The organism is Pedococcus ginsenosidimutans (genome assembly GCF_039544395.1).
GTDB classification, from domain to species: Bacteria; Actinomycetota; Actinomycetes; order Actinomycetales; family Dermatophilaceae; genus Pedococcus; species Pedococcus ginsenosidimutans.
Genome location: NZ_BAABLO010000001.1, coordinates 616534 through 842478 on the forward strand (window position 1 = coordinate 616534; position 225945 = coordinate 842478).

General features: G+C 72.2%; 220 protein-coding genes, 5 tRNA genes and 1 pseudogene (1 of these 226 only partly in view). 103 read left to right on the top strand and 123 right to left on the bottom strand.

All coding sequences use genetic code 11. The annotated features are described in order from the left end of the window. The 3 genes in view from ABEA42_RS03055 to ABEA42_RS03065 are tightly spaced (at most 25 nt apart) and all read right to left on the bottom strand, a layout consistent with a single transcriptional unit that may run on beyond the window. On the bottom strand, nucleotides 1-197 hold the beginning of the coding sequence (locus tag ABEA42_RS03055) for an NAD(P)/FAD-dependent oxidoreductase (RefSeq protein WP_345501085.1). The gene continues 1225 nt to the left of window position 1, outside the view; the window shows 197 of its 1422 coding nt (coding positions 1-197); its start codon is at nucleotides 195-197; the stop codon falls past the left edge of the window. Between the two features lie 2 nt (nucleotides 198-199). Beyond that, nucleotides 200-1588, bottom strand: a complete 1389-nt coding sequence (locus ABEA42_RS03060) for an aspartate aminotransferase family protein (RefSeq protein ID WP_345501086.1) — start codon at nucleotides 1586-1588, stop codon at nucleotides 200-202. A gap of 25 nt (nucleotides 1589-1613) precedes the next feature. Continuing rightward, nucleotides 1614-3104, bottom strand: coding sequence for a CoA-acylating methylmalonate-semialdehyde dehydrogenase (locus tag ABEA42_RS03065; RefSeq protein ID WP_345501087.1), 1491 nt, complete (start codon nucleotides 3102-3104; stop codon nucleotides 1614-1616). 61 nt (nucleotides 3105-3165) lie between these two features. Here ABEA42_RS03065 and ABEA42_RS03070 point away from each other — a divergent pair, with 61 nt between their 5' ends. Next, a complete protein-coding gene (locus ABEA42_RS03070; RefSeq protein ID WP_345501089.1) occupies nucleotides 3166-4536 on the top strand; it encodes an aminotransferase-like domain-containing protein in 1371 nt (456 codons plus the stop codon). Between the two features lie 286 nt (nucleotides 4537-4822). Here the strand turns inward: ABEA42_RS03070 and ABEA42_RS03075 are convergent. Next, a tRNA-Ser gene (locus ABEA42_RS03075) sits at nucleotides 4823-4909 on the bottom strand. A gap of 52 nt (nucleotides 4910-4961) precedes the next feature. On the opposite strand from ABEA42_RS03075, the gene ABEA42_RS03080 reads away from it, so the two are divergent. The 6 genes from ABEA42_RS03080 (at nucleotide 4962) to ABEA42_RS03105 (ending at nucleotide 11732) form a co-directional block, all read left to right on the top strand. Beyond that, nucleotides 4962-5456 carry a DUF6328 family protein gene (locus tag ABEA42_RS03080; RefSeq protein WP_345501090.1) on the top strand — a complete coding sequence of 165 codons (495 nt, stop codon included), beginning with the start codon at nucleotides 4962-4964 and terminating at the stop codon, nucleotides 5454-5456. A gap of 46 nt (nucleotides 5457-5502) precedes the next feature. Continuing rightward, complete coding sequence (locus ABEA42_RS03085; RefSeq protein ID WP_345501092.1) at nucleotides 5503-5856, top strand: hypothetical protein; 354 nt, start codon at nucleotides 5503-5505, stop codon at nucleotides 5854-5856. A gap of 617 nt (nucleotides 5857-6473) precedes the next feature. Beyond that, on the top strand, nucleotides 6474-8075 hold the full coding sequence (locus ABEA42_RS03090; protein WP_345501094.1) for a S8/S53 family peptidase: 1602 nt from the start codon (nucleotides 6474-6476) through the stop codon (nucleotides 8073-8075). Then, complete coding sequence (locus tag ABEA42_RS03095) at nucleotides 8075-8668, top strand: RNA polymerase sigma factor (protein WP_345501095.1); 594 nt, start codon at nucleotides 8075-8077, stop codon at nucleotides 8666-8668. Before ABEA42_RS03090 ends, ABEA42_RS03095 begins: the two co-directional genes overlap by 1 nt. Beyond that, nucleotides 8665-9162 (top strand): carboxypeptidase regulatory-like domain-containing protein, encoded by a 498-nt coding sequence (locus ABEA42_RS03100; RefSeq protein ID WP_345501096.1) that lies wholly within the window; start codon nucleotides 8665-8667, stop codon nucleotides 9160-9162. The genes ABEA42_RS03095 and ABEA42_RS03100 overlap by 4 nt, the downstream gene beginning before the upstream one ends. A 149-nt stretch (nucleotides 9163-9311) precedes the next feature. Next, nucleotides 9312-11732: a CHAT domain-containing protein gene (locus ABEA42_RS03105; protein ID WP_345501097.1), complete on the top strand. Its 2421-nt coding sequence runs from the start codon at nucleotides 9312-9314 to the stop codon at nucleotides 11730-11732. A gap of 28 nt (nucleotides 11733-11760) precedes the next feature. Here ABEA42_RS03105 and cysE read toward each other — a convergent pair whose 3' ends face one another. Next, complete coding sequence (gene cysE / locus ABEA42_RS03110; RefSeq protein ID WP_345501098.1) at nucleotides 11761-12360, bottom strand: serine O-acetyltransferase; 600 nt, start codon at nucleotides 12358-12360, stop codon at nucleotides 11761-11763. Between the two features lie 17 nt (nucleotides 12361-12377). Then, the gene (gene cysK, locus ABEA42_RS03115) at nucleotides 12378-13304 is read right to left on the bottom strand and encodes a cysteine synthase A (RefSeq protein WP_345501100.1); all 927 of its coding nucleotides are present in this window, start codon (nucleotides 13302-13304) and stop codon (nucleotides 12378-12380) included. 246 nt (nucleotides 13305-13550) lie between these two features. Here cysK and ABEA42_RS03120 point away from each other — a divergent pair, with 246 nt between their 5' ends. The 3 genes from ABEA42_RS03120 to ABEA42_RS03130 are packed head-to-tail and all read left to right on the top strand — an operon-like array spanning nucleotide 13551 to nucleotide 17171. Then, nucleotides 13551-14246 carry a hypothetical protein gene (locus ABEA42_RS03120; protein WP_345501102.1) on the top strand — a complete coding sequence of 232 codons (696 nt, stop codon included), beginning with the start codon at nucleotides 13551-13553 and terminating at the stop codon, nucleotides 14244-14246. Beyond that, nucleotides 14243-14797, top strand: a complete 555-nt coding sequence (locus ABEA42_RS03125) for an RNA polymerase sigma factor (protein WP_345501103.1) — start codon at nucleotides 14243-14245, stop codon at nucleotides 14795-14797. The genes ABEA42_RS03120 and ABEA42_RS03125 overlap by 4 nt, the downstream gene beginning before the upstream one ends. 52 nt (nucleotides 14798-14849) lie before the next feature. Further along, nucleotides 14850-17171 carry a (Fe-S)-binding protein gene (locus tag ABEA42_RS03130; RefSeq protein ID WP_345501105.1) on the top strand — a complete coding sequence of 774 codons (2322 nt, stop codon included), beginning with the start codon at nucleotides 14850-14852 and terminating at the stop codon, nucleotides 17169-17171. Between the two features lie 2 nt (nucleotides 17172-17173). On the opposite strand, the gene ABEA42_RS03135 is transcribed toward ABEA42_RS03130, so the two are convergent. The 6 genes from ABEA42_RS03135 to ABEA42_RS03160 all read right to left on the bottom strand — a co-directional run bounded on the left by ABEA42_RS03135 (nucleotide 17174) and on the right by ABEA42_RS03160 (nucleotide 24198). Beyond that, nucleotides 17174-17944, bottom strand: coding sequence for a lysophospholipid acyltransferase family protein (locus tag ABEA42_RS03135; protein ID WP_345501107.1), 771 nt, complete (start codon nucleotides 17942-17944; stop codon nucleotides 17174-17176). 35 nt (nucleotides 17945-17979) lie between these two features. Then, entirely contained in the window at nucleotides 17980-20406 is a 2427-nt protein-coding gene (locus ABEA42_RS03140) for a helix-turn-helix transcriptional regulator (RefSeq protein WP_345501108.1), read from the bottom strand. Between the two features lie 258 nt (nucleotides 20407-20664). Beyond that, the gene (locus tag ABEA42_RS03145; protein ID WP_345501109.1) at nucleotides 20665-21594 is read right to left on the bottom strand and encodes an ABC transporter substrate-binding protein; all 930 of its coding nucleotides are present in this window, start codon (nucleotides 21592-21594) and stop codon (nucleotides 20665-20667) included. A 49-nt stretch (nucleotides 21595-21643) separates the two neighbouring features. Further along, nucleotides 21644-22399 carry an ABC transporter permease gene (locus tag ABEA42_RS03150; RefSeq protein ID WP_345501110.1) on the bottom strand — a complete coding sequence of 252 codons (756 nt, stop codon included), beginning with the start codon at nucleotides 22397-22399 and terminating at the stop codon, nucleotides 21644-21646. Next, complete coding sequence (locus ABEA42_RS03155; protein ID WP_345501111.1) at nucleotides 22396-23043, bottom strand: ABC transporter permease; 648 nt, start codon at nucleotides 23041-23043, stop codon at nucleotides 22396-22398. The genes ABEA42_RS03150 and ABEA42_RS03155 overlap by 4 nt, the downstream gene beginning before the upstream one ends. Before the next feature lie 9 nt (nucleotides 23044-23052). Continuing rightward, nucleotides 23053-24198: an ABC transporter ATP-binding protein gene (locus ABEA42_RS03160; protein ID WP_345501113.1), complete on the bottom strand. Its 1146-nt coding sequence runs from the start codon at nucleotides 24196-24198 to the stop codon at nucleotides 23053-23055. Between the two features lie 121 nt (nucleotides 24199-24319). Between ABEA42_RS03160 and ABEA42_RS03165 the strand changes: the two genes are divergently transcribed. After that, a complete protein-coding gene (locus tag ABEA42_RS03165; RefSeq protein WP_345501115.1) occupies nucleotides 24320-25798 on the top strand; it encodes an aromatic amino acid ammonia-lyase in 1479 nt (492 codons plus the stop codon). A 22-nt stretch (nucleotides 25799-25820) separates the two neighbouring features. Here the strand turns inward: ABEA42_RS03165 and ABEA42_RS03170 are convergent, their stop codons facing one another. The 3 genes from ABEA42_RS03170 to ABEA42_RS03180 all read right to left on the bottom strand — a co-directional run bounded on the left by ABEA42_RS03170 (nucleotide 25821) and on the right by ABEA42_RS03180 (nucleotide 28421). Then, nucleotides 25821-26498, bottom strand: coding sequence for an alpha/beta hydrolase (locus ABEA42_RS03170; protein ID WP_345501116.1), 678 nt, complete (start codon nucleotides 26496-26498; stop codon nucleotides 25821-25823). Nucleotides 26499-26585: 87 nt separating this feature from the next. After that, nucleotides 26586-27161, bottom strand: a complete 576-nt coding sequence (dcd, locus tag ABEA42_RS03175; protein WP_345501118.1) for a dCTP deaminase — start codon at nucleotides 27159-27161, stop codon at nucleotides 26586-26588. 9 nt (nucleotides 27162-27170) lie between these two features. Then, on the bottom strand, nucleotides 27171-28421 hold the full coding sequence (locus ABEA42_RS03180) for a low temperature requirement protein A (protein WP_345501120.1): 1251 nt from the start codon (nucleotides 28419-28421) through the stop codon (nucleotides 27171-27173). 94 nt (nucleotides 28422-28515) lie between these two features. Here ABEA42_RS03180 and ABEA42_RS03185 point away from each other — a divergent pair. From ABEA42_RS03185 to ABEA42_RS03195, 3 genes are all read left to right on the top strand, one after another. Then, nucleotides 28516-28586 (top strand) — tRNA-Gly (locus ABEA42_RS03185). A 333-nt stretch (nucleotides 28587-28919) separates the two neighbouring features. After that, nucleotides 28920-29213, top strand: coding sequence for a DUF4287 domain-containing protein (locus ABEA42_RS03190; protein WP_345501122.1), 294 nt, complete (start codon nucleotides 28920-28922; stop codon nucleotides 29211-29213). A gap of 3 nt (nucleotides 29214-29216) precedes the next feature. Then, nucleotides 29217-29702, top strand: a complete 486-nt coding sequence (locus ABEA42_RS03195) for a cupin domain-containing protein (protein ID WP_345501124.1) — start codon at nucleotides 29217-29219, stop codon at nucleotides 29700-29702. A gap of 115 nt (nucleotides 29703-29817) precedes the next feature. On the opposite strand, the gene ABEA42_RS03200 is transcribed toward ABEA42_RS03195, so the two are convergent. Next, entirely contained in the window at nucleotides 29818-30645 is an 828-nt protein-coding gene (locus ABEA42_RS03200) for a cutinase family protein (RefSeq protein ID WP_345501126.1), read from the bottom strand. 37 nt (nucleotides 30646-30682) lie between these two features. Here ABEA42_RS03200 and ABEA42_RS03205 point away from each other — a divergent pair, with 37 nt between their 5' ends. Next, a complete protein-coding gene (locus ABEA42_RS03205; protein ID WP_345501127.1) occupies nucleotides 30683-30910 on the top strand; it encodes a hypothetical protein in 228 nt (75 codons plus the stop codon). A gap of 135 nt (nucleotides 30911-31045) precedes the next feature. Next, the gene (locus ABEA42_RS03210) at nucleotides 31046-31432 is read left to right on the top strand and encodes a hypothetical protein (RefSeq protein WP_345501128.1); all 387 of its coding nucleotides are present in this window, start codon (nucleotides 31046-31048) and stop codon (nucleotides 31430-31432) included. Nucleotides 31433-31531: 99 nt separating this feature from the next. On the opposite strand, the gene ABEA42_RS03215 is transcribed toward ABEA42_RS03210, so the two are convergent. Further along, nucleotides 31532-33298: an Ig-like domain repeat protein gene (locus ABEA42_RS03215; RefSeq protein ID WP_345501129.1), complete on the bottom strand. Its 1767-nt coding sequence runs from the start codon at nucleotides 33296-33298 to the stop codon at nucleotides 31532-31534. 188 nt (nucleotides 33299-33486) lie between these two features. Continuing rightward, nucleotides 33487-34002, bottom strand: a complete 516-nt coding sequence (locus tag ABEA42_RS03220) for a putative immunity protein (RefSeq protein ID WP_345501130.1) — start codon at nucleotides 34000-34002, stop codon at nucleotides 33487-33489. Between the two features lie 82 nt (nucleotides 34003-34084). Between ABEA42_RS03220 and ABEA42_RS03225 the strand changes: the two genes are divergently transcribed. Further along, the gene (locus tag ABEA42_RS03225) at nucleotides 34085-34888 is read left to right on the top strand and encodes a hypothetical protein (RefSeq protein WP_345501131.1); all 804 of its coding nucleotides are present in this window, start codon (nucleotides 34085-34087) and stop codon (nucleotides 34886-34888) included. Between the two features lie 46 nt (nucleotides 34889-34934). Further along, complete coding sequence (locus ABEA42_RS03230; protein WP_345501132.1) at nucleotides 34935-35798, top strand: DUF3626 domain-containing protein; 864 nt, start codon at nucleotides 34935-34937, stop codon at nucleotides 35796-35798. Here ABEA42_RS03230 and ABEA42_RS03235 read toward each other — a convergent pair. The 3 genes from ABEA42_RS03235 to ABEA42_RS03245 form a co-directional block, all read right to left on the bottom strand. After that, nucleotides 35793-37250 (bottom strand): LysR family transcriptional regulator, encoded by a 1458-nt coding sequence (locus tag ABEA42_RS03235; RefSeq protein ID WP_345501133.1) that lies wholly within the window; start codon nucleotides 37248-37250, stop codon nucleotides 35793-35795. The genes ABEA42_RS03230 and ABEA42_RS03235 overlap by 6 nt on opposite strands. Nucleotides 37251-37431: 181 nt before the next feature. Continuing rightward, nucleotides 37432-38064, bottom strand: a complete 633-nt coding sequence (locus ABEA42_RS03240; RefSeq protein ID WP_345501134.1) for a nucleoside/nucleotide kinase family protein — start codon at nucleotides 38062-38064, stop codon at nucleotides 37432-37434. 35 nt (nucleotides 38065-38099) lie between these two features. After that, on the bottom strand, nucleotides 38100-38606 hold the full coding sequence (locus ABEA42_RS03245) for a DUF6584 family protein (RefSeq protein WP_345501136.1): 507 nt from the start codon (nucleotides 38604-38606) through the stop codon (nucleotides 38100-38102). 187 nt (nucleotides 38607-38793) lie between these two features. Between ABEA42_RS03245 and ABEA42_RS03250 the strand changes: the two genes are divergently transcribed. Beyond that, nucleotides 38794-40671: an acyl-CoA dehydrogenase gene (locus tag ABEA42_RS03250; protein WP_345501137.1), complete on the top strand. Its 1878-nt coding sequence runs from the start codon at nucleotides 38794-38796 to the stop codon at nucleotides 40669-40671. 110 nt (nucleotides 40672-40781) lie between these two features. Here ABEA42_RS03250 and ABEA42_RS03255 read toward each other — a convergent pair whose 3' ends face one another. Together ABEA42_RS03255 and ABEA42_RS03260 are read right to left on the bottom strand one after the other, a co-directional pair. Next, nucleotides 40782-41081, bottom strand: coding sequence for a hypothetical protein (locus ABEA42_RS03255; RefSeq protein WP_345501139.1), 300 nt, complete (start codon nucleotides 41079-41081; stop codon nucleotides 40782-40784). A gap of 4 nt (nucleotides 41082-41085) precedes the next feature. Beyond that, nucleotides 41086-41271 (bottom strand): hypothetical protein, encoded by a 186-nt coding sequence (locus tag ABEA42_RS03260; RefSeq protein ID WP_345501141.1) that lies wholly within the window; start codon nucleotides 41269-41271, stop codon nucleotides 41086-41088. A 270-nt stretch (nucleotides 41272-41541) separates the two neighbouring features. Here ABEA42_RS03260 and ABEA42_RS03265 point away from each other — a divergent pair, with 270 nt between their 5' ends. After that, on the top strand, nucleotides 41542-42567 hold the full coding sequence (locus ABEA42_RS03265) for a helix-turn-helix transcriptional regulator (RefSeq protein WP_345501142.1): 1026 nt from the start codon (nucleotides 41542-41544) through the stop codon (nucleotides 42565-42567). A 103-nt stretch (nucleotides 42568-42670) separates the two neighbouring features. Here ABEA42_RS03265 and ABEA42_RS03270 read toward each other — a convergent pair whose 3' ends face one another. Next, the gene (locus tag ABEA42_RS03270) at nucleotides 42671-43411 is read right to left on the bottom strand and encodes a CHAP domain-containing protein (protein WP_345501143.1); all 741 of its coding nucleotides are present in this window, start codon (nucleotides 43409-43411) and stop codon (nucleotides 42671-42673) included. A 228-nt stretch (nucleotides 43412-43639) separates the two neighbouring features. Here ABEA42_RS03270 and ABEA42_RS03275 point away from each other — a divergent pair, with 228 nt between their 5' ends. After that, complete coding sequence (locus ABEA42_RS03275; protein ID WP_345501144.1) at nucleotides 43640-44446, top strand: C40 family peptidase; 807 nt, start codon at nucleotides 43640-43642, stop codon at nucleotides 44444-44446. 102 nt (nucleotides 44447-44548) lie between these two features. On the opposite strand, the gene ABEA42_RS03280 is transcribed toward ABEA42_RS03275, so the two are convergent. The 4 genes from ABEA42_RS03280 to ABEA42_RS03295 form a co-directional block, all read right to left on the bottom strand. Then, nucleotides 44549-44812: a DUF6458 family protein gene (locus ABEA42_RS03280; RefSeq protein ID WP_345501146.1), complete on the bottom strand. Its 264-nt coding sequence runs from the start codon at nucleotides 44810-44812 to the stop codon at nucleotides 44549-44551. A gap of 123 nt (nucleotides 44813-44935) precedes the next feature. Next, the gene (locus ABEA42_RS03285) at nucleotides 44936-46795 is read right to left on the bottom strand and encodes an NHL domain-containing thioredoxin family protein (protein WP_345501147.1); all 1860 of its coding nucleotides are present in this window, start codon (nucleotides 46793-46795) and stop codon (nucleotides 44936-44938) included. Continuing rightward, the gene (locus tag ABEA42_RS03290; RefSeq protein ID WP_345501148.1) at nucleotides 46792-47592 is read right to left on the bottom strand and encodes a carbon-nitrogen family hydrolase; all 801 of its coding nucleotides are present in this window, start codon (nucleotides 47590-47592) and stop codon (nucleotides 46792-46794) included. Before ABEA42_RS03290 ends, ABEA42_RS03285 begins: the two co-directional genes overlap by 4 nt. A 4-nt stretch (nucleotides 47593-47596) precedes the next feature. Next, nucleotides 47597-49603 (bottom strand): cytochrome c oxidase assembly protein, encoded by a 2007-nt coding sequence (locus tag ABEA42_RS03295; RefSeq protein ID WP_345501150.1) that lies wholly within the window; start codon nucleotides 49601-49603, stop codon nucleotides 47597-47599. Between the two features lie 26 nt (nucleotides 49604-49629). Between ABEA42_RS03295 and ABEA42_RS03300 the strand changes: the two genes are divergently transcribed. From ABEA42_RS03300 to ABEA42_RS03310, 3 genes are all read left to right on the top strand, one after another. Continuing rightward, entirely contained in the window at nucleotides 49630-50484 is an 855-nt protein-coding gene (locus ABEA42_RS03300; RefSeq protein WP_345501151.1) for a maleylpyruvate isomerase family mycothiol-dependent enzyme, read from the top strand. Nucleotides 50485-50602: 118 nt separating this feature from the next. After that, nucleotides 50603-51208: a MarR family winged helix-turn-helix transcriptional regulator gene (locus ABEA42_RS03305; protein WP_345501152.1), complete on the top strand. Its 606-nt coding sequence runs from the start codon at nucleotides 50603-50605 to the stop codon at nucleotides 51206-51208. A gap of 3 nt (nucleotides 51209-51211) precedes the next feature. Continuing rightward, nucleotides 51212-52903: an MDR family MFS transporter gene (locus ABEA42_RS03310; RefSeq protein WP_345501153.1), complete on the top strand. Its 1692-nt coding sequence runs from the start codon at nucleotides 51212-51214 to the stop codon at nucleotides 52901-52903. A gap of 155 nt (nucleotides 52904-53058) precedes the next feature. Here the strand turns inward: ABEA42_RS03310 and ABEA42_RS03315 are convergent, their stop codons facing one another. The 4 genes from ABEA42_RS03315 to mgrA all read right to left on the bottom strand — a co-directional run bounded on the left by ABEA42_RS03315 (nucleotide 53059) and on the right by mgrA (nucleotide 58170). Then, a complete protein-coding gene (locus ABEA42_RS03315) occupies nucleotides 53059-54567 on the bottom strand; it encodes a dihydrolipoamide acetyltransferase family protein (protein ID WP_345501155.1) in 1509 nt (502 codons plus the stop codon). Nucleotides 54568-54584: 17 nt separating this feature from the next. Further along, on the bottom strand, nucleotides 54585-55559 hold the full coding sequence (locus tag ABEA42_RS03320; protein ID WP_345501157.1) for an alpha-ketoacid dehydrogenase subunit beta: 975 nt from the start codon (nucleotides 55557-55559) through the stop codon (nucleotides 54585-54587). Next, complete coding sequence (pdhA, locus tag ABEA42_RS03325; protein WP_425571978.1) at nucleotides 55559-56770, bottom strand: pyruvate dehydrogenase (acetyl-transferring) E1 component subunit alpha; 1212 nt, start codon at nucleotides 56768-56770, stop codon at nucleotides 55559-55561. Before pdhA ends, ABEA42_RS03320 begins: the two co-directional genes overlap by 1 nt. A 353-nt stretch (nucleotides 56771-57123) precedes the next feature. Further along, nucleotides 57124-58170, bottom strand: coding sequence for an L-glyceraldehyde 3-phosphate reductase (gene mgrA / locus ABEA42_RS03330; protein ID WP_345501159.1), 1047 nt, complete (start codon nucleotides 58168-58170; stop codon nucleotides 57124-57126). A gap of 27 nt (nucleotides 58171-58197) precedes the next feature. Between mgrA and ABEA42_RS03335 the strand changes: the two genes are divergently transcribed. Beyond that, a complete protein-coding gene (locus tag ABEA42_RS03335) occupies nucleotides 58198-58617 on the top strand; it encodes a hypothetical protein (RefSeq protein WP_345501161.1) in 420 nt (139 codons plus the stop codon). A gap of 4 nt (nucleotides 58618-58621) precedes the next feature. Here the strand turns inward: ABEA42_RS03335 and hisC are convergent, their stop codons facing one another. Next, entirely contained in the window at nucleotides 58622-59725 is a 1104-nt protein-coding gene (gene hisC / locus ABEA42_RS03340; protein WP_345501162.1) for a histidinol-phosphate transaminase, read from the bottom strand. A 106-nt stretch (nucleotides 59726-59831) separates the two neighbouring features. Between hisC and ABEA42_RS03345 the strand changes: the two genes are divergently transcribed. Beyond that, nucleotides 59832-60584, top strand: a complete 753-nt coding sequence (locus ABEA42_RS03345) for a helix-turn-helix transcriptional regulator (protein WP_345501164.1) — start codon at nucleotides 59832-59834, stop codon at nucleotides 60582-60584. A gap of 246 nt (nucleotides 60585-60830) precedes the next feature. On the opposite strand, the gene ABEA42_RS03350 is transcribed toward ABEA42_RS03345, so the two are convergent. Further along, nucleotides 60831-61214, bottom strand: coding sequence for a phage holin family protein (locus tag ABEA42_RS03350; protein ID WP_345501166.1), 384 nt, complete (start codon nucleotides 61212-61214; stop codon nucleotides 60831-60833). A gap of 45 nt (nucleotides 61215-61259) precedes the next feature. Further along, nucleotides 61260-62999, bottom strand: a complete 1740-nt coding sequence (gene paaN, locus ABEA42_RS03355) for a phenylacetic acid degradation protein PaaN (protein ID WP_345501167.1) — start codon at nucleotides 62997-62999, stop codon at nucleotides 61260-61262. 68 nt (nucleotides 63000-63067) lie between these two features. On the opposite strand from paaN, the gene paaI reads away from it, so the two are divergent. The 3 genes from paaI to galE all read left to right on the top strand — a co-directional run bounded on the left by paaI (nucleotide 63068) and on the right by galE (nucleotide 65406). Further along, entirely contained in the window at nucleotides 63068-63484 is a 417-nt protein-coding gene (gene paaI / locus ABEA42_RS03360) for a hydroxyphenylacetyl-CoA thioesterase PaaI (RefSeq protein ID WP_345501169.1), read from the top strand. A gap of 94 nt (nucleotides 63485-63578) precedes the next feature. Continuing rightward, nucleotides 63579-64364: a peptidylprolyl isomerase gene (locus tag ABEA42_RS03365; RefSeq protein WP_345501171.1), complete on the top strand. Its 786-nt coding sequence runs from the start codon at nucleotides 63579-63581 to the stop codon at nucleotides 64362-64364. A 25-nt stretch (nucleotides 64365-64389) separates the two neighbouring features. Next, nucleotides 64390-65406 carry a UDP-glucose 4-epimerase GalE gene (gene galE, locus ABEA42_RS03370; RefSeq protein WP_345501173.1) on the top strand — a complete coding sequence of 339 codons (1017 nt, stop codon included), beginning with the start codon at nucleotides 64390-64392 and terminating at the stop codon, nucleotides 65404-65406. Nucleotides 65407-65433: 27 nt separating this feature from the next. Here galE and ABEA42_RS03375 read toward each other — a convergent pair whose 3' ends face one another. Further along, on the bottom strand, nucleotides 65434-66138 hold the full coding sequence (locus ABEA42_RS03375) for a gamma-glutamyl-gamma-aminobutyrate hydrolase family protein (protein WP_345501174.1): 705 nt from the start codon (nucleotides 66136-66138) through the stop codon (nucleotides 65434-65436). Between the two features lie 152 nt (nucleotides 66139-66290). Between ABEA42_RS03375 and ABEA42_RS03380 the strand changes: the two genes are divergently transcribed. Genes ABEA42_RS03380 through ABEA42_RS03420 form a run of 9 tightly spaced genes read left to right on the top strand, consistent with a single transcriptional unit; the run spans nucleotide 66291 to nucleotide 76024 of the window. Beyond that, nucleotides 66291-67721, top strand: a complete 1431-nt coding sequence (locus ABEA42_RS03380) for a cytochrome ubiquinol oxidase subunit I (RefSeq protein WP_345501175.1) — start codon at nucleotides 66291-66293, stop codon at nucleotides 67719-67721. 21 nt (nucleotides 67722-67742) lie between these two features. Beyond that, nucleotides 67743-68825 carry a cytochrome d ubiquinol oxidase subunit II gene (gene cydB / locus ABEA42_RS03385; RefSeq protein ID WP_345501177.1) on the top strand — a complete coding sequence of 361 codons (1083 nt, stop codon included), beginning with the start codon at nucleotides 67743-67745 and terminating at the stop codon, nucleotides 68823-68825. Then, complete coding sequence (gene cydD / locus ABEA42_RS03390; RefSeq protein ID WP_345501178.1) at nucleotides 68825-70414, top strand: thiol reductant ABC exporter subunit CydD; 1590 nt, start codon at nucleotides 68825-68827, stop codon at nucleotides 70412-70414. Before cydB ends, cydD begins: the two co-directional genes overlap by 1 nt. Continuing rightward, on the top strand, nucleotides 70411-72096 hold the full coding sequence (cydC, locus tag ABEA42_RS03395) for a thiol reductant ABC exporter subunit CydC (protein ID WP_345501180.1): 1686 nt from the start codon (nucleotides 70411-70413) through the stop codon (nucleotides 72094-72096). Before cydD ends, cydC begins: the two co-directional genes overlap by 4 nt. Then, on the top strand, nucleotides 72093-72575 hold the full coding sequence (locus ABEA42_RS03400) for a BlaI/MecI/CopY family transcriptional regulator (protein WP_345501181.1): 483 nt from the start codon (nucleotides 72093-72095) through the stop codon (nucleotides 72573-72575). Before cydC ends, ABEA42_RS03400 begins: the two co-directional genes overlap by 4 nt. A 2-nt stretch (nucleotides 72576-72577) precedes the next feature. Beyond that, the gene (locus tag ABEA42_RS03405) at nucleotides 72578-73465 is read left to right on the top strand and encodes a M56 family metallopeptidase (protein ID WP_345501182.1); all 888 of its coding nucleotides are present in this window, start codon (nucleotides 72578-72580) and stop codon (nucleotides 73463-73465) included. Between the two features lie 8 nt (nucleotides 73466-73473). Continuing rightward, nucleotides 73474-73989, top strand: coding sequence for a low molecular weight protein-tyrosine-phosphatase (locus ABEA42_RS03410; protein WP_345501183.1), 516 nt, complete (start codon nucleotides 73474-73476; stop codon nucleotides 73987-73989). A 47-nt stretch (nucleotides 73990-74036) separates the two neighbouring features. After that, the gene (locus tag ABEA42_RS03415; protein ID WP_345501184.1) at nucleotides 74037-74423 is read left to right on the top strand and encodes a tetratricopeptide repeat protein; all 387 of its coding nucleotides are present in this window, start codon (nucleotides 74037-74039) and stop codon (nucleotides 74421-74423) included. Between the two features lie 35 nt (nucleotides 74424-74458). Next, nucleotides 74459-76024: an LLM class flavin-dependent oxidoreductase gene (locus ABEA42_RS03420; protein ID WP_345501185.1), complete on the top strand. Its 1566-nt coding sequence runs from the start codon at nucleotides 74459-74461 to the stop codon at nucleotides 76022-76024. A gap of 21 nt (nucleotides 76025-76045) precedes the next feature. On the opposite strand, the gene ABEA42_RS03425 is transcribed toward ABEA42_RS03420, so the two are convergent. Continuing rightward, on the bottom strand, nucleotides 76046-77071 hold the full coding sequence (locus tag ABEA42_RS03425) for an aldo/keto reductase (protein ID WP_345501186.1): 1026 nt from the start codon (nucleotides 77069-77071) through the stop codon (nucleotides 76046-76048). Between the two features lie 98 nt (nucleotides 77072-77169). Between ABEA42_RS03425 and purB the strand changes: the two genes are divergently transcribed. Genes purB through ABEA42_RS03440 form a run of 3 tightly spaced genes read left to right on the top strand, consistent with a single transcriptional unit; the run spans nucleotide 77170 to nucleotide 79396 of the window. After that, complete coding sequence (gene purB / locus ABEA42_RS03430) at nucleotides 77170-78579, top strand: adenylosuccinate lyase (RefSeq protein WP_345501187.1); 1410 nt, start codon at nucleotides 77170-77172, stop codon at nucleotides 78577-78579. A 51-nt stretch (nucleotides 78580-78630) separates the two neighbouring features. Further along, nucleotides 78631-78981 carry a DUF2568 domain-containing protein gene (locus ABEA42_RS03435; protein ID WP_345501188.1) on the top strand — a complete coding sequence of 117 codons (351 nt, stop codon included), beginning with the start codon at nucleotides 78631-78633 and terminating at the stop codon, nucleotides 78979-78981. A gap of 13 nt (nucleotides 78982-78994) precedes the next feature. Continuing rightward, nucleotides 78995-79396: an MmcQ/YjbR family DNA-binding protein gene (locus tag ABEA42_RS03440; RefSeq protein WP_345501190.1), complete on the top strand. Its 402-nt coding sequence runs from the start codon at nucleotides 78995-78997 to the stop codon at nucleotides 79394-79396. Between the two features lie 35 nt (nucleotides 79397-79431). Here ABEA42_RS03440 and ABEA42_RS03445 read toward each other — a convergent pair whose 3' ends face one another. Continuing rightward, nucleotides 79432-80067, bottom strand: coding sequence for a VOC family protein (locus ABEA42_RS03445; protein ID WP_345501192.1), 636 nt, complete (start codon nucleotides 80065-80067; stop codon nucleotides 79432-79434). Between the two features lie 48 nt (nucleotides 80068-80115). Next, nucleotides 80116-80943, bottom strand: coding sequence for a TrmH family RNA methyltransferase (locus ABEA42_RS03450; RefSeq protein ID WP_345501194.1), 828 nt, complete (start codon nucleotides 80941-80943; stop codon nucleotides 80116-80118). A gap of 53 nt (nucleotides 80944-80996) precedes the next feature. On the opposite strand from ABEA42_RS03450, the gene ABEA42_RS03455 reads away from it, so the two are divergent. After that, nucleotides 80997-81605, top strand: coding sequence for an LURP-one-related/scramblase family protein (locus ABEA42_RS03455; RefSeq protein ID WP_345501196.1), 609 nt, complete (start codon nucleotides 80997-80999; stop codon nucleotides 81603-81605). A 193-nt stretch (nucleotides 81606-81798) separates the two neighbouring features. Here ABEA42_RS03455 and ABEA42_RS03460 read toward each other — a convergent pair whose 3' ends face one another. From ABEA42_RS03460 to serS, 4 genes are all read right to left on the bottom strand, one after another. Next, a complete protein-coding gene (locus ABEA42_RS03460; protein WP_345501198.1) occupies nucleotides 81799-81978 on the bottom strand; it encodes a hypothetical protein in 180 nt (59 codons plus the stop codon). Nucleotides 81979-82046: 68 nt separating this feature from the next. Beyond that, the gene (locus tag ABEA42_RS03465) at nucleotides 82047-82841 is read right to left on the bottom strand and encodes an HAD family hydrolase (protein ID WP_345501199.1); all 795 of its coding nucleotides are present in this window, start codon (nucleotides 82839-82841) and stop codon (nucleotides 82047-82049) included. Between the two features lie 10 nt (nucleotides 82842-82851). Next, nucleotides 82852-84063, bottom strand: coding sequence for an alpha-hydroxy acid oxidase (locus ABEA42_RS03470; RefSeq protein WP_345501200.1), 1212 nt, complete (start codon nucleotides 84061-84063; stop codon nucleotides 82852-82854). Nucleotides 84064-84199: 136 nt separating this feature from the next. Then, entirely contained in the window at nucleotides 84200-85462 is a 1263-nt protein-coding gene (gene serS / locus ABEA42_RS03475; protein ID WP_345501201.1) for a serine--tRNA ligase, read from the bottom strand. 75 nt (nucleotides 85463-85537) lie between these two features. On the opposite strand from serS, the gene ABEA42_RS03480 reads away from it, so the two are divergent. Beyond that, complete coding sequence (locus ABEA42_RS03480; protein WP_345501202.1) at nucleotides 85538-86176, top strand: LysE family translocator; 639 nt, start codon at nucleotides 85538-85540, stop codon at nucleotides 86174-86176. Between the two features lie 22 nt (nucleotides 86177-86198). Here ABEA42_RS03480 and ABEA42_RS03485 read toward each other — a convergent pair whose 3' ends face one another. Beyond that, nucleotides 86199-86756: a DinB family protein gene (locus tag ABEA42_RS03485; protein WP_345501203.1), complete on the bottom strand. Its 558-nt coding sequence runs from the start codon at nucleotides 86754-86756 to the stop codon at nucleotides 86199-86201. Between the two features lie 47 nt (nucleotides 86757-86803). Here ABEA42_RS03485 and ABEA42_RS03490 point away from each other — a divergent pair, with 47 nt between their 5' ends. The 4 genes from ABEA42_RS03490 to zwf all read left to right on the top strand — a co-directional run bounded on the left by ABEA42_RS03490 (nucleotide 86804) and on the right by zwf (nucleotide 90826). Continuing rightward, on the top strand, nucleotides 86804-87916 hold the full coding sequence (locus ABEA42_RS03490) for a diacylglycerol/lipid kinase family protein (RefSeq protein WP_345501205.1): 1113 nt from the start codon (nucleotides 86804-86806) through the stop codon (nucleotides 87914-87916). Beyond that, entirely contained in the window at nucleotides 87916-88635 is a 720-nt protein-coding gene (locus ABEA42_RS03495; RefSeq protein WP_345501206.1) for a phosphatase PAP2 family protein, read from the top strand. The genes ABEA42_RS03490 and ABEA42_RS03495 overlap by 1 nt, the downstream gene beginning before the upstream one ends. Before the next feature lie 8 nt (nucleotides 88636-88643). Next, complete coding sequence (locus ABEA42_RS03500; RefSeq protein ID WP_345501208.1) at nucleotides 88644-89264, top strand: phosphatase PAP2 family protein; 621 nt, start codon at nucleotides 88644-88646, stop codon at nucleotides 89262-89264. Nucleotides 89265-89398: 134 nt separating this feature from the next. Further along, entirely contained in the window at nucleotides 89399-90826 is a 1428-nt protein-coding gene (gene zwf, locus ABEA42_RS03505) for a glucose-6-phosphate dehydrogenase (protein ID WP_345501420.1), read from the top strand. A gap of 127 nt (nucleotides 90827-90953) precedes the next feature. Here the strand turns inward: zwf and pheA are convergent, their stop codons facing one another. Both pheA and ABEA42_RS03515 read right to left on the bottom strand, forming a co-directional pair. Next, nucleotides 90954-91919 carry a prephenate dehydratase gene (pheA, locus tag ABEA42_RS03510; RefSeq protein ID WP_345501209.1) on the bottom strand — a complete coding sequence of 322 codons (966 nt, stop codon included), beginning with the start codon at nucleotides 91917-91919 and terminating at the stop codon, nucleotides 90954-90956. 5 nt (nucleotides 91920-91924) lie between these two features. Then, on the bottom strand, nucleotides 91925-92335 hold the full coding sequence (locus tag ABEA42_RS03515; RefSeq protein ID WP_345501210.1) for a DUF4446 family protein: 411 nt from the start codon (nucleotides 92333-92335) through the stop codon (nucleotides 91925-91927). A 42-nt stretch (nucleotides 92336-92377) separates the two neighbouring features. Between ABEA42_RS03515 and ABEA42_RS03520 the strand changes: the two genes are divergently transcribed. Then, nucleotides 92378-92998: a TMEM165/GDT1 family protein gene (locus ABEA42_RS03520; RefSeq protein ID WP_345501211.1), complete on the top strand. Its 621-nt coding sequence runs from the start codon at nucleotides 92378-92380 to the stop codon at nucleotides 92996-92998. A gap of 54 nt (nucleotides 92999-93052) precedes the next feature. On the opposite strand, the gene ABEA42_RS03525 is transcribed toward ABEA42_RS03520, so the two are convergent. Both ABEA42_RS03525 and ABEA42_RS03530 read right to left on the bottom strand, forming a co-directional pair. Next, nucleotides 93053-94003 (bottom strand): D-2-hydroxyacid dehydrogenase family protein, encoded by a 951-nt coding sequence (locus ABEA42_RS03525; RefSeq protein WP_345501213.1) that lies wholly within the window; start codon nucleotides 94001-94003, stop codon nucleotides 93053-93055. Between the two features lie 8 nt (nucleotides 94004-94011). Next, a complete protein-coding gene (locus tag ABEA42_RS03530; protein ID WP_345501214.1) occupies nucleotides 94012-95430 on the bottom strand; it encodes a glycosyltransferase 87 family protein in 1419 nt (472 codons plus the stop codon). Between the two features lie 41 nt (nucleotides 95431-95471). Between ABEA42_RS03530 and ABEA42_RS03535 the strand changes: the two genes are divergently transcribed. Then, nucleotides 95472-97793 (top strand): hypothetical protein, encoded by a 2322-nt coding sequence (locus tag ABEA42_RS03535; RefSeq protein WP_345501216.1) that lies wholly within the window; start codon nucleotides 95472-95474, stop codon nucleotides 97791-97793. On the opposite strand, the gene ABEA42_RS03540 is transcribed toward ABEA42_RS03535, so the two are convergent. From ABEA42_RS03540 to ABEA42_RS03560, 5 genes are read right to left on the bottom strand one after another with little or no spacing between them, the layout of a single operon-like run. Further along, nucleotides 97732-99225: a hypothetical protein gene (locus ABEA42_RS03540; protein ID WP_345501218.1), complete on the bottom strand. Its 1494-nt coding sequence runs from the start codon at nucleotides 99223-99225 to the stop codon at nucleotides 97732-97734. The two genes, ABEA42_RS03535 and ABEA42_RS03540, sit on opposite strands and share 62 nt — an antisense overlap. Nucleotides 99226-99239: 14 nt before the next feature. Then, complete coding sequence (locus tag ABEA42_RS03545; protein WP_345501220.1) at nucleotides 99240-99986, bottom strand: glycosyltransferase; 747 nt, start codon at nucleotides 99984-99986, stop codon at nucleotides 99240-99242. A gap of 1 nt (nucleotide 99987) precedes the next feature. Next, complete coding sequence (locus ABEA42_RS03550) at nucleotides 99988-100890, bottom strand: DUF5926 family protein (protein WP_345501221.1); 903 nt, start codon at nucleotides 100888-100890, stop codon at nucleotides 99988-99990. A 54-nt stretch (nucleotides 100891-100944) separates the two neighbouring features. Further along, the gene (locus tag ABEA42_RS03555) at nucleotides 100945-101415 is read right to left on the bottom strand and encodes an ATP-binding protein (RefSeq protein ID WP_345501223.1); all 471 of its coding nucleotides are present in this window, start codon (nucleotides 101413-101415) and stop codon (nucleotides 100945-100947) included. Nucleotides 101416-101457: 42 nt separating this feature from the next. Beyond that, a complete protein-coding gene (locus tag ABEA42_RS03560) occupies nucleotides 101458-102294 on the bottom strand; it encodes a glycerophosphodiester phosphodiesterase (RefSeq protein ID WP_345501225.1) in 837 nt (278 codons plus the stop codon). A 68-nt stretch (nucleotides 102295-102362) separates the two neighbouring features. Between ABEA42_RS03560 and ABEA42_RS03565 the strand changes: the two genes are divergently transcribed. Both ABEA42_RS03565 and ABEA42_RS03570 read left to right on the top strand, forming a co-directional pair. Beyond that, on the top strand, nucleotides 102363-102851 hold the full coding sequence (locus tag ABEA42_RS03565) for an RNA polymerase sigma factor (RefSeq protein WP_345501227.1): 489 nt from the start codon (nucleotides 102363-102365) through the stop codon (nucleotides 102849-102851). Beyond that, on the top strand, nucleotides 102848-103510 hold the full coding sequence (locus tag ABEA42_RS03570) for a methylated-DNA--[protein]-cysteine S-methyltransferase (protein ID WP_345501229.1): 663 nt from the start codon (nucleotides 102848-102850) through the stop codon (nucleotides 103508-103510). The genes ABEA42_RS03565 and ABEA42_RS03570 overlap by 4 nt, the downstream gene beginning before the upstream one ends. Here the strand turns inward: ABEA42_RS03570 and ABEA42_RS03575 are convergent. Next, nucleotides 103507-104121 (bottom strand): DUF421 domain-containing protein, encoded by a 615-nt coding sequence (locus tag ABEA42_RS03575; protein ID WP_345501230.1) that lies wholly within the window; start codon nucleotides 104119-104121, stop codon nucleotides 103507-103509. The genes ABEA42_RS03570 and ABEA42_RS03575 overlap by 4 nt on opposite strands. 114 nt (nucleotides 104122-104235) lie before the next feature. On the opposite strand from ABEA42_RS03575, the gene ABEA42_RS03580 reads away from it, so the two are divergent. Beyond that, complete coding sequence (locus ABEA42_RS03580; protein ID WP_345501232.1) at nucleotides 104236-105102, top strand: ROK family protein; 867 nt, start codon at nucleotides 104236-104238, stop codon at nucleotides 105100-105102. Here the strand turns inward: ABEA42_RS03580 and ABEA42_RS03585 are convergent. The 4 genes from ABEA42_RS03585 to ABEA42_RS03600 all read right to left on the bottom strand — a co-directional run bounded on the left by ABEA42_RS03585 (nucleotide 105083) and on the right by ABEA42_RS03600 (nucleotide 107867). Continuing rightward, nucleotides 105083-105619 carry a GNAT family N-acetyltransferase gene (locus ABEA42_RS03585; protein WP_345501233.1) on the bottom strand — a complete coding sequence of 179 codons (537 nt, stop codon included), beginning with the start codon at nucleotides 105617-105619 and terminating at the stop codon, nucleotides 105083-105085. The genes ABEA42_RS03580 and ABEA42_RS03585 overlap by 20 nt on opposite strands. A 14-nt stretch (nucleotides 105620-105633) precedes the next feature. Then, nucleotides 105634-106845, bottom strand: coding sequence for an ATP-binding protein (locus tag ABEA42_RS03590; protein ID WP_345501234.1), 1212 nt, complete (start codon nucleotides 106843-106845; stop codon nucleotides 105634-105636). Between the two features lie 179 nt (nucleotides 106846-107024). After that, nucleotides 107025-107534 (bottom strand): DUF3806 domain-containing protein, encoded by a 510-nt coding sequence (locus tag ABEA42_RS03595; RefSeq protein WP_345501235.1) that lies wholly within the window; start codon nucleotides 107532-107534, stop codon nucleotides 107025-107027. Between the two features lie 6 nt (nucleotides 107535-107540). Further along, on the bottom strand, nucleotides 107541-107867 hold the full coding sequence (locus ABEA42_RS03600) for a rhodanese-like domain-containing protein (RefSeq protein WP_345501236.1): 327 nt from the start codon (nucleotides 107865-107867) through the stop codon (nucleotides 107541-107543). Nucleotides 107868-107939: 72 nt separating this feature from the next. On the opposite strand from ABEA42_RS03600, the gene ABEA42_RS03605 reads away from it, so the two are divergent. Together ABEA42_RS03605 and ABEA42_RS03610 are read left to right on the top strand one after the other, a co-directional pair. Next, nucleotides 107940-108329 (top strand): P-loop NTPase family protein, encoded by a 390-nt coding sequence (locus tag ABEA42_RS03605; RefSeq protein WP_345501237.1) that lies wholly within the window; start codon nucleotides 107940-107942, stop codon nucleotides 108327-108329. Between the two features lie 31 nt (nucleotides 108330-108360). Further along, on the top strand, nucleotides 108361-109182 hold the full coding sequence (locus ABEA42_RS03610; RefSeq protein ID WP_345501239.1) for an MBL fold metallo-hydrolase: 822 nt from the start codon (nucleotides 108361-108363) through the stop codon (nucleotides 109180-109182). Nucleotides 109183-109215: 33 nt separating this feature from the next. Here ABEA42_RS03610 and ABEA42_RS03615 read toward each other — a convergent pair whose 3' ends face one another. From ABEA42_RS03615 to ABEA42_RS03625, 3 genes are all read right to left on the bottom strand, one after another. Further along, a complete protein-coding gene (locus ABEA42_RS03615; protein WP_345501240.1) occupies nucleotides 109216-109872 on the bottom strand; it encodes a class I SAM-dependent methyltransferase in 657 nt (218 codons plus the stop codon). A gap of 70 nt (nucleotides 109873-109942) precedes the next feature. After that, nucleotides 109943-110974, bottom strand: coding sequence for an alpha/beta fold hydrolase (locus ABEA42_RS03620; protein ID WP_345501242.1), 1032 nt, complete (start codon nucleotides 110972-110974; stop codon nucleotides 109943-109945). Further along, nucleotides 110971-111984: an AraC family transcriptional regulator gene (locus tag ABEA42_RS03625; protein WP_345501243.1), complete on the bottom strand. Its 1014-nt coding sequence runs from the start codon at nucleotides 111982-111984 to the stop codon at nucleotides 110971-110973. Before ABEA42_RS03625 ends, ABEA42_RS03620 begins: the two co-directional genes overlap by 4 nt. A 39-nt stretch (nucleotides 111985-112023) precedes the next feature. On the opposite strand from ABEA42_RS03625, the gene ABEA42_RS03630 reads away from it, so the two are divergent. Further along, nucleotides 112024-112314 (top strand): hypothetical protein, encoded by a 291-nt coding sequence (locus tag ABEA42_RS03630; protein WP_345501245.1) that lies wholly within the window; start codon nucleotides 112024-112026, stop codon nucleotides 112312-112314. 69 nt (nucleotides 112315-112383) lie between these two features. On the opposite strand, the gene ABEA42_RS03635 is transcribed toward ABEA42_RS03630, so the two are convergent. The 15 genes from ABEA42_RS03635 to ABEA42_RS03705 form a co-directional block, all read right to left on the bottom strand. Beyond that, complete coding sequence (locus tag ABEA42_RS03635; RefSeq protein WP_345501247.1) at nucleotides 112384-112653, bottom strand: hypothetical protein; 270 nt, start codon at nucleotides 112651-112653, stop codon at nucleotides 112384-112386. Between the two features lie 78 nt (nucleotides 112654-112731). Beyond that, nucleotides 112732-113664, bottom strand: coding sequence for an NAD-dependent epimerase/dehydratase family protein (locus tag ABEA42_RS03640; RefSeq protein WP_345501248.1), 933 nt, complete (start codon nucleotides 113662-113664; stop codon nucleotides 112732-112734). Between the two features lie 197 nt (nucleotides 113665-113861). After that, complete coding sequence (locus ABEA42_RS03645) at nucleotides 113862-114584, bottom strand: hypothetical protein (protein ID WP_345501250.1); 723 nt, start codon at nucleotides 114582-114584, stop codon at nucleotides 113862-113864. A gap of 206 nt (nucleotides 114585-114790) precedes the next feature. After that, nucleotides 114791-114946, bottom strand: coding sequence for a hypothetical protein (locus ABEA42_RS03650; protein ID WP_345501428.1), 156 nt, complete (start codon nucleotides 114944-114946; stop codon nucleotides 114791-114793). Between the two features lie 100 nt (nucleotides 114947-115046). Further along, nucleotides 115047-116063 carry an ImmA/IrrE family metallo-endopeptidase gene (locus tag ABEA42_RS03655; RefSeq protein WP_345501252.1) on the bottom strand — a complete coding sequence of 339 codons (1017 nt, stop codon included), beginning with the start codon at nucleotides 116061-116063 and terminating at the stop codon, nucleotides 115047-115049. Then, complete coding sequence (locus ABEA42_RS03660; RefSeq protein WP_345501253.1) at nucleotides 116060-116719, bottom strand: hypothetical protein; 660 nt, start codon at nucleotides 116717-116719, stop codon at nucleotides 116060-116062. Before ABEA42_RS03660 ends, ABEA42_RS03655 begins: the two co-directional genes overlap by 4 nt. Further along, complete coding sequence (locus ABEA42_RS03665; RefSeq protein WP_345501255.1) at nucleotides 116716-117222, bottom strand: sigma-70 family RNA polymerase sigma factor; 507 nt, start codon at nucleotides 117220-117222, stop codon at nucleotides 116716-116718. Before ABEA42_RS03665 ends, ABEA42_RS03660 begins: the two co-directional genes overlap by 4 nt. Before the next feature lie 502 nt (nucleotides 117223-117724). Further along, on the bottom strand, nucleotides 117725-118150 hold the full coding sequence (locus ABEA42_RS03670; protein ID WP_345501256.1) for a hypothetical protein: 426 nt from the start codon (nucleotides 118148-118150) through the stop codon (nucleotides 117725-117727). Between the two features lie 249 nt (nucleotides 118151-118399). Further along, nucleotides 118400-119647 carry an RNA polymerase sigma factor gene (locus ABEA42_RS03675; protein WP_345501257.1) on the bottom strand — a complete coding sequence of 416 codons (1248 nt, stop codon included), beginning with the start codon at nucleotides 119645-119647 and terminating at the stop codon, nucleotides 118400-118402. Nucleotides 119648-119674: 27 nt separating this feature from the next. After that, nucleotides 119675-120037, bottom strand: coding sequence for a YciI family protein (locus tag ABEA42_RS03680; protein ID WP_345501259.1), 363 nt, complete (start codon nucleotides 120035-120037; stop codon nucleotides 119675-119677). Nucleotides 120038-120168: 131 nt separating this feature from the next. Continuing rightward, nucleotides 120169-120774, bottom strand: a complete 606-nt coding sequence (locus tag ABEA42_RS03685) for a YdeI/OmpD-associated family protein (RefSeq protein WP_345501260.1) — start codon at nucleotides 120772-120774, stop codon at nucleotides 120169-120171. 106 nt (nucleotides 120775-120880) lie between these two features. Beyond that, nucleotides 120881-121570: a hypothetical protein gene (locus ABEA42_RS03690; protein ID WP_345501262.1), complete on the bottom strand. Its 690-nt coding sequence runs from the start codon at nucleotides 121568-121570 to the stop codon at nucleotides 120881-120883. Nucleotides 121571-121825: 255 nt separating this feature from the next. Continuing rightward, complete coding sequence (locus tag ABEA42_RS03695) at nucleotides 121826-122656, bottom strand: alpha/beta fold hydrolase (protein WP_345501264.1); 831 nt, start codon at nucleotides 122654-122656, stop codon at nucleotides 121826-121828. A 96-nt stretch (nucleotides 122657-122752) separates the two neighbouring features. After that, a complete protein-coding gene (locus ABEA42_RS03700) occupies nucleotides 122753-124048 on the bottom strand; it encodes an RNA polymerase sigma factor (protein ID WP_345501266.1) in 1296 nt (431 codons plus the stop codon). Nucleotides 124049-124109: 61 nt separating this feature from the next. After that, nucleotides 124110-124487, bottom strand: coding sequence for a YciI family protein (locus ABEA42_RS03705; RefSeq protein WP_345501268.1), 378 nt, complete (start codon nucleotides 124485-124487; stop codon nucleotides 124110-124112). A gap of 122 nt (nucleotides 124488-124609) precedes the next feature. Here ABEA42_RS03705 and ABEA42_RS03710 point away from each other — a divergent pair, with 122 nt between their 5' ends. Further along, complete coding sequence (locus tag ABEA42_RS03710) at nucleotides 124610-124996, top strand: cupin domain-containing protein (RefSeq protein ID WP_345501269.1); 387 nt, start codon at nucleotides 124610-124612, stop codon at nucleotides 124994-124996. Nucleotides 124997-125009: 13 nt separating this feature from the next. On the opposite strand, the gene ABEA42_RS03715 is transcribed toward ABEA42_RS03710, so the two are convergent. The 3 genes from ABEA42_RS03715 to ABEA42_RS03725 form a co-directional block, all read right to left on the bottom strand. Continuing rightward, complete coding sequence (locus tag ABEA42_RS03715; RefSeq protein ID WP_345501270.1) at nucleotides 125010-125531, bottom strand: metallophosphoesterase family protein; 522 nt, start codon at nucleotides 125529-125531, stop codon at nucleotides 125010-125012. Between the two features lie 40 nt (nucleotides 125532-125571). Beyond that, complete coding sequence (locus ABEA42_RS03720; protein ID WP_345501272.1) at nucleotides 125572-126066, bottom strand: VOC family protein; 495 nt, start codon at nucleotides 126064-126066, stop codon at nucleotides 125572-125574. Between the two features lie 122 nt (nucleotides 126067-126188). Continuing rightward, nucleotides 126189-127049 carry an Fpg/Nei family DNA glycosylase gene (locus tag ABEA42_RS03725; RefSeq protein WP_345501274.1) on the bottom strand — a complete coding sequence of 287 codons (861 nt, stop codon included), beginning with the start codon at nucleotides 127047-127049 and terminating at the stop codon, nucleotides 126189-126191. Between the two features lie 76 nt (nucleotides 127050-127125). On the opposite strand from ABEA42_RS03725, the gene ABEA42_RS03730 reads away from it, so the two are divergent. Further along, nucleotides 127126-128544, top strand: coding sequence for an MFS transporter (locus ABEA42_RS03730; protein ID WP_345501275.1), 1419 nt, complete (start codon nucleotides 127126-127128; stop codon nucleotides 128542-128544). Here the strand turns inward: ABEA42_RS03730 and ABEA42_RS03735 are convergent. The 4 genes from ABEA42_RS03735 to ABEA42_RS03750 all read right to left on the bottom strand — a co-directional run bounded on the left by ABEA42_RS03735 (nucleotide 128541) and on the right by ABEA42_RS03750 (nucleotide 132655). Continuing rightward, the gene (locus tag ABEA42_RS03735) at nucleotides 128541-129638 is read right to left on the bottom strand and encodes an App1 family protein (protein WP_345501276.1); all 1098 of its coding nucleotides are present in this window, start codon (nucleotides 129636-129638) and stop codon (nucleotides 128541-128543) included. The two genes, ABEA42_RS03730 and ABEA42_RS03735, sit on opposite strands and share 4 nt — an antisense overlap. 78 nt (nucleotides 129639-129716) lie before the next feature. Beyond that, nucleotides 129717-130466, bottom strand: a complete 750-nt coding sequence (locus ABEA42_RS03740; protein ID WP_345501277.1) for a DsbA family protein — start codon at nucleotides 130464-130466, stop codon at nucleotides 129717-129719. A 117-nt stretch (nucleotides 130467-130583) separates the two neighbouring features. Beyond that, nucleotides 130584-131378 (bottom strand): GAF and ANTAR domain-containing protein, encoded by a 795-nt coding sequence (locus ABEA42_RS03745; protein WP_345501278.1) that lies wholly within the window; start codon nucleotides 131376-131378, stop codon nucleotides 130584-130586. A 62-nt stretch (nucleotides 131379-131440) separates the two neighbouring features. After that, the gene (locus tag ABEA42_RS03750) at nucleotides 131441-132655 is read right to left on the bottom strand and encodes an endonuclease (protein ID WP_345501280.1); all 1215 of its coding nucleotides are present in this window, start codon (nucleotides 132653-132655) and stop codon (nucleotides 131441-131443) included. 125 nt (nucleotides 132656-132780) lie between these two features. Between ABEA42_RS03750 and ABEA42_RS03755 the strand changes: the two genes are divergently transcribed. Then, nucleotides 132781-133560 carry a fructosamine kinase family protein gene (locus ABEA42_RS03755; protein WP_345501282.1) on the top strand — a complete coding sequence of 260 codons (780 nt, stop codon included), beginning with the start codon at nucleotides 132781-132783 and terminating at the stop codon, nucleotides 133558-133560. A gap of 42 nt (nucleotides 133561-133602) precedes the next feature. On the opposite strand, the gene ABEA42_RS03760 is transcribed toward ABEA42_RS03755, so the two are convergent. After that, a complete protein-coding gene (locus tag ABEA42_RS03760; protein ID WP_345501283.1) occupies nucleotides 133603-134106 on the bottom strand; it encodes a mycothiol transferase in 504 nt (167 codons plus the stop codon). Nucleotides 134107-134140: 34 nt separating this feature from the next. After that, nucleotides 134141-135670 (bottom strand): MDR family MFS transporter, encoded by a 1530-nt coding sequence (locus ABEA42_RS03765; protein WP_425571980.1) that lies wholly within the window; start codon nucleotides 135668-135670, stop codon nucleotides 134141-134143. Between the two features lie 120 nt (nucleotides 135671-135790). Between ABEA42_RS03765 and soxR the strand changes: the two genes are divergently transcribed. Beyond that, complete coding sequence (soxR, locus tag ABEA42_RS03770) at nucleotides 135791-136258, top strand: redox-sensitive transcriptional activator SoxR (RefSeq protein ID WP_345501284.1); 468 nt, start codon at nucleotides 135791-135793, stop codon at nucleotides 136256-136258. A gap of 92 nt (nucleotides 136259-136350) precedes the next feature. Here soxR and ABEA42_RS03775 read toward each other — a convergent pair whose 3' ends face one another. Further along, nucleotides 136351-137085, bottom strand: coding sequence for a hypothetical protein (locus ABEA42_RS03775; RefSeq protein WP_345501286.1), 735 nt, complete (start codon nucleotides 137083-137085; stop codon nucleotides 136351-136353). Nucleotides 137086-137448: 363 nt separating this feature from the next. On the opposite strand from ABEA42_RS03775, the gene ABEA42_RS03780 reads away from it, so the two are divergent. Continuing rightward, the gene (locus ABEA42_RS03780; RefSeq protein ID WP_345501288.1) at nucleotides 137449-137964 is read left to right on the top strand and encodes a hypothetical protein; all 516 of its coding nucleotides are present in this window, start codon (nucleotides 137449-137451) and stop codon (nucleotides 137962-137964) included. Nucleotides 137965-137976: 12 nt separating this feature from the next. Here ABEA42_RS03780 and ABEA42_RS03785 read toward each other — a convergent pair whose 3' ends face one another. Continuing rightward, nucleotides 137977-138540 (bottom strand): NYN domain-containing protein, encoded by a 564-nt coding sequence (locus ABEA42_RS03785; protein ID WP_345501290.1) that lies wholly within the window; start codon nucleotides 138538-138540, stop codon nucleotides 137977-137979. Nucleotides 138541-138586: 46 nt separating this feature from the next. Then, nucleotides 138587-138829, bottom strand: coding sequence for a DUF3072 domain-containing protein (locus tag ABEA42_RS03790; protein ID WP_345501291.1), 243 nt, complete (start codon nucleotides 138827-138829; stop codon nucleotides 138587-138589). A 142-nt stretch (nucleotides 138830-138971) separates the two neighbouring features. On the opposite strand from ABEA42_RS03790, the gene ABEA42_RS03795 reads away from it, so the two are divergent. Beyond that, nucleotides 138972-139832: an aldo/keto reductase gene (locus ABEA42_RS03795; protein WP_345501293.1), complete on the top strand. Its 861-nt coding sequence runs from the start codon at nucleotides 138972-138974 to the stop codon at nucleotides 139830-139832. Between the two features lie 116 nt (nucleotides 139833-139948). Here ABEA42_RS03795 and ABEA42_RS03800 read toward each other — a convergent pair whose 3' ends face one another. After that, the gene (locus ABEA42_RS03800; protein ID WP_345501295.1) at nucleotides 139949-142030 is read right to left on the bottom strand and encodes an NAD(+) synthase; all 2082 of its coding nucleotides are present in this window, start codon (nucleotides 142028-142030) and stop codon (nucleotides 139949-139951) included. Between the two features lie 62 nt (nucleotides 142031-142092). Here ABEA42_RS03800 and ABEA42_RS03805 point away from each other — a divergent pair, with 62 nt between their 5' ends. After that, nucleotides 142093-142527: a DUF1810 domain-containing protein gene (locus ABEA42_RS03805; RefSeq protein ID WP_345501297.1), complete on the top strand. Its 435-nt coding sequence runs from the start codon at nucleotides 142093-142095 to the stop codon at nucleotides 142525-142527. A gap of 96 nt (nucleotides 142528-142623) precedes the next feature. On the opposite strand, the gene ABEA42_RS03810 is transcribed toward ABEA42_RS03805, so the two are convergent. Beyond that, a tRNA-Leu gene (locus ABEA42_RS03810) sits at nucleotides 142624-142706 on the bottom strand. A gap of 215 nt (nucleotides 142707-142921) precedes the next feature. On the opposite strand from ABEA42_RS03810, the gene ABEA42_RS03815 reads away from it, so the two are divergent. The 8 genes from ABEA42_RS03815 to pknB all read left to right on the top strand — a co-directional run bounded on the left by ABEA42_RS03815 (nucleotide 142922) and on the right by pknB (nucleotide 152476). Continuing rightward, complete coding sequence (locus ABEA42_RS03815; protein ID WP_345501298.1) at nucleotides 142922-143398, top strand: DUF2690 domain-containing protein; 477 nt, start codon at nucleotides 142922-142924, stop codon at nucleotides 143396-143398. Nucleotides 143399-143672: 274 nt separating this feature from the next. Continuing rightward, complete coding sequence (locus ABEA42_RS03820; protein WP_345501299.1) at nucleotides 143673-144563, top strand: DUF3662 and FHA domain-containing protein; 891 nt, start codon at nucleotides 143673-143675, stop codon at nucleotides 144561-144563. Nucleotides 144564-144573: 10 nt separating this feature from the next. Further along, the gene (locus ABEA42_RS03825) at nucleotides 144574-145098 is read left to right on the top strand and encodes an FHA domain-containing protein FhaB/FipA (RefSeq protein ID WP_345501300.1); all 525 of its coding nucleotides are present in this window, start codon (nucleotides 144574-144576) and stop codon (nucleotides 145096-145098) included. An 11-nt stretch (nucleotides 145099-145109) separates the two neighbouring features. Continuing rightward, complete coding sequence (locus ABEA42_RS03830; RefSeq protein ID WP_345501301.1) at nucleotides 145110-146471, top strand: PP2C family protein-serine/threonine phosphatase; 1362 nt, start codon at nucleotides 145110-145112, stop codon at nucleotides 146469-146471. A gap of 2 nt (nucleotides 146472-146473) precedes the next feature. After that, on the top strand, nucleotides 146474-147850 hold the full coding sequence (locus ABEA42_RS03835; RefSeq protein WP_345501422.1) for an FtsW/RodA/SpoVE family cell cycle protein: 1377 nt from the start codon (nucleotides 146474-146476) through the stop codon (nucleotides 147848-147850). After that, entirely contained in the window at nucleotides 147847-149304 is a 1458-nt protein-coding gene (locus ABEA42_RS03840) for a peptidoglycan D,D-transpeptidase FtsI family protein (RefSeq protein WP_345501302.1), read from the top strand. The genes ABEA42_RS03835 and ABEA42_RS03840 overlap by 4 nt, the downstream gene beginning before the upstream one ends. After that, on the top strand, nucleotides 149301-150602 hold the full coding sequence (locus ABEA42_RS03845; RefSeq protein ID WP_345501303.1) for a serine/threonine-protein kinase: 1302 nt from the start codon (nucleotides 149301-149303) through the stop codon (nucleotides 150600-150602). The genes ABEA42_RS03840 and ABEA42_RS03845 overlap by 4 nt, the downstream gene beginning before the upstream one ends. After that, on the top strand, nucleotides 150599-152476 hold the full coding sequence (gene pknB / locus ABEA42_RS03850; RefSeq protein ID WP_345501304.1) for a Stk1 family PASTA domain-containing Ser/Thr kinase: 1878 nt from the start codon (nucleotides 150599-150601) through the stop codon (nucleotides 152474-152476). The genes ABEA42_RS03845 and pknB overlap by 4 nt, the downstream gene beginning before the upstream one ends. A 9-nt stretch (nucleotides 152477-152485) precedes the next feature. Here the strand turns inward: pknB and ABEA42_RS03855 are convergent, their stop codons facing one another. The 4 genes from ABEA42_RS03855 to ABEA42_RS03870 are packed head-to-tail and all read right to left on the bottom strand — an operon-like array spanning nucleotide 152486 to nucleotide 154847. Continuing rightward, a complete protein-coding gene (locus ABEA42_RS03855) occupies nucleotides 152486-153142 on the bottom strand; it encodes an aminodeoxychorismate/anthranilate synthase component II (RefSeq protein WP_345501305.1) in 657 nt (218 codons plus the stop codon). After that, nucleotides 153139-153402 carry a hypothetical protein gene (locus ABEA42_RS03860; protein WP_345501306.1) on the bottom strand — a complete coding sequence of 88 codons (264 nt, stop codon included), beginning with the start codon at nucleotides 153400-153402 and terminating at the stop codon, nucleotides 153139-153141. The genes ABEA42_RS03855 and ABEA42_RS03860 overlap by 4 nt, the downstream gene beginning before the upstream one ends. A gap of 6 nt (nucleotides 153403-153408) precedes the next feature. Continuing rightward, the gene (locus tag ABEA42_RS03865; RefSeq protein WP_345501308.1) at nucleotides 153409-154101 is read right to left on the bottom strand and encodes a class E sortase; all 693 of its coding nucleotides are present in this window, start codon (nucleotides 154099-154101) and stop codon (nucleotides 153409-153411) included. Next, nucleotides 154098-154847, bottom strand: coding sequence for a DUF881 domain-containing protein (locus ABEA42_RS03870; protein WP_345501309.1), 750 nt, complete (start codon nucleotides 154845-154847; stop codon nucleotides 154098-154100). The genes ABEA42_RS03865 and ABEA42_RS03870 overlap by 4 nt, the downstream gene beginning before the upstream one ends. Before the next feature lie 62 nt (nucleotides 154848-154909). On the opposite strand from ABEA42_RS03870, the gene ABEA42_RS03875 reads away from it, so the two are divergent. Beyond that, nucleotides 154910-155158: a cell division protein CrgA gene (locus ABEA42_RS03875; RefSeq protein WP_345501311.1), complete on the top strand. Its 249-nt coding sequence runs from the start codon at nucleotides 154910-154912 to the stop codon at nucleotides 155156-155158. Nucleotides 155159-155272: 114 nt separating this feature from the next. Here the strand turns inward: ABEA42_RS03875 and ABEA42_RS03880 are convergent, their stop codons facing one another. From ABEA42_RS03880 to ABEA42_RS03890, 3 genes are all read right to left on the bottom strand, one after another. Continuing rightward, on the bottom strand, nucleotides 155273-155440 hold the full coding sequence (locus tag ABEA42_RS03880; protein ID WP_345501313.1) for a Flp family type IVb pilin: 168 nt from the start codon (nucleotides 155438-155440) through the stop codon (nucleotides 155273-155275). A 236-nt stretch (nucleotides 155441-155676) separates the two neighbouring features. Then, a complete protein-coding gene (locus tag ABEA42_RS03885; protein WP_345501315.1) occupies nucleotides 155677-156561 on the bottom strand; it encodes a rhomboid family intramembrane serine protease in 885 nt (294 codons plus the stop codon). 55 nt (nucleotides 156562-156616) lie between these two features. Then, nucleotides 156617-157135 carry a peptidylprolyl isomerase gene (locus ABEA42_RS03890; protein WP_345501316.1) on the bottom strand — a complete coding sequence of 173 codons (519 nt, stop codon included), beginning with the start codon at nucleotides 157133-157135 and terminating at the stop codon, nucleotides 156617-156619. Between the two features lie 156 nt (nucleotides 157136-157291). Between ABEA42_RS03890 and ABEA42_RS03895 the strand changes: the two genes are divergently transcribed. The 6 genes from ABEA42_RS03895 to ABEA42_RS03920 all read left to right on the top strand — a co-directional run bounded on the left by ABEA42_RS03895 (nucleotide 157292) and on the right by ABEA42_RS03920 (nucleotide 162550). Next, nucleotides 157292-158140 (top strand): hypothetical protein, encoded by an 849-nt coding sequence (locus ABEA42_RS03895; protein WP_345501317.1) that lies wholly within the window; start codon nucleotides 157292-157294, stop codon nucleotides 158138-158140. Between the two features lie 129 nt (nucleotides 158141-158269). Then, nucleotides 158270-158824: a MauE/DoxX family redox-associated membrane protein gene (locus ABEA42_RS03900; RefSeq protein WP_345501319.1), complete on the top strand. Its 555-nt coding sequence runs from the start codon at nucleotides 158270-158272 to the stop codon at nucleotides 158822-158824. 3 nt (nucleotides 158825-158827) lie between these two features. Beyond that, entirely contained in the window at nucleotides 158828-159772 is a 945-nt protein-coding gene (locus ABEA42_RS03905; protein ID WP_345501321.1) for a hypothetical protein, read from the top strand. A 96-nt stretch (nucleotides 159773-159868) separates the two neighbouring features. Then, on the top strand, nucleotides 159869-160468 hold the full coding sequence (locus ABEA42_RS03910) for a hypothetical protein (protein ID WP_345501322.1): 600 nt from the start codon (nucleotides 159869-159871) through the stop codon (nucleotides 160466-160468). A gap of 4 nt (nucleotides 160469-160472) precedes the next feature. Continuing rightward, entirely contained in the window at nucleotides 160473-160991 is a 519-nt protein-coding gene (locus ABEA42_RS03915; protein WP_345501323.1) for a hypothetical protein, read from the top strand. Next, nucleotides 160988-162550 carry a hypothetical protein gene (locus ABEA42_RS03920; RefSeq protein ID WP_345501324.1) on the top strand — a complete coding sequence of 521 codons (1563 nt, stop codon included), beginning with the start codon at nucleotides 160988-160990 and terminating at the stop codon, nucleotides 162548-162550. Before ABEA42_RS03915 ends, ABEA42_RS03920 begins: the two co-directional genes overlap by 4 nt. A 62-nt stretch (nucleotides 162551-162612) precedes the next feature. Here the strand turns inward: ABEA42_RS03920 and selA are convergent, their stop codons facing one another. After that, a complete protein-coding gene (selA, locus tag ABEA42_RS03925) occupies nucleotides 162613-163932 on the bottom strand; it encodes an L-seryl-tRNA(Sec) selenium transferase (protein WP_345501325.1) in 1320 nt (439 codons plus the stop codon). 105 nt (nucleotides 163933-164037) lie between these two features. Here selA and ABEA42_RS03930 point away from each other — a divergent pair, with 105 nt between their 5' ends. The 6 genes from ABEA42_RS03930 (at nucleotide 164038) to ABEA42_RS03955 (ending at nucleotide 168204) form a co-directional block, all read left to right on the top strand. Then, entirely contained in the window at nucleotides 164038-164337 is a 300-nt protein-coding gene (locus ABEA42_RS03930) for a hypothetical protein (protein ID WP_345501326.1), read from the top strand. 78 nt (nucleotides 164338-164415) lie between these two features. Next, nucleotides 164416-164859 carry an SRPBCC family protein gene (locus ABEA42_RS03935; RefSeq protein ID WP_345501328.1) on the top strand — a complete coding sequence of 148 codons (444 nt, stop codon included), beginning with the start codon at nucleotides 164416-164418 and terminating at the stop codon, nucleotides 164857-164859. Nucleotides 164860-164975: 116 nt separating this feature from the next. After that, entirely contained in the window at nucleotides 164976-165158 is a 183-nt protein-coding gene (locus ABEA42_RS03940; protein ID WP_345501330.1) for a YegP family protein, read from the top strand. A gap of 50 nt (nucleotides 165159-165208) precedes the next feature. Continuing rightward, complete coding sequence (locus ABEA42_RS03945) at nucleotides 165209-165673, top strand: hypothetical protein (RefSeq protein WP_345501331.1); 465 nt, start codon at nucleotides 165209-165211, stop codon at nucleotides 165671-165673. Between the two features lie 533 nt (nucleotides 165674-166206). After that, nucleotides 166207-166632, top strand: a complete 426-nt coding sequence (locus ABEA42_RS03950; RefSeq protein WP_345501423.1) for a very short patch repair endonuclease — start codon at nucleotides 166207-166209, stop codon at nucleotides 166630-166632. A 156-nt stretch (nucleotides 166633-166788) separates the two neighbouring features. Continuing rightward, nucleotides 166789-168204: a DNA cytosine methyltransferase gene (locus tag ABEA42_RS03955; RefSeq protein WP_345501332.1), complete on the top strand. Its 1416-nt coding sequence runs from the start codon at nucleotides 166789-166791 to the stop codon at nucleotides 168202-168204. 511 nt (nucleotides 168205-168715) lie between these two features. On the opposite strand, the gene ABEA42_RS03960 is transcribed toward ABEA42_RS03955, so the two are convergent. The 10 genes from ABEA42_RS03960 to ABEA42_RS04005 form a co-directional block, all read right to left on the bottom strand. Next, entirely contained in the window at nucleotides 168716-170242 is a 1527-nt protein-coding gene (locus ABEA42_RS03960; RefSeq protein ID WP_345501333.1) for a ParB N-terminal domain-containing protein, read from the bottom strand. A gap of 233 nt (nucleotides 170243-170475) precedes the next feature. Beyond that, on the bottom strand, nucleotides 170476-171429 hold the full coding sequence (locus ABEA42_RS03965; RefSeq protein WP_345501334.1) for a hypothetical protein: 954 nt from the start codon (nucleotides 171427-171429) through the stop codon (nucleotides 170476-170478). Nucleotides 171430-172783: 1354 nt separating this feature from the next. Further along, nucleotides 172784-172859, bottom strand: a tRNA-Ala gene (locus ABEA42_RS03970). A 26-nt stretch (nucleotides 172860-172885) separates the two neighbouring features. Further along, nucleotides 172886-173005, bottom strand: a complete 120-nt coding sequence (locus ABEA42_RS03975; protein WP_345501335.1) for a DLW-39 family protein — start codon at nucleotides 173003-173005, stop codon at nucleotides 172886-172888. A gap of 44 nt (nucleotides 173006-173049) precedes the next feature. Continuing rightward, nucleotides 173050-173126, bottom strand: a tRNA-Ile gene (locus ABEA42_RS03980). A gap of 186 nt (nucleotides 173127-173312) precedes the next feature. Next, complete coding sequence (locus ABEA42_RS03985; protein WP_345501337.1) at nucleotides 173313-173759, bottom strand: DUF3566 domain-containing protein; 447 nt, start codon at nucleotides 173757-173759, stop codon at nucleotides 173313-173315. A 56-nt stretch (nucleotides 173760-173815) separates the two neighbouring features. Then, nucleotides 173816-176443 carry a DNA gyrase subunit A gene (gene gyrA, locus ABEA42_RS03990; protein ID WP_345501339.1) on the bottom strand — a complete coding sequence of 876 codons (2628 nt, stop codon included), beginning with the start codon at nucleotides 176441-176443 and terminating at the stop codon, nucleotides 173816-173818. A 118-nt stretch (nucleotides 176444-176561) separates the two neighbouring features. After that, complete coding sequence (gyrB, locus tag ABEA42_RS03995; protein ID WP_345501425.1) at nucleotides 176562-178574, bottom strand: DNA topoisomerase (ATP-hydrolyzing) subunit B; 2013 nt, start codon at nucleotides 178572-178574, stop codon at nucleotides 176562-176564. A gap of 339 nt (nucleotides 178575-178913) precedes the next feature. After that, a complete protein-coding gene (locus tag ABEA42_RS04000) occupies nucleotides 178914-180017 on the bottom strand; it encodes an alcohol dehydrogenase catalytic domain-containing protein (protein WP_345501340.1) in 1104 nt (367 codons plus the stop codon). Next, nucleotides 180014-180463, bottom strand: a complete 450-nt coding sequence (locus ABEA42_RS04005) for an acyl-CoA thioesterase (RefSeq protein WP_345501342.1) — start codon at nucleotides 180461-180463, stop codon at nucleotides 180014-180016. Before ABEA42_RS04005 ends, ABEA42_RS04000 begins: the two co-directional genes overlap by 4 nt. 101 nt (nucleotides 180464-180564) lie before the next feature. On the opposite strand from ABEA42_RS04005, the gene ABEA42_RS04010 reads away from it, so the two are divergent. Then, the gene (locus ABEA42_RS04010) at nucleotides 180565-182226 is read left to right on the top strand and encodes an NUDIX hydrolase (RefSeq protein ID WP_345501343.1); all 1662 of its coding nucleotides are present in this window, start codon (nucleotides 180565-180567) and stop codon (nucleotides 182224-182226) included. On the opposite strand, the gene ABEA42_RS04015 is transcribed toward ABEA42_RS04010, so the two are convergent. The 5 genes from ABEA42_RS04015 to dnaA form a co-directional block, all read right to left on the bottom strand. After that, on the bottom strand, nucleotides 182217-182870 hold the full coding sequence (locus ABEA42_RS04015) for a DciA family protein (protein ID WP_345501344.1): 654 nt from the start codon (nucleotides 182868-182870) through the stop codon (nucleotides 182217-182219). The two genes, ABEA42_RS04010 and ABEA42_RS04015, sit on opposite strands and share 10 nt — an antisense overlap. Next, nucleotides 182863-184062, bottom strand: coding sequence for a DNA replication/repair protein RecF (gene recF, locus ABEA42_RS04020; RefSeq protein ID WP_345501346.1), 1200 nt, complete (start codon nucleotides 184060-184062; stop codon nucleotides 182863-182865). The genes ABEA42_RS04015 and recF overlap by 8 nt, the downstream gene beginning before the upstream one ends. Before the next feature lie 58 nt (nucleotides 184063-184120). Next, a complete protein-coding gene (gnd, locus tag ABEA42_RS04025; protein ID WP_345501347.1) occupies nucleotides 184121-185185 on the bottom strand; it encodes a phosphogluconate dehydrogenase (NAD(+)-dependent, decarboxylating) in 1065 nt (354 codons plus the stop codon). Between the two features lie 121 nt (nucleotides 185186-185306). After that, a complete protein-coding gene (gene dnaN, locus ABEA42_RS04030) occupies nucleotides 185307-186440 on the bottom strand; it encodes a DNA polymerase III subunit beta (protein WP_345501348.1) in 1134 nt (377 codons plus the stop codon). 682 nt (nucleotides 186441-187122) lie between these two features. Next, on the bottom strand, nucleotides 187123-188655 hold the full coding sequence (gene dnaA, locus ABEA42_RS04035; RefSeq protein WP_345501349.1) for a chromosomal replication initiator protein DnaA: 1533 nt from the start codon (nucleotides 188653-188655) through the stop codon (nucleotides 187123-187125). 450 nt (nucleotides 188656-189105) lie between these two features. Here dnaA and rpmH point away from each other — a divergent pair, with 450 nt between their 5' ends. The 8 genes from rpmH (at nucleotide 189106) to ABEA42_RS04075 (ending at nucleotide 195437) form a co-directional block, all read left to right on the top strand. Continuing rightward, on the top strand, nucleotides 189106-189243 hold the full coding sequence (gene rpmH, locus ABEA42_RS04040) for a 50S ribosomal protein L34 (protein ID WP_056882794.1): 138 nt from the start codon (nucleotides 189106-189108) through the stop codon (nucleotides 189241-189243). Between the two features lie 10 nt (nucleotides 189244-189253). Beyond that, nucleotides 189254-189658 (top strand): ribonuclease P protein component, encoded by a 405-nt coding sequence (rnpA, locus tag ABEA42_RS04045; protein WP_345501350.1) that lies wholly within the window; start codon nucleotides 189254-189256, stop codon nucleotides 189656-189658. Then, on the top strand, nucleotides 189655-189984 hold the full coding sequence (gene yidD / locus ABEA42_RS04050; RefSeq protein WP_345501352.1) for a membrane protein insertion efficiency factor YidD: 330 nt from the start codon (nucleotides 189655-189657) through the stop codon (nucleotides 189982-189984). Before rnpA ends, yidD begins: the two co-directional genes overlap by 4 nt. A gap of 96 nt (nucleotides 189985-190080) precedes the next feature. Continuing rightward, nucleotides 190081-191109 (top strand): membrane protein insertase YidC, encoded by a 1029-nt coding sequence (gene yidC / locus ABEA42_RS04055; RefSeq protein ID WP_345501354.1) that lies wholly within the window; start codon nucleotides 190081-190083, stop codon nucleotides 191107-191109. Between the two features lie 11 nt (nucleotides 191110-191120). Further along, nucleotides 191121-191801 carry a Jag family protein gene (locus ABEA42_RS04060; RefSeq protein ID WP_345501356.1) on the top strand — a complete coding sequence of 227 codons (681 nt, stop codon included), beginning with the start codon at nucleotides 191121-191123 and terminating at the stop codon, nucleotides 191799-191801. A gap of 241 nt (nucleotides 191802-192042) precedes the next feature. Continuing rightward, nucleotides 192043-192810 (top strand): 16S rRNA (guanine(527)-N(7))-methyltransferase RsmG, encoded by a 768-nt coding sequence (gene rsmG / locus ABEA42_RS04065; RefSeq protein ID WP_345501358.1) that lies wholly within the window; start codon nucleotides 192043-192045, stop codon nucleotides 192808-192810. A gap of 339 nt (nucleotides 192811-193149) precedes the next feature. After that, nucleotides 193150-194130: a ParA family protein gene (locus tag ABEA42_RS04070; protein WP_345501359.1), complete on the top strand. Its 981-nt coding sequence runs from the start codon at nucleotides 193150-193152 to the stop codon at nucleotides 194128-194130. A gap of 53 nt (nucleotides 194131-194183) precedes the next feature. Next, the gene (locus tag ABEA42_RS04075; RefSeq protein ID WP_345501361.1) at nucleotides 194184-195437 is read left to right on the top strand and encodes a ParB/RepB/Spo0J family partition protein; all 1254 of its coding nucleotides are present in this window, start codon (nucleotides 194184-194186) and stop codon (nucleotides 195435-195437) included. Nucleotides 195438-195603: 166 nt separating this feature from the next. Here ABEA42_RS04075 and ABEA42_RS04080 read toward each other — a convergent pair whose 3' ends face one another. From ABEA42_RS04080 to ABEA42_RS04120, 9 genes are all read right to left on the bottom strand, one after another. Further along, a complete protein-coding gene (locus ABEA42_RS04080) occupies nucleotides 195604-196800 on the bottom strand; it encodes an N-acetylmuramoyl-L-alanine amidase (protein WP_345501363.1) in 1197 nt (398 codons plus the stop codon). A 301-nt stretch (nucleotides 196801-197101) separates the two neighbouring features. After that, entirely contained in the window at nucleotides 197102-197428 is a 327-nt protein-coding gene (gene trxA / locus ABEA42_RS04085) for a thioredoxin (protein WP_345501365.1), read from the bottom strand. Between the two features lie 91 nt (nucleotides 197429-197519). Continuing rightward, entirely contained in the window at nucleotides 197520-198524 is a 1005-nt protein-coding gene (trxB, locus tag ABEA42_RS04090; RefSeq protein ID WP_345501366.1) for a thioredoxin-disulfide reductase, read from the bottom strand. Nucleotides 198525-198640: 116 nt separating this feature from the next. After that, the gene (locus ABEA42_RS04095; RefSeq protein ID WP_345501367.1) at nucleotides 198641-199414 is read right to left on the bottom strand and encodes a hypothetical protein; all 774 of its coding nucleotides are present in this window, start codon (nucleotides 199412-199414) and stop codon (nucleotides 198641-198643) included. A gap of 79 nt (nucleotides 199415-199493) precedes the next feature. Beyond that, nucleotides 199494-200042 (bottom strand): RNA polymerase sigma factor SigM, encoded by a 549-nt coding sequence (gene sigM / locus ABEA42_RS04100; protein WP_345501369.1) that lies wholly within the window; start codon nucleotides 200040-200042, stop codon nucleotides 199494-199496. Nucleotides 200043-200069: 27 nt separating this feature from the next. After that, on the bottom strand, nucleotides 200070-202031 hold the full coding sequence (locus ABEA42_RS04105; protein WP_345501371.1) for a protein kinase family protein: 1962 nt from the start codon (nucleotides 202029-202031) through the stop codon (nucleotides 200070-200072). A 54-nt stretch (nucleotides 202032-202085) separates the two neighbouring features. Further along, complete coding sequence (gene murJ, locus ABEA42_RS04110) at nucleotides 202086-203750, bottom strand: murein biosynthesis integral membrane protein MurJ (RefSeq protein WP_345501373.1); 1665 nt, start codon at nucleotides 203748-203750, stop codon at nucleotides 202086-202088. Further along, nucleotides 203747-205864, bottom strand: a complete 2118-nt coding sequence (locus ABEA42_RS04115; RefSeq protein WP_345501375.1) for a DUF6049 family protein — start codon at nucleotides 205862-205864, stop codon at nucleotides 203747-203749. The genes murJ and ABEA42_RS04115 overlap by 4 nt, the downstream gene beginning before the upstream one ends. Continuing rightward, nucleotides 205864-206358, bottom strand: a complete 495-nt coding sequence (locus ABEA42_RS04120) for an NUDIX hydrolase (protein WP_345501377.1) — start codon at nucleotides 206356-206358, stop codon at nucleotides 205864-205866. Before ABEA42_RS04120 ends, ABEA42_RS04115 begins: the two co-directional genes overlap by 1 nt. A 98-nt stretch (nucleotides 206359-206456) precedes the next feature. Between ABEA42_RS04120 and ABEA42_RS04125 the strand changes: the two genes are divergently transcribed. From ABEA42_RS04125 to ABEA42_RS04175, 11 genes are all read left to right on the top strand, one after another. Further along, nucleotides 206457-207905, top strand: a complete 1449-nt coding sequence (locus ABEA42_RS04125; protein ID WP_345501426.1) for a CCA tRNA nucleotidyltransferase — start codon at nucleotides 206457-206459, stop codon at nucleotides 207903-207905. Further along, a complete protein-coding gene (locus tag ABEA42_RS04130; protein WP_345501379.1) occupies nucleotides 207902-208666 on the top strand; it encodes a glycerophosphodiester phosphodiesterase in 765 nt (254 codons plus the stop codon). The genes ABEA42_RS04125 and ABEA42_RS04130 overlap by 4 nt, the downstream gene beginning before the upstream one ends. 187 nt (nucleotides 208667-208853) lie before the next feature. Then, nucleotides 208854-209327: a hypothetical protein gene (locus ABEA42_RS04135; protein WP_345501381.1), complete on the top strand. Its 474-nt coding sequence runs from the start codon at nucleotides 208854-208856 to the stop codon at nucleotides 209325-209327. Continuing rightward, nucleotides 209324-210142, top strand: a complete 819-nt coding sequence (locus tag ABEA42_RS04140) for a PP2C family protein-serine/threonine phosphatase (protein ID WP_345501383.1) — start codon at nucleotides 209324-209326, stop codon at nucleotides 210140-210142. Before ABEA42_RS04135 ends, ABEA42_RS04140 begins: the two co-directional genes overlap by 4 nt. Further along, a complete protein-coding gene (locus tag ABEA42_RS04145; RefSeq protein ID WP_345501384.1) occupies nucleotides 210139-211842 on the top strand; it encodes an FHA domain-containing protein in 1704 nt (567 codons plus the stop codon). The genes ABEA42_RS04140 and ABEA42_RS04145 overlap by 4 nt, the downstream gene beginning before the upstream one ends. Then, entirely contained in the window at nucleotides 211839-213434 is a 1596-nt protein-coding gene (locus tag ABEA42_RS04150) for a serine/threonine-protein kinase (RefSeq protein ID WP_345501386.1), read from the top strand. Before ABEA42_RS04145 ends, ABEA42_RS04150 begins: the two co-directional genes overlap by 4 nt. After that, nucleotides 213431-214201 carry a hypothetical protein gene (locus ABEA42_RS04155; protein WP_345501388.1) on the top strand — a complete coding sequence of 257 codons (771 nt, stop codon included), beginning with the start codon at nucleotides 213431-213433 and terminating at the stop codon, nucleotides 214199-214201. The genes ABEA42_RS04150 and ABEA42_RS04155 overlap by 4 nt, the downstream gene beginning before the upstream one ends. 12 nt (nucleotides 214202-214213) lie before the next feature. Next, nucleotides 214214-220552, top strand: a complete 6339-nt coding sequence (locus tag ABEA42_RS04160) for an Ig-like domain-containing protein (RefSeq protein WP_345501390.1) — start codon at nucleotides 214214-214216, stop codon at nucleotides 220550-220552. Between the two features lie 49 nt (nucleotides 220553-220601). Further along, on the top strand, nucleotides 220602-221570 hold the full coding sequence (locus ABEA42_RS04165; protein ID WP_345501392.1) for an AAA family ATPase: 969 nt from the start codon (nucleotides 220602-220604) through the stop codon (nucleotides 221568-221570). A gap of 14 nt (nucleotides 221571-221584) precedes the next feature. After that, complete coding sequence (locus tag ABEA42_RS04170; RefSeq protein ID WP_345501394.1) at nucleotides 221585-223081, top strand: DUF58 domain-containing protein; 1497 nt, start codon at nucleotides 221585-221587, stop codon at nucleotides 223079-223081. Continuing rightward, nucleotides 223078-225471 (top strand): transglutaminase domain-containing protein, encoded by a 2394-nt coding sequence (locus tag ABEA42_RS04175; RefSeq protein ID WP_345501396.1) that lies wholly within the window; start codon nucleotides 223078-223080, stop codon nucleotides 225469-225471. Before ABEA42_RS04170 ends, ABEA42_RS04175 begins: the two co-directional genes overlap by 4 nt. A 97-nt stretch (nucleotides 225472-225568) precedes the next feature. Here ABEA42_RS04175 and ABEA42_RS04180 read toward each other — a convergent pair. After that, nucleotides 225569-225945 (bottom strand): annotated as a pseudogene (locus ABEA42_RS04180) (inositol-3-phosphate synthase); the annotation flags it as partial.

Here is a 225945-nt window from a genome sequence, read left to right on the forward strand (position 1 = left end):
AGCGCGGTCCACAGGCCGGTGTAGCCGCCGCCGACCACGACGAGGTCGGCGCTCGTGCTGGTGTCGAGGGCTGGTCGGGGCGCCGGACGGTCGGGGTGGTCGAGCCAGAACACCGAGGGTTCGGCGTCGGCGAGGGCGTGGGCGGCGGGGCCGCCCGGCGCCTCCGTCGCGCGGCCGGTCGAAGAGGGCGACGGCACCGTCAGCTGCCGGTGCAGTGGCGGTCGGCCACCTCGAGCGCCTCGTCGAGGATCGCCAGGCCCTCACGCACCTCGTCGGCCGTGGTCGTGCACGGCGGCACGACGTGGGTCCGGTTGAAGTGGGTGAACGGCCACAACCCTCGCTCCTTGCAGGCAGCGGCGAACTCGTTCATCGGGGCGGCGTCGGCACCCCCGGCGTTGAACGGCACCAGCGGCTCGCGGGTCTCGCGGTCGCGGACGAGCTCCAGGGCCCAGAACGTCCCGAGGCCCCGGACCTCGCCCACGCTCGGGTGCCGCTCGGCCAGCTCACGCAGGCCGGGGCCGATGACGTCCGCGCCCAGGTCTCGGGCGTGCTCGACGATGCCCTCCTCCTTGAAGATGTTGATGGAGGCGACCGCCGAGGCGCAGGCGAGCGGGTGCCCGGAGTAGGTCAGGCCGCCCGGGAACGGCTTGGTGTCGAACGACCTCGCGACGCGCTCGGAGATGATGACGCCGCCCAGCGGGACGTAGCCGCTGTTGACCCCCTTGGCGAAGGTGATCAGGTCGGGCGCCACTCCCCAGTGGTCGACCGCGAACCACTCGCCGCAGCGCGCGAACCCGGACATCACCTCGTCGGCGATCATGACGATCCCGAACTCGTCGCACAGGTCGCGCACGCCCTGCAGGTAGCCCGGCGGGGGCACCAGGATGCCGTTGGTGCCGACGACCGACTCGAGGATGATCGCGGCGACGGTGTGCGCGCCCTCGACCACGAGGATGTCGCGCAGGTGCTGCAGCGCGCGCTCCGACTCCTCCTGCTCGGTGGTCGCGTGGAAGGCGGAGCGGTAGAGGTACGGGCCCCAGTACCGGACCACACCCGGCATACCCGGCTCGGAGGCCCACCGGCGCGGGTCACCGGTCATGGCGATGGAACCGGCGGTGGCACCGTGGTAGCTGCGGTAGGCCGCGAGCACCTTGTGCCGCCCGGTGTGCAGGCGCGCCATCCGCAGGGCGTTCTCGTTGGCCTCGGCACCGCCGTTGGTGAAGAACACGCGCTCGAGGTCGCCGGGGGCGAGCTCGGTGATCAGCCGGGCCGCCTCGGACCGCGCGTCGTTGGCGAACGCCGGGCTGATCGTCGTGAGGCGAGCGGCCTGCTCCTGGATCGCCGCGACCAGCTTGGGGTGCTGGTAGCCGATGTTGACGTTGACGAGCTGGCTGGAGAAGTCGAGGTAGCGCTTGCCGCTGTAGTCGGTGAAGTGGGAGCCCTGCGCCGACGCGATCGGCAGCGGGTCGATGAGCCCCTGCGCCGACCACGAGTGGAACACGTGGCCGCGGTCGTCACGGCGGACCTGCTCCTCGGTGGCGCCGGTGACGGCGTCGAGCACGCCCTGCTGGACGGTGGTGTCGGTCATGCGTGGCCTCTCGGGAGCGCGGGTGTCAGCGGGTCTGGGGGAAGCCGAGGTCGACGCTCGACGTCGCGGGGTCGGGCCAGCGCTGCGTCACGACCTTGCCGCGCGTGTAGAAGCTGATGCCCTCGGGGCCGTACATGTGCGTGTCGCCGAAGAGCGAGTCCTTCCATCCGCCGAAGGAGTAGTAGGCGACCGGGACCGGGATGGGGACGTTGATGCCGACCATGCCGACCTCGACGTCGAACTGGAACGCGCGGGCCGCCCCACCGTCACGGGTGAAGATCGCGGTGCCGTTGGCGTACTGGTTGGAGTTGATGAGCTCCAGACCCTCCTCGTAGCTGTCGACACGGACGACGGACAGCACCGGGCCGAAGATCTCGTCGGTGTAGACCGTCATCTCGGGGGTCACGTGGTCCAGCAGGGTGGTGCCGAGGAAGAACCCGTCGGCCGGGAGGTCGCCCTCGCGGCCGTCGACGACGACCGTGGCCCCGGCTTCCTGACCCGCCCCGACGTAGCCGGCGACCTTGTCGCGGTGCTCGGCGGAGATGAGCGGGCCCATGTCGGTGTCGGGGTCGGTGCCCGGACCGACGGTGAGCTTGGGCAGGCGGGCCGCGATCGCGTCGACCAGCGGCTGGGCCACGTCGCCGACGGCCACGGCGACCGACAGCGCCATGCAGCGCTCGCCCGCGGAGCCGTAGGCCGCGGAGACGACGGCGTCCGCGGCCATGTCCACGTCCGCGTCGGGGAGCACGAGGGCGTGGTTCTTGGCGCCACCGAGGGCCTGGACCCGCTTGCCCTGCGCGGTGCCGCGCTCGTAGATGTACCTCGCGATCGGGGTGGAGCCGACGAAGCTCACCGCGGCGATACCGGGGTGGTCGAGGATCGCGTCGACGGCGACCTTGTCGCCGTGCACGACCGTGAAGACGCCGTCCGGCAGCCCCGCCTCCTTCCACAGCTGCGCCAGGAAGAGCGCTGCGGACGGGTCCTTCTCCGAGGGCTTGAGGATGAACGCGTTGCCGCAGGCGATGGCGTTGGCGCACATCCACAGCGGCACCATCGCCGGGAAGTTGAACGGCGTGACGCCGGCGACGACGCCCAGCGGCTGGCGGATGTTGTAGACGTCGACGCCGGTGGCGGCCTGCTCGCTGAAGCCGCCCTTGAGCAGGTTGGGGACACTGGTGGCGAACTCGACGTTCTCCAGGCCGCGCGCGATCTCGCCCGCCGCGTCGGACAGCACCTTGCCGTGCTCGGCGGTGATGACCGCGGCGAGCTCGGGCGTGCGCTGGTGCAGCAGCTCGCGGAAGGCGAAGAGGACGGCGCTGCGCCGCGAGAGCGAGGCGCGCCGCCACTCGACAGCGGCAGCGGCGGCACTGCGGACCGCGACGTCGAGCTCCTCGACGGAGGCGAGGTCGACCTCGCCGGTGACCGCCCCGGTCGCCGGGTTGTGCACGGGCGCCGAGCGCCCGGAGGTACCCGGGGTGGGCTTGCCGTCGATCCAGTGCGAGATGCGCGTCGTCATGCTCCACACAGTACGACCCACCTACTGGTAGCACAATACGATCTTTGTTATGGTGCAATCCATGGTCGCGCCTCCGGACACCTCGTCGTTGACGGTGCTCGAGGAGCGCCTGGACAGCCCCACCGCCAAGGGGCTCGCGCACGCCGTGTCGGCCGCGATCCGCGACGGACACCTCGTCCCCGGCGACCGGCTCCCCCCGATCCGCACCGTGGCCGCGCAGCTCGCCCTTTCACCCACGACCGTGAGCGCGGCCTGGGCGCTGCTGGCACGGTCGGGCACCGTCGCCACCGACGGGCGTCGCGGCACGATGGTCCTCGACCCGCACGGCGGCGGCACCACCCGCTACCGCAGGGCACTCGAACGCCCCTCGACGTTCACCCTCGACCTGTCGACGGGCGTGCCCGACGCCGCCCTGCTGCCCGACCTCGGCCCCACACTGGCGGCACTGACCCCGGCGCCGCGCACCGGCAGCTACCTCGACGACCCGGTGCTGCCCGCCCTCGCCGAGGAGCTGCGGCGCGACTGGCCCTTCCGGGTCGAGGAGGTCGCCGTCGTCGACGGCGCCATGGACGCGATGGACCTGCTCGTGCGCACCCAGCTGCGCTTCGGCGACCGCGTCGTCGTCGAGGACCCGGCGTTCCCGCCCCTGGTGGACCTGCTCGAGTCCGTGGGCGCCCAGCTCGTGGGGGTGGGCCTGGACGAGCACGGCCTCTCCGTCGACGGGCTCCGTACTGCCCTGGCGGAGCCGGTCGCCGCCGTCTTCCTCCAGCCGCGGGCGCAGAACCCCACCGGCGTCACCATGACCGGGGCGCGGGCGAAGGAGCTGGCCGACGTCCTCGAGGGGACGGACGCCCTGGTCGTCGAGGACGACTCCGCGGCCGGGTTGTCGTCCGCCGCGCTCGCGAGCCTCGGGCGCTGGATCCCGGAGCGCACCATCCACATCCGGTCGTTCTCCAAGTCGCACGGTCCCGACCTGCGCCTCGCCGCCCTGAGCGGGCCCAGCCAGGTCCTCGGCGCGGTGGCCGCCCGACGCCAGCTCGGCCAGGGCTGGTCCAGCCGCCTCCTCCAGCAGGTGCTCCTCGGCCTGCTCACCGACGCCACCGCCACCGCGCAGGTGCGCACCGCTGCCACGACGTATGCCGCGCGCCGTGCGGCCGTCGTCGACGGGTTGCGGACGCGTGGGGTGGAGGTGGGGGGCAGCGAGGGCATCAACATCTGGGTGCCCGTGCACGACGAGACCGCCGCGGTCGTCCGCCTTGCCAGCCAGGGCATCGGGGTGGCCCCGGGAGCCCCGTTCCGCCTCGGGCCGCCGGGCGCGGAGGGCGGGCACGTGCGGGTGACCGTCGGGCTCGCCACCGGGGACCTCGAACCCCTGGTCGACGCGCTCGCCGACGCGGCGCAGGCGAACGGCTGGAGCGGTCGCGCCCGCTGAGCCTGCTCCCGGCCAGCTCCCGGCCAGCTCCCGGCCTGTTCCCGGGCTGCTCCGGGAGCGACGGCGTGCGAACCGGGCCGGGACGGCGCGAAGGCCGGGCTGCAGGGTTGCCCGGCCTCCGGCCCGCCGCCCGAAGGCGGACGTCAGTGGCCCCAGTCGAAGGTAACCACACCGTCTCGGACCAAGGATCACGCAATGGGCGTAGCCGACGCACCGCTTTCGTCCAGTCGTCTCGCGGGCTGACCCGCGACCCCCTCCGAGGGGCTCCGCACCCTCGGGGCCTCAGCGGAGGGCGTGGGATTCGAACCCACGATGACGTTGCCGCCATAGCGGTTTTCAAGACCGCCGCACTAGGCCACTATGCGAGCCCTCCACGGGCCGCCGCACGACGGTGGCGAGCCCGGGCCCCACGGTATCGTCACGTCGTGGACGCCTACCAACGCGAGGGCGAGACCGAGGCCCAGCGGCTCGACCGCAACTGGGACGAGCTGCTCCAGGAGTTCCGGGTGTCGCAGACCGGCGTGCAGATCCTCACCGGGTTCCTCCTCACACTCCCCATCCAGCCGGCGTTCCACGGCATCAGCACGTTCGAGCGCGCGGCCTACGTCGCCGCGATCAGCGCCAGCATCCTGGCCACCTGCCTGCTCATCACCCCGGTGGCGATGCACCGGTGGCTGTTCCGTCAGCGGCGCAAGGAGACCCTCGTCCACATCGCCCACCACCTCGCGATCTCCGGGCTCGTCGTCCTCGCCGGGGCCGTCGTCAGCGTCATGGCGTTCACCTTCTCCCTCGTCTTCACCGAGGCCGTCGGCGTCGTCGTGGCGGTCTGCGGGGTCGCCGTCTTCCTCGGGGCGTGGGTGGTCTTCCCGCTCTCGCTGCGCCGCCGGTTCGCCGGTAAGGACCGCTCGACAAGCCCCTGAGCAGCGGTTTTGTTAGGGTCGAGACCACTCGAACAAAGGATTCACCATGGGCAAGCTGACCTTCATCGCCGGCGTCGCCGCCGGTTACGTCCTCGGCGCCAAGGCCGGGCAGAAGCGCTACGAGCAGATCCGTGGACGGGCCAACCAGCTCTGGTCCAGCGACCCGGTCCAGGCTCGCGTCGACACCGTCAGGGACGCGGTCAAGGAGCAGGCCCCGGTCGTGGCGGCCAAGCTCGGTGACGTCGCCAAGAGCGCCGGCTCCACCGCGCTCAGCGCGGGGTCGAGCGCCAGGGAGCGCATCACCGGCGAGGACCTCCCCGACACGATCCACCGGGGCAGCGACGGCAAGCTGCACGCCGACACCACCGGTTTCGGGCCCGGGGGCGACAAGCTCCCCTGACGCCCGACCATCGCACGGCACTCGACAGGAGCCCGCGGCGCCGCACACCGGATGTGTGTGCAGCGCCGCGGGCTCCTTCGCGCGCACCCCCACGCGCAGCCACGCCCCTCGGGACGCCGTCCCCTAGGGACGCCGCCGGGCGGGCCGGCCCGGGCGGGTGCCGGCGACCCCCGACCAGCACCGCCCCGTACCGACGCCTCCCGACGACGCGCCCCGGAGGGCAGCCCGACCGCGAAACCCCTGTCGCGTCCGGACCACTCGCTGGCTCCCCCCGGGCCAGCTGACCTCTGCCGCCCAGGTCCGCCGCCATCGGCACTCACCAGACCTGGGTGGCATGAGGGTCCTTTCGTGGCACCGGGCCCGATCCCCTTGAGCGAGCCCGACACCACCAAGGAGCGGCGCCCACCCGGCCTGATACACCCCTCGCCGAACTTTCCGGCCACCAACAAGGGGAGCGCACCTGAACTCGCCGCGCGAACGGGGTCCGACCGGCCGCTGCGCCCTGTGAGGTATCAGCGCGAACCTCCCGTTCTCCTGTCAGCGACGTGTTCGTCTCACTACGCTGACCAGCGGCGCACCGGTTGCGTTCGCACCGGCTTCCGCCCACAGGAGAGCTCATGGCAAGGACTGCCCCCACCTCCGGCCGAGGACCGGGCAAGCGCATCCCTCGCGTGGGTGTGCCCGGCAGCGCCGTGCGGCGGCTCGGGGTGCGGGCACTCGACCCGGCCACGAGCCAGCGCCTCGGCGACGAGCCGGCGCCCAGCCCCACGGCGTACGTCGGCGACTGCCTCCTCGTCCGCGGCCTCGTCCAGGGCCGCGCCGAGGGTCCGATCGCCGCGCTGCGTGAGCTGCTGCAGGGCCGTTACAGCGTCGAGGAGCGCCGGGAGAACGGGCTCGGCGACCTGTTCGCGCGCCTGGAGCTCACCGAGGAGCTCGACCGCGTCGGGACGACCAGCGTCGTCATCGCGCCACTGGGCGGCGTCGCCGTCAAGCCACCGGACGCGTGGAAGATCCTGCAGGACCTGCGCGCCGCCGACCCCGGGGCAGCGCGCGCCGTCGAGCTGTGCCACGTCATGGTCGGCACCGGGTACGGCGAGGGCGTCGGGTACGGCGAAGGGGTCGGCTACGGCGAGGGCGTGGGGTACGGCGAAGGGGTCGGCTACGGCGAGGGAGTCGGGTACGGCGAGGGCGTCGGGCTCGCGGGCCTGCCGGGCGGCGGCCCGTCCGGCCGCTCCCCGGTCACCTGGGCGGCCCCCGACCCCTGCCCGGCCGAGATGCCCGATGGCCCGGTCGTGGCCCTGCTGGACACCGGGATCGGCAAGCACGAGTGGTTCGAGCGCGGCGTCATCCGCGACGTGGAGGTCGACGGCGAGCCAATCGGCCTCGTGTTCTCCCCCGAGGACGACCCGGAAAACACCGGCGTCACGGTCGACCGCGTCAACGGCGTCCTGGACCGGCTCGCCGGCCACGGGACGTTCATCGCCGGGGTCGTGCGGCAGCACTGCCCCGAGGCGACCCTCATGGCGGTGCCGGTCATGTACGGCGACGGGGTGGCCGACGAGTCCGTCGTCGTCGACGCCCTGCAGCTGCTGTACGCCCGCCAGCTGCTTGCGCTGCGCGACCCCGAACGCTGGGGCCCGCTGGTCGACGTGCTGTCGCTGTCGCTCGGCTACTACCACGAGACGGCCGGCGCGTTCGACGACGAGGGCGCCCTCGTGACAGCCCTGAAGGCCCTCTCCTCCACCGGCGTCGCCGTCGTCGCGGCCGCCGGCAACGGCGCCAGCGACGTCGAGTTCCTCCCTGCCGCGTTCGCCGTCGGCACCGGGTTCGACGTGCCGCTGGTCAGCGTCGGCGCACACAACCCCGGCGGCCTCAACCCCGGGGGCCGGACGGTCTCGGTCTACTCCAACACCGGCGCCTGGGTGAAGGCCTACCGCTGCGGGACCGCAGTGGTGAGCACCATGCCGACCACGTTCGACGGCAGCATCCGCAGCGTCCTCAACCTGCCCGGGTCGAAGAACCCGACCCGCGGCTCCATCGACCTCGACGACTACTCCGGTGGCTTCGGCCAGTGGAGTGGCACGTCGTTCGCGGCACCCGCCCTCGCCGGCGACGTCGCCAGGTGGCTGTTCCGCCACGCCAGACCCCACGCGGACGTGGCGACCCGCGTGAAGCTCGCCGACACGGCCGTGTCCGCCGCGGTCAAGGGGGAACACTGATGTACACGGACGGCACCACGGGGAGCCTGGCCGAACGAGCGGCGCGCGCGTTCGCGGCGTACCGCGACGGCGACGCGCAGGCGATGTCCGACCTCGTCGACACCACGACGACCCTGCTCTGGCACACGGCCCGGGGACAGGGTCTCGACCCGGCGCAGGCCGAGGACGTCGTGCAGACCACGTGGCTCACGCTGGTGCAGCACGCCCCGTCGATCCACGACCCGCAGGCCGTGCTCAAGTGGCTCCTCACCACGACGCGGCGGGAGGCGTGGGCCACGGCCAAGCGGTCGCGCCGCGAGGACGTGCGCGAGGAGCTCGGCGAGGACGCCGGGGCGCCCACGCAGTCGGCCGAACCCGAGCAGGTGCTCGTGCGCGGCCAGGAGCAGGTCGTGCTGTGGAAACACTTCTCGACACTGTCCGACCGCTGCCAGCAGCTGCTGCGCGTCGTGGCCTTCGCCGAGCGCCCCGACTACGCGCACGTGGCCGAGGCGCTCGGTATGCCGGTCGGCAGCATCGGCCCCACCCGCGGCCGCTGCCTGGCCAAGCTCCGTCTGGCGCTCGGCGCCGACCCGTCCTGGGACGTGGCGTCGTGAGCGAGGACCTCGACCGCCTCGCCGCGGAGCCCCTGGACGCCGAGGACCTGCTGGCGCTCGGCACCCTGCGGGCGATCTTCGCGGCCAGTGACCCCGTCCCGCCGGGACTGGCCGAGCGGTCGAAGTTCGCCATGACGGTGGCCGCCCTCGAGGCGGAGGTCGCGCAGATCACGGCGGCCGGCGTCGAGGCGGCCGGCGTGCGGACGACGACCTACGACCGCGCCCAGACGGTGACGTTCTCCAGCGCCCACCTCAGCGCCATGATCACCATCGAGCTCGTCGACGGCGGCCGGGCCCGCATCAGCGGGTGGGTCAGCGCCGACGGCCCCACCGGGGTCGAGCTGCGGGAGCGCTCCCGCACGCAGACCACGGAGACCGACGCCGACGGCAGGTTCCGGTTCTCGCAGGTCGAGCGTGGGCTGGTCCACCTGCTCCTGCGCCGCCTCGACCTGCCCGACAGCCGGCCCGTCATCACCCCCGCCATCGAGATCTAGGGGACACCATCGAGGTCGCGGACCAGCAGGTCGGGGAGCTGCTCTCCCGGGCCCGCCACCTCAACTCCGTCGAGCGGTTCAGGGACGCGGAGCGGGCCCTGCGCCTGGCGCTGCGGCGCAGCGCCGGGCTGCCCGAGGACGAGCGCGCGGTGGCGCGGGCCCGCGTGCTCATCACCCTCGCCTGGACCACGCTCGCCCTGTACGACCGGGGCCGGGCCCTGGCCCTCCTCGACGAGGCACGCGAGCTCACCGACTCGCCGCGGATCATCGCCCTCACCCGCGTGCAGCAGGCGATGCTCCACGTGTACTGCGCGGAGTGGCGCGAGGCGGTGGCGGCCCTGGAGGAGGTCGGACCCGCCTTCGACCTGCTGACCGAGCGCGAGCAGGTGGCCGCCCTGCTCAACGGCGGGCTCTCGCACCTCTCCCTGCTGCAGCTCGCTCCCGCACGCGCCGAGCTGGAGCGTGCGCTGGCCCTCAGCCTCGAGCACGACCTCCCCGCGCAGGAGTTCAAGGCCCGTCACAACCTCGGCTGTCTGGAGTTCTACGCCGGCCACCTCCCCGAGGCCATCGCGCTCATGCGGGCGGCTGACGAGGTCGACGCGCCGGTGGCCCGCGCCCGGGCCAAGCAGGACCTCGCCGCGGTGCTGCTCGAGGCCGGTCTGCGCGACCAGGCCCGGGAGACCCTCGTCGACGCCCTCGGCAGTGCGCGGGCCGAGGGGTTGCACCTCGAGCAGGCCGACATCCGGCTCGACCTGGCCGCGGTCGCCGTGCTGGAACGCGACATCGCCCGCGCCCGACGTGAGCTGGGGTCGGCCATCCGGGTCTTCAGGTCGCGCGGAGCCGTGGGCCGCCAGCAGAGCACGGCCCTGCTGCGCGCCTCCGTGGACGTGACCCAGGGACGCGTACCCCGCGACCTCGACGACGTCCTCGCCCCCTTCGTGCCGTCGGCCCACGGGACCGGCGCCGATCCCGCGCCGGTCACCCCCGACGAGCGGCTGGCGGCGCGCCTGCGCGTGGAGGCGCTGCTGCTGCGGGGCGACGTCGACGCCGCGGCAGCAGCGGCGCAGCGCCTGCGCGGACGAGCTCGGCAGGGAGTCGCCGGCGACATGCACGACCGGCTGCTGCTCGCCAGGGTGGCTGCGGCGCAAGGGGACTCGCGGCGTGCGCGCCGGGAGGTGCACACGGCGCTGCGTCGCCTCACCCGGCGGCAGGCGCCGACCCAGAGCCTCGAGGTGAGGTCTGCCCTGGCCGTCCACGGCCGGCGCCTCGCCGAGTGGGACCTCGCCGATGCCCTGCGCAGCGGTTCACCGAGGCGCGTGTTCGACAGCGTGGAGCGGTGGCGCGCGGTCTCGCACCGGCTGCCACCCCTGTCCGGGCGTGAGGGCCGGGCCGGCGCCGAGCTCCTCGCCGAGCTGCGACTGGCCCGGCGCCGGTTGTCCGACGGCACACCGCCGGAGGACGAGGCGCGACTGCGGGCCCGGGTGGCGCGCCTGGAGTGGCAGGTCGCCCAGCAGGACTGGTCGACGACCGAGCACGACGACGGATCGGGGGTGGAAGGCGCGGCCACGCTGGCCCGGACCCGCGCGGTCCTCGACGGGCGCCAGGAGCAGGCCCTGGTCCTGTTCGACCACGACCGGGCCCAGTACCTCCTGCACGCCGGACCCGCGGGGACCACGCTGCGACACCTCGGGACGCTCGCCGACATCGAGGCACTCGCCGAGCGCCTCCTGCGCGACCTCAGGGCGCAGGCCCATGCCGCCGCCGACCCGGTCATGGCCCGGGCGGTGGGGCGCGCGGTGGACAGCTCTCTGGCCCAGCTCGACCGCGCGCTGTTCGGGGGCACCGACCTGGGCACGGAGCGGCCCGGGGTCGTCGTGTGCCCGAGCCGCTCCCTCGCCAGCGTCCCCTGGGGCGCGCTGCCCTCGCTCGCGGGACGCCCGGTGACGGTGGCGACGTCCATGACGCGCTGGGCCTACCCCGAGGTGGCTGCCGCGGGTCCGCTGTCCGTGTCGGCCCTGGCCGGCCCGGACCTGCGACGCGCACGCCACGAGGCGGACGCCGTGGCCGGTGTGTGGGGCGCGGCCGTCGGCCACCCCGCGCCGGACGACGGTCCCCGCCTGCGCAGGGCGCTGCGCCACGACACCCTGGTGCACGTGGCCGCGCACGGGACCCACGAGCGGCAGAACCCGTACTTCTCCTCGCTGCTGCTCGCGGACGGGCCGTTGTTCGCCCACGAGCTGCCGCGCCCGGTCGCCTCCCGGCTCGTGGTGCTGTCGGCGTGCGACGTGGGCCAGGCGGACCTGCGACCCGGGGACGAACCGCTGGGGCTCACCTCGGCGCTGCTCGCCCTGGGGGTACGCAGCGTGGTCGCCGCCGTCGCGCCGGTGCCCGACGAGGTCGCGGCGGACGCGATGGTCGACTTCCACCGGCTGCTGGCTGCCGGGCACGGGGCGGCTGCCGCCCTTGCGCAGACGGTGTCCGCCCACCCGGGCGCCCGCGCGTTCAACGTCTACGGCACCGACTGGGCCGCGCCGGGTACCGGCCCCGGGGTGCCGCCCACCGCGGGCTGACCACGGTGGGCTGGAGCCGTCGCCGACCTCAGATCCAGAGGGCGGGGTCCTTGAACATCGCCTCGTAGGGGTCCTCGCGGCCCTCGGGGAACCGCACGACCGCGGGGATACCGGTCGCCACCGCCCCGGCCGGGACGTCCTTGACGACCACCGAGTTGGCCCCGACCTGCACGTCGTCGCCGATGTGCACCGGCCCGAGGATCCGCGCCCCGGCACCGATCGTCACGCGCGACCCCACCGTCGGGTGGCGCTTGACCTTCTGCAGCGAGCGACCGCCGAGGGTAACCCCGTGGTACAGCATGACGTCGTCGCCCACCTCCGCGGTCTCGCCGATGACGACGCCCATGCCGTGGTCGATGAAGAAGCGCCGGCCGATGGTGGCACCGGGGTGGATCTCCACGCCGGTGACCGACCGCGCCACCGTCATCAGGACCCGTGCCACCAGCTTCGCCGCGCCCCCGCGCAGCCACAGGCGGTGCGCCGCGCGGTAGACCCAGATCGCGTGCAGCCCGGGCGAGTTGAGTGCGAGGTCGAGGCGCGAGGACGCCGCGGGGTCGCGCGCGATGGCCGCGTCGAGGTCGTCGACGATGCGGCTTCGCGCGCGACGCGCGTACAGGGCGAGGGTCACCGGGGTCGCGCCGCCGGTCAGTCGAGGAGGTCGGAGAAGAGGATGGTGGACAGGTAGCGCTCACCGAAGGACGGGATGATGACCACGATCGTCTTGCCGGCGTTCTCGGGGCGGCGGGCGACCTGGTCGGCAGCGGCGAGCGCGGCGCCGGACGAGATCCCGACGAGCAGGCCCTCCTCCTTGGCCGCACGGCGCGCCCACTCCACCGAGGTCTCGGCGTTGATGTCGATGACCTCGTCGTAGATGTCGCGGTCGAGGATCTCGGGCACGAAGTTGGCGCCGAGGCCCTGGATCTTGTGGGGACCGGGCTGTCCGCCGTTGAGGATCGGCGACTCCTCCGGCTCGACGGCGATCATCTGGACGCCGGGCTTGCGCGACTTGAGCACCTGGCCGACGCCGGTGATGGTGCCACCGGTGCCGATGCCGGCGACGACGATGTCGACCTCGCCGTCGGTGTCCTTCCAGATCTCCTCGGCGGTGGTCCGGCGGTGGATCTCGGGGTTGGCCTCGTTGGCGAACTGCCGCGCCAGGACGCCGCCGCGCTCGGCGGCGATCTCCTCCGACTTCGCCACGGCGCCCTTCATGCCGAGGGCGCCCTCGGTGAGGACGAGCTCGGCACCGTAGGCCCGCAGCAGCGCGCGCCGCTCCTTGGACATGGTCTCGGGCATGGTGAGCACGACCTTGTAGCCGCGCGCGGCACCGACCATCGCGAGCGCGATACCGGTGTTGCCGGAGGTGGCCTCGACGATCGTGCCGCCGGGCTTCAGCTGGCCGGACGCCTCTGCAGCGTCGACGATCGAGACGCCGATGCGGTCCTTCACCGAGGACGCCGGGTTGTAGAACTCGAGCTTCGCAGCGACCGTGGCATCGCTGGTGATGATGCGGTTGATGCGCACCAGCGGGGTGTTGCCGATGAGCTGGGTCACGTCGTCGTGGATCGGCATGCGCCTCTACTTCCTTCGTGTCGCCGCGGGCCCGGTCGAGCCTGGTCGAGCTTTGGTCGGGCCCGTCGAGCGCGGTCGTGAGCATGGATGGACCAGTCCTCGGTGTCAGCGAAGGACTCGTTATGAATATTCCAACAGATCGTTATGTCGCGTGCAATGAGTGTCCGGATGTCACACTCCTGCGGTGCGCGGACATTTCCCCCATGACGGCACCACCGGGGTGCCGAGCAGGAGGGGGACGGACCGATGAACGACCACGACGAGCTGGGGACGCTGCTCACCGCGAGCGCCCCACCGGCGCCCGACCACGCCGCGACGACCGCCCTGTCCGCCACCCTGGCCCGGGAGGTCGTGGCGGCCGACCGCGGGCTGCAGGGCCGGATCCGTGGCCTGCGTCGGCGCCACAAGGTCGCCACGGCCGTCACCGCGGCGGCGATCGTCCTGGTGCCAACCGGCGCCTTCGCCGCGCAGCACTTCCTCGCCCAGACCGGCACCTACGGCAACCCGGCGAACGCGCCCGGCCTCGTGGACGGTTCGGAGTACATCAACGCCTGCGCCAAGGACTTCGCCGCCTACGTCGCCACCCTCGCGCCGACCGACGTCCCCGCGCCGCCCGGCCACCGGTGGGCCGACTACGCCCAGCAGCAGGCGCGCCAGTACACCTCGGACGGCACGTGCTCCCCCGGGATGACCGGCACCGTCCAGGAGACGAGCCTGCGGGTCGGGATGTTGTCGTCGGCCAGCAGCGACTGGGGCTGCGCGCTCGTGCGGGCCGACGAGGACCACGACCGGTCCGCAGCGTCGACGGCGCGGGCGGCCATGGTCGACCTCGACTCCGAGGCCCGGCGCCTCAGCCCGCAGGAGGGGTCGGTCGGGACCTGGGACCCGGACACCTTCCTGCGGGTCAGCAAGGACCCCAAGTTCGTGGGGTGCAAGCGATGACGCCGGCGGAACGTCGCTTCGAGGAGCTGGCGACCAGCTGCGGCCCGCGGGTCCTGGCCTACCTGGCCCGCCGGACCACGCCCCGCGAGGACGCGGCCGACGTCTACCAGGAGGTCCTCACCACGACGTGGCGCAAGGTGCACCACGCCCCCGACACCGAGGGCGAGGCCCTGGCCTGGATGCTCGCGATCGCGCGGCGGACCCTGGCCAACCACCGGCGCTCGGCAGGGCGCCGGCTCGCAGCCACCGACCGGCTGCGCGACGAGCTCCTGGCGTCCCCGCCGGCACGGGAGGGGGCCGGCGGGGACGACCAGGTGGACGACGTCCGCGGGGCCCTGGCCACGCTCGGCGAGGACGACCGCGAGGTCCTGCTCCTCACCTACTGGGAGGGCCTGACGAGCGACCAGGTCGCCGCCGTGGTGGGGGCCGGCGGGGCGGCCACGCGAAAGCGGATCCAACGCGCCCGGGACCGGCTCGCCGCCGCGCTCGGGGCGGGCAGCGCCGTACCCGTCCCCGCCGGGGCGCGGTCGGCTGCGGCGCCACGCGGTTGAGCCGGGTCACATCGAGGTAAGCGGACGCTTACCCACGGGTAGCATGACCGCCATGTCTGCCCTCCAGGTCGTCGCGCTCGTGGTCTGCGGCGTGGTCACACTCGTGGCCATCGCCCTGTTCGCCCGCGTGATCCGTCACTTCCTCATCGTGTTCCGCCTCGGCCAGCCCGCACCGGGGCGCACCGACGACAAGGGGGCGCGCACGGTCACGCTGCTGCGCGAGTTCCTCGGCCACACCAGGATGTCGCGGCTGCCCGTCGTGGCGGTGGCCCACTGGTTCACGATGATCAGCTTCGGGGTGCTCTTCTTCACGCTGGTCAACGCGTTCGGGCAGCTCGCCGACCCGGAGTTCGCGCTCCCGCTCATCGGGCACTTCTTCCTCTACGAGTGGGTCACCGACGTGTTCGCGTTCGGCGGCTTCATCGGCATCGTGCTGCTCATGGCGATCCGCCAGAAGAACCACCCGCGCAGCGCCGCCGGCGAGGGTGGGCGCCGCAGCCGGTTCTACGGGTCGACGTTCTGGCAGGCCTACTACGTCGAGCTCACCATCCTCGGCGTCACCATCTGCATCGGCCTGCTGCGCGCCCTGGAGTGGACCCTCGCCCGCCAGCTCGGCGCCGGCCAGGACACCGCGCTGCACTTCCCGCTCACCGGCTGGATCGGCAACGCCTTCACCGGCCTGAGCACCGACGCGGTCAAGAACCTCATCGTCGTCATCGCCGCGGTCAAGATCCTCATCTCGTTCGCGTGGATGATCACCATCTCGCTGCAGCCGACCATGGGCGTCGCGTGGCACCGGTTCCTCGCGTTCTTCAACATCTTCCTCAAGCGGCACGCCGACGGCCGCACCTCGCTCGGTGAGCTCCAGCCGCTGCTCGTCAACGGGGAGCCGGTCGACTTCGAGAACATCGAGGAGCTCGACGAGGACGCCGCGCTCGGCGTCGGCAAGGTCGAGGACTTCACCTGGAAGGGCCTGCTGGACTTCACGACCTGCACCGAGTGCGGCCGCTGCCAGTCCCAGTGCCCGGCGTGGAACACCGACAAGCCGCTGTCGCCGAAGATGCTCGTGATGGCGCTGCGCGACCACGCGCACGCCAAGGCGCCGTGGCTGCTCGCCGCCGAGGACGAGCGCGAAGGCCTCGGCGAGTCCGCGGCGAAGCTCGCCGAGGTGCCCCTCATCGGCGACACCGGGTACGACATCACCAACCCGCTCGGCGCCTACAACCCCCACGGACCCGACGCGGTCATCGACCAGGACGTCCTGTGGTCGTGCACCACCTGTGGCGCCTGCGTCGAGCAGTGCCCCGTCGACATCGAGCACGTCGACGCGATCGTCGACATGCGTCGCTACCAGAACCTCATCGAGTCGGCCTTCCCGAACGAGCTCGGCGGCCTGTTCAAGAACCTCGAGAACAAGGGCAACCCGTGGGGCATGGCGGCCCGCGCCCGCCTCGACTGGGCCAAGGACCTGCCGTTCGAGGTCAAGATCCTCGGTCAGGACGTCGAGTCCGCCGACGACGTCGACTACCTCTTCTGGGTCGGCTGTGCCGGCGCCTACGAGGACCGCGCCAAGAAGACGACGCGCGCCGTGGCCGAGCTGCTCGACCAGGCCGGCGTCACCTTCGCGATCCTCGGTGACGGCGAGTCCTGCACCGGTGACTCCGCGCGACGGGCCGGCAACGAGTTCCTCTTCCAGATGCTCGCCCAGCAGAACGTCGAGACGCTCAACGAGGTCGGCGCCACCAAGATCGTCGTGACCTGCGCGCACTGCTTCAACACCATCAAGAACGAGTACCCGCAGCTCGGCGGCAAGTACGAGGTGGTCCACCACACCCAGCTGCTCAACCGCCTCGTGCGCGAGAAGAAGCTCGTCCCCGTGGCCCGCCCGGCCGAGGCCCCCGGCAAGTCCTCCACCAAGGACGTCGCCTCCACCGCGGAGACGGTGACCTACCACGACCCCTGCTACCTCGGCCGGCACAACGGCGTCTACGCCCCGCCGCGCGAGCTCATCGGCGCCCTGCCGGGTGTCGAGCTCAAGGAGATGGAGCGCACGAAGGAGAAGTCGTTCTGCTGCGGCGCCGGCGGCGCCCGCATGTGGATGGAGGAGAAGCTCGGGACGCGGATCAACACCAACCGCACCGAGGAGGCCATCGCCACCGGCGCCGAGCGGATCGCCATCGGCTGCCCGTTCTGCCGCGTGATGATGTCCGACGGCCTCACCGCCGCCCAGTCCGAGGGCAAGGCCGAGGACGTCGAGGTCGTCGACGTCGCCCAGATGCTCCTCGCCGCGGTGAGGCGCGGAGGCGGCGACGCCTCCACCGAGGCCGAGGCCAGCGAGCCCACGCCCGACCCGGAGCCCGCCCCAGTCGCCTGACCTCAGCGGCCGCGTCGGCCCGCGTCCGCCCGGAGGCGCGCTTCCTCGTCGAGGAGGCGCGCCTCCTGCGTCTCCGGCGCCGCACCTCCCCGCGCGGCCGGCCACCACCACGCCCTACGCGGCTCGGCCGGTAGCTGCGGGTAGTCGTCGAGGAGCTGGTCGACCATCGCCGCCAGGACGGTGTGCAACCGGTCGGTCAGGCCGTCGGCGTCCTCGCCCGGCAGCGGGACGAGGGGCTCGCCGACGAGCACCGAGACCGCGGTGCCGCGTCGCAGGCTGAACCGGCCGCCGACGGTGAGGACCCGGTGCACGCCCCAGTGCGCGACCGGGAGGATCGGTGCCCCGGTCCGCAAGGCGAGGAAGGCAGCGCCGCGCTTGAGGTCCGCCCGGTCCTTGACGACGAAGGCCCTGCCGATGGTGGCCTCGGGGTAGATGCCCACCACCTCGCCGGCGCGCAGTGCCCGGTACGCGGTGCGCGCGGCGGTCTCCCCGTGCGCCCGGTCGACGGGGATGTGGTGCATGCCGCGCATGAGCTGGCCGGAGACCGGGGCGTCGAACACCGACTGCTTGGCCATGAACCGCACCAGTCGCCCGCGCAGGGTCGCGACCAGGCCGACGACCATGAAGTCCAGGAAGCTGCTGTGGTTGGCCGCCACGACGACGGGGCCGGTCCGGGGGAGTCGCTCCGCGCCCACGACGCCGATGCGCAGCCCGAGCACACGGAACAGCACGTGGCAGGCGCGGATGACGAGTCGGTAGGTGAGGTCGGGCACGGCGGTGGTTCGGTGCGGGCCGGGATCCGGTTGCCTCACGCCACCTCGGCCATGAGGGCGGCCAGCTTGGCGCGCGAGCTGATCTCGAGCTTGCGGAAGATGTGGGACAGGTGCGCGTCGACGGTCCGCGGCGAGACGAACAGCTGCTCGGCGATCTGCCTGCTGGTCAGCCCCTCCGACACCAACTCGGCCACGGCGCGTTCCGCCCGGGTCAGGACGGCGAGCGGCGAGGGGACCCCGGGCTCGGTGGTGCCCGCCACGAGCGTCCCGGCACCGGCGACGCCTGCCGGGGTCAGCCGGCCACCCACGACCCAGCCGGGAGGGCACTCCCTGGCCGAACCGACCACCTCGGGCACACCGGGCCGGGCGTGGCCCACCGCGCGACGCGGCGACCGGAGGGCTGCGGCCGCGCCGGCGAGCTGCCGGTACGCCGCGCTCCCCGGCTCGCTGCCGACGGCCAGGCCGTCGAGCGCGTCGGCAGCGCGCAGCGGCATCGGCACCTCGACGGCACGACGCATTGCGGACAGGTACGAGGGCCGCGCCTGGGTCGGGTCCCCCAGGGCCATGAGGGCATCGGCCACGAGGAGCCGGCCGTGGACGCCGTCCCGGCCCAGCCGTGAGCTGTCGGCGAGCACGACGGCGTCGGCGGCGCGACCGGCGGCGCGGGACGCCTCGCCGGCCGCGAGCAGCTCTCGGGCCTCCTGCAGCTGCACCACGACCCGTACGGCCCACGGCAGGGTCTCAGGCTCGACGGGAAGGCCCGGTCGCCCCGTGACCCGGCGCAGCACCGTGTCGGCCAGCAGGGCGATCCGGTCCTCGTGGAGCTCCTGCGCCTGGGCGCGGGCGAAGACGGCGAGCGACTCGGCCTCCACGAGCTGTCCACGCTCCCAGGCGATCTCGGCCTGAAGGGTCCTGGCGGACAGCGCGATCCACATCTCGTCGGCCGGTGGTGCGTCCACCACGACCGCCCCGAGGTCCTCCGCCTCGTCGAGCTCGCCGCTGGAGACGCAGACGTCCATGAGGGTGCGGCGCACCTGGCGCATGACGTACGGGTCGTGCCGGCCCAGCCGCAGCGTGCGCTCGGCGTCGGCGCGCGCCTCGGCGAGGTTGCCCGCGTCAAGGTGCATCTCGGCCCGGATCGCGGCGTTGCGGGCGAGCTCGAGGTCACGGCGGCCGGGGTCGAGGGCCGCAGCGTGCTGCTCGGCGCGGTGAAGCAGGCGCAGGCCCTCGTAGGTGCCGCGGACCTCCGAGGCACAGATGCCGGCGCGACGGGCGAGCTGTGACCCCACGACCGGCGGGCCGTCGCCGCTGTCGAGCACGGCCTCGAGGAGCTCGACCGCCTCACGGGCCCGCATGGCGGTGTAGAGGGAGGAGAACGCGCGGTTGGCGAGCTCGTAGCCGTGGTCGCGCGTGTCGTCGCGGGCCACCGCGTGCCGCACCGCCGCGTCGAGGAGGGGGATCTCCGCGAGCCAGGGGGCGTCGGCCGCACCGGTGTTGTACTCGGCCGGGACCGACCGGTCGGCCCAGCGCAGCAGGCCGGCCATCGCCTCGGCCTCGTCCGGAGTGCCTGCGGCCAGGGACCGGCCCACCTCCCGCAGGGGAGGCAGCATGTCGAACCGGCCGTCGGGGTGGACCTCCACGAGGCTGCGCCTGGCGAGGGCGGAGGCGAGCTGCACGGCCTGGGGCCTGGCCACCTCGCAGACATCGGCCAGGACGTCGAGGCTCACCGGGCGGCCCACGACCGCCAGGCGGCGGAAGCAGCGCTGCTGGTCCTCGTCGAGGAGGTCGTAGGAGCCCCGCACCGCCTCCGCCATCGTGCCGGCGGGCGTCACGTCGGTGACGCCGATGAGGGCGATCTGCACGGCGAGCTGCTCGATGAGGGAGGGCAACCCGCCGCTGGCCCGCAGCAGGCGGCGCAGGGTCCGCTCGTGCTGGACGACGTCCAGGATGTGCCCGCCGGCCGACGCGACCCGGGAGAGCAGGAGCTCCACCGCCACACCCTCGAGCGGCTCGGAAGCGGCCGGCAGCGGGAGCGGCTGGAGCCTGAGGACCTGCTCGTGGGGCCGGCCGGCGACGGTCGTGGCCGTGCACAGCAGCTGGAAGGCCGCAGCCTCGTCGACCAGGTCGTCGAGGACCTCACCGAGACCATCGATCGAGTCGACGCCGTCCAGGACGAGCAGCAGCTCGCGCCCGTCGAGCTCGCGCTTCAGCGCGGCGACCGGTGAGTCGCCCGGCGCGACCTCCGCGCCGAGGGCGTCGAGGCAGGCGGTCACGAGCGACTCCCGCGTCGAGTGGCCGTGCCCGGTGACCCAGGCGGAGCTCGTCGCGGACGCGGCGGCGTGGCGGGCGACGAGCGTCTTGCCGCACCCCGGGGCCCCGGTCAGCGTCACCCACCGGTGGCCGGACAGCAGCAGCCGCAGGCGATCGAGGGCTTCATCCCGCCCGACGCACGGTGTCAGCACCACCTCAGGCTACCGAGGGCCTCCAAGCAATATCCGTGGTTTCACCGATGCCCGCCCCGCGCCGCACCGCCACTCTGGACGCGGCAGATCCGGGACCGTGGTCGTGGGAGACGTGGAGGGGCGTGTCCCACCGCCTCGGGCACCGGGTCAATGAGCCGGGGGAAAGACGACAAGGGCCGGGTGAGGTGCTGGGGGGCACCCTCACCCGGCCCCTGTCATGGCCGGTGACGCCGGCGGGAGCCGAGGTCGTCCGTGGCGTCAGCCGAGGTTGTTCTTGGAGAGGAACTCCTTGGCCACCACATCGGCGTCCTTCTTGTCCGAGACGACCTCCTTGAGCAGGGCCGACAGCGTGGCGGTGTCCAGCTTGGCGGAGACCGCGTTCAGCGCACCCTGGATGGTGGGGTTGCTCTTGCTCTTGGTGATGAGCGGGACGACGTTCTGCGCCGCGTACATGTTCTTCGGGTCCTCGAGCGCGACCAGGCCGTTCTCGGCGATGCTCGGGTCGGTGGTGAACAGGTCACCCGCGTCGATCTGGCCGGACTTCAGCGCCTGCAGCGTGAGCGGGCCGCCTGCGTCGAGCGGGCGGAACTGCTTGAACTCCAGGCCGTAGATCTTCTTGAAGCCGGGCAGGCCCGTCATGCGGGTCTTCCACTCCGGCGGGCCGCCGACGACGAGGTCCTTGCTCTTGCCCTGCAGGTCGGCGATCGACTTGACCCCGAGCTCGTCGGCCTTCGACTTCTTCATGACGAGGGCGTCCTTGTCCTCGGCTGCCGACTTGTCGAGGACCATGAGGGTGCCCGGGACGGCCGCCTTGAGCTCGGTGTAGACGCCGTCGGCGTCGGTGGCCTTGGCGTTCTTGTCGAAGTACTGGGCGAGGACGCCGGTGTACTCGGGGATGAGGTCGATCGAGCCGTCCTGAAGCGCAGGGATGTAGACCTCACGCGCGCCGATGTTGAGCTTGGTGGAGACCTTGACCCCCTTCGCCTTGAGCGCGCCGGCGTAGATCTCGGCCAGCAGCGCGCTCTCGGGGAAGTCGGCCGAGCCGACGGTGATGCCGCCTGCTCCGGCACCGCCGGAGGACGAGGAGCTCTTCGTCGAGAGCGGGTCGCCCCCGGAGTTGCCGCACGCCGCAGTCGTCATCAGGGCCGCGGCGGTGGCGATGGTCAGGGTGATTCTGCTCAGCTTCACGGTCCTGCTCCTCAGTGGGTTCAACTCGAAGGGTTCAACTCGGGGTGGGTCATCGGGCCGGTGCGTCAACGGTACGCCCAGCAGGGTCAATCTCCACGTCGACAGGGGTATTCCCCCGCCGCGTGCTGCGCCCGGTCAGGCCGGGCGACACGGCGCTGCGCTGCACGAGGGCGAGCAGCAGGTCGAGGCCCAGGGCCAGCAGCGCCACGATGAGCGCGCCCGACGCCATCTGCGGGAAGTCCTGGACCTTCTGCCCGTCGATGAGGAAGCGTCCGAGGCCACCGGTGCCGGCGACGGCGGCGATGGTCGCGGTGCCGACGACCTGCAGCGTCGCGGAGCGCAGGCCGGAGAAGATCAGCGGCAGCGCACACGGCACCTCGACCTTGCGCAGCACCTGGCCACCGGTCATGCCCATGCCGCGCGCGGCGTCCCTCGCGGCGGGGTCGACGCCCTCGACGCCGGCATACGCGCCCGCCATGAGCGGGGGGATCGCGAGCACCACCAGCACGATGAGCGTGGGCACGAGGAAGGCGGAGTCGCCGGCCAGCTTGGGGAACAGCCACAGCACCAGGACGTAGAGGAGGCCGAGCGAGGGTATGGCGCGGGCGGCGCCCGCGAGGTTGACGGCGAAGAACCGCCCGCGCCCGGTGTGCCCGATCGCCAGCCCCGCCGGGACGGCCACGAGGGAGGCGATGGCAAGGGCCAGGGCGCAGTACCAGACGTGCTCGAACAGGCGGGTGGGCACACCATCGGGGCCCGACCAGTTCGCGGGGTCGGTGAGCCAGTCGATGATCCCGGGGATCATGCTCGACCCCCCGTCGCGCGCAGCCAGGGCGTGAGGGCCCGGGTGGCCAGGACGATGATGGCGTCGAACAGCAGCGCCAGCACGACACAGGCGATGATGCCGACGAACAGCGGGTCGTAGAAGTCGCGCGAGAAGCCGTCGGTGAAGAACAGCCCGAGCTGGGGGATGCCGAGCACCGCGGCCACGCTCACGATGCTGACGTTGCTCACTGCCGCGACGCGCAGCCCGGCGGAGATGACGGGGACGGCCAGCGGGAGCTCGATCGCGAAGAACCGCTTGGCCCGGGTGTAGCCCATCGCCGTCGCCGACTGCTGCACGTCGTCGGGGACCGCACCCAGGCCGTCGGCGACGGTGCGGACCAGCAGCGCGACGGTGTAGAGGGTCATGCCCACCACGACGTTGACCGGGTCGAGGATCTTGGTGCCGAGCATGCCCGGCAGCAGGACGAACAGGGCGAGGCTCGGGATCGTGTAGAGAAGGCCGAACCCTGCGGTGAACGGTGCGTAGAGGGCCTTGTAGCGGCGGGCCATCCAGCCCAGCGGCAGGGCGATGAGCAGCCCGAGCACCAGCGGGAGGCCCGCGAGGTAGACGTGCTGCAGGGTGCGCGACTGCACGTCGTCGAGGTGGTCGAGGAACCAGGTCATGGCCGGGGCTCAGGCGCTCGCGTCGGTCGCTGCGTGGGGCGTCGGGGCGGCGCCGGGGTGCTCCGGGTCCTCGAGGGCGGGGCGGTCTGCGTCCTCGATGGCGGTGAGGACCTCGTGCGCGCGCACCGTGCCCACCAGCGCACCCGCGTCGTCGACGATGACACCGCGGCGGCTGGGGCTCGACAGCGCTGCGTCGAGGGCGGCCCGCAGCGGGCCGCTCGCCCTCGCCACCGTGCCGCCCCGGTGCAGCACCTCGCTCGTGACCGCACCGTGGACGCGACGGGGCTCGACCCACCCGAGCGGGTGGTTGCGCTCGTCGACGACCAGCACCCAGTCGGTGTCGAGGCTCGCGGTGTCCTCGCCCATGGCGACCGTCCGCTCCTGGGCCAGCGGGAGACGAGGCGTCGGCTGGAAGGACAGCGCGCGGTAGCCACGGTCGCGGCCCACGAAGTCGGCGATGAAGTCGTCGACCGGGTGGGACAGCAGGTAGGCGGGCTCGGCCATCTGCGCCAGCTTGCCGCCGACCCTCAGCACCGCCACCTGGTCGCCGAGCTTGATGGCCTCGTCGATGTCGTGGGTGACGAAGATGATGGTCTTGCCGAGGTCGCCCTGCAGTCGCAGGAACTCGTCCTGGAGCTGCTCGCGCACCACCGGATCGACGGCGCTGAACGGCTCGTCCATGAGCATGACCGGCGGGTCAGCGGCAAGGGCCCTGGCGACGCCGACGCGCTGCTGCTGGCCGCCCGAGAGCTGGGCGGGGTAGCGCTTGGCGAACGCCGGGTCGAGGCCGACGCGCTCGAGCAGTTCCATGGACCGCTTCTCGCTCTCGCGGCGGTCGACCCCGAGGAGTCGGGGCACGGTGCTGACGTTGTCGAGGACGGTGCGGTGGGGGAACAGGCCGGCGTGCTGGATGACGTAACCGATGCCGCGGCGCAGCTCGGCCTCCTTCATCGTGCCGGTGTCGCGGCCGTCGAGCGTGATCGTGCCGGACGTCGGCTTGATCATCCGGTTGACCATGCGCAGGGAGGTCGTCTTGCCGCAGCCGGAAGGGCCGACGAGCACGGTGATCTTGCCGCTCGGGGCCTCGAGGCTGAGGTCGTCGACCGCCACCGTGCCGTCCGGGTAGCGCTTGGTCACCCCGTCGAAGACGATCATGCGAGCCAACCTAATGCAGCACACCGACGGGCGCAGTGGCCCCGAGACCTCACCGAGACCTGCCGCGGACCTGGTGCGGACCTGCCCCGACGACCGCGGACCGCGCGCGATACTGACGCTCGTGGACGATGCCCCGCACCGCGACTCCCCCGCGCTGCTCCTCGACGGACGCACCCTGGACCTCGACGGGCTGCTCGGTGCGGCGGCCGGGCGCACGGCCACCGTCGACCCCGACGCGCTGGACCGCGCCGCGGCGTCGCACCGGCTGGCCGCTGCCATCAGCGCCGAGCGGCCGGTCTACGGCCGCACCACCGGCGTGGGCGCGGCCAGGGCCGAGACGACCGACTCGGCCGTCGAGCACGGGTTGCGACTGCTGCGTTCGCACGCGGCGGGCTGGGGGGCGGTCGTCCCCGAACCGGTCGTGCGCGCGGCGCTGGCGGTGCGCGCCAACCAGCTCCTCGCCGGCGGCTCCGGGGCGTCACCCCAGCTCGCCGAGGCGCTGGCCGCGCTCGTGGGGGCCGACGCCGCCGACCTCCCCGTCGTCCACCGGTACGGCTCCCTCGGGACGGGCGACCTCACGTCCCTCGCGGAGGTGGGCCTGGCGCTGATCGGCGAGCGGGAGCGCGCCGGCGGGGGCCTGCGCCGCGACCTGTCCCTCACCTCCGCGGACGCCCTGCCGCTGATGTCGTCCAACGCGTTCGCCATCGCCGAGACGGGGCTGCACGCCGCGTCCCTGCACGCGCTCGCACGTGCCGCCGACACCGTGTGCGCCCTCAGCTTCGTGGCCCTGCGCGGCAACCCGGAGGCGGTGAGCCGCACCGCGGCCGACGCCACCCCGTTCGACGGGGCCCGCGCCGTGGCCCGGGTGCTGCGCGAGCTCCTGGAGGGCCAGCCCGGCGAACCGGCGCACCTGCAGGACTTCTTCGGCCTGCGCACCTGGCCCCAGGTTCACGGACCCGTCATCGACACCGTCACCGCGCTGCGCTCGGTCGTCGAGACCGCCGCCAACACCGCCTCGGAGAACCCCCTGTTCACCGTCACCGCGGACGGCGGCCAGGTCACGCACCACGGCGGCTTCCACGCGGCGTACCTCGTCCTCGCCGTGGACACCGCACTGCTCGCCCTCACGCGCTCGGCGCAGGCGGTCCAGTCGCGCGTGAGCCACGTGCTCACCGACGCGGCGAGCGGGCTCCCACTCTTCCTGTCCGACACGACGCCGGGCTCGTCAGGGGTGCTCATCGCGGAGTACGTCGCCGCCTCCGCCCTCTCGACCATCCGGGGCCACGCCTCCACGCCGTCGAGCGTGCAGACCGCGGGTGTCTCCGCGGGCATCGAGGACGACGCGAGCTTCGCCGGCATGGCGGCGGTGCGGCTCGGCGAGGCCGCGACGGCCTACCGGCGGCTGCTGGCGGTCGAGCTCGTCTGCGCGGTGCGGGCGCTGCGGATGCGCGGCGTGCGTCCCGTGGGCGAGCTCGCCGCAGCGTTCGCCCGCTGCGCGGACCTGCCCGCAGGGATGGAGGACCGTGACCTCTCCCCCGAGCTCGTCGTCGCGGAGCGCATCGTCGAGGGGTATGCCGTGAGCACCCCGGAGGAGCGCTGAACCTCCCCCATGACCTCGGTCGTCAGCGCGACCGGTGCTGGTCCTGGCCCACCCGGTCGTCTGAGGGGGTCGCGGACTCCGGGGTGCCCAACAGGTGCTGGGCGAGGTAGCCGGCCGACCGCTCGTGCCAGTGCCGGGCGCGCCGCAGCATCGCGTGCGTGTCGCCGGTGACCCGCTCGTAGGTGACGTCGGCGCCGAGGCCCTCGATGGCGGTGGCCATGGCGCGGGAGGCCTTGGCCGACGTCATCCGGTCTATCGACCCGTGCATCACGAGCAGGTGCAGGCCGGGGTGGGACAGCGGACGGTCGGGCCGCTCGACCCAGGGGGCGAGCGCGGCGATGGCGTTGACGCGGGGGTCGTCGGCGAGGTGGAGGGCCACGCGTCCGCCCATGGAGTGGCCGAGGAGCCCGATGGGCACGCCGGGGTGGCGCGCGGCGACCTGCTCGAGCGCGAGGCGCGTGTCGGCGAGGGGGCTGGCCTCGTCGCCGTTCCAGCCGCGCACGGCGTAGCGCAGGGCGGCGACGCCGATCTGGCCCCGGCCCGCCTCCGCGACCGCGGTGGCGAACGGTCCCATCCTCAGGACGGCTCCCTGCCACGGCCGGACGGCGCCGCGACCGCGTGACCGGCCCCCGTGCAGCACCAGGACGACGGCGCGGGGGTCCTCGACCTCGGTGGGCCAGAGCAGGCGTGCGGCGGGCATGGGCGTGCGATCTCCTTCGTGGGCGGTGACGTCACTGGTTCGGCGCCGGCGCCCCCACGGATGGGCCGGATGCCTCAGGAGGACGTGTCAGACCTCGGTGGCGCGGAAGCTCTGGAACGAACGGCTCGCCGTCGGGCCGCGCTGGCCCTGGTAGTGCGACCCGTACTTGGCGCTGCCGTAAGGGTTCTCGACCGGTGAGGAGAGGCGGAAGAAGCAGAGCTGGCCGATCTTCATCCCGGGCCACAGCTTGATGGGCAGGGTCGCGACGTTGCTCAGCTCGAGGGTGACGTGCCCGGTGAACCCCGGGTCGACGAACCCGGCCGTGGCGTGGGTCAGCAGGCCGAGGCGACCGAGGCTGGACTTCCCCTCGACGCGGGCGGCGACGTCGTCGGGCAGGGTGACCGTCTCGTAGATCGACCCGAGCACGAACTCACCCGGGTGCAGCACGAACGGCTCGCCCGGGTCGACCTCGACGAGGCGCGTGAGGTCGGGCTGCTCCTCCGCGGGGTCGATGTACGGGTACTTGTGGTTGTCGAACAGCCGGAAGAACCGGTCGAGGCGCACGTCCACGCTCGACGGCTGGACCATCTCGGGGTCCCACGGGTCGAGGACGACCCGTCCGGCGTCGATCTCGGACTTGATGTCGCGGTCGCTGAGCAGCACGGGGAGAGACTAACGCCCGCCCTGCGCGAGGCGCCGTTGCGCGACGAGGACGTGCTGCACGACGGCTCCGGCCGTCGCGAGCCCGATGAGCAGGACGGCCACGGGCGCCTGCGGCCCGACCGCCGCGACCGCGAGCACCACGATGGCGAGGGTCGCTGCCGGCACCGCGGTCCGCGGGTCGCGGTCGGCGGCGGCGTGCAGGACCCCGAGCACGAGGGAGTAGACGGCGATCGGGACGGCGAGGGCGAACGCGACGGACCGCGACGACGCCGCCGACTGGTGCTCCACGACGTCGACCGCGGCCGCCAGTGCGGCACCGACCGCGGCGACGGCTGCGAAGACGAGGACGTGGGCGTAGGAGAAGGCCCAGGTCATCGTCCGGCCGTGCCCGATGAGGTCGACGTGGTCGCGCTTGAAGTAGAGCCACCACAGGGAGAACACGATGAGCAGGCCCCCGGTCGCCAGCAGGACGAGTCCCGGCGTCAGCCCCGACCCTCCTCCACCCGCGGCCGCCGGCACGCTGTGGCCGGCGGCACTGCCCGCGACGTCCGGCTTGGCCAGCACCCCCTGCACGGCCTGGACGCTGGCGAGGATCACCTCGCCGAGGACGATGATCGTGAAGAGGCTGTAGCGCTCGGCGATGTGGTGCGGGTGGAACGGCGTCGGCCCGCCGCGCTGCTCGGCCAGCCACGGCACCGCCACCTCGGCGAGGACCAGGACCCCGAACGACGCGTAGAGCAGGCCCGACCCGTGGAGGGCGAGCCGCGCGATCCAGAGGGCCTGGACGACGGTGATGCCCACGGCATACGTCATCGCCGTCGTGCGGTGCGGCGTGTCGCCCCTGGCCACGCGCAGCCACAGGGCGACCATCGCCAGGCGCATCAGCGCGTACCCGCTCACGACGGCGACGGACTGGCCGTCGTCGAACAGGTCCGGCACGCCCGCTGCCAGCAGCAGCGAGCCGGCCATGATCGCGAAGGTGAGCAGGCGGTAGACGACGTCGTCGCAGTCGTAGGCGGAGGCGAACCACGCGTAGTTCATCCACGCCCACCAGATGGCGAAGAAGACCAGTCCGAACCCGAGGACACTCTCGTAGTGGCCGGTCGAGAGCCCGTGGTGCAGCTCGGCCGCAGCGCTGGCGATGGCGACCACGAAGACGAGGTCGAAGAACAGCTCCAGCGGGGAGGCGACGCGGTGAGCCTCGTGCGGGTCCCGAGGACCCATGGGCCGCAGCAGGGGGACCAGGTTCAGCGCACTCACGAGCCGAGGGTAGAACGCCGTGACGAGGGGTGTCCGGTCTGCGCCGGGTCGTCGGCTAGACTGCCTGCCGCGTCGCCCTTCCGGGGCGGCGCGCGCCGGTGTAGCTCAATGGTAGAGCGCCAGCTTCCCAAGCTGGACACGCGAGTTCGATTCTCGTCACCGGCTCGGAACGAGGAAGACCCCCCGACACGCCTCTCGTCGGGGGGTCTTCCTCGTTCCGGCTCAAGAGCATGCCGAGAATCGGGAGGGTGCCGCCCGCGCGCGGAGCGAGCCCGTCGCGACGGCTCTCGTCACCGGCTCCAACGCCGAAGCCGCAGGCAAGGAGCTCGTCTCCCACCTGCGGCTTCCTCCTGCGATGCATCGATTCCCTTCGGAGGTAATGCTTCGCGCGTCCACGCAGCCTCCTGATAAACAGTCTCTGCTCCCCACGACTCGATGACTTTTCCGTTCTGAGCGAGTCTCCCTCACCGACAAGTGACCACCACGGAAGGACCACCCATGTCGTTTCAGGCCTACCTCGACAAGGCGGAGGAGAAGACCGGCCTCACCCCCCAACAGATCGTCGACCGAGCACATGAGAAGGGGTTCGGTCCTGACACCAAGGCGGGAGAGATCCTCGCCTGGCTGGCGGACGACCTGGGCCTCGGTCGTGGCCATGGCATGGCGCTCGTCCACGTGATCAAGAACGGGGCCGAGATCAGCGACCGCCACGTGGGCACCAGCGGCAGCCACCGGGACGAGTCCACCCAGCTGCGACTGGACGGTGTCGCGGCTCGCTCCAGTCAGGTCTGAGCGGTGTCGCTGCCCCGCCCGTACCCCGCCGACACCTACCTCGGCGAAGGGGGTGAGGACAGTGCCTGGCTGCGCGGACCCGACCAGCCGGCCGAAGTGGTGTTCCGCAGTGGAGGCACCTGCGAGTATCTCGCCACCGGCGACCAGACCGCCGGGCGCTTCGGGTTGTACCGCTGGACGTTCGGGGAGGACGAGTCCGGTCCAGACCCTCACTTCCACCGCTCCATCTCCGAGCAGTTCTACGTCCTGTCCGGCGAGGTACGCCTCCACGACGGTCGCGGGTGGGTCACCGCCCGGCCCGGCGACTTCCTCTACGTGCCCGAGGGCGGCGTCCACGGCTTCCGCGGCGGAGGCCGGGCCAGCATGCTGCTGATGTTTGCTCCCGGCGGCCCGCGTGAGGACTACTTCGAGACCTTGGCCCGGGGCGAGAAGATGAGCGACGAGGAAAGAGCTGCGTTCATGCTCCGGCACGACACCCACTGGGTGTAGCCAGGAGGGCAGTGTCCGGCGTGCCCTGACCGTGCCCGAACTGCGGTTCGACGGGTGCGGTCAGGGTCGCTGGTGCGGTCAGGGTCGCTGGTGCGGTCAGGGTCGCTAGGTGCGGTCAGGGTCGCTCCGGAGCACTGGTCCTGAGCAGGGGCTCGACGGCCTCGACGATGCGTTCGACGTAGCCGCGGGCGCCGTACGCGAGGTGCCCCTCGACCGTCGACGTGCGCAGGTGCTGCGCCGACACGTCGTCGTGCTCGGCGAAGTCGAACACCCGGTCCGCGACGTGGTCCAGCAGTCCTGGCGTCCGAGCCCGCATCCCGTTGACCCCCGGCGCCGGGGTGCCTCGGTTGAAGGGTTCCCCCGCCCGGAAGGAGGGGTTCCCGACGGACACGGCCGCGCGGACCACCCCCAGGGCGCGGTCGCTCAGGGCGGGCGCCGCGAAGCCGTGGTGCCGCCGGCGTGGAGGAGTCAGCGCCTCGGTGATGACCAGGGCCCCCTGGGAGAAGCCCATGAGGACGACGGGGACGGTCGGCGAGTGTGCTGCATGGTCCTCCAGCAGGGTCACGAGTGCACGGATCCCCTCTCGCGGGCTCGACCCGAGCCGGACCCACCCCGGCCAGTCGAAGCTCGTGATCGTCGCCGTGGCCGGGTAGTCGAGCGACTCGATCGGCGCCGGACCCGGCACCAGTCCTGCGATGCGACGCGCGGCTGGTTCGAGCAGGTCCTCCATGCCCGTCCCCTCGGACCCGCGTGCGAGGACGATGCGCAGGACGGGGTCGGCGAGGGGCAGGCTCCGGTGCATCTGGGTCGCTCCCGGGGAGTACCCGAGCGACTGGTAGAACGACCGGGCGGCGTGGTCCCCGCCGAACACGTGCATCCGCATCTCTCGGAGGCCGGCCCGTACGGCCCAGTCGTGGGCGGCCTCGACGAGCCGTCGCCCCAACGCCGGTGCGCCGGTGCTCGCGCGCGACGAACAGGTCGTGGATGAAGCCTGTCGCCGGATGCTGGCGGTCCTGTCCGACCCAGATGGAGCCGGCCTCGACCCCGTCCTCGGTGTGGGCGACCAGGACCACCTGCCGCGACGCGCCGGGCTCGTCGTCCCGAAGCTCCGCGGTCTGCCGACGACGACCTCCAGGGCCATGTCCCTCGGGAGGCCGAGCTGGTGGACGGCCTGGTCGACGAGCCGGTCGTGGACCGACTCCAGATAGCTTCCCCACCCCGGGGACGGCATCGGGGCGACTCTCACCCCGCCAGAATACGGGGCACCTCCGCGACCACTGGCCGTCCGCGCGCGTGCTGTGGAGCTGCGGCCGTGAACCCTTGGCACGGCTAGCCTTTCGCCCATGGGCCCGACCGTCGCACCCCGCGCCGACCTCGTCGAACGAGCGCAGCCGTTCCTGCCGGAGGGGACGGTCATCAGACAGGCGTTCATCGCGCAGACGGCCCCGTCTTTCGGCTGGATCATCCTCACGTACCTGACCGGCTACATGGGCAGGAACACCTACCTGGGCGTCGTCGTCGCCGACGACGCCATTCACGTGCTGGAGAGCGCCAAGACCTCCGGCGGCGCCAGGCCCAGGCGGCTCATCGGCTCGATGCCCCGCAGGACGAGGCTCGGTCCCGTCTCGAACCGTTGGGGCAGGCTGACCCTCCTCGGCGGCACCCGGTGCTGGGTGCACGCGAGGTTCTTCGCGCAGGTCGACGCCGCAGACCGGGAGGCCGGCTGGTGAGACGGAGGCTGCACGCAAGCGCCACGTGACGGCTTGCACCCGTGCGCTCCCACGGCCCCGACGGGTGGAGCGTGACGGCAGGCGCCTGACCGGCTCGCGTTAGAGGGAGTGCTGGCCCTGCGGGCGTCGACGGCTCAGTGCGATGGCACCTGCTCCGGCCCCGAGGAGGGCGAACCCGGCGAGGGCGAGCGGGACCGGGTCGGAACCGGTGCGGGCCAGCTCCCCGGCGGGCGCCTGCGTCGTCGCGGTGCGGGTCGGCTCGATGGTCGGCACGGGAGCCGCGGCCGGGGCGGTCGTCGTGGTCGGCGACGGGGTGGGCGTCGGGGTGGGCGCCGGGCTCACGGTGACCGTGGAGGCCTTGGACGTGCTCGCGGTGAAGCTCGAGTCACCGCTGTAGACCGCGACGATGTCGTCGGACCCGGCAGGCAGCGTCCTGGTGGTGATGCTGGCGGTCCCGTCCGCGCCCAGCGCCTTGGTGGCGAACGCGGTGGACGAGCCGTCGAGGTAGAAGTCGACCGTGCCCGTCGGGGCCAGGGAGCCGGCCGGGGCCGGGGCCACGTGGGCGGTGATCGTCACCCTGTCCCCCGCACTGGCGGTACCGGGCGCGGTGACCGTGGTCGTCGTCGCCGCCTTCGACACCTCGAACGACTGCGGCGAGCCGGTGGCGGCGCCGTACTCGGTGCCCGCACCCACGGCGGCGGTCAGGGTGCACGTGCCCACCCCCACGAGTGCCACCTCCAGGCCGTCGGTGGTGCAGACCTGAGGCGTGGACGAGCTCACCGAGCGCGTTCCGTCACCGGTCGTGGCGACGGTGGCGGTGAAGGCCCCGCCTGCCACCGCGTCGCCCGGCACGTTGGTGACGGCCGGCGCCGCGGCGAGGGTGCGGATCACCGACACGGTGTTGCTGCCGTTGTTGGTGACGTACGCGGTGTGGGTACCCGGGTTGACGGCCACGCCACTCGGGGCGGTCCCGACGGGGACGGTCGCCGTCACGGTGTGGGTCGTCACGTCGATGACCGACACCGTGCCGTCCTGGCTGTTGCTGACGTAGACGACACCGGCACCGGGGTCGACGGCGGCGCCGCTGGGCGCGCGTCCCACCGGGACGGAGTCGACGACGGCGTCGGTCCGGGTGTCGACCACGGCGAGGGTGTCGGCGGTCGTGGGGACGTAGGCGGTGTGGTGCGAGGCATCGACCGCGATACCGGCCGGACGGCCCGCAAGGGGGATGGTCGCGAGACCCTGGTGCGTCGAGCCGTCGACGACCGTGATGCTGAAGGAGTCGAGGTTGGCCACGTAGAGCCGGCCGGTCTGCTCGTCGACCGCCACAGCGGTCACGATGGGGCCGGCCCAGAAGGTCGGCGAGGTCGGCGCGATCGTCGCACCGGAGTACTCCGTGACCGAGTTGCCGTAGAAGTGGGTGACGTAGACGGAGTCGGTCACCGCGTTGACCGCCACCCCGAAGTGCGGGCCGTCGCCGTCCTGCTGCAGGGAGCGGGAGTCCCGGACCGAACCGGAGGCGTCGAGCTCCACGAGGTCGCCCTGGTGGTCACCGGACCCGCCGGTGCCCGTCGTGACGTAGGCCTTGCCGGTCGTGCGGTTGACCGCGGCGGAGAAGGGCGCGCCGCCCACGGGCACCGTGGCCGCCACCGTGTCGTCCGGGGTGGTGAGGACCGAGACCGTCCTGTCGGCCTGGTTGCCCACGTACACGCGACCGGTCCCGGGGTTGACGGCGATGGGCCCCGGACCGCTGCCGACCGGCACGGTGTCGGTGACCGCGTACGTCGGCGTCGCGCCGGCCGCGAGGGCCGAGGGCGCAGTGGCCGTCTCGACACCGACGACGGACAGACCCAAGAGGGCGGCCACCGTCAGGGCAGGACCGCGTCGACGCACACACCGCATACCGAGAACCCCCAACAGACGTGGTGGACGGCATCACGGGGGTCCGTGCGCAGCTGCAACCACCTGACTGGGCGGAACGTAACACGCCGATACGCCCCTGCTGCCACGAATGCGCAGGTTGCGGGGCTGTGTGGCCGTTCGGACGACCCTGTTCAGACCTCGAACACCGACCAGCAGAGCTCGTTCCTGCGCCGCTGGTCGTCGAGCACCAGTCCGCGGACCTCCTCGGGCAGCTGCTCGCGCTGCCACCGGCACTCCAGCCGCCGGACCGCCTCCTCCTCACCCGCCGAGGCAGCAGCCTGCGCTGCCTTGATGGCGTAGGCGGCGGCGCCCAGCTCGTGCTCCGCGACGTGGGCGACCACCGCTGCCTGACCTGCGGCGTACGCGGCGAACCTCGGCGCACCACGCAGGTCCCGGGCCGCGCCCATGGCGTGGCCACCGGCCGCGCGCGCCCGCATCATCGCCACCTCGCCGGCGGCCCACCGCCGGGCGTGCTCGACTGCCTCGCGCGGCCGGGGGTCACCGGGCCGGGCGGCCTCGAACAGCGGGAGCACGTGCTCCGCACAGGCCGCCGCCCACAGGGCCAGGAGGTGGTGGTCGGCGTCGGTGAGGGTGCCCCCGCGGCGGATCGTCACGAAGCGCGGGTCCCTGACCTCGGGAAGGATCATGCTCTGCCGTGTCCTGTTCGTCCGGGCCGTCCATCGTGGCAGACTCCGGCGCGTCGCACGGTGCGACGGTCAGGGGGAGACCATGGGACGTGTCACCACTGTCGGCCTTGCGCTGGCCGGTGTCGTGCTCGCCGCCGGGTGCACCTCGGGTGGCCAGCCGCGCGACGCCGCCACCTCACGCAGCAGCTCCACAGCGCCGACGTCGGCCACCTCACCCTCGTCCTCCTCCAGCCCGTCCCCTTCGAGCCCGTCGCCTTCGACCCCCGCTCCGCCCGACTACGGCGTGGGCCAGGCGTTGACCGGGACGGAGTTCGCCGCGCAGCTGCTCGAGCGCACCATCGGGTCGACCGTCGAGCTCACGACCACCACGGCAGACCGCACCGTGACCTGCGTCGCCGAGGTCGGCGGCAACGACTTCCTGGTGACCAACCCCGTGAAGGGCGTCGCGGAGGTGGTCGTCGTCCGCGGCACCGCCTACGTGCAGGACCGCATGGGGTCGGCGCAGTCCTGGCTGGAGGTGGACCTCACCGGCGACCAGACCGACCCGCCCTCCCAGGCCGTCGCCGACACGCTCGACCTCGTCGACGACCTCTGGTCCGGGGACTGCCGGGGAATCGACCGGTACGCCGCCATCGACGCCGCCGGGAAGGTCAGGGTCAAGGCGCTCTCCCGGGCAGGCTGGACCCTCTCCGCCCCGACGGACCCCGAGAGCCAGGGCAACAAGTTCTCCGACTCGAAGCGGACGGCGATCCCGGGCACCTGGCAGCTCGACGTCTACGGGCGTCCGCTCAGCTACACGGCGTCGGACCGCTCACGCGTCGTTCGGTACTCGCACTGGGACGACTACGAGATCGCCGCCCCACCTGCCAGCCAGGTGCGCAGGTAGCCTCTGCCGACGTGGTGGGGCTGGTGGTCGTGGCAGGGTGCTGCGCGTGAGGGAGCTGTCACCGTGGGCCGAGGCCGCGGTCACGCACGTGGAGCGAGCCGCCACTGGCGGCCCGGTCGACCCGACGCTGCGCGTCACGGTCAACTTCCACCCCGAGCGCCTGCACCGCGGGACCTCGGTGCTGCAGGCGGTGGCCGCCGACGGCACCTACCGCTCCCAGTTCGAGACGGGCACGAGCAACGGCGGCCTCACGGCACACCCCGGCGGCGACCGGTGGCGGTGGGAGCAGCGCATCTTCGGTGGGGCGTACGACGACGCCCCCGACCGCGAGCGGCCCCGGTACGGCGCGTTGAACCACCGGCGGCGCCCGGTGGGGGGTGCTCCCCGGTTCGGGTCGGCGCACCTGAGGCTCGCTGCCCACACCCTGCTGCGGACGACCTTCTGCTACCCCGACTCGTTCTTCGAGCCCGAGCACCTCGGCACCGCCGCCGCGCTCGACCTGGCGCGGCGCGCCGACGACGACCTCACCTCGGGCGTCGTCGACGACCTCGACAGCTACGTCGAGGCCCACGTGCACGGCGTGCTCGACCTGGCCACCGATGTCGAGGCGGTGGTCCTCGACCCGGCCTTCCGTGGCTCGGAAGTCGAGGGCGCAGCGGCCGACCTCCCCTGCGCCGTCGAGTGGCACGGCGGCTTCCGGGTCGACCTCGACACGGTGCGGCGGCACCCGGACTACCGCGGCCGGCACATCGTGGCGCTGGCCGAGGAGGTGGCGGTCGACGGCTGGCTGGACCCGGCCGTCATCGGTGCCGCCGCGGCGACGCAGGAGCACCACCCGCAGGACCTCAAGAAGGTGTGGCACCACTTGGCGCGGTTCGGCGCACCGGACCAGCCCACGCACCCCTCATGAGGAGCGGGGGGCCTCGACGCGGCCAGGGCGGGCGGGCGAGGTGACCACCCCGGTGAACCGCTGACCCGCCTCCTCGATCCCCCGCAGCAGGCGCTCGAGGAACTCCGTCGGCCGAGCACCGCGGGAGTCCCGGAGCAACAGCTGCACCCCGAGCTCGGCCTCCAGGCGCTGGAGTCGGCGGGTCAGCGCGGGCTGGCTCATCGACAGCGACGCCGCCGCCCGGTTGATGCTGCCGAGCCGTGAGACGGCAGCCAGGACCTCGACGTCACCGAAGTCCAGGAGGTACGGGGCGGCGAACGTCCGCCGACGTCCCCCGCACACCGCGGCCACGCGCGGCGACGCACCAGCCGACGCGCCAGCCGACGGGCTGGCCGACGCACCCGCGGGCTCGCCCGCGGACGCCGACCCACCGGGCTGGGGCAGGGCGCACAGCGGCTGGCTGCTGCGCCACGTACCCCGGTCCGGCACGCCGTGCCCGTCCCCGAGACGCCGGCGGGCGCGCGACACCAGGTGCTCGCGCACGAGCGCGGCGAGCTGTTCGAGGTGCGCCGGCGAGAGGGTCGCGCCGGCCAGGAGCAGGAGCCGACGGCACGGTGACTCCGCCAGCGGCCGAGCGGCACCCCAGGAGGCGTCGGGGATCGTCGACGGCGACTGCAGGGTGAAGGACCCGGTGCGCAGCCCCATGCAGTGCGCGAGGGACGCCGACTCCGCGACCTGCATCCGCGCCGGCACCGGGAGGCCGTGGCGGGCGAAGACGACGGCGACCACGGGCTCACCCCGCTCGTCGACCCCGCTCACCCACGGCTGGTCGACGAGGTCGGCCAAGCTCAGCACCCGGCGCAGGGAGAGCGGGTGCCCTTCCGGAAGCACGACCCAGAGGGGGTCGTCGACGACCGTGACGACGCCCTGCCTCCTGCGGCACCGGCCGTCCCGCTCGCCCATCGACCAGACCAGGGCACCGTCGACCTCGTAGTCCTCGTAGCGGGCCAGGCAGGCGCGGGCCTCGTGGAGCTCGACCCGCAGCATCGGCAGATCGGAGGTCGCGAGCTCGTGCAGGAGGCCGGCATCGAGGTGCAGCGCCGAGGCCAGGCGCACGGGCCGTCCCGCGGACACGCTCCCCGCGGCTCGGTCGAGGGCCCCGTCGACGTGGACGTAGAAGGCCCGGGAGGCGACCAGCAGCCGGTGGCCGAGCTCGGTGAGCGCCAGCCGTGCTCCGACCCTGCGCGCCACCGGTGAGCCGTGCACCTGCTCGAGGCGGTCGATCTGCCGCAGCAGCGTCTTGGGTGGGGTCTTCACGGCGGCGGACACGCGCTGCAGGTCGTGCTGGGCGGCGATGTGGCCCAGGAGGGCGACGACCGCTCGGGTCAGCGGGGCCGGTGGCGCGGTGGAACCGGTGAGGACGGGGTCGGCGGGTCTTGCGTACGACAGGTCCTCGACGAGCTCCGAAGCCACGCGTCCCCCGTTCGCGCACCGGCCGACGGCACCGCGCACCGGCGTGGGGAGGCGGGCCGGGACACCTCGTCGGCCGTGCCTCCACTGGCGCCCGACTCATTCTCTGCGGCAGTCCACCCAAATCAACCCGCACCCGGGCAAACGGGGGTAAACATCGGGCAAAGTCACGCGCGGGGCCGCGTCAGTCGAGGGCCGACTCCACGAGGTACGGCGCGTCGAGCTCGGTGTTGTCGACGACCAAGTCGGCACGGTCACGCGGCGAGCGCTCGGCGAGGTAGGTGCGCTGGGCCTGCACGTAGCGGCGCAGGTCGGGGTGGGCCGGGTCCGGCGGCGAGCCGTCCCGGACCGCCATCCGCGCCGCCGACACCTCGAAGGGGACGTCGACGAAGACGGTGAAGTCGAAGGCGCCCTCGAGCTCGGAGCGGTGCAGGAACAGGCCGTCCACCACGACGGCAGCCCCCGGGGGCGCCGCGACCGGGTCGTCGAAGAGCAGCTCGTCGGTGCGCAGGTCGTGCCCGGCCGCCCGGTAGGACCGTGAACCACCCGGTCCGAGGGGGCCGAGGCACTCGGCGACCAGGCGTCCGTAGTCGAAGGAGTCGAGCCAGAAGCCCTCCGGCGACCGTGGTCCCCGGGCGTAGCGCTCGGCGCGAGGTCGGTGCCAGTCGTCCACCGACAGCTCCACCACGGGGCGCCCCTGGCGCCGCAGCGCCTCGGACAGTTCGCGCGCGAACGTCGACTTCCCCGCGCCGTCGACGCCGTCGACACCGACCCGTACGCAGTCCTCGCCGGCCGGGGCCGGCACGAGGGAGGCCACGTGGGCCACCAGCGCGGCCCGGGCAGGTGAGGCGCTCAGGGGACCAGCCAGCCGAGCAGCGTGACGAACCCGATCACCGCACAGACGACGAAGAGGACCCCGAGCGCGATCGCGATGATGACGGCGGCGTCCACGCCGCCCTCGTTGTCACCCTCGGCCCCGTCGACCGGCGCGGGCCGGTCACGCTCGACACGCCGCCGGAGCGCGTCGACCCTGGCGTTGCCCTCGTGGTCGCGCACCGAGCGGGGCAGGCTGTGCCACATCTGCACGAAGCTGTCGCCGTGCCGCTCGCGCCAGGCCTCGACCGCCTCGTCGACGTCCGCACCCCGGCGCGTGGAGCCGAACCACGCCGCTCCCGCGGACGGCAGGTCGCGCATCCGGGCGTGCACCTCACCGAGCAGGCCCAGGGCCTCGGGGTCCCAGGTGCCGGCGACGTGGGCGGCCAGCCGGTCGCGCGCCTTCCACTCCCGGCCCGCCTCGAGGTCGGTCCGCGCGAGCTCCACGGCATCTGCGCGGCTGTCGGTCGGGCTCTGCTCGGTCACACGGCGAGTATGCCGGGTGGGCGGGGTCGCGTCGCACCCCGCCACCGCCCGCGACACCCTGCTCCTCAGCCGTTCCGGTGACCCTCGCCACCGGGGCTTGCATTCATTACCCGCCAGTAGCACCATGGAAGTTACCGACCAGTACGGCCGGCGACGACGATGTGCGACACGTGCGGAGGTGCCCTGAATGGGCCACTACAAGAGCAACCTGCGAGACCTCGAGTTCAACCTGTTCGAGGTGTTCGGCCGGCAGGACGTCCTCGGCCAGGGGCCCTACGCGGAGGTCGACGAGGACACCGCCCGGGAGATGCTCAAGGAGGTCGCGCGGCTGTCCGAGCACGAGCTCGCCGAGTCGTTCACCGACGCGGACCGCCACCCGCCCGTCTACGACCCGAAGACCTACTCGGTGGCCATGCCCGAGAGCTTCAAGAAGTCCTACGCCGCGTACGTCGAGTCCGGCTTCTGGGGCGTCGACGTCCCCGGCGAGCTCGACGGCACCGTCGCCCCGCCCTCGCTCAAGTGGGCCATGAACGAGATGGTCCTCGGCGCCAACCCCGCCATCGCCATGTTCGCGGCGTCCTACTCCTTCGCCAAGCTCCTCTACATCCTCGGCACCGACGAGCAGAAGAAGCTCGCGAAGTGGATCGTCGAGAAGGGCTGGCACTGCACGATGGTGCTGACCGAGCCCGACGCCGGCTCCGACGTGGGCGCCGGCCGCACGAAGGCGACCGACAACGGCGACGGCACCTGGAACGTCACCGGCGTCAAGCGATTCATCACCTCGGCCGAGTCCGACATGACCGACAACGTCATCCACTTCGTGCTGGCCCGCCCCGAGGGCGCCGGCCCCGGCACCAAGGGCCTGTCGCTGTTCATCGTCCCCAAGTTCCACGTCGACCTCGAGACCGGTGAGCTCGGCGAGCGCAACGGCGCCTACGTCACCAACCTCGAGCACAAGATGGGCCTCAAGGTTTCGACCACCTGCGAGGTCACCTTCGGCGAGAAGGAGCCGGCGGTCGGCACCCTCACCGGCGACATCCACGACGGCATCGCCCAGATGTTCCGCGTCATCGAGCACGCCCGCATGCTGGTCGGCACCAAGGCCATCTCGACCCTGTCGACGGCCTACCTCAACGCCCTCGACTACGCCAAGGAGCGGGTGCAGGGCGCCGACCTGACCCAGCAGGCCGACAAGTCCGCCCCCCGGGTGACGATCACCCACCACCCCGACGTGCGCCGCTCCCTCATGACCCAGAAGGCCTACGCCGAGGGACTGCGCGCACTGGTCATCTACACGGCCACCCAGCAGGACACCGTCGACCAGGCCCAGCTCGCGAGCGGTTCGGAGGTGCTCGCCGACGACAGCCCGGCCCAGCTGGCCGGCCGCGTCAACGACCTGCTGCTGCCCATCGTCAAGGGCGTCGGGTCAGAGCGCGCGTGGGTGCTGCTCGGCACCGAGTCGCTGCAGACCCTCGGCGGGTCCGGGTTCCTGCAGGACTACCCGATCGAGCAGTACATCCGCGACGCGAAGATCGACACCCTCTACGAGGGCACCACCGCCATCCAGGGCCTCGACTTCTTCTTCCGCAAGATCATCAAGGACAAGGCGCAGGCGCTGTCGCACCTCGCGCTGCAGATCCAGGAGTTCGCCAAGGCCGGCGAGGGCGGCCAGTTCCTCACCACCGAGCGCGAGCTGCTCGGCAAGGGCCTCGAGGACGTTCAGGGCATCCTCGGCTTCATGGTCGGCGAGCTCATGAAGTCCGACCCGCGCCAGGACGGTGGCGACGTCACCAACCTCTACAAGGTCGGCCAGAACACCTCCCGCCTGCTCCTGGCCGCCGGCGACCTCGTCATCGGGTGGCTCCTGCTGCGCCAGGCCGAGGTCGCGCACGCCGCCCTCGAGGCGGGCGACACCCTCACCCAGAAGGACGCCGACTTCTACCGGGGCAAGATCGCGGCTGCGTCGTTCTTCGCGCGCACCGTCCTGCCGAAGATCGCGGCCGAGCGGGCCATCGCCGAGGCGACCGACAACGCCCTGATGGACGTGCCCGAGTCCGCGTTCTGACGCGACCGCGGCGTACCCGGCCGACCGCGGACCCCGCGCCTCGAAGGCAGCACGCACAACCAGAAAGGGCCGGCCTCCCCCCGGAGGCCGGCCCTTCTGCGTACCCCGCGTCAGCCCGGGCGGGTGGACGGGCGAGGTGAGGTGTCGAGCAGGGCCGAGCACTCGAGGAGCTCGGCCCCTCCGACCTGTTCGCACCACCGCGCGAGGGCGAGCCGGGCGGCCTGCTCGGCCCCGAGGGCGCGCTCGGCCCGCACGAACAGGACCGCCCGAAGCAGGTGGGCGTCGGCGGCGAGCACCGAGACGTGCTCGACCTCCCCCGAGCCGGCCAGCCCGAGCAACAGCCCCGTCAAGGCGTCGACCCCACCACCCGCGGTGGTGTGGGGACGCAGCCTCGCCTCGACGGGGTACACGGGATCAGCTCGGGTCGTGCCCGGGCTTGGCGTCGTCGCCGGGCCAGCCGATGGCCGACACCGAGCCCGATGCCGCACCGGTCCTCGTGGCCGAGTGGTGGTCGGCAGCCGTGGACACCACCGGCGCCGCGAGCGCGGCCAGCACCATGGCGGCGACGGCGGTGGTGACGATCCGGGACGTGCGCTTCATGTTCTCTCCCCATGTGACGTGAACCGCCTGGTGCGGTCCCCCCGGGGACGAGCGTGGACCGCGCCGACCGCGAGCGGAAGGCGAGGTGCTGGCACCGAGCGGACGTGGCCGGTTGGTGACACCACGACGAGGGGAAGTCGACGAGTTGGCAAGGAGAGGGCAAGGGCTTGGCGACGACTCCGCAGACTCGTGCCGCGGACTCGGGCGAAGGGGTATAAAGGCGCCAACCGCCCAGACCGGCTGCGAGGCCGGACGGCCACAGGGGGAACGATGTTGCAGTCCTTCGGCGTCGAGCAGCGCACCGAGGAGGTGTACCGCGCCATGCTGCAGCTGCCGCGGGCAGGCGTCGAGGAGTTGGCTGCCCACCTCGGGCTCGCCGACGCGGACATCCGCACCGAGCTCGACCACCTGGCCGGCCTGACCCTCGTCGAGCCCGGCGACGAAAGGCTCCAGCACTACCTCGCCCTGCCACCGGACCAGGCCGTGGAGGTGCTGATCGCGCGTGAGGAGGAGCGCCTGCTCGCCCGGCAGCGGGAGGTCGACGCGACCCGTACCTCCATCGGTGAGCTGGTGGACTCCTTCGTGGCCAGCCGCCGCAAGGTGGGCGACGACGGCCTCGTCGAGCAGCTCGACGGGTTCCGCGTGGTCAGGTCGAGGCTCTACCAGCTGACCAGCGCCGCCACCCGCCACGCCGCCAGCATGGTGCCCGGGGAGGCCTTCTCCCAGCGCGCCACCGAGGCCTCCCTGCGACTGGACACCTCGCTGCTGCAACGCGGGATCTCGTTGCGCACCATCGTCTCCGAGGTCTCACTCGCCACTCCCCACTGGGACGCCTACCTGCGACGCACCGTGGCCCTCGGGGCCCAGGTGCGGGCCCACCCCGCGCCACCGATGCTCGCCGTCGTCATCGACAACAGCTCGGCCGTCATCCCGCAGGGCCTCGACCTGACGGCCGGCGCGATGGTGGTGCACGGCGCGGCCCTCACCGCACCGGTGGCTGCGCTGTTCGACGAGGTCTGGCACGCCAGCACGCCGCTGGCCGCCGAGCCCGGCGAGCTGCCCGGCGACCCGCACCTGAGCGAGGCCCGCATCCGTCAGGTGGTCAGCCTCCTCGCCCAGGGCCAGAAGGACGAGGCCATCGCGCGGCGCATGGGGGTGTCGGTCCGCACCGTGCGCAGGCTGGTCTCGGAGGCGGTGGAGGCGCTGCACGCCCAGAGCCGCTTCCAGGCCGGCGTGCTCGCCGCGCACCGCGGCTGGGTACCCGGGCCGGGGCACCCGGACGTACCGGTCGGCTGACGAACCCTGGCCCCGCACCGGAAGGGTGCGGGGCCACGGTCCTGCCGCCGGCGGCGGTCGACGTCGGTGCCGTCGACCGCAGGGGTGCCCGGCGAGCGTGGGGTCAGCTGATGTGGATGTACTCGAAGCTGCTCTTGGCGACCCGGCGCGTGCCGTACCTGTCGGGCGAGGCGTAGTTGTACTCCTCCACCGTGACGGTGCCGTCGCTGTTCACCGCGGCGACCCAGGCCACGTGGCCGTAGCTGCCCGCGTCGGACTGGGCGACGGAGCCGACGGTCGGCGTGCTGTTGACCGAGATGCCGGCAGCCCGGGCGGCCTCGTCCCAGTGATTGGCGTTGCCCCAGTGCTGGCCCTTGAAGGAGTTCGAGAAGCTGGCGTTCTTGCGGTCCACGATGCGCCAGGCGGCGAACGAGGTGCACTGGCCCTTGTAGAAGTTCCACGGGTCGATGCCCGAGGTGGCGCCACGGTAGGGGTAGTCGTCGACCATCCCGGTGTTGCTCGTGGAGCAGGCCGGGGCGACGGCGTTGTCGGAGCCGGTGTAGACGTACGCGTCGGCGACGTAGCGACCCGTGCCGATCTTGTCCCACAGGCTGGAGGTGCCGTAGGTGCCCGAGACGGTGGTCCCCGCGGTCTGGCAGCTGATGGTCACCGACGCGCCGTCGTTGACGGTGCCGACGGCGCTGTAGCCGGTGCCGGGTCCGGAGCGGACGGTGAGCGGCGCACCGGCGGTGTTGACGGTGCCGCTGGCCGCGAGAGCGGCGGTGGCGAGCGCGACGATGGTGACGGCGGCGCCGCCGACGGCGAGACCACCGCGACGGCCGGTGCGGGCGAACAGCTTCTTCATGGCTTCGAGCTCCTTCGTGGGTCGTTGCGGCTGTAAGGGGTTGGCCGCCGGCGGCGCCGGTGGCATCCGCTCGTCGGCGAACGTAGGTCAACCGCAGCGGACAGCGACACCACCTGGCGCGTCACGTCGAGGCCATGGCACCGACCGGCCACGCGGAGCCCTGTCTGTGCCTGCCGGACCCGCGCGACCCTGCGAGGGGCCAACCGGCCTCCACACGAAGGAGAGAAGATGCGAGCACTTCAGCGCAGGGCCGGGTTCGCCCGGGCCGCGGTCGTCACCCTGGTCGCCGGGGGCATCGCGCTGGCCGGCGCCACCGCGGCCAGCGCGGCCTCGGGCACGGTCAACACGGCGGGCACGGCACTCACGGTCCGCTCCGGACCGGGCACCGGGTACACCTCGGTGGGCACCGTGGCGGATGGCGCCGCGGTGACCATCAGCTGCCAGACGGCCGGCACGAGCGTCACGGGCACCTACGGCACCACGACCATCTGGGACCAGATCGGCGCCGGCCGGTTCGTCTCCGACGCCTACGTCTTCACCGGCTCGGACGGCCGGGTGGCCCCCGACTGCACCGGCACCGGCACCGTCGCGGCCAAGGTCACGGCCACGGTCGACGCCGCGAAGTCGATGACGGGCAAGTACCCGTACTCGTGGGGCGGTGGCAACTACGCCGGTCCCACGAAGGGGATCTGCTGCAGCCCCAGCGGGATCGACGACCGCAACACCGTCGGCTTCGACTGCTCCGGCCTCATGGAGTACGCGTTCTACCAGGGTGCGGGGCTGCGGATCTCGAGCACGTCCTCGCAGCAGTACGCCGAGGGCTACAAGGTCGCCCTCGCCAACCGCAAGGCCGGCGACATGCTCTTCTGGTCGGACGCGAGCAGGTCGCCGTCAGCGATCCACCACGTCGCGCTCTACCTCGGCAACGACCAGATCGTCGAGGCCGACCGTGTCGACGGACCGGACATCAGGGTGCGCAGCATCAGCCTCTCCGAGACGGGGTTGATGGGCAACGTCGTGCGTCCCATCCGCTGACCTGCGACCACTCCCAGCGGCAGCACGCCCACCAGCACCCGGACGTGCCACGGGGCGGGCCGGTCACCCGGCCCGCCCCGTGGCGGTGTGGTCGGTCGAGCGTCAGATGCGGCCGTCGCGGTCGACGTCGACCTCGTCGACGCGGGTGCCCGTGGCGGGGTCGGTGTGGCTGACCCGGCGTGCCGAGTAGCCGCCCGCGGCGGTGCGGCGGTTGGTCACGACGAGCGAGAGCAGGATCGCCAGCACGCCGGCGGCCATGCAGATCCACCCGATCATGCCGAGGTTGACCGCGTCGACGGAGGCGTTGAGGGCGAAGGTCAGGATCGCGCCGACGACGATGAGGAAGATGCCGACTCCGATGTACATGCTCACTCCTGGGTGTCGCGGGTTCGGGTTTGACCCGGTCCGACGACTGTAGTGCCGCAACGCCTGACCTGCAGGAATGCCGCGCCGCAGCGGGTGCCGCCCCGGGTGTCCCGCGCGCCGCGCTCAGACCCCGCGCAGGTCGAGCGTCAGCTCGGCCGGAGCCCCTTCGGTGAGGACGACGGGGATGCCCCAGTCCTGCTGGTAGAGGTGGCAGGCGGCGTGCTCGGGCACCTCACCCGTGACGGGGTCGCCGTCGCACGAGGCAGCCCGGACCGACACGTGCAGCACCCCGTCACCCACCGAGGGGTCGAGGTCGAGCACCCGCGTCAGGCCCTCGGCACTGCCACCACCAGCGCGCAGCAGGTGCTCGGGCGTCGCCGAGACCATGAGCCAGGTGGGGTCGCCCCACCGGTGGTCGAGCTTCTGGCCGGTCGGTGGGGTGAAGGTGACCTCGAGCCGGAGCTCGCCCGCCGCCACGGCCGTCCTCGGGCGCTGCGTCTGGCGGGCGAGCCCGTCGACGCGGGTCGCCTTGTCGGGCAGGGGGATCCGCACGAGCTGGTGTGCAGCCGACTCGACCACGAGCAGGTGGGTCGCCCCCGAGCCGTCGGTCTGGACCATCGCGTCGGAGGGCTCGCGCAGCCCCGTGGCCAGGGTGCTGACCTCCCTCGCGACGGGGTCGAAACGGCGCACGGCACCGTTGTAGGTGTCGGACACCGCGACGGACCCGTCGGGCAGCACGGTGACCCCGAGGGGGTGCTGGAGCAGGGCCTGGTCGGCCGCGCCGTCCCGGTGGCCGAAGTCGAACAGCCCCTGTCCCACGTGCGTGGTCACGACGAACCCGTCGTCGGTGACGTCGAGCGAACGCAGGGCCGAGGTCTCGGAGTCGGCGACCCACAGGCGCCTGCCGTCGGCCGAGACCGCCAGGCCGGACGGCTGGGCGAACCAGGCCTCGTCCGCGGCGCCGTCGCGGATGCCCTCGGCAGAGGTCCCGCCGAGGACGGCGACGGTGTTGTCGGCCGGGTCGGTGGCCAGGTGCAGGGCCCACAGCTGGTGGACGCCGGCCATCGCGACGACGACCCGGTCGATGAACCACGCGAGGTCCCACGGGGTCGAGAGCGCCTGCCGCAGCGCCGGTCCGCTGCCGGAGCGTTCGCGCAGCTGCTCACCCGTCCCGGCCAGCAGCGTCCACGACCCGTCGCCGAGCCGCAGGCCCTTGACCTGGTGGTTGACGGAGTCCGCCACGACCACGTCGTAGCCCACCCGCTGGGCCGTCTCCTCGGGCAGCACGAGCACACCCTGGGGCTCGGCGAGCACGCCCTCCCCACCGAAGCGGCCGCGCTCGGTCACCAGGTCGGGCTCGAGCCACACGACCTCGTGGTGGGTGGTGTCGGACACGACGACCGAGCCGTCCGGGAGGGCGGCGACCTTGCCCGGGAAACGCAGTGCCGTCTCGGCCGGCTCAGGCGGCGAGTAGGGCGAGTCCCCCTGCCGCAGCGTGCCCTTGGCAGTGTGCTCGGCGATGAGCTCCTCGACGAGGACGGACAGCCCGTGGGCGTGGCCCTCGCCGGACATCGACGCGACGATGTAGCCCTCGGGGTCGATGACCACCAGCGTCGGCCACGCGCGAGCGGTGTAGGCCTGCCACGTCACGAGGTCGGGGTCGTCGAGCACGGGGTGGTGCACGGCGTACCGCTCCACCGCGGCCGCGAGGGCGTCGGGGTCGGCCTCGTGCTCGAACTTCGGGGAGTGGACGCCGACGAGCACCAGCGAGTCGGCGTACTTCTCCTCGAGCGGGCGCAGCTCGTCGAGGACGTGCAGGCAGTTGACGCAGCAGAACGTCCAGAAGTCGAGGACGACGACGCGGCCGCGCAGGTCGGCCAGCGAGAGGTCCGTCCCGCCGGTGTTGAGCCAGCCGCGGCCGGTGAGCTCGGGGGCGCGCAGGCGGGTCGTCGCACGGGTCGCCGTGCGGGGGTCGGCGGTCACAGCCGACGGTCCTTCAGGACGGGGAACTGCTCACGCCAGGTGGTCACCGCTTCCATGTCGACCTCAACACTGAGCACCTCCTCGCTAGTCCCCGCCATCGCGAGCGCCTCGCCCCTGGCGTCGATGACCTGGGAGTGGCCGCCCATCGGCGTCCCCGCGTGGGTGCCCGCGGTGTTGCAGGCGATGACGACGCACTGGTCCTCGATGGCCCTCGCGTGTGCCAGGAGGGTCCAGTGGCGCACCCGGGCTGCGGGCCACGCAGCCGGCACGATGAACGCGGTGGCACCGGCGTCGAGCTGTCGGCGGTAGAGCTCGGGGAAGCGCAGGTCGTAGCAGGTGGACAGCCCGGCCCGCCCCGCACCACCGGGCAGGTCGACGAGGACCACGTCCTCACCGGCGTCCATCAGCCGTGGCTCACCGGCGCCGAAGCCGAACCGGTGGATCTTGCGGTAGGTCGCGACGAGGCTGCCGTCCGTGCCGTAGACCAGCGACGTGTTCCACAGGCCCCGCCCCTCGGGCCCCGTCTCGCCGTCGGCCGGCCGCTCCACGATGGAGCCGGCGTGCAGCATGACGCCGGCGTCCCGCGCCGCGGCCGCCATCGCCGTCCCCACGGGGCCGTCGACCGGCTGGGCGCGGGCGTCCCACTCCCGGTAGGCGAAACCGCCGGCGGACCACAGCTCCGGCAGGACCACGAGGTCGTGCCCGCGCTGGGCCCGCACCAGGTCAGCCACCCGCTCGACCCGTGCCTCGACGGGCTCGTCGTCGCCGTAGGCGACCTGCACGACTGCCACGCGCATCGCGTCAGCCCCTTCCCTCGGTGCGGCGCCTCAGCTCCTGGAGGTGCGCGTTGTACGCCGCGAGCTCGGCATCGCCGTCACGGTCGGCCTGGCGGTCCTTGCGGGACGTCTCGGCACGGTCGGAGCGGACCCAGGCGATGGCGACCATGAGGGTCAGCAGCACCGTGGGCGCCTCGCCGATGCCCCACGCGATGGCCCCGGCCTTGCGCTGGTCGCCGAGGACGTCGGTCATCCACGGGATCTTCACGACCTCGAAGAAGTCTGGCGCCAGCACCGTGGTGCTGCCGGTCATGACGACCCCGAAGAACGCGTGGAAGCTCATCGTCGCGAAGAGGATGACGAGCAGCATCAGCGGCGGCCACTTGCGCGGGCCCGGGTCGATCCCGATGAGCACCCAGACGAAGAGGTAGCCGGTGCCCAGGAAGTGCAGGAGCATCAGCACGTGCCCGGTGTGGGTGCGCAGGGCCAGCTCGAACAGCGGTGAGTAGTAGAAGATCGCGAGGCTGAAGAAGAAGAGCGCGGCGGCGACGACCGGGTTGGCGAAGGCACGGAACACCCGCGAGTGGACGACCTGCAGGATGACCTCGCGCGGCCCCCAGGTCCGGTCCGGGCGGGCCGGCAGGGCGCGCAGGGCGAGCAGGACCGGCGCGGCCGGGACGAGCAGCAGCGGCACGAGCATGGCGACCACCATGTGCATCGCCATGTGCATCGAGAACAGCACCCGCCCGTACACGCCCGGGGCGCCGCACACGGCGTACACGAACACGGCCCAGCCGAGGACCCACACGAGGACCCGGTGGAGGGGCCAGGCGTCGCCGCGGCGGCGGAGCCGGACGACCCCCGCGACGTACAGGCCCACGGCGAGCGCGGCGAGCGCCACCCACAGCCACTCGGTGGTCCACGTCGTGAGCCAGCTGGTGCTCGTGAGCGGCGGCGGCGCCGGGTACCCGGTGAGCACGAAGGCCGGCGACGCGGCCGGGAGGGGGGCGTCGGAGACCGGGGGGGCGCTGCGCGCCATCGCGACCGCGGTGCCGATGGCCACACCCATGACGGCCAGCTCGGCGACCAGGAGCCTGGTGAACGCGCGGCCCGGGGTGTTGCCGCCCAGCCGGTCCAGGAGGTGGCGCCGGTGCCACCAGCCGGCTGCGCCGAGCAGGACGAGGGCGAGCGTCTTGACGACGACGAGGGCGCCGTAGCGGGTGGTGAGGTCACCCCACGTGCCCACGCGCAGCACCGCGCTCTGCAGCCCCGACATCGCGACGGCCGCGTAGCACCAACCGGCGAGCATCGAGAAGCGGCCGGCGCTGGCCGCGAGGTCCGGCCCGCTGAGCAGCGGCCGCAGGGCCGCGAGCGCGAGCACGCCACCGACCCAGACCGTCACCGCCACGAGGTGCACGGCCAGGGCGTTGACGGCGGTGCTGTGGTCGGTCGCGCCGGCGGCGTGGCCGGCGAGGGCCAGGGGCAGCACGCCGCCGACGGCCAGCACCGAGAGCCAGGCGACGACCGTGCGGCGGGTGGTGAGCAGCGCCACGACGGCGATGGTGGCGGCCACGCCGGCGGCGATGAGCTGGACGCGGAAGGCGACGAACTTCCAGACGAAGGTCGTCAGCTGCTGGCCGAACGCGGGGTCCGAGACGGGGATGCCGATGAAGTCGGCCATGCCGAGCACCACCCCCACCACCGCGGCGAGGGCCCACAGGGCTGCGGCGAGCCCGGCCAGGCGGGTCGCGGTCGCGCGCCGGTGGGTGCGCGTGGTCTCGGGGACGATGAACGCGGCGAACAGCAGCAGGCCGACCGTCGCCGACGCGGCCACGTCGTGGACCACCCGGGCGTAGAGGACTCCCCAGCGCACGACCGGGCCGGGGTCCGAGACGACCGGTGCCGCGGCAGCCTGGCCCACAGCGGCCGCCAGGGGCAGGGCGACCAGCACGGCCACGAGCAGGGCCACGCCCGGCAGCCGGGCCGGGGGCGTCCCCTGCTGTCTCGCGGACACCGCAGCAGGAGAGGTCATGGAGACAGCCTAAGTAGGGTGGGCCCATGCCCCTGCACCCGGCAGCACCCGAAGACCTGGCCGGACTCGTGTCGGCCTACCAGCAGACCACCCAGGCGGTCGTCGACCTCGGGAGGTCCTGCTCCGATGCCGACTTCGACCTGCCCACGGCCTGCCCCGGCTGGACGGTCAAGGACCAGATCAGCCACGTGGTCGGACTGGAGTCCTGGCTGCACACCGGCGACGTGCCCCACGTGGAGGTGCCGGACTACGCGCACATCCGCAACGAGGCGGGCCAGTTCATCGAGAAGTCGGTCGAGCTGCGCCGCCGCATGGTCGGCCAGAAGGTCGTCGACGAGCTCGAGACCGTGGCCGCCCGCCGGGTCGCCGCGCTCAGCGAGCCCGAGGTGACGCTGGAGACGGTCGTCCGCGGGCCGTGGGGTCCGGCCCCCGTCGGCGAGAGCCTGCGCCGCCGGATCCTCGACATCTGGACCCACGAGCAGGACATCCGGCAGGCGCTCGGCCGCCCGGGCGACCTCGACTCCGGCGGCGCGGCGGTCTTCATGGACCTGCTGTTCGCCGCCCTGCCCCGCATCGTGGCCAAGGAGGCCGGTATCGAGCCCGGCAACGTGGTCATCATCGACTCCACCGGACCGGTCATGGGCCGGGCCGGGGTGTGGGTGGAGCCGGGCGAGGAGGGCAAGGCCCGCGGCATACCGCTCTTCTCCGGCATCGCCCACGACGGCGACCCCCACGACGTCTTCACCACCATCACGCTCTCGACGGACTGCCTCACCCGTCGCGCCGCAGGTCGCGGCGGCCTGGACGACATCCACTACAGCGTCCACGGTGACGAGGCGGTGGCGCGCCGGGTGCTCGAGCACCTCGTCATCGTCCCCTGACCCGGTCCGAACGGACGACTTTCGTCCAGCACGGCCTCGCGGGCGAAAACTGGTTGCCTCGTGCAAGCATCGCGTGATACTTGTATGGCGCAAGCAAACTTACGTCCCAAGGTCACCCATGTCCCACCAGCACGACCAGCAGCACGACCAGCAGCACGACCACCGGCACGACCAGCAGCACGACCAGCAGCACCGGGACGAGCCGCACCACCTCGACCGGGAGACCGCCGACCGCGTCAGCGTCGGCCTCGTCCGGCTCGTCAAGCTCCTGCAGTCCATGCGCCAGCACGCCCCCCGCATCCACCCCGCGGTCGACGCCACGGCGTACCCGGTCCTGTTCAACCTCGCCGCAGAGCCGCGGCGGGTCTCGGCGCTCGCCGAGTGCGTGCACTCCGACGTCTCGACCGTGAGCCGACAGGTCAGCGCCCTCGTGGGCCACGGCCTGCTCGACAAGGTCAGCGACCCTGACGACGGCCGCGCCCAGGTCGTGCGCCTCAGCGACGAGGGACACGCCCTGCTCGACACCATCCGGGCGCAGCGGAACGAGTGGTTCCGCGAGCTCATGGACGACTGGACAGCCGAGGAGGCCAGCGACTTCGCGGTCCACCTCGACCGCCTCGCCTCGGCGCTGGAGACCTCACGCGAGTCCTTCGCCGCACGACGCCCCACCCCACCCACCGCCGCCGCAGTCCCCTCGGCCGGCGCCAGCACCACGGAGAACTGACACATGGCAGCCACTGCACCCGCGCCGACGGACGGCCCGATGACGCACCGACAGATCGTGACGATCCTCGTCGGGCTGATGATGGGCATGTTCCTCGCCGCCCTCGACCAGACGATCGTGGCCACCGCGATCCGCACCATCGCCGACGACCTCAAGGGCCTGGACCAGCAGGCCTGGGCCACGACGGCGTACCTCATCACCTCGACCATCGTGACGCCGCTCTACGGCAAGCTCTCGGACATCTACGGTCGCAAGAAGTTCTTCTCCGCGGCGATCACGATCTTCGTCGTCGGCTCGGTGCTCTGCACCCTGTCGCAGACGATGCTGCAGCTCGCCTTCTACCGCGCGGTGCAGGGCCTCGGCGCTGGTGGCCTCTTCTCGCTGGCTCTGGCCATCATCGGTGACATCGTGCCGCCGCGTGAGCGCGCCAAGTACCAGGGCTACTTCCTGGCCGTCTTCGGCACCTCGAGCGTCCTCGGGCCGGTCATCGGCGGCTTCTTCGCCGGGCAGTCCTCGCTCCTCGGCATCGACGGCTGGCGCTGGGTGTTCCTCGTCAACGTGCCGATCGGCGTCGCCGCCCTGCTCGTCGTCGCCCGCACCCTCCACCTCAACCACACCCGCCTCGACCACCGCATCGACTGGTGGGGCGCCGTCACCCTCACCCTCGGGCTCGTCCCGCTCCTGCTCGTCGCCGAGCAGGGTCGCGACTGGGGCTGGGGCTCGGGCCGCTCGATCGCCTGCTACGCCGTGGGTGCCGTCGGGGTCATCGCCTTCCTGCTCGTGGAGCGGGCGATGAAGGAGGAGGCGCTGCTGCCCCTCACGCTGTTCCAGAACCGCACCGTCGGCGTCGCCTCCGGCGCCTCCGTGCTCATCGGCATGGCGATGTTCGGCGGCCTCGCGTGCCTGCCGCTCTACCTGCAGATCGTCAAGGGCGCGTCGCCGACCAAGGCCGGCCTGCTCCTGCTGCCGCTGACGCTCGGGATCATGTTCGGCTCGATCCTGTCGGGCCAGATCATCAGCCGCACCGGTCGCTACCGCCGCTTCCCGATCATCGGCTCGGCGCTGCTCGCCCTGGCGCTGTTCGTCTTCCACTACGTCAAGGCGGACACCCCGCTGTGGCAGACCGGCATCGTCATGGTGTTCTTCGGCCTCGGCCTCGGCTTCAACTTCCAGCCGCTGACCCTGGCGGTGCAGAACGCCGTGTCGCCGCGCATGATCGGCGTCGCCACCTCCTCGGCCACCTTCACCCGCCAGATCGGCGGCACGCTCGGCACCGCGGTGTTCCTGTCGATCCTGTTCTCGACGGTGGGCGACAAGATCGCGACCGCACTGCAGCAGGCGGCGCCCACGCCCGCGTTCCAGGCGGCGCTCAAGGACCCCGCCAACGCGGCGTTCGCCAAGCAGCTGCAGGCGGCGCAGGCTGCCGGGGGCAACGCGAGCGGCACCGGCGTGCTCAAGGACTCCTCGTTCCTGAACGACCTCGACCCGCGCCTGGCCAAGCCGTTCCTCGAGGGCTTCTCCTCGGCGATGGACACCGTGTTCCTCGCCGGCGGCGCCGTCATGGTCGTCGGCTTCCTCGTGATGCTGCTCCTGCCGCACGTGGAGCTCCGTGGCGGGTCGGCGTACTCCGAGCGCGGCGCTGCCGACAAGGCGGACAAGGCCGCGGCCGACGCGGCCGCAGGCTCCCCCGCCTGACCCTCTCCCCCTCCCCTTTCCCGCCTCTTCTGCTTTGGGGGCTGTAGCGCTCGGGTTGCCGAGCGCTCCAGCCCCCAAAGCCGGTCCGGGAAGCAGCGAAGGGCCCCGCAGTCACCGAGACTGCGGGGCCCTTCGTCGTGCGTACGGTGCGGTGCTCAGCCCCAGACGAGGCCGCGCGCCGGGTCGGCGAGGATCGCGCCGACGTCGGCGATGAACTTGCTGCCGAGCTCGCCGTCGACGAGGCGGTGGTCGAACGACAGGGCCAGCTGGGTGACCCAGCGCGGCTCGATGGTCTCGGTGCCGTCCGCGGCGGTGACCACCCACGGCTGGCGGCGGATGGCGCCGAACGCCATGATCGCCGACTCGCCGGGGTTGATGATCGGCGTGCCCGTGTCGACGCCGAAGACGCCGACGTTGGTGATGGTGATCGTGCCGCCGGACATGTCGGCAGGCTGGGTGCGGCCCTCACGAGCCGTCGCCGTGAGCGCGCCGATGGCCTCGGCGAGCTGGAGCATCGACATCTGGTCGGCGTCCTTGATGTTCGGGACGATGAGGCCGCGCGGGGTGGCCGCGGCGATGCCGAGGTTGACGTAGTGCTTGACCACGATCTCCTGGGCGGCCTCGTCCCACGTCGCGTTGATCTCCGGGTGGCGCCGGATGGCCACGGCCATCGCCTTCGCCAGCACCAGCAGCGGCGTGACCTTGACGTCCTTGAACTCGCGGTCCTTCTTCAGGCGCTCGACGAGCTCCATCGTGGCCGTCGCGTCGATGGTGACCCACTCGGTGACGTGCGGCGCCGTGAAGGCACTGCCGACCATCGCCTGCGCGGTCATCTTGCGGACGCCCTTGATGGGGATGCGCGTCTCGCGCTCACCACCGCGGCTGAAGACCGGTGCCTGGTACGCCGGGGCGGCCGGCTGGGTGCCGGCAGCAGCCTGGTCGGTGCCTGCCGTGCTCGTGCCCTCGGCGTGGGCCTGGACGTCGGCGCGGGTGATGACCCCACCGTCGCCGGACCCGGCCACGGCACCGAGGTCGATGCCGAGGTCCTTGGCCAGCTTGCGCACCGGCGGCTTGGCCAGCGCACGGCCACCACCGGCGCGGGCGGCCGGCGCGGCGACGGGCTCCTCGGCGCGGGGCGTCGGCTGCTGGACGGCAGGGGCCACCGGAGCGGTCGGGGCGGACGTCGCTGCCGGGGCCCCCTTGCGGGGGCGCCGGACGGCCTCGGTCTGCTTGACGCCGTAGCCGACGAGGACGGCGGTGCGACCGGTCGACGTGGTGCCGCCGATCTTGCCCTCCTCGATGGCCTCCTCCTCGGCGGCCGCGGCCTCCATCTTCGGAGCGGGGCTGCCCTCCATACCGGGCTCGACGGCGCGCTGGGCGCCGGCGTCCTGGACGCTCGTGGGCGCCCCGGTGCCTGCGCCCTCGGCGGTGTCGACGGCGATGATCGGCGTGCCGACCTCGACCGTGTCACCCTCGGAGACCAGCAGCGCGGTGACGGTGCCGGCGAACGGGACGGGCAGCTCGACCAGGGACTTGGCGGTCTCGATCTCGACGACGATGTCGTTGACCTTGACCGTGTCGCCGACCTTGACGTTCCAGGTGACGATCTCGGCCTCGGTCAGGCCCTCACCCGGGTCGGGGAGCTTGAATTCCTTGGTGCTCATGGGTCTTCGCGTCCCTCTCAGAAAGCCAGCGAGCGGTCGACGGCGTCGAGGACGCGGTCGAGGTCGGGGAGGAACTCCTCCTCGAGCTTGCTGGGCGGGTAGGGCAGGTTGTAGCCGCCGACCCGGAGCACCGGCGCCTCGAGGTGGTAGAAGCAGCGCTGCTGCAGGGCCGCGGCGATCTCGGCACCCATGCCGAGGAACGTCGACGCCTCGTGGACCACGATCGTCCGGCCGGTCTTCTCCACCGACGCGACGACGGTGTCGAGGTCGAGCGGGCTCAGCGTGCGCAGGTCGATGACCTCGAGGTCCTTGCCCTCTGCTGCAGCGGCCTCGGCGGCCTGCAGGCAGGTCTTGACCATGGGGCCGTAGGCGACCAGCGTCGCGTCGGAGCCCTCACGGACGACCTTGGCGGCGAGCAGGGGGCGCGGGGCGGCCGACTCGTCGACCTCGCCCTTGTCCCAGTAGCGGCGCTTGGGCTCGTAGAACAGCACCGGGTCGTCGGACTCGATGGCCTGCTGGATCATCCAGTAGGCGTCCTCGGCGTTGGAGCAGCAGACGACCTTGAGCCCCGCGGTGTGGGCGAAGTAGGCCTCGTTGGACTCGGAGTGGTGCTCGACCGCGCCGATGCCGCCGCCGACGGGGATGCGGATGACCATCGGCAGCTTGACCTTGCCGAGCGAGCGGGCCCGCATCTTGGCGACCTGGCTGACGATGTGGTCGAACGCCGGGTAGATGAACCCGTCGAACTGGATCTCCACGACGGGTCGGTAGCCGCGCAGCGCCATGCCGATCGCGGTGCCGACGATGCCGGCCTCGGCGAGCGGGGTGTCGATGACGCGGTCCTCGCCGAAGTCCTTCTGCAGGCCGTCGGTGACACGGAAGACGCCACCGAGCTTGCCGATGTCCTCACCCATGAGGACGACCTTGGGGTCGCGCTCCATGGCGGCGCGCAGGCCGTTGTTGATGCCCTTGGCGATCGTCATGGTGCCCATCAGTGACCACCCTCCGTGGCGAATCCGGCGTGGTACTCGGCGAACTCCCGACGCTCGGCCTCCACGACCGGGTGCGGCTCCACGTAGACGTGGTCGAACATCGAGTCGCCCGTCGGGTCGGGCATCGACAGGCAGCCCTCGCGGACCGTGCCGGCCAGCTCGTCGGCCTCGGCGTCGACGGCGTCGAAGAACTCCTGGTCGGCCTTCGCGGTGTGCACGAGGTAGGACTTCAGCCGCTCGATCGGGTCACGGTGCTTCCACACCTCGACCTCGGCGGAGACACGGTACTTCGTCGGGTCGTCCGACGTCGTGTGCGCACCCATGCGGTAGGTGTAGGCCTCGACGAAGGTCGGGCCCTGGCCGGACCGGGCCGCGTCCAGCGCCTGCTTGGCGACGGCGTAGACCGCGAGGACGTCGTTGCCGTCGACGCGCACACCGGGGAAGCCGAAGCCGCGCGCCCGCTGGTAGAGCGGGATACGGGTCTGGCGCTCGTTGGGCTCGGAGATGGCCCACTGGTTGTTCTGGCAGAAGAAGACCACCGGGGCGTTGTTGACCGCCGCGTAGACGAACGCCTCGTTGACGTCACCCTGGGCGGACGCGCCGTCGCCGAAGTAGGCGATCACGGCGGCGTCGCGGTCGGCGTCGCCGGTGCCCACGTCGCCGTCGCGCTGGATACCCATCGCGTAGCCGGTCGCGTGCAGCGTCTGGGCGCCGATGACGATCGTGTAGAGGTGGAAGTTCTTCTCGTTCGGGTCCCAGCCACCGTGGTTGACGCCACGGAACAGCCCGAGGAGGTTGAGCGGGTCGACCCCGCGGCACCAGGCGACACCGTGCTCGCGGTAGGTCGGGAAGGCGTAGTCCTGCGGGCGCATCGCGCGACCGGAGCCCACCTGTGCCGCCTCCTGGCCCAGCAGGCTGGCCCAGATGCCGAGCTCGCCCTGGCGCTGCAGCGCAGTGGCCTCGGCGTCGACGCGGCGGATGAGCACGAGGTCGCGGTAGAAGCCGCGCAGGTCCTCGTCGGTCAGGTCCTTGACGTACTCGTCGTACTCGGTGTTCTCGACCCGCTGACCCTCGGGCGTGAGGAGCTGGACCATCTCGGGTCCACCGTCTCCCACCTCCGGCACGGGGGCGGTCAGCTCGGCCAGCACGTCGTCCTCGGCGGGACGGGTGCCGGTCTGCTCACCGGTACTGGCGACAGCGTTGTCGCTCACAGGCACTCCTTCTTCCTCGGGACCCGTAGGTGACGGGGCCTTCGGCTCGGGCCGCGGCACCCACGCGGGGTCACCGCTGCTGGCTTTGCGCGGCAGGCTGGTTGCGCCGGTTGTGGCGGCGCTCACATAGGGCCTTGCTGAGGCCCAAGATAACGGGAGGCCGGGAAATCTCAGAATCCGGACCCCCCACTCCCGAGCCGCCCCCTGCTCACCCCCGCCTCACCCCCGCCTCACCCCCGCCTCACCCCCCGCAAAACGCCGGTTGCCCGGCAAAGGTCGGGACGATTCCGCGCGGGATGCCGGGCAACCGGCGTTTTGCTGGGTTTGGGGCGGGACGGCTGGAGGGCGGCGGCTCAGGAGATCTCGGACTTGCCGCGCCAGAGGTCGATGCCGGCCTCGACGGCGTCGCGGTCGATCTCCTCGAGCTCGGCGTCGCTGAACCGCAGGTTGGCCACCGCAGCGGCCGAGTCCTCGAGCTGGGCGACCGAGGAGGCGCCGATGAGCACCGAGGTGACCCGCTCGTCGCGCAGCACCCAGGCCAGGGCCATCTGCGCCAGCGACTGTCCGCGCTCGGTGGCGAGGTCGTCGAGCTTGCGCACGTGGGCCAGCGACTCGTCGGTCAGCAGGTCCGGCGACAGCGACTTGCCCTGCGCCGCACGCGAGCCCTCGGGCACCCCGCCGAGGTACTTGTTGGTGAGCATCCCCTGCGCCAGCGGGCTGAACGCGATGCAGCCGATCCCCTGCTCACCGAGGGTGTCGAGCAGGCCGCCCTCGACCCAGCGGTTGAGCATCGAGTAGCTCGGCTGGTGGATGAGCAGCGGCACGCCCATCGAGGCGAGGACCTCGGCTGCCCGCTCGGTGCGCTCCGCGGAGTAGCTGGAGATGCCGGCGTACAGCGCCTTGCCCTGCTTCACCGCGGTGGCGAGGGCGCCCATGGTCTCCTCGAGCGGCGTGTCCTCGTCGGGGCAGTGGCTGTAGAAGATGTCGACGTAGTCCAGGCCCATGCGCGCCAGGCTCTGGTCGAGGCTCGCCAGCAGGTACTTGCGCGAGCCGCCGATGCCGTAGGGCCCGGGCCACATGTCGTAGCCGGCCTTGGTGCTGATGACCAGCTCGTCGCGGTACGGCTTGAAGTCGGCGGCGAAGTGGCGGCCGAAGTTGACCTCGGCGCTGCCGTAGGGCGGGCCGTAGTTGTTGGCCAGGTCGAAGTGGGTGATGCCGATGTCGAAGGCGCGGCGCAGGATCGCGCGCTGCACCTCGAACGGCTTGTCGTCGCCGAAGTTGTGCCAGAGGCCGAGGGAGACCGCCGGCAGGTGCAGTCCGCTCTGGCCGACCTTGCGGTAGGGCATGGGGCCGTAGCGGTCGGGGTTGGGGAGGTATGCGGGGAGCCAGGTGTCGACCATGCCGACAGTCTGGCGCAGGATGGGTGGATGAGGCCCCTCCACGTGCGCTCGGCAGTCCCGTCGGTGCTGGCCGTCCTGGCTCTGCTCTCCGTGGGCGCCTGCGGCACGGCGTCGGTCGACGCCGCCGCCGGCTCGTCCCGCCCGACGACCGCCCCCAGCGCCGGCCCGGCCGCGACGCCCACCGCCACCACCTCCGGGCCCGTCGGGCCGCTCGGGGGGCGCGGCCGACTCGTCACGGTGACCGGGACGGTGTCCGCAGGGGTCGAGAAGGGCTGCCTGATGTTCTCCCCCGAGGACGACCAGCCGGGCGGGGCGTGGCTGCTCGTCGGCCACACCGAGGGGCTGGAGGACGGCCAACGGGTGACCCTGCGCGGGGCCCGCCTCGACGTGGCGTCGACGACCTGCCAGCAGGGGACCCCCTTCCGCGTGGAGGAGGTCGTCCGCTGACGGCTCAGGTGACGGGGTTGTCCAGGAGGAAGTCACCCGCGACGCGGATGAGCACGTCGTTGGCCCCGGGCTCGCCGATCGTCGCGCGGACCCCGTCGTCGCCGTACTGACGCAGCGTGAGCCCCGCCTCCTGGGCCGCGGCGGCGAAGGCGCCGGAGCGCTCGCCGAGCCCGAACCACACGAAGTTGGCCTCGGTGTCGGCGATGAACCAGCCCTGGCCGCGCAGCGCCTCCACGACGCGGGTGCGCTCGGCGACGAGCTGGTCGACCCGTTCCTTGAGCTCGTCGAACGCCTCGAGCGAGGCGACGGCCGCCGCCTGGCCGAGCGAGTTGACCCCGAACGGGGTCGCGGTCTTGCGCAGCGCGCTCGCCACGGGCGGGTGCGCCACGGCGTACCCGACGCGCAGCCCGGCCAGTCCGTAGGCCTTGGAGAAGGTGCGCAGCACCATGACGTTGGGGCGGTCGCGGTAGAGCTCCAGGCTGCGGGGGGCGTCCTCGCCGGTGACGAACTCGACGTACGCCTCGTCGATGACCACGAGCACGCGCGAGGGGACCTGGTCGAGGAATCGCTCGAGCTCGGTGTGCGTGACCATCGGACCGGTGGGGTTGTTGGGCGTGCAGACGATGACCACCTTGGTGCGGTCGGTGATCGCCGCGGCCATGGCGTCGAGGCGGTGGCGGGCGTGGTCGTCGAGCCCGACCTGCACCGAGCGGGCGCCGGCCAGGGCCGTGACGATCGGGTAGGCCTCGAACGAGCGCCAGGCGTAGACGACCTCGTCGCCGGGGTCGCAGGTCGCCTGGACCAGCTGGCCGAGGACGCCGACCGAACCCGTGCCGGTGGCGATGTGCTCGGTCGGCACGCCCAGGCGCTCGGCGAGCGCCTCGGTGAGCGCCGTCACGGCCATGTCCGGGTAGCGGTTGACCTGGGTGGCCGCGTCGCGGATCACCTCGAGCACCGAGGGCAGCGGCGGGAACGGGTTCTCGTTGGACGACACCTTGTACGACGTGACGCCCTCGCGTGCGGCTGCGGGCTTGCCGGGCACGTAGGCGGGCACCTGGTCGAGGGCCGCACGCAGCCGGACGTCGGTCTCACGGGTGGGGTCGCTCATGGAGGTCACTGTATGCGGCCCTGCCGCGGGGCCGCCGCACGACGAGGTGCGGCCGCTGTTGCCTCTGTGTGATCATGCAGCGCACGGGAGCGCTGAGGGGGCGGGCATGACGACCACGGACGGTGGGGAGGCCGAACGTCGAGACCTGTTCCGTCGGGTCGGTCGACTGAGCACCACCGTCAACGACCTCGCGCTCGACCACCTGGCCGGGGCCACGACCACCGGTTTCACCCTGCTCGGGGCGGGGGTGCACGACATCGACGCCGGGCTCACGGCCCTGGAGCCGCAGGCACGGCGCTCGGTCTGGTCGATGCTGCCGTCGATGCGGTTCAACCCCCACGACCCCACCCACCGGCTCAACGAACGGTCGATCGGGCGCGGGCTCGACCTGCGCACCGTCGTCAGCCCGCACTGCCTGACGGTCAACCCGTTGATGTCGTCGATCGACCCCGACGTCCGGGTCGGTCACGTCTTCACCACGTTCATCCTCGTCGACCTCACCGCGGCCGTCGTCTTCGGACCCCCCGGCAACCACGGGGAGCCGACCGCCTGGCGGACCACCAGGACCGACGTCCTCGAGGCGGTCACGGACATCTGGACCCGCGTGTGGGACACCTCGCGGCCCGCGGTGCCGCCGGGGACCCAACCGCCGTTCACCCCCCGGCAGGTGCTCGTGGCCAGCCGCCTCGCGAGCGGCACCAAGGACGCCGCGATCGCCCGCGAGCTGGGGGTCTCCGTGCGCACCGTCGTCTCCGAGGTCGCCGTCATCGTCGAGCGCCTCGGGGCCCGGGGCCGGCTCGACGCGATGCACGCGCTCGGCGCCGGTCTCGTGGTGCCGGTCCCGGGACTGCAGCGCTAGCGACGTCAAGCCGGGTTGCGTGTGCACGCACCCGCGGCCCCACCGGTTGGCCCCGGGCGCGTCCGGGTGCGACAGTTTCCGCGGCGGCGCCTTCGGGGGAGGGACGACGCCGGCGACCCGTCACCGCCTCCGTGCAGGGGTATCCGGGTGACGGGTCCGCAGACGCCATGAGACCGCATCCGGCGGGGAGATGCGGTCTCGTGGCGCTGCCGTGCCCTGGCGGGCGTCAGTCGTCGCCGTGCGGCCTCAGTCGTCGTCACCGTCCGGCAGGACCCAGTTGAGGACGATCGACACGATGGTCACGACCAGGGCCCCGAGCACCGCGTCCCAGAAGAAGTGGTCGATGGTGAAGCTCAGGCCCAGGGGGCCGGAGATCCACTCGGTCAGCTGCAGCATGAACGCGTTGACGATGAACGTGAACAGCCCGAGCGTCAGGATGATGAACGGGAAGCTGAGCAGCTTGGCGATCGGCTTGACGATGGCGTTGACGAGCCCGAAGACCACCGCCACGAGGACCACGGTGGCGAACTTCGACCCGAACTTGCCGTCGCCGAAGCTGATGCCCGGCACGAGCCACGCAGCCACCCACAGCGCCACCGCGTTCACGGCGACCTTGATGAGGAAGTTCATGACCTGATCGTGCCAGAGCAGCGGCGGCGCCGTCGGGAGGCGACCTCAGACGTGCCGGCGGCTCGTGACCACGCGGAACCGGTTGGCCACGAAGGCGGCGTCGGTGTAGGCCGCGTTGGCCGCCGGGTTGGCCCCGGTGCCGTGCAGGTCGGAGAACGCAGCGGTCTGGTTGACGAAGACCTGGCCGGTGAGGTTCTCCGACAGCGCCACCCCGGCGTCGGCCGCGGCCTCCCGTGCCGCGTCCAGGACGTCCTCCGAGGTCGAGTAGACCGCCGCGGTCATCGCGCCGTGCTCCCTGACGGTGTCGCGGAACTGCGCCAGCGACTGGTCGGTGCCGGACGTGGCGATGAGGAAGGTGACCGGCCCGAAGCACTCCTGGGTGTAGACGTCCTCGCGACTGGCGTCGACGGCGACCAGGCCCGGGGCGCGGACCACCGCGTCGGGCCACGCGGGGTGGGTGACCTCGCGCGAGTCGAGGACGACGGTGCCGCCGGCCTCGGCGGCGAGGTCGGCCAGGCCCGCGGCGTTGGCGCGGACGCCTTCGTTGACGGTGGCGCCGAGCAGCTCGACGGCCCTGGCGTCGTCACCGGTGAGCTTGCCGACCGCGGCCGCCAGCCGGGCGCCGAAGTCCTCGAAGGAGACGTGGCCCTCGTCGGTCTCGATCCCCTCGCGGGGCACGTAGAGGTTCTGGGGGGTGGTGCACATCTGCCCGGAGTACAGCGTCAGGGAGAAGGCGAGGTTGCCGAGGACCCCGCGAAGGTTGTCGGTCGAGTCGACGACGACCGAGTTGACGCCCGCCTTCTCGGTGTAGACCAGCTTGCCGGAGGCGGCGCCGGTCTCCTCCAGCCAGGCGCCGAACGCGGGGCCGCCGGTGTAGTCGATGACCCGTACCTCCTCACGCTCGGCGAGGACCTTGGCGAGGCCCTCACCCTCGGCCTCGGGGGCGAGCTGGACGAGGTCGGGGCTGAACCCGGCGGCGGCCAGGACCTCGCGGGCCACGGCGACCGAGATCGCGAGGGGCAGCACCGCGTGCGGGTGGGGCTTGACGATGACGGGGTTGCCCGTGACGAGGGAGGCGAAGAGCCCGGGGTAGCTGTTCCACGTCGGGAAGGTGTTGCAGCCGATGACGAGCGCGAGCCCGCGAGGCACGATGCGGTAGTCCTTCTGCATCCGCAGCGGCGCGGGGTTGCCCTCCTTGTCGCGGCCGGGCTTCTCCCAGACGACGGAGGCGGGGACCCGCTCCTGCTCCACCAGCCCGGCGACGACCGCCTCGAGCGCCCGGTCCTGGGCGTGCGGGCCGGCGGCCTGGAACGCCATGACGAACGGCTGGCCGGAGGTGTGCATCACCGCGTGGGCGATCTCGAAGGAGCGTCGGTTGATCCCCTCGATGACCTCGACGCACACGGCCGCGCGGGTGCGGGCGCCGGAGTCGCGCCAGGCCGGCATGGCGGCCAGGCCGGCGGCCACCGCTGCGTCGACGTCGAGGTGCGGGTAGGTGATGCCGAGCGCCGGACCGTACGGGGAGACCTCCTCGCCGGTCCACGTGCCGTCCGTCGCCACGTCACCGAGCGCGCCGAACGCCTTGTCCCGCAACGCCTCGAAGGCCTCCTGACCCGCCTGGGCCGCACCCTCGCCGTACACCCGAGGTGACGGGGACTCCGGGTAGCGGGAGAAGTAGGAGCGGGCGGCGAGCGCGGCGGTGGCCTGCTCGAGCACGTCCGCGTGCTTCGCGACGAGGGGGTGGGACTGGGACGGGGCGTGCGAGGGCGACGTTGCCGTGGTCATGCGGTCATCGTAGGTGTCCGTCGGTGTCGCGGGACACGGCCGGAGCGTGCGGCTGCGAGCATGGGCCGATGAGCGACCAGAGCGACGACCTCTCGCACGTGCTGGCCATGTGGGCCGACGACCGGGCCTCCCGCGACCTCGGCATGGAGGCCCAGGTCATCGAGGTCGACCACGCCGTGGTGCGCATGGCGGTGACCGGGTCGATGGTCAACGGCCACGCCATCGCCCACGGCGGGTTCATCTTCACCCTGGCGGACTCGGCCTTCGCCCTGGCCTGCAACAGCCGCGGGTCCCTCACCGTGGCCGCGGGGGCGGACGTCACCTTCGTGACCTCGGCCCGCCTGGGGGACGTCCTCGTCGCGGACGCCCGGCAGCGGACGACATACGGCCGCAGCGGGATCACCGACGTGACAGTGACGAGGGAGTCCGACGGCGCGGTCGTCGCCGAGTTCCGCGGGCGCTCGCGCAGCCTCCCTCCCCGCTGACCGAGCCGGTCTCGGCGAGCGCGGTGACCGTTTTGTCCCTATGGTCCGAGGAGGCCGACGCCGACCCAGGCGAGCCCCGACCCCCGGAGGACCCATGCGCCCACTGAGAACCTTCGCTGCCGCCGTGGCCGTCACGGCAGCCGTCGCCCTCGTCCCCACCACCTCCGCGAGCGCGGGCACCGGCGCCGACGGGGAGGGACACCGTCCGCCGACGATGCCCACGCAACCGACCCAGGGCCCGTGCGCGTACACGCCGATGCAGGACACGACCTACTCCACGTTCGTCGGGCTGCCGCAGGACCCGCGCCACACCCCCGACCGCGGCACGGTCGGCGTGACCCTGCAGACCAACCGGGGCGACATCCCACTCGTGCTCGACCGGGCCGCCGCCCCCTGCACGGTGCAGAGCTTCACGTTCCTCACCCGCAAGAAGTACTTCGACGACACCATCTGCCACCGGCTCACCTCCTACACGACGCCCCCGGCGGCGCTGTCCGTGCTGCAGTGCGGCGACCCGCTCGGCACCGGCTGGGGCGATCCCGGCTACTCCTTCAAGGACGAGCTCGACTCCGCCAAGGCCCTGGCGAACTGGCCCGGCTTCCCCGACGGCAGCCGTAAGGTCTACCCCCGCGGCACCCTGGCCATGGCCAACGCCGGGCCCGACACCAACGGCAGCCAGTTCTTCCTCGTCTACCGCGACTCCCGGCTGCGGCCCGACTACACCGTGTTCGGCCACGTCAGCGAGAAGGGCATGAAGGTCCTCGACGCCGTCGCCGCGGGCGGGATCGACCCCGGCACCGACGGTACGGCCGAGGACGGCATGCCGGCCCTGCGCACGGAGATCGAGCGAGCGAAGCTCGGCCGGCACCACGATCGGTGAGGCCGGCACGCCATACTCTGTGGCCATGCGCGTTCTGGTCACCGGCGGTGCCGGCTACATCGGGTCCCACACGGTCGTCCAGCTGGCCGCCGCCGGTCACGAGGTCGTGGTCGTCGACAGCTTCGCCAACTCCAAGCCCACCGTCGTGCCGCGCCTCGAGGCGCTCATCGGCGGCCACTTGGAGGTCCACGCCTTCGACCTGACCGACCGCGACAAGACCGAGAACCTGTTCGCCGAGCGCAAGTTCGACGCCGTGGTCCACTTCGCCGGCCTCAAGGCCGTGGGGGAGAGCGTCGAGGTGCCGCTGGAGTACTACCAGAACAACCTCGACTCGACGTTCGCGCTCGTGCGCGCCATGCAGCGCCACGGCTGCTTCAAGCTCGTCTTCTCCTCCTCCGCGACGGTGTACGGCGAGAGCGCCGAGCCGCCGTTCACCGAGGACCTGCCGACCTCCGCGACCAACCCCTACGGCTGGACCAAGGTCATGCAGGAGCAGGTGCTGCGCGACGTCGCCCGCACCGACGACCGCTGGCGGATCGCGCTGCTGCGCTACTTCAACCCCGTGGGCGCGCACGCGTCGGGCACCATCGGCGAGGACCCGCAGGGGATCCCCAACAACCTCATGCCCTTCATCGCCCAGGTGGCGGTGGGCACCCGCGACAAGCTCAACGTCTTCGGTGACGACTACCCGACGCCCGACGGCACGCCCCTGCGCGACTACATCCACGTCGAGGACCTCGCCGCCGGACACCTCGCGGCGCTCAACAGGCTCGCCACCACCGACGAGGTCGTCTCCACCTGGAACCTCGGCACCGGGCACGGCACGAGCGTCCTCGAGGTCCTCCACGCGTTCGAGCAGGCCTGTGGGCACGAGCTCCCCCACGAGGTCGTGGGCCGCCGCGCCGGCGACATCGCGGCGTCGTACGCCGACCCGTCCCGGGCCGAGGCGGAGCTCGGCTGGAAGGCGACCCGCACCATCGAGGACATGTGCGCCGACCAGTGGCACTGGCAGCGCGACAACCCGGTGGGCTACCCCGACTGACGCACGACGCGCCGTACCGCGCGGGCCTCAGGTCGCGCGCGGGCCGCAAGCCTGCTCGACGACCCAGTCGAACAGCGCCTGCTGGTGCGGGACCTCGTGGGCATCGACCTCGGGGTGCCACTGCACCGCCACGGCCAGGCCGTCGGCCGACTCCATCGCCTCGACGCACCCGTCACCAGTGGTCGCCGAGAGCAGCCACCCCTCGGCGAGCCGGTCACACGCCTGGTGGTGGTTGGACCAGCCGCCGCGGCGCCCCGGCCCCATGACGCGCTCGAGCAGCGTGCCCGGTACGACGTCGACGTCGTGCGGGTTGTTGGCGTGGGCGACCGTGCTCTCCTCGTAGTGCTGGTGGATGGTGCCGCCGAGGACGACGTTGAGCACCTGCATCCCGCGGCAGATCGCCAGGACCGGCAGGGCCGCCTCGACCGCCGCACGGGTGAGCGCCACGTCGGCGGCGTCCTGCTCGGCCGGCGGGTGCGACTCGCGGGGGTGCACGTCGGGCACCCCGAACGGCCGCAGGTCGAGGTCGTCGCCCCCCTGCAGCACCACGGCGTCGGCGTGGGCCACGAGGTCGCGGGCGCGCTCCAGGCTGTCGGGCCAGGCGAGCACCGGCTCACCACCGGCGCGGGATATGGCGTCGAGCAGCGACCGCGGAGCGAAGAGGCCGGGGCGTTCCCGTCCTTCGACGACGCCCGCCCAGCGGGCGGGCACGAGCACGAGCGGGCGGGGCACGGCACGACCCTAACCGCCCCGGCGCACGGGTGAGACGAGCGTCACGGCCGGGCGGGACCTTCGGCCCTGACGGCCGACCTACGACGAGTCGTAGTATGTACTACGCCGTGTAGTAATGCCCCGTAGTCGTGCAGAGAACCCGGAGCCCGCCGATGGACAACCTCGACCTGGCCAGGTGGCAGTTCGCCATCACCACCGTCTACCACTTCCTGTTCGTCCCGGTCACGATCGGGCTGTCCGCCCTCGTGGCCTGGTACCACACCTCGTGGGTGCGCCGGCGCCGGCAGGACGACCTGCGGCTGGCCAAGTTCTTCGGCAAGCTCTTCACGATCAACTTCGCCCTCGGGCTCGTCACCGGGATCGTGCAGGAGTTCCAGTTCGGCATGAACTGGTCCGACTACAGCCGGTTCGTCGGCGACATCTTCGGGGCGCCGCTCGCCATCGAGGCGCTGCTGGCGTTCTTCCTGGAGTCGACCTTCCTCGGCCTGTGGATCTTCGGCTGGGGACGCATCCCCGAGAGGCTCCACGCGGCCTGCATGTGGATCGTGCACGTCGGCACCCTGCTGTCGGCCTACTTCATCCTCTCCGCCAACTCGTTCATGCAGAACCCGGTCGGCTACCGCTACAACCCGCAGACGCACCGGGCCGAGCTCACCGACTTCGTCGCCGTCCTCACCAACAAGGTGCAGCTGGTGACGTTCCCGCACGTCGTCGCCGCGGCGTACATGGTCGGCGGGGCGGTCGCCATGGCCGTGGGCCTGTGGCACCTGCGCCGCGTGGACGTCGGCCGCGACTCGGGGATGTACCGGCGCGCGACCCGGCTCGGCGCGGTCGTCGCCCTCGTCGCGGGCCTGGCCGTGGCGGTCTCGGGCGACGTGCAGGGCAAGATCATGACCGAGGTCCAGCCCATGAAGATGGCCGCCGCCGAGGCCCTCTACACGAGCTCGGACGGCAGCGCCCCCTTCTCGCTGCTCACCGTCGGCTCGCTCGACGGGACCCAGGAGAAGTTCGCGGTGACCGTGCCCGGCCTGCTCAGCTTCCTGGCCACGGGCCACTTCGACGGCAGCGTGCAGGGCATCAACGACCTCAAGGCCGAGTACGCCCAGCGCTTCGCCGGCAACCCGCTCACCGCCGACGCGACCTACACCCCCAACATCCCGCTGTCCTACTGGAGCTTCCGGCTCATGATCGGCGTCGGCATGCTCGCCGCGCTCATCGCCCTGCTGACCCTGTGGACGACCCGGGGCGAGCGCGTCCCCCGCGCGCGGTGGTGGCACTGGGCGGTCATCGCGACGCCCCTGCTACCCATCCTCGGCAACAGCTTCGGCTGGATCTTCACCGAGGCCGGTCGCCAGCCCTGGCTGGTGTTCGGGGTGATGGCGACCAGGACCGGCGTCTCGCCCTCGGTGTCGGCCGGCGAGGTCGTGACCTCGATGGTCGTCTACACGCTGCTGTACGGAGTTCTCGCCGTCGTCGAGGTCAAGCTCTTCCTCGCCTACCTGCGTGCCGGTGCGCCCGCCTTCGAGGAGCCGGCGGCGCCGGCCCCCGAGGACGAGGACGCTCCCCTGGCCTTCGCGTACTGACCGGAAAGGACCTCTTCAGCCATGGAGCTCAGCACCGTCTGGTTCGTCATCATCGCCGTCCTGTGGACCGGCTACTTCGTCCTCGAGGGCTTCGACTTCGGTGTCGGCATGCTGCTGCCCGTGCTCGGCCGCGGCCCGGACGCCGAGACCACCGAGAAGCGCCGCCGCGTCCTGGTCAACACGATCGGCCCGGTCTGGGACGGCAACGAGGTGTGGGTCCTCACCGCCGGCGGCGCGACCTTCGCCGCCTTCCCGCACTGGTACGCGACGATGTTCAGCGCGTTCTACCTCCCCCTGCTGCTCATCCTCGTCGCCCTCATCGTGCGCAACCTCGGGTTCGACTACCGCGGCAAGCGCGACGACGCGCAGTGGCGCGCCCGCTGGGACGTGGCGATCATCGTCGGCTCGGCCGTCCCGGCGCTCCTGTGGGGCGTGGCCCTGACCAACGTCGTGCGCGGCCTGCCCATCGACGCGCACAAGGAGTTCACCGGCAACCTCTTCACCCTGCTCAACCCGGTGTCCCTCCTCGGCGGACTCGTCACCGTCGGGCTGTTCCTCACCCACGGCGCGCTGTTCACCGCGCTGAAGACCACCGGGCCGATCCGCGAGGACGCCAGGGCGGTCGCGACCCGGACCGGGGCCGTCACGGCCGTTCTGGCCGTCGCCCTGCTCGTCATCCTCGGTGTCGGCGGCGGCACCGTGGGCTCGTGGCTGACGACGCTGGTGGCGGCAGGCTCCCTCGTCGGCGCCCTGGCCGCCAACCTGCGAGGTCGCGAGGGCTGGGCGTTCGTGGGCACGTTCGTCACCATCGCGATGGCGGTGGCGACCTACTTCCTGCTGCTCTTCCCCGACGTCATGCCCAGCACCCTCGACGCCGCCTGGTCGCTGACCACGGCGAACGCCTCGAGCACGCCCTACACGCTGAAGATCATGACCTGGGTGGCCGTGGTGTTCACGCCGATCGTGCTGCTCTACCAGTCGTGGACGTACTGGGTGTTCCGCAAGCGCATCGGCACCGACCACATCCCTGCGGCCACCGGCCCGGGCACGCCCGGTGGCGACCGACCGGCCCCGCAGCCGGCCGGCGCCCCCACCGCACCCTGATGCGGCCGTTCGACCCGAAGGTGCTGCGTACCCTTCCCGAGGCGCGGCGCCCCCTGGCCACCCTGGCCGCGGTCGGGGTGGCACAGGGCGTGGCCACGGTCGCGACGGCCTTCGCGCTGTCCGGCGTCGTCGTCGCCGTCGTCAGGGGCGCGGACCTCGTCACGCCGGCGACGTGGCTGGCAGCCCTGTTCCTCGCGCGGGGGCTGCTGGCCCTCACGGCCGAGCGCGTGGCCGCCTCGGCTGGGGTCGCGGTGAGCTCGGGCGCCCGCGGACGGCTGCTCCGTCGCTGGCTCGCCGTCCCTGCCGATCTGCGCCCCGACCCGGCCCGGGCCCTCGTGCTCGCCGACCAAGGCGCGGCGAGCGTCGAGCCGTACGTCGCGCGATACCTCCCCGCCCTCGTCACCGCGGCGGTGGTGCCCCCCCTCGCCGTCGTGGTGCTGGCGGTCGTCGACTGGCGCAGCGCCCTCGTCGTGGTGCTGACCCTGCCCCTCCTGCCCCTCTTCGCCGCGCTCATCGGTGCCACGACCCGCGACGCCACCGCCCGGCGCTGGCAGGCCCTGTCGGCCCTGTCCGGCCACTTCCTCGACGTGGTGCGCGGGCTGCCCACCCTCGTCGCCTACGGGCGGGCGCAGCGGCAGACCGAGGTCGTCGGCGAGGTCAGCCAGCGCCACCGCAGGGCCACGATGGCGACCCTGCGACTGGCCTTCCTCAGCTCCGCGGCGCTGGAGCTGCTGGCGACGATCTGCGTGGCGATCGTCGCCGTGACCGTGGGTCTGCGGCTGTCGCACGGCGGCCTCGACCTCGGCACGGCCCTGGTCGCGATCCTGCTGGCACCCGAGGCGTACTGGCCGGTCCGCAGGGTCGGCGCCGAGTTCCACAGCGCGGCCGACGGGGCCGAGGCCCTGGCCCTGCTCACGGCGCAGCTCGACAGCCCGGAGGCCCCCACCGCCACCGGGGCGGCCGAGCCCACGCTGGCCCGGGTGGTGGCCGAGGGCCTCACCTACACCCACCCCGGCGCCACCCACCCGGTCATCGACGGGCTCGACCTCACGGCGGGCGTCGGCCTCACCGTGGTCACCGGCCCGTCCGGCGTCGGCAAGTCCACCCTGCTCGAGCTGCTCGCGGGGCTGCGGGCACCGTCGCACGGCTGCGTCGTGGCGCCGCGCACCCACCTCGTGACGCAGCGACCGTTCCTCACCCCCGGCAGCGTCCGGGCCAACCTCACCCTCGGCACGGACCCGCAGACGAGCACCGAGGCGCTCTGGGCCGCGCTGCGGCGGGTGGGCCTCGACGGGCCGGTGGCCGCGCTGCCGTCCGGGCTGGACTCGACGCTGGGCGACGACGGGCGCGGCCTGTCGGCCGGGCAGCGCGCAAGGCTCGTGCTCGCCCGTGCCCTCCTCGGCGACGCGACGGTCGTCCTGCTCGACGAGCCCACGGCCCACCTAGACCCGGCCTCGGTGGCGACCGTCCACGAGGTCGTCACCGAGCTCGCCGAGCGGCGCTGCGTCGTCGTCGTCACGCACCGGTCCGAGCTCGTCGCCCTCGCCGACCAGCACCTCCACCTCCGGCCGGCGGCGGTGGCCGCATGAGCAGCACCACCCGCCCCGGACTGCGGACCGCGTCCCGGCGCACCCTGATCGCGGGGGTCATCGGCGCCGCCGCCCTCGCCTCGGGGGTGGCGCTGACCGCGACGTCGGGCTGGCTCATCGTGCGCGCGAGCGAGCGGCCCGTCATCCTCACGCTCCTCACCGCCATCGTCGCGGTCCGCACCTTCGGGATGGCCCGGCCGGTGCTGAGGTACTGGGAGCGCCTGCGCTCGCACGACGCCGCCCTCGACGACCTGGCGAGGGCCCGCACCGCCGTGTACTCCGCGCTGGTCCCCCTCACGCCGGCGCGCCTGCCGCGTCGCGGCCGGGCTGCGGTGCTGAGCGGCGTCGTCGACGACGTGACCGACCGCGTCGAGGCCCAGGTGCGCGTGACCGTCCCGGTCGTCGCGGTCCTGCTGACCGGGCTGGGCACCGCGACCCTGTGCGCCCTCGTCGAGCCCGTGGCCGGGCTCGTCGTCGCGTCGCTGGTCCTCGTCGCGGCCGCGGCGACGCTCGTGGCGTGGCGCACCGAGTCCCGCAGCCAGGAGGACCTCGGCGCGGCCAGGGCGGAGGTGACCCGCACCTGCGAGCTGGTGGCCGGCCAGGCCCTCGAGCTGCAGGCCGTCGGCGCCACCGCCGAGGCCGCCGACCGGGTGGACCGGGCCCACGCCGACGTCTCGCTCGCCAACCGCCGCCAGGTGGCCGGCCGAGCCGGCGCCGCGGCGGTGCTGCCGGTCGCCACCATGCTCGCCACCGTGGCGTGCGCCGCCGTCGCCCTGCGCGCTGACCGCTCGGCCCCCGTGCTCGCGCTGCTGGTGCTCGCCCCCTTCGCACTCGCCGAGGTGTTCGCGCCGCTGCCCGACGTCGCCCGTTCCTGGGCTCGCGCCCGCGCCGCCTCGGCCAGGCTGGACGCCCTGCTCGACTCCACCCCTGCGGTGTCGAGCTCCCCTCCCGGCACCGCGGACGCACCACGAGAGCACACGCCGTACCCCGTCGGCGGCGCACCCGGCCACGTCCCCGACCTGCGCCTGGTCGGCGTCACCGCCAGCTGGGACGGCACGCGGGAGGCGCTCGCACCCACCGACCTGCACCTGCCCGCCGGGCACGTGCTCGCCCTCACCGGTCCCAGCGGCTGCGGCAAGTCGACCCTCGTGGCCGTCCTGGCCCGCCACCTCGACCCGACGGGCGGCCGCTACCTGGTCGACGGCACCGACGTGCGCGACCTGTCCCTGGAGCAGGTGCGCGACCTCGCCGCCGTCGTCGACGACGACCCGCACGTCTTCGCGACGACGCTGCGCGAGAACCTGCGGCTGGCCCGGCCCGGCGCCGACGACCAGGCAGTCGAGTCGGCGCTGCGGGCTGCAGGGCTCGGCGGCTGGTTCGACTCCCTGCCCGAAGGCCTCGACACCACCCTCGGCACCGGCGGGCGGGGCGTCAGCGGCGGTGAGCGGGCGAGGCTGTCGATCGCACGGGCCCTGCTGTCCGGACGGCCGGTGCTGCTCCTCGACGAACCCGTCGCCCACCTCGACCACCCGACCGCGGTCGCCGTCCTGCACGACCTGGTGGCCGCGCGTCAGGGCCGCAGCGTCCTGGTCGTGAGCCACCGCCCCGAGGGGCTCACGGACGCGGACGGCATCATGGACCTGGCACGCCCGGAGGTCGGGCTGCCGCACGAGGTGGGATGACGATGCCGCACAAGGCGATCAACAAGCTCGGCGAGCTCGAGCGAGCCGTGATGGACACGGTCTGGCAGGCACAGGCCGAGGGCCGCTCGCCGGTCTCCGTCCGGACCGTGCACGACGAGCTGAGCCGGTCCCGCGACCTGGCCTACACGACGGTCATGACCGTGATGGGGCGCCTGGCGGATGGCGGCCTGCTCACCCAGGAGCGCAGCGGGCGCGCCTACCTGTACGCCGCAGCCGACTCCCGCGAGGAGCTCACGGCCACCACCATGCGCGAGCAGCTCAGCGGCATGGCCACGGCCGACCGGCGCACCGCCATGCTGCACTTCCTCGGCGACGCCACGGTCGAGGAGATCGCCGACCTCAAGGCGGCCCTGGCCGAGGTCGAGCAGCGGCACGCCGCCGGTGGCGGCGGCAGCGGCACCGCCCCCGGTGGACTAGGTGGAGCGACCCACCCCCGACGCGAGGGCCCGAAGCCCTGACCGTGGAGCTCGCGACGGCAGCACCCGTCGCACTGGCGCTCGGCGCGGCCCTGCTGGCCGGGCCCGGACCGCGGGCCATGGCCCGGCTGGCGCGGTTCCGCCGGGCGCCGTTCGAGGCGCTCGTGGTGTGGCAGTGCGTGGCACTGGCCGGGGTGGTCGCCGCCCTGGCCGTGGCGCCCGCGGCCGTCGCGACCGCCGCCCTGCCCGCCTGGGCGACCGCAGCCGCCCTGGCCCTCAGCGCGGCCATGCTGGCCCGGCTGCTCTGGTCGGGCCACCGGGTCGGCACGCGGCTGCGCACCGAGCGCCGCCGGCACCGCGAGCTCGTCGACGCCCTCGGCACCCACGACGACAGCCCCGCCACGAGGGCCGCGGGCAGCGAGGTGCGCGTGCTCGCCCACCCCACGCCCACGGCGTACTGCCTGCCCGGTCGGCGCCAGCGCGTGGTCCTCACCGAGGGGACGCTGCTGGCCCTCCCCGCCGACGAGCTGGCTGCGGTGCTGACGCACGAACGCGCCCACCTGCGGGCCCGGCACGACCTCGTCCTCGAGTTCTTCACCGTGCTGCACGAGGCGGTCCCGGCCCGTCTGCGCGCGGTGGAGGCGCTGCGCGAGGTACGGCTGCTCGTCGAGGTCCTCGCCGACCGCGCCGCCCGGCGGGTCGCCGGCCCCGTACCCCTCGCCCGTGCCCTCGTCAGCCTCGCCGGCGGAGCCCACCCCGACACCGCCCTCGGTGTCACCGACGGGACGCGGGGCGGCGGCTCGGTCACGCGCGACCGGATGCTGCTCCTCGCCGAACCGGACGCACCGTTCGCGCTGCGGGTCGCGATGCTGGCCTTCGCCGTGGCGGTGCTCGCGACCCCCGTGGTGCTGCTGGCGGTCGCGGTGGGTTGAATGGCGTCATGAGTGCGCACCGCCCCTACCGCGTGACCGTGGTCTGCACCGGCAACATCTGCCGGTCCCCCATGGGCGAGCTCCTGCTGCGCGAGCGCTTCGCCGAGGCGGGGCTCGCCGACCGGGTCGTCGTCGACTCCGCGGGCACGCACTCGTGGGAGGTGGGCAACCCGGCCGACCCCCGTACCCTCGCCGTCCTCGCCCGCAACGGGCACGACGACCTCGGCGGCGGCCACGTCGCGCGCAGGTTCGAGCGGGCGTGGCTCGACGAGGTCGACCTCGTCCTCGCCGCCGACTCGGGCCACCTGCGTGAGCTCACCGAGCTCGCCCGCACCGAGGAGCAGCGCGCCAAGATCCGGATGTTCCGCTCGTTCGACGCGGACGCGGCAGCGCGGGGAGACCTCGACATGGACGACCCCTGGTACGGCGACGACTCCGCGTTCGACCAGACCTACGCCGAGGTCACCGCGGCCGCCGACGGGGTGGTGGAGCACGTGCGCCGCGCCCTCACCAGCCGCGCCTGACCTCGACCCCCCGGGAATGGTTGAAATCGAAACCATGTTGTGAGGGCATGACCACGACGTCGACCCCGTTCAGCCTCCGCCTCTCCCTCGCCGAGGGCCTCGCCGACCGCGGTGACCACCTGGCCGCGGCGACGGCGTACGCGGAGCTGGTCGCCGAGGCGGGGCGCGAGGACCTCGGCCACGGGACAGCCGCGCTGCGCACGGCGCTGGCCCGGGCGTACTTCGGCTCAGCCCAGCTCGGGCGCGCCGAGGTGGTGCTGCGCGAGCTGGTCGAGCAGTCGCCGGACGACGGCTACCTGCACCTGCTGCTCGGGCGCACGCTGCAGCGCCAGCGCCGCCACGAGGAGGCCCGTCGGCACCTCACGCTCGCGAGCATCCTCGGTGACCACGAGCGCCCCACCGCCTACGGTGAGGCCGAGCGCGCCCACGCCTGAGGACGCCCGGTGCGCCCACGCCTGAGAGGACGACGATGACCGACTACGGGCACGAGCTGCACTTCGGGATCTTCCCGAGCCCCGACGCCGACCGCGCCGAGGACGTGCTCGCGATGAGCGAGGCCGCGGACGTCGGCGGCCTCGACCTCGTGACCATCCAGGACCACCCGTACCAGGCGAAGCACCTCGACGCCTGGACCCTCCTGTCGGTCATCGCCGCGCGGACCACGTCGATCCGGGTCGCGCCCAACGTCGCGAACCTGCCGCTGCGCCCTCCGGTCGTGCTCGCCCGCAGCGTCGCCACCCTCGACCGGCTCACGGGTGGCCGCGTCGAGCTCGGCCTGGGCACCGGTGCGTTCTGGGACGCGATCGTCGCCGCCGGGGGACCGCGCCGGACCCCGGGTGAGTCGGTCGAGGCCCTGGAGGAGGCCGTCGCGGTGATCCGTGGCGTCTGGTCGGGGCGCGGCTCGGTCACCCTCGACGGCGACCACTACCCGGTCAAGGGCCTGCACGCGGGGCCCGCACCGGCGCACGACGTCGAGATCTGGCTCGGCGCCTACAAGCCGCGCATGCTGCGCGTCACCGGTCGCCTCGCCGACGGCTGGCTGCCCAGCCTCGGGTACGCCGCGCCGGAGACCCTCTCGGCGATGAACGCCACCATCGACGAGGCCGCGGTGGCGGCCGGCCGCTCACCCCACGCCATCCGTCGCCTCTACAACGTCCACGGCCGGTTCGGGTCGGGCGCAGGCATGCTCGCGGGCCAGCCGCGCGACTGGGCCGAGCAGCTCGCGGAGATCACCCTCGACCAGGGCATGAGCACCTACGTCCTCGCCGTCAGCAGCGTCGACGACGTCGAGCGGTTCGCGGCCGAGGTGGCTCCGCTGACCCGCGAGCTCGTCGACACCGAGCGAGCCAGGGCCGCCGCCGGCGAGTCCCTCACCACGGGCGACGCCGCTGCACCGGCCGCGTCGGCACCGGACCGCAGGGAGGAACCCACCCCGCAGGCCGGCCCGCTCGCAGTACGGACCACCACGGCTCCGGACACGCACGTGCCGGCCGACGTGTGGGACGAGTCGTCCCGGCCGAGCGCACCCGTCGACCCCACCGAGCGGTTCACCCCGGGCCAGCAGGCCACGGGGCAGCACCTCGTGGACGTGCACGACCACCTGCGCGGCGAGCTCGAACGTCTGCGCGACGTCGTCGAGCAGGTCGCCCAGGGTGAGGTCGACGCAGGCCGGGCGCGCAACATCATCAACGAGCTGACCATGCGCCAGAACAACTGGACCCTCGGCGCCTACTGCGCGTCGTACTGCCGCGTCGTCACCGGCCACCACACGCTCGAGGACCGCTCGGTGTTCCCGCACCTGCGCCACAGCGACCCCCGGCTCGCCCCGGTCATCGACCGCCTCGAGCAGGAGCACCGCGTCATCCACGACGTTCTGGAGCAGGTCGACCACGCCCTCGTGCAGATGGTCTCCGGAGAGAAGGGGACCTCGGTCGTCCGCGAGGCCGTGGACCTGCTCGGCGCGACGCTGTTGTCGCACCTGTCGTACGAGGAGCGCGAGCTGGTCCCCGCCCTCTCGCGGCACGGCTTCAGCTGAGCCGGGCCGCGAGGGCGGCGGTCAGACGGTGACGGAGCGGTGGCGCTGACCGATGCCGGCGGCGCCGTACGGGTAGTCGTCCATCTGCGGGGCGCTGACCTTCGTGAGCCGGTCGAGCTGCTCGGTGGTGAGGTCGAGGTCGGCGGCCGCGAGGTTGTCCTCGAGCTGGGTGACGTTGCGGGCCCCGAGGATGACCGAGGTGACCGCGGGCTGGGCGGCGACCCAGGCCAGCGCGACCTGTGCCGAGCTCACGCCGGCCTCCTTCGCGACCTCGCCCACGGCGTCGATGACGGCCCAGGTGCGCTCCTGCTTGTTGCGCGGGCCCCAGGCCTCCATGCCGCGCTCCGGGTCCTCACCGAGGCGGGACTCCCCCGTCGGGGTCGTGTCGCGCTGGTACTTGCCCGTCAGCCAGCCACCGGCGAGCGGCGACCACGGCAGCAGCCCGAGCCCACCGTCGAGGCAGGCCGGGACGACCTCGTGCTCGATGTCGCGGACCAGCAGGTTGTACTGCGGCTGCAGCGTCACGGGCGGGGTCCAGCCGTGCTCGCGGGCGGTGTGCACGGCCTTGGTGACCTGGTAGCCGAGGTAGTTGGAGAAGCCGTAGTAGGAGATCTTGCCCGCGGCCACGGCGTCGTCGAGGAAGCGCAGCGTCTCCTCGAGCGGGGTCACCGCGTCCCACGCGTGCATCTGGTAGAGGTCGACGTGGTCGACGCCGAGCCGGGTCAGGGAGGCGTCGAGCGCCTGGCGCAGGTGGCGACGCGAGAGGCCGAGGTCGTTGTGTCCCTCCCCCATGGGGAAGCGGCCCTTGGTGGCGATGACGAGGTTCTTCGCGTCGTCGGGGTGGGCCTTGAGCCAGCGCCCGATGATCTCCTCCGAGACGCCGGAGGAGTAGACGTCGGCGGTGTCGAGGAACGTGCCGCCCGCCTCGACGAACGCCTCCGTGATGGCGCCGGAGGTGGCTTCGTCGGCCTCCGCCCCGAAGGTCATCGTGCCGAGGCACTGGGTGGAGACGACGGTGCCGCTGGATCCTAGGGTGGTGTAGCGCATGGCTCCCACCGTATGCCGCGCTGCGTGGGACCGCTCGGCCGCCGGCCCACGGCGGACGGGTGTACGGAGCGGTGCCGGCCCTCTGGGAGACTGGCGCCATGGCCTCGCTTGCTGACGCGACCCCCTCCATCGCCCTGGGCTCCCTCGACGGCCGCTACCGCGGCGTCGTCGCGCCCCTCGTCGACCACCTCTCCGAGCCGGCGCTCAACCGGGCCCGCGTCCGGGTCGAGGTCGAGTGGCTGGTCTGGCTGACCACCCACCAGGTCGTCCCGGGCGTCCGCGCCCTCACCGACGCGGAGCAGGCCGCCCTGCGCCAGGTCGTCGACGACTTCGGCGCGGCCGAGATCGCCGAGATGGCCGAGATCGAGCGCGAGACGCTGCACGACGTCAAGGCCGTCGAGTACTTCCTCAAGCGCCGCCTCACGGCGATCGCCCCCGCCCCCGAGGACGCCGGCCTGGCCGAGCTCATCCACTTCTGCTGCACCAGCGAGGACATCAACAACCTGTCCTACGCGCTGATGGTGCAGGGCGCCGTGCGCGAGGTGTGGCTGCCCCGCGCCACCCGCCTCGTCGAGGCCGTCGCCACGATGGCCTCGGACCTTCGCGAGGTGCCCCTTCTCGCCCACACCCACGGCCAGCCGGCGACGCCGACGACCATGGGCAAGGAGCTCGCCGTCCTCGCCCACCGCCTCGGCCGGCAGCTGCGCCGCATCGAGGGCGCCGAGTACCTCGGCAAGCTCAACGGCGCGACCGGCACCTACGGCGCGCACCTCGCGGCGGTGCCCGAGGCCGACTGGCCGGCGCTGAGCCGCGGGTTCGTCGAGTCCCTGGGCCTGCAGTGGAACCCGCTCACCACCCAGATCGAGAGCCACGACTGGCAGGCCGAGCTGTACGCCGACATCGCGCGGTTCAACCGCATCCTGCACAACCTCTGCACCGACGTGTGGACCTACATCTCGATGGGCTACTTCGCCCAGGTCCGCGGCCAGGGCACGGTCGGGTCCTCGACGATGCCCCACAAGGTCAACCCGATCCGCTTCGAGAACGCCGAGGCCAACCTCGAGGTCAGCAACGCCCTGCTCGACGTGCTGGGGTCGACGCTGGTCAACAGCCGCCTGCAGCGCGACCTCACCGACTCCTCGATGCAGCGCAACATCGGGTCAGCGTTCGGCCACTCGCTGCTCGCGATCGACAACGCCGAGCGCGGCCTCGCCGGGCTCGACGCGGTCCCGGCCGCCATGGCCGCCGACCTCGACGCCAACTGGGAGGTGCTCGGCGAGGCGGTGCAGTCGGCGATGCGCGCCCTCGGCGCCCAGGGCGTGGCCGGCATGGAGAACCCGTACGAGCGCCTCAAGGAGCTCACCCGCGGCCGCCGGATCACCGGTGAGGACCTGCGCGAGTTCGTCGGGGGGCTCGGCCTGCCCGACGACGTCGCGACGCGTCTCGCGGCGATGACCCCGGCCACCTACATCGGCGCCGCGCCGGAGCTCGTCGACTACCTCGACTGACGCCCGCACCCGGCTCTCGACGCGACGAGGGCCAGGGGACAGACTGTGCGCGTGGCCGCTCTGGGGTGGATGGTGCTCGCGCTGGTGTTCCTCGACGAGGTGCTCGCGGCCGTGGCCGCCGGGGTGTGGGGCCAGCACACCGGCGGGCCCGCGCTCGCCGTGGCCGCCCCGGTCGCGGTCGTCGCCGTGTGGTGGGCGTTCGCCTCGCCCAAGGCACGGTACGGCGGCCCCGTGGTGCGTCCGGTCGTCAAGGTCCTCGTCTTCGGCCTCGCCTCAGCGGGCCTGTGGGCCGCCGGCCACCCGACGGCCGCCGTGGCGCTGCTGGTGTTCTCGGTCGTCGTCAACGCGCTGGCCCAGCTGCCCTCCGTCCGCGCGCTCGTCGCGGAGCCGGTGACCCCGTGAAGGCCGCGACGCCGTGACCGCGCGCCCAGCGAGGCTGGCGGACCTGGCCGAGATCGCGCTGGGGCTGCCCGAGGTGCAGGAGGGCACGACCTGGGGGCGCCCCGCCTACGTCGTGCGCAAGAAGGCCTTCGTGCACTTCCGCGAGCCGCGCCCCGATGCCGTCGACCCCGACACGGGCGAGCGGATGGACGACGTCATCTGCTTCTCCGTCGGCGACCAGAACGACAAGGACGCCCTGGTCGCCTCCGAGAGCCCGTGGTTCACCACACCGCACTTCGACGGCTACAACGCCGTGCTGCTGCGCGAGCGCGACCTGGGGCGGCTGACGCGGCGGGAGCTCGAGGAGGTCGTCACCGACGCCTGGGCCGCCCGGGCACCGAAACGCCTCGTCGAGGCGTACTTCGACGAGGCGTGAACGGCGCGTCCGGGACGACCCGGACGGCGGGCGGGTCAGACGGTGACCTTGCCCTGGGGGGTGTCGAACGTCACCGCGAGCAGGCCGGGGGTGCCATGCGGGGCGACGAAGGTGAAGTCGATGACCGAGGACGTCTCATCGGCCGGCAGGTTGAGCCAGTCGCGGACCCGGGCGGGGTCGCCGGCGATCTGCAGGCCGTCGATGGTGACCTCGGTGTGGGCCGACGTCGAGGGGTGCAGGCTCGGGTCGTCCCACTTGATGAAGAAGGGCAGCTGCGGGTCGGAGATCAGGCCCTTGACGCCGAGCTGGCGCCAGCGCAGCTCCACCCCGTCGGGGCGGTGCCGGTTGCCGACGACGGCCTCACGTCCGATGCGCTGCTCGTAGGGAGCGAGGTCGTCGACCGCGACGACCCAGCCGAGCCACCCACCGCCCGCCTCGGACCGGGCCCGGACGGCCTGCCCGAACGGGGCCTTGTCGGACGCGGGGTGGTCGAGCACCTCGACGACCTCGACGTAGCGGTCGTGGGCCAGGGGGAGGATCACGTTCCTGGTGCCGAACCGGGGGTGGATGCCCCCGTCGACTGCGTCCACCCCGATGACCTTCGACAGGCGAGCCGCAGTGGCCTTCAGGCCGTCGCGCTCAGCCGCATACGAAACATGGTCAACTCGCATACCCGACATCGTGACACACCCCGGGGAGTGCTCCTGACACGGGTGTGGTCAGTGTGACGGCCGGGCCCCGGCGGCGCCTCGCTGGCGGACCGCCTCGTAGATGACGATGGCTGCGGAAGTGGCGACGTTGAGCGAGTTCGCCTTGCCCACCATGGGAATTCGCACCTTGTACGCAGCGTGCTCGAGGACCTCGTCAGTCAGCCCGTACTTCTCGGCGCCCACGGCGATGGCGACGGGCCCGGTGTAGTCGACGTCGGTGTAGTCCAGGTCGGTGTCCGGGGTGGTCGCAACGAGGGCGATGCCACGGGCGTCCAGCCACGCCAGGGTCGCGGCGGTCGAGTCGCTGGCCACCGGGACGGAGAAGACGGTGCCCTTGGAGGCGCGCACGAGGTTGGGGTTGCCCCAGTCGGTCACGGGGTCGGCCGCGATGACCGCCTCGGCGCCGGCCGCGTCCGCGGTCCGGAGCATCGCGCCGAGGTTGCCGGGCTTCTCCACGCCCTGGCACAGGACGGTCAGGGCGGACGGGCCCACCCGCAGGTCGGCGCAGCGCCGGGCCACGGCCGGGACCACCGCGATGAAGCCGTCGGGTCCCTCCCGGTACGCCGCCTTCTCGAACGGTCCGCGCGACACCTGCACCGTGTCGACGCCGGCCCGCCGCACCTCCTCGACGACCTGCAGCTGGGTCTCGGGGTCGAGCATGAGCTCGGGGCAGTAGTAGAGGGCCTCCGGCAGCACGCCGGCGTCGAGGGCGAGGGCCAGCTCCTCGTACCCCTCGATGAGGGTCTGGCCGGTCTCCTCCCGGGTGCGGCGCCGCCGCAGCGCGGCGAGTGCCTTGAGCCTCGGGTTGGAGGGCGAGGTGATGTTCAGGTCAGCCATGGCGCGCCCCAGCATGGCAGGTGGGCCCCCTGTGATCGTGCAGACTGTCCGCCATGAGCCAGACTGCCGTCACCGAGCGCTACGCCCTTCGACAGAAGATCACCATGATGGTGAACCGCTACGAGATCCGCACCGTCGACGCCGGCGGCAACGAGGGCCCGGTCCTCGCGGTCGCACAGCAGAAGCGGATGGCGTTCAAGGAGCAGGTGACCTTCTACGCCGACGAGGCGCGCAAGCAGCCGGTCTTCTCCTTCAAGGCCCGCCAGCGGATCGACCTCGGGGCGACGTACGACGTGTTCGACGCGGACGGGGCGCCGATCGGGTGGTTCCGCAAGGACTTCGGCAAGTCGCTGCTGCGCTCGTCGTGGCACCTGGGCACCGCCGACGGGCTCGAGGCGTTCGGCACCGAGCGCAACAAGAACGTCGCGATCGCCCGCCGCGCCTGGGAGTTCGTGCCCTACGTCGGCGAGATCCCGCTGCCGTTCCTGTTCCACTTCGACTTCACCGCGCCGGACGGCACCCTCGTGCTGAGCTCGGAGCGCAAGCGGTCCCTGCGTGACCGCTACGACATCCACGTGCCGCAGGCGGCCAACGGGTGGCAGCTCGACTGGCGCGTCGGCCTCGCGATGGCCGTGGCCCTGGACGCTCTGCAGTCCCGCTGACCCCCGGTCGCGCCTGCCCCGCCACCACTTCTTCCACCCGGTCAGCAGTGGTGGCCAGGGCGCCGGATCGGCCACCACTTCTGGCATGCCGCCACCAGTGGTGGGGCGGCGCCGCTCAAGCCTCACTGGGCGAGTCCCTGTCCCGGCCCGGGTCCTTCTGTTCCGAGCACCGGCCGTCTGAGACCCAGAGCGACTAGGGCAGCGTCCGCCGAGGTCCAGCGAGGAAGGGCATCGGCGTGCCCGGGGTCTGGATGCCGCCACGAACGAGCTCGACGAGTTCCGGGAGGTCCTCGTCACGCAGGACCCTGAGCTCCAGGGAGGCGCAGGAGATCCTCAGCGCGAACGGCTGGAGGACTTCCTCCAGGGTGAGCATGCTGCATTCTTTCCGGGAACAAGCGCTGGTGCCTGTCGGGCGCACCGCGGCAACAGGGACACGCGCTGTCAGAGCAGGGAGAGCAGCACCGGGACGAGGCCGTCCTCGTCGACGTCGAGGGTGACCTCGTCGGCGACGGCCTTGACCTCGTCCGGGGCGTTGCCCATGGCCACGCCGCGGGCCGCCCACTGCAGCATCTCGAGGTCGTTGCGCTGGTCGCCCACGGCCACGGTGTGGCGCGGGTCGACGTCGAGGCGGCGGCGCAGGATCTCCAGGGCCGAGCCCTTGGAGACCCCTTCGGGGTTGAGGTCGAGCCAGGCGCTGAACCCGACCGCGTAGTTGACACCGTGGAGGCCGATCCGCTCGGTCAGCTCGAGGAAGTCCTGGGCGGTGCCGGTCGGGGAGCGGAAGGTCACGCGGGTGACCGGCTCGGCCACGAGCTCCTCCCACGGCACGACCCGCAGCTCGCCCTGCAGCTCGCCGTCGGGGAAGGGCGCGCTCAGCTTGAACCCGACCCCCAGGTCCTCGACCGCGATCACGGCGTCGGGCCACTCGTCGCGCAGCAGGTTCAGGGCCGGCGCCGGGTCGAAGGTGACGGCCTCGACCACGCGGAAACCCTTGTCCTCAGCGGGATCCAGCTCGAGGGTGACCGCGCCGTTGGAGCACACGGCATACCCGGTGCTGATGCCCAGCTCCTCGAGGATGAAGGTGGTCGCGGGGATCGACCGTCCGGTCGCGATGATCACGTGGTGCCCGGCGTCCACCACGGCCCGGACCGCCGCGCGGACGTCCAGGGACAGCTCACCGGCATGGTTGATGGTCGTGCCGTCGACGTCGAGCGCGACGAGGTGGGGGCGGGCCATGGGCCCGAGCCTACGGAAGGCGCACGTGCTGCGGCCCGAGGTCCGCGATCCGGCGCGCGCCGAGCAGGGCCATGGTGCGCCGCGCCTCGGCCGTGAGGATGTCGGCGGCCCGCTGCACCCCGGCCTCGCCACCGGCCATGAGGCCGTACAGGTAGGCACGGCCGACCATGACGCTGCTGGCCCCGAGGGCGATGGCCGCGACGACGTCGGCGCCGGACATGACGCCGGTGTCGAGCATGATCTCGGCGTCGTCCCCGAGCGCCTCGCGGACGTCGGGCAGCAGCCGCAACGGCACCGGCGCACGGTCGAGCTGCCGGCCGCCGTGGTTGGACAGGACGATCGCGTCGACCCCCGCGTCCATGACGAGCCGGGCGTCGTGCACCGTCTGGATGCCCTTGATGACGAGCGGGCCGTCCCAGCAGGACCGCACCCACTCGAGGTCGGCCACCGTCATGGTCGGGTCGAAGAGCGTGTTCAGCAGCTCGGCGACCGTGCCGTCCCACGACGCGAGGGAGGCGAAGGTCAGCGGCTCGGTGGTCAGCAGGTTGACCCACCAGGACGGGTGGAGCGCCGCGTCGGCGACCGTCCTCACGGTCAGGGCCGGCGGGATGGCGAACCCGTTGCGGGTGTCGCGCAGCCGCGCCCCCGCGACCGGCACGTCGACGGTGAGGACCAGCGCCTCGTACCCCGCCTCCTTGGCGCGCGTCATCAGCTCCTCGCCCGCGCTGCGGTCCTTCCAGACGTAGAGCTGGAACCACTTGCGGGCGTTCGGTGCGGCTGCGGCGACGTCCTCGATCGAGGTCGTGCCCATCGTGGACAGCGAGTAGGGGATGCCCACACGGTCGGCGACCCGGACGACGGCCCGCTCACCCTCGTGCTGCATCATCCGCGTGAACCCGGTGGGGGCGAAGGAGAACGGCAGCGCGGACGGCTTGCCGAGGAAGTCGGTCGACAGGTCGATGGCGGAGACGTCCTGCAGGATCGCCGGGTGGAACTCCAGGCCGGCGAACGTCGCCCGTGCGCGGCGCAGGCTGATCTCCGCCTCCGCGGCACCGTCGGTGTAGTCGAACACCGAGGTGGGTGTGCGCCGCTTGGCCACCCTGCGCAGGTCGGCGATGGTGAGCGCCGAGTCGAGCCGGCGCTTCGTCGCGTCGAGCTCGATGGGCTTGGGCCGCAGCAGCGGCTTGAGCTCGGACCACTTGGGCAGCTGACGGTCGCTCATGCGACCGACGCTACCCGCGCCCCACCCCGACTTCTTGCCCGGTCGCCACCGTTCCTGGCCCGTTTCGGGCCGCGAACGGTGCGCGGCGGGCAAGAAGTCGCAGGAGGGAGGGGGGACGGGGGTCGGGCGAGGCGGGTCAGACGGGCTTGAGCACCTCGAGGCCGAGGAAGGGCTGCAGCGCCTTCGGCACGACGACCGAACCATCGGCCTGCTGGTGGTTCTCGAGGATGGCAACCAGCCAGCGCGTCGTGGCGAGCGTGCCGTTGAGCGTGGCGACGGCGCGGGTGCCCTGGCCGAACGGGTCGCGCTCGCGCGTGTTGAGGCGACGCGCCTGGTAGGTCGTGCAGTTCGAGGTCGACGTCAGCTCGCGGTAGCGGCCCTGGGTCGGGACCCACGCCTCGCAGTCGAACTTGCGGGCGGCGGGGCCGCCGAGGTCGCCGGCCGCGGTGTCGATGACGCGGTAGGGCACCTCGATCTTGGCGAGCATCTCCTTCTCCCACGCGAGCAGCCGCTGGTGCTCCGCGGCGGCGTCCTCGACGCGGCAGTAGGTGAACATCTCGACCTTGTGGAACTGGTGCACGCGGATGATGCCGCGGGTGTCCTTGCCGTGCGACCCGGCCTCGCGGCGGTAGCAGGCCGACCAGCCGGCGTAGCGCTTCGGTCCGGCGGACAGGTCGAGGATCTCGTCGGCGTGGTAGCCGGCGAGCGCGACCTCGGAGGTGCCGGTGAGGAACAGGTCGTCGGCCTCGAGCCGGTAGACCTCGTCGGCGTGCTTGTCGATGAAGCCGGCCCCGGCCATGACGTCGGTCTTGACGAGGGTGGGCGTGATCATCGGGGTGAACCCGTGCTCGACGGCCTGGGCGATACCCATGTTGAGCAGCGCCAGCTCGAGCCGCGCACCGACGCCGGTGAGGAAGTAGAACCGCGAGCCGCCGACCTTGGCGCCGCGCTCCATGTCGATCGCCGCGAGGGACTCCCCGAGGGCGAGGTGGTCCCTGGGCTCGAAGTCGAACTCCGGCACGTCGCCCACGGTCTCCAGGACGGTGTAGTCGTCCTCGCCACCGACGGGCACGCCGTCCTCGACGACGTTGCCGACCTGGCGGATCAGCGTGCCGAGCGAGGCCTGAGCGGTGTCGGCGTCGGCCTGCAGCTGCTTGACCCGGGCCGCCATCTCCTTCGTGCGCGCGAGCAGCGCCTGCTTCTCCTCGCCCTGCGCCTGCGCGACCTGCTTGCCCAGCGACTTCTGCTCGGCCCGCAGCTGCTCGAACTCCGTCAGGGAGGAGCGGTGCACCTGCTCGGCAGCGAGGATCGCGTCGACGACCCCCTCGTCCTCACCACGGGCGCGCTGCGAGGCGCGGACGCGGTCCGGGTCCTCGCGCAGGAGCTTGATGTCGATCACGCGGGCCAGCCTAGCGAGCGTCCACCAGTCGATTTCCCGTTGCCTCCCGCGCGGGCCACCGCCCATCCTTCGGGTATGCCGTCCGCCGCCACCCTGGGCGCCTTCGCCCTCGCCGCCACCGCGCTCATCCTGCTGCCGGGGCCTGCGATGCTGTTCCTCATCTCGCGGGGCATCGGGCACGGCAGCCGCCGGCTCGCGCTCGCGTCGATGGCGGGCATCGAGACGGCGACCGCGCTCATGGTCGTGGCCACCGCGTTCGGGCTGTCCGCCGTCATCAGCTCCTCGGTCCTGGCCTTCTCGGTCGTGAAGTACGCCGGCGCGGCATACCTGCTCTGGCTGGCGGTCCGCGAGTTCCGCAGCAAGGGGCACTTCGCCCTCGACCGTGCGCCGGTCACGAACTCGCGTCGCGCGTTCGGCGACGCGTTCCTCGTCGGCATCTCCAACCCCAAGACGGCCGTCTTCTTCGTCGCGTTCTTCCCGCAGTTCCTGCACCGCGAGTCCGGGCCGGTCTGGTCGCAGGTGCTGGTGCTCGGCGCCGTCTTCGTCCTCATCGGCGCGGCCTTCGACAGCGTCTACGCCCTGTCCGCCGGCTCCATCGGCCGTTGGCTCGGGCGCCACCCGAGGGCCGTCGAGCGGCAGAAGTACGTCTCGGGCTCGATCTTCCTCGTCATGGGTGGGGCGGCCGCGCTCACCGGCCACCCGCACAAGGCCTGACGCGGCTGAGGCGCCAGCGACGTCAGCGGTCCGCGGCGGTGGGCACGGCGCCGACGTCGACGAGGTGGTGCGCGAGGTCGTGCAGCATGTACTGGCCGAGGGTGAGCACGGTGAACTCGGAACCGTTGCTGCGCAGTCCGCGCCGCTGCCAGGCGTCCCCGTCGACCTCGCCGAAGGTGCGGTGCGTCGCGACCGCCGCCTCGACCAGCTCGTCGGCGACCACTGCCGGGTCCTGCTCGCGGTAGCGACCGGCCGCGGCCGCCTCGTCCTGGTCCCAGTTGGCGAACTGCGCCCCGTCCTGGTCCAGCATCTGCCGCACCCGGCCCTCGAAGACCCGGCACACGTCGCGGACGTGGCAGGCGTACTCCAGCGGCGACCAGACGTCCGGCCGCGGCCGGTCGGCCACATCGGCTCCCTCGAGGACGGTGCGCCAGGGCGCGGTCAGCGACAGGGTCTGCTCGGCCACCTGGGGTGCGGTGACGGCGCCGGCCTCGAACCCGCAGTCCGGGCAGCGCCGGTCGAGCGTCCAGGTCCAGTCCTTGGTGTCCGGCTCCACCGGGTCGGCCGCTGCGTCGCTCATGTGCAGACAGTACGGCAGCCGGTCGGCGCGCCCTGTAGCGTCGCCCCGTGCTCCGCGAACACTCCGGTTGGGTCGCCCTCGTGGTGGTCGTCCTCGTCGTCCTCGTCCTCCTCGGTGTTGCCGGGTGGGCCGGGATGCGCGGAAGCAGGTCGGCTGGTGCCCATCGAGGACGCCGGTGGGGGCGTCGCCCGCACCGCAACGACTTCCGCCCGGAGGGCACCGTGTCCGAGACCCCCACCCGTCGCGCGGCGATCATCATCAACCCGACCAAGTTCGACGACCTGCCGGCGGTGAAGCGGCAGATCACCGAGGAGTCGGCGGCGCTGGGCTGGGCCGCCCCCCTCTTCCTGGAGACCACGCAAAAGGACGTCGGGCAGGGCCAGACCCGCCAGGCGCTCCAGCAGGAGGTCGACCTCGTCTGCCCCCTCGGCGGTGACGGCACCGTCCGCGCGGTCGCGGAGGCCCTCGTCGGCAGCGACACCCCCATCGGGCTGCTGCCCGGCGGCACCGGCAACCTCCTGGCCCGCAACCTCGACCTGCCGGTCGACGACCTCGGCGACGCGCTGCGCGTCGCCCTGACGGGCCAGAACAAGCGGGTCGACGTCGGCCGCCTCACGATCGACCAGTCCGGGGAGCACGAGCGCCCCGCCCAGCACATCTTCCTCGTCATGGCCGGCCTCGGCTTCGACGCCGCGATCATGGCCGACGCCCCCGAGGGCCTCAAGGCCAAGGTCGGGCCCGCGGCGTACGTCGTGTCCGGTGCCAAGAACCTGCGCGGCGCGCAGTTCAAGGTTCGCGTCAAGATCGACGACCAGGAGGAGTTCAGCCGCCGCGCCCGCACCGTCGTCATCGGCAACTGCGGCAAGCTGCTCGGTGGGTTGGTCCTCATGCCCGAGGCAGAGGTCGATGACGGCCTGCTCGACACCGTGGTCCTCTCGCCCAAGGGCGTCGTCGGCTGGGCCGCGGTCGCCGCCCGGATCGCCTCCAAGAAGCGCTCCGGCCACGAGCGGGTCGACCACCACACCAGCGAGACCGTCCGGGTGCGTGCCGACCGGCCGCAGGAGGTGCAGATCGACGGCGACACCCTGGGCAAGGCCCGGGCCATCGCCGCCGAGATCGTGCCCGGCGCCCTCGTCGTCCGCGTCGGGTCACCGACCTGATGGGTGCCTCGGCGGCCTCGGCGCGGGACGAGCGCGCGGCCCCCGGTCCCAGCCGGGCGGTGCGCCTGGTCCGCGGCGTGGTCGCCATGGTGCTGTTCACGCTGCCCGTGCTGTTCCTCGGGTTCGCGGTCCGCCAGCAGCTCGACCCGCTGATCCGGTTCGACGAGGACGTCATCCGCGCCACGACGACGGCCACCCGCGAGCACGGGCTGTCGGGGCTGTTCCTGTTCATCCAGGCCGTGAGCCAGCCCTGGGTCGTCTACGTCCTGGCGACGGCGGTCTGCCTGTGGACGTGGCTGCGCAAGGGCCTGCGCAGCCGGGCGCTGTGGGCGTTCGTGACGATGATGGTGTCCTGGAACGTCGGCCTGCAGGCCAAGTCCCTCGTCGGCCGGGCCCGTCCCGTGGTGCAGGACCCGATCTCCCACGCCCCGGGCTACTCGTTCCCCTCGGGCCACGCGTTCAACATCGCGGTGGTGGCCACGGTCATGGTCTTCCTGCTGTGGCCGCTGCTCTCCCGGACCGGCCGGCGGGTCGCCGTCACCGTCGCCGTGGTGGTCGTCCTGGTCGTCGGGCTCGACCGGCTCATGGTCGGCGCGCACTTCCCGTCCGACGTCCTTGCCGGGTATGTGCTCGGCGTTGGCATTACGTTCTCCTCATGGCTCGGATTCATTGGCAAGAAGGCCGCGACCTCGTCACCAGGACCGTCCTCCCCGGCATAGGGGTCTGGGTGGTCGTCGTGGCGCTCGGCCTGCTCATCACCGGGCCGCTGTCGGTCATCGACCACCACGAGGACCGCATCTCGGCGGACTTCAACCGCGCGCGCACCGACACCCTCGACCCGTTCAGCGCGGTGTTCTCGCACGTCGGCAACACCGAGTACGTCATCGGGATCTGCCTGCTCGTCGTGGCGGTCCTGTACTGGCGCACGCGCGACCTGCGCTGGTCCCTGGTGCCACTCGTCTCGATCTCGCTCCAGGCCACGATCTTCCTGTTCGCGACGATGGCCGTGGGGCGCCAGCGCCCGCCGGCCATCCCGATGGACGCCTCGCCGCCCACGTCGAGCTTCCCCAGCGGGCACACCGGCGCCTCGACCGCGCTGTACTTCTCGCTCCTGCTCATGGCCTCGACCCGTATCGAGCGGGCCGGGCTGCGACGCCTCGTCATGGGCGTCTGCGCGGTGCTCCCCGTCCTCGTCGGGCTGGCACGGCTCTACCGCGGCGCCCACCACATCTCCGACGTGGTGGTGGCGATGATGAACGGCGTCGCCTGCGCCCTGCTCGCCTTCCACTGGTGGAAGGCCACCCGTCGGCAGACCGTCGCCCACCGGGTCAGGGCCGCCACGGCCTGAGGTCCTGCTCCAGCGACACCCGTGCACTGCCCCCGCCCCGGTGGGATAGTCGGCAGGTGCCCGAGCCCACTGCGCACCGCGCCCAGACCATCTCCTACCCGGCGACCGCGGACGCGCGGGCCTCGCGCGCCGCCCTGGAGCGGGCCGAACCCCACGTCGTCGTCATCTTCGGGGCCACCGGCGACCTCGCCCGCCGCAAGCTGCTGCCCGCGCTGGCCCACCTCGCCGCCTCCGAGCTCGCACCCGCCATACGCGTCGTCGGCACCTCGCTGGAGGAGATGACCGACGCCGAGTTCCGCGAGTTCGCCCGCGCGGCGATGGAGGAGTACGGCACCCACCGGCTGACCGCCGAGCAGTGGGACCGGTTCGACGACAACCTCGTCTACGTCCCGCAGTCGGCCGGGGCCGGGCCGCTCGCCGACGCGGTGCACCGCGCGGAGGCCGAGCTCGGGCCGGAGGCGCTGCGCCTGCACTACCTGTCCGTGCCCCCTCGGGCTGCCGTCGCGGTCATCCAGGTGCTGCGCGAGGCCGAGCTCGTCGAGCGGTCGCGCGTGGTGATGGAGAAGCCGTTCGGCGAGGACCTCGAGAGCGCGATCGCGCTCAACGACCGGGTGCACGAGACGTTCGACGAGAGCCAGATCTTCCGCATCGACCACTTCCTCGGCAAGGAGGCGGCCCAGAACATCCTCGCGTTCCGCTTCGCCAACGGCCTCTTCGAGCCGATCTGGAACCGCAACTTCATCGACCACGTGCAGATCGACATCCCCGAGACCCTGGGCCTGGACCAGCGCGCCGGCTTCTACGAGGCGACCGGCGCCTACAAGGACATGGTCGTCACGCACCTGTTCCAGGTCATGGCGTTCGTGGCCATGGAGCCGCCGACCGCGCTGGAGCCGAGGGCCATCTCGGAGGAGAAGAACAAGGTCTTCCGGTCGCTGCTGCCGGTCGAGCCGCACGACGTCGTGCGCGGCCAGTTCGCCGGCTACACCAGTCTCGACGGGGTGCCGGGCGACTCCGACACCGAGACGTTCATCGCCCTCAAGTGCGGCCTGGACAACTGGCGCTGGGCGGGGGTGCCGTTCTACCTGCGCACCGGCAAGCGGATGGCAGAAGGCGCGCGGATCATCTCGATCGCGTTCAAGGAGGCGCCGCGGTCGATGTTCCCGGCGCACTCGGGTGTGGGCAACGCGGGACCGGACCACCTCACCTTCGACCTCGCGGACGAGTCCAAGGTGTCGCTGTCGTTCTACGGCAAGCGCCCCGGGCCGGGCATGCGGCTGGAGAAGCTGTCGATGCAGTTCTCCACCCAGGAGACCGAGCGGGCCGGTGACGTCCTGGAGGCCTACGAGCGCCTCATCCTCGACGCCATGCGCGGCGACCACACCCTGTTCACCACCGCCGACGGCATCGAGTCGCTGTGGGAGCGGTCTGCGCCGCTGCTGGCGAACCCGCCCGAGGTGAAGTCCTACCCGCCGGGCACGTGGGGCCCCAACGCCATACACCAGCTCATCGCCCCGCACGCCTGGCGCCTGCCCTTCGAACGCGTCTGGCGCGAGAAGTAGCCACCCCTCCCCGGCAAACCCCCGCCCGGCCCCCTCCCCCGGCAAAACGCTGGTTGCCCGGCAAAGGTCGGGACGACAACCCGCGGGTCGGCGGGCAACCGGCGTTTTGCGGGAGTCGTCCGGCGGGTCAGGTGGTCCGCAGGGAGTGCAGCCAGCTGCGGGCCTCGGCGAACGCCTCGTCCGTGGTGTGCGGGGTGACCCGGACCGCCGTACCGTGCGCGGCCGGGTAGCTGCCGAGGAACCGCACCTCGGCGCAGACGCGCTTGAGCCCGAGCAGCGCCTCGCCGACCCGCTCGTCGAGGACGTGGCCCTCGATGTCGACCGAGAAGCAGTAGCTGCCCATCGAGGCCTTGGTCGGGCGTGACTCCAGCCGCGACATGTTGATCCCGCGCACCGCGAACTGCTCGAGCAGCTCGAGCAGGCCACCCGCGTGGTCGTCACGCTGGAACAGCACGAGCGTCGTCTTGTCGGCGCCGGTCCGCCCCGGGAGCCGCCCGGGCCGGGCGACCAGCACGAACCGGGTGACGGCCGCGGCGTTGTCGCCGATGTCCTCGGCGAGCACCTCGAGCCCGTGGTTGCGCGCGGCCACGGGGGCACAGACCGCCGCCTGGTATGCCGCGTGCTCACCCTCGTCGCGCACACCGTCACCGGCGAGCCCGGCCGCCGCTGCCGCGGTCGACAGAGTGGGGACGTACGTGGCGTCCGGCAGCCGTTCGTCCATCCAGCCGCGGACCTGGGCCCACGCGTGGCTGTGCGTGCCGACCGCGCGGACCTGCTCCAGCGGGGTACCCGGTCGGGCGGCGAGCACGAACGTGATCGGCACGAGGACCTCGGCCACCACGACGAGGGGGTCGCCGCTCGCGAGGGCGTCGAGGGTCGCGCTGACGCCACCCTCGACGGAGTTCTCGATGGGCACCATCGCGCCGTCGACCTCACCCGCCCGCAGGAGCGCCAGAGCGGCGTCGACGGAGCCGCAGGGCCGCTGCTCCGCACCTTCCGACGGCCCCCAGGCGTCGAGGGCCATCTGGGTGAAGGTGCCCTCGGGTCCGAGGTAGGCGTAGCGGGCGGTGGCGGAGGCGGTCGGGGCGCTCATCGGGGTCAGGCCTTCTCTCCGGTGCGCGCCGCAGCGAGAGCCTGCTGCTCCTCAGGGGTCAGGGTCGCGTCCGAGCCGCCGCCGACGACCCCCTTGGCGTAGGTGCGCGACTCGCCGCGCGCGTGGATCGAGGAGAAGACCAGCCCGTCCCCGCGGTCGTCGACCACGGCGGCGCTGAACGACAGCCGCCCACCCATGTCGCCGAACGCGTCGTAACGCACCACGGCCACGTGCCGCAGCGCCTGGGCGATGTCGGAGCGCAGGGCCGCGAGGTCGCCGACGCCGACCGGGCGCTGGGACTCGACGTGCCGCAGCCGGGCGCGCGCCTGTGCCACCTGGGCGACGGCCCAGCCCGCGACGGCCAGCGCGAGCGCGGCGACGACGAGTGCGGTCAGGGCCACGGCGGAGTCGGACACCCCGGAAGCGTATTGGTGGCGCGCCGATACAGTCGACGCCCTATGGAACTCAGCCTCCTCACCGTCGCCATCGTCTTCGGCGCGATCTTCCTCGTGGAGCTCCCCGACAAGACCTTCATCGCCACCCTCGTGCTCGCCACGCGGTTCCGGCCGCTGTTCGTGTGGATCGGGGTGTCGCTGGCCTTCCTCGTGCAGACGCTCGTGGCGGTCTCGGTGGGTGGACTGCTCGCCCAGCTGCCGAGGCGCCCGGTCGAGGTGTTCGCCGCGGTGATGTTCCTCGTCGGCGGGGTGCTGCTGCTGCGCGGCGCGTCCAAGGCCGACGAGGAGGAGAAGGAGGCCGAGGAGGAGTTCTCCCACAAGGGCGCGGCGACGGCGGTGGGGCTCAAGGCCATCGGTGTCTCGTTCGGGGTGCTGTTCCTCGCTGAGTGGGGCGACCTGTCGCAGATCCTCACCGCCACCCTGGTGCTGCGCTACCACGAGCCGCTGTCGGTGTTCCTCGGCGCGTTCCTCGCCCTGGTCGTCATCTCCGGCCTCGCGACGATCCTCGGCCGGGTGCTGCTCGCGCGGGTGAAGCTCGCGACGATCCGGCGGGTCGGCGGCACCGTGTGCCTGCTCCTCGCGCTCGTGACCGCGCTGGAGATCGTGGGCGTCTTCCACCGCTGACCGCGCACCACACTGTGGCGCCGGTACGTGGCGGTGCGGCGTGGGCCGGCCGGGTCAGGGACGGGTCGGCGCGACCACGTTGACCGGCTCGCCGGCCGCGAAGGCGAGGACCTGCTCGACGGCGGTGCCGTAGAGGCTCTCGAGCACGTCCCACGTGACGTAGCCGAGGTGGGGCGTCGCTGTCACGCCCGGCAGGGCCAGCAGGGGGTCGGCCGCGTCGAGCACCGGCTCGGAGTCGAACACGTCGACCGCGGCCCGCCCTGGACGGCCCGCGGCCACGGCGGCCGCGAGCGCACCCGACTCCACCAGCCCCGCCCGGGACGTGTTGACGAAGAGCGCGCCGGGCTTCATCAGGGCCAGGTCAGCCGCGGTGACGATGCCGCGGGTCTCCTGCGTGAGGGGCAGGTGGACGCACAGCACGTCGGCGCCGGCGAAGAAGGCCTCCCGGCTGGGGGCCACGTCGTACCCGGCCTCGCGGGCCCGCGCCTGCGAGCCCTCCCGCCCCCAGCACACCACCCGCATGTCGAACGCCCGGCCGACCGCGGCGACCCGGCTGCCGATGCGGCCGAGCCCGTAGACGCCCAGGGTCAGGCCGGCGACCGAGGTCCCGACCGACCCCTGCCAGCGTCCCTCGCGCAGTCGGGAGACCTCGGCGGGCAGGTGGCGCAGGGCCGACAGGACCAGGCCCCAGGTCAGCTCGGCCGTCGCAGCGGCTGACCCCGCGCCTCCGGCGCACACCGTGATGCCGCGCCCGGCGAGCGCGTCGAGGTCGAGGTGGCCGGTGTTGCGCCCGGTCTGGCTGACCAGCCTGACGGTGTCGAGCCGCTCCACCACGTCCCGTGGCAGTGCGGTGCGCTGCTGGAGCAGGACCACCGCGTCGAACCCGTGCAGCCGCTCCACCAGGGCGTCCCCGGTCACCGCATCGGGGAAGGTCACCACCTCGTGGCCGTCGAGCCGGCGGGCCGCGTCGAGCCGGCCGAACGCGGACTGGAAGTCGTCGAGCACGGCGACCCTCACCGGCCGACCACCCCGGTGCGCGCGTCGGTCGTCCCCACCGGCTCCCGGGTGGACTCCTCCACGGGCTCCGGACCGTCGTCCCCGCCGGGGTCAGCGCCCGGCAGCTCGGCGCGACGTACGGCAGCGGGCAGGTGCAGCGCCCACCACAACAGGGCCAGCGCGAGCAGCGAACCGAAGGTGTCGGCGTTCTGCAGGATGCGTCCCGGCCACTGCGGCCAGTGCGGGTGGCTGAGCCAGGAGATGCCCCACCACGGCATCCGGCAGAGGAAGAACCCCGTGACGACCGCAGCCGCGACGAGCCGCCGGCGGTCACGCCACGGGTCGGCGCCGAGGACGGCAAACACGACCACGACCATCCAGTGCAGGTGGTGGATCCACGCGACGGGCGACAGCAGCACAGCCATCAGGCCGACCGCGGCGACCTCGCTGATCGAGTCGCCGGCGAGGTGGGCCCGGCGGGCGAGGGCGTAGCCGACCACACCGACGACGGCCACGAGGACCAGCCACAGGGCGTTGCCGGCGAGGCCGTCGGGGCGGCCCACCCGCAGCAGGAAGCCGCGGATGCTCTGGTTGGAGGTGCCGGCGTTGGGCCCGAGGCGGGTGGGGTCCTGCAGCGCCCCGCCCCAGAACGCGAACGACGCCTCGGGCAGCACCAGCCACGCCCCGACGGTGACGGCGACGGCGGTGCCGACGGCGGTCGCCGCCTCCTTCCAGCGGCGGTTGACGAGGTAGTGGACGACGAAGACGCCGGGGGTGAGCTTGATCGACATGGCGAGCCCCACGAGGACGCCGGGGGGTATGCGGCGCAGCACACCGGGGCGTGGGCGCCGCAGGTCCATGAGGCACGCGAGCACCATGAAGGCGTTGACCTGGCCGAACCGCAGGCCGTCCGAGACCGGGTGCAGCCAGAGCATCGGCACCGTGAGCAGGGCCAGGGTGACGGGGGCGAGGGGACCGGTGCGGTGGATGAGCCGCCAGCCGGCGTACCAGACGATGGCCGTGGTGGCGGCGACCTGCGCAGCGGTCCACAGCCACCCGACCACGCCGAACGGCAGCAGCGCGAGCGGCACCGCGATGACCGCGGCGAAGGGCGGGTAGGTGAAGGGCAGCAGCTGCGGCGCCTCGGTCATCGCCGAGTAGATGGGGCGGCCGGTGAGGATCGAGACGCCCGCCTCGCGGTAGACCTCGACGTCGACCTGCCACTGGTCCAGCGGCCAGAAGACGAGGTAGCGCAGCACGGGTACCGCGGCCCCGGCCAGGATGATGACGACGGCGAGCGTCCAGCGGGCCCGGCTCGACCACCCGCCGATGCGGGCGGACGCGCGGCTGGCGAGGGCGCCGAGGCGGGAGGTGGCGGCGCCGACACCTCGTGGCGGGCGTCCGGGGGGCGCCGTGGCCGGGGTCGTCGTCGTCACGCGCCCATTCTTGCGCGTCCCCCGACCCGTAGCCTGTACCGGTGACCCGCCGCGCCCTGCTCCGTCTCGCCGGCCTGCTCGCCATACTGTCGGCTGTCGTCCTCCCCGCCACGGTCCGCACGGCAGCCGCCACTTCCGCCACGTCCGCCCCGGCGCCGGCTGCCGTCACCCGGGCCCCCGTGGCCGCCGGGAACGAGCCCCTGGCCGCCCCCGACACCAACGACCCGAACCCGGTGATCCTCGTCGGCACCGGTGGCCTCACCTGGAGCGACGTCGACGCCAAGGCGACGCCGGCCCTGTGGTCGATGCTGCGCGACGGGTCCACGGCAGCGCTGTCGGTGCGCTCGGTCTTTACCAACACCTGCCCGATCGACGGCTGGCTCAGCCTGTCGGCCGGCGACCGGGCCGCCGCGGCCGGGCCCGGCAAGGGCGGCGACCGCTCGACCAGGGACCCGTGCCCCGCCGTGCCGACCGTCGACAGCGGGGTCGTCCCCGGCTGGAGCAGGTACGTGCAGGCCGCCGACGCCAAGCGCTTCGGCTCCAAGCCCGGCACGCTCGGCGAGACGCTCGCTTCGAACGAGCAGTGCGTGCAGGCCGTGGGCCCCGGCGCCGGCGTGGGTGCCGCCTACGTCTCCGGCGCGGTGCCGCGGTACGCCGCGTACGACGCCTCCCAGCTGACCGGCGAGCTCTCGCGCTGCCGGGTCACCCTCGTCGACGTGGGCTCCCTGCGCGACCCCGCCGACCTCCCGCCGGGCGAGCCCGCGGCGACCGCCTCGTTGTCGGGCTCGGGCGGCACGGGTTCGGGCGGCACGGGCTCGGGCACCAGCGGCGCCGGTGCCGGCAGCCGGGCCGAGCAGGCCGGGGTCATCGACAAGCGGATCAGCGAGGTGCTGCAGGCGGCTCCCAGCGGCTCCGACGTCATCGTCGCCAGCCTCTCCGACGCCGGGTCCAGCGAGCGGCTGCGGCTCGTCGCCGCGAAGGGTCCGCACTACGGCTCGGGCACGCTCGACTCCAAGTCGACCAAGCAGCCGGGGCTCGTCCAGTCGGCCGACCTCACCGTCACCCTGCTGCACGCGGCGGCCGTGCCGGTCCCCACCGGTCTCGGCGGGGCGCCCCTCTACCGCGGGTCCGCCGACGACAACTCCGAGTCGGCCGCGCGTGACCGGCTGCGCGGCCTCATCGACTTCGACGAGGCCAGCCACGAGGTGCACGCGCTGGTGCCGCCGTTCTTCAACGGGGTCGTCTACACGCAGATCGCGATCTACCTCTTCGCCGCCGTCGTCTGGCGCCGCGACTTCGGGTCGACCGACCTGCGGCTGCGCCTGCTGCGCATCGTGCGCCGGGTCGCCATCGTCGCCGCCACCGTGCCGGCCTCGACGTTCCTCGCCAACCTCATCCCGTGGTGGCGGTTCCCGGTGCCGATGCTGGCGATCATCGCCTCGGTCGGGCTCTTCGTGGCGATCCTGTCGGCCATCGCGTTCCTCGGCCCCTGGGGCCGGCGCCTGACCGGTCCGCTGGCCGCGGTCTCGCTGGCCACGCTGCTCGTCCTCGGCATCGACATCATGTTCGGCGGCCGGCTGCAGATCTCCTCGCTCATGGGCCTGCAGCCCGTGGTGGGGGGACGCTTCTACGGCATGGGCAACGTCACCTTCGCCCTCTTCGCCACCTCGGCGATCCTGCTGTGCATCGCGGTGTCCGGCTACTACGTCAAGCGCGGCCAGCCGCGCCGGGCGGCCCTGGCCGTGCTGGTCGTCGGCCTCGCCGCGGTCGTCATCGACGGGTCCCCGGCCTGGGGCGCCGACGGAGGCGGCCCGCCCGCGCTCCTGCCGGGGCTGGCCTACCTCGTCCTCGCGATCCTCGGCATCCGCATGACGTGGCGGCGCGGGGCACTCATCGGGGCGGTGACCGTGGGGCTGTTCCTGCTCGTGGGCTTCGTCGACTCGCTGCGGCCGACCGAGGACCAGTCGCACCTGGGCCGGTTCTTCGAGTCGCTGTTCAACGGGGGCGCGTGGGACATCGTGGTCCGCAAGCTCGAGCAGAACATCTCGATCCTGTTCGGCAACTACCGTTTGGCGCTGCTCGTCCCGATCGCCCTCGTCTTCGTCATCTACATCCTCGCCCGGCCGACCTCGTGGGGGTCCCGGGCGCTGGAGCGCTCGTACGAGGCGTGCCCGACGCTGCGGCCCGGCCTCATCGCCCTGCTCGTCATGCTGACGATCGGGTTCGCGATCAACGACTCCGGCGTCGCGATCCCCGCCAACGGCGCCATCATCGCGGTGCCGCTGATCATCGCGGTCAGCGTCAGGGTGCTGGAGGACGAGGCGCGGGCCGGCGCGACGACCCGCGCGAAGCGGCGAGGCTGAGCCAGCCCCAGACCGCGAGCACCAGCCAGGGCGCGACGCGGCGGCGTACCCCGAGGGTGAGGCGCTCGACCGACGGCGTCATGCCGACGACCCGGCCGGGCACGTAGGCGACACCCATCGTCGTGAGCCGCACGAGCAGGACGACGTCGAGGACACCCGGCGCGAGGAGCGGCAGTGCCACCCAGGTGAGCAGGTCGTACCAGGGCAGCGAGTACGGCGCGGCCAACGCGTAAGCCGCACTGAGCACCACCAGCCAGCGGGCAGCTGCGACCGTCGTCGACGCCGGCGTGGACGTCGGCGTGGACGCCGGGGACGCCGGCTCACGGGTGAGGCGGGCGAGCACCACGACGAGGACGACGGCCAGGACCACCGACAGGCTCGTGACGACGGTGCGGGCGGTCCCGGCGGCGAGGGGGCCGCCGGCGAGCCACTCGAAGAGCAGCCGCCACGGCGTTGCCAGCGAGATCGAGCGCCGGGCGCGGTCGAGCTGGTCGAAGACGTGCGGGCCGGCCCACAGGTGCAAGGGCACCGCGACGACGAGGGCAGCGACCACGACCAGCACGGCGCGGCGGACGAACGAGCCCCGCTCGTGCACCCACCACGCCAGCAGCAGGGCGACGCCCGCGACCCCGCAGGTGACCTTGGTCGAGACGGCCAGGCCCCCGACGAGTCCTGCCGCGAGTGGGCTGCGGGCGGCGACGACGAGGGCCGCGAGCGCCAGCGCCCCCGCGATGAGGTCGACGTGGGCCCCGAGGACACCGATCCCGAAGACCAGGGGGTTGAGGGTCCACAGGGTGTCGACGCGCCGCGGGTCCGCCCCGGCACGCCTCAGCAGCAGCCGCACCGCGAGCCAGGCGACGACGACCAGCACCTGCCAGGCCCAGACGGTCTGCCGCAGGTTGTCGCCGCCGACGAGGGAGCACAGCGCCTGGAGCGCGGTCGCGAACGGCCCGTAGATGCTCACCGTGTGCGTCCACGGCGGCTCCACCCGGCTGGTCACCGGGTCGCCGGCGGCCCACTGGTCCGGGGGCGTGAGGTACGGGTCTCCTCCACCGGCCGTGATGCGGCCGTAGGCGGCGTAGTTGGTGTGGTCGGCGGACCCGAACGGTGCGGTGAGCAGCGCGGCCACGCCCAGCAGCAGCGGCACCCGCCACTCCCGCAGGAAGACTGCGACGCGTACGGCCGCGGTCGGGGTGCGCGCTGCGTCGAGGAGGCGGCCGAGCACCCCCAGCGCGCCCACGACGTACGCCGCCCACAGCAGGGCCGTGACCCCGGCGGAGGAGAGGTGCCAGCCGAGGTCACCGGGCGCCCAGCCGCGTGGGCCGAGACCCGGCCGGGCGGCGTTGGGGCCGGAGACGCCGACGAGGAGCAGCAGGACGAACGACGCGGCGACACCGGCCGTCCCCAGCCGTGTCCGCACCGTGGCCCCCATGGGGTGCAGTCTGGTCAGCGCAGGCCGCGACGTGCGCGCCGACGCGCCAGGGCGAGGGCCACGTCGCGGTACTGGCGGGCCCGGTGGAGCTGCCCGCGCCAGTCGCTCCCGCTCACGCGGTGGTGCAGCTCGCAGGGCACCTCCTCGACGCGCAGCCCGGCGAGCAGCACGTCGACGGTCAGCCCGACCTCCACGCCCCAGCCCCTGGCCAGGGGGGTCGCCGCCTCGAAGGCCTCCCTCGTGATGCAGCGCATCCCCGACAGCGGCTGCACGGCCTCGAACCCGGTGAGGTCGGCGATGCCCTTGCGGGCCAGCCGCACCACGAAGCCACGGCCGCCACCGGGGGTCTTCTGCGGCGGCAGGGTGGCGATGGTCATGTCGGCCCGGCCCTCGAGCACCGGCGGCACGAGGGCTGCGACGTTGGACGCCGAGTCCTCGAGGTCGCCGTCGACGAACAGCAGCGGGCGGGACGGGAGCGACGCGTCGGCCCCGTGCTCGACCGCCTCGTGACGCGCGACGTGGGCCGCTCCGGTGGTCATGGCTGCGGCCTTGCCGCGGTTGCGGGCGTGCCGGGCGACCTCCGCGCCCGCCTCCCGCGCCAGCTCGGCGGTGGCGTCGGAGCTCCCGTCGTCGACGACGACGACGAGGTCCACGCCGGGTATGCCGCGCACGGCGGCCACCGTCGCGGCGATCCGCTCGGCCTCGTCCTTGGCCGGGAGCACTGCGGCCACGCCGACGCGGCGCCCGTCCGTGGACGTCATGTCAGCGGAGGGTGACCTGGCGGCTGAGCAGGCCCGACTTCGCCCGGCGCTCGTCGGCGGTGAGCGGCTCCGTGGAGGCGACCGCCGCGGCGTACCGCGTCATGAACGAGGCCAGCTCGGACTCGTAGTCGGCCGCGGACTTCTCCGGGTCGAGGTCCCACACCGGGACGAGCAGGCCGCAGGCGCGGAAGGCGCCCAGGAGGCGGGTCTCGCCGCCGAGGCCGCTCTCGCCGCCGGCGTGCAGCCTGGCCAGCGCGTCGGTGGCGACGTCCTCGTCCTCGGGGAGCACCAGGCGGATGTGCGTGCGCTCACCGATGCGGCACCAGTACGCCGAGGGCGCGGCATCCATCTTCGTGGTGGGGATGACGGACTCGTTAGCCCGCTCCAGCGACGCCTTCGCGTCGTCGTCGAGCTCGCTGTCGCCGACCCAGAAGTCGAAACCCTCGTGCACCGTGACCTCGAACGGCCTGGACAGGTCGAGCAGGTCCTGCAGGCGCGGGGTCTCGACCGTCGAGGCGGGGGTGGAGGCCACCGGGGTGCCCTGCTCGGCGCCGGCCGCGGCGAGCAGGCTGGTCGCGAGGTCGCGGGAGGCGTCACCGGAGACCGAACCGGACTGGGTGCCGAGGAAGACGGTGCCGTCGGCACGGTGCAGGCCCGGCCACGCCATCGGCAGCACGGTCGCCACGGTGACGTCGGTGGGCGAGGACTCGGGGGCCTTGCCCTCGGCGAAGGCGATGGAGGCCGTCGCGGCGGGAAGGATCTCGCGCATTGCGACCCAGTCCGTCTCGTTGGGCAGGCCCTCGAACGGCCGGGCCACGAAGGGAGCGGGCTCGACCTTCGTGCGCTGGTGGTCGGTGGAGCCCTGGTCTGCGCCGGTCCTGCGGCGCCGCGATGCCTTACCCATGGCGCAAACCCTAGTGGCCCGCCCTGCGCGGCAGTGACCGGCTGGGAGCCGCGGTCAGTGGCTGCGGCGGCGCGACGGGCCACCGAGGGAGGCCCACACGGTCGTGCCGTTGCGGTCCTCGGTGACGCCCCACTCGTGGGCCAGCGAGCGGACGATCCGCAGGCCACGACCCGACGGCGCCCAGATGGTGCGCGGGGCCGGACGCGGGCTGCTCTCGCTGCCGCCGTCGGTCACCTCGACCTCCACGACGCCCGCCTTGACCTTCCAGTGCACCCGCAGGTTGCCGTCGGAGAGCGGGCGCGCGTGCCGGATCGCGTTGGAGACCAGCTCGGAGACCACGATCTCGGCCTCGTCCACGACCACCGGCGGCACGTCACGGGTCCCGAGGTCGTCCACGAGCGTGCGGCGCACCTTGGAGACGCTGGTGGCGCGCCACGGCACCCGTACGGTGCGGGCGGAGTCTCCGCCCCTGCGGGGGGACGCCGGCACGGACCGCACGGGGCGGTCGGGGTGTGGTGCTGTCATGCCGTGCCAGATCCCATCGTCGCGGGAGAATTGGGACGGAGACTATCGACTCGTGCGCAGGGCGTCGAGGACTGCGCTCGGGTGGTTGCTGATGATCGCGTCCACACCGAGGTCGATGCAGAGCCTCACGTCGGCGGGGTCGTCCACGGTCCAGACGTAGACCTCGTGGCCGCGGCGGTGTTGCCGCGCCACGGTCTCCGGCCAGCGGCGCACGATCTGGATGTCGAGGCCGACGGTGTGGACGCCCCGCGGCAGCGACCCGTCACGGAACCGCAGGGGCACCGACTCCTCGATGAGGTACACGGCGGGGACCTCCGGGCACAGCTGGCGCATGCGCTGGACCGCCAGCTGGGAGAACGACATCACGCGCACCCAGTGCTGGCCGGGTCGCTGCGGGCCGTCGAGGCCGAAGTCGGCCAGCACCCGGGCGAGCTGGCGCTCGACGAGGCCGGCGTACCGGGTCGGGTGCTTGGTCTCGATGGCCAGGCCGATGGGCCGGTCAGAGGCGGTCACCGTGGTCAACAGGCTGCGCAGGGTGAGCAGCCGGTTGCGGTCACGGTCGGGCAGCTCGAGCTCCTGCGGGTGCGCCTGCTTCCACGAACCCCAGTCCATGCCCTCGAGCTCGGCGAGCTCCAGCGTGGAGACGCTGCCCCGGCCGTTGGACGTGCGGTTGACCCGGCGGTCGTGGACGCAGACGAGGTGGGAGTCGGCGGTGAGCCGCACGTCGCACTCCAGGGCGTCCGCCCCCTCCTCGATGGCGCGCCGGTAGGCCTTGAGGGTGTGCTCCGGCTCCGCGAGGCTCGAACCACGGTGGGCGATGACCAGCGGGCCCCGCCGTGGGACAGCACCGGACCGCACGGAGACGGCTTCGTCGGGCACGGCACCATGGTTCCATATCGGACACCGCAGGCCACGCCGGCTCACACGGAGAGGGGGTGCTGCGTTCGATGGGTGTGCAGCTACCCGCCTTCCAGCTCCTCGTCGACGACCACTGGCGGGACGTGGCCCGTCTCGCCCACGTGCTGGCCGGGCCCGTCGACGGCGACGACGTCGCCCAGCAGGCGTGGACCCAGGCGCTCGCGGCCTACCCGTCGCTGCGCTCGGCCACCAACCTGCGCAGCTGGCTGCTCACCATCACGCACCGCTGCGCGATGGACGCCCACCGCGGGCGTGCGCGCCGCGCGGTGCCGCACGACGACCCGGCCTCCCTGGCCCACCGCGTGCCCGTGGTCGACGGGGCCGACGCCGACCTGCCCGACGAACCGCTGTGGTCCGCGGTCCACGCCCTGCCCCCGAGGCAGCGCGAGGCCGTCGTCCTCAAGTACGTCGCCGACCTGGACCACCCGACCATCGCCGCCGCCCTCGGCTGCTCACCGGCCATGAGCCGGCGCCTGGTGAGCGACGCGCTCGCGACCCTGCGGAAGGACCTGCCATGAGCCGCACACCCACTCCTGCCGACGACCTCGGGGACTCCCTGGACCTCGACCACGGCCGCTCCCTCGACCCGGCTGACCCGCTCGCACCGCTGGGCCGGTTCGAGCCGCGCGGGCTGCGGCCACCGACCCTCGCCCCTTCCGACGTCGCCTACGTCGTGGAGGACACCGCAGTGGGCCGGATGCTGTTGGCGCGCAACGACTCCGGTGCCCTGGTGGCTTCTGCGTTCGTGCCCACCCCCGACGTGGAGGCGACCGTCCTGGCGCGGCTGAGCGCGAAGGTCTCGCCCCGCATCCTGCGCCAGCCGCGCGAGCTCGACGAGGCACGGCGTCAGCTCGAGGACTTCCTCGCCGGACAACTGCACGCCTTCACGCTGCGTACCGACCTCGCCATGGCCTCGGACTTCCAGCGAGTGGTGCTGCCGCGCCTCGCCACGTCCGTGGGGTACGGCGAGCGCGCGACGTACGGCCAGCTGGCGCGGCTCGTGGAGCGCCCGTCGGCGGCGCGCGCCGTGGGCGCGGCCCTCGGCGCCAACCCGCTGTGCGTCGTGCTCCCGTGCCACCGCGTCGTCGCGTCGAGCGGTGCGCTGACCGGGTACGCGGGCGGGCTCGAGGCCAAGCGCTTCCTGCTCGACCTCGAGTCGGCCGGGGCGACCGCCTAGGGCTGGGGACGCGGCGGCTGGAGCTGCTGGAGCTGGGCGGTGAGGGTGTCGACGGCCCGGCGCAGGTCGGCGATGGTCGCGCTGTGCGCCTCCGGGCGCAGGTCGACGCTGACGGACCCGCCGGGCTCGATCAGGACCTGCCGCACCTCGGAGAAGGAGTCGGCGCCCTGGGCCTGGATGGCGTTCGCGAGCTCTTCCTGGGTCATGCCGAGGCGGCGCAGGGCCGCGTGGTCGACCACCCCGTCGGCGACGACCTGGGTCGCCTTGCCGCTGAGGAGCCAGGCCACCCGGGGGCTGTGCATCGACCAGTGGTCCAGGACCGCGTTGAACGTCACGAGGACCAGGGCGCCGATGAGCCCGCCGAGGAGGGAGTTGTCCTCGCCGATGATGGCGTTCTGCACGACGTTGCTGAGCAGCAGGACGACGACGAGGTCGAGGGAGTTCATCTGCGCCATGAGCCGCTTGCCGGCGACCCGGATGAGTGCGGCGATCCCGAGGTACACGGCGACGGTGCGCAGGACCTTCTCCAGCACCGGCATCTGGAGGTCGAGGAGGTCGCTGCCGATCCCCTGGGACGCGGCGGTGACTGCGGTGTGGACGTGCTCGATCATGCGGGCTCCTCGGCTGGGTCCGCTCAACGTAGCCGTGCCGAGCCGCCTGCGAGGGCCCTGGAGCCCGGGCCCTCAGCCTCCCCTCAGGCCGGCCGGCATGACAGGGTTCTGCCCATGGGTCCGGCGCTGACGGTCGCAGTCGACATCGGTGGAACCAAGGCCCTGCTCCGGGCCGAGGACGCGACGGGCGTGGTGGTCCACGAGCGGCGGCTGGCGACGGGCCGTGACACCACGCCCGGGCAGCTCGACGACGTGGTCGACGGGTTCCTGCACGAGGTCGGTGCACCCACGGCCCTGGCCATCGCGTGCCCCGGGCTGGTCGCCACCGACGGGACCCGTGTCGTCGTCTCGGACGTCCTGCCGCGGATCGAGGAGTGGCGGCCGCGTGCCCTCGACCGGCACCCCGGCTCGCGCCTCGTCAACGACGTCCGTGCGGCCCTGTACGGCGCCCAGCAGGCCCACCCACACGTGGACGACCTCGCGGTGGTCGTTGCCGGGACCGGCATCGCCGCCTGCTTCACCAGCAACGGCCGGGTCCACCGCGGTGCCGACGGCTGGGCCGGCGAGCTGGGCAGCGTGCCGGTGCGCGCCGGGGGCGAGGTGGGCACGCTCGACTCGGTCGCCTCCGGTGCTGCCATCCTGTCCCGCCTCGGTGCGTCTGCCGACGAGGTCCGCGCGCTGCTGTCTCGCGGCGACGAGGACGCGCAGGCAGCCGTGGAGGGGGCCGGCCGGGCCCTCGGTGAGGCCTTGGCCACGGTGCTCAACCTGCTCAACCCAGGCCTGCTCGTCCTGGCCGGTGGGGCCCTCGCCTTCCCCGGCTACGGGGAGGCCGCCCTGTCCGCAGCCCGACGCTGGACGCTCCCGGAGCTGTGGGGGTCAGGGGCCGTGACCGTCGACGGCGACCCCGGCACCCTGGTCCTGCGAGGCGTCATGGCAGTCGCCCGCGGCGCGACACCCCCGTTCAGGGGCGGCGGGTCGTGAACAGCGTCGTGCCGTGGACGGGATCCACCTCGGTCCGACCCGTCTCGACGAAGCCGAGCTTGGCCAGGACCCGGCGCGACGCGGTGTTCCAGTCCCACACCGTGGCCCATACCCTCCGGTGGCCGCACGACCCCGCCCAGCCGAGTACGGCGCGCGCGGCCTCGGTCGCGTACCCGTGGCCCCGGGCGCGGGTCAGCAGCTCGAACGCGAGCTCCGGCTCGTCGGCCGCTCCTCGTCCACTGTCGACCAGGCCGCAGTAGCCGATGACGTCGGCCTCGGCGCTGCGTTCGACCGCGAGCAGCCCGGTCGCCCACAGCTCGTCGCTGCGGATCGAGTCCTCGAGCTCGTCCACCGTCGGGTGGCCGTCGTTGTCGATCCGCCGGCGCGGCGGGACGCGTGGGTCGCGTTCGGTCCACAGCTGGTGCAGGACGACCCCCTCACCCGGCCGCCAGGACCGCAGCACGAGGCGCTCGGTCTCGAGGACGACCCTGTCCCCCGGACCCGTCGCGCGCGCCATACGGGTGGTGGGCCTCAGCCGGTGGCGCGCAGGTAGCGGCCGAAGTGGGGGACGGTGAAGGCGATGCGGCCCCGCTCTCCCGAGTAGATGAGGCCCTTCTTGAGCAAGGCGTCGCGAGCCGGCGACAGCGACTGCGGCTTGCGGTCGAGCAGCGTCGCGACCGCCGACGTCGGCACGGACTCGGTCTCGTCGACTTCCTCACCCGACTCCACGAGCGCCACGGCGGCGTCGGCCATGGCGCGCAGGTACTCCCGCTCGGCCGGGGTCGCCCGCTCGAACCGCGAGCCGAAGAAGCCGACCGCGAGCTCGGCCTCTGCCTCCGGGGCAGCGACCTTGACGTCGTCGGCGGTGATCGGGGTGCGGGGCGCGACGTCCCACGCGACCTTGCCGTAGGCCTGGACGAAGTACGGGTACCCGGCCGTGGCGGCGTACATGGCCTGCAGCGCCTCGGGCGTGAACTCCGCGCCCTCGTCCTGCGCCGGTGCCACGAGGGCCAGGTCGGCGGCGGCGCGGTCGAGGCGGTCGATGCGCTGGTAGCGGAAGAGCCGCTCGGAGTAGGACTTCGACGCCGAGAGCACCGCCGGCAGGTGTGGGAGCCCGGCGCCGACGACGATGACGGGCAGCCCCGACTGCGAGATCTCGTGGCAGGCGGCGCAGACGGCCGAGACGTCCTCGGCGGAGAGGTCCTGCATCTCGTCGACGAAGACGGCGACCCCCTTGCCGACGTCCGCCGCGAGGCCACCGACGTCGGTGAGCAGCTCGACGAGATCGATCTCGATGTCGCCGGAGTCGGCGCGGCCGGTGACGGCGGGTGCGTCGATGCCGGGGTTCCACTTCTCGCGCAGCTTGGCGCCGGGGGCGGCGTCGCGCTGGGCGAAGGCCTTGATGACGCCGAGCACGTGGTCGACGTCGTCACCCTGAGGGTGGCCCAGCTCGCGGACCGCGACGTGCAGCGCCGCCGACAGCGGGCGGCGCAGGCCCTGGTCGGGGCGCGCCTCGAGCTTGCCGGTGCCCCAGTGCGCGCGGACCGCTGCCGAGCGCAGCGCGTTGAGCAGCACCGTCTTGCCCACCCCGCGCAGCCCGGTCAAGACGATGGAGCGCTCCGGACGCCCGCGGGCGATCCGCTCCAGCACGATGTCGAACGCCTGGAGCTGCTCGTCGCGGCCGGCGAGCTCGGGCGGCCGCTGGCCGGCGCCGGGGGCGTAGGGGTTACGGATCGGGTCCACGATCGCAGGGTATGGGTCCGTCTAGGGATATCCCGAGAGGCGCGGATACGCGGGCATCGTGTCGGCCTCGCGGCTCCTGTGTCATCCACAACGATGGACGTGTATGCGACTTTCTAGCGGGGAGTCGATACAGCGCCATACTCCCCGATCCGGGTTGCTCGGTACGACGTCCGCTTCCGTCAGCGGCGGGTGCGGCGGCGCACGATGTGGCCGACCACGGCGGGGATCCAGCCGGTCTCGCCGCGCATCCAGCGCCCGGCCACGAGGTTGTGGGGCACCACGACGAAGGTGCCCTTGAAGCCCTCGGTGAGCGCGAGGTCGGTGCCGAACACGTCGGTCACCACCTGCCAGTCGAGGTCGGTGTGGCGGTCGAGGTGCTCGCCGATGCCGATGGCGTAGCGCTCGACGACGGCGGCGTGGTCGGGCCGGTCCTCCTCGCGGGCCTGCGCCCAGGCGGTGTAGGCGGCATCGAGGCCCTTGCTGAGCGAGGCCAGGTCGTCGACGTCGACACCCTCGGCGTCGAGCGTCCCCAGTGCGGCCTGGATCCGGGCGGTCTCGTCGGGGCCGAGGCCCTTGACCAAGGGTCGCAGGGACTCACCGTCGGCGACGAGCTGGTCACCGGCCGAGGCGAGCTCGAGGTCCTCGACGGGCTCTGGCTCCTCGTCCTTGCGCCGACCGAACCAGGCCATCGTCGGCTACTTGACCGAGGGGGAGCCGGAGTCGGCGACCAGCTGCTTGCCCTCGCGGTGCCACGCCTGCATGCCACCGTCGACGTTGGCCACGTCGAAACCCTGCTGCGACAGCCACGCCACGGCGCGCGACGACCGGCCGCCGGCGCGGCAGACCACGCCGAGGGTGCCGGCGTCGGGGTCGGGCAGGTCACCGAGGCGCGCCGGCAGCTCGCCGAGCGGGATGTGGACGGCCCCGGGAGCGTGGCCGGCGTCCCACTCGTCCTGCTCGCGCACGTCGAGGATGAGCGCGTCGTCGGGCAGCTCGGTCACGGACACCTGGGGGATGTTCATGCCCGCCATCCTGCCACCGAGGGGTTCTGCTCGCCGAGGCATGTCGCGGCGGCCGCGGTTAGGGTCGGGAACATGACTGAACATGTCCCCGTCGGCCACACCCCGGACCGTGGACTCACCATCACCCTGAACACCCCGTTCGTGGAGTCGCTCAGTCCCGAGCAGCTCGACCACTACGTGCGGACCGTCGTCGAGCTGAGCGCGACCGCCGGGGACGCGCGCCTCGACGACCTCACCGCGAAGCTGCGCGACCGCCTCGAGGACGGCGACGTGCGGTTGCCCGACACGTCGTACGACCGGCTGGCCCAGCAGCTCGCCGAGGCGAGCGGCGCGCCGCTGTCGATCATCACCGACCGCGACGACCTCCTGTACGGCGAGCGTGACGCCCTCGCGGCCAACCACATGCCCGAGTCGCCCGGCACCGCCGACCCCGAGCACCCGGACCGCCCCACCTACTCCTGAGCGTCCAGGCGCAGTGAGCCACCCGGATCCCTTGCAGGTCCGGTGGATCCACGGGTCGGAGTCGGCCAAGCACAACACCGACCCGGACCTGCAGGTCCACTGGCACGACGACGCCACGGTGATCCTGCGCCAGAACAAGGCGATCAACTACGAGGCGCCGTTCCTGTTCCTGCTGTTCGGGGACGAGCGCGCCCTGCTGCTGGACACGGGGGCGACTGCCGACGCCGCGCTGTTCCCGCTCCGCAGCACCGTCGACGCCCTGGTCGGTCAGTGGCTGCACCGCCATCCGCACGCCGGGTACGAGCTGCTGGTCCTGCACACCCACTCGCACGGTGACCACGTCGCGGGGGACGGGCAGCTCGCCGACCGGCCTCGCACCACCGTGGTCAGCGCAGACCGCGGGTCCGTGTACCGCCACCTGGGCCTGACCGCCGACCTGGACTGCTCGGCGCGACTGGACCTCGGCGGCCGGGTGGTGGACTGCATCGCCAGCCCGGGCCATGACGCGGCCGCGGTGACGTACTTCGATGCGCACAGCGGATTCCTCCTGACCGGGGACACGGTCTACCCGGGGCGGCTCTACGTCGAGGACCCCGCGGCATACGCGTTGACCATCGACCGGCTCGTCGCGTTCGCGGACACCCACCCGGTGAGCCACGTGCTCGGCTGCCACATCGAGATGAGCACCACCCCGGGCGAGGACTACCCCGTCCGCACCACGTTCCAGCCGGACGAACCGCCGCTGGAGATGACCGTCGAGCAGCTGCGCGACGTCCGACGCGCGGTGGCGGAGGTCGGCGACCGCCCCGGCCGTCACGTCTTCGACGACTTCGTCCTGCAGCTCGACGGCTAGGGGCGACTGGGTCGGGACGACCAGGGCGGACGGCTAGGCCGGGACGGTCGCGCTGGCCGTGACGGCCGTGCCTGCGATGTGGGTGTTGAACGGCAGGAACGGTGAGCGGATCCGGTACGGCTGCAGGTCGACGCTGCCGAACCCGGCCGACCGGATGACCCCGGCGAGGTCCCGTTCGCACGAGCACCCCTCGAACAGCCACGCCCACGGTCGACGCAGGAGGCGCTGCGCCGTGCGCGTACCCGTACCGTCCTCGGCCACGACGTGCTCGACGAAGCTGAACCGGCCCCCCGGTCGCAGGATCCGTCGGACCTCGCGCAGCACCGCCTCCGGGTCGCCGACGCTGCACAGCACCAGGCTGGAGATGACGGCGTCGACGCTGGCATCGGGCAGGTCGACCTGCTCGGCGACGATGCTGCGGACCTCGAGGTCGACGCCGTGGGCGCGCGCTGCCCTGCGAAGGCGGGCGTGCATGTGGCGGTTGGGCTCGATGGCGATGAGCCGGGCGCCGGGCGGCAGGTAGCGCAGGTTGGCCCCGACCCCCGGGCCGAGTTCGACCACGGTGCCGGGCAGGTCGGCGAACACCTCCGCCTTGTGCTGCCGCATGTGGCGGTCGAGGTAGCCGCCCATGACCTGGAAGAAGGCGGAGTTGAAGCGTCCGAGGACCGGGTGGTCGCGATGCGTCGTCATGGATCCAGCGTGTCCGGGGCGCGCTGGTGCCGTCAGCCGTGGAAACACCGCACTTCCGCGTCGGTGGACCTCACGGGGTCGGGTTCGACGCGGCGTACCAGGCCGCGACCTGGGACCGGGAGCGGAAGCCCAGCCGCGCGCGGATCCGCTCGACGTGCGACTCGGCGGAGCGCTCGGTGATCACCAGCTCCTCGGCGATCTGGCGGTTCGACCAGCCCCGGGCCACCAGCCGCGCCACCTCCGTCTGGCGCGGGGTCAGTGGTGGCGGCGCCACCTCCTGTTCGAGGGCGGGCAGCCCCAGCCCGGCACGTATGGCGCGCAGGAGGGCGTGGGTGTCGCCGGCGAAGGGCAGGTGGGTGCGGCCGGGGAGCACGGTGAGGGTCGAGCCGGGGATCCCGGCCGCCAGCCGCTGCCCCTCGGCGAGCGGCACGGCGCGGTCGTCCTGGCGGTGGACCACGGTGGTGCGGGCGGTGATCCGAGCGAGGTCCTCGGACACGTCGATGGCGTAGCACGCGGCCAGCAGCTGGTGGGCCATGGCGGCAGGGGCCGAATCGCGTTGGTACCGGGCGAAGACGGCTCTGAAGCCCGCGTCCGCTTCCGGGGCGAAGATGTCGGTCAGCACGTCCGACGCCAGGCCCCAGTGGCTGTCGACCAGCCCGAGCACGTGCTGCCGCACCGCGGGGGAGGCGACCCCGTCGCCGTGGACCCACCCGCCGTACAGGACCAGCCGCCCCACCGAGGTCGGGTGGCGGGCAGCCCACCGCACCGCGAGCGGCGCCCCGAAGGAGGCACCGACCAGGTCGAAGTGCTCGGTGCCGACTGCTTCCGCCACCGCGGCCAGGACCTCCAGCTCCAGCTCGGCGACGTCCGTGCGGTCGGTGGGCCCGGATAGGCCGCACCCGGGCCGGTCGTACCTCACCAGGGTGCGGCCGGTCGCCAGCCCCTCGTAGAAGCGCCGCTCGGCTGGGACCGCCCAGCCCAGCTCGAGGTGGGAGACCCAGCCGGGCACGTAGACCACGGCCGGGCCCCGGCCGGTGACCGCATACGCGATGGCGGTGCCGTCCGCGAGGTGGGCCGTGCCCCTCGTCGGACCCGCCCTCACCGCGCTCCGTCCGAGCTCGCGCGCCAGGTGCTCGGCGAGGAACCGTGGTGGCGCTTGAACGCGCGGCTGAAGGCCTCCTCCGCCTCGTAGCCCACGCGGTGGGCGACGGTAGCGACGGGCAGGGTGGTCGTGCGCAGGAGGTCCTCGGCCACGTGCATGCGCCAGTCGGTGAGGTAGCGGATCGGGGCGAGGCCGAGGACGGCGCGGAAGCGTTCGTCGAGCACCGTGGACGACACGGCGGAGACGCGGGCCAGGTCGGCCAGCGCCCACCGGCGGCCGGGGTCACCGTGGATGGCGGCGAGCGCGGGCGCGATCACGGTGTCGCGCAAGGCAGCCGGCCAGCCGGTGGCGGTGGCCGGGGCGTTGGAGAGGTGCAGCTTGAGCACCTCGCGCAGCAGCAGCTGGGGTATGTCGGTGGGCGCGGCGAGGCAGTCCCCCGCGGTCTGGCTCGTCTGCTGGAGGACGAGGTCGCTGCTGGCCCGGACCCACGAGCGCACCGGGCCCTCGGGCGGCGTCACGACGAACACCGGTGGGAAGACCCCCATCCGGGGGTCGAACAGGCGGTCGTCGCAGGCGAGGAAGCCGCACACGAGCTCGCTGCGCGCGCCACCCGTGCCGTGGACGATGTGCGGCAGCGTGGTCCACGGCGGTGGGTCGATGAGCTGGGCGATGGAGACCGGCTCGGCCGCCTCGTGCCCACCCATGCGGTGCTGGTCGTTGTAGGGGAGGACGATCACATCGCCCTCGTGCGCCCAGACCTTGTGCGCGCCCGCCTCGATCCAGCAGCTGCCTGCGAGGACGACGTGGAACAGGACGAGCCGCGCGGCGTCCGGGGCCAGCACGGCGGCGACCTCGCGGCCCGTCAGCGACTCGTAGGCCCAGGCCTCGGTGTACACGCTGTGCAGGAAGATCGCGCCGGAGAGGTGGATCCGCGTCAAGGCGTCCGCGAGGGCGGTGGATCGGTCAGCCCCTGCGGCGTCTGCGTCATGGCCCGACCGCGTGACGGTCATGAGACTGAGTGTGTCAGCACCTCAGCGAAGGAGACAGAGATGTCGAGCGCCGACCAGTTCAACGCCACACGGTTCTCCCGGTGGGTCAACAGCCACCCGGGAAGAGTCTTCCGGCTCGTCGGCGGCCTCGCGTGGCTCGCGTTCGCCGTCGCCTTCCGCAACCACTGGTGGGGAGTGGCGGCCGGGGTATGGAGCTTCTTTCCCTTGAGCGCAGGGCTGTTCGACGTGTGCTGGGTCAGTGCCGCGCTCGGAGGTCCGCTGGCGGGACGGACGATCCGCGCCGGACAGGGTCGAGTCACATCCGCGGTCCGCGTCAGCCCGCTCGGCTAGGGACGGACTTCTGACCTCGCTGGGGGGCTGCCAGCGCGGGTCGTGCGCGTCGTACGGGCCCCTGGTGCGTCAGGCGGTGCCGTCGCTGCGCGTACCGGGGAGCTCACGGTCGGCGCGTGCGACCCAGGCCAGGGCCTTGACGCTCTCCCAGGTGCCGGGCTTCAGCCCGTCGGCAGCGGTGTGCGCGGCATCCCGCAGGCGAGCACCCTCCGGCAGGTCCTTGGCCTCGATCGCCAGCAGTGCCAACGCCTCCACGCTCTCCCAGGTACCGGGCTTGAGGCCGGTTGCCGCGTCGAGCGCGCGCTGCAGCGGGGGTCGTCCGTCCGCGGTCTTGGCCATCGGGGGTCTCCTCGGGTCATGGTGGTTCGTTAGGGACTGGTCGGGCTCAGCCCAGCGTCTCAGGCGCGGTCCAAGGTCTCAGGTGCGGCTGGCCGCGACCCAGGCGTCGAGGGACTCCAGCACGGTGTCGATGACGCTGTGCTTCGGCTCGAAGCCGAGGAGGTCCTTGGCCTTGGCCATCGAGAACATGGGTGCGCGTCCGATGTGCTCCATCGTGGCCTGGGCCGCCTCTGGGTCGACGCGCTTCTCGAACTCGGCCCAAGGCGCGAACTCGAGCTTGGGCTCGTGACCGAAGTGGCGGGCGACGAGCTCGGCGTAGCCGCGCAGGGTGAGCGCCTCGGTGCAGACGCTGTTGAAGCTCTCGCCGACAGCCTGGTCCGGGTGCTCGAGGCAGGCCTGGTGCAGGCCGGCGACGTCCTCGGCGTGGACGTGGTGGATGGTCTCGCCGCCACGGTCGGGCAGCAGGCAGGAGCCGTCCTCGCGTAGACGGTCGATGACACCTGGATCGAGGTTGCCCTGCGGGTTGATCGCCATCCAGCCCGGGCCGGAGATGTGGCCGGGGTGCACGATGCTGGCGCGGACCCGGTCCTGGCTCATGAGGTACTGCTCGACCGCGAGCTTGTTGACGCCGTACTCGCCGTAGGGGTGCTTGGGCGCGTCTTCCTTCGTGGGGACCAAGGTGCTGGCGCCATAGGACCAGACGGTGCCGGTGTGGACGAGGTGCTGGCCGTCCAGGGCGTCGACGAGGTGACGCGCCTGGTCGGGGGTGAAGCAGGTCAGGTCCATGACGGCGTCGGGCTCCAGTTCCGCGATGGTCGGCCCGAAGGTGCCGTCACGCTCGGCGGCCTCTCGGTCGCAGACGACCATCTCGACTTCATGCCAGCGGTCGTCGTCACGGTATGCCTTCTGCGTTCCCCGGCTGATCACCACCGTCTCGTGGCCTGCTTCGACGAGGCTGGGAGTCAGGTAGGTGCCGATGTGTCCAGTCCCGCCGATCACGACTACGCGCATACTCCGACGCTAGCCGTCCGCGCAACAGCCAGCTGAGAGGCAGGCGTCCCACACCGCCCACAAAGGGCCACCAATCACGCGAGTGAAGTCTGCTCAATTGCCTTGCCATGGTTGCGCGGGGCTGCTTCTCGGAATGCGCCACTCACTCTGGGCCGGCCCGTGGTTCACGTGACCGGCCCAGCAGCGGACACCCCAGATCAGGGGTAGGTGTAGCTGACCGTGATCTTCGGGTCCGCCTGGAACGCCCACCCGAACGCGCGCTGGGCCCCGACCTGCACCGGCGTGTCGCCACCGCCGACCAGGTTGACGCCGGGCTGCCCCGGCATCGGCTCGACCACGGGGGTGTCTACGGTGGCGGTGTGGTCCAGCGGGAACACGACCGTGGCACCCAGCCGCACGTTGCCGACCGGGGCCAAGCTCAGCTGCGGGGCGTACATCACGAACGTGTACCGGCGCAGGTTGCCGTCGACTGCGTTCAGCTTCTGGCTGGCGTGGATGCGGATGACGTGCTGACCGGCGGGGATGGTCAGGTCGGCGACCTTGTAATGCGCGGCGTGCGCCTCGAGCTGCTTCTTCTCGTTGCCGGCCGGGTCCAGCACGATGCCTGCCTTCGCCAGGACGGGCCGGATGATCTCGGCCTCCCGCTTGACGATGCGCTTGAACGTGGCCGGCTTCTTGAACTGCTTCGTGGTCCCGGACACGACGCGGGCGAACGCGGACGTCCCGGCCTCGACGTCGGCTGCCAGCACCAGGCGGTAGCTCTGTTCGGCCGGCGACGACACGGTCGCGGTGATGGTCATGTTGGCGACGTCGTAGGCGTCGGCGGTGAAGCCCTGGACCGGCGCGATGGACTCGATGTCGATGTTAATGCCCTGGTTCACCACGAGCAGGTCAGTGGTGATGGGAGTGAGCGCGGCCATGGAAAGACCGTCCTTTCGTGTTGATTGTGATGGCAGAAGCTGCCGCGGTCAGACGATGAGAATGTCGAGCGACGCCCCGGTCCCGCAGGGTTGGTCAGACCTCATGCCCGGGTGCCGGAGTTGGCGTGGGTGCCTGTTGATGTTGGGTGCGTGAGCGAAGGGTGCGTGGCCTGGTGGCAGGGGTGGGCTGCCACCAGGCCAACCGGCTACCGCTCGTTGCGGACGCCCTTGTGCTGGTTCGGGCTGCCGTTGAGGATGCGGCCCGTCGACGTGTCGCGCTTAAACCAGGTGTTGCCCACCTTGAACTCGCTGCGACCGCTGACAGCACCGTTGCGGTGCCCGCGACCGGTGTTCTTCGCCACGCTCATCACCTCCGTCCCGACAGCCCCCGCCGCAGTTCGCGGTGTGGTGCCCTGTCGGATGGAAGTCGACGCAGCCGGCCGAACGTTTACCCCTGGCGGGTCACTCGCGGCACTGTGCGCACAGCCCGTCGACGAGCAGGTGCGGCAGGTACTGCATGAAGCAGGTGCCGGCGCACAGGACCTCCCGCTGTGCCTGACGGTCACAACCGCACTTGCCGCACTTCGGGCAGTAGTGCGACCCACACGTGTCGCACGGGAGGCCGCGGGCGCTCTGAACTGCACCGCAGCAGTACACCTCACCTTCGGGCCGCTGAATGAACGCGCGCGGGCCGTCTAGGTGTAACCGTTCAACACCCCACACGTCCGTGTCAGCGAACACGGCAACAATCCACCTGCCGTCGCGCCGCGCGTCGATGTAGTACGGCTGCTGCGCCCCCCACGGCGTTGCCCAGAACGACCGGGCCCCGAAGTGCCCCTGGTCAGCCAGCTGCTTGAGCCGATGCCCCGGCGGCACGGGCTGACCCGCCCACGGGAACACCTGCGGCCAGCCACGGTCCGGGTCAGGGTGCACACTCGAATGCGTCACCACGTGCGTGACGGCGTCGATGATAACGACGGCACCAAGTTCGTGAAGGGTGTCAGCCAACGCAATCGCACACACCGGTCGGCTCGCATGACTGGACTCGAACAGTTCGAGAACATGCCGAGCAGCCAACGGTTGGGTGCCGCGTGCGTCCTCCACCGCCCTGTGCGGCAGCAGGAGCTGGGACGCCACCCGGTCACAAACCGTCTCCAGCTGCTTGCCCGCGTTTGGCTGGTCGGCCAGCCAGTCCAGCTCAGTGTCGCACTGGTCAATGAGCCAGTGCCCGACCTCGTGAGCCAGAGTGAAGTTCTGCCGCTTGGACGCCGGAGTTCGCACGAACAGGATGACGCCATCTTCGAGGAACGAGATGCCGTCGCACGCGCCGTCGTCGTCGCGGTGCTGCGTGAGCTCATCCACCGGGCGCGCCTTCAGGCCGAGCTCACCCAACACCGCGGACGGGTCCTGGGAAAACCGCTCACCCACGCCCGCGGGCAGCACCCGCAGCGCTGCCTCGACACACGCGTCAAGGTTCAATCGTCGTCCTCCAACGCGCTCACGAAAGCATCCAACGACAAGAGCCACTCATCCGGGGTCGGGACCTGCCCACGGTGCGCCGCGGCCAGCGCCCGAGAACGCAACGTCGACGCCGCCACCGAAGTCGTCACCCCCCGCACCAGGGCGAACCTGTCCACCAGGGCAGCAAAAGCCGAGCTTGACGTCACTGCGATCAGCGCGGCGGACTCATCAGCGTTGCTGCGGTCGACGGTCAGCTGCTCCACGGTCGACCCCAGCTCAGCCGCAATCACCTTCAGCAAGGCTGGGGACACGTCGTTTGCGTTCTTTGTCTGCCACCGCAGCACGTCCCCGGTGCTCACGTGCCATCCGCGACCGCTGAGCGCCTTCGCCAGTTCGCTGGCAGCAACGCCGGCGCCCTTGCGCACCCGAGTCAGGGCCGGCCCGTCCAAGCTCAGATGCGGGTCAGGCACCAGGCCGAGCATGGCTGCCACCGGGTCCTGGTGCAGCGACGGCGCCCCGTGAGCGTCGTCGAACAGGATGTTCTCGATGTCTGCCAGGCGGCCAACCTCCTCCCACTGGGCAGGGGTGACCCCGTCGGGGGTAGCCATGTCCGGGTGGAGTGCGCGTGCGCTCACTAGGTCAGCCAGACGGTCGTCGTAGTCGTTGTCGTTCACCACGTCACTCCTTCCTCCTTCAGCATGCGTCCCATTGTCTTCAGGGCGCTTGTCGCAATCTGGCTGACGCGGCCGGGGCTGATGCCGAGTTCGCGGGCAACTTCGCGGCCGGGGCGACCCAGCGCCTTGTACTGCTCTAGCACGTACCGGTCCCGGTCGGGCAACAGCGCCAGCTTCTCCCGCGCAGCCTTCACCACGTGGTCCTGGTCCAGGACGCTGGTGACAGTCTCGGCGACGTCTTCCTCGTCGAGCGGATCGTGCTCCTCCACGGGCTTGTAGTCAGGGTGACGAACGTCGGCGGACTTCAGAATGTCCAACGCCTTGCGTCGGGCCACCGAGACCATAAAGGCCTCCCAGTTCTCCACCTTCCCAGTTGGCCAACTCGACATCAGGGACACCACCGCGTCCTGCACCGCGTCCTGATAACGGTGCGCGACGCGCGTTCCGCGCAGCACTCGAGCCGCCGCACGGTGCATCGCATCCGCATGGTCGAGATACAGCACCTCAAGGTCACGATGACCAGAGTCCGAACTCATCCGTTCCACCACCCATTGGGTCGTTCTGACCCGCATCGTCGCACTTGGACCCCACCGTCATCATGGAAGTCGACATAACCCGCCTAGGCTTTAGGGGATATCGCTTCGGCGCCCCTCCGGTAGGGCGCCGGATAGCCGCGGCCAGCGCCCACTTGGTATCCGTTCTGGCAACCCAAGGCCTAATCCCGACGGCAACACCGCCGCCGCCGGCGAAGAGTGACGACGCTGGCTTTCCGATTTCCGCGAACTCACTAACCTCGTGGACCTGACCCCGGCATTCCTCTGTGGCGCTTCACGAGCGCCCAGCGAGCCAAGGGCTCAAAGGCAGCCCGACCTTGGACTCGGGGAGTTTGGGACGCGCTTCGAGAGCGCCATTCCGCTCGAGTGTTCCTCAGGATTGGACTGCGGATTCGGAGCTTAGAGCGCGCCGCGTCTTATGTGTCATTGGCAGGCTGGCGCAAGAGCGTCGTCAGTCCAGTGCATCCGCCTCGGTGACGAGAAGTCTGTAGTCACGACGCAGTGCAGGGCCGTCGGCCGACAGATCGGCATACGGATAGGAGGCCATCCGTGCGAATCGCCTATGCCACGAATCATCCTTCGTGACAACCACTGCTTCGTCGACGTCCTCGAACTGACAGGCCGTGATGTCGATGATCCACCCCTCTTGTTCCACCCATGCGTGCGTCTGCCCGTCGGCATCTACGCCTGATCGGTAGTCCCAGACGCTAAAGCCACGGTCTTGCAGGTACTGACCAAGAATCCGGGCGGAGGGGCCACACGCTCCGCGAGGGAAGTTATCGAAGTGATGCGACTCGAGCCGACCCTCCGTGGCGGCGGCTTCAATTGCGTTACGGAATCGGACGGCGAGGTCGCCAGCGCCTTGTATGTCAGTCACGTAGGTCAACGATTCGGATCTTGGCAGATACGGCTGGCAGGAGGGACAGTCTAAGGCTCGCATATGGCGAGGCGCACCGCGCGTCCAGTCATTTCGTCGTGGGCGGGCGGCAGGCGCGTCCGCTCATGCCAATGGCACGGGGGTTGTTCGTGGCGTCCAAGGAGCGTCTTCGCCTCGCCCGATCTGCCGCGATCCGGGCGGGTGCGGCATTCCGCCGCCTTTGACCGCGCCATCGCGGGAACTGCGTCGCTAAACGAGTTCGCTGAACTTCCTCTCCAGGTACGCGCGCTCGGCGACGTTCTGGGTCGAGCTGATGGCGGCGGCATACGCGTCCTTGGCCTCGGCGCTGCGGCCGAGCCGGCGCAGGAGGTCGGCACGCACGGCGTGCCAGGGGTGGTAGCCCTCGAGCGGCAGCCGGTCCACCAGTGCCAGACCCACCGACGGCCCGTCCAGCTCCGCGACCGCGACGGCTCGGTTGAGGGCGACGATCGGTGACGGGTCGAGTCGGACGAGCTGGTCGTACAACGCGACCACCTGCGACCAGTCGGTGTCCGCCGCGCTGGGGGCGTCGGTGTGGACGGCGTTGATCGCGGCGAGCAGCTGGTAGCGCCCGGGCCGGTTGGTCGCCAGGCACTCGCGCACCAGGGCATGCCCCTCCGCGATCAAAGAGCGGTCCCAGCCGCCACGGTCCTGCTCGTCCAGCGGCACCAGGACACCTGCACGGACGCGGGCCGACCGTCGCGCCTCGGTGAGCAGCATCAGGGCGAGCAGCCCGGTGACCTCTGGCTCGGAGGGCAGCAAGGCCCGAAGCACCCGGGTCAGCCGGATCGCCTCCCCGGTGAGTTCCGACCGCACAGGCGAGCCGTCCCCGCTGGCGAGATACCCCTCGTTGAACACGAGGAACAGCACCGTCAGCACTCCACTGAGCCGCGAGGGCAGGTCATCAGCCGACGGCACGCGGTAGGGCACGTTCGCCGCCGCGATCTTCTTCTTCGCGCGGGTGATCCGCTGGGCCATCGTCGTCTCGGGGACGAGGAAGGCCTGCCCGATCTCGGCGACGGTCAGGCCACCGAGCAGCCGCAGGGTCAGGGCGATCCGGGCCTCCGGCGCGAGCGCCGGGTGGCAGCAGGTGAAGAGCAGCCGGAGCCGGTCGTCCTCGACCACTCCGACGGGTGAGTGGGGTGTGTCGTCATGGGTCATCAGGGCCGCCTGGTGCTTGGCGTCGCGCTGGCCTTCGCGGCGGATCCGGTCGATCGCGCGGTTGGCGGCTGTGGTGGTGAGCCAGCCGCCGGGGTTGGGCGGCACGCCGGACACGGGCCACTTCTCCAACGCGACCACGAGGGCCTCGCCCGCCGCGTCCTCGGCGAGGTCGATGTCGCCGAACCGGCGCACGAGCGAGGCGATGAGGCGGCCGTACTCCTCGCGGAAGACCCGCTCGACGGCCGCCCCGTCGCCCGGGGCCGGCCGGTCGCCCGCCCCCTCGCCCCGCGTCGCCATACCCGGCTCCGTCACATCAGACCTGGCTCAGGCCAGGCCCTCGAACGGTCGGACCTCGACCTTGCCCCGGCACGCCTTGGAGCCCTCGGCGGCGAGCTTGAGCGCCACGTCGAGGTCGGGGGCGTCGATGATCCAGAACCCGCCGATGTACTCCTTGGACTCGAGGTAGGGCCCGTCGGTGATGACCGGGGTCTCGCCCGTGCCGTCGACGACGGTGGCGGTCGTGGCCTGCTGGAGGCCGCCGGCGAACAGCCAGTAGCCGTCGGCCTTGAGCTGGTCGTTGAAGGCACCCGTCGCGGCGAACGCCTTCTCCATCTCCTCCTTGGAGCCGTACTCGCCGAACTCGTTGCGCTCGGCCGGGCCGTGGACGGAAAGCAGGTACTGCGTCATGTCGATCTCCTTGGTCCGGGGCGGTCCGTGTGGCCGCCTCTCACCCTCACCACGAACGGGTTCACGTCGATACGACAACCTGCCACAAAGAATCTTCGAGATGTTTCCCAGGCCCGGCGGGCAACGAGAAGTCAGTGGAGGGTCTCGTGACGGTGGCACATCTCGACGTACTTCGCGATGCGCGCTGCCCGGGTCGCGGGCCTCTTCGCGTCCTGGACGCGGTAGAGGATCGCGTAGCGGTTGGCGCCCGAGAGGGTCTCGAAGAACGCCTTGGCCTGCGGGTCGGCCGCGAGCGCGGCAGCCAGGTCGTCGGGCACGGTCGCGCTCTTCTGGCCGGCGTACGCGGCCGCCCACCGGCCGTCGGCCTTGGCCGCGTCGACCTGCGCCTGACCGGCCGGCTGCATGCGACCAGCCTCGACCAGCGCCTCGGCCTTGTCCCGGTTGATCTGCGACCACTTGCTCCGCGGCCCGCGCGGCGTGAACCGCTGCAACCAGTAGCGCTCGTCGTACCCCCGCTTCTGCCCGTCGATCCAGCCGTGGCAGAGCGCGACGTCGAGCGCCTCGGCGTAGCCGACCGTCTGCGCTGCACCGGCCTTCCCGATCTTGAGCCAGAAGCCGCGCTGGTCGCCGTGGTGCTCGCGGAACCAGGCCTCGCAGTCGGGCACGGTCGCGAACGAGATCACCGGCTGGCCGGCGAACTCCTCGGCCAGCTCCTCGGGCGTCTCCTCGCCGGGCATGCAGCCATCCTGTCAGCGCTCACCGACAACCACGGCTCACCGACAACCAGCGCTCACCGACAGCCCGCGCAGACACCGCGGCGGATGCCGCGCGGGCTGACGCGGGTCAGCGGTACATGCCCTTGGTGGTCGCGCCCCACACGATGGTGCTGCTCGGGAAGACCACGCGGTAGGACCGGCCCTTGGGCGCGTAGACCTTGTAGGACGAGGTGCCGCTCGTGTTCTGGTAGGCGTAGCGCAGGTAGGTCCAGCCCTTGGAGCCGTAGTACTGGATGGTCCCGCGGGGCGCTGCCCAGCGGACGAAGCTGCCCGAGTCGGCGGAGTACCGCGCGGTCTTCGTGTAGAGGGTGACGTAGCTGCCGGACCGCGAGGTGGCGAGGGTGGCGTACGAGCCGAGCTTGACGTCGGTGTACGCGCTGTTCTGGGCGATGTCGTCGTAGTTGAGGTCGTAGGCCATCGACGGGCGCCAGGTGTACCGGCTGCCGGGCGTGACGTCCCAGTCGTACACGTCCCAGATGTCACTGGTGGTGCCGTCGAAGATGGCGATGCTGTTCCAGCCTTCGGTGGGGTGGTAGAGGTCCCACGACGCGTAGTCCACCCCGCTGTTGATGCAGTCGCTGCCGAGGCCGAGCGAGACCGCCTTGTACCGCGAGGTGATCGACAGGGTCTTGGGCGCGGCGATGGAGCACGAGCCGTAGCCGGTGGTGCTGGCGGACGCCGGGGAGGCAGAGGTCGCGACGCCGAGGGAGAGCGCGGCCGCGGCGACGACAGCGCCGAGGCGCTTGAGGTTGAGCATGGTCGAGAAGGTCCTTCGGTCGGTGAGTCCCCGTCGGGTGGTCGGGCGCAGACGCCCCTGACCCCACTCCGCTGTCATCCAGCGGTCGCACGAGGTTGACGACACCATCCAAGCGCCCGACCACCGGCACAGACGACCCATTCGGGACGAACCAACCGAAAGGAGTACCCCGCCGTAGTCAGTCCGGAGGCTGGCACGCGGGCGCGGCCCGCCCGAGCAGCCGGGTGATCCGCCGGTCGGCGAGCTGCTTCCCGCTCAGCTGACGCCGGCCCAGAACTCCCGGAGCGCGGGGACCGTGGCCGCTCCCTTGACCATGTGCGTCTGCCCGGGCAGCTCGCGCAACGTCCCGTGGGGGAGCGCGGCCGCGAGCGCCGACTGCCCGTTCTTCATGTACTGCGGGCTCTTCCCGCCCACGATGACCAGGACCGGGGTGGTGACACCGGCCAGCCAGCCGTCCGGCAGCGGCTCACCCTGCTGCCGCTCCAGCACGATCGCGTAGTCGTGCGGCAGGGTGTGCGCGACGCCGCAGAGCTTCTTCCAGACCGGCATGACGCGCATCATCATCACGCCGAACCCAGGCACGCCGACCGTGCGCATGAACAGCTGCACCGCCTCGCCCCGCTTGCCCGCGTCGACCAGGGCCTGCGTGCGCACGCCCAGGTCGGGGTCGTTGGGCGCGTGGGTGTCGTCCACGATGAACGGCGCCTCGTACAACGCGACCTTCCCCGTCGGCACGCCCACCCGCAACGCGTCCAGGACGAGCGCCGCCCCCGACGAGGCGCCGACGACGAGCGCGTCCGGCCCGGCCACCTCGAGCACGGCCACGAGGTCCTCCACCTCCCGCTCCACCGCGTACGGCGCCGAGCCGGGACCGCTCTCGCCGCGGCCCCGGCGGTCGTAGGCGTGGACGGCGTGGTCCTGCGACAGCAGCGGGATCAGCGCCTTCGCCGTGCCCATCGAGCGCTGGCACAGCGCGCCCTCGACCACGACGACGGCCGGTCCGGTGCCGGTCACGTCGTAGGCGATGCGCGTGCCGTCGGCGGAGGTGACGAAACGGGTGCTGGTGGTGGCGCTCACGGTGCTCATGATGACTCCTGCGTCGGGGCTCGTACGGGGCTCGTTCGGGCCTCGTACAGGGCTCGTCCGGGGCTCGTTGGGGACTGTGACCGAACGTCGAACGGGTCAGCCGGATTTCGACATGCGAGCCAGGTTCTCCTCGGCCCGCCGCTGCAGCACGGTGCGCTCTGCCTCGTTCCGCGACCGTGCGGCCGCCTCGGTGAACGCCGCGGCTGCGTCGGCGTGTGCACCCGCGCGCTCCAGCAGGTCTCCCCGCACGCTCGGCAGCATCGGCGAGTCGCCGAGCTGGGCGGCACCCGACGCATCGACCGCTGCCAGCACCGCCAGACCCGCGTCGGGGCCGAACGCGCGGCCGTGGGCGACAGCGCGGTTGACCTCGACAACCGGTCCCGGAGCCGCACGGGCCAGCACGTCGTACAGCCTCGCGATCTGGCGCCAGTCGGTGTCCTCGGCCCGACGGGCGCGCGCGTGCTGGGCGGCGATCGATGCCTGGAGGAAGTACTTCCCGACCGGTTTCCCGCGAGCAGCGAGCGCCCGCGCCCCGGCCAGCGCGGCCAGCCCCCGCCGGACCAGCTCCTGGTCCCACCGGGTCCGGTCCTGCGCCTCGAGCAGCACCGGCACCCCGGCGTCGTCCACGCGGGCGGCGGCACGGGAGCCCTGGATCTCCAGCAGCGACTGGAGTCCGAGGGTCTCGGGCTCGGTGGGCGCGAGCGCCGCGAGCATCCGCGCCAGCCGGATGCCCTCGTCCGCGAGGGCGGGGCGCATCCAGTGCTCACCCGCCGCGGCGGCATACCCCTCGTTGAAGATCAGGTAGATCACGGCCATCACGTCGTCGAGGCGCTCGACCCGCTCGGCGCCGGTCGGCAGGTCGAACTCCGCGCGCGCCTCGGCCAGGGTCTTCTTCGCCCGTGAGATCCGTTGGCCCATGGTGGACTCGGTGGCCAGGAAGCCGCGCGCGATCTCAGCGGTCGTGAGGCCGCCCACCAGCCGCAGGGTCAGCGCGGCCCTCGACTCCGGCGTCAGGGCGGGGTGGCACGACAGGAAGATCAGGCGCAGGACGTCGTCCTCGATGTGGTCCACCTGGGACTCGAGATCGGGCACCTGGCCCTCCTCTCCACCGACCTGGGCGTGGCCGAGCTCCTCGGTCTTGCGGCGCAGGTTCTCGGCACGGCGGAAGTGGTCCACCCCGCGTCGCTTGGCGGTGGTCATCAGCCAGGCCGCCGGGTTGGTCGGGACGCCGGTCTCGGGCCACTGCTCGAGTGCGGCGACGAGGGCGTCCTGCGCGAGGTCCTCGGCGAGCCCGACGTCGCGCGTCATCCGGGTCAGCGCGCCGACGAGCCGGGCGGACTCCGCCCGCCACGCGGTGGTGATCGCCTCGGTGGTGGGCGTCTGGTCTGGCACGCCCCGAGACTACGAGGCCGGATGCCGCAGACGTCGCGGCATCCGGTCCCCTCGCGTCGGCTCAGGCGCCGGCCGCCTCCGGCGGTGCGTCGGAGATCTGGCGCATGGTGGCCACCATCGAGCAGTCCGGCCAGTACTTCGCGTGCAGCTCGGCGAACTCCTCCTGCCCGGCGATGGCCTCCTCGACGGTGTCGTACTGCATGATCGCCCAGCCCCCGACGACCTCCTTGGACTCGGCGTACGGACCGTCGACCCGCGAGGTCTCGCCCTTCCGGACGACGAAGTTCACCGCGTCCTCGGTGCCGTACAGGCCGCCACCGTCGAGGAAGACGCCCTTGGCGGCCTGCTCACCGATGTAGGTGTCCATCGCGTCCATCAGCGCCTGCGGGGGCGCACCGATGCCCTCTTCCATCCTGACGAATCCCATGAAGCGAGGCATGTCACTGTTCCTTCCGATGTGGGTGTCACTGCTCTTTCACGCATGCGTCGAACAGCGAACCAGTTCTTCGACATCGACTCCACGAAAATGTCGTACGGGTTCTGCGGGGCTACCTTGGGCGGGTGGAGAAGCCCGAGCCCGTCCGCGTCGTCCGTGAGGATGAGCTGCTCGCGACCGACCCGACATCGGGGATGGCGCGGCGGCGCGCCTTCGAGGTCCCGGGGCTCTGGGCCGGCCAGGTGGTGACCGAGCCGGGCGCCGTCTCCGGCTGGCACCACCACGACACCAACGTCTCGATGCTCTACGTCGTGCGCGGGGTGCTGCGGCTGGAGTGCGAGGGCGTCGAGGGCTGGGTCGACGCCGTCGCGGGGGACTACGTGCGGGTCCCGGCGTTCACCGTGCACCGGGAGTCCAACCCCGGGCGGGAGCCGTCCCTGGCCGTGATCGCCCGCTCCGGCGAAGGGGTCCCCACGGTCAACGTGTCGCAGGCCCCACCGCCGCACGCCTGAGGCAGGAGCTCGCTCAGGCCCGGTTCTCCGACGGCCGGGCGACCTCGTGCAGCTCGACCGCGGTCAGCTCGCCGTCCTCGACCTCGGCCGTCATGTAGGTGCAGGACGGCTGGCGCCGACGGTCGGTCGGTGACCCCGGGTTGAGCAGCCGCAGCCCTCGCGGCGTCGTCGTGTCCCACGGGATGTGGCTGTGGCCGAAGACGAGCACGTCCAGGTCCGGGTATGCCGCGTCGCAGCGCGCCTCGCGGCCCGTCGCCTGCCCGGTCTCGTGCACGACCCCGAACCGGAGGCCCTCCACCGTCACGGTCGCGAACTCCGGCAGCCGCTCGCGCAACACCCCGTGGTCGTTGTTGCCCGCCACCCCGACCAGCCGCGCCGCCCGCGACTCGAGGGCGTCGAGCGAGGCCACGTCCACCCAGTCACCGGCGTGCAGGACCAGGTCGGCGTCGTCGACCGCCGCCCACACGGCGGCGGGCAGGTCCTTGGCCCGCTTGGGCAGGTGGGTGTCGGCGATGAGCAGCAACCGGGTCGTCACCGTCCCAGTCAACCCGTTCCCGTCGATGACGGCGCGCGGATCAGACGTCCTGGCGGGCGACGAAGTCGGCACCGACCATCTGCACCGCTGCTGCCAGGACCTCCTCGTCGGACAGGTCCTCGCTGCGCATCCGCTCCACGGCCGCGGCATACGCCGAGGTCGGCGCCTGCAGCTCCAGGGCGATGCCGTCGGGGTCCTTGAAGTTGAGGTGGTGACCGAGGGGCATGTCCTGGATCGGCGAGTGCTCCACACCGAGCTCGGCGAACCGCTGCTCCCACTCGACGAGCTCCTCGCGGTCGCGCGCAGCCATTCCCACGTGGTCCAGGCCGGGGTTGGCCTCGTCGAAGCGCGCACCGCCGCTGCCGCCGTGCCGGACCAGGGCGATGGTGAACCCGGTGCCCTTGTGCATGCAGACCCTGGCGGTCCCGGTGTCGAGGACGGCGAGGAAGCCCAGCACCTGCGTGTAGAAGCGCTGGCTCACGTCGAGGTCGGTCACGCTCAGGGAGACGTGGTTGAGGCCGGAGAAGCTCGGCATGGCGGTCCTCCTCAACTGGTAGCGGGCCGCTGCCGGCCACGGGCGCTGACGGACCAGCGTCCGCCCCGCGCGGGCAGACCGTCAACACCCGGGCGCCCGAGGAGCCCGACCGGCGCCCCTCCCTACTTCAGCAGGCGGGACATCCTGCGGTCGGCCAGCGCTTTACCACCGGTCTGGCAGGTCGCGCAGTACTGCAGCGACGAGTCCGCGAACGACACCTCACGGACCACGTCGCCGCACACGGGGCAGGTCTCGCCGGTCCGGCCGTGCACCCGCATCCCCGCCCGCTTGGCGTCCTTGAGCTCCTTGGCCGGCTTGCCCGACGCAGCCGCGACAGCCGCCGAGAGCGTGTCCTGCATCGCGGCGTACAACCGGTCGACGTCCTCGGGGGACAGGTTCGACGCGAGCGCGAACGGTGACATCCGCGCGACGTGCAGGATCTCGTCGGAGTAGGCGTTGCCGATGCCGGCGATGAAACCCTGGTCGCGGATCAGCCCCTTGATCTGCGACCGCCGACCGTCGAGCAGCTCGCCGAACGCCTCGCGCGTGAAGTCGGGCGAGAGCGGGTCCGGCCCGAGGGAGGCGATGCCGGGCACGGCCTGGGGGTCGCGCACGAGGTAGGCCGCCAGCCGCTTCTTGGTGCCCGCCTCGGTGAGGTCGAACCCCGAGCCGTCGGAGAAGCGGGTGCGCAGGGCGATCGGGGACTTGCCCGGCCGCAGGACGGTGTCGGGCACCGCGTCGGACCAGCGCAGCCACCCGGCCCGGGCGAGGTGGAAGATGAGGTGGATGCCGTCGCAGTCGAGGTCGACGAACTTCCCGTGCCGCGAGACCGCGTCGACCGGCACCCCGGTGAGCGCCTGGGGAGGCGGGTCGAACGTCTTCAGCACCGAGAACGACCCCAGCTCCACACCGGTCACGGCCAGCCCGACGACCCGCTCGCCGAGGAAGTCGACGAGCGCCTGGACCTCGGGCAGCTCCGGCACCGGCCCATTGTGACCCACGCGGTGCGACGATGTCCCGGTGATCAGTGCGAGCGGTCAGCCGCCTGCCCCTCTCCGCATGGGCACCCACCGGGGCCGGCTCGTCCTCGCGACGACCATCATGGGCAGCGGCATCGCCCTGCTCGACGGCACGGTGGTCAACGTCGCCCTCCCGACCATCGGCCGCGAGCTCGGCGCGCAGCTATCCGGCCTGCAGTGGGTGGTCAACGCCTACGCCCTCACGCTCGCTGCCCTGATCCTCCTCGGTGGCTCGCTCGGTGACCGGTTCGGCCGCCGGCGCGTGTATGCCGTGGGCGTCGGGGCCTTCGGCCTCGCCTCCATCGCCTGCGCGCTGTCCCCGTCGATCGAGCTGCTCGTCGCCGCCCGGGCGGTGCAGGGCGTCGGGGCCGCCCTGCTCGTGCCCGGCAGCCTCGCCATCCTGCAGGCGTCGTTCCACCCCGACGACCGGATGGCCGCGATCGGCGCGTGGACCGGGCTGCTCGGCGTCGCGTCGGCCTCGGGTCCGGTGGTCGGTGGCTGGCTGGTGGACCTCGACTGGCGGTGGGCCTTCTGGCTCAACGTCCCGCTGTGCGCGGCCGTCATCGTGCTCGCGAGCCGCGCCGTGCCGGAGTCGCGCAACGCCGGCGCCGACCACTCGTTCGACGCGGCCGGGGTGGTGCTGGCGGCAGCCGGCCTCGGCGGCGTCACCTACGCCCTGACCGTCGCCCCCGAGCAGCCCGGCGTCCTGTCCATCGGCGCCGGCGTCGTGGGCGTCGCCGCCCTCGCGACGTTCGTGCAGCGCGAGCGCCGTACCGCCCACCCGCTCGTGCCCCCGCGGCTCTTCGCCAACCGGGTCTTCACCGCGGTCAACGTCGTCACGCTCCTGGTCTACGCGGGACTGTCCGCCGCGCTGCTCTTCGTCGTGCTGTTCCTCCAGGTCTCAGGCGGCTGGTCGGCCCTGGCCGCCGGCGCGGCGACCCTGCCGCTCAGCGTGGTGATGCTGCTCCTCGCCAGCCGGTTCGGTGGCCTCGCCACCCGGCACGGTCCGCGCCGCTACATGACCGGCGGCACGCTGGTGGCGGCTGCGGGGTTCGTCCTGCTGGCCTTCGCGCCACGCCACCCCTCGTACGTCCTGCACGTCCTGCCCGGCATGACCCTCGTCGGCCTCGGCCTCTCCATGACCGTCGCCCCGCTGACCGGCACGGTGCTCGCCGCGGCCCCCGACGAGCTCGCCGGCACCGCGAGCGGCGTCAACAACGCGGTCTCCCGCACCGCCGGCCTCGTCGCCGTCGCCGCACTGCCCCCGCTCGTGGGACTCGGGGGAGCGGCGTACGCCGACCCGGCACTGCTGGCCCCCGCCTACCGGGCGGCGATGCTCGTCTGCGCCGGGCTCGTGGCTCTCGGCGCCGTCGTGACCGTGGTCGGTCTCGCCGTGGGCAGGGAGCGCACCGAGCCGAAGTGCGCCGCCCAGCCGCACCTCGACCTCACGGCCCGCTAGCTCCCGGAGCCCGACCCGGTGCCGGCCTCGGCCTCGCCGAGCACCTCGAGGACGTGCTCCACCTGGGGCAGCAGGCCGTAGCCGTCGCCCGCCCGGAGCACCGGCACCTCGTGGCGCTCGCGCATCGGCTCGAACTCCTCCAGCGAGACCGGTATGCCGTGCGACAGCACCTGCTCGCTCGGGGTCAGCTCGCGGATGGCGACCGCGGCCACCCGGTCGGGTCGCTGCTCGGCGAACTCGCCGTAGATGCGGGGGTCGTGCTGGCCGTCGTCGCCGATGAGCACCCACCGGATGGAGGGGAACTCGTTGGCCAGCCGGTGCAGGCACGAGCGCTTGTGGTCCTGCCCCGAGCGGAACCAGCCGGTGTTGGTGGGGCCCCAGTCGGTGAGCAGGAGCGGGCCGGCGGGGTAGCCGTGCCGCCGCAGGAAGCGGGTCAGGGTGGGCGCGGTGTTCCAGGCCCCGGTCGACAGGTAGACCATCGGAGCGCCCGGGTGGTCCTCGAGCAGGGTGCGGTACATCGTGGCCATGCCCGGGACCACGTGGCGGGCGTTCTCGTTCTTCACGAACGTGTTCCACGCGGCGATCATCGGGCGGGGCAGCGACGTGGAGATGACGGTGTCATCGATGTCGGAGATGAGGCCGACCGTCTGGGTCGACGACACCACGACCACGGCCGCACCGACCTCCTCGGCACCCAGTGCGGACACCCGAGCCTCGTGCCAGCCGGGCTCGAGGCCGTGGCCCTTGACCCGCACGTCGATGTAGCCGCTGCGGTCGCTGCGGGTGTGGATGGTCTTCGCCCCGATGGTGACGGTGACGGGCACGTCCATCGCGGGGGCGGTGATGAACGCGCGCCAGCCGCGACGCTCGTCCTCGGCGCACCGCAGCTGCGCGGGCGCGGCCGAGGCGTCGGCGGAGGCCTCGACCTCCGGCCGGCGGGTCAGGAGCACCCGCCCCATCACGCGCGCGAACTCCTCCGACCCGTACCCCGTGTGGGCCACGACCCGGGTGCCCCACCCGCGGCCGCGCAGCACGGCGTCGAGCCGTCGGTGCCAGGCGTCCTCGACGATGGAAGCGGCGTGGGGGCGGGCCATGCGACGACCCTATGGCCTCACCCCCGTCGGCACCCTGCCCGAGGCGCGTGACACCGCCCTCACCCGGTAGGGGCTGCGTCAGGGACGGGTCAGCACCGTGCGGAACTGGTCGACGAGGCGCTGGCTGGACGCGCCGAGCCCGTCGAACTCGAACAGTCGGTCACCCCGGCTGGCCAGCAGCAGCGGACGGCCTCCGACGTTGAGGTCGCGGGCCACGGCGAAGTCCTCGGCGGCGAGCTCGTGCGCGCGGGCCGAGGCCGCGAAGAGCTCGATGGCCTGGGCGTCGAGGCCGAGGTTGGTCGCCACCCGTCCCAGCACGCCGGGGGCCTCGAGGGGCCGGCCGCACACGAAGAACTCGTGCTGGACCGCGCCGATGACGGTCGACACCGGCATCTGCTCGGTGGCGAGCAGGGCGATGACCCCGGCCGCGGCGGCCTCGGCGTCGACGACGAGCGAGCCGGACCGCAGGGCCGCCAGGAACTCGGCGCCGAAGCACGCGTCGGTGGACCGGCTCACCGCGTCCACGGTGGCGGCCAAGGCGTCCGGCCGGCCGCTGGTGTCGTGCCCGGACTGGACGATCTCGACGTCGACGAGGCTGCACGCCGCACTCAGCACCGCGCTCACCGACGGCAGGTAGGCGTAGGACCAGGGGTCGTAGACGTCCATGATGTAGACGAGCAGCGTGCTGGCGTCGACCGTGCCGGGCCCGGGGAACGAACCGCCGGCATCGCGGGGATGCTCCTGCGGGCGGCCGAGGGCGGCGCGGCTGGCGCGGGCGGGGATGTCGCACCACGTCGAGGACAGGTCGTGCTGGGCAGTGGGGCGCACGGCTCCGTGATCGCAGGAGCGGTGTGGACCTCTCATCTGCACCTCCAGGGCACTAAAAAAAGCAACCGGATGGCCAAATGGCCAAACCCGGTTGCTTCAGGTGCCCTCCAGACTAGCTCACATCGCCGCAGATCGGGTAGAGCGGACTTCGGAGACCAGCTGGCTGGCGAGGACGCGCAGCTTGAGGTTCTGCTCCTGCGACTGGCGTCGCAGCAGCTCGAACGCCACCTTCTCGTCGATCCCGTGACGCGCCATGAGGATGCCCTTGGCCTGCTCGATGACGGCGCGGCTGGCCATCGCCTGCTCCATCTGGCCGGCCACGGCACGCGCGCCGGCGAGGGTGACGGCGGCGGCGAGGGCGTCGGCGGCACGGGCCGCGGCCATCCGCGCGAGGCGCAACTCGGTGCGGTCGAACGCGTGCCGGGCGTTGCCGTAGAGGTTGAGCGCACCGTAGCGGCGGTCGGCCGAGACCAGCGGCAGGGCGAGCAGGGTCTGCACTTCGCCGGGGTCGCAGCCCTGCATGAACGCCGGCCAGCGCTCCTCACCACCGGAGAAGTCCACGAGGTTCTCCCGGCCGTTGCGGAAGGCGTCGAGGCACGGTCCGTCGCCCACGGCGTACTGCACCGCGTCGATCTCCAGCGTGGCGGCGGTGGTGTACGCGGCGGTCCGCGGGCGGTCCTCCATCACCACGGTGACGCCCACGGAGTCACACCCGTCGATGTTGGCGTTGACGGCCTGCACGAGGCGCTCGAGGTACGGCGTGAGGTCCTCGACCCCGTCGAGGGTGCCCGACAGCTCGTGCATCAGCTGCTCGGCGGCGTCGAGGTCGCGGGAGCCCGCTTCCTCGTGCAGCTCGGCGGCCGCTGCGACGTCGTCGTCGGGCACGACGGTGTTGGTGGCCTGGTCGACCATGGGTCTCCTCCGAGGGGATCGAGCTGCTCGTCTCCACACGGTACCCGCAGGTCAGGGGGTGTTCAGGGCCAGATGGCGCCAACCCACTCGGGGTGGTCGACGAACGGGTTGCGGTTGTGCTGCCAGGTGTCGTAGATGACCTGGTTCCTCCGCTTTTCGAACGCGTCCGGGGGGTCGCCGGCGCTCCACGCCTTGAGGACCGACAGCTTGCCGATGTAGGGAGCGGTGCCGTTGCCGACCGACTCGTCGGGCTCGAGGTTGGGCCAGCCGTCGTCACCCTCGTAGCGGATCGCCATGTAGAGGATCATCCGAGCCACGTCGCCCTTGACGGCGTCACGGGGCTGGAACGAGTCGGCGTCGCTCAGGCACCCGGTGCACTGGGCCACGGGCGAGCCCCCGTTGTCGAAGTCGAGGTTGCCGCGGGTGCTGTTGACCGTGACGTCCTCGGGGCGCAGGTGGTGGACGTCGGTGCCGGGGCCGTTGGCCGTGCCGAAGTCGCCGTGGCTCTTGGCCCACACGTGCTCGCGGTTCCACTGGTCGACGCCGCCGCCGTTGTCGGACCTGGCGATCGAGCGGCCCGAGTAGATCTCGATGACGTTGTTGGGGTTGTTCGGGTCCTGGTCGGTGTCCTTGAGGGCCTCCCAGACCTGGTCGTAGGTGAGGACCGTCTGGTTCCTGATGATGCTGTGCAGGGAGGCACGCAGCGCGCTGCCCGTCTTCCCGATGGCCGGGGCGTAGTAGGTGCTGTCGTACGGGCCGGTGGCCGTCCCCGTCGGGCTGGGCGACGTGGTGGTGGACGTCGTCGAGGTCGGGCTGGTGGTGGTCGTCGTCGGGTTGGGCGTCGAGCCGACCGCGCTGATCGCGGACGGCGACTTGAGCCCCGCGTGCGAGAAGTAGGCGGTCAGGGTGCCCGTGACGTCGACCTGCTTGCCCAGGTTGGCGGGGTGGGTGCGCAGTCCCCACGTCGACCGCCACTGCGTGGTCAGCTGGACGTAGACCATCTTCGACGTGCTGGTCTCGCCGGCGGTGTCCGCGAGCGCGACCGCCAGGTCGTCGGTGAAGCCGCTGCGGTTGACGGTGCTGGTCGCCACGGGCTCACCGACGATGTAGCCGCGCACCGTCTGGACGCTGTTGTTCTGGGTGGCGACGGCCTGCGCGACGGTCAGCGGGGTCGCCGCGGTCGCGGTGCGGGCGGTCGCCGCCACGAAGGCGAGGAGCAGGAGGACGGCGACGGCGGCGAGCCGCGGACGCACGCGGAGGGTGAGCTGCTGTGGCATGGGGGAAAGATGGCAGGAGCACGGCATGCGCCGGGCGAACGAGCGGTATGGGCGCGGGTCCGGCTTGGCAAAGATCCCGTATCGCGCGAGCCCCCTTCGCGAGCCACGTCGGCGAGGATGGGCGGGTGAGCGCCGACCCGGTCTTCCGCAAGGGGAGTGCCTCCGCGCCCGACGGCTACTTCCGTTGGGAGGCCTGCGGGCTTGCGTGGCTGGCGGCGGCCCCCGGCGGCGCACCGGTGGTCGACGTGGTGGCGGTGGAGGAGGACCACCTCGACCTGAGGCGGCTGTCGTTCGTCAACCCCGACCCTGCGATGGCCGAGGCGTTCGGCGCGCGGCTGGCGCGAACCCACGACGCCGGCGCGGCTGCGTTCGGGAGCGCCCCCGACGGGTGGGAGGGCGACGGCTACCTCGGGCCGGCGACCTCGCTCCTGCCGCTACGACTGCGGCCGACCGCGTCGTGGGGCGAGTTCTTCGCCGACCAGCGCATCCTGGCCGTGCTCGCCCTCGGTCGCGAGCAGGGGCTGTGGCACCACCGGTCCGAGACCGGTGTCTTCGAGGCCGTGGCGCGCCGGCTGGCACGCGGGGAGTTCGACGACGGCGCGCCGCCGGCCCGCATCCACGGCGACCTGTGGTCAGGCAACATCGCCTGGACCGCCGGCGGCGGCGTCCTCATCGACCCGGCGGCCCACGGCGGCCACCGGGAGACCGACCTGGCGATGCTCGCGCTGTTCGGCTGCCCGCACTGGGACTTCGTCATCGGCGGCTACCTCGCCCAGCACCGGCTGGACGCGGAGTGGCCGAAGCGCGTTGCCCTGCACCAGCTGCACCCGCTCATGGTGCACGCGGTGCTGTTCGGTGGCGACTACGTCCACCGGGCCGTCGAGCTGGCCCGCCGCTACCGCTGAGCCGGCGTCCGCGGCCGGGTCGGCCCGGTCGCTTCCCTCCGGTCAGCCGAGCAGGCCGCGCGCGTAGGCCGCCTGGCCAAGGTGCTGGGTGTCGTCGTTGACGACACTGACCAGGCGCACGCCCAGGGTCACAGGCGGGTCCCAGTGGCGGTCGACGACGCGGTCGAGGTCCTCGGGCGCCAGCCCCGCGACGTACCGAAGGGTCTGCTGGTGCACCGCGTCGAGGTAGCCCAGGAGCTGGTCGGCCTCGACGCCGCGCACCTGGCCGACCTGCTCGACGGAGTGGCCGTAGCCGGTGTCGGCCGCCTCGAACGGCAGGCCGAGGCGCTCGTGCCAGCCACCGGAGGTCCACACCTGCTCCAGCCCTGCGGCGTCGGCGACGTGGTCGTCCTGCACCCGCGCCAGGTGCCACACGAGCCAGCCGACGGTGTTGGCACCCTCGTGCGGCCGGTGGGCGAGCTGGTCGGCATCGAGGCCGTCGACGACCCGCTCGGCTCCTTCCCGGATCCGGGTGAACGCGTCCGTCAGCAGCTCGGCAGGAGTCATGTCCTCGATGGTAGGTCGCCCCGCGACGCCTCGGTCAGTCGAAGCGCAGGGGCTCGGTGCGGCGCGGCATCACGAGCACCGCGAGCACCATGGCCACGGCGAGGACGACGACCCCGAGGAAGACCTGGTGGGTGGCGCCGGTGAGGGCCGCCCGGACGAAGTCGCGCACGGTGGTGCTCACCCCGGTGCCGCCACCGAGCACCACGGCGGCGTCGTCGGCGGTTCTGGGGAGCTTGCCCGTCGCTCCCGCCGGCGGCGTCGCGAAGTCCCTGGCGAGGGTCGCGTTGGCGATGGCGCCGAACACCGCCACGCCGATGGCGCTGCCGACCGAGCGAGCGAACAGGTTGGTCGCCGTGACGACCCCGCGGCGGTCCCAGTCGACCGAGGACTGCACCGCGACGAGGGTCGGCACCGACGCGTACCCGAGCCCCACCCCGACGAGGAACGTGAACGCGGCGATGGTCCACAGGCTCGTCCGGGCGTCGACGAGCAGCAGGAGCGCGCTGCCGAGCACCACGAACGCCACCCCGAGGATCGAGGTGTTGCGGAAGCCGAAGCGCATGTAGATCCGCCCGGCCGAGGCTGCGGCGAGGGGCCAGCCGATGGTCATGGCGCCGAGGGCCAGGCCCGACAGCAGCGCGCCGAAGCCGAGGACACCCTGGGCGAAGGTCGGGACGTAGGAGGTGAGGCCGATGAGCACGGCACCGATGACCAGCGACGCGGCGTTGGCGCCGACGAGGACCCGCCGGGTGAACACCCACAGGGGCAGGATCGGCTCGGCTGCCCGCTTCTCCACGAACAGGAACGCCACTAGCAGCACGACGCTCGCCACGACGATCCCGATGCCGGTGGCCGACAGCCACGCCCACGACCGACCGCCCTCGAGCAGCGCGAGGATGAGGAGCGAGACCCCCGAGGCGAGCAGGATGGCGCCGGCGTAGTCGATGCGGTGCCTCGTGCGCTCGATCCGCTCGTGGAACCCGCGCAGCAGCATGACGGTCGCGACCGCCCCGATGGGCAGGTTGACGAAGAAGATCCAGCGCCACGACACGTACTCGGAGAAGACGCCGCCCAGCGTGGGGCCCACGATCGAGGCGATGCCCCACACGCTGGCGATGAAGCCCTGGACGCGGGCCCGCTCCTCCACCGAGTAGATGTCGCCGATGATCGTGATCGACATGGGCATCACGGCGCCGGCGCCGAGGCCCTGCACCACGCGCGAGGCGATGAGCAGCGGCATGGTCCACGCCGCCCCGCACAGCACCGAGCCGACGAGGAAGAGCGCGATGCCCACGAGCATGACCGGCTTGCGGCCGAGGCTGTCGGCGAGCTTGCCGTAGATCGGCACGGAGACCGCCTGCGCCAGCAGGTAGATCGAGAACAGCCACGGGAACTGCGAGAAGCCGCCGAGGTCGCTGACGACCGCGGGCACTGCCGCCGCGAGGATCGTCGCGTCGATGGCGACGAGCGCGGTGCACAGCATCACCGCCAGCAGGACGGGTCCGCGTTCGCTGCGCAGGCCGACCGCGCTCCTGCCGGGGGTCGTGCTGGTGTCGTGGGTCACGTCAGGCGGCAACTCCCCGGGAGAGGCCCGGTATTCCGCGGCCTTGCCCGGCGGGGCGCGCAGGGCGCAGACTCAGACCTCAAGCGAACTTGAGGATGGACCGACTGGAGGGGGCGAGTCGTGGAGCCGACCGACGTCCTGACGGTCTCGGAGGTGGCGCACCGCAGCGGCTTCGCGCCCTCGGCCCTGCGTTACTACGAGGCCCAGGGCCTCATCGAGGCGGCGCGCACCGCCGGGGGACAGCGGCGGTACGCCCGCAGCGTGCTTCGCCGGCTCGCGTTCATCCGCGCCGCGAGCAACGTGGGGCTCGCCCTCGAGGAGGTGCGTGCCGAGCTGGCCCGGCTGCCGGCTGGTCGCACCCCCACCAAGTCGGACTGGCACCGCATCTCGGTGGACTGGCGAGCCCGGCTGGACGAGCAGGTCGCGGCCCTGGAGGCGCTGCGCGACAAGCTCGACTCGTGCATCGGGTGCGGGTGCCTGTCGTTGAAGCAGTGCAGCATCTCCAACCCGGCCGACAAGGCCGCGGACTCCGAGGACGCCCCCGGCGCGGCGTACCTCCCCGACCTGCTGCGCCGCCCGACGCACTGACCGGCGGGCCACCCGGCGCACGGGTGGCGCACGGGTGGCACGGATGGGGCGCGCGGGCGGGCGCACGCGCGCCGCGGGGAGCTCAGGCCCTGCTAGCGGGTCGGGGCCGACCTGCTGAGCCGGCGGCGCGGAGCGTCGGCAGGCGCGGCCGTGGGGACCTCGGGCGCCTCCGCGGCCGCAGCCTCGGACAGGCGCTCGATGCGGGCCCGGGTGTCGCGGATGGTCGTGGCGAGCAGGGCGACGAGGCGGTCCACCGCGTCGTCGACGCACGCGACCGCGATGCCCTCGACGGCGTAGGCGACCACGTGCGGAGCCGTCTGGCGGCGGAACACCCGCTCGCTGACGCGGGTGTCACGGGAGTAGCGCCGTGCCCAGGCGTGGGCTTCCGGCGCCTGCGCGAACGCCTCGTCGCAGAGGCGCAGGAGGTCGTCGTGCGGTCCGGGCAGGCTGCTGGCCAGGGCGCGGCAGGTGAGCAGGCCCACGGCCATGACGTTCTGGCGGGCCACGGGCGCCACGGGCAGGGCAGCCGCCGCCGCGTGCACCGCGATGGCGACGTCGAGCTCGAGGTCGTCACCGGTGAGCCCGACGACGTCCGGGATCAACCCGACGATCCGGGGCCGGTCGAGGTCCGTGAGGGAGTCGTTGACGAGCCGGGCCATGGTGGCCAGCAGCGGATGGGTGCACGACGGGTGGTCGCTCCAGCGCTCCCCGGCGAGGAAGGACGCCATCTCCATGAAGCACGCGCCCTTGCGGGGGTTGCGGTGCTTGCCGGCCGACAGGACCGGGACGACGTCGGGAAGGGGGACCACCTGCTGACCGAACCTCATGGCGCCTCCATCGGCGACGTACCCCCGCGGGCCGACCCCGCCGGACGTTTCCACTATGCGCCTCGCATCCCCCGGCGCGCCAGAGGTGCGTGAGCCCCGGCTCGTCATCCCAACCGGGGACAAACGAAGGCGTCCGCGCGGCACGGCTCCGCCGCGTGGTGGAGGACGCCCGCCCGCCGCTGCCTGATGTGCCGGACGCCGGCGCTGCCGACCATTGGAGGTGTCGGGGAGCCCCCGCCAGACGCCGCGTCAGACACGCCGGCAGGGGCCACCCGACACCAGTACCGAGCCGGCGCAGGGCCCACCCCGCACCGCACGGTCCCGAGACGAAGGCCGCACCGCAGGGTGGAGAGAGGTCAGGACATGACCGTCATCGAGCGCATCTACGACAACGCCTGGTACGTCGCGCACGCAGCACCGGGGATGCGCGAGCAGCTGGCTGCCGACATCACCCGGACCTGGATGGCCTGCGAGGCCGCCCGCGAGGACGCCGGCCGGGCGCGCACGGTTGCCGGGTTGTCGGCCGCCCGGTCGGCCCTGGCCCTGTCCTTCGGCAACGTGACCCAGGCGGAGTACGACCGGGCCCGGGCTCGGGCCGCCGAGGCCGCCCGCTGCACCGACATCATCGACGGGCACGCGTTCGGCATCCGACGCGACCTCGGCCCGAACGGGGCCATGACGGTCGACATCGCCTCGTGCACCCTCCTGCGCCGGGCCACCCTGAGCGTCGGCGCCAGGGGCGAGGAGTGGACGGCCGACCTCTACGACCCGCAGTCCCGCGTCGACCGGTTCACGACCACGCTCGGCAGCGACCCGTGGGACGCCGTCCACAAGGCCTGCGCGTGGATCACGACCGGGGTGTTCCCAGCGTCGAGGTGAGGCCCCCGGCGCCTAGATGAAGTCGAACGGGTCGAACTCGTCGATCGGGATGATGCGCACGCGCGGCAGCCGGGCGGTGAAGGCGTCGACGTCGTACTCGAGGTCGAAGAACTCCAGCCCGCGGCTCTCGAGCTCGACGAACGCCTTGCTCCGGAACTCCAGGAAGCCGATGAGCCCCAGCTTGCGGCCGTCGCACAGGTCGCCCAGCTGGGGCACGAAGTCGCTGTCGTGGCTGACGAGCATGACGTCGGCGTCGCGGGCCTTGAGCGCCTCGATGGTGCGCTGGATGGCGATGTCGACGACCTTCTCGTGCGGTCGCCCCGACAGCGGGACCGGGCGGTACTCCATCGCGAGCAGCGCCTGGATGAACCCCATCGGCAGGTCGCCGTTGGCCGCGAGGAAGAACAGCCCCTTGGCGGGCTGGTCCCACTCCTCGGCGGCGAAGTTGAGCAGCCGGTCCCACCGGGGCCGCTCGTCGGGCTGCGGGCGCCGCGACAGGATCGAGGTGCCCAGGGTCGCGTCGATGTTCTCGCCGTCGACGAGCACGTACGTCGTCCGCTGAGCGTGGTCGGCCATGGGCCCGACTGTATGCCGTCGCGGCGCCCCCGCGTCGGCGCTCGCCCTACGTGGCATCCCCACCGCGGAGCCGGTCGATGTGCTGCGACGCCTCCGCCTTGGTGAGGTCGGCCGGCAGCTCCTCGCCGGCCTGCTTGGCGAGGGTGTCGAGGTAGCTCTTCTGGCTCTCGGTCATCGGGTCGTCGCCGCTGACCCAGTCGGACGGGTCCTTCTCGAGGGCGGGGTCAGTGACCGGCTCGGTGGCGCCGATGGTCTCGACGCCGTCGGGGATGTTGTTGTCGTCGCTCATGGTTCGAACATACGTGCGGTCCACGCAGTGCGCACGCCGGGCGACGCGCTCCGTGGCTCCCAGCCCACCTGCGCCCTTCGAGTGGGCACCGCCGCCCGGCCCGACCTAGCGTTGACGGGCCCCCTCCCACGAAAGGAAGCCCATGCAGCAACGCACGCTCGGCGACACCCAGGTCAGCGCCATCGGACTCGGTGGCATGCCCATGTCGATCGAGGGCCGCCCCGACGAGGAGCGTTCGATCCGCACCATCCACGCGGCGCTCGACGCCGGTGTCACCCTCATCGACACGGCCGACGCCTACCACCGCGACGCCGGCGAGGTCGGCCACAACGAGTCGCTCATCGCCAAGGCGCTGCAGTCCTGGGGCGGCGACACCTCCGCCGTCGTCGTCGCGACCAAGGGCGGACACCTGCGCCCCGGCGACGGGTCGTGGACGCTCAACGGCCGACCCGAGTACCTCAAGCAGGCGGCCAAGGAGTCGGCCCGCCGCCTCGGGGTCGACGCGATCGGCCTCTACCAGTTCCACCGTCCCGACCCGGACGTCCCCTACGCCGAGTCGGTCGGCGCGATCCGGGACCTGCTCGACGAGGGCGTCATCGTCCGCGCCGGCATCTCCAACGCGAACGTCGAGCAGATCGACCTCAGCCAGGAGATCCTCGGCGGCAGGCTGGTCTCGGTGCAGAACCAGTTCTCGCCCAAGTTCCTGTCCAGCCGGGGTGAGCTCGAGCACTGCGCGGATCTGGGCATCGCCTTCCTGCCGTGGAGCCCGCTCGGCGGCATCTCCGACGCCTCGGAGCTGGGCAGCAACCACTCCGCGTTCGCCGAGGTGGCCAAGGCCCACGACGTGAGCCCTCAGCAGGTGGCGCTGGCGTGGGAGCTCTCCCTCGCCGACGTCGTCATCCCGATCCCGGGGGCGTCGCGACCGACCTCCATCGAGGACTCGGTCAAGGCTGCCGAGCTGGAGCTCACCGACGACGAGCTCGCCGCCCTCGACGGCCGCTGAGCCTGCCACTGCACGACGCTCGCGGAGAGTTTGAGCGCCTGACCCGGTGATGACCGGGTCAGGCGCTCAAAGACTCGGGTAGGGGACGCCCGGTCAGGGCCGGGTCAGGCCCTGGGTCAGGTTCGGGGCACCCCTGCGTCGAGCTCCTCGAGCCAGGCGCGGGCCGCGACGTCGGAGGGCATGCGCCAGTCACCGCGTGGCGACAGCGAGCCGCCCGCGACGACCTTGGGCCCGTTGGGCAGCGCCGACCGCTTGAACTGGCTGCTGAAGAAGCGGCGGAGGAAGACCTCCAGCCAGTGCCGGATCGTCTCGAGGTCGTACGCCGTGCGGCGGCTCTCGGGGTAGCCCGCCGGCCACTCACCGGACTCGGCGTCGGCCCAGGCGTGCAGCGCGAGGAACGCGACCTTGCTGGGCCGGGAGCCCCAGCGCAGCACGTGGTAGAGCGTGAAGTCCTGCAGGGCGTACGGCCCCACCGACGCCTCGGTCGACTGCATCGGCTCGCCCTCGGCGACGGGCACGAGCTCGGGGCTGATCTCCCGGCCGACGATCTGCAGGAGCGTGCCGTTGACCTCGCCCTCGAACTGGCCGCTCGAGACGACCCAGCGGATGAGGTGCTGGATCAGGGTCTTGGGGATCCCGGCGTTGACGCCGTAGTGCGACATCTGGTCGCCGACGCCGTACGTGCACCACCCGAGCGCGAGCTCGGACAGGTCGCCGGTGCCGAGGACGATGCCGCCACGCTGGTTGGCCGCCCGGAAGAGGTAGTCGGTGCGCAGGCCGGCCTGGACGTTCTCGAAGGTCACGTCGTAGACAGCCTCGCCGTCACCGGCGGGGTGGCCGAGGCCCTTGAGCATCTGCGTCGCGGCCGGGCGGATGTCGAGCTCCTCCCACGTGATGCCGAGGCTCTCCATGAGGTGGACCGCGTCGGCCTTGGTCTCGTCGCTCGTCGCGAACCCCGGCATGGTGAACCCGATGATGTCGCCGCGCGGCCGGCCGAGGCGGTCCATGGCCTTGGCGGCGACGATGAGCGCGTGGGTCGAGTCCAGGCCTCCGCTCACGCCGATGACGACCTTGGGGTGGCCGATGGCCCGCAGCCGCTGCTCGAGGCCGGACACCTGGATGTTGTAGGCCTCGTAGCAGTCGAGCGCGAGCCTCGCCTCGTCGTCCGGGACGAAGGGGAACCGGTCGACCTTGCGCCGCAGGCCGATGTCGCCCGTCGGCGGCTTGAGCGCGAAGGCCAGGGTGCGGAAGTCCACGCCGTCGGCGGCGTCGACCCGCTCGGTACGGCGGTTGTCGTCGAACGAGCCCTGCCGCATCCGCTCCTGGCGCAGCCGGTCGAGGTCGACGTCGACGACGGTGGCCTGCGGGCTGTCGGGGAAGCGCTCGGTCTCACCGAGGAGGTCACCGAGCTCGTAGACCATGGTCATGCCGTCCCACGACAGGTCGGTGCTGGACTCACCGAGGCTCGCGGCGGCGTACAGGTAGGCCGCGAGGCAGCGCGCACTGGCGGAGCGGGCGAGCAGGTGGCGGTCCTCGGCGCGGCCCACGGTGATGGGCGAGGCGGACAGGTTGAGCAGGACCGTCGCGCCGGCGAGCGCCGCCTTCGCGCTGGGGGGCACGGGGACCCACATGTCCTCGCAGATCTCGACGTGCACCGCGAGCCCCGGTACGTCCTCGGCCTCGAAGACCAGGTCGGGGCCGAAGGGCAGGTCGCCGTCCTCGTCGGCGCCCGGCCAGTGCGGCGCGTGGTACCAGTCGCTGCGGGTGTCGTCGCCGGGGGCGAAGTGCCGCTTCTCGTAGAACTCGCGGTAGTTGGGCAGGTTGGACTTGGGGACGACCCCGAGGACCTCGCCCCGGTGGATGACGACCGCGCAGTTGAACACCCGGTTGCCGTGGCGCAGCGGGGCACCGACGACCACGACCGGCAGCAGCGCCCGGGTCGCGGCCGCGACGGTCAGCACCGCGCGGTCGACCGCGTCGAGCAGCACGTCCTGGAGCAGGAGGTCGTCGATGGCGTAGCCCGACAGGGTGAGCTCGGGGAACAGGGCGACCGCCACCCCGTCGTCGTGGAGCCGCCGCACCTGCTCGACGACTGCCTCGGCGTTGCGCGCCGGGTCGGCCGCGGAGACCGGCAGCGTGCAGGCGGCGACGCGGGCGAACCCGTGGCGGTAGGCGGAGCGGAAGTCCCCGTGGTCCATGGGCCGAGTCTGTCAGAGCGCAGGGGACGCGGTACGGAGTGCCGTTGGGGCAGCATGGGGGCGTGACCCACGACCTCACCCGCTTCACCACGGCCCAGGACTCCGACGGCACGTACGCCCGCGCGCTGGGGGAGCTGCGCTCGGGCGCGAAGCGCAGCCACTGGATGTGGTTCGTCTTCCCGCAGGTCGCGGGGCTCGGGCGCAGCGAGACCGCGCAGTTCTACGCGATCGACGGGCTCACCGAGGCGCGGGCCTACCTCGCCGACCCGGTCCTGGGGCCCCGCCTGCTGGAGTGCGCGCTGGCGCTGACGTCCCTCGACACCACCGACCCGGTCGCGGTTCTCGGGGCCGTCGACGCGCAGAAGCTGCGCTCGTCGATGACGCTGTTCGCCCGGGCCGCCGAGCACGCCGAGGACCGGGCGGTCTTCCAGGCCGTGCTCGACCAGTACTTCGCCGGCGCGGCCGACCCGCAGACGCTGGTGCGCCTCACGCCCTGACCCGGCGGTGACCCCTCGGTGACGAGCAGAGGCCGGCCACCACGGTGCGCAAAGAGAAGGACCCCCGACAACCGTCGGGGGTCCTTCTCTTCTGTGTGCGCGAGGGGGGATTTGAACCCCCACGCCCTTTCGGACACTGGCACCTGAAGCCAGCGCGTCTGCCGTTCCGCCACTCGCGCGCGGTGAACAGTGTGCTGTATCGGCACCCTGAACTCCAAACCGGGTCCGCAGCCCTCCTGCAGCGCACGGCGCCTGACCGAACGCTGACCAAAGGCGTACGTCGCGTTGGTTGTCGACCCCCGGGGCCCTTGGGATCGTTTCGGCGTCCCGACCGGGACACCGCTGTCCCGCTCGGGACGCCGGGGGGAACACCACCAGGAGGAACCACTTCACCATGCGCAAGTTCGCACTCGCCGTCGCACTCCTCGCGACGTTCATGATCGCGGCACCCCAGTCCGCCTTCGCTGCCACGTGCAGCGGGTCGACCTGCCAGGGCAAGGACCCGCAGGCAGCCGGCTGCTCGGCCGACGCGTACAACCTGACCGAGATGACGTTCAACCAGGACCGCATGGAGATGCGCTACTCGCCCTCGTGCGGGGCGGTGTGGACCCGGTGCACGACCGGCAACATCAGCACGGTCAACAACGACGCCGCGATCATCATGTACAGCCTGTCCTCCGACGCCTACATCGGGAAGTACACGGTGATGTGCAGCAACAGCGCCAAGGGCAACGTCCGCTGGACCCCCATGGCCAAGTTCAGCGGCCAGTACCTGCGCACCTGCGGCAAGAACCAGCTGCTCTACGGCGGACCCGACAACTCCGGCGACTGGCGCGGCGACAGCAACGCCTCCTGCACCGGCCGGCACTGACCCCCACGCAGTAGGCCACGACGCAGTAGGCACGACCACCCGGGGCCACCGCGACACGACGAAACGGCGGTTGCCCGGCAAAACCTCGGTCCACAGGCCGCGGTTCGCCGGGCAACCGCCGTTTTGCCGGTGTGACGGAGGCGGTCGGCACCGGACATCACGCGTACGGGGCGCGTGCCGGGCGCGTGCGGACGCCCAGCCCAGTCGAGCCGGTTACGATCGGGGCCACCACCTCGTGCGCCAGCCGCGTGACGTCCACCGTAAGGAGCGGGCCTTGGGACTGTTCGACCGTGTCGAGCAACGCCTCGAACGTGCCGTCAACGGTGCCTTCGCGCGCGCCTTCAAGTCAGAGGTGCAGCCCGTCGAGATCGCCAGCGCGATCCGTCGAGCCATGGACGACCGCGCCGCGATCCTCGGCCCCGGCCGCACGATCGTGCCCAACCTCTACACGGTGGAGCTGTCCGACACCGACTACGACCGCCTCGGCGGCTACGACGAGGAGCTCGAGAACGAGCTCATCGCGGCAGCCCAGGAGCACGCGGAGTCACAGCGCTACCAGCCCGGCGGCCCGCTGCAGGTGTCGTTCGCGAGCGCCAACGACCTCGAGACCGGGGTGTTCCGGCTCCGCACCTCGACGGCCCGCCGCCCGGGGGACGTGTCGGGGCGGCGTGACGACGGCCGGCGCGACGACAGCCAGCGCGACCAGCCCCGCAGTGCCGGCCTCCCCGCCGCGGCGGCCCCCCAGCCCGTCCCGGCGCCCGTCCCCCCGCCCGTGCCTGCCGCCCGCCACGTCGACGACGACGGCCTCGAGGCCACCCAGGCACAGGCCCCGGTGGCGCCCCCGGCCCCGCCGCGCCGGGTCAACCCGGCCGACCGGCCCTGGCTCGACGTCGACGGTGAGCGCTACCCGCTCATGGGCGCCATCACCGTCCTCGGCCGCGACGACGCGGCGGACATCGTCCTCGACGACCCCGGCATCTCCCGGCGGCACAGCGAGATCCGCGTGACCAACGACGGCCCCCACCTGGTGGCCAGCATCCGCGACCTCGGCTCGACCAACGGCACGTTCGTCAACAGCGAGCGCATCAGCAGCCAGCGACTGTCCGACGGCGACCGCGTCACGGTGGGCCGCACCTCCGTCGTCTACCGCGCCGGGAAGCGGTGACGGCGCTGCAATGAGTGAGCTCACCCTGACGATCATCCGGCTCGGACTGCTCGTCCTCCTGTGGATCTTCGTGTTCAGCGTCGTCGGCGTCCTGCGCGGCGACATCTACGGCACGCGCGTCGTGAGCCGTACCCCGCGCAAGCCCACGCCGCCCAAGCGCCAGCCCGCCCGGGCGGCCGCGCCCACCGCCACCCCCGCACCGGCGCCGGCTCCCAAGGGCCGGTCCCGGGGCCGCCAGCCGTCCGCCCCCCGCACCCTCGTGGTCACTCAGGGCGCCCTCACCGGCACCAGCCTGCCGCTGCGCGAGGCGGGCACCGTGATCGGCCGCAACCCCGAGTGCGCGCTGGTCCTCGACGACGACTTCGCGAGCGGCCGCCATGCCCGCATCTTCAGCCGTGACGGTGCCTGGTTCGTGGAGGACCTCGGCTCCACCAACGGCACCTTCCTCGGCATGGAGCGCCTGACCGGCCCCGTACGCGTGGAGGTCGGCACGACCATGCGGATCGGCAAGACCGTCATCGAGCTGCGGAAGTAGGCAGCGGCCCCATGCCCTTCGCGTTCAACTACGCCGCCCGCTCCGACGTCGGGATGGTGCGGTCGGAGAACCAGGACTCCGGCTACGCCGGGCCCCGGTTGCTGGCGATGGCCGACGGCATGGGCGGCCACGCGGGTGGCGACATCGCGTCGTCGGTGGTCATCGGCGCGCTGGCCGACCTCGACGGCGAGGCGCTGGGCAGCGCCGAGGCGAGCCGCGCTCTCCTGCAACGGATCACGTCCGCCAACGACGAGCTCGCCGACATGGTCAAGTCCGACCCGAGCCTCAACGGCATGGGCACGACCCTCATCGCCATCCTGCGCTCGCACAACAAGCTCGTGCTCGCCCACATCGGCGACTCCCGGGCCTTCCTCGCCCGCGACGGGCAGCTGACCCAGATCACCAAGGACCACTCGTTCGTGCAGACCCTCGTCGACGAGGGCCGCATCACCGCCGACGAGGCGGTCGGCCACCCCCAGCGTTCGCTGGTCACCCGCGTGCTCACTGGTCAGGCCGACGACGAACCCGACATCACCGTGCGCGAGGCCCGCATGGGCGACCGCTACATGATCGCCTCCGACGGGCTCACCGACTACGTCGCCCCCGACACGATCGCCGACGTCGTCACGGCCGGCGACCCACCCGGGCCGACCGCGCAGCGCCTCGTCGACCTCGCCCTCAAGGCCGGCGCCCCGGACAACGTCACCATCGTCATCGGCGACGTCGTCGACCTCACCAAGGTCGAGGCCCCGCCGACGCAGCCCCAGGTGGTGGGTGCCGCGTCGACGCGCAGCAAGGGCACCCGCGCCATACCGGTCACCCCTGCTGCCAAGGCCGCGGCCCTGGCCCGCGAGGCCGCCGGCGACGACGACGAGGTCGTCCTCGCGGAGGAGGGGCCCTCGGGCCCCGGCCGCTGGTGGCGCCGCGTCGCGGTGCTCGCGCTGGTCCTCGTCGTCCTCGGCGGTGGGTCGTACGCGGCGTACGACTGGACCCAGGGGCAGTACTTCGTGGGCTCCGACGGCGGCAAGGTCGCCATCTACCAGGGTGTCTCGCAGGACCTCGGCCCCGTCGCGCTCTCGCACGTCGAGGAGCCGTCCGACATCGCGGTCACCGACCTGCCCGACTTCTACCGCGCGCAGGTCGAGTCGACCATCGCCAAGGACACCCTGCGTGACGCGCAGGCGCTGGTCGCCGAGCTGCGGATCGAGGCGTCCCGTTGCGCCGTCAGCCGGGCCACCGGCGGCACCTGCTCCTCCGACGCCACCCCACTGCCCTCGACCTCCACCACGACCACCCCGAGCGGCACCACCACGCCGTCCGGCACGACCACGACGACCACCGCCCCGAGCGGCACGCCGTCGACCACGCCCTGACCATGACGACCGTCTCGAGCCTCGCCCCCAGGACCCGCCGCAACGTCGAGCTGGTGCTCCTGCTGCTGGCCGTGGCCATCGTGGTGCTCGCCTACGTCAACGTGTCGCTCGCCGTCAGCGGCAGCTTCCCGCCCGGGCTGACCACGCAGGTGGCCGGGCTGCTCGTGCTGGCCGGCGGCTTCCACCTCCTGCTGCGCTGGAAGGCCTCCTACGCCGACCCGCTCCTGCTGCCGATCGTGACGTTGCTCAACGGGCTCGGCCTCGTGATGATCCACCGGCTCGACCTGGCCCACGGCCACACGCTCAGCGAGGGTCTGGCCCTCAAGCAGCTCACGTGGAGTGCGCTGTCGGTCGCCATCGCCGGCGGCGTCCTGTGGGTCCTGCGCGACCACCGGGTGCTGCGCCGCTACACGTTCACCGCCGCCGTCGCCGCGTTCGTGCTGCTCATCCTGCCGCTCGTGCCCGGCATCGGTCGCTCCGTCTACGGCTCGCGCATCTGGATCGGCCTGGGGCCGTTCACGTTCCAGCCCGGCGAGGTCGCCAAGATCCTGCTCGCGGTCTTCTTCGCGGGCTACCTCGTGCAGACCCGCGACGCGCTGTCGCTGGCCGGGCGCAAGGTGCTCGGGCTCAACCTGCCGCGCGGTCGCGACCTCGGCCCGATCCTCCTGGCGTGGGTGCTGTCGCTCGGCGTGCTCGTCTTCGAGACCGACCTCGGCTCCTCGCTGCTGCTGTTCGGCCTGTTCGTGGCGATGCTCTACGTCGCCACCGAGCGGATCTCGTGGATCGCCATCGGCATGACGCTGTTCTGCGCCGGCGCCTACGTCGCCTACCTGATCTTCGGCCACGTCCAGGAGCGCGTGCACCTGTGGCTCGACCCGTTCGCCCCCGGCCAGTCCGACCAGGTGGCCAAGGGCCTGATGGGTATGGCGTCCGGTGGGCTGCTCGGCACCGGCCTCGGCCGCGGGCGCCCCGACCTCACCTACTTCGCCGAGTCCGACTTCATCGTGCCGAGCTTCGGGGAGGAGATCGGCCTCATCGGGCTGTTCGCCCTGCTCATGCTCTACGTCCTGCTCGTCGAGCGGGGCCTGCGCACCGCCCTCGGCGTGCGTGACGGCTTCGGCAAGCTGCTGGCCGGTGGCCTGGCGTTCTCGGTGGCGCTGCAGTGCTTCGTCGTCGTCGGCGGCGTCACCCGCGTCATCCCGCTCACCGGCCTGACGATGCCGTTCCTGTCCTACGGAGGTTCCTCCCTGCTGGCCAACTGGACCCTCGTCGCCCTGCTCCTGCGCATCAGCGACCAGGCCCGCCGCCCCCTCGCCGAGGTCCCGCTCGGACCGACGCCCGCGGGCGAGGCCAGGACCGAAGTGGTGGCCGTCCGGTGAACGCCCCCCTCCGCCGCCTCTCGATGGTCGTCGCGCTGCTCTTCAGCGCACTGCTCATCTCCTCGACCATGATCCAGTTCGTCGACGCCCAGGCCCTGCAGAACCGGCCGGACAACCGCCGGACGCTGCTCGCGACGTACGCCCGCGAGCGCGGCCAGATCCTCGTGGGCGGGTCGCCGGTGGCCAAGTCGGTCGCCTCCAAGGACGAGCTCAAGTGGCTGCGCACCTACCCCCAGGGCAAGCTCTACGCGCACGTCACCGGGTTCTACTCGTTCACGTACGGCGCGGGCGGTGGGATCGAGGGCGCCGAGAACAGCCTGCTGTCCGGCTCCTCGGACAAGCTGTTCTACCGCCGCGTCACCGACATCCTCACCGGTCGAGACCAGACCGGCGCCAGCGTCGAGCTCACCATCAACGCCAAGGCCCAGGCCGCGGCCGAGAAGGGTCTCGGTGGCCAGCGCGGCGCGGTCGTGGCCCTCGACCCCAGCACCGGCCAGGTGCTCGCGCTGGTCAGCCACCCCTCCTACGACCCGTCCGTGCTCAGCAGCCACGACACCAGCTCCGTGGTCAAGGCGTGGAAGGACCTCAACGCCGACCCGACGCGGCCTATGGTCGACCGGGCCATCGCCGGCAACCTCTACCCGCCGGGGTCGACGTTCAAGATCGTCACCTCCGCCGCCGCGCTCGAGTCCGGGAAGTTCACCGAGGAGAGCCTGCTGCCCGGACCCGCGCAGCTCGACCTGCCGCTCACCTCGACGCCCCTGCCCAACGACGACCGGCGCCCCTGCGGCCCCAACAACAAGGTGACCCTCAAGCGTGCCCTCGAGATCTCGTGCAACACCGCGTTCGGCTGGCTGGGCATGGACCTCGGCGCCGACGCCTTCCGGGCCCAGGCCGCGAAGTTCGGCATGGGCGACCGGCTCAGCATCCCGATGAACGTCACGCCCAGCTCGGTCCCCGCCGACCTCAACGCCCCGCAGCTCGCCCAGTCGGCCATCGGCCAGTACGACGTGCGCGTCACCCCCCTCCAGGTGGCGATGATCGCGGCCGCGGTGGCCAACCGCGGGGTCGTCATGCGGCCCTACCTCGTCAAGAAGGTCACCTCCTCCGACCTCGAGGTCATCGACGAGCCCCAGCCGGAGCAGCTGTCACAGGCGGTCTCGGCGCAGACCGCCGCCGCCCTGACGCGCATGATGCAGGGGGTCGTGGAGAACGGCACCGGCACCGCCGCCCAGATCAGTGGCGTCGACGTGGCCGGCAAGACCGGTACGGCCCAGCACCAGAAGGGCAAGCCGCCGCACGCCTGGTTCACCTCCTTCGCCCCAGCGAATGACGCGAAGGTCGCCGTCGCGGTCGTCGTCGAGGACGGCGGTACCGCGGGCAACGAGGCAGCCGGTGGTCGCGTCGCGGCCCCCATCGCCAAGTCGGTCATGGAGGCGGTGATCGGCAAGTGAGCCCCACCCAGGGCGACGTCCTCGCCGGCCGCTACCTGCTCACCGAGTCCATCGCCACCGGCGGCATGGGCGAGGTGTGGAAGGCCCACGACCAGACCCTCGACCGCGACGTCGCGGTCAAGGTGCTGCGCCCGGACAGCGCCGAGGACGAGGCCTTCGCCGAGCGCTTCCGCGCCGAGGCGCGGCACTCCGGCGGCCTGAGCCACCCCAACATCGGGACCGTCCACGACTTCGGGGAGGACGAGGGCACGGCCTTCCTCGTCATGGAGCTGCTGTCCGGCGAGCCGCTGTCGGCGCTCATCCGCTCGCGCGCCCCCATGCCGCAGGACGAGGTCACCGAGATCCTCTACCAAGCCGCGATCGCCCTCCAGGCGGCCCACGACGCCGGCGTCGTGCACCGCGACGTCAAGCCCGCCAACATCGTGGTCGACGACGACGGCTACGCCAAGCTCACCGACTTCGGTATCGCGCGTGCGCTCAGCGAGGCGCCGATGACCCAGACCGGCGAGGTCCTGGGCACACCCCACTACCTGGCACCCGAGCAGGCCCAGGGCCGTCCCGCCGGGCCGCTCAGCGACGTCTACGCCCTGGCCGTCGTGGGCTACGAGATGCTCACCGGGCAGCGGCCGTTCAACGGCGAGTCGATGGTGACCACCGCGCTGGCCCACATCAGCCAGCCGGCACCGCAGCTGTCCGACGAGGTCGGCGAGCCGCTGCGCACCACCGTCATGGCTGCCCTCGCCAAGGACCCGTCGCAGCGCCCGAGCAGCGCGGGCGCCTTCGCGGAGGCGCTGCGCCTGCCGGCAGGACAGGTGCCCGAGCACCTCGTCGCCGGGGCGCGGTCGGCCGTGACGCCGGTCATCGCGGGCGCCCCCGCCGACCTGGCCGGCGACCAGACGCTGCCCACCTCGGTCTTCATCGCCCCCCAGGCCGACGCCGCGCCCGGCGACGGCGGGTCGCTCGACGAGACCGTGGAGCGGCACGACACCCGCCGGCCCGCGTGGATGCTGCCGGTCGCGGGCGCCGTGGTGGTCCTGGCGCTGGTCGTCGTCGTGCTGTTCGCCAACCGGGGGTCTGCCGCGGGCTCGTCGACGCCGCCGCCGACCACCCCGGTCACCACCACGACCTCGGCCCCGACGTCCACCACCGCCACCGCGACCCGCACGTCCGCCTCGCGCACCGCGAGGCCCGCAGCCACCACGGCCAAGCCGGTCGCGAGCGCCCCGGCGGCCAAGCCGGCGCCGGTGCACCACCCGCACCACCCGAAGGGCAAGGGCAAGAAGGGTGGCAAGCCATGAGCACGCCACGACTGCTCGGCGGTCGCTACGAGGTGGGCAGGCTGCTCGGCAGGGGTGGCATGGCCGAGGTGCACCTGGGCCACGACACCCGGCTGTCCAGGCCGGTGGCCATCAAGCTGCTGCGCTCCGACCTCGCGCGCGACCCCTCGTTCCTCGCCCGGTTCCGGCGCGAGGCGCAGTCCGCGGCCGGCCTCAACCACGCGAGCATCGTCGCCGTCTACGACTCCGGCGAGGACCGGGTCACCGAGTCCGGCGGGGCCTCCGTCCCGGTGCCCTACATCGTCATGGAGTACGTCGAGGGCCAGACCCTGCGCGAGCTCCTCAACACCCGCTCGCCGCTGGACCCCGCCGAGGCCGCCCGCATCACCGAGGGTGTGCTCGACGCGCTGGCCTACAGCCACCGCATGGGCATCGTGCACCGCGACATCAAGCCGGCCAACGTGATGATCGGCGCCCGCGGCGAGATCAAGGTGATGGACTTCGGCATCGCCCGGGCCGTCGCCGACGCCAACGCCACCATGACCCAGACCCAGGCGGTCATCGGCACCGCGCAGTACCTCTCGCCCGAGCAGGCGCAGGGCCACCACGTCGACGCACGCTCCGACCTCTACTCCACGGGCTGCCTGCTGTTCGAGCTCCTGACCGGCCGTCCGCCGTTCCAGGCCGACTCCCCGGTCGCCATCGCCTACCAGCACGTGGGCCAGGCGGCTCCCCGTCCCTCGTCGTTCAACCCCGAGGTGGGCCCGGCGCTCGACGCAGTCGTCCTGCACGCACTCGTCAAGGACCGGGAGGCCCGCTACCAGGACGCCACGGCGTTCCGGGCCGACCTGCAGGCCGCCCGGCTCGGGCGCCCCATCAGCGACGCCGCCCGCGGGACAGCGGGCCGCGGTGGCGAGGCGACCGTGGCCATGGGCGCGCTCGGCGCCTCCGCCGGTGCGGCTGCCACCACGGTGCTGCCCGCCGGTGCTCCCGCCCCCGAGGACCCCCGCGGGGGCGCCAACACCGCCACGCTGCCGGCCATCGGCCACGACCCGGACGAGGAGCCGCGCCGCCGCCGCGGGTTGGCCTACGTGCTGCTCGTGCTCGCGGTCGTCGGGGCGCTGGTGCTGCTCGGCCTGGCCGGCAAGTCCCTGCTCAACCGACCCCCGGCGGGCTCCACGAACGTGGCGGTGCCGTCGGTCGTCGACAAGCCGGTGGAGACCGCCGAGGCGGAGATCCGCGCGGCCGGGCTCGTCCCCGAGTCCAGCGACGTCGCCAGCACCAAGGAGGTCGGGCACGTCGTCGAGCAGAGCCCGGGGGCCGAGGAGATGGTGCCCCGCGGCAGCCGCGTCGCCCTGAGCGTCTCGGCCGGCCCCGACACCGTCGAGCTGCCCGACCTCACCGACTACAGCGAGGACGAGGCGCGCACCGCGCTGGCCAACCTCAACCTCAAGGTGGGCCAGACCAAGCTCGTCGACGACTCGGGTCTCGACCAGGGCAAGGTCGTCTCCACCAACCCGGAGAAGGGCACCTCGGTCGCCGTCGGGTCGTCCGTGGCCCTCGAGGTCTCGTCCGGCAAGATCACCGCGGTCGACGTGGTCGGCAAGTCCCGCAGCGACGCCGCCCAGCTCCTCGGTGACCGCGGGTTCCGGATCAAGACGGTCTACGCCGAGAGCTCGGAGACCGAGGACTCGGTCCTCAAGCAGAGCATCAAGCCCGGCACCAAGGTGGAGGACGGCACGGAGATCACCCTCACGGTGGCGCAGCCGCCGAGGCCGACCCCCACGACCGTCACGACCACGACGCCGCCGACCACGACGACGAGCCCGCCGACCACGACCACCACGCCGCCGCCCTCGAGCACGACGGTGGTCCCCCCGATCACGACCCCGTAGGTCGGGTCCTCACGGTGCGGCGACGGCGCGGGCAACGCCCTCGGCGTCACGCACCAACGGGCTGAGCCCGGCCGACCGCTCCACGGCGTCGGCGAGACCGCACAGGGCCAGCCAGTTGGCCAGGATGCGGTGACCGCCCTCGGTGAGGACGCTCTCGGGGTGGAACTGCACGCCGTGCAGCGGCAGGTCGCGGTGCCGCACGGCCATGACGATCCCGGACTCCGTGCGGCCGTTGGCGACCAGCACCTCCGGCAGGGTGGGCGGGTCGATGGTCAGCGAGTGGTAGCGGGTCGCCGTGAACGGGCTGGGGAGTCCCTCGAGCACGCCGGTGTCGTCGTGGAGCACCCGCGAGGTCTTGCCGTGCAGCAGCTCCGGCGCCCGCCCCACGGTCGCGCCGCAGACCACGCCGAGGGCCTGGTGCCCGAGGCACACGCCGAGCATCGGCTGCGCCCGCTCGGCACAGGCCTCGATCATCGCCATCGACACCCCGGCGGCCTCCGGCGTCCCGGGGCCCGGGGAGACCAGCACCCCGTCGAAGTCGGCACCGTCGGACGGCGACACGGCGTCGTTGCGCACCACCTCGGTCTGGGCTCCGAGCTGCTGGAGGTAGCCGACGATGGTGAAGACGAAACTGTCGTAGTTTTCGACGACGAGGATGCGGGTCATCGTCGAGCCGCCAGGGAAGGGGTCGCCAGGAGATGGGCCACCGCGCCCACCGGCGCACCGGCTGCGGGCGACCCCGGACCGTGGACGACGACGGCGGCCGACGGGTCGACGGTGTTGTCGTTGAAGGGCATCAGCGGCGCGACCCGGGGGAACAGCCACAGGAAGCAGAACGCGACCACGGCAAGCACCAGCACGACGGCGAGGAGCACCCGGACCGCCAGGGGACCGGGCAGGGCGCGCCAGATGGCGGCGTAGATCATGGCGCCTCACCTGCCTTTCGGGGCCGCGAGGGTGCCGGCCGGCAACCCCTTCGCGCGGGGGTAGGACTTCTCGAGCTCGGCGAAGACGACGTAGCGCTGCGCCGCGCTGTACTTGGGGTGGCAGGCCGTCATGGTGAGCCAGCGCTGGGTGGGCTGCTTGCCCGGCTGCTCGGGGACGGGCGCGATCACGTCGACGTCGGTGGGGTCGACGATCACGTGCCGCTTCACGACGTAGACGTGGAACGCCGTCCTGGTCTCGACCACGACCCTGTCGCCGGGGCGGAGGGTGTCGATGTCGTGGAACGGGCGCCCGTACGTCGTGCGGTGCCCGGCGATGGCGAAGTTGCCGACGGCCCCGGGAAGGGCCGTGCCGGTGTAGTGCCCCACGCCGTCCATGAGGATGTCGCGCGAGGTGCCCTCGAGGACGGGCCGCGCGTAGTCGGCGCCGAACCGGGGGACCCGCACGATGGCGAACGCCTTGCCGAAGGGCACCTTCGAGGGCATCTCGGTGGCGGCGGTGCCGGACCCCTTCGGAGCGGAGGCGAAGTCGCGGGTGAGGGTGGAGACGGTGTTGTCCTGGACCCGGTTGGCGGTGACGTCGGTCCACCACAGCTGCCAGCCGACGAACAGCAGCAGGAGCAGGCCCGCCGTGACGAACAGGTCCCCGCCGATGCCCAGGGTCCAGCGGACTGCCTTCACCGGCCCGCCCTCGCGTCGCGCAGGTTGATGGAGCCCGCGTAGGCCGGGAAGGTCTCCTGCCCGGTCGTCACGTCGTAGCCGAGCCCCACTGCGTCCACCCACTGTCTGAGGATGCCGACCGTGGGGCTCGCGTCGAGCGAGGCCCGGAGGTCGGACTGGTTGCCGATGGCGGTGATGACGTAGGGCGGGGAGTAGACCCGGCCCTGGAGGATCAGGGTGTTGCCGACGCAGCGTACGGCGCTGGTGGAGATGATCCGCTGGTCCATGAGCATCATGGCCTCGGCGCCGCCCTGCCACAGGGCGTTGACCACGGCCTGCACGTCCTGCTGGTGCACGACGTAGTCGTCGACGGTGAAGCCGTCGGGGAGGGTGTCCGGCACCGTCTTGGCATCCGTGAGCGAGACCCGGACCGTCGGCCCCGAGACCGCCTCGGTGCCAGCGGCGGGCATCAGGGCGTTCGCTTCGGTCGTGAGTTGGGTGACCCGGCGGTCGCCGGGGGCCTGCCGGGCCGAGAGCCGGTCGACCTCGGCGCGCAGGCTCGCGACGCGCTGGGCGGCGATGGCGTTCTGCCTGGTCTGCTCGCGGATCAGGCCCGGTATGTCGCCGGTGGAGGACCGCAGGTCCGTGCCCTTGGCGGTCGCCGCGCTCATGGCGAACATCAGCCCGGCGCCGAGGGCGACCAGCGGGACGACGGCCGACCACCCCGTGGGCCGGCGCGTCAACCACGTCAGCCGCTGGTCCGCCATGGCACTACGCTATGCCAAACGTCCCGGCGGCTCGACGCCGTCCGCATGCAAGGAGTGTTTCCGTGCCGGAGTCCAAGGGCCGCGCCAAGCGCGCCTACACCCCGCCCCCCAAGCCTGCGAAGGCGAAGATCGGCAACCCGCCGTGGTTCGTGCCGGTCATGCTGACGCTGATGGTCGTCGGCCTGCTGTGGATCGTCGTCTTCTACATCACGAGCCAGCGGTTCCCCATCGAGTCGATCGGCCGCTGGAACCTCGGCATCGGCTTCGGCCTGATGCTCAGCGGCTTCGCCATGACCACGCGCTGGCGCTGACCCCCCTCGCACCGAGGCGCCCCCACGAGCCAGGCTCGGGCGGGGCGCCTCGTCGCGTCCGGGAGGCTGCGCCGCCAGGGGGACGGCGCACGGAGTCGTCGGGGGACGACCTCCTCAGACGCTGCCGGCGGTCTTGGAGAAGATGCCGGACAGGTTGTCGCCCAGCAGCGCGACCGCCGCCAGGATGATGAGGGCGATGAGGGCGACCATGAGGCCGTACTCGACGGCCGTGGCCCCCCGCTCGGCCACCCGGGCCTGGTACTTCGCACACAGTCTGCTCATGGGTGAGCACTCCGATCTGACACTGACCGGGACTGGACTGCCCGGTGGTCCAAGCGTGGCAGCCGCAGGTCGTGACCTCATCGTCCGGCTGCGGGGCCTCGTCCTCATGCGTAGGGTGGAGACGGTTGTCCACAGGTGGTTGTCCACAGGTTTGTGCACAGCTGGGGACAGAATCACAGGCGTGTAATACGTCGATCTGCGGAGTTGGTACTACGTCATCCGGAGTAGTCCGCGGGTCAGCCCACGAGCACGAAGCTCGGCGACACCGCGTACTTGGCCACCGACAGCAGCACGAGCACCACGACCACGGCGGCCACGCCCGGCCACTGCCAGCGGCGCCGCTCGCGCGGCGTCGTCCACGCGATGACGGCCGCGAGCGCCGCACCGGTGACCAGGCCGCCGAGGTGGGCCTGCCACGCGACGTTGGGGACGACGAACCCGATGACGGCGTTGATGCCGATCGTCGCGTACATGCCCGCCGACGAGCGCCCGAGGTGGCGGTTGAGCACGAGCAGGGCCCCGAACAGCCCGAAGACCGCGCCCGAGGCGCCCACCGCGGGGGTGAGCCACATGCTGCGGGACGCGAAGTCGTTGCTCGGCGGCGAGGACATGAGCAGGTAGGCGACGGAGCCGCCGACCGCGCTCACGAGGTACACCGCGGCGTAGCGTGCGGCGCCGAGCAGCCGCTCGAGGTACTGGGCCCCCACCATCCACAGGGCCAGCATGTTGAACAGGATGTGGGTGACCGAGCCGTGGGCGAAGGCCGAGGTGAGGAACCGCCACGGCTCGGACTCCCCGAGCACCGGCACGAACCAGATGTCGCGCGTCAGCCCGGGCGTGATGGTCTGCAGCACGTAGACCAGGACGCAGATGCCGATGATGGCGTAGGACACCCGGGGGGTGTCCGTGACCCGACCCCCGAAGACCGTCGTGGCCGAGCGGACCGTCCGCGCCTGCTCGCGGACGCAGTCCACGCACTGGACGCCGACTGCCGCCGGCCGCTGGCACTCGGGACAGACCGGCCGGCGGCACCGCTGGCACCGCACGTACGACACCCGGTCGGGGTGGCGCGGGCAGACCGGCGTGGCCTGCTGCTGGGGTGGTGCGCTGGGCTCGCTCACGGGCGGGTCCTGCCTTCGTGGGGTCGGGTCGGCGGCAGCCGGTCAGTCGGGCCGGTCAGTCGTTGACGACGACCGACTCGATGACAACGTCCTCGACCGGCTTGTCGTTCGCACCCGTGCGCACGCCGGCGATCTTGTCGACGACCTCGCGGCTCGGGCCGTCGGCGACCTCACCGAAGATGGTGTGCTTGCCCTGGAGCCAGGTGGTGGGTCCGACGGTGATGAAGAACTGCGATCCGTTGGTGCCCTTGCCCATGCGCTTGCCGGCGTTGGCCATGGCGAGCATGTAGGGCTTGGTGAAGTCCTTGTCGGGGCTGATCTCGTCGTCGAAGGTGTAGCCCGGGCCGCCGACACCCTGACCGAGGGGGCAGCCGCCCTGGATCATGAAGCCGGGGATGATCCGGTGGAAGGTCAGGCCGTCGAAGAACGGCGTGGGGTTGGTGCGACCCGCGTCGTCGCGGTACTCCTGCTCACCGGTGGCGAGGCCGACGAAGTTCTTCACGGTCTTCGGCGCGTGGTCGGGGAACAGGGTGACGTTGATGTCGCCGTGGTTGGTCTTGAGGGTGACGTCCATGTCGCTCATCCTTCCACGAAGGCCCTCCGGTGGCCGCCCGCAGGCACCCGGCAGGCAGCCCGCTGGCTTGCCCAGCAGCGGAAACAGGGCAGGATGGGTCGGGAGAAAGCGTCCGACGTTCTGCACGACCAACTCTGCACAAACAGGGAGGCACGGGTGTTCCGCACCAAGAGCAAGTCCGAACAGGCCGCCGAGGCCGTGAGCTCGACCGCGAGCACGGCAGCCCACACCGCCGCCGACTACGCCGCGACGCTCAAGGAGCGCGTCACCCCGGCAGCCGAGGTCGCACGCGAGCGCGCCGGCCAGGCGAAGGACTGGAGCAAGCCGCACGTGGAGGCCGCTCGCGACTGGGCCAAGCCGCACGTGGACCACGGCATCGAGGTCGCCGCCCCCAAGCTGCAGGGCGCCGTCGAGGGGCTGGCCCCCAAGGTCGACACCGCCCGCGACACCATCGTCGACAGCCTGCTGCCCAAGGTCGCCGAGGCGATCGCCGCGGTGGCTGCCGCGTCGGCTGCCGCCAAGTCCACCGCGACCGACGTCGCCAGTGAGACCGCCGACCGTTCGGGCGGCGCCTTCGCCGTCCTCAAGGGCGACGCCGTGGCCAAGAAGTCCGGCCGCAAGGGCAAGTTCCTCATCGGGCTGGGCGTCCTGGCCGCCATCGGCGCGGCCGTGGCCGCGTTCCGCAAGTCGTCCCCGCGCGAGGACCCGTGGGCCACCCCGCTCGACGACCCGTACACCGCACCGTCCTCCGGTCGGGCCTCGACGGCGGGTGACAAGGTCTCCCACCTCGCCGACGTCGCGAAGGACAAGGCGGCCGGTGCCGCCGACGCCGTCAAGGACAAGGCCTCCGACGCCAAGGACAAGGCGGCCTCCGTCGCCGCTGACGCGAAGGACAAGGCCACGTCGCAGGGCAAGCACGCCGCCGGCGCCGCTGCCGACGCCACCGCGGACGCGGCGGACGCCGTGGCCGACCAGGCGGAGGACACCAAGGACAAGCTCGACTGAACCACGGGTCGCGGCCTGCCGTGACGAGCACGACGAGGGGCACCGATGCGTCCAGCAGGACGCGCCGGTGCCCTTCGTCGTGTCGCGGTGGTACGTCGCGTGTGATGTCGCCGGGTAGCGTGTGGCGACATGTGGGACGCGCTGGCCGGACCGTACCTCGCCGCGGCGGGGCTGCTCGTCCTGGCCGGCGTGCCGAAGGTGGCCGACCCGGCCCCCCTGGTCCGCGCCCTGCGCAGCGCCGGGTTCACCGTGCCCCCTGCCCCCGGTGCGCTGCTCGTCCGCGCCTTCGCCGTGGCCGAGGTCGTCGTGGGGGTGTGGGCGGTGCTCGCCCCCGGGCGGCTCGTGGCGGCACTGGTCGCCGCCGCGTACGCCGTCTTCACCGGCTTCGTCGCCCTGGTCCTCGTGCGGGGCGGGGTCCTGGGGTCGTGCGGCTGCTTCGGCAAGCCGGACACGCCCCCGAGCCGCACCCACCTGGCCCTGACCGCCGTCGCCACGCTCGTCGCCGCCCTCGTCGCCGCCGACCCACCGGCCGACGCCTGGGGCGGCGCCACCACCCCCGTCCTCGCCACCACCGCCGGTCTCGCCGTCGTCATCGGCTTCCTGGCCTCGATGGCCATGGCCGTCCTCCCCACGACCACCGCCGCCGCGGTCCGCAGCGCCACCCGCACCCGCTCGAAGGGCTGAACCATGCTCGCCGTCGTCATCGCCGAAGGGGTCGCCGTCGTCCTGCTCGGCGTCCTCGTCCTCGGGCTCCTGCGCAGCCATGCGCTGATCCTCAAGGCCCTGCACGAGCTCGGCGCCGGCCTCGAGCTGGAGAAGGACGCCGGCACCGGTGTCACCACCGCCACCACCGGCGGCAGGCCCGGACCGGTGCCCGTCGAGCTGGAGAACGGCGTGGTCCCCGCCACCCGCAAGGACTCGACCAGGGCCCACGACATCGTGGGCACCGACCTCGAGCGCGCGGAGCGCTCCGTCACGGTGACGACGCCCGGGTCACGCACCCTGCTGGCGTTCCTCACCAGCGGGTGCAGCGTGTGCCAGACGTTCTGGGAGGAGTTCCAGCAGGGCGTCGACGTCCCCGGCGACGGCCGGCTCCAGGTCGTGGCCAAGGGCCCCGAGGAGGAGTCGGTCCCGAGCCTGCGTTCGCTGGCCGGTGACGTCCCGGTCGTGCAGTCGTCGGCCGCCTGGGTCGACTACGACATCCCCGGCTCGCCCTACTTCGTCTACGTGGAGGGCGGGCGCGTGACCGGCGAGGGGTCCGCCACGACCTGGCCGCAGGTGCGCGACCTCATGGCCCAGGGGGTGTCCGACAGCGAGGACGCGCGGGCGGCCGCCGGGCGCACCGGCCCCGGCCAGCTGGTCGGGGAGGCACTCGGGCGCGGCGAGCGCGACAGCGTGCCGCGGATGGACGACGAGCTGCTCGCCGCCGGGATCCGCCCCGGCGACCCGAGCCTGTACACCTCGCCCGACCTGGCCGGGCCTGCCGCGGGTGACCCCGCCACCGACGGACACGACCACCACGACCACGCGCACGACCACGCGCACGACCACGACCACGCGGCGGACGGGCACGACCACGTGCACGACCACCACCACGAGCACGCCGGCGCGCACGACCGCCACGACCACTGACTCCCCGTGTCCGTCGCCCCCCTCTCGCTCGCCCTCGGTCTGCCCATGGCGGCGGTCGCGGCCCTGCGGGCGACCTGGTCCCCTTGAGGCGAGTCGATGCTCTCCAGCATCAGTCCGCTCGGTGAGCGGGCCCGCAGCTCCCGCTGGTGGGTGACCACCGCGGCATACCTCCTCGGCTCGGCCGCCGGGGGCCTCGCCCTCGGCGCGGTCGCGTCGCTGCTCGGCGCCCTGGTCCCGGAAGGGGTCCGTGGCTCGTCGTGGTCGCTGGGCTTCGTCGCCCTGCTGCTCCTCGTGGGGCTGGCCTACGACTCCCAGCGCGGGCGTCTGGACCTCCCGTCGTGGCGGCGACAGGTCGACGAGCAGTGGCTCACCCGCTACCGCGGCTGGGTCTACGGCGTGGGCTTCGGGGCGCAGCTCGGCTTCGGGCTCGTCACGATCATCACGAGCGCCACGACGTATGCCGTCGTGCTGCTCGCCGCCCTCGGCGGCGACCTGCGCGTGGGCCTGGCCATCGGGGCGACGTTCGGGGTCGTCCGGGCGCTGCCCTCGCTCCTCATGGCCGGCGTCGAGGACCGCGCCGCCCTGCACACCGTCTTCGGCCGCGTCGAGAGATGGGCCAAATCCGCACGAATCGTCGCTAGGGTGACGCTGGGGGTCGCGGCAGCCGCGCTCCTAGCCGTCGCAGTTGGGAGCTGAGCAGATGGCAGACACCTATGGCCTCAAGGCCGACGCGCCGCGGGGGTGGCACGTCGCGGTGACCCGGCGACCGGGGGCCACGCCGCTGGCGCCCGACGCCCGCGCCCGCGGTCTGCTCGAGGAGCAGGACGTCACGCGCCCGGTGCTCCACGCCTGCACCCGACCCCTGCCCGAGCTCCGGGGAGACTTCGGCACCGGGGTCGTCGACCTGCTCGGCCCGGACGACGTGTTCGTCGCCCTGGTCGACTACGGCACCGAGGTCGCCGACCAGGGGCTTTTCGAGAAGCAGGGGCTGCCCCGGCTCGCGCCCTCGCACTTCGCGCCCAACCGGCTCCAGCGACCGCTGCCCGGGATGAGCGCGAGCCAGCAGTTCTTCAGCCAGGGCGGACGGGCGTTCTGCCTGTTCACCGTCCTCGGCAGCCACGCCCGGCGCATGGCCTCCGTGCCCCGCGCGATGGCACTCGTCAGCTCGTTGCACATCACCGACCGGGCGACGCTCGCCCGACTGGGAGGCCACCCGTGAGCACCCTCGACGACCTCAACGCCGGACCGGGCGGGATCGCCGGCTTCGTGTCCTCGCTGTCGCGCCGCCTGCGGCCCGTCTCCCGCCGCGACCTGTTCGTCGGTGCCGCCGTCGCCGGGTCCGCCCTGGCGACCAGCCCCAAGAACTACATCCTGCGCCCGCAACCCGCCTACGCCACGATCTGCGGCCCGGGCAACACCGCGAGCAGCGGCTGGACCGTGTTCTGCTGCACCGTCAACAAGGGCGTCAACGCCTGCCCGCCCGGCAGCTTCGCCGCGGGCTGGTGGAAGGCCGCCGACTCGTCCTGGTGCGGGGCCGGCTACCGCTACATCGTCGACTGCAACGCCTCCTGCTCGAAGTGCTCGACCGGCTGCACCGACGGCATCTGCGACAGCAAGTGCTGGAGCTGTTCCTGCGGCACCGGGTCGAGCGCGACCTGCGACCAGCGCCGCGTGTGCTGCAACGCGTTCCGCTACGGCCAGTGCAACACCCAGGTGAAGTGCAGCGGCGGCGTCCACTGCCGCGTCGTGAGCTGCGTCGCGCCGTACAAGTGGGCCTCCTGCACCACCACGTCGCTGGTCGACGACCGCACGGCCGAGCACAGCGCACCCTGCCTGCCCGGCTGGGGTGCGATCTCGCAGAAGGAGCGCGACATGGGCGCGCAGGGCTCCTACCTCAAGGCGTCCACCACGCCCGGTGTCCTCGTCGGCGACGGCCGCGGCACCTACGTCGTCTACCAGGGTGGCTCGATCTACCACACCAAGACCACCGGAGCGCACCCCGTGCCCAACTCGGTGAAGTCGGTCTGGGCGTCGGTCGACGGCCCCCGCGGCCTCCTGGGCTACCCCACCAGTGACTGGCTCACGGGCCGCGTCAACGGCGGCTGGATCCAGACCTACGAGCAGGGCGCCATCACCGACTCCCCGAGCACCACGACCAAGATCGTGTACGGGTACGCCTACGGCCAGTGGACGGGCACCGGTCGGGAGAGCGGCCTGCTCGGCTACCCGACGACCAACCGCATCTCGGGGATGAAGGACGGCGGGTGGCGCCAGGAGTTCCAGAAGGGTGTCGTCCTCGACTCCGCCAGCACCCCGACCAAGACCCTCTACGGCGACGCGTACGCCGCGTGGAAGGGCACCGGCCGCGAGACCGGGGTGCTCGGCTACCCGACGACCAACCGCATCTCCGGGATGACGAACGGCGGCTGGCGCCAGGAGTTCCAGCGCGGCATCGTCATCGACTCGGCCAGCACGTCGACCAAGTGCATCTACGGCGACGCCCTCACCTCGTGGGTGACCGGCGGCCGGGAGACCGGCGATCTCGGCTACCCCACGGGCAACCGGGTCTCGGGCCAGGTCCGGGGCGGTTGGCACCAGGACTTCCAGCGCGGTGAGCTGTGGGCGCTGACGAAGCCCTTCCGCGTGCTCGGGGCGGTCCTGGCCGAGTGGAAGGCGCAGGGCGGGGCGGCCGGCAGCTACGGCTACCCGGTCACCGACACCACGACGGTCGACGGCAAGCTCACCTGCACGTTCGAGGGCGGGACGATCACGGCCTGACCGACCACCGGGTTGAGCTCGGGTCTGCTCCCGGTCAACCCGGTCCGCTCAACCCGGTCGGCTCAGCCGAGCCTGCCCAGTGCCTCGCGCACGGCGTCGGCGAGGGCCTGGTCGAGCGACTCCGGGACGCAGCGCGGGTCGACCAGGCACCGCCCCCGTTCGACCCTGGCCAGCACCGGCCGGTCGAGGGTGCGCAGCGCGGCCGCACAGTCCTCGGGCAGGGCCACGGCCCAACCGGGCAGCGGGCGGCCCGGGGCACCGCCGCCCCCGACGACCCCGTCGGCGGGGACCACGGCCGCACCCGTACCGGGCGGCAGCGCAGCGACGAGGGCGTCGCACCGGGCGCGCAGGCGGTCAGGGTCCGCCTCGAGGGCGGTCCAGACGGGCGGCCGTGGCCCGCGGACCGTGGCCTCCAGCCCGGCGAGCGTCACCTTGTCGGCCCGCAGGGCCCGGGCGAGGGGGTGCCGCCGCAGGGTCTCCACGGTGGTGGCCTCGCCGAGGACGAGCCCCGCCTGCGGGCCGCCGAGCAGCTTGTCGCCACTGCAGGTCACGACCGCGGCGCCCTCGGCGAGCGCCGACGCCGCGTCCGGTTCGTCGGGCAGCAACGGGTGCGGTCGCAGCAGGCCGCTGCCGATGTCGTGGACGACCGGCACCCCGAGCCCGGCGAGGTCGCGTACCGCCACCGACGCGGTGAACCCCTCGACCCGGAAGTTGCTCGGGTGGACCTTGAGGATGCACCCGGTGTCGGGGCCGACCGCCGATGCGTAGTCGGCGACCGTCGTCCGGTTGGTCGTGCCGACCTCGCGCAGCCTGGCCCCAGTGCTGGCGATGAGGTCAGGCAGCCGGAAACCGTCACCGATCTCGACCATCTCGCCACGGCTGACGACCACCTCACGCCCTGCCGCCAGCGCCGTGGTGGCGAGCACCAGGGCCGCGGCCCCGTTGTTGACGACCAGGGCGCCACCGGCCTCGGGCAGCACCTCGAGGAGGGCGGCGAGGCTTCCGCGGCCTCGCTTCGAGCGCCGGCCCGTGGCGAGGTCGAGCTCCACGTCCACCGTCCCGGCAGCAGCCGCCATCGCCTCGACCGCCGCCTGCGACAGAGGCGCCCGGCCGAGGTTGGTGTGGATGACGACCCCGGTGGCGTTGATGACCGGGGTCAACGTCGTCGCGCGCGCAGGAAGGCCGGCGAGGACCGCGCCGACCACCTCGTCGGGACCGAGGACACCGGCCCGCACCTGCGCCTGGACCCTCCCGACCGCAGCCCGGACCGTGTCCCGCCCCAGGCGCGAAACCGCCGCCTCGACTGCCGGGTCGGCGAGCACGGTGTCGGTGCGGGGCACCAGCCGGCGCACGTCCTGCGCCTCGGGCTGTGGCGATGGCATGCGCACTCCTGTCTTTGCGGCGGCCGTGGCCAGCGTAGGCGAGCGCGGCCGACGGTGCGTGTCCACGGTCTTGCCACCAGTGCCCGTGCGGAGCACGCTGTGGGCATGAGGACGTTCGAGGTCACCCAGCGCGACGCGCGCGGCCAGGGGCACGGCACCTGCCGGGTCGTCGCCGACGACGCGAGCGATGCGGTGGCCTGGGTCCGCGCCACCGTCCCCGACCAGGCCGACACCACCGTGTACGCCGTGTACCGCCACCGCCGGCTGCGCGGGCGCCGCTTCGTCGGGCTCTGGTCGGGGCCCGGGTACGACGGCGGACAGGCCGGCGTCCGCGAACCCCGCCGCCCTCGTCCCACGCCCCCTAGCCTGTCGATCCAGCTCGAGGTGCCGGGGGCCCAGGGCTAGTTCGCGCGACGGCCGCTCGGAGGCGCTCGCCGGGAGTACGGTGTGCGCACCCCCCGCTGCTCGGCGCCCGGAGATGCCATGCCTCGCTTCGCCCACACGCTGTCCGTCAGCGCACCCCCGTCCGCGATCTTCTCCATCGTCGACGACGTGAGCCGGACGCCGACGTGGCTGTCGCGGTGCACGGGCATCGACAAGCTCGACCCCGGGACCAACGACGTCGGCACCCGGCTGCGCTACCACTACGCCGACGGCCGGCGCACCGGTGTCATGGACGGCCAGATCGTCGCCCGCGAGCCCGACCGGCACTTCGCGATGAAGTTCTCGGACCGGATGATGGACGTGACGGTCGACTTCGTCGCGGCGTCCGACGGTGTGGGCACGACCCTGACCCACACCATCGACATCGCCACCAAGGGTTTCGGGCGCGTCTTCTCACCGCTCATCAAGCGCCAGCTGCCCAAGCAGACGCTCGACGCCATGACCGCGCTGAAGCGCCTCGCCGAGGCGGACACCTCCCTCTGAGGACTGCGGGCCCAGCGCGGCGGGCGCCCGGCACTGCGTCGGGTGGCTCTGTACGCCGCCCGCGGCCGGCCCTAGGCTGCCAAGCGTTCTGGCGGGTCCACTCACGGAGGTGCGTCATGGCAGGGAAGTTCGAGCTCTACACGGACAAGTCGGGGAAGTACCGCTTCCGCCTCAAGGCCGGCAACGGACAGGTCATCGCGACCGGTGAGGCCTACGAGTCCAAGGCGGCTGCCGAGAACGGCATCAAGTCCGTGCAGACCAACGCGCCCGGGGCGCCGACGGTCGAGGTCGACGGGTAGTCCCACGCGTGGGCGGTACCGGTGCCCGGTGGCGGGCCTGGGCCGCGCGCGTGGCAGTCGTCGTGGGCGGCGCGACGGTCGCCGTGGTGCTCCTGCAGCTGTGGTCGTACGCCCACGTCGACAACCCCGCGCTCATCGAGCGGTCCGTGATCGTGCGGACCGCCACGTCCCGCTGTGCCGCCATGCGCGACTCGGCCGCAGCGGCGGCCGTCGGCACCGCGGCGTCGATCCCGCAGCGCGTCGGGGCGATCAACGCCCAGAACGACGCGGTCACCGACCTCGTCACCGCCATCCGTGCCCTGGGTCCGAAGGTCATCGACGCGGACGCCCCGACGGAGCGGTGGATCCAGGACTGGGAGCGGCTGGTCGCCGCGCGCGACGCGTACGCCAGGTCTCTGGCGAGCGGGCACCCGACGCCGATGCACCTGCCGACGGTCGAGGGCACACCGCTGCTGGATCGCCTCAACGACGTCGGCATCAGCTGCCGCGTCCCCCTCGCCCTCCTCGCGCCGTAGTCAGGGCTGCCAGCGCCTGGCGCCATAGCTCGGACCGAAGGGTTGGCTACTGTCGCGCGAGCAACTTCGCAACGGCTCGGTTGATGACATCGAGACCCTCTCGAGTCACGGTGGATCCGCCGCCACTGATGGATCCTCGGCTGTCGCAGTCACTCGTCCACACAAGACCGGCCTTGGTGGCAAGCCTCTCTCCGATTTCGGGCATCGACCCACGTCCGACGCCGAGGCGTCGTGCTGCCTCGTCAAACACGTGGGAAGGGAGACTGCTACCCCGACCCACAGGGACGAAGGGGATACCGAGCTGCCGGCACAGGTGGTCCAGCTGGTCCTGCTTGACCTGTCCGCCGTGCAGGGCTGACCCGCGGACCCCAGCGAAGGCGGACTCGTCGTCACCTCGGCAAGCGGAACACCACTCTGGGTTCATCCCATGTCGACACTCGTCACTCATGGTGTGAAACCTAGTCGTCACCGCCGACACCTCTGCGCCTGCCGTGGATACCGCGGTCTACTTTGGACGCGTGGCCGAGGACTGGGTGAGCACCTCTGCGGGAAAGCATCTTGCTGGCCGCCGGAAGGCCAACACGTCCCCGGAGGTCGAGCTGCGGAAGGCCGTGCACGCGGCGGGCGGCAGATTCAGGCTGCATCCGCGAGTCGCCAGAGGGTGCACGCCGGATTTCGTCCTCCCTGGACGAAAAGTCGCAGTCTTCGTCGATGGCTGCTTCTGGCATGGGTGTCCCGTCCACGGCCGCAAGAAGCCGTGGACAGGCCCGAATGCTGAGCTCTGGGCTCAGAAGATGCGGCGGAACGCTGAGCGCGACGAGCGGGCCACACAGCTCGCCGAGGAACACGGTTGGCACGTCTTCAGGGTCTGGGAGTGCGAGGTGCAGCGTGATCCCGCGGCTGTATCCGCCTCGATCCTCGGTGGCTTCCCTCGTGACCCCACTGTCAGTCGTCCGTGATGGGCTATCCGTCAACGTCACGCAGCGCGTCGGGTCGACCTCTGGGATGCGTGCCAACCGGAGGTGTTCCTTGCCATGAATTTCGTTCTACCGCTTCAGTTCACAGCCGCAGCGCGGGAGCTTGACTTAGCTGACCAGTCAGCTAAGCTTGCAAGCATGTCGAAGAGATCAGCGCCTTTCGCATACGTTGACCTCTTCGCCGGCATTGGCGGGTTCCACGCCATGCTGGAGCATGCCGGTGGCAGGTGCGTTTACGTATCGGAGATCGACCGTGAAGCACGCAACACCTACCTCCACAACTGGGTGGACCATCTGCCCGAGGCTGAACGCCCGATCATCAACACGGACATCACGATCGACACCCCCGAAGACGCTCCGGTCAACGTTCCAGCTCACGACGTCCTGGCCGCGGGCTTCCCCTGTCAGCCCTTCTCCAAGTCCGGGTTCCAGCGCGGCATGGACGAGGCGCGGGGAACCCTCTTCTGGAACATCGCTCGCATCTTGGAGGAGCGGAAGCCCTCCATCGTCCTGCTAGAGAACGTACGAAACCTTGCCGGGCCCAGGCACCGGCACGAGTGGGACGTGATCATCCAGACCCTGCGCGAGATCGGCTACCGGGTGTCGTCGACGCCGTCCGTCTTCTCGCCTCACTTCCTTCCACCCTCGCTCGGGGGTACGCCTCAGGTCCGAGACCGCGTCTTCATCCTCGGCACGTACGTCGGGCCCGCGCGGGCCATGGCGGAGACTGACGTGGCACCCACTGTGGTCCGGGGGCCAGTTCAAGGATGGAACGTCCAGAACTGGGACACCGATTGGATCCTCGACGACGACACGTCGATCCCCGGCGTCGAGAAGTATCGACTCACTGCTGACGAAACCGAATGGATCAACGTCTGGGATGACCTGGTCCAGCGGATGTGGTCCGCGCGGGGGGTGCGCCTGCCTGGCTTCCCCCTGTGGGCCGACTCGTGGATTCCCGAGCGCGGTCTCGACCCCATGGAGCTGGATGCCCTCCCACAGTGGAAGTCGGACATTCTGGTCAAGAACGCCCGCTTCTACGATGACCATCGCGACATCATCGGATCTTGGAAGAAGGCAAACCCCGCATTCGCCAGTTTCCCGGCGTCGCGGCGTAAGCTCGAGTGGCAGGCGCAGGACACCGCGTCGCTGTGGGACACCGTGATGCACTTCCGGCCGTCCGGCATCCGAGCCAAGGCACCGACCTACCTGCCGGCACTGGTCGCCATCACCCAGACCTCGATCATCGGCAGCCGTCGCCGCCGGCTTACCCCCCACGAGGCCGCCCGCCTGCAAGGCTTCGGCCGGGACTTCTCCTTCGGGGGGCAGCGGGACCAAGCGAGCTACAAGCAGGTGGGCAACGGCGTGGCCGTTGGAGCCGCCTGGCACGTCTTCCGTACCCACGTAGAGCGAGATGCGTCGGACTTGCCTTCGAGGCTGGTGCGCGCAGTGCTGAGTGCGTCGGTCCGCCCCACGGGCAATGCGTTGGCCGAAGCAGCCCTCATCCACGAGGAAGAACTCACGGCACCCCTGTCAGGGACCCTCGCTGGTTGACGAGCGGCCGCTCACCTGAAGCGGGATTGCTTCGCTCGAGGCGAGACGCCTAGAGCCGCAGAAGCCTGCGGACCTCCTCGACCTCATCATGGAGCCAGGCAAAGTTGTCCACCGTCCACGCGATCAGGTGAACATCATGTCCCTTCATTTGGTTGTGGTCGCGGCACAGGTAAACGGCATTGCCAGGGCTGGTCGGACCGCCGAGAGCCCAAGGAAATCGATGGTCCGTCTGCAAAGAAGTCGCCGAAGGGCACGCGTAACCCCATATCGTGCTGGCCGCGCATGACTCATAAGCCGGCGGCGGGTTCTGGAATGACCGCTGGCGACGGCAGGGCGTCTCACTAATGAGTTGGTCCCTCCACATTGGGTGGACCAACACTGCCGATTCAGGAAGGGTCAACGAGCCGCCTACGTACTCTATATAGATGTCAGACCAAAGGCGGTAGCGAACGGTGTTCAGAAAGCGAAAATACGACTCGGCCGAGTCGACTCGGCTACGAATGTCCACCAATCAACTCCAAGTAATGTTGATCTTTAGCTGACTTCGCGAGCCACCGTAGTATTCGGCCCCCACGAGAAGTCGCAGGGATCCAGGGGCCTGAGGAAGGATGACTCCACGTTTGAGGCTCGACAGGTTGAATTCGTTTCCGAGGGGTCGGCTCTCATCGACGATCCTCAAGTTGCCGACGTTGATCGAGTGACCCACAAGCTTTAGACGCCTAGCAGCGCCAATGTTCAAGGGCTTGGTCCCATTGATGGGCAGAACCGTTTCCAGTCTGTTGCGGCGGGCACCACCGCGCCCCGGATCCGAGGCCAGCAGGGTCAGTTCCGCACCGTCACCTGCCAGCCAAGATGGAATGTCGCTAGAGACCCCCAGGGCCCCTTTGGCGAACATGTCTTCGAATACCTTGTTGGCAACCCGGCGGGAGACGTTGCCGAAGTTGCCGCCCGTACTCTGAACCCAACCAGTTACGTCCCAGTTGCTCGCGTTGAATTTCAGCGCTTGGAGCACGCTGTCCCAGTCCGTTGGGACACCGTGTTTCAAGAGGTAGGTGAGGACTCCCACAAGATAGGCGTCCATCAGGTACTTCTGACGATGTGAAGCGTCGCCAAAGAACGCACTGTCCGTCGTAGGCGTAGTGACATTCCGCGAAAGGGCAAGTACCGCGAGGGCGATTTGATCAGCGACGACCGCTGGGCCGAGCGAGGACCCAGGGCGACTGAAGTACTGACCAAGGACAATTTCCTTCAGGCCCAGCGAAGTATATGAGAAGCCTCCCCCTGCGGCCGCGAGCAACTTCGTCGGGTCTGGGTTGAATTGGACCTTGTCGTAGAACGGATTCGTAACGTGGCTGGGCCCTACGTTCTGATGCTCGCAAAGCATGGCGACGGTAGTCATGGCCTTCCACTCTGATGTGGATGTCCCACCGGCGGCATCTTGATAGGCGCCGAGTTTGAATGCGTACTGCAGCCAGTGCTCATGCAACTCGTGTAGCGGAGTCGCATATGTCGTCACCTCAGCGAACACCTTTGCAAACTGCGCTGGGCTATAGGCTTGGGATGCCTCGCCGTGGAGGAGCACTAGGGGAATCGGATTGGAACTGTTAGTCGATTGGGACACTCCCTCCACGCGGTGTTGTCCGTCGAGGATCCACAACGGCTTACTACCCTGAGCAGCGGGAACATTCACTGATATTTCGAAGACCTCGGTCGCTTGACCGTTCAGAATCTGTTGCCGAACGTGAACGTGAGCAACATCTGCGACAGCCAATAGCACAGGGTTTGGCATTAGTTCGCCTGGTTGGCTGAACTTGTCCCTGATAGCTTGCCACTTCTCGGGAATTACAGGGCGTTGCCAGTTCTTGATGGGTGGATTGAGAACGTTACGAGCGATATCCGCATTTCCGCTATTTGGATTGAAACTCGGGACCTCTGCAACGGACTTGAGTTGGTCGGCGGCCAGATAGCCCAGGTAGATGGGAAAACTCTTCGTTCCGTCCGACAGCATCGTCTGCAGAGCGCGGATAACGGGCACCATCTTCTCCGATTCTCGGGGCGGCGACACAGGCATTCCGAAGCCTACCTGCGCCTCCCCCAGAAATTGAGGGGAGCGCGGAAGCTCGACCGGCTCGCGAGAGTCGTGGCGTGGGGAGGTCGCAACAGGAGGCGCAAGACGGGGGCGTGCGCTGCGTCCACGGTCGGCTCCTGCAGACGAAGCCTATGAGGAGCGAGTCCTCGTTTCAGTCGCGATCGACGTGGTGCCACCATTTGCTAGACCGGGTCAATGTTGCCGCGCGCGCTGAATCTTGTGTCGTACTCCCCGCGCTGTGCTGAGTACATATCCGGCGGTCTCTCCTGCGCATACACCCAATACCAGAGCGGTACCGGGGCGAACAGGCCTCGGATACTCGCCTCGTGCAGGAGCGTCTTTATGGTTTCCTTCGGGATCAGGATCGCGCGGTTGTTGGTCGTCACCGTGAGGTCCTGGAGGAGCTCCCGAGGCAGAAGGTACACCCCACCGCGGAATGTCACAGACAGGTCCACTGGCGTGGGTAGGCCATCTGTAAGCAGCGCCTCGACAAGAAGGGGAGGACAACGCTTGCTTGTCGCGACCACGTCGATCTCGTTCGCACCACGCCCTGATGCGACGTGCGCAGCCACATGCCGCCAAACGCGGCTGAACGAAAGCGCGTCCGCGACCGTTTGGCCCTTTTCGGTTGGGACGATGTCTAGCAGATGCGGCTGGCTGCCATCGGCTGGCCACCTCAGGACCAGAAGTGTCTTTCCCTCTGCGACGTACGGTCGGCCCAAGTCCGCCACCGCACGACATCTGAGCGACGTGGCCGTGTCTACCTCAACGAGCAGACTGCCTGGTGGGGTGTTGGACCCTAGGACGTAGACGATGGGGTCATCGAAGGACCATCTGTCTACGCCCTTCTTGGTTGCGTCCCACAGCGCCGCGATCTCGCTAAGACTTTGACTCACCTTGTGCGAGATCTGCAGCCCGTCGAACGCGTAGTCCCAGCCCTTCTGTCCCGTCGGAGGCCGCGTCAGCCGAGTCGAAGGTTCAACTTGGCGAATGTAGTTGCCCAGTGCATCGAAGAACAGATCCTCAAGCAGCGCCGCCGAGTTCAGTCCGTAGTAGTGGTCTCTGAACTGCCTCTCGGCTGCAGCGAGCGGAATCAAGTAGTCAGGTCGCGCCAGCATTCCCCGTACGGCCCTCATGAATCGAGCTTGGGGATCTTGGGATGCGGGTGTCAGCACAAGAGGCCACCTTGCCAAGCTCCGGACCGCAAATCAGTCATTCGCCCACCTTCTTCCAGAAGTCTTACCCCGCGCCGTCCCGTGCCGGCGCGAGAGCCAACTGGGTGAGCTTTCCCTGAGTAGCTTCACTCGAGCTGCTTTGAGCGAGCGCACGAGTTCCAACACAAATGGAAACCATCGCCAGCACCATGTCCCGGATGTCGATATCAGCGCGGCGAGTGTAGTCAGCGGGCCGCGCGCGCGGCGTTACCTGACCGGTGTCACACGCGAGAGGCCGCGCTCGATCGTGATCGCGTTGAGCGGCCGAGAGTCTGATGTCGGGTGGCGCCGGCGCAGCCGAGCAGTGACCGGCTGCAACAACGCGGTCACCGATGGCAGCCGGCAGGCGATCAAGCTACGGGCCAATCTCTGGGTGGGTGCGAAGTGCCTCAGGCGCCACGGATAGCCATGAGCGGGGGCTTATCTCCACTGGTACCGGGCCGCACCTTGAGACGCTGCGAGCCAGATCCGCAGCAGGATCTTCGGAGGCGAGGAGCTCCGCCTGTTTGTGCGCCAGGTCGCCTCCTCGACAGCCTCGTCTGGCGACTCGCCATCGACCCAGCGGAGCGCGATCCGGCCGCGGAGCCCGCCGTAGCCCGGCTGGCTAGTCAGACCGCGCATCCATTGCTCGAGCGTCGCGTCCAGAGCGCGGATCTTCGACTCGCCGAGAAGGTGTTCGGCGAGCAACGAAAGTGCATCCTCGTATTGCCGGGTGACGCGCTCGAGCTCTCGGCCCGAGTCGGCAGCCATCGCCCGCGTCGCAGATACCGTGTCTTTGCATAGGGAACACCGAGGGCACGCGCAATGTGAGTGATTAGAACCTCCGCCAGTCCTCACCTTTGCTCGTGACCATTTGCTGCCACTTGGGTGTCCTTGTGCAGTCATGCAACAGCATCTGCAGACGAACGTAACCAGGTCACGTCATTTGATCCTGCGGTTTCCTAATCCGCCACCCTCCAGTCGGAGACGTCGACCGTCGACCAGATGTCTGGGGGCAGGTCAGGAGAGTCCCCGCCGTCGGCCGCCATGTTGTCACTCTGGCACATTGCTGGTCGCAGATTGGGTAAACCCAAACGACGACACCCAATCGCGCACACCGCCGCAGCACTTCGCTGGACGACCAGTGGCATAGCCGGACCGTCCCGGCGAATCCGTCAGTAGCGACGTTCTGGGCCGGAAGACGTCTCAGCTCCCGTCAGGCACGTCACTGAGGTACTTCTCTGAGGTCCGAACGCGAAAGGGCTCTGACCGACGAGCGGAAAGTGGTTCTGACCTGTGGTGGAGCCAAGGGGACTCGAACCCCTAACCCCCTGCTTGCAAAGCAGGTGCGCTACCAATTGCGCCATGGCCCCCGGGTGGGGATCGAACCCCAGGACTCCTAGGAGGGAGAGTCCGTCGCCTGGGCCCAGAGGTCCTTCTCGGCCTGCTGGGCCTTGAGCTTCTTCTGGATCGCGGCAGCGCCGACTGCGGTCACGACGATGAGCAGGAGCTTCTTCATCGGTGGTCCGCCTTCCCTCGCAGAGAACCCGCGGGGATCGGGATTGGTGGGCCTAACAGGACTTGAACCTGTGGCCTCTTCCTTATCAGGGAAGCGCTCTAACCGTCTGAGCTATAGGCCCGTGAGCCCAATCTCCGCTGCGCCACGGAGGGTGGCGCGAGGCACGAGGTTACATGACGGTGGGGCTGCCCACCAAAACGGTTCCGCGGTGCCCCGACACACGCAAAACGCCGGTTGCCCGGCAACCCGCGGGACACCATCCCGAGGTATGCCGGGCAACCGGCGTTTTGCGTGAGAGAGCGGGGGCTCAGTCGTCGGTGAGGGTCAGCTGGAGGCCGCCCACGAGGGCCGAGCAGATGTTGTAGAGGAAGGCGCCGAGGGTCGACAGCGCGGTCAGCAGGATGACGTCGATGACCCCGATGACGATGCTCAGGGACAGCACCCGGCCGAAGCCGAGGAAGTCCATGATGTCGAACGGGTTCTGGGTGTCGTTGAAGACCGTCCCGACCAGGCGGTTGACCTCGGAGAAGACGCCCATGCCCGACAGGATCATCCACAGCACCGCGACCATGACGACGCCGGCGATGCCGAGGGCCACCGAGATGAGGAACGACATCTTCATCGCCGACCACGGGTCGACCCGGGAGACAGTGAGCTTGACGCGTCGCGCGCGCCCCGCGGCGGCGGTCGCTCCCGCCGGGCGGATCGGGGCTCCGGTCCGGGCCGTGCCGGCGGGCTCGGCGCCGCGGTTCATCCGCCCCGCCTCCGGTCCTCCCGGGCGCGACGAGGTGCTCGTCTGGCCTGCCGTGCTCACTCGTTACCTCCGGTGGAGTCGGTCCCGGGCGCCTCGGGTGCGGAGGGCTCCTGCTCGGACCCAGCACCGTCGACGACCTGCTCGTTCACAGACGACGGTACGGCATCAGCGGCCACGGAGTCGCCTGCGGCACTCCCGTCGGCGCTCAGGTCGCTCTCATCCTCCGACCGCTCGGGGTTCCGGGCCACGGCCACGACGGAGTCGCCGTTGCCCGGGTTGGCGAACTTCATGCCCTGGGTGTTGCGGCTGCGGCGGGTGACCGGGGCGACCGGCATCCGGACGATGTTGCCCTTGCCCATGATGACCAGGACCTCGTCGTCCTCGCTGACCGTGAGCGCGCCGACCAGGTCGCCGTTGCGCTCGGTGATCTTGGCGACCGCGACACCGAGGCCACCACGGCCCTTGGCGTTCCAGTCCGAGGACGGGCTGCGCTTGGCCATGCCGTTCTCGAAGACCACGAACACGTCCGGGTCCTCGCCCTCGTGGATGACGCTCAGCGACAGCAGCGAGTCGTCGCCGCGGAACCGCATACCGGTCACACCACTGGTGGCGCGGCCCATGGGGCGCAGCTGCTCGTCGGTCGCGTGGAACCTGACCGACATCGCCTTGCGGGACACCAGGAGCAGGTCGTCGGTCTGGGAGGCGAGGTCGGCGGCGACGAGCTCGTCGCCCTCCTTGAGGTTGACCGCGATCAGGCCACCGCTGCGCGGGGAGTCGTAGTCGGCGAGCCGCGTCTTCTTGACCAGTCCGTTCTTCGTGGCGAGCACGAGGTAGGGCTGCTGCTCGTAGTCACGCACGTCCAGCACCTGGGCGATCTTCTCGTCCGGCTGGAACGCCAGCAGGTTGGCGACGTGCTGGCCCTTGGCGTCGCGTCCGGAGTCCGGCAGCTCGTAGGCCTTGACGCGGTAGACCCGGCCGAGGTTGGTGAAGAAGAGCAGCCAATGGTGGGACGTCGTGGTGAAGAAGTGGTCGACCATGTCGTCGCCGCGCAGCGAGGCGCCGCGGACGCCCTTGCCGCCGCGGCCCTGCGAGCGGTACGCGTCGACGCGGGTGCGCTTGGCGTAGCCGCCGCGCGTGATGGTGACGACCACGTCCTCCTCGGGGATGAGGTCCTCCATCGACATGTCGCCGTCGATGAGCTCGATACGGGTGCGGCGGTCGTCGCCGTACTTGTCGACCAGCTCGCCGAGCTCCTCGGACACGATCGACCGCTGGCGCTCGGGCTTGGCGAGGATGTCCTCGAAGTCCTTGATGAGCGCCTCGAGGCGGTCGTGCTCGTCGATGATCTTCTGGCGCTCGAGGGCGGCCAGGCGGCGCAGCTGCATCTCGAGGATGGCCCGCGCCTGGATCTCGTCGATCTCCAGCAGCTCGATGAGGCCGTCACGCGCCGCCTCCACGGTCTGCGACCGTCGGATGAGGGCGATGACCTCGTCGAGGGCGTCGAGGGCCTTGAGCAGACCACGCAGGATGTGGATCTCGTTCTCGGCCTTGCGCAGGCGGAACCGCGTCCGGCGCTGGATGACCTCGACCTGGTGCTCCACCCAGTGGCGGATGAAGGCGTCGATCGGCAGCGTGCGCGGCACCCCGTCGACCAGGGCCAGCATGTTGGCACCGAAGTTGGTCTGCAGCTGGGTGTGCTTGTAGAGGTTGTTGAGCACGACCTTCGCCACTGCGTCGCGCTTGAGCACGATGACCAGGCGCTGGCCGGTGCGGCCGGAGGTCTCGTCGCGGATGTCCGCGATGCCCGAGAGGCGACCTTCCTTGGTCAGCTCGGCGATCTTCTGGGCGAGGGTGTCCGGGTTGACCTGGTAGGGCAGCTCAGTGACCACCAGGCACTGCCGGCCCTGGATCTCCTCGACCTCGACGACCGCGCGCATGATGACCGAGCCGCGGCCGGTGCGGTAGGCGTCCTCGATGCCCTTGCGCCCGAGGATGAGCGCACCGGTCGGGAAGTCCGGGCCGGTGACCCGGGAGAGGACCGCGTCGAGGAACTGCTCACGGTCGGCCTCGGGGTTGGCGAGGTACCACTGCGCCGCGTCGGCGACCTCACGCAGGTTGTGCGGCGGGATGTTGGTGGCCATGCCCACGGCGATGCCGGAGCTGCCGTTGACGAGCAGGTTGGGGAACCGGCTCGGCAGGACGGTCGGCTCCTGCGTCTTGCCGTCGTAGTTGTCGCGGAAGTCGACGGTCTCCTCGTGGATGTCCCGGACCATCTCCATGGCCAGCGGCGCCATCCGGCACTCGGTGTACCGCGGGGCGGCAGCCGGGTCGTCGCCCGGGGAGCCGAAGTTGCCCTGGCCGTCGACGAGCGGGTAGCGCAGCGACCAGTCCTGCACGAGGCGGACGAGGGCGTCGTAGATCGAGGAGTCACCGTGCGGGTGGTACTGACCCATCACCTCACCGACGACGCGGCTGCACTTGTTGTAGCCGCGGTCGGGGCGGTAGCCGCCGTCGTACATGGCGTAGACCACGCGACGGTGCACCGGCTTGAGTCCGTCACGGACGTCCGGCAGCGCGCGGCTGACGATGACCGTCATCGCGTAGTCGATGTAGCTGCGCTGCATCTCCGCGTTGAGGTCGATCGCCTCGGTCCGGTCGTACTCGACGGGCGGTATCTCAGTCATGAATTCCCTTGTCCCTCAGTGCAGTTCACGAGAACCGCACTTTCAAAGATCAGCACTTCAACGATGGGGGCGTACGTCGCGCGGCGGGTTCCACGTGAAACGTGGGCCCGCGGCGCGCCTAGATGTCCAGGAACCGGACGTCGCGGGCGTTGCGCTGGATGAAGCCGCGCCGGCTCTCGACGTCCTCGCCCATCAGCACGGCGAAGATCTCGTCGGCCGCGGCGGCGTCGTCGAGCGTCACCTGGAGCAGGACCCGGTGGTCGGGGTCCATCGTGGTCTCCCACAGCTCCTGGTAGTCCATCTCGCCCAGACCCTTGTAGCGCTGGATGCCGGCGTCCTTCGGCAGGCGCCAGCCCTGGGACTGACCGGCCTGGACCATGGCGTCGCGCTCACGGTCGGAGTAGGCGAACTCGTGCGCGTGGTTGCTCCACTTGAGCCGGTAGAGCGGGGGCTGCGCGAGGTAGACGTAGCCCTCCTCGATGAGCGGGCGCATGAACCGGAAGAGCAGCGTCAGCAGCAACGTGCGGATGTGCAGACCGTCGACGTCGGCATCGGCCATGAGCACGATCTTGTGGTAGCGCGCCTTGGACTTGTCGAAGTCCTCGCCGATGCCGGTGCCGAACGCCGAGATGAGCGCCTGCACCTCGTTGTTGGCGAGCACCTTGTCGATGCGCGCCTTCTCGACGTTGAGGATCTTGCCCCGGATCGGCAGGATCGCCTGGTTGTGCGGGTTGCGGCCACGCACGGCCGAGCCGCCGGCCGAGTCACCCTCGACGATGAACACCTCGGAGATCGAGGGGTCCTTGCTCTGGCAGTCGCGCAGCTTGCCGGGCAGGCCGCCGGACTCGAGCAGGCCCTTGCGGCGGGTGGCCTCGCGCGCCTTGCGGGCGGCCATGCGGGCGGCAGCCGCCTGCACGGACTTGCGGACGATGTCGCGGCCCTCGCTGGGGTGGGCCTCCAGCCAGTGCCCGAACTCGTCGGTCATGGCGCGCTGGACGAACCCCTTGACCTCGGAGTTGCCGAGCTTGGTCTTGGTCTGCCCCTCGAACTGCGGCTCGCCGAGCTTGACCGACACCACGGCGGTCAGGCCCTCGCGGATGTCGTCGCCGGTGAGGTTGTCGTCCTTGTCCTTGAGGATGTTCTGCTTGCGCGCGAAGTCGTTGATGAGCTTGGTCATCGCCGCGCGGAAGCCCTCCTCGTGGGTGCCGCCCTCGTGGGTGTTGATGGTGTTGGCGTAGGTGTGCACGGACTCGGAGTACGCGGTCGTCCACTGCATCGCGAGCTCGAGGCTCAGCTGGCGCTCGGTGTCCTCGGACTCGATCGAGATGATCTCGGCGTGGACCGGCTCGGACTTCTTCGAGCTCACCAGGTGGGTGACGTAGTCGACGAGGCCGTTGGCGTAGGTGTAGCTGACCTGGCGCGGCTTCTTCTCGGTGGCGTCGACGGTCTCGGCCGCGTCCGCCTCGGACTCCTCGACCCGCTCGTCCACCAGGTTGATGGTCAGGCCCTTGTTGAGGAACGCCATCTGCTGGAACCGCGCACGGATCGTCTCGAAGTCGTAGTGGGTCGTCTCGAAGATGTCGCCGTCGGCCCAGAACGTGATGGTCGTGCCGGTGCGGTCGGACTCCTCCATCTGCGCCAGGGGAGCGGTCGCGACACCGTGGTCGAACGACATCCGGAACGCGTGGCCCTTCTGCCGCACCTCGGCGTCGAGCCGGGTCGACAGGGCGTTGACCACGGAGGAACCGACGCCGTGGAGCCCACCGGACACCTTGTAACCGCCGCCGCCGAACTTGCCGCCGGCGTGGAGCTGGGTGAGCACGAGCTCGACGGTCGACACGCCGTACGCGTCGTTCATGCCGGTGGGGATGCCGCGGCCGTTGTCCTCGACCCGCACCCCGCCGTCGGCGAGGAGGGTGACGTCGATGGTGTCGGCGTACCCGGCGAGGGCCTCGTCGACGGAGTTGTCGACGATCTCCCAGACCAGGTGGTGCAGGCCCCGCTCGCCGGTCGACCCGATGTACATGCCGGGGCGCTTGCGCACGGCCTCGAGCCCCTCGAGCACGGTGATCGCGCTCGCGTCGTAGTCGACACCCTCGGGGACCCCGGCGAGCTCGGCCTCGGCGCGCAGGCGGGCAGCCTCTGCCTGCTCGGCGGTGAGGTTCTCGGAGGTCTCGGGGATGGGCGTGCTCTCGTGCGGTGTCTGGTCAGACTCGGACACGGTGCTCCTTCTCCGGTGGGGCAGCCGCTCGGGGGTGGCCCCGGCACGTCGCTGCACCCTGCTCATGACACGCGACCAGTCTGGAGACCAGCTGGCCGCGATTTCACCTCACAGTCTACCTGTCGGCGGTGTCGGAGAGGCCTCAGGCGGCCCGTGAGCCGGTATTCGAGCCAAAAAAGCACCCCCAAATGACTCCCGGTACGTCACCCCGCCCCTCAGAGCCGGATTCTCGCGTTTGTCGCCCGGTGGTCACAGCACGACGACCTGGCGGACCGCGCGCCCTGCCGCCAGCTCGTCCATCGCGTGGTTGAGGTCGTCGAGGGCGATGCGCGAGGAGACCAGCGCCTCCACCGGCAACCGTCCCTCCCGCCACCACTGGGCGAGGACGGGTATGTCGCGCGACGGCACCGCCGAGCCGAGGTAGCTGCCGATGACGGTCCGGGCCTCGGCGACGAGCAGCAGCGGCGAGATGCTGGCCCGGGCGTCGGGGTGCGGCAGCCCGACCGTCACCGTGCGCCCTCCCGGGGAGGTGGCCGCGAGCGCGGCCTCGAACGCCCGGGCGCTGCCGGCTGCCTCGACGACGACCTCCGCCCGCAGCCCGCGCCCGGCCAGCTCCGCCGGGTCCAGGGCCTGCGCGGCCCCCAGCTCCAGGGCCAGCTCGCGCTTGGCGGCGACCCCGTCTACCGCGACCACCGGACCGGTGCCCAGCGCGACCGCGGTGAGCAGGGCCGCCATACCGACTCCTCCGAGGCCCACGACCATCACGGACTCTCCCGGCGCAGGGGGAGCCGCGTTGAGCAGGGCCCCGCCACCGGTCAGCACGGCGCAGCCGAGCACCGCCGCGACCTCCGGGGGGACGTCGTCGGGCACCGCGACGACCGATCGGGTGTCGACCACCGCGTGGGTGGCGAAACCCGACACCCCGAGGTGGTGGTGCACCGGGGCGCCGTCGCGGGAGAGTCGACGGCCGCCACCGAGCAGCTCGCCCGCGGCGTTGCTCGCGGAGCCGGGTGCGCACGGCACGCGGCCACCGGTGGCGCAGCCGGCGCACTGGCCGCACCGCGGCAGGAAGGTCATGACGACCCGTTGGCCCACGGTGAGGTCGGTGGTCCCGGCGCCCAGCGCGACCACCCGACCCGCTGCCTCGTGGCCGAGCAGCATCGGGACCGGGCGGGGACGGTTGCCGTCGACGACGGAGAGGTCGGAGTGGCAGACCCCGGCCGCCTCGACGGCGACGACGACCTCACCCGGGCCGGGGTCGGCCAGGTCGAGCCCGCACACGGTGACCGGACGCGTGTCGGCCCAGGGCCCGGGTCGGCCGACCTCCTCGAGAACGGCTCCGGTGATCCTCATCCCCGGTCCTCGACGGCGCGCTCCAGCAGCTCGCGCACGGCGGCCGGGATGGGCACGCTCGACCGGGAGGTGCGGTCGATGTACACGTGGACCCAGTGCCCGAGTGCCGCCACCTCCTCGGCGTCGGCGGCGAACAGGCCCAGCGCATAGGTGATGCTGCTGCGGCCGAGCCGCTCGACCCGGACGCCGACGTCGAGCGCGTGGGGGTACTCCAGCTCACGGAAGAAGCGGCACCCCGACTCGGCCACGACCCCGAGCTCGGGCAGCGCCATGACGTCGACCCCGGCCCCGGTGATCAACCAGCCGTTGATGGCCGAGTCGAACAGCTCGTAGTAGACGGCGTTGTTGAGGTGGCCGTACATGTCGTTGTCGGACCACCGCGTGGTCGCCCGCACGACGTGGTCGAAGTGCCCGCGGGTCAGCGCGCGGTCGCCGTCGGCCGTCATGACCCGATCCTAGGGAACCCCGTCGCGCGGGGCCGCTTCACGGACATCGGGAGGCGATCCCCCTAGGGTCGGCGGCGACGACCCCGACCAGAGAGGCCCCCGTGCCCGACGCCAAGACCTTCACCGACTGGATCTCCGCGGCGGCCAACGTCTTCACGGTCGGGGTGCCCTTCACCGTGCTCCTGCTCTGGATCTCCGGCCGCAACCCGCTGGTGCGGTCGGCGCTGGCACGGGACCGGCGCCGTACGGTCGGGAGGGTCCTCGCTTCCCTCGCCGAAGGGCCGGTCGTCACCGAGCGCGTGCGTGCCAGGCGCGCCTGCGGCGAGAGGGTGCGGGCCGTGCTGGCCGACACCACGTGCCTGACCCCGGCGGAGGAGCTGCGCTGGCTGGACCAGCGCGGCGCGGACTCCGACCACCCCCTGTCCGCGCTGGGAGCGGGTCCGGACCCGGCTGAGTCGCTGCGAGAACTCGCCGACGCCTACCGGCGCCTGGGGGCCCGCCAGCGCGCCCGGGGCCTGCTCGGCGGTGGGTCGGCACCGCTCATCGCCATGCAGGCCGACACCGCCGACGCGGTGGCGACCCATCTGGGGGAGGCTGCCGCCTTCATGCGTGGCGGTGCCCCGACCATGGGTGCGCTGTCGGTCCGCTGCGAGGCCGGAACCTCACGGCTCGAGCTGTCGAACCTCGCCCCAGGGGCAGGTCCCGGCGGCCTGCTCAACGCTCTGTCGGTCTCCCACGTCCGCGAGCGGTGGGTCGTCGCCGGTGGCCTGAGCGAGGCCCTCGCCGAGGAGGACGGGACGCCCACCCGCACCGTGGAGCTCACGCCCTCCCAGCGCCGGGTCCTCGAGGACCGGATGATCGGGAAGGCGTTCGACGGGGTGCTTCCCTCGCTGCGGGCGGTGCGGCTGCAGCGCGACGGCATGAGCGGGTGGCTGCGCCTGCACCTCACCCTCGCGGAGGCGTCGTACAGCGCCGTGGTCGCCACCCAGTACGTCGGCAGCAGGGGACTGGGTACCCCGCGTGCGGAGCTGAGCGCCCAGGCCGCGGTCCTGACGCTGTCCTGCCTGCCGGTCACCTCGGACGGCTACCTCGTGCTGGCCCGTCGCTCCGAGCACGTGCCCTTCCCGCACCGGCTCAACCCCGGCGTCAACGGCAACCTCGAGATGCGGCCCCGCTTCGGCATCGGCCACGACAACGACCCGCTCGGGCTGCCCGACCCGCTGCGCGCCCTGGCCCGGGAGGCCTGCGAGGAGCTGGCGCTCGAGGTCACCCCCTCCGACATCCAGGTCTCGGGCACCTGCCGGTTCGACACCGACGACGAGGTCGGGACGACCGTCCTGCTGAGCAGCTGCCGCACCGGCCTCACCGCCCACGAGGTCGCCGTGCGGGCGGGTCGGGCCGACCCGGCCGAGGGGCTGTGGGAGGTCGACGACACCATCGTCTTCGTGCTGGCCCCACCGACGACCACCAGCACCGAGCTGCACCCGCTGCTGGTGGAGACGCTGCGCTGGACCCTCAACGCCGCCGACCACCAGCCCCACCTGACGAGCTGCCTGCTGGCGCACCACTCGGCCCAGCTGCACGACCACTTCCGTGGGCCCGGGGAGCCGGGTGCTCGGCGGCTCACCGTGGAGGAGGCGAGGCCGCGCGTCGAGGCGTTCCTGCACTCACTGGTCACGAGCGGCCCCGTGCCGCCTCCTGAAGGCACCATCCTGCTGAAGCGCGGTACGGGCGAGGCGGTCGAGGTGTCGGCTCAGCCGTAGGTGTCGCGCGGGCCGGGGCCCTGGCTGCGGCGCGGCCCCTTGGACCACGAGGGGGCGCTCGGGCCCACGATCTTGAGGGCGGCGACGGTCCCCTTGCCCACCTCGTTGTCCAGCCGACCCATGATCGAGGCCTCCAGCAGGCGCAGCTGGGTGGTCCAGGCCGTGGAGTCGGCCCGTACGGTGAGCACGCCGAGTTCGAACGTGACCGGGGTGCAGTGCTGCGCCACCTCATCGCCGACGATCTGGGGCCAGCGGCCCATCACCGACCCGACCGCGACGTCGACCTTCCAGCCGCGGTCGGACAGCAGCCGGTCGAGCTGGTCGCCGAGCAGCAGCGGGTCGCGCCCGTCGCGCCGGACCTTCGACGGCTCGCCCGGCCGGCGGCGACGCATCGGTCTCAACCCCGGACGCAGGCCCTTGTCCCGCGCGGCGGCCCGGGCTCGTTGCAGGGCCGCGGCCGCTGCGTCCTCCGCCGCGGCCGTCAGCTCGTCGGTCGTCAGGTCGGTGGTCGGGTCGTCAGTCTCGGCGTCGGCACCGGCTCCCTCCGCGCCCTCCGCGAGCTGCGCGGCCGGCTCCTCGAGCGCGTCCTCGAACGGACCGTCGCGGCGACCGTCCCCCGGTCCCGGCTCGCGCCCCTCACCCACGCAGGGCCACCTCACCCAGGCTCACGGCGTACGTGCGGCCGGTGAGGGTGCCCGGCACGTCCGCATCGACCGCCGCGGTGATGAGCACCTGCTCGCAGTCGGCCACCATCGCCGCGAGCCGCTCGCGGCGGCCGGAGTCCAGCTCGGCGAACACGTCGTCGAGGATGAGCACGGGGTCGTCGCCGAGGTCGTGGCGCAGGAGCTGGTATGCCGCCAGCTTCAGCCCCAGCGCGAACGACCAGCTCTCGCCGTGGCTCGCGTAGCCCTTCGCCGGCAGGTCCCCGAGCGACAGGACCAGGTCGTCGCGGTGCGGCCCGGCCAGCGACATGCCCCGTTCGACCTCCCGGTCACGCAGCTCGGCCAGGGTCTCGAGGATCTCGGTGCGGAGCTGGTCGATCTCGGGCACCTCACCCGCGGCCAGCTCCGCCGACGCCGCCTCGCGCAGCGAGCTCTTGTAGGACACCCGGGCGTCGGACTGGCCGGCACTCACCTCGTCGTAGGCCTTGGCCAGGTAGGGCCCGAGGTCGCGCAGGAGGCGGAGCCGGGCGTACAGGAGCTGGGACCCCACCGAGGCGAGGTGCTCGTTCCAGATGTCGAGGGTGTGCAGCGCGGAGGCGCGGGCGTCCTCGACCGGCTCGTCCGTGGGGCGGGGTGCGGGGCGGCGCTGCCCGCGCCGGAGCACCGGCGCCGCCGACTTGAGCAGGGCGTTGCGCTGCTTGAGGACCTTGTCGTAGTCACTGCGCACGCTGGCCCACCGCGGCTGCCGGGACACCAGCAGGTCGTCGAGGAACTTGCGGCGCTCTGACGGGTCGCCCTTGACCAGGGCGAGGTCCTCAGGAGCGAACAGGACGGTGCGCAGGGTGCCCAGCACGTCCCGCGGCCGCCCTGCCGGAGCCCGGCCGAGCCGCGCCCGGTTGGCCCGGCCCGGGTTGATCTCGAGCTCGACCAGGGTCTCGCGCCCGTCCCGCACCACCGCGCCGCGGATCACCGCCTGCTCGGCACCGAACCGCACGAGCGGCTGGTCGGTGGCGACCCGGTGGCTCGACAGCGTGGCGAGGTAGCCGATCGCCTCGACCAGGTTGGTCTTGCCCTGGCCGTTGAGCCCGACCAGCGTGGTCACCCCCGGCTCGAGCGGCAGCTCGGCCGTGGGGTAGCTGCGGAAGTCGGAGACGGTCAGGTGGCGGACGTGCACGGTTGACCGATCACGGACTCGAGGGCGGGCGCTGGCTCGACGGCAGGACGCCGAGGAGTCAGCGCGCCTTCTTGGCGCCGCGCGTGGAGCCGGTGCCCGAGGACGGTCCGGCCGCTGCGGCCTTGCGTCCCTTGGCGGTGGCCTTGGCGGCGCTCCTGGTGGGCTTCTCCTTCGGCGCGACCTGCGCGGCCACGGCCTTCTCGTGCTTGGGGGCACCCTCGGCCCGGAGCTTCTCGCCCTCGGCGACCGACATCACCTGGTGGCCACCGAACCCGCCACGCAGCGCGGCGACGGCCTGCATCGTGGGGGACTCCTGCTGGCGCGAGGCGAACCGAGAGAACAGCGACGCCGAGATGACCGGCATGGGCACCGAGTTGGCGATCGCCTCCTCGACGGTCCACCGGCCCTCGCCCGAGTCGACCGTGTAGCCGGACACGTCCTCGAGGTGGGGGTTCTTCTCGAGCGCGTCGACGAGCAGGTCGAGCAGCCAGGACCGGACGACGGTGCCGCGGGTCCAGGCCTTGAAGGCACCCGGTACGTCGGTGACGATGTCCTTGGCCTCGAGCAGCTCGTACCCCTCGGCGTACGCGGCCATCAGGCCGTACTCGATGCCGTTGTGCACCATCTTCGTGTAGTGGCCGGCACCCACCTTGCCGGCGTGGACGAAGCCCTCCTCGCGGGGGCCCTCCGGGCGCAGGGCGTCGAAGATCGGCATCGCCTTCTTCACGTTGGCCGCCGAACCGCCGACCATGAGGCCGTAGCCGTTCTCCAGGCCCCAGATGCCGCCGCTGACGCCGCAGTCGAGGTAGCCGATGCCCTTGGTCTTGAGCAGGGCCTCGTTCTCGAAGTCGTCGGTGAACCGGCTGTTGCCGCCGTCGATGACCAGGTCGCCCTTGTCGAGCAGGCCGGCGAGCTTGGCCACGGTGGCCCGCGTCGGCTCACCCGAGGGGACCATGACCCAGACGGTGCGCGGCGCGTCGAGCTTCTTGACCAGCGCGGCCAGCGTCTTGACGTCGGAGACGGCAGGGTTGTTGTCGAAGCCCACCACCTCGTGGCCCGCGCGGCGGATGCGCTCGCGCATGTTGCCGCCCATCTTGCCGAGGCCGATCAGACCGAGCTGCATGTGACGACGCCTTTCGTGTGGGGGATGCGCGGGGTGTTCCCGGGACGTCCGCACGTGGGGCCGGACCGGGCGAGACGGCATACCGCGCCGTGCGCGTAGGTCAGGCTACGCCCGGGGGTGGTCAGCTCGCGAAGCGGACGGGCATGAGCACGTAGCGGTAGGACGTGTCGGCCTCGCCGTCCTGCTCGGCCTGGCCGGAGAGCACCGCCGGCCGCGAGGGCTGGGTGAACGACAGCCGCGAGTAGTCCGTGCCGACGGCACCGAGGCCGTCGAGGAGGAACTGGGGGTTGAACGCGATCTCGATCTCGGGCCCGGACAGGGTCGACTCGACGGCCTCCGAGGCCTGGGCGTCGTCCCCGGTGCCGGCCTCGATGGCGACCTGGCCGTCGGTGAACCGCAGCCGGACGGGGGTGTTGCGCTCGGCCACCAGTGCCACGCGCTTGACCGCCTCGACGAGCTCGGAGGTCTTGATGACCGCCTCGGTGTCGACGCTGGTGGGGAAGATCGAGGTGACCTTGGGGTACTCGCCGTCGAGCAGGCGGCTGGTCGTGCGGCGCTGGCCCGCCTCGAAGCCGACGAGCCCGTCACCGCCGGCCGAGGAGCCGAGCGCGACCTCGATGGACCCGGAGGCGCCGAGCGCCTTGGCCGTCTCCGACAGCGTGCGGGCCGGCACCAGGGCCAGGTGGGAGGCGTCGGTGGCGTTGGGGTTCCAGGTCAGCTCACGCATCGCGAGGCGGTAGCGGTCGGTGGCCAGGAGCGTCATCTTCTCGCCGTCGATCTCCACGCGGACCCCGGTGAGGATCGGCAGCGTGTCGCCGCGGTCGGCCGCGATCGACACCTGCGCGACAGCCTGGGTGAAGAGCCCGCCGTCGACGTGGCCGCTCGCGGTGGGCGAGATGGGCAGGGTGGGGTAGTCGTCGGCCGGCATCTGCATGAGGCTGAACCGGGACGAGCCGCAGGTGACCGCGACCTTGTTGCCGTCGGTGGCGACGTCCACCGGCTTGGAGGGCAGGTTGCGCGAGATGTCGGCGAGCAGTCGTCCGAGCACGAGGACCGTCCCGGCCTCGGCGACGTCGGCGGCGACGGTGATCTTCGCGGAGACCTCGTAGTCGAACGCCGACAGGGTGAGGGTCCCCTCCTCTTCGGCGACGATGAGCACACCGGCCAGCACGGGGACCGGGGGACGTGCCGGCAGCCCACGGGCCACCCAGGTCACGGCGTCGGCGAGCACCTCACGTTCGACCCGGAACTTCACCGTCGTACCTGCCCTTCGCGCGGCCGCGCCGCGTACTCAAACCCCAAGAATGTGATTGCGCACTGACCCTAGTGCCCGGTGTGGGTGCGGCCAACCCGGATCGTGGGATTCGAGGGGCTCCGTCCCGTCCTCGTCTCCAGTCCTCATTTCTCGTCCTCAAGTCTCCGGGGGTCGTCAGGGTTGGTCCTCGGGGCTGGATCCATGAGTTGAGAGGGGTAGTCATCGTTGTAGGGGGTGTGGATCCTGTGGACCACGGGCATCGGTGCAGGTCAGCGGGCGCGGACGGCTGTGCACGACCCGGGGACGAGCCGTGGGGCACGCGGCGTCGGGCTGTGGACGCGGCATCGGCGCCCACAGGCGTTCCACACGACACGCCCGTCTCGTCCCCACCCTGCCGGGGTGTCGTGCACGGGTTGTCCACAGGTTGTCCACGGGTGTGCAGGAAGATCATCCGTTCGACGGATGGCGGTGGACGGTGCCCACATACCCACAGAGTTGTCCACAGGTGTGGACCACGGGGGGTGTGCGCTGTTTTGCCCTGATTCCGTCCGGTCCCGTGCTCAGCGGAGCACGTGGTCGTGCTCGCTCGCCACGAAGCCGCCGGGCGTCGCGCTGGGTAACGGAGCGGTGAACACGCACGCACACCTGTGGACTGTCCTGTGGACAACCCAGGCGGCGAGCGTCAGCGGGACTGCTGCTTGATGCGGTTGGTGAGCTCGGTGACCTGGTTGTAGATCGCCCGCCGCTCGGCCATCAGCTGCCGGATCTTCTTGTCCGCGTGCATGACGGTGGTGTGGTCGCGGCCGCCGAACTGCTGCCCGATCTTCGGCAGGGACAGGTCGGTGAGCTCGCGGCACAGGTACATCGCGATCTGGCGGGCCGTCACGAGCACCCGGGAGCGGGACGTGCCGCACAGGTCCTCGATCGTGAGCCCGAAGTAGGCCGCGGTCTGCGCCATGATCGTCGCGCTGGTGATCTGGGAGCCCTGCTCGTTGGGGATGAGGTCCTTGAGCACGATCTCGGCCAGGCCCATGTCGACGCTCTGCCGGTTGAGGCTGGCGAACGCGGTGACGCGGATGAGCGCGCCCTCGAGCTCGCGGATGTTCGTCGAGATCCGGCTGGCGATGAACTCGAGCACCTCGTCGGGGGCGCTCATCCGCTCCTGGATGGCCTTCTTGCGAAGGATCGCGATGCGGGTCTCGAGGTCGGGGGGCTGGACGTCGGTGAGCAGGCCCCACTCGAACCGGCTGCGCATCCGCTCCTCGAACCCCGACAACAGCTTGGGGGGGAGGTCACTGGTGATGACGACCTGCTTGTTGGCGTTGTGCAGGGTGTTGAACGTGTGGAAGAACTCCTCCTGCGTCTGCACCTTGCCCTGCAGGAACTGGATGTCGTCGATGAGCAGCACGTCGACGTCGCGGTAGCGGCGCTGGAAGTTGCTCGCCTTGTCGTCGCGGATGCTGTTGATGAAGTCGTTGGTGAACTCCTCGGAGTTCACGTAGCGCACCTTGACGTGCGGGTACAGGTTGCGGGCGTAGTGCCCGATCGCGTGCAGCAGGTGGGTCTTGCCCAGCCCGGACTCGCCGTAGACGAACAGCGGGTTGTACGCCTTGGCCGGCGCCTCGGCGACCGCGACCGCGGCCGCGTGGGCGAACCGGTTGCTCGCACCGATGACGAAGGTGTCGAAGGTGTACTTGGGGTTCAGCCTCGTCGCCGACTCGTCGGTGATGCTGGGCACCTCGTCGCGCGGGCGGCGCTGCGGGGGTGCCGGCGGCTGGTCCTGGCTCGACCGGTCCAGCGAGGGGGTGCCGCCGTGGTGGCCGGCCATGTGGTCCACCTGCCCGGACCCGCCGCGGTCGGTCGAGAACGCGGTGTCGTCGAAGGCATGGCCCCCCGTGCCCCGGTGCTCCTCGACCAAGCCGACGGTGTCCTCGACGTAGTGGTCCTCGTCGAGGGAGGGGTCCACCGAGACGGCGAGGTTGACGGGGGCGCCGAGCTGGCTCGAGAGGGCCCTGGTCACGGCATCGCGCACGCGCTGCTCGACGACGTCCTTGGTGTAGTCGTTGGGCACCTTCACCAGGGCGGTGCCGTCCAGCAGTCCGGACAGACGGGCCAGGGCGAGGAAGGCGCGCTCACGCGCGGGGAGCCCGTCGGCGTCGAGGGTGGCGATGGTGTTCTGCCAGATCTGAGCAAAGTCCAGATCGGCGTCACTCACTGGTCCACATCCCTTTCGACGGTGTCCGCGGTCGCTGCCCTGTCGCAGGGTCATGGTGCCTTGTCCACACTCTTATCCACAACCTGTGGGTATGGGGATGGGACGAGGGTGGACGCTAACAAGGCCGGAGGCCGCGGAGCAAGCCAAACCCCGAAAATTGGGGATCTGCGAGTCAAAATTTTCCGATCCCGCGGCGTGTCCGCGGTGCGGGTGCTCGAAACCGATGCTAGAGGAGGTCCTCTCCGGGTGGCGAGCAGGGCGCCGGGCGCTGGTTTGACCCTGTGGACAGCGCTCGCGTACCGTGGAGCAGGCCTGTCGGCCGTTTTCGCATGCCCGTGACTGCCCCGATCCCACCCCGGTGGCGTCAGGTCGCGGGTTTCCGATTGCGGCTGGTGGACCGCAGACCAGCACTCAGCAGGCGCCGCGCCTGACCAGTAACGGAGATCCCTCGTGAGCAAGCGTACTTTCCAGCCGAACAACCGTCGTCGGGCCAAGACCCACGGCTTCCGCCTGCGTATGCGGACCCGTGCGGGTCGCGCCATCCTGTCGGCCCGTCGCGCCAAGGGCCGCTCCGAGCTCTCCGCCTGAGGCGACCCCTGTGCTGCCCGCGGGGCACCGGCTCCGTGCGAGCTCGGACTTCGCGGCGGTTCTGAGGGGACCCAGGGGAGCCCGAGCAGGCTCCACGCTCATCGTGGTCCACGCTGGCCAGACCGACGCGCGCGCGGGACTCCCGCCGCGGGTCGGTTTTGTCGTATCCAAGAGCGTCGGTAACGCGGTGGTGCGCAACCGCACCAAGCGCAGGCTCCGCGCCCTCGCCGCTGCGAGGATCGGGCAGGTGCCGGCCGGGGTGGACGTCGTGGTCCGCGCCAACCCGGCCGCGGCGCACGCCACCTCTGCCCAGCTGGGTTCCGAGCTGGACCGGCTCCTGCCGCGGGTCACCGCCAAGGTGGCCGCCCACGCTGCCACCGCCCACGCCGCCTCCGGCGTGGCGGCACCGTCGTGACCACCGTCGGCCGGGTGGTGACCGCCCCGGTCATCGGTGCGATCGTCCTCTACCAGCGGTTCGTCTCACCCCTGCGGCCACCGACCTGCCGTTACTACCCGTCGTGCTCGGCGTACGCCGTGACCGCCCTGCGCCGTTTCGGCCCCGTGAAGGGAACCTGGCTCGCGCTGAAGCGGTTGGGCAGGTGTCACCCCTGGACTCCGGGTGGCGTGGACCACGTCCCGGAGCTCTCCCCGGAGCACACCGAGCACACCGCGGTGCGCGCCGACCCGGTGACCGTGCCCCCAGACCCTGCACCACCCGCCCCGGCCGCCCACCAGCGCTAGGGCCCACTCCCTGCCGGCAGGGCGGACTACGCACCGTGCTGCCGGAACCATCGGCGAGGCGTCACCCCGACGTCGCGCCACCAGATTGAGGACACCATGAGCTTCAACAGCCTGATCTACCCGTTCGAATGGATCGTGTCGTGGATCCTGTGGGGTTGGCACTCCGTGTTCACCGCGATCGGGATCCCCGGGGCTTCGGGTGCCGCGTGGGTGCTGTCCATCATCGGCCTCGTGGTCGTCATGCGCGCGGCGATGATCCCGCTGTTCGTCAAGCAGATCCACGCCTCGCGGCGCATGCAGCTCATCCAGCCCGAGATGCAGAAGATCCAGGCGAAGTACAAGGGCAAGACCGACCCGGACTCCCGTCAGGCCATGACGCAGGAGACGATGGACCTGTACAAGCGGACGGGGACCAACCCGTTCAGCTCGTGCCTGCCGATCCTGCTGCAGTCGCCGTTCTTCTTCGGCCTGTTCCGGGTGCTCAACGGCCTGCAGAAGATCGCCTCGGGCGAGAACCCGCAGATCGGGCCGATCACGCGGACCCTGGCCGGTCAGGCTGAGCAGTCCACGCTCTTCGGCGCGCAGCTCTCCGACAAGTTCATCGGGGCCGACACCCTCACGACCAAGATCGTGACGATCGTGCTCATCGTCCTGATGTCCGCCAGCACCTTCACCACCCAGCGCCAGCTGATGATGAAGAACATGCCGGCCTCCGCGCTGGACAACCCCTTCGCCAAGCAGCAGAAGATGCTGCTCTACCTGATGCCCTTGTTCTTCGCCATCTCCGGTGTGAACTTCCCCATCGGCGTCCTGCTCTACTGGCTCACCACCAACGTGTGGTCCATGTGCCAGCAGTTCTACGTGATCCGCCGCATGCCCGCCCCGGGGTCACCCGCGGAGAAGGCCATGCAGGCGCGCAGGGCCAAGCGGGGCAAGCCCGTGGAGGAGTTCACGGTCAAGGGACTGGACAAGAGCGACAAGTCGGACGGTGCCGAGGCGCCGAAGCCCAGCGGCCAGCGTCAGCAGCCCAGCCGCAACAAGAAGAAGAAGAGTGGCGGCGCCAAGCCGCGGGCAGCCACGCCCGGCGCCGCCGCCACCGAGACCACGTCCAAGACCGACAACTGAGAGCCATGACCATGACTGAGCAGCACGACAGCGCCGTCGACGGCGACCAGGCCCTCGAGGCCGCGGTGGCCACCAGCGAGCCCGCCGCAGCAGAGGGCACCGCGTCCACCGGTACCGAGCCCTCCTCCCAGGCCACCCACGCGGACGTCCGCGAGGCGGAGTCCGGCGAGGCGGAGTCCGCCGACGCGCACGGCGAGGGCGCCAGCCGTCGCCGCCCGGCCAAGACCGCTGACCTCGAGCGCGAGGGCGAGGTGGCCGCCGACTTCCTCGAGACCCTGCTCGACATCGCCGACCTCGACGGCGACATCGACGTGGACGTGGACGGGGACCGTGCAGCGGTGTCGATCGTCGACTCCGAGGAGGGCCGGGTACCCCGTCGCCTCGTCGGCCCCGACGGCAAGGTGCTCGACGCGCTGCAGGAGCTCACGCGGCTCGCGGTGCAGTCGGCGACGGGAGAGCGGTCGCGCCTCATGCTCGACGTCGCCGGCCATCGTGCCGAACGCCGCGCTGCACTGGTCACCATCGCCCAGAAGGCCATCGCTGACGTGCGGGCCACCGGCGAGAAGGCCTCGTTGGAGCCGATGACGGCGTTCGAGCGCAAGGTCGTGCACGACGAGGTGCTCGCGGCCGGGCTCAGCTCCGAGTCCGACGGCGTCGAGCCGCGCCGCTTCGTCGTGGTGCTGCCCGGCTGACCTGTTTCACGTGAAACGGCGCCACACGGCGCCTGCCCGAGAGGCGCAGGACCACTGGTCCTGCGCCTCTCGTGTCTCCACGACGCCTGAGCTTGGACCGACGTGGCGGAACCTCGCTGGAGCAGCTCGGCTCGGCGCGTGCCTGGCACGGGCCCTGGACCGGACCTCGGGTGGGAGGCCCTAGGCTGTCGCCGCAACGCCAGCACGGACCGCGTGACGGCGATCGACCACCGAGGTGACCATGACCCTCCCCGCCGACAGCCCCGACGCCGAGTCCACTGCGGAGTCCCCTGCCGAGTCCTCTGCCGCGTCCTCCGCCCCAGAGGCGCCGCTTGTCGCGCCCGCGGCGCCGCCGGCGGCGACGACCGTGTTCGGCGACAGGCTCGTCGTCGCGGAGCAGTTCGCGAGCGTCCTGGCAGACACCGGCGTCTCCCACGGGCTCATCGGACCCCGTGAGGTGCCGATCCTCTGGGAACGCCACATCCTCAACTGCGCGATCGCCGAGGACTCCTTCCCCCACGGCGTCGCGGTCGTCGACGTCGGCTCGGGAGCCGGCCTGCCCGGCCTGGCGCTCGCGATCGCGCGTCCGGACCTGCACCTGCACCTGGTCGAGCCCATGCTCCGGCGCACCACGTGGCTCAGCGACACCATCGCCGAGCTCGGGCTCGACAACTGCACGGTGCACCGCGGCCGGGCCGAGGAGTTCGACGGTGTCCTGCAGGTTCCGTGGGCCACGGCGCGCGCGGTCGCCCGGGTCGACAAGCTCGCGCGCTGGACCTTCCCGTTGCTGGAGGACGGCGGCACGCTGGTAGCGCTCAAGGGCAGCAGTGCCCAGGACGAGCTCGACGCCGCCACCCCCGTGCTGCGGCGTCTCGGCATGAGCGGTGCGGTGGTGCGCACGCACGGAGTCGACCTCCTGGAGGTGCCCACGACCACGCTCGAGCTCACGGTCGGCAGCCGCAGTGGCCTGCGCAGCCGCCCCGCAAAGGGGTCCCGGGCTCGCCGCTGACCAGCCACGACCCAGATCGAGCGCTCAGGTCTCGGCGCGCTCACCGGTTTGTTCCGGATGGTCCGCGTAGGGTTGGATGATGCCCATGGCCAACGAGGTGACCGCGTGACTTCAACCCCGCTGGAGCTCGAATCCGGGCTGGGGTGGCCGCGGCGGCCGGGCGGCTCGTCGGCCCCGGTCGGCTGGCCGACTCCCGTCTCGGACGAGCCTGTTTCACGTGAAACGAGCGACGCGATCGACGGCGAGACGGCGAAGACTGCTCCCGCTGAGCAGCAGCGCCGCGAGGACGGTGCCGTTTCACGTGAAACGGTGAATGAGAGCCCGAGCCACCACGGCGATGTGGAAGCGGCCGATGAGGCCCTGGCCGCTGTCGTTTCACGTGAAACAGACGAGCGCGAGGAGCTGGCCTCCTCCCTGCCGACGGCGGACCACGACACCCCTCTGGCCCGCGCGGTCGCCGAGGACGCCCGGAAGCGCATCGCCCTCACAGGTCGCGTGTTCCCGAAGCCGGTGGCCACCCGCGTGCTGACCGTGGCCAACCAGAAGGGTGGGGTCGGCAAGACCACGACCACGGTCAACGTGGCGGCGGCGTTGGCCCAGGCGGGTCTCACCGTGCTGGTGATCGACATCGACCCGCAGGGGAATGCGAGCACGGCGCTCGGGATCGACCACCACGCAGAGGTGCCGAGCATCTACGACGTGCTCGTGGACGGGACGCCGATGGCGGACGTCGTGCAGGAGTGCCCGGACATCCCCGGCCTGTACTGTGCGCCCGCGACGATCGACCTGGCGGGCGCCGAGATCGAGCTGGTGTCGCTGGTGGCCCGGGAGACCAGGCTGCAACGGGCCATCACCGCCTACCTTCAGCACGCGGCCACCGCAGACCTCCCCGTGCCGGACTACGTGCTCGTGGACTGCCCTCCTAGCCTGGGACTGTTGACGGTGAACGCCTTCGTCGCCGCCCAGGAGGTCTTCATCCCGATCCAGTGCGAGTACTACGCGCTGGAGGGGCTCTCCCAGCTCCTGAAGAACATCGAGCTCATCCGCAACCACCTCAACCCGACGTTGCACGTGTCGACCATCCTGCTGACGATGTACGACGGCCGCACGCGCCTGTCGGCCCAGGTGGCCGAGGAGGTGCGCAACCACTTCCCCGACCAGGTCCTGCGCAACACGGTGCCCCGCTCGGTACGGATCTCCGAGGCGCCGAGCCACGGGCAGACTGTGATGACGTACGACCCGAACTCCAGCGGCGCCCTGTCCTACCTCGGCGCGGCTGCCGAGCTCGCCGACCGGGGCGCGGCCCCCACCAGCGCCTGAGCGATACCAGACCTCCCACCACCGATCCCGCAGAAGACGAGAAGGACCACCACATGAGCGAGAAGCGCCGCGCCCTCGGCCGGGGCCTGGGTGCCCTCATCCCCAACGCCCCCACCTCCCCGACGGGACGCCCGGTGGACGTCTTCTTCCCCGACCAGCGCCTCCAGCCCAGCACTGACAAGGATCCCTCCGCGACGGTGCCTGCCGCAGTGCCGTCCGAGGCCGACGGGGCGGGGACGGACAGCGGCGCCAACGGCGGCGCCCGGGCCGGCGCCAACGGTGAGGGTGCGGCCGAGGACGGCGCGACCGAGCGCGGCACTGCTGGGAACGGCAGTGACGGGACCGAGGGCGAAGGCACCGACCTGCGGGCCGACGGTGCCGCACCGGCCGAGGCAGGCCTCTCCGGCTCCAGTGAGGGCGCGCCCAGCGACGACGAGCCGGCGCGTGAGGGACTGGCCCCCGTGCCGGGGGCCTCCTACGGCGACCTGCCGATCCTGTCGATCCGGCCGAACCCCAAGCAGCCCCGCGCCGTGTTCGACGAGGACGACATGGCCGAGCTCGTGCACTCGATCCGAGAGATCGGGGTGCTGCAGCCGGTCGTCGTGCGCCCCATTCCTGCAGGTCAGGGGCCTGACGAGCTCGACAGCGCTCCTGAGGGCGTGCGCTACGAGCTCATCATGGGTGAGCGCCGGTGGCGTGCCTCGCAGGAGGCCGGCAAGGCGACGATCCCGGCGATCGTCAAGGAGACCGACGACGACGACCTCCTGCGCGACGCCCTCCTGGAGAACCTGCACCGCAGCCAGCTCAACGCGCTCGAGGAGGCCGCGGCCTACCAGCAGCTGCTCGAGGACTTCGGGTGCACCCACGACGAGCTGGCCGGGCGCATCGGGCGGTCGCGACCGCAGATCTCCAACACGCTGAGGCTGCTCAAGCTGCCGCCGCTCGTGGCACGCCGCGTCGCGGCCGGGGTGCTGTCGGCCGGGCACGCTCGGGCGCTGCTGTCGCTCGACGACGCAGCAGGGATGGAGCGCTTGGCCCAGCGGATCGTCGCGGAGGGCCTCTCCGTGCGCAACGTCGAGGAGATCGTCGCCCTCGGCGGCGACCAGGAGCGGCCGGCGCCGCGGCGGCCGCGGGCGGGCAACCGGCACCCGCAGCTGGACGACCTCGCCGCCCGTCTCTCCGACCGCTTCGACACCCGCGTCAACATCGCGCTGGGTCAGCGCAAGGGCAAGCTGACGGTGGAGTTCGCCTCGGTCGAGGACCTCAACCGCATCGTCGACCTGTTGGGCGTCGACCGCAGCGCCTGAGCCCGGCGTCGGGTGGATGTTTCACGGGAAACATCCACCCGCAGGCCCACCCACCACGGCGGTCTCGACGACTCCCTGGGCGCCAGGGCCGCCCAGGGCAACGAACGAAAGCCGTTGTGCTGCTTGGTGATTCGCGCGTCAGGAGTGCGCGGCGAGAACGCTCGCGTCAGGAGTGCGCAGCGAGGTAGGCGCGCAGGTCGCCGAGCTGCAGGACGCCCGTGGTGGCGGTGTCGTCGTCCCCCAAGTAGAGGCGCTGGAGGCTGACGAGGACCGCCTCGGCGATCGTGTCGCGGAACGCCGGGTCGGCCAGGCGCTCGGCGTCGACGGGGTGGGAGAGGTACCCGGCCTCGATCCGCACCGCCGGCATCGTGGTCTGCTGGAGCAGCGCCCAGGAGCGGCCGTGCGAGCGGCAATTGGCCAGCCCGGTGCGGGCGACGATCTCACGCAGCACGAGGTCGGCCAGGTGCTCGCCGATGGCGGACCAGGAGGTCCTGCGGTCGCGGCCGAAGAAGAAGGTGGCCACCCCGCTGGCGTCGGCCACGTCGTGGGAGTCGCAGTGCAGCGAGAGCAGGAGGTCGGCGCCGGCAGCGTTGGCGATCGCGGCCCGCTCCTCCTCGGTGGGGCTGCTGTGCTGGGTGCGCGTGTAGACCACGGACACGCCGATGGCCGTGAGGCGGCCCTCGATGCGGCGCGCGAGGTCCATCACCAGGTCGGACTCGACCAGCGCGTTCGCCGCGGCCCCGCTGTCGGCACCCCCGTGACCGGGGTCGAGCACGACGGTGCGGCCGCTGAGGTTGTGGCCGGCGCGGCGTACCCGCTCCCGCTCGCGCAGCACGGTGGCCGAGCCGCCCGAGACCGACCGGCGGAGGTCCTCGAACGCCCGCAGCGTCTCCGGGCCCACGGAACCGTCGCCCGGCAGGCCGTAGGCACGCTGGAAGCTGCGCACGGCGCGCTCGGTCTCGGGACCGAAGCGACCGTCGGCACGGCCTGCGGCGAAGCCCAGAGTGTTGAGCCGCTCCTGGAGGGCGGCGACGTCCTCGCCGCGCTGCAGGTGGCCGGGGGTGTGCACGAGGATGCGGTCGCCGAGGGACCAGCGGGCGCCGTCGATCGCGCCGAACGTCTCGACGCCTACGACGCCGTCGACGATGAGGCCCTTGTGCTGCTGGAAGGCCCGGACTGCGCGCTCGAGCGCCCGGTCGAACACGTCAGGGGATTTGTCCACAGCGTCGTCCACAGGTGCGTCGAGCAGGCCACGCAGCTCTGGCAGGTCGTCGGAGGCGAGGGCTGCCAGGCGCGTGCGCACGTCGAGGACGGCGGCGCCGCGGCTGCCGAGGCCGAGCAGACCGTTCTTGCTGTCGGACACGCAGCCTCCAAGGGGGACAGGGACGTTTGTGCAGGTCAGGGGTATCTGGTGCGGATCGGGCTGTCCGCGTGCAGAGGTCGAGCGTAGGTCAGGGTCCCGGGTTCATCCAACCGCAGTACGCCGGGTGGACGAGTGCCGAGTCGCCCCTGGGGTCCCGCTCGTGCCCGAGGTCCGGCGCCGGCACGCGCCGTACGCCGCCGTGGCGGGGTGTGGACAGCGCACCGGGCCGGGGACGGGGGCCACATGTAGCGTGCCGGCCGCCCCACGGGGGCGACCGGCACGTGCTGCCGTGGCCGCTCGGTCAGCCGAGGTAGTCGGCCAGCTCGCGGACGAGCTTCGGCTTGGGCATGGCGCCCACGAGGGTCTTGACGACCTCGCCGTTGACGTAGACGTTGAGCGTCGGGATGCCGGTGATGCCGTAGCGCGAGCTCACCTGGACGTTCTCGTCGGTGTTGAGCTTCACGATGTCGATCTTGTCGGCGTGCGCGACAGCGAGCTCCTCCAGGACGGGGGCGACGGCGCGGCACGGACCGCACCAGGGCGCCCAGAAGTCGACGAGGACGGGCTTGTCGTTCTGGAGGACGTCTGCCTCGAAGGTGGCGTCCGTGGTGTCCTTGATGGCTCCCACTCGGGGGCTCCTTTCGGTGGTGCTGCTGGTTGGGGATCTGGGGTGGTCGCGGTGGTGCGGCCCGACCGGCGTGAGCAGGGCGGGCGGGGCGTCAGTGCGTGAGCGCCGGCGCCTCGGTGAGGGCGGCGTCGGGGTTGGGGGAGCCGGCGTGCTCCTGGTCGGCGAGGAACCGCTCCGCGTCGAGGGCGGCCGCACAGCCGGAGCCCGCCGCGGTGATGGCCTGGCGGTAGGTGTGGTCGACGAGGTCGCCCGCGGCGAACACGCCGGGCAGGTTGGTGAGGGTGCTGCGGCCCTGGACGAGCACGTAGCCCTCGTCGTCGAGGTCGACGACGCCCTTGACGAGCTCGTTGCGCGGGTCGTGGCCGATGGCGACGAACAGGCCGGTGACGGGCAGCTCGCGGGTCTCACCGGTGACGGTGTCGCGCAGCGTGACACCGGTCAGCTTGTCCTCACCGTGGATGGCGTCGACGGCGGAGTTCCAGGCGAACCGGATCTTGTCGTTGGACAGGGCGCGCTCGGCCATGATCTTGGAGGCGCGAAGCTCGTCGCGGCGGTGGACGATGGTCACCGTCCGGGCGAACTTGGTGAGGAACGTGGCCTCCTCGACCGCGGAGTCGCCGCCGCCGACGACCGCGATGTCCTGGTCGCGGAAGAAGAACCCGTCGCAGGTCGCGCACCACGAGACGCCGTGGCCCGAGAGCCGCTTCTCGTCGGGGAGCCCGAGCTCGCGGTAGGCCGAGCCCATCGCGAGGATGACGGCGCGGGCGCGGTAGGTGTTGCCCTCGGCGTCGACCACGGTCTTGACGTCACCGTCGAGCTCGACCGACTCGACGTCGTCGGTGATGATCTCGGCGCCGAAGCGCTCGGCCTGGGCCCGCATGTTCTCCATGAGGTCCGGGCCCATGATGCCCTCGCGGAACCCGGGGAAGTTCTCCACCTCCGTGGTGTTCATGAGCGCGCCACCGGCGGTGACGGCGCCCTCGAACAGCAGCGGCTGGAGGTTGGCCCGGGCGGCGTACACGGCGGCGGTGTACCCGGCCGGCCCGGAGCCGATGATGATCAGACTGCGGATGTCAGCAGGTGCGGTGGTGCTCACGCGGCTACAGCCCCTTGTGGTCGGGAAGGCGGTGCACCGCTACATACGGTGCCGATGTCTGCAACCGATCGTAGGGCCTGGATGTTCCGCGCCGGCAGGCGGCAGGCCGGTGCCGGTCAGCGGATCCGTACCGGTCCGGCGAGGGCCCTGGCGTGCGTGGCGTCGCACCAGGTGGGCACGGCGTACGCGTCCTGGCCGGTGTCGCTGCTGACCACGGCGACCACGGCCCGCGAGCCGTCGAAGGTGGCGACGTCACCCACCACGGGCATCCACGCGGGCACCCCCATGGCGGTGAGGCACTCGCGGAGCCCGGCGGCGTCGAGCGCACCGGTCGCGCGGCCCTGGCCAGCCGATCCCGGGGAGGACCCGTCGAAGGGCCCCAACATCGTGGTGCGCGCCTGCTCGGCGAGCTCGGAGGACGTGTACCCGGTGCCGGTCGCCACCATGGTGACGGTGCCCACGGCGCTGGTGGCCCGCGCGCCCGACCCCGAGGAGCCGGGCGCGGCAGGGGTGAAGGAGGCGATCGGTGGCGCGACCTTCTCGGCGGAGCTCGCGGCAGCGCCGGACTGGTCCGAGGAGCGGCTGAGCGACGCCATGACGTCCTGCGGACCGGTCCCGAGGAGGGCGGGGACCCCGACGGCGAGGCCCGCGACGGCGGCGGCGACCAGGCCGTACTTCTGCCAGCCGGGGACCCGACGGCGCATCGGCACCACGCTGGAGCCCTGCCCGCGGGCCGCCTGCTCCGCCGCGATGGAGGCGTTGATGCGGTCGACGAGGTCGGCCGGCATGGGCCCGGGGTCGCCGAGGCCCGACAGCAGTGCCCGGATGCCGGTCGGGTCGTCCGCGTCGCGGTCCTCGGGTCCACGAGGAGGGACGGGCGGGGTGCTCACCACGACAACCTCCTCGGTGCGACGGGGAATGAGGACGGGACCTGCCGGTGGGCACGGCGGTTGCTCCATGGGTACGACGTCACGGCTGCCCCGATCGTTCCCGCAGCATCGCGGCGAGGGCCTCACGTCCACGGCTGCACCGGGACTTCACGGTGCCCTCGGCCACCTCGAGGACCAGGGCCGCCTCGGCGACGGACATGCCGTGCATGTCGACCAGGACGAGGGCGAGGCGCTGGCCCTCGGGGAGGCGGGCGAGCGCCTCCCGGACGTCCAGCCGGGTCTCGAGGGAGGCGTGGGCGTCGCGGCGGTCGGCCAGCTCGTGCTCGGGCAGCTGGGAGGTCGGCTTGTCGCGGCGCAGGCGGTCGAGGCAGGCGTTGACGACGATCCGGTGCAGCCAGGTGGTCACCGCCGCGTCGCCCCGGTAGGAACCGGCCCTGCGGAACGCGGAGATGAACGCGTCCTGCACGCAGTCGGAGGCCAGCTCGCGGTTGCCGGTGGTGCGCAGCGCCACGGCCCACATGCGGTCGCGGTGGCGCCGGAAGAGCTCCCCGAACGCGTCGGGGTGGCCCTCGACGTGCAGCCTGACCAGCTCGCGGTCGTCGCGTTCGTGCAGGGGCCGGTGGTCCATGGGTGTGCCGCCTGCTCGCCGGGGCGGCTAGCGGACCGAGACCTCGGCCAGCGTGGCGCGGAACCGACCGTCGGCGACCTTGGAGACGGAGGTGAACCAGACGAAGACGTACTGGCCGTCCACCGGCTTGTCGGCCTTGAGGGTGATCTCGCCCTTCTTGCCCTTCGAGGTGCCGATCACCGTGGTGTTGTCGCGCGTGCGGTCCTGGCCGACGAACACCGTGACGTCGGAGGCGTCGGGCAGCACGAGGTCGACCTGGGAGATCTTGTGGACCTGGCCGAGGTCGACCCGGACGCCGACGCCCTTCTTCAGGCCGCCGAGGTTGGCGCTGGCATAGCCCTCGGAGCTCCAGAAGGTGTCCGTCTTGCCGTCGAAGACGCGGGGCGCCTCGCTGTTGCGCTCGGCGTTGTCGCCCTCGGGGTCGAAGCCGGTGGCGCTGAGGATGGCGAACGGCTCACCGGCGGAGGCGGTGCCGCTCGGGGCGCTCGAGCTCCCGCTGGGGGTCACGGTGGCCGTCGGTGCGGTGACCGTAACGGTGTTGCGGGGGGTCTTCGTGCCCAGCCCGAGGTCGGTCCTGGAACCGATCCGCGACGCTCCCCAAAAGCCGAACAGGGTGACCACCACGAGGAAGGCGGCCATGATCGCGAGCACGATCTTGGACTGGTCGCGGGTCGGGGCCTCGGCCGTCTCCGGCGGCAGCATGGGCAGCGGCGGGTCGAGCAGGTCGGGTCCGTCGACGAACGCCTCGTCGAGGCTGATCCGCCGCTGCTCGGCCTGGCGCTCGGCAGCCTCGCGGGCGGCCTTGCGCTCGGCGGCCTTGTCGGCAGCGGCCTTCGCGAACGACCCCACGCGGTGGGCGGCCGCACCAGCGGCGTGCCCGGCAGCCTGGCCGGCTGCACCGAGGGCGGTCCCGACCGCTGCGGCCGTGGCGGCGGCGCCGGCGGCGGCACCGCCGTGCTCCTCGCCGGCCGGTCCGGGTGCGTCCTCGGGGTGGCCGCCGGCGCCCGGGGCGGGGACCACGTGGGTGGCCTGGTCGTACGGTGCGCCCGCACCGCTCGCTGCGCCGCCGGCAGCGGCTGCGCCCGCTGGTCCCGCTCCGGTGCCGTGGGCTCCCTCGTCACCCCGCTCGGCGCGCAGGCCGCTGCGCTCGAGGTCGGCGACGGGCAGGGCCACGGTCCGGGCCAGGCCGTCGTCGGCCTCGCGGGGGGCGCTGCCCCCGAGCCCGACCACCTGCGTGGGGGCCCAGGGCGCGATCTGGGCGGCGAAGTCGCCCGGGGTGAGGGGACCCTGGTCGTCGTTGAGCGTGAGCCGGCACAGCGCGTCGAGGTCGCCGGGCACCCCGGCGGCGATCTCCGAGGGGGCGGGGACGCCCCCGACCACGTGCGGCGCGGCCTCCAGGCCCGGTACCGAGCCGGGCAGCGGCCAGCGGCTGGTCAGGGCTGCGTACGTGATCGCGACGACACCCACGGCGTCGAGGCGCGCTGCGGCGGCGGAGGGGACGTCCTCCTGCGAGGCGATCGCGGCAGCCGTCGCGACCCCGCGCACCTTGATGGTGCCGTCGGAGGAGCGCAGGACGGCGTGGGGGGTCAGGCGCAGGTGGTGCAACCCGCGGGACCGGGCGGCCTCGAGGCCGGTGGCCGCCTCACCGGCGATGCGTCGGGCCTCCTCGGCGGGCAGGCCGCCCTGCTCGAGCACCTGGGCGAGGGTGTGCGACTCGGGGATGGCCTCCTCGACGAAGAAGGCGATGCCGTCGGACCGGCCGACGTCCAGGACCCGGACCAGGCGGTGGTTGTCGAGCCCGGCTGCGCGCCGGGCGGCGTCGAGGGTCGCGGCTGCGTGGCCCTCGTCCTCGCCGAAGCACACGACGACGACGTCGCGCTCCAGGGTCAGGTCGTGGGCGGACCACCGCTCGGCCCTCGGCAGCTGCTCGAGCCGGCGCTGCACTGCGTAGCGGCCGCCCAGCACCGTCGAAGGCCCAACCCCGTGCACTGTGCCTCCTCGTGAGTCGCCGCTGCGCTGCGCTGTCATCCTAGGGTCTGGCCCTCAGGCGGGGCGACGACGCAGCCGTCGCGTCACCGGGTCGAGCAGCTGCCCGACCTCCTCGACCCGGAGGGTGTGCGCCACCCCCAGGGCGACGGCCACGAACACCCCGCCGCCCAGGGCCAGCTCGACCGCGGCGCCGGACCAGCGTTCGGCGTCCACCCCGAGCCGGCCCAGCAGCCACACCAGGACCAGCGTGGGCACAGCCGCCACGAGGGAGGCGACGGCCAGGCGCACGTAGACGCGCACGGCCGGCGCGAGCCGCAACGGGCCGAGGCGGCGACGCAGCAGCGCGAAGCCCACCAGGGCAGCCGCCAGGTTGCTGACGGTCTGGCCGAGCCCGACGATCACACCCGCGCGAGAGGGCGCGGCGACCAGGGCGGTGAGGTTGATGGCGCAGGCCACCACGGTCACGAGGACCTGGAGAAGGAACGGGGTCTTCGCGTCCTCGTAGGCGTAGAACACGCGCTGCACGAGGTAGAGCCACCCGAAGGGGACGAGCCCGGTCATCATCGCCACCATCACCCCGGCGATCGCCATGGTCTCTGCGTGGGAGTTGCCCGGGAAGGCCGCCCTGGCCACCTGGGGCCCCAGCACCCCGACGGCCACGGTGGCGGGCAGGAGCAGCACCGCCGGCATCCGGAGGCCGCGCCCGAGGTCGCTCACCACCTCGGCGTCGTCACCGCGGTGCGCCGACTGGGACAGCCGGGTGAACAGGGCCGTGACCAGGCTGACGGTGAACAGCGAGTGGGGGAGCATGAAGAGAAGGAAGGCGTAGCCGTACGCGGAGATGCCGGCCCCGACCTCGTGGCGCTCGGCGAGCAGGTCGCCCGCCCGGGTCATGACCTTGGACGTCACGATGAACCCGAGCTGGCTCACGGCGACCGCGGCGAACGTCCACACGGCGACCCGGGAGGCGGAACCGAGGCCGACGCCCCGGAAACCCCAGACGGGCCGGTAGCGGAACCCGATGCGGCGCAGCGGAAGCCACAGGGCCACGGCTTGGGCCACTACGCCGAGGGTGGCGGAACCCGCCAGGAGCAGGACCATGGGGCCGGTCCACTGCTCGACGGGGACGTTCTTGGTGTACGCCAGGCGGAACCAGACGAGCCCGACGATCCCGACGAGGTTGGCCAGGACGGGGGCCCACATGTAGGCGGCGAACCTGCCGCGCGCGTTGAGCACCTGGCCGAGCAGCGTGTAGAGGCCGTAGAAGAAGACCTGGGGCAGGCAGATGAGGGCGAAGGCGGTGGCCAGGCCCAGGGTCGTCGAGCCCCAGCCCTGGGAGAACAGCCGCACCAGCAGCGGCGCCGCCGCGGTGACGACCAGGGTCGCGCCGAGCAGCAGGGCCAGCGAGAGGGTGATCAGGCGGTTGACGAACCGGTCGCCGCCGTCCGCGTGGGTCGAGGCCTTGGTGATCTGCGGGACGAGGACCGCGTTGAGGACGCCCCCGGCGAGCAGCAGGTAGAACTGGTTGGGCAGGGTGTTGGCCACCTGGAACGTGTCGGCGGCGAGGCCGATGCCGACGGCCGAGGCGAGCAGCGCCGCCCGGGCGAACCCGAGCAGCCGCGACACGATCGTGCCGGCCGCCATGACGGCGCTGGAGCGGGCGAGGGACCCCTCGGGCGCCTGGTCCTCGGCGCTCGCCTCCGGGGAGGTGTCGCTCATCCGGAAGCCTCCACGGGGTGGGTGTCGGGGACGGGGTGGTCGTCGCGGTCCGGCCGGCGCCGGACGGTGCGCACGATACCGAGGGCGAGGATCAACGCCGCGATCCCGCCCAGCGCCGCGTACACCCACTTGCCCGTCGGGGTGACCCGGACCATGACGTCGGCACCCTGTCCGACCACGGTGCCGTCGGGGGTCGTCAGGGTGGTGCGCAGGGGCACGAGACCGGCCGCGAGGGCGGTGACGCTGACGCTGACCGTGGCCCGGCTGTGCGGGCCGATGCGCAGCACCGGGGGCTGGCTGTCGATGCGCAGGCGCGGGTTGGACGCCTCCACCAGGAGCTTGACGTTGTCGACCGGCACGTCGAGGTCGTTGGTGACGGTGATCTGCAGGCGCCCGGAGTCGGCGAGGAAGTTGATGGTGCCCGCGGCGACCTTGACGGCGGTCGTCGTCTGCCGGGTCGCGGTGTTGACCCGGCCGCTCAGGGTGTTCCAGGCCGTGGGGGCAGAGCGCCAGCGGGTCGAGGCCAGCTGTTCGGCGGCGCGGGTCCAGGTGCGGGCGAACGCGTCACCGTCGTCGCGGATCTGCGCGACGCCGCGCACCGTGCGCAGGGTGCCCTCGAGGTCGCTGATGCGGGAGGGCGTGAGCACCGGCCGGCTGGTGGCGGTTGCCGGGGTCGTGGGGCGCGTCACGGGTGCCGCGGCGGTGGGGGCGGTACGGCGCGCGGCCTCGAGCTCGGCCTCGGTGCCGGTGGGGGTCAGCCACGGGATAGCGGAGACGGTGGACAGGAACTTCTTGGCCGCGGTGGGGTCGGGGTTGAAGGACCGGGGGGCGGCGACGAAGACCGCGCGCCCGGACGTGCCGGGGAGCTCGTTGAGCAGGGCGGCCGACTCGGCCACGAACTGCTGGGTGCTGAGCACGCCCTCCTGCGCCGACCGGGTGTGCCCGAGCAACGTGCTCAGCGAGTCGTCGTAGGCGAGCAGCGGCAGGCCGGTGCTGCTGCGCTGGGCCGCGCCCGGTGTCTGGCCGGCGAGCCCCGGGGGGAGGGCCGAGGTCGAGGCGACCTGGGCCGCCAGCGCGGGCACCCGGAACAGGCGGCGCAACCCGGTCTCGGCACGCACCGTGTAGGTCCCGTCAGCCGGCCAGGCGATGTCGGCCCGGCCGTGGATCTGCTCCGCCACGTCGGCGGACCGCCCCACCAACGACTCGAAGAGGCCCTCGGCGCTGCCCTGGCCCGCGACGGCGCCGAGGTCGGCGTCGGTGTCGGGCAGCACCCACGGGGTGTGCAGCGTGGACGCGGAGGTGATGCGCAGCTCGGTGGCGGTCCGCAGGGCGCTCTCCCGGGAGCCGGTGGCCCCGGTGTCGGCCGGGGCGGGCAGCAGGCTCGGGGTGAGCGTCGGGTCGAGGGCCCAGGTGACGGGGGCGTCCTGGGTGGCGTCCAGCACCCGGCTGAGGCGCGAGGAGGGACTCAGCGCGGAGGTCCAGGCGCTCTCCCGGGCAGTGCCGGGGGCCCCGAAGAGGTCGGGGTCCGGGTCGAGCGTCAGCGGGACGGCGAACGCGACGGACATCGGCTGGTACTGCTTGATCCGCTGGTACCCGGCGAAGGTCCGTACCGCGCTCGCCCCCGACTCCACGCTCAGGGGCAGCGCACCGTACGTCGCGTCGGTGCGCAGGCTCGCGAGGCCGGTCACCTTGACGCGGAACGCCGCGGCCGTGCCCGGCGCCACCGTCCCGGCCAGCCGGGCCTGGCCGACGACCGTGCCCTGCGCCGGCCCGGTGGCGGCCGCCCAGTCGCGCACCGCTTGGCGTGCGTCGGGGGCCGCCGGGTAGCTGCCGGCGACGACCCGCACGAGCGGCCGGTTGAGCGGCGTGGTGCCGTCGTTGCGGAGGGTCCCGGTGACGGTGAGGGTGTCGCCCGGGGTGACCACGGCGGGGCTCATGGCGGTCAGCTGGAGGGTGGCGCCGCCGGCGGACGCGGCAGGGCGGACCGAGGGCAGCGCGGCAGCGGCCCCGGCGGCGGGTGCGGGGTCGGCCGACGCCCCCGGGACCGCGACTGTGGCCGCGGGCAGGGTGAGCACTGCCGCGGCGAGCACGCGGCATATCGGGGACCGGGCCATCACCCGTCTCCGGCCAGACGGTGCCAGGCCTGACGGGCTATGCGGCGCTCGTTGGGGAAGGTGAGGTGCTCGTGGGCCTCGCGCAGCGGCAGCCAGGCGACGTCGATGGCCTCGTGGTCGGGGTCGTTGTCGATGGTGAGCCGCCCGCCGGTGGCCTCGAGGAGGTAGTGGTGGACGAACTTGTGGACGCGGTGGTCGTGGGTCGCGAACCAGTAGTCGATGGTGCCGAGCTCGGTCAGGACGCGGCCCTCGATACCGGTCTCCTCGGCGACCTCGCGGGCGGCGGTCTCGGGCAGGGTCTCCGAGCCCTCGCTGTGACCTTTGGGCAGGCACCACTCGATCCGCCCGGCCCGGTTGCGGCGCGCGATCACGGCGATCCGGGCGACCCCGTCGTGGATGTCGACGACGATGCCGCCGGCCGAGCGCTCCTCCACCGCGGGCAGCCTCGGACGGCTGGGGACCAGCCGTTCGGGGTCGCGCGCAGGGGAGCTCACCCGGCCACTCTAACGAGCGCCTAGGCTTGTCCCTCGTGTCCACCGCTGATCCCCGCGAGCCGCAGGCCGACCCCACGTCGGCCCCGCTGCCCGAGCTGATGCGACAGGCCACCGCCCACCTCGCACCCGTCGTGCCGCTGCTCACCGAGCTCGGTGGGCTCTTCGCCGCGGCGGGCCACGAGCTGGCCCTGGTCGGCGGTCCGGTGCGCGACGCGTTCCTCGGCCGGGTGTCCCCCGACCTGGACTTCACGACGAGCGCCACGCCCGACCAGACGCTGGCCGTGCTGCGCCCCTGGGCGGAGGCGCACTGGGACATCGGCCGGGAGTTCGGCACCATCGGCGCCCGCCGCGGCGGGCACACGGTGGAGGTGACGACCTACCGCGCGGACGCGTACGACGGCGAGACCCGCAAGCCCGTGGTCGCGTTCGGCGACAACCTCGAGGACGACCTCGTGCGCCGCGACTTCACCGTCAACGCGATGGCGTTGCGGCTGCCCTCGATGGAGTTCGTCGACCCGTACGGCGGCCTGGCCGACCTCGCCGCACGCCGGCTGCGCACACCGGGGACGCCAGAGCTCTCGTTCGGCGACGACCCGCTGCGGATGATGCGGGCCTGCCGGTTCGTCGCCCAGCTCCGCGTGGACGTGGCGCCGCAGGTGCGTGCCGCGATGGTGCAGATGGCGCCCTCGATCGGCATCGTCTCGGCCGAGCGGGTGCGCGACGAGCTGACCAAGCTGCTCCTCGCCCCCACGCCCCGCCCCGGCCTGCGGCTGCTCGTGGAGTCCGGGCTGGCCGACCAGGTGCTGCCCGAGCTCCCCGCGCTGCGGCTGGAGATCGACGAGCACCACCGCCACAAGGACGTCTACGAGCACTCGCTCACCGTGCTCGACCAGGCGATCGCCCTCGAGGGTCCCCCGGGCGGCCCGCCCGAGTCGGTCCCCGGGCCCGACCTCTGGCTGCGCCTCGCAGCGCTGCTGCACGACATCGGCAAGCCCGCGACGCGGCGCTTCGAGGACGGCGGCGGCGTCTCCTTCCACCACCACGAGGTCGTCGGCGCCAAGCTGGCGTCGAAGCGGCTCAAGGCGCTGCGCTTCGACAAGGACACGGTCAAGGCGGTGGCCCGGCTCACCGAGCTGCACCTGCGCTTTCACGGGTACGGCGACGGGCAGTGGACCGACTCGGCCGTGCGCCGCTACATCACCGACGCCGGCCCCCTCCTGCCGCGGCTGCACCGCCTGACCCGCTCCGACTCCACGACCCGCAACGCGAGGAAGGCGGCGCGGCTGTCCGCCACGTACGACGCCCTCGAGGTGCGCATCGCCGCGCTGCAGGAGGCCGAGGAGCTGGCGAAGGTGCGCCCGGAGCTCAACGGCAACGAGATCGCGGACGTGCTGGGTATCCGGCCGGGCCCGGTGCTGGGGCGCGCCTACTCCTTCCTCCTCGAGGTGCGCATGGACCAGGGCCCCATCGGCCGGGACGCCGCCGAGGCGGCCCTGCGGGAGTGGTGGGCGCAGCAGCCGGAGTCCACGGGACCCGGCGAGGCGTGAGGGTCTTCGGGGGGCGTCCCACGGTCCTGGGGCACCGGGGCCTGGGTCGCGACACCGTCGACGGCCACCCCGAGAACTCGCTCGGCTCGATCCTGGCGGCGGCGCAGAGCGGGCTCCGCTGGGTGGAGCTCGACGTCCGGCGCACCGGTGACGACGCGCTCGTCGTGGGGCACTACCCCACGCTCGGCGGCGCCGAGTTCGTCGCCGACCTGACCCTCGACCGGGCCCGGGAGCTCGGCGCGGTGACGCTGGGCGAGGTCCTCGACGCCCTCCCCGCAGGAACCGGCGTCAACCTCGACCTCAAGACCTCGCTCGAGGACGCCCTGCGCCCCCGGGGCTCGACCACCGCCGCCCTGCTCGGTCCGGTCGTCGTCGCCGAGGCTGCCAGGCGGCCGCTCCTCGTGTCCTCCTTCGACCCGGCTGCGCTCCTCGTCCTGCACGAGGTCGCCCCCGACGTCCCCCGGGCGCTTCTCACGTGGATCGGCTTCCCGCTGCGCAAGGCCATCCCGGCGGCCAGGCACCTCGGTGTCGACGGTGTCGCCGCCCACTGGTCCTCCTTCGGCCCCAACGCCATGGACCACTCACCCACCTTCCGCTCCGCGGAGTACTCGGTGCGGGTGGCCCACGAGGCCGGCCTCGAGGTGGTGGCGTGGTGCCCCGACGCGAAGGTGGCCAGCGAGCTGGTGCGGGCCGGCGTCGACGCCGTGGTCGTCGACGACGTGCCGACGACGCTGGCGGCGCTGCGCGGTGTCGCCGACTGAGGGGCGCGGGTCTGACCGGACTGTCGAGGTTTCCCGGTTTGCCCTCCTGTGGGAGCCTTGGCCCGACCGTGTCGGCAGGGTGGGTGATGGGGAGTGCTCCCCATGGGAGCCGGTCTGCGCCGCACCTAGCCTTGCCGGTGCGGTCGTCGGCCAGGCCGCTGGCCACTGAGCACCCCGAAAGGTCCCGATGCCCACCCTGAAGTACCCGAGCGAGCAGTTCCCCGGCCCGCCCTCGGTCACCGTCGACATCCCGGACGGGTGGTCGCCGGTGCGGGTCCCCGGCACGCTGCTGGCGGCGCGACGGGCGGAGCAGGTGGGCACGTTCGCCCCCAACCTGGTCGTCCGCGGGTTCACGCGCTCGGCGGAGTTCACCATCGGCCGGGCGCTCGCCGAGCTCAAGGCGTTCGTGGGCGAGCGGCCCGACGGTGAGATGGACGACCCCTTCGAGGTCGAGATCGACACCGTTCCCTTCGTGGGCGTCAACGTGTCGTGGACGGACGAGCAGGTCGGCGACGTGGTCCAGGCCCACCTGTTCGCCGGGGCCCGGCGAGGCCAGGTGGTCGACCTGATCCAGGTGACCGGTTCGGTGGGTGGCCCGCAGGTGGCCGACGAGTACGCCACCATCCAGGAGCTCATGCAGACCGTCCGGGTGACCCGGTGAGCACCCGGGAGGTGCACCTGTCCGGCCTCGCGCTGCGCGTCGGCGCGGCCACCGACGTCGGCCGCGTCCGTGGCCACAACGAGGACGACCTCACCACCGACGGCGCGGTCTTCGCCGTCGCCGACGGGATGGGCGGCCACGCGGCGGGTGAGGTGGCGAGCGCGATCGTCGTCGAGTGCCTGCGCGGGCTGTCCGAGCGCACCGTGCTGGTCCGCGACGACCTGGTCGCCGCGCTCACCGAGGCCAACGCCCGGATCCTGCGGTCGGTGGCGCGCCACCCCGAGCAGACGGGTATGGGGACGACCGCCGCCGGGCTCGCCGTCGTCAGCGCCGGCGGGTCCACCCACTGGGCCGTCTTCAACGTCGGCGACTCACGGGTCTACCGGTTCGTCGACGGGCGCCTGCAGCTGGTGACCGTCGACCACTCGGAGGTCCGCGAGCTCGTCGACGCCGGGCTCATCACGGAGGCCGAGGCGGCCCGCCACCCCCTGCGCAACGTCGTGACCCGCTCGCTGGGCGCCGACACCATGCCCGCCGTCGACCTGTGGGTCTTCCCGCCCCACGTGGGGGAGCGGTTCATCATCTGCTCGGACGGCCTCAACGGCGAGCTCGGCGACCGGGAGATCGCGGCGGTCCTCGCCGAGCACGACGACCCCGGCAGTGCCGCCACCGCGCTCGTCGAGGCGGCCGTCGACGCCGGCGGCCGCGACAACGTCACCGTGGTGGTCGTGGCGCTCGACCGCCGCGACGACGACGCGGACGACCTCGACGTCGACACCGCGCCGCGCAGCGAGGTCAGGAGGACCGCGACGTGACGGAGGTCCGTTTCCACGCCCCCGACCAGCCGGGATGGTCCGCCATCTCGGCCGGTGGCGTCTTCGCCCTCGTGCGCGGCAGCGACTCCGACGACGTCGTCGTGCGCGCCCGCGCAGCGGTTGGGTCGGGCGAGCTCGACGACCTGCTCGACGCCCTGACCCGCGACGGCGTGCGCACCACACCGGACTTCGTGGCGGTCCAGGACGGTGCGCCCGTGCGCGTCGTGGCCCGCGGCACCGCGTACGCCGTGATGCCGACCCCCGACGGTGAGGTCGAGATCCGCGCGGCGCGGCGGGGTCCGTGGGCCGACGAGGACGCCCCGGACGGGACCACCGTGCTCATCCTGCACTCGGGCGAGCCGCTCCCCGCGCCGCAGGGAACGTCCCTCCCCGACGGCGAGCTGAGCTCCCCGGGCGGCGCCAAGGGGTGGCAGCTGCCGGCCCGCCTGCGACGCGGGGGACCCCCGCCCGCCGGCGCGGCGACCGACTCCGGGGCGCAGGACGCGCCGTCGGTGCAGGACGTGCCGGGGTACGACTACCTCTTCGGCGCACCCGGCTCGACGGGCTCCCCGCCGTTCCTGCCCGACCACGACACCGGCACCCTGCAGGAGCCACCCATCGGCCGGGTCCCGATGGAGGAGGCCGCCGGGGTCGACCGTCCCCCGGCGCAGCCCGACCCGCGGCCCACGGAGCACACCCTCCCGCCGCCGCAGCACACCCAGCAGGGGCGCCCTGCCAACCCGCCGGCCGACGCCCCCGTCAAGGAGCCGGCTACAGGTGGACCGGCCCCCGGGAGCGGGCTGATCGAGTCGGTCCCGTGGCGCCGCGGCGGCAGCAACGTGGCCCCGGCCGACGACCCCGCCCCGGCGGCCACCCCGACCACGCAGGTGCCGGTGGTGCCCGCCGTCCCGACCCCACCCGCACCGACCCCACCCGTCGCGGCCGCACCGTCCCCGGCGCCCGCACCCGCGTCCCCGCCGGTCGAGCCGCGCCCGGATGTGCAGGGCTGGGGGGCGCAGCCCGCCGAGGCGCCGGTCCAGATGCCCGGACGCAGCGGCACCACGAGTGCCGACGCGGTCGCCGCCCCGCCGGCGCCCCCCGCTCGAGCGGGCGTCCCGTCGGACCCGACCCCGCCCCCGCCGGAGGCGCCGCAGGACACGGCCGCCCCCGAGGTGGAGTCGGCCACCGTCGACCGCGCGAGCCTGCCGGTGACCGCCACCGGCTCGATCCCGCGCGGGCCGATCGTGCTCGCGGTGCTGTGCCCCGCCGGCCACCCGAGCCCCCCGCACGCGGTGACCTGCCGGGTCTGCGACCGCGACATCCCGCCGCAGCAGCCGTTCCAGACGCCCCGGCCGCCGCTCGGGACGCTCCGCCTGTCCACCGGCGACGTCGTGACCCTCGACCGGGGGGTGCTGCTCGGCCGCGCGCCGAGGGTCAACGCCGACCTGCCCCCGGCCCAGCGACCCCACCTCGTGCGCGTCGTCAGCCGCGAGAACGACATCTCCCGCAACCACGTGGAGATCGTCCTCGAGGGCTGGCACGTGCTCGTCCGCGACCTCGGCTCCACCAACGGCACCACCGTGGCGCTGCCCGGGCAGCAGCCGGTGCGGCTGCGGCCCAGCGACAGCCAGGTGGTCGAGCCGGGCACCGTGGTGGGCATGGCCGACGAGGTCACCTTCACCTACGAGGTGCCGTCGTGACCGTGGCGACCCCTCCCGAGCTGGAGGGGCTGGTCTTCCGCGAGCTCGTGGGGTCCGGTGGCTATGCGGACGTCTACCTCTACGAGCAGCAGATGCCGCGCATGCGGGTCGCGGTGAAGGTGCTCAAGGGCGAGGGGCTCACCGACGCGATCCGGCGCCAGTTCCGCGACGAGGCCGACACCATGGCCCAGCTCGCCGACCACCCCTACATCGTCCAGGTGTTCCGGTCGGGCACGTCCACCGACGGCCGCCCCTACCTGGTCATGAAGTACTACCCGCCGCCCAACCTCGCGATGCGCTCGCGCACCGAGCGGCTCGGCGTCGAGGACGTGCTCCGGACGGGTATCCAGCTCGCCAGCGCGGTCGAGACCGCGCACCGCGCGGGCATCACCCACCGGGACATCAAGCCCGCCAACGTGCTCGTGAGCCAGTACGGGGCGCCCGGCCTCACCGACTTCGGCATCGCCGGCCAGCTCGGACACGGCGCCGCGGACGACGACGAGGACGACGTGGGCGTCAGCGTCCCGTGGGCGCCGCCGGAGGTGCTGTTCGGCCAGTCCAACGGCGACGCCAGGGCCGACGTCTACTCCCTCGCCGCCACGCTGTGGCAGCTGCTCGTGGGGCGCTCCCCGTTCGAGGTGCCCGGCGGCGACAACTCCGCCTACGGCCTCATGCCGAGGATCCGCACCGCACCCGTGCCGCCCACCGGGCGGGCGGACGTGCCTGCCTCCCTCGAGCGACTGCTGGCCCAGGCGATGGCGAAGGACCCCGACGCCCGGCCGCAGAGCGCGCTGGCGTTCGCGCGCTCCCTGCAGGAGATCGAGCAGGAGCAGCGCTTCTCCCGCACCGCCATCGTCGTCCTCGACGAGCAGGGCCAGACCACCCTCGCCGACCAGAGCGCCCCGGCGCCCGGGGCGGACGACGACCGCACCCGCGTCCGGGCCCCGCAGTCCGTCCAGGGCCAGGCGCCGGCCGCCCCGCCACGCCCACCGCGGTCGGTGGGCGGCACGACCGCGGTCACCGGCGCCCAAGGTGTCGCGGCGGCAGGCACGCACGCCACCTACGAGCGCCCAGCCCCCGACCTGCCCGACGCCGGGGGCACGGTCAGCCGCGACCGGCTCGGCACGCGTACCCCCACCGAGGAGCCCACGGCTGCACCGGCCGCCGGCCGCAACCCCGCCGTCACGCTCGCGGCGATCGCCGTGGTGGTCGTGGCCGTCGTGTTCCTGGCGTCGCAGCTCTTCGGCCGGGGCGGTGCAGGGGAGCCGTCGTACACCCCGAAGACCGTGGCGAGCCAGAGCGACGACCTCGCCCTCGACGTGCCGAGCACGCCCACCCTCGAGGCGGTGCCCGTCGCGGGCGCGGTCCGTTTCACGTGGACCTACCTCGCGCCCGAGAAGGCCGACACGTTCTTCGTCCGCACCGCGGGCGACACGAGCGGGCTGGGTGCCGCGGTCGGCAAGGGACCGCTCAGGGACGCGACCTTCACGGTCAAGGTGCCCAAGGGGAAGCAGGTGTGCGCGCAGGTGCAGGTCAACCGCAGCGGTCCGACCTCGGAGTACTCGGCAGCGACGTGCGGGAGGGCGAAGTGAGCACTGGGGGCGTGACGGTCGAGTTCTGCGGCGAGGAGTTCGCCGCCGCGAAGGGGACGCCGCTCACCATCGGGCGCACCGGCGACGTCGAGATCGACGACAACCCGTTCCTCCACCGCAGCTTCCTGCAGGTGGTCGAGGACGGCGGCCTCTGGTGGCTCACCAACGTCGGCACCACCCTCACCGCGACGGTGGCCGACAAGAAGGGCCTGTTCCAGGCGTGGCTCAACCCCGGTGCCCGGATCCCACTCGCGCTCGAGCGGTTCACCGTGTGGTTCACCGCCGGCCCGACGACCTACGACTTCGACATCATCGTCGACACCCCGGCCTTCACGGCGACCGGCACCGAGGACGTCGCCGAGGACGACACCACGGGTGAGACGACGGTCGGGCGCGTGACGTTCACCCCCGACCAGAAGCTGCTCATGGTCGCCCTCTGCGAGGGGCTGCTGCGGCGGTCGTACTCAGCTCCCGGCCAGATCCCGTCGTCGGCGGACGCAGCTGCGCGGCTGGGCTGGAAGGTCACGAAGTTCAACCGAAAACTGGACAATGTCTGTCAAAAGCTCGCCGATGCTGGTACTCGTGGACTGCACGGTGGGCCGGGGAAGCTCGCCAGCAACCGCAAGGCCCGCCTGGTCGAGCACGCCCTGTCGACCCGGCTGGTGACCGAGGCCGACCTCGCCCTGCTCGACGCGCTCGACCACGACACCACCGGTGCGGGGACGACTCACCCGCACGACGCGACCGCACCACCACGGGGGACCTAGGAGATGAGTCCGGTGACACGCCGGCGCGCAGGGGTCGCGTCAGGGGTCGTCGTGGCGCTGGCCGCGTCCAGCCTTGCCTTCTTCGCGGTCCAGTCCAGGGGCGAAACCGTCCACGAGGCCGACCTCAACGACGGCGGCGTCTGGGTCTCCGCGAGCAACTTCAGCCAGTTCGCCCGGATGAACAAGGCGGCCCGGCAGTTCGACGCGGGCATCCAGGCCAACGTCGCGCCGGGCTCGGGGCTCGACCTGCTCCAGGACGGTGCGGCCGTCGCGGGGCTCACGCGGGCGACCAACCAGGTGGTCCCCATCGACCCGGTCACCGGCCGGCTCGACTCGGCGTCGGCGGTGCAGGCGCCCCCGCAGGCCAAGGCGGTGGGCGGTGAGTACGTGCCCGCCACCGTCGACCTGCGTGGCGGCACCCTGGCCATGGTCGACCCGGCGACCGGCAAGGTCTGGGCCCAGCGGGTCAGCCCCCGCGCCCCGCTGTCGGGCCTGACCCTGTCGCCCACGGCCAAGCCGATCGCCACGGTCGGGGGTGTGGCGGCGCTCGCGGTCGACACCTCCGGTGGGGTGCACGTCGTCTCCGGGGCCAAGGGGACGGTCGTCTCCCTGCCGGCCCTCGGCACCGGGTTCGGGCCGCCGGTCACCGAGAAGCTCGGCGTGCAGGCACCCGCCGTCGACATCACGGCCGTCGGCACCCGCTGGGTCGTCTACGACCCCCGTGAGGACCAGGTCTTCGCCCACGGGCTCGACAAGCCGGTGCCCGGGGGCGCCGACCGCGCCGGCGGCCTCGCGTACGCAGCCCTGCAGCAGCCCGGTCCGGCCTCGGGCTCGGTCGCGCTCGAGACCACGACCGAGCTCAAGCTGGTCGGGCTCGACGGCGACCCCGGCCAGGGCGGCGTCCGGGTGCCCAGCGAGGTCGGGCCGGGGGCCGAGCAGCCCAAGGTGTCACGACCGGTACGGCTCGGCGACTGCGTCCACGCAGCCTGGGCCCAGACCGCGCGGGCCTACTACGGCGCCAACTGCGGGCAGGACCAGGCCGTGACGGCCGGCATCCTCGAGCGCCCCGCGGACGTCCCCCTCACCGACGGCATGAAGCTGCGCACCAACCGCAACCTCATCGTGCTCAACGACCTCGACACGGGCAACGCCTGGGACCTGGACTCCAAGCCGGTCAAGGTCGACAACTGGGACTCGGTGATCCCCCCGAGCAAGGCCGACGACAAGTCGCAGAACAAGGACAAGAACGTCGTCGACGACACGACGACGCCGCAGCCGCCCAAGGCCGAGCCCGACAACCTCAAGGTCCGCCCGGGGCGCACGTCCAAGCTCCACGTCCTCGACAACGACACCGACAGCGCCGGGGCCATCCTCGCCATCGCCCCGGGTGAGGTCACCCAGCCCGAGTCCGCGGGTGTGACCGCCACGGTGTCCGGCGACGGCCAGTCCGTCGACGTGTCCGTGCCCCAGCACCCGCAGGCGAAGTCCTTCTCCTTCTCCTACCAGGTCAACAACGGCACCGCCGCCGCCCACCCGAGGGCCACCGTGACCGTCACGGTCGTCGACGACGCCGAGAACGCCCCGCCGTTCGTCCGCGAGGGCGGCGCCAGGCTCACGACCACGCCGTACCCGGTCGTGGCCGGCGGCCGGCTGCCCGTCCAGGTGGTCGGTGACTGGCGCGACCCCGAGAACGACCAGGTGACGATCCAGCCCGCCGGCGAGGGGAGCCTCGTCGACGGCCTGGGCCGCCTCGTGGTCCAGGCGGGCAGCAAGGCCGGCTCCCAGGCGGTGCCCTACGTCGCCGACGACGGCCGGGGCGGGACCACCCAGGGCAAGGTCACCCTCGCCGTGCTGGGGGCGGGCAGCAAGTTCCGCGCCCCCCAGACGCAGCCCGACGTGGTCCGGGGCGTCGTGGGCAAGCCGCTGCAGGTCGAGCCGCTCGGCAACGACATCGCCGGCGCCGACCCGGAGGAGCCTGATGCCCGCATGCGGCTGGCCACCGAGGTGCGCGCGACCAGCCAGCTCGACGTCCAGAGCGACCTCGACACCGGCGTCGTGACCATCACTGGGGCGAGCAAGGGCACCTACGAGCTGACGTATGCGGCGCAGGTGGGCCAGGGGGTCGCCCCGGGGCGGATCCGCGTCGACCTCATCGACGACCCCGACCCCGACGCCCCGCCGGTCGCGGTGCCGGACTCGACGACGGTCCGCGACCAGACCCCGGTCATGGCCGACGTCCTCGCCAACGACTACTCGCCCCGCGCGGACGTGCTCGTGACGCGCAGCGTCTCGGTCGACTCTGCCGACCAGTGGCTGCGGCCCTCGATCTACCAGGGGCGCTGGGTCCGGGTGGAGGCGCTCGACCCGTTCACCGGTGGCACCAGGCCCCGCACCGGCACCGTCCACTACACCGTCAGCGACGGGAGGAAGGCGACCACGGGCGAGCTCACGGTCACCCAGCGGCCGTCGGACCCCAAGGCCCTGCCGATCATCCAGGACGACACCGCCGTGGTGCGCGACCAGGACAGCGTGAGCATCCCGGTCCTGGACAACGACTCGATGGCCGAGGGCATCCCGCTCGTCCTCGACCCCGCGAGCGTCAAGGTGCTGGGCCGCGGCCAGCCGCAGAACGCCTTCGCCTCGGGCAACCTCATCCGCTACGTCCCCGACGTCCGGACCCCCGTCACGACCGAGCGCACGGTGACCATCGAGTACGCCGCGTACCCCATCGGCGACGAGAGCAAGTCACGCAGCGGCCGGGTGACGGTCACGGTCAAGCCGCTGCCCGGGACGGCCAACCCCAACCAGGCGCCGGTGGCCAAGAGCTTCTCGGCGAGCGTGGTGGCCGGCGAGCCACTCACCATCACGGTGCCGACGACGGGGGTCGACCCCGACGGCGACAGCGTCACCGTGCAGGGCATCGCCGGCGAGAACGGCCAGGCGCTCGACCTCGGCCTGGGCCGGGTCACGGGCATCGGCGCCTCCACCATCAAGTACGAGGCCTACCCGAGGGCCGGTGGCACCGAGGTGCTCCACTACACGGTGGCCGACCGGTTCGGCGGCAAGAGCACCGGGTTCGTGCGCATCGGGGTCGTCGCCCCGGGCGACCCCCAGCCGCCGGTGGCCGTCCTCGACGAGGTGCGCGCCGCCCCGGGCAAGACGGTGACGGTCGACCCGACCGAGAACGACCTCATCGCGCGCGGCGACTCGGTCGACCTGCAGTACAAGGACCTCAACAGTGCCGAGGCGCTCTCCGGCTGGAAGGTCGACACGGCGTCGTCGACGTTCCGGCGGACCGTGCCCGAGGTGAAGGCCGGCGCGCAGACGCTGACCTACGGCATCGACAACGGTGTCTTCGACCCGTCGCGGTCGACCATCACGGTGCGCCCCGTGGCCGGCTTCAAGAACCGGCCGGTCGCCGTCGACGACACCGCCAAGCCGAAGCCGGGGGAGACGACCACCCTGGTCGACGTCCTCGCCAACGACCGTGACGTCGACGGCGACGCGAGCCAGCTGACGGTGAGGTCGGTGCTGTCCACCCACGCCACCATCGAGGACAACCACGTCCGGGTCGAGGTGCTCGACCACCCCTACACGGTGCCCTACGTCATCACCGACGAGGACGGCCAGACCGCCATGGCCCTGGTCTACGTGCCGACCGGCGACCACGGCCTGCCGTACGTCGTCAGCGGTGCGCTCATCGAGATGGACCCCGACTCGACCAGGACCGTGGCGCTCGGCGACTACGTCAAGTCGCCGCGTGGACGGGTCATCGGCATCACCACCCCCGACACCCTGAGCGCGTCACCGTCCGACGACCTCGCAGCGGCCAACGAGGGCAAGAACTCGCTGACCCTGACGTCGTCCCACGGCTACGTCGGTCCCGGTGCGGTGATGGTCGAGGTCACCGACCAGGAGTCGGTGGACCAGAAGGACTTCCGCACCGCGTACGTCTCGATCCCGGTGCAGATCGGCCCCAAGGTGCCCCTGCTCTCCTGTCCCGACTTCGCCGTGTCCCTCGTCGCCGCGGGACGCCCTCGCCAGCTCGACATCCCGACCCTCTGCCACGCCTGGCTCCCTCCCGGCCTGACCCTCGACAAGGTCGCGTTCGAGGCCAGGTGGGAGCCGCAGTCCCGCGGCGTCGACCTGTCCCAGAACGGGGAGGGTGGCCGCGAGGTCGACCTGCGGGCCGGTGCCGATGCCCCGAGCAGCACCAACGGGCGTGTCCGCATCCAGCCCAAGGGCGGTGCCGTCTCCTACCTGCGCGTCAACGTGCTCGGCCTGTCCAACGACCCCACCGAGCAGGTGACCGACCGCAACGGCGACCCACTGCCCACCGCCCCACCGCCGCGGGTGCGACCGTTCGCGGTGGCCGGTCTCCGGGCCGGCTCGTCGCAGGCCGTCGACCTGCGTTCCTACCTCGACTCGCCGCTGGAGAAGCCGACGTGCTCGATCGGCTCGGCGCGGATCGAAAGTGGGAAGGGCCTCACGACCCGGTTCAGCGGCTGCACCCTCACGGTCAGCGCCTCCGGTGACGCCTCCGGCACCGGCTCGGTCGCCGTCTCGGTCTCGGACGGACCCGGCCGCAACGCCGTGGGGCGCGGCACAGTCAGCGTGCTCGGCAAGCCGCTCGCGCCGACCGGGGTGGGCGCCGTCGCCGACCGCGTCAACGGCGGCACGGCCCGTGTCTCGTGGAACCCACCGGCCTTCGACGGCGGCAGCCCCATCACGAGCTACACGGTCAGGGGCCGCGGGCCCGGGGCGACGTCGGTCCGGTGCACCGCCTCACCGTGCACGATCAGCGGACTCCAGGACGGTGAGCCCTACTACTTCACCGTCGTGGCCACCAACGCCGTCGGCGACAGCCCGCCGAGCGCGCAGGCCGGCCCGGTCCGTCCCGACACCCTGCCCAACCCCGTGAGCGGCGTGAGCCTGGTGTCCCGTGGTGACGGCACGCTCACCGTGACCTGGTCCAAGCCCGCCCAGAAGGGCAGCGCCGTGACCGGGTACGTCGCGAAGTTCCAGGACGCGACGACCGGGGTCGCCCGGACGGTCTCGGTCGCCGGGGGCGACAACCTCCGCGCCTCCATCTCCGGGCTGACCAACAACGACAAGCAGAAGGTGTCCGTCCGGGCCCGCAACGACCTCGGCGCCGGTCCCTACGGCCCCGTCGTCGAGCTCCAGTCCGCCGGCACCCCGCCGGCCGTCGGCAAACCTGGCCTGACGGTGCCCACTCCTGCCGCGGGAAGCTCGTCGACCACCGTCCGCGTGTCGTGGAACCCGGTGTCGCCCAACGGTCCCGACCTCGTGCGCTACACGGTCTACCGGCGCACCGACAGCGGCCCGTGGTCGGAGGTCGGCCGCGCCTCGCCCGACAGCACGTCCTACCCGGACTCCAACGTCCCCTACAGCGGCTCGACCTACACGTACGCCGTCACCGCGACCAACGGCGCCTCCAAGGAGTCGCCGCGGACCAACACGTCCTCGATCAAGCCGACCGGCTACCCGCAGACGCCGACCGGCCTGAAGGCGCAGACCCCCAAGGCCAACTACGGCGCGACCTTCACCGTCCAGCTGAACGAGTCGAACGCCAACGGCTACTCCCGCGTGGAGTGGACCAGCGGTGGCCGCAGCGGCTCGGTCGCCTGCAGCTGCCCGGAGGGCAGGGTGACCCCGACGCTGACCATCGGTGCCAACCTGGGCACGGGGTCGCAGACGCTCAAGGTCCGCGGCATCAACACCGCCGGACGCCCCTCGCCCTGGTCTGCCGGGGTGACCATCCACCCGTACGGCCCGACGAACGCGCCGCGCTCGGCGGGGTACACGGCCAGCGGCAGGACGATCACCTACAAGTGGTCGTGGAGCCAGAACGGTCGCGCGGCGACCCAGTTCCAGGTCTACCGGGGCGGCACGAGGCTGGCCACGCTGGGCGCGAGCGCCCGGTCGTGGTCGCACACCGAGGCGAAGTTCGACACCACCTACTCCGTCACGGTGTACGCGGTGGCGGTGGACTCAGGGCGCTCCCCGGGGGCGGGGGTCAGCGGCCACACCGACGCCGGCCCCACCGTCACCGTGCTCAAGGGGAAGTCCTGCTCACAGCGGGCCTGCGTCGGCACCGGCTCCTGTACCAGCTCCAACTGCTACTGGATCGCCGTACGCACGGCGAACTTCGGCGGCAACGTGACCTGCAGCTTCCGCAAGAACGGGGCCACGGTCAGGGGCTGGACGTCCATGAGCATGGGCGGCAACGCCACCAAGGAGAGCAACAACTTCTTCGGGCAGACCGGCGACACCGTGAGCGCCACCTGCTCCAGGACCGGACAGAGCGACACGGGGAGCCTCCAATGGTGAAGGTCCCCGCCCAGCCCGTACCACCCGCAGACACGAGAGGCACCACCCGATGAGCGTCACCCCAGAGCAGGCCCGGTGGTTCGAGCAGGCGTTCACCCAGATGGTGCAGAACGTCGAGAAGGCCGTGCTCGGCAAGGACCACGTCATCCGCCTCGCGCTGACCTGCATGCTGTCCGAGGGGCACATCCTGCTCGAGGACTTCCCCGGCACCGGCAAGACGCAGCTCGCGCGGGCGCTGGCCGGCACGGTGAAGGGCACGAACACCCGCATCCAGTTCACGCCCGACCTGCTCCCGAGCGACGTCACCGGCGTGACGATCTACGACCCGAGCAGCCAGAAGTTCGACTTCCACCCCGGGCCGATCTTCGCCAACATCGTCCTCGCCGACGAGATCAACCGGGCCTCCCCCAAGACGCAGTCCGCGCTGCTGGAGGTCATGGAGGAGGCCCACGTCACCATCGACGGCGTGCGGCACGAGGCCGGCCGCCCCTTCATGGTCATCGCCACCCAGAACCCGATCGAGCAGGCCGGCACCTACCGGCTGCCCGAGGCCCAGCTCGACCGGTTCCTCATGAAGACCTCGCTGGGCTACCCCGACCTCGAGGCGACGGTCGCCGTCCTCGCCGACGCCAAGGTCCGCGACCGGGCCGGCGCGCTCGGCGCCGTGGTCACGAGCAGCGTCGTCACCGACATGGCGGCGCTGGCCGACGAGGTGCACGTCGACCCGGCGATCCTCGCCTACATCTCGCAGATCGCCGAGGCATCCCGCCGCCACGTCTCGGTGAAGCTCGGGCTGTCGGTGCGCGGGTGCCTCGCCTTCGTGCGCTGCGCCAAGACCTGGGCGGCCAGCCAGGGGCGCACCCACGTCATCCCCGACGACATCAAGATGCTGTCGAACCCGGTGCTGTGCCACCGGCTGCTGCTCACCGCGGAGGCGCAGTTCGCCGGCACCACGGTCGACCAGGTCATCTCCCAGATCCTCGGCGAGGTCGCGCCGCCCGCCGAGCGCGCCGCCTGAGCCCCGAAGGAACCATGAGCTCACCCACCGGGCCCGACCCGGACGGTCCCGCACCCGAGGAGGAGCGGACCGTCCGTCGCGCCGACCTGCGCACGGGACGGTCCGCCGACCGGCGACCGGGGCGGCGGACCGACCGCGCCGTACCCCGCCGTGCCCGACGCGGAGGTGGCCCGCGCGAGGGTGCCGGACGCGAGGGTGCCCGACGGGGCTGGTCCCTGCCGGCGCTGCGGCTGCCGGCCGTGCGCGTCCCCGGCCTCACCGGAGCGGGCGGGCTGACCGTGCCCGCGGTCCCCGAGGGCGTCAGGGACCGCGTGCTGCGGCTGCGCGACCGGACCCGCCCGGCGTGGTCACCGGTGCTGGGCTTCCTGCGCTGGGTCTCGCCCCTCGGCTGGGCCGTCCTGGTGCTCGGGGTCGTGGGCTGGGTCGTGGGCAGCCTCACCGGCTGGACCGAGTGGCTGATGATCGCCGCCGCCGCGTTCGCGCTGCTCCTGTGCTGCGTGCTCCTGGCCGTCGGCCGCACCCGGGTGGCCATCAGCACCGAGCTGGAACCGGTACGCGTGAGCGTCGGCGAGCCCGCAACCGGTCGCATCACCGTCACCAACGCCTCCCGGCGCGGGATGCTGCCTCTGCTGGTCGAGCTCCCGGTGGGGGTGTCCGCCGCCCGGTTCACGCTGCCGGCGCTCGGGGCGGGCAAGGAGCACGAGGAGCTGTTCGTCGTGCCCACGCACCGTCGCGGGGTCATCCCCGTCGGCCCCGCGCGCACCGTCCAGGGCGACCCCCTCGGGCTCGTGCGGCGCACCGAGCGCTGGACCGACGTCACCGACCTCTACGTCCACCCGCGCACGGTCTCCCTCGAGAGCCTGGGCGCCGGCCTGCTGCGTGACCTCGAGGGGGAGACCACCCAGGACCTGTCCATGTCCGACCTCGCCTTCCACGCCCTGCGCGAGTACCAGCCCGGCGACGACCGTCGCTACATCCACTGGCGGTCGTCGGCCAAGGCCGGCCGGCTCCTGGTGCGGCAGTTCCTCGACACCCGCCGCTCCCACCTGTGCCTGGTCGTCGACGCCGACCCGGAGCAGTACGAAGGCGGGGAGGACGAGGCGGAGACCGTCATCAGCGCTGCGGCGTCACTGGCCCTGCGCGCGATCCGCGACGAGCAGGACACGACCGTGGTGTGCCGCGGCGAGACGGCCTCCCGCACCACGGCCGCCCTGACCCTCGACGCCCTGGCCCGCGTCGAGCTGGGGCCGTCGGACGTGTTCGGCCGGTGCACCGAGGCCCACGCGCTGGCCCCGGACACCTCGGTCGTCGTCCTGCTCACCGGTCCACGACGTCCCTTCATCGAGGCCCAGCGGGCGCTGGCGCAGTTCGAGGTGGAGGTCACCAAGGTCGTGCTCACCGTCGACGCCCTCGAGCGGACCGGCGTGCAGCACCTCGGCGACATCACCCGCCTCAACATCCGCCGCATCCAAGACCTGCGGGCCGTCCTCGCCAGCGGGGTGCTGGCATGAGCCCGCGCCCCGACGACACCACCGGGCCCTCCCGGGACGCGACGGCCCCCGGTCGCACGCGCACCCGCAGCTCGTGGACCGCCACCCGCGCACGGGTCGCCGCGGGGCAGCAGGGCGGCGCGCTCCGGCCGACCCGGGACGCCCTGGTCGACGCCGCGTTCACGGCGGCGCTGGTCGGTGTGGCCCTCGTGGGGTTCCGCACCGACTTCGCCGGTGCCGCCTGGGTGCTGCCGGCGGCGGTCGGGCTGCTCCTGGGCATCCTCGTCACGCACGTCACCAGCGCGCTGCGCCTGCCTCTCGCGGTGCCCCTCGCCGTCGTGGCGGTCCTCTACCTCCTGCTCGGCGGGCCGTTGGCCGTGCGCCGCGACCTCGTCGGAGGGGTGCTGCCCAGCGGGAGGACGTTCGCCGACCTCGCCGACACCAGCGTGCACGGGTGGAAGCGGCTGGTGACGCTGCTCCCGCCCGTCGACTCCACCGCCGAGCTCCTCGCCCTGCCGCTGCTCGTGGCCCTGCTCGGCGGGTGCCTCACCTACGCCGTGGCGCGGCGCTGGCGCACCCCGTACGCCGTGCTCGTCGCCCCCCTCGCGGTGCTCGCGCTGGTCATCGTGCTGGGCACCCTCGAACCGGCCGCCCTCGCCGTCCAGGGTGCGGTCTTCGCCGTGCTCGGCATCGGCTGGATGGTGGTCCGGGCGGCGCGCTCGCGCTCGCGGCTGCAGAACGGCTCCGGGCAGCGCACCCGGCAGGGCATCGGCGCCGCGCTCGTCGGCGTGGCCCTGCTCGCCGGCTACCTCGTGGGCCCGCACCTGCCCGGTGGGGGCTCCACCACCCGTCTCGTCGCGAGGTCCTACGTCGTCCCACCCATCGACGTGGCCGCGTACCCGAGCCCGCTGGCCGGGTTCCGCCGGTACACCGAGCCCAACCCCGCGAAGCTCTGGCACACACCGCTGCTCCAGGTGAGCGGCCTGCCGGCCGGGACGCCGCTGCGCTTCGCCACCCTCGACTCCTACGACGGCTCGGTCTGGGGCGCGTCCGACCGCGCCAACACCGGGACCGCCACCGCCGGGGCCTCGTTCCAGCAGGTGGGGGAGAGCGTGTCCACCCGCGGCCCCGGGCGCCGCACCACCGTGGAGGTCACCGTGCCCGAGGGTGGGTACGGCGACGTGTGGCTGCCGACGGCCGGCACCGTGACGGGGGTCAGGTTCGGCGGTCGGCGCGAGGACGAGCTCGCCTCGAGGCTCTGGCTCAACATCGACACCAACACCGCGCTGGTCCCGGCACGCCTCGAGGGCGGCGACTCCTACACCTTCACCGCCTTCGTGCCGCCGACGCCCGCGACGATGCCGGCCTCGCTCGGCGTCGACGCCGGGTCACTGGTCGAGGACGTCGACACCGGCTTCCTCGACGCCAAGCTCGACGCCTGGACCGGCGACGCCCCGGACCCGTGGGCGCAGTTCCGCGCCGTGGCCAAGGTGATGCAGGGCGAGGGGGCCTACACCGACGGCGGCACGAAGAACTCCGTCGAGCGCTACTACCTGCCCGGGCACAGCATCGGCCGGCTCTCGCGCTTCACCGGGCTGGCGCAGCTGGCCGGCAACGACGAGCAGTACGCCGCGACCCTCGCCCTCGTCGGCAACCGGCTCGGCATCCCGACCCGCGTCGTCATGGGCGCGATCATGCCCGCGAGCGGCACCGTCACCGGCGAGGACGTGCACGCCTGGGTGGAGGTCCGCGACAGCCTCGGGACGTGGGTGCCCGTGCTCAAGGACAGCTTCCTGCCCGACCGCAACAAGAAGCCGCGGGAGCTGCAGACCAAGGTCGAGGACCGCAAGGTCGGGGCGCTGGTGCCCCCGCCGGCCGGGCTCAGCCCGCCGAGCGTGCTCCAGGGACCCGACCAGGCCCAGAACGCCACCAACCTCAAGAAGCCCCCGAAGAAGCTGCTCGACCCCTCGAGCTGGCCGTGGTGGGTGCGGTGGCTCGTGTTCTACGTCCTGCTGCCCCTGCTCGTGCTCACCGCGCTCTACTGGCTGGTGCGCGCGCTGAAGTCCTGGCGTCGCCGTCGGCACGCCACCCGAGGCCCCACCGCCACCCGCGTCGCGTGGACCTGGGCCGACCTCATGGCCAGCGCGCGCTCCTACGGCCACCGGCCCCCGCACCGCGCCACCCGCCTCGAACAGGCGCGCGCACTGCGTGGGCCGGTCGACACCCTGCCGCTGGCCCGCCGGGCCGACGCGCACGTCTTCGGGCCGGGCGAGCCGTCCGACGAGGACGCCGCCGGCTTCTTCCGCGCAGCCGACGAGGTGCGCGGCGACCTGCGGGCACAGGCCGACCTCTGGCGGCGGCTGCGCTCGGACGTCGACGTCCGTCCCCTGTTCAGCCGGACCGCCCGCTGACCCACCCCTGGCCCACCGGAGTCGGGGGAGGGGGACGGCAGAAGGGGCACCACCCGCGGACGGGTGGTGCCCCTTCTGGCTACGGGGAGTGCTGGGGTCAGCGCTCCTCGGTGCCGGCGATGAAGGCCTCGAGCCGGGTGCGGCCCTCGGTGTCCTCGCGCTGCACGGGCGGGGACTTCATCAGGTAGGAGGAGGCGCTGATGAGGGCGCCGCCGATGCCGCGGTCCTTGGCGATCTTGGCCGCGCGGATGGCGTCGATGATGATGCCGGCCGAGTTCGGGGAGTCCCAGACCTCGAGCTTGTACTCCAGGTTGAGCGGGACGTCGCCGAACGCGCGGCCCTCGAGGCGCACGTAGGCCCACTTGCGGTCGTCGAGCCAGGCGACGTAGTCCGAGGGGCCGATGTGGACGTTGCGGCTGTCGGTCTGGCCGGCCAGGGCGCCGGTCAGGTTGGAGGTGACGGCCTGGGTCTTGG

Coding starts and splice junctions, on each gene's coding strand:
- ABEA42_RS03380 (WP_345501175.1), top strand. CDS start 66,291: ATGGACAACCTCGACCTGGCCAGGTGGCAGTTCGCCATCACCACCGTC.
- ABEA42_RS03120 (WP_345501102.1), top strand. CDS start 13,551: ATGAACGACCACGACGAGCTGGGGACGCTGCTCACCGCGAGCGCCCCA.
- ABEA42_RS04165 (WP_345501392.1), top strand. CDS start 220,602: ATGAGCGTCACCCCAGAGCAGGCCCGGTGGTTCGAGCAGGCGTTCACC.
- ABEA42_RS03270 (WP_345501143.1), bottom strand. CDS start 43,411: ATGAAGAAGCTGTTCGCCCGCACCGGCCGTCGCGGTGGTCTCGCCGTC.
- pknB (WP_345501304.1), top strand. CDS start 150,599: ATGAGCACGCCACGACTGCTCGGCGGTCGCTACGAGGTGGGCAGGCTG.
- ABEA42_RS03310 (WP_345501153.1), top strand. CDS start 51,212: ATGGCAGCCACTGCACCCGCGCCGACGGACGGCCCGATGACGCACCGA.
- ABEA42_RS03345 (WP_345501164.1), top strand. CDS start 59,832: ATGACGACCACGGACGGTGGGGAGGCCGAACGTCGAGACCTGTTCCGT.
- ABEA42_RS03210 (WP_345501128.1), top strand. CDS start 31,046: ATGGGCCCGACCGTCGCACCCCGCGCCGACCTCGTCGAACGAGCGCAG.
- ABEA42_RS03060 (WP_345501086.1), bottom strand. CDS start 1,588: ATGACCGACACCACCGTCCAGCAGGGCGTGCTCGACGCCGTCACCGGC.
- ABEA42_RS03860 (WP_345501306.1), bottom strand. CDS start 153,402: ATGATCTACGCCGCCATCTGGCGCGCCCTGCCCGGTCCCCTGGCGGTC.
- ABEA42_RS03190 (WP_345501122.1), top strand. CDS start 28,920: ATGTCGTTTCAGGCCTACCTCGACAAGGCGGAGGAGAAGACCGGCCTC.
- ABEA42_RS03555 (WP_345501223.1), bottom strand. CDS start 101,415: ATGACAGCACCACACCCCGACCGCCCCGTGCGGTCCGTGCCGGCGTCC.
- ABEA42_RS03090 (WP_345501094.1), top strand. CDS start 6,474: ATGGCAAGGACTGCCCCCACCTCCGGCCGAGGACCGGGCAAGCGCATC.
- ABEA42_RS03815 (WP_345501298.1), top strand. CDS start 142,922: ATGCGCAAGTTCGCACTCGCCGTCGCACTCCTCGCGACGTTCATGATC.
- ABEA42_RS04125 (WP_345501426.1), top strand. CDS start 206,457: ATGCGACAGGCCACCGCCCACCTCGCACCCGTCGTGCCGCTGCTCACC.
- cydD (WP_345501178.1), top strand. CDS start 68,825: ATGCGGCCGTTCGACCCGAAGGTGCTGCGTACCCTTCCCGAGGCGCGG.
- ABEA42_RS03250 (WP_345501137.1), top strand. CDS start 38,794: ATGGGCCACTACAAGAGCAACCTGCGAGACCTCGAGTTCAACCTGTTC.
- cysK (WP_345501100.1), bottom strand. CDS start 13,304: ATGCCGATCCACGACGACGTGACCCAGCTCATCGGCAACACCCCGCTG.
- ABEA42_RS03420 (WP_345501185.1), top strand. CDS start 74,459: ATGACCGACTACGGGCACGAGCTGCACTTCGGGATCTTCCCGAGCCCC.
- ABEA42_RS03685 (WP_345501260.1), bottom strand. CDS start 120,774: ATGCCCGGCGAGGAGACGCCCGAGGAGCTGGCCGAGGAGTTCGCCGGC.
- ABEA42_RS03465 (WP_345501199.1), bottom strand. CDS start 82,841: ATGGCCCGCCCCCACCTCGTCGCGCTCGACGTCGACGGCACGACCATC.
- ABEA42_RS03410 (WP_345501183.1), top strand. CDS start 73,474: ATGAGTGCGCACCGCCCCTACCGCGTGACCGTGGTCTGCACCGGCAAC.
- ABEA42_RS03305 (WP_345501152.1), top strand. CDS start 50,603: ATGTCCCACCAGCACGACCAGCAGCACGACCAGCAGCACGACCACCGG.
- ABEA42_RS03565 (WP_345501227.1), top strand. CDS start 102,363: ATGGGTGTGCAGCTACCCGCCTTCCAGCTCCTCGTCGACGACCACTGG.
- ABEA42_RS03300 (WP_345501151.1), top strand. CDS start 49,630: ATGCCCCTGCACCCGGCAGCACCCGAAGACCTGGCCGGACTCGTGTCG.
- ABEA42_RS03280 (WP_345501146.1), bottom strand. CDS start 44,812: ATGTACATCGGAGTCGGCATCTTCCTCATCGTCGTCGGCGCGATCCTG.
- ABEA42_RS03470 (WP_345501200.1), bottom strand. CDS start 84,063: ATGAGCGACCGTCAGCTGCCCAAGTGGTCCGAGCTCAAGCCGCTGCTG.
- ABEA42_RS03220 (WP_345501130.1), bottom strand. CDS start 34,002: ATGATCCTTCCCGAGGTCAGGGACCCGCGCTTCGTGACGATCCGCCGC.
- ABEA42_RS04170 (WP_345501394.1), top strand. CDS start 221,585: ATGAGCTCACCCACCGGGCCCGACCCGGACGGTCCCGCACCCGAGGAG.
- ABEA42_RS03690 (WP_345501262.1), bottom strand. CDS start 121,570: ATGCTCAACCTCAAGCGCCTCGGCGCTGTCGTCGCCGCGGCCGCGCTC.
- ABEA42_RS03445 (WP_345501192.1), bottom strand. CDS start 80,067: ATGCGAGTTGACCATGTTTCGTATGCGGCTGAGCGCGACGGCCTGAAG.
- ABEA42_RS03630 (WP_345501245.1), top strand. CDS start 112,024: ATGTCGAGCGCCGACCAGTTCAACGCCACACGGTTCTCCCGGTGGGTC.
- ABEA42_RS03720 (WP_345501272.1), bottom strand. CDS start 126,066: ATGCCGAGCTTCTCCGGCCTCAACCACGTCTCCCTGAGCGTGACCGAC.
- ABEA42_RS03570 (WP_345501229.1), top strand. CDS start 102,848: ATGAGCCGCACACCCACTCCTGCCGACGACCTCGGGGACTCCCTGGAC.
- ABEA42_RS03065 (WP_345501087.1), bottom strand. CDS start 3,104: ATGACGACGCGCATCTCGCACTGGATCGACGGCAAGCCCACCCCGGGT.
- ABEA42_RS03260 (WP_345501141.1), bottom strand. CDS start 41,271: ATGAAGCGCACGTCCCGGATCGTCACCACCGCCGTCGCCGCCATGGTG.
- ABEA42_RS03915 (WP_345501323.1), top strand. CDS start 160,473: ATGGCAGACACCTATGGCCTCAAGGCCGACGCGCCGCGGGGGTGGCAC.
- ABEA42_RS03095 (WP_345501095.1), top strand. CDS start 8,075: ATGTACACGGACGGCACCACGGGGAGCCTGGCCGAACGAGCGGCGCGC.
- galE (WP_345501173.1), top strand. CDS start 64,390: ATGCGCGTTCTGGTCACCGGCGGTGCCGGCTACATCGGGTCCCACACG.
- ABEA42_RS03960 (WP_345501333.1), bottom strand. CDS start 170,242: ATGGTGCCCGTTATCCGCGCTCTGCAGACGATGCTGTCGGACGGAACG.
- paaN (WP_345501167.1), bottom strand. CDS start 62,999: ATGACCACGGCAACGTCGCCCTCGCACGCCCCGTCCCAGTCCCACCCC.
- ABEA42_RS03930 (WP_345501326.1), top strand. CDS start 164,038: ATGAGGACGTTCGAGGTCACCCAGCGCGACGCGCGCGGCCAGGGGCAC.
- ABEA42_RS03415 (WP_345501184.1), top strand. CDS start 74,037: ATGACCACGACGTCGACCCCGTTCAGCCTCCGCCTCTCCCTCGCCGAG.
- ABEA42_RS03735 (WP_345501276.1), bottom strand. CDS start 129,638: ATGGCCCGCCCCCACGCCGCTTCCATCGTCGAGGACGCCTGGCACCGA.
- ABEA42_RS03130 (WP_345501105.1), top strand. CDS start 14,850: ATGTCTGCCCTCCAGGTCGTCGCGCTCGTGGTCTGCGGCGTGGTCACA.
- gnd (WP_345501347.1), bottom strand. CDS start 185,185: ATGCAGCTCGGTCTGATCGGCCTCGGCAAGATGGGCGGCAACATGCGC.
- ABEA42_RS03835 (WP_345501422.1), top strand. CDS start 146,474: ATGACGACCGTCTCGAGCCTCGCCCCCAGGACCCGCCGCAACGTCGAG.
- ABEA42_RS03455 (WP_345501196.1), top strand. CDS start 80,997: ATGAGCCAGACTGCCGTCACCGAGCGCTACGCCCTTCGACAGAAGATC.
- ABEA42_RS03485 (WP_345501203.1), bottom strand. CDS start 86,756: ATGAGCGACGCAGCGGCCGACCCGGTGGAGCCGGACACCAAGGACTGG.
- ABEA42_RS03225 (WP_345501131.1), top strand. CDS start 34,085: ATGGGACGTGTCACCACTGTCGGCCTTGCGCTGGCCGGTGTCGTGCTC.
- hisC (WP_345501162.1), bottom strand. CDS start 59,725: ATGAGCGACCCCACCCGTGAGACCGACGTCCGGCTGCGTGCGGCCCTC.
- ABEA42_RS03275 (WP_345501144.1), top strand. CDS start 43,640: ATGCGAGCACTTCAGCGCAGGGCCGGGTTCGCCCGGGCCGCGGTCGTC.
- ABEA42_RS03890 (WP_345501316.1), bottom strand. CDS start 157,135: ATGGACGTCACCCTCAAGACCAACCACGGCGACATCAACGTCACCCTG.
- cydB (WP_345501177.1), top strand. CDS start 67,743: ATGGAGCTCAGCACCGTCTGGTTCGTCATCATCGCCGTCCTGTGGACC.
- ABEA42_RS03315 (WP_345501155.1), bottom strand. CDS start 54,567: ATGAGCACCAAGGAATTCAAGCTCCCCGACCCGGGTGAGGGCCTGACC.
- ABEA42_RS03985 (WP_345501337.1), bottom strand. CDS start 173,759: ATGAACCGCGGCGCCGAGCCCGCCGGCACGGCCCGGACCGGAGCCCCG.
- ABEA42_RS03450 (WP_345501194.1), bottom strand. CDS start 80,943: ATGGCTGACCTGAACATCACCTCGCCCTCCAACCCGAGGCTCAAGGCA.
- ABEA42_RS03905 (WP_345501321.1), top strand. CDS start 158,828: ATGCTCGCCGTCGTCATCGCCGAAGGGGTCGCCGTCGTCCTGCTCGGC.
- ABEA42_RS03800 (WP_345501295.1), bottom strand. CDS start 142,030: ATGGACCACGGGGACTTCCGCTCCGCCTACCGCCACGGGTTCGCCCGC.
- ABEA42_RS03785 (WP_345501290.1), bottom strand. CDS start 138,540: ATGGCCGACCACGCTCAGCGGACGACGTACGTGCTCGTCGACGGCGAG.
- ABEA42_RS03070 (WP_345501089.1), top strand. CDS start 3,166: ATGGTCGCGCCTCCGGACACCTCGTCGTTGACGGTGCTCGAGGAGCGC.
- ABEA42_RS03900 (WP_345501319.1), top strand. CDS start 158,270: ATGTGGGACGCGCTGGCCGGACCGTACCTCGCCGCGGCGGGGCTGCTC.
- ABEA42_RS04115 (WP_345501375.1), bottom strand. CDS start 205,864: ATGGCCCGGTCCCCGATATGCCGCGTGCTCGCCGCGGCAGTGCTCACC.
- rsmG (WP_345501358.1), top strand. CDS start 192,043: ATGACCCTCCCCGCCGACAGCCCCGACGCCGAGTCCACTGCGGAGTCC.
- ABEA42_RS03705 (WP_345501268.1), bottom strand. CDS start 124,487: ATGCCTCGCTTCATGGGATTCGTCAGGATGGAAGAGGGCATCGGTGCG.
- ABEA42_RS03695 (WP_345501264.1), bottom strand. CDS start 122,656: ATGAGCACCGTGAGCGCCACCACCAGCACCCGTTTCGTCACCTCCGCC.
- ABEA42_RS03625 (WP_345501243.1), bottom strand. CDS start 111,984: ATGACCGTCACGCGGTCGGGCCATGACGCAGACGCCGCAGGGGCTGAC.
- ABEA42_RS03320 (WP_345501157.1), bottom strand. CDS start 55,559: ATGGGCACCATGACGATCGCCAAGGGCATCAACAACGGCCTGCGCGCC.
- ABEA42_RS03675 (WP_345501257.1), bottom strand. CDS start 119,647: ATGGCGACGCGGGGCGAGGGGGCGGGCGACCGGCCGGCCCCGGGCGAC.
- paaI (WP_345501169.1), top strand. CDS start 63,068: ATGAGCGACCAGAGCGACGACCTCTCGCACGTGCTGGCCATGTGGGCC.
- ABEA42_RS03775 (WP_345501286.1), bottom strand. CDS start 137,085: ATGAGGTTCGGTCAGCAGGTGGTCCCCCTTCCCGACGTCGTCCCGGTC.
- ABEA42_RS03935 (WP_345501328.1), top strand. CDS start 164,416: ATGCCTCGCTTCGCCCACACGCTGTCCGTCAGCGCACCCCCGTCCGCG.
- ABEA42_RS03975 (WP_345501335.1), bottom strand. CDS start 173,005: ATGAAGAAGCTCCTGCTCATCGTCGTGACCGCAGTCGGCGCTGCCGCG.
- ABEA42_RS03295 (WP_345501150.1), bottom strand. CDS start 49,603: ATGACCTCTCCTGCTGCGGTGTCCGCGAGACAGCAGGGGACGCCCCCG.
- ABEA42_RS03615 (WP_345501240.1), bottom strand. CDS start 109,872: ATGACGACGCATCGCGACCACCCGGTCCTCGGACGCTTCAACTCCGCC.
- ABEA42_RS03335 (WP_345501161.1), top strand. CDS start 58,198: ATGAGGCCCCTCCACGTGCGCTCGGCAGTCCCGTCGGTGCTGGCCGTC.
- ABEA42_RS03365 (WP_345501171.1), top strand. CDS start 63,579: ATGCGCCCACTGAGAACCTTCGCTGCCGCCGTGGCCGTCACGGCAGCC.
- ABEA42_RS04135 (WP_345501381.1), top strand. CDS start 208,854: ATGCCCACCCTGAAGTACCCGAGCGAGCAGTTCCCCGGCCCGCCCTCG.
- ABEA42_RS03955 (WP_345501332.1), top strand. CDS start 166,789: ATGTCGAAGAGATCAGCGCCTTTCGCATACGTTGACCTCTTCGCCGGC.
- yidC (WP_345501354.1), top strand. CDS start 190,081: ATGAGCTTCAACAGCCTGATCTACCCGTTCGAATGGATCGTGTCGTGG.
- ABEA42_RS03595 (WP_345501235.1), bottom strand. CDS start 107,534: ATGGCCTGGTTCGGTCGGCGCAAGGACGAGGAGCCAGAGCCCGTCGAG.
- ABEA42_RS03645 (WP_345501250.1), bottom strand. CDS start 114,584: ATGGCCGCGCTCACTCCCATCACCACTGACCTGCTCGTGGTGAACCAG.
- pheA (WP_345501209.1), bottom strand. CDS start 91,919: ATGAGCGCCCCGACCGCCTCCGCCACCGCCCGCTACGCCTACCTCGGA.
- ABEA42_RS04075 (WP_345501361.1), top strand. CDS start 194,184: ATGAGCGAGAAGCGCCGCGCCCTCGGCCGGGGCCTGGGTGCCCTCATC.
- ABEA42_RS03965 (WP_345501334.1), bottom strand. CDS start 171,429: ATGAGGGCCGTACGGGGAATGCTGGCGCGACCTGACTACTTGATTCCG.
- ABEA42_RS03825 (WP_345501300.1), top strand. CDS start 144,574: ATGAGTGAGCTCACCCTGACGATCATCCGGCTCGGACTGCTCGTCCTC.
- ABEA42_RS03575 (WP_345501230.1), bottom strand. CDS start 104,121: ATGATCGAGCACGTCCACACCGCAGTCACCGCCGCGTCCCAGGGGATC.
- ABEA42_RS03745 (WP_345501278.1), bottom strand. CDS start 131,378: ATGGTCGACCAGGCCACCAACACCGTCGTGCCCGACGACGACGTCGCA.
- selA (WP_345501325.1), bottom strand. CDS start 163,932: ATGCCATCGCCACAGCCCGAGGCGCAGGACGTGCGCCGGCTGGTGCCC.
- ABEA42_RS03520 (WP_345501211.1), top strand. CDS start 92,378: ATGGAACTCAGCCTCCTCACCGTCGCCATCGTCTTCGGCGCGATCTTC.
- ABEA42_RS03910 (WP_345501322.1), top strand. CDS start 159,869: ATGCTCTCCAGCATCAGTCCGCTCGGTGAGCGGGCCCGCAGCTCCCGC.
- sigM (WP_345501369.1), bottom strand. CDS start 200,042: ATGGACCACCGGCCCCTGCACGAACGCGACGACCGCGAGCTGGTCAGG.
- ABEA42_RS03160 (WP_345501113.1), bottom strand. CDS start 24,198: ATGATCGTCTTCGACGGGGTGACCAAGCGCTACCCGGACGGCACGGTG.
- ABEA42_RS03150 (WP_345501110.1), bottom strand. CDS start 22,399: ATGATCCCCGGGATCATCGACTGGCTCACCGACCCCGCGAACTGGTCG.
- ABEA42_RS04060 (WP_345501356.1), top strand. CDS start 191,121: ATGACTGAGCAGCACGACAGCGCCGTCGACGGCGACCAGGCCCTCGAG.
- ABEA42_RS03580 (WP_345501232.1), top strand. CDS start 104,236: ATGGGTCCGGCGCTGACGGTCGCAGTCGACATCGGTGGAACCAAGGCC.
- ABEA42_RS03460 (WP_345501198.1), bottom strand. CDS start 81,978: ATGCTCACCCTGGAGGAAGTCCTCCAGCCGTTCGCGCTGAGGATCTCC.
- ABEA42_RS03155 (WP_345501111.1), bottom strand. CDS start 23,043: ATGACCTGGTTCCTCGACCACCTCGACGACGTGCAGTCGCGCACCCTG.
- ABEA42_RS03540 (WP_345501218.1), bottom strand. CDS start 99,225: ATGGGGGCCACGGTGCGGACACGGCTGGGGACGGCCGGTGTCGCCGCG.
- ABEA42_RS03350 (WP_345501166.1), bottom strand. CDS start 61,214: ATGAACTTCCTCATCAAGGTCGCCGTGAACGCGGTGGCGCTGTGGGTG.
- ABEA42_RS03880 (WP_345501313.1), bottom strand. CDS start 155,440: ATGAGCAGACTGTGTGCGAAGTACCAGGCCCGGGTGGCCGAGCGGGGG.
- ABEA42_RS03780 (WP_345501288.1), top strand. CDS start 137,449: ATGACCGTCATCGAGCGCATCTACGACAACGCCTGGTACGTCGCGCAC.
- ABEA42_RS03495 (WP_345501206.1), top strand. CDS start 87,916: ATGGGTGCCTCGGCGGCCTCGGCGCGGGACGAGCGCGCGGCCCCCGGT.
- ABEA42_RS03795 (WP_345501293.1), top strand. CDS start 138,972: ATGCAGCAACGCACGCTCGGCGACACCCAGGTCAGCGCCATCGGACTC.
- ABEA42_RS04000 (WP_345501340.1), bottom strand. CDS start 180,017: ATGAGGATCACCGGAGCCGTTCTCGAGGAGGTCGGCCGACCCGGGCCC.
- ABEA42_RS03680 (WP_345501259.1), bottom strand. CDS start 120,037: ATGACGCAGTACCTGCTTTCCGTCCACGGCCCGGCCGAGCGCAACGAG.
- ABEA42_RS03125 (WP_345501103.1), top strand. CDS start 14,243: ATGACGCCGGCGGAACGTCGCTTCGAGGAGCTGGCGACCAGCTGCGGC.
- ABEA42_RS03085 (WP_345501092.1), top strand. CDS start 5,503: ATGGGCAAGCTGACCTTCATCGCCGGCGTCGCCGCCGGTTACGTCCTC.
- murJ (WP_345501373.1), bottom strand. CDS start 203,750: ATGAGCGACACCTCCCCGGAGGCGAGCGCCGAGGACCAGGCGCCCGAG.
- ABEA42_RS03290 (WP_345501148.1), bottom strand. CDS start 47,592: ATGCGCGTGGCAGTCGTGCAGGTCGCCTACGGCGACGACGAGCCCGTC.
- ABEA42_RS03600 (WP_345501236.1), bottom strand. CDS start 107,867: ATGAACATCCCCCAGGTGTCCGTGACCGAGCTGCCCGACGACGCGCTC.
- ABEA42_RS03855 (WP_345501305.1), bottom strand. CDS start 153,142: ATGACCCGCATCCTCGTCGTCGAAAACTACGACAGTTTCGTCTTCACC.
- ABEA42_RS03480 (WP_345501202.1), top strand. CDS start 85,538: ATGCCGTCCGCCGCCACCCTGGGCGCCTTCGCCCTCGCCGCCACCGCG.
- mgrA (WP_345501159.1), bottom strand. CDS start 58,170: ATGGTCGACACCTGGCTCCCCGCATACCTCCCCAACCCCGACCGCTAC.
- ABEA42_RS03545 (WP_345501220.1), bottom strand. CDS start 99,986: ATGACGTCCACGGACGGGCGCCGCGTCGGCGTGGCCGCAGTGCTCCCG.
- ABEA42_RS03870 (WP_345501309.1), bottom strand. CDS start 154,847: ATGGCGGACCAGCGGCTGACGTGGTTGACGCGCCGGCCCACGGGGTGG.
- ABEA42_RS03940 (WP_345501330.1), top strand. CDS start 164,976: ATGGCAGGGAAGTTCGAGCTCTACACGGACAAGTCGGGGAAGTACCGC.
- ABEA42_RS03400 (WP_345501181.1), top strand. CDS start 72,093: ATGACGATGCCGCACAAGGCGATCAACAAGCTCGGCGAGCTCGAGCGA.
- ABEA42_RS04005 (WP_345501342.1), bottom strand. CDS start 180,463: ATGACGGCCGACGGCGACCGCGCGCTGACCCGCGGGCACTTCGACCAC.
- ABEA42_RS03730 (WP_345501275.1), top strand. CDS start 127,126: ATGGGCACCCACCGGGGCCGGCTCGTCCTCGCGACGACCATCATGGGC.
- ABEA42_RS03170 (WP_345501116.1), bottom strand. CDS start 26,498: ATGCCCGCCGCACGCCTGCTCTGGCCCACCGAGGTCGAGGACCCCCGC.
- gyrA (WP_345501339.1), bottom strand. CDS start 176,443: ATGACTGAGATACCGCCCGTCGAGTACGACCGGACCGAGGCGATCGAC.
- ABEA42_RS03830 (WP_345501301.1), top strand. CDS start 145,110: ATGCCCTTCGCGTTCAACTACGCCGCCCGCTCCGACGTCGGGATGGTG.
- ABEA42_RS03265 (WP_345501142.1), top strand. CDS start 41,542: ATGTTGCAGTCCTTCGGCGTCGAGCAGCGCACCGAGGAGGTGTACCGC.
- ABEA42_RS03790 (WP_345501291.1), bottom strand. CDS start 138,829: ATGAGCGACGACAACAACATCCCCGACGGCGTCGAGACCATCGGCGCC.
- ABEA42_RS03635 (WP_345501247.1), bottom strand. CDS start 112,653: ATGGCCAAGACCGCGGACGGACGACCCCCGCTGCAGCGCGCGCTCGAC.
- ABEA42_RS03640 (WP_345501248.1), bottom strand. CDS start 113,664: ATGCGCGTAGTCGTGATCGGCGGGACTGGACACATCGGCACCTACCTG.
- ABEA42_RS03760 (WP_345501283.1), bottom strand. CDS start 134,106: ATGACTCCTGCCGAGCTGCTGACGGACGCGTTCACCCGGATCCGGGAA.
- purB (WP_345501187.1), top strand. CDS start 77,170: ATGGCCTCGCTTGCTGACGCGACCCCCTCCATCGCCCTGGGCTCCCTC.
- ABEA42_RS03550 (WP_345501221.1), bottom strand. CDS start 100,890: ATGGGTAAGGCATCGCGGCGCCGCAGGACCGGCGCAGACCAGGGCTCC.
- ABEA42_RS03585 (WP_345501233.1), bottom strand. CDS start 105,619: ATGGCGCGCGCGACGGGTCCGGGGGACAGGGTCGTCCTCGAGACCGAG.
- ABEA42_RS03750 (WP_345501280.1), bottom strand. CDS start 132,655: ATGCCACAGCAGCTCACCCTCCGCGTGCGTCCGCGGCTCGCCGCCGTC.
- ABEA42_RS04175 (WP_345501396.1), top strand. CDS start 223,078: ATGAGCCCGCGCCCCGACGACACCACCGGGCCCTCCCGGGACGCGACG.
- cydC (WP_345501180.1), top strand. CDS start 70,411: ATGAGCAGCACCACCCGCCCCGGACTGCGGACCGCGTCCCGGCGCACC.
- ABEA42_RS03425 (WP_345501186.1), bottom strand. CDS start 77,071: ATGCGCTACACCACCCTAGGATCCAGCGGCACCGTCGTCTCCACCCAG.
- ABEA42_RS03605 (WP_345501237.1), top strand. CDS start 107,940: ATGACTGAACATGTCCCCGTCGGCCACACCCCGGACCGTGGACTCACC.